Annotated in this window: 194 protein-coding genes, 4 tRNA genes, 3 rRNA genes and 2 pseudogenes (1 of these 203 cut by a window edge); 132 read left to right on the forward strand and 71 right to left on the reverse strand. The window is 60.1% G+C overall.

Going from position 1 to position 227,925, the window contains the following annotated elements:
- The 3 genes in view from mpl to ACWFVE_RS06685 are tightly spaced (at most 27 nt apart) and all read left to right on the forward strand, a layout consistent with a single transcriptional unit that may run on beyond the window.
- Positions 1-1,335 carry the 3' portion of a UDP-N-acetylmuramate:L-alanyl-gamma-D-glutamyl-meso-diaminopimelate ligase gene (mpl, locus tag ACWFVE_RS06675; RefSeq protein WP_447528500.1) on the forward strand. The gene continues 42 nt to the left of window position 1, outside the view, so only the last 1,335 of its 1,377 coding nucleotides appear in the window; its start codon lies beyond the left edge, outside the window; its stop codon occupies positions 1,333-1,335.
- Entirely contained in the window at positions 1,336-1,980 is a 645-nt protein-coding gene (locus ACWFVE_RS06680; RefSeq protein WP_447528501.1) for a flavin prenyltransferase UbiX, read from the forward strand.
- 27 nt (positions 1,981-2,007) lie between these two features.
- The gene (locus ACWFVE_RS06685) at positions 2,008-2,631 is read left to right on the forward strand and encodes a LysE family translocator (RefSeq protein WP_447528502.1); all 624 of its coding nucleotides are present in this window, start codon (positions 2,008-2,010) and stop codon (positions 2,629-2,631) included.
- A 7-nt stretch (positions 2,632-2,638) separates the two neighbouring features.
- On the opposite strand, the gene ACWFVE_RS06690 is transcribed toward ACWFVE_RS06685, so the two are convergent.
- The 3 genes from ACWFVE_RS06690 to ACWFVE_RS06700 are packed head-to-tail and all read right to left on the reverse strand — an operon-like array spanning position 2,639 to position 5,848.
- Entirely contained in the window at positions 2,639-4,036 is a 1,398-nt protein-coding gene (locus ACWFVE_RS06690) for a bifunctional DedA family/phosphatase PAP2 family protein (RefSeq protein ID WP_447528503.1), read from the reverse strand.
- 43 nt (positions 4,037-4,079) lie between these two features.
- Positions 4,080-5,012: a diguanylate cyclase domain-containing protein gene (locus tag ACWFVE_RS06695; RefSeq protein ID WP_447528504.1), complete on the reverse strand. Its 933-nt coding sequence runs from the start codon at positions 5,010-5,012 to the stop codon at positions 4,080-4,082.
- Positions 5,009-5,848 carry a hypothetical protein gene (locus ACWFVE_RS06700; RefSeq protein WP_447528505.1) on the reverse strand — a complete coding sequence of 280 codons (840 nt, stop codon included), beginning with the start codon at positions 5,846-5,848 and terminating at the stop codon, positions 5,009-5,011. Before ACWFVE_RS06700 ends, ACWFVE_RS06695 begins: the two co-directional genes overlap by 4 nt.
- 241 nt (positions 5,849-6,089) lie before the next feature.
- On the opposite strand from ACWFVE_RS06700, the gene ACWFVE_RS06705 reads away from it, so the two are divergent.
- The 11 genes from ACWFVE_RS06705 to lipB all read left to right on the forward strand — a co-directional run bounded on the left by ACWFVE_RS06705 (position 6,090) and on the right by lipB (position 16,501).
- Complete coding sequence (locus ACWFVE_RS06705) at positions 6,090-7,397, forward strand: glutamate-5-semialdehyde dehydrogenase (RefSeq protein ID WP_447528506.1); 1,308 nt, start codon at positions 6,090-6,092, stop codon at positions 7,395-7,397.
- On the forward strand, positions 7,394-8,050 hold the full coding sequence (nadD, locus tag ACWFVE_RS06710; protein ID WP_447528507.1) for a nicotinate-nucleotide adenylyltransferase: 657 nt from the start codon (positions 7,394-7,396) through the stop codon (positions 8,048-8,050). Before ACWFVE_RS06705 ends, nadD begins: the two co-directional genes overlap by 4 nt.
- Before the next feature lie 78 nt (positions 8,051-8,128).
- Entirely contained in the window at positions 8,129-8,518 is a 390-nt protein-coding gene (gene rsfS / locus ACWFVE_RS06715) for a ribosome silencing factor (RefSeq protein ID WP_447528508.1), read from the forward strand.
- Positions 8,519-8,534: 16 nt separating this feature from the next.
- Positions 8,535-9,002 carry a 23S rRNA (pseudouridine(1915)-N(3))-methyltransferase RlmH gene (gene rlmH / locus ACWFVE_RS06720; RefSeq protein WP_447528509.1) on the forward strand — a complete coding sequence of 156 codons (468 nt, stop codon included), beginning with the start codon at positions 8,535-8,537 and terminating at the stop codon, positions 9,000-9,002.
- Positions 9,003-9,062: 60 nt separating this feature from the next.
- On the forward strand, positions 9,063-10,970 hold the full coding sequence (mrdA, locus tag ACWFVE_RS06725; protein ID WP_447528510.1) for a penicillin-binding protein 2: 1,908 nt from the start codon (positions 9,063-9,065) through the stop codon (positions 10,968-10,970).
- Complete coding sequence (rodA, locus tag ACWFVE_RS06730) at positions 10,970-12,130, forward strand: rod shape-determining protein RodA (protein WP_447528511.1); 1,161 nt, start codon at positions 10,970-10,972, stop codon at positions 12,128-12,130. Before mrdA ends, rodA begins: the two co-directional genes overlap by 1 nt.
- 37 nt (positions 12,131-12,167) lie before the next feature.
- Complete coding sequence (mltB, locus tag ACWFVE_RS06735) at positions 12,168-13,193, forward strand: lytic murein transglycosylase B (RefSeq protein ID WP_447528512.1); 1,026 nt, start codon at positions 12,168-12,170, stop codon at positions 13,191-13,193.
- Positions 13,190-14,191, forward strand: a complete 1,002-nt coding sequence (locus ACWFVE_RS06740; RefSeq protein WP_447528513.1) for a septal ring lytic transglycosylase RlpA family protein — start codon at positions 13,190-13,192, stop codon at positions 14,189-14,191. Before mltB ends, ACWFVE_RS06740 begins: the two co-directional genes overlap by 4 nt.
- 58 nt (positions 14,192-14,249) lie before the next feature.
- The gene (locus ACWFVE_RS06745; protein ID WP_447528514.1) at positions 14,250-15,449 is read left to right on the forward strand and encodes a D-alanyl-D-alanine carboxypeptidase family protein; all 1,200 of its coding nucleotides are present in this window, start codon (positions 14,250-14,252) and stop codon (positions 15,447-15,449) included.
- 81 nt (positions 15,450-15,530) lie between these two features.
- Positions 15,531-15,842: a YbeD family protein gene (locus ACWFVE_RS06750; RefSeq protein ID WP_447528515.1), complete on the forward strand. Its 312-nt coding sequence runs from the start codon at positions 15,531-15,533 to the stop codon at positions 15,840-15,842.
- Positions 15,842-16,501, forward strand: a complete 660-nt coding sequence (lipB, locus tag ACWFVE_RS06755) for a lipoyl(octanoyl) transferase LipB (RefSeq protein WP_447528516.1) — start codon at positions 15,842-15,844, stop codon at positions 16,499-16,501. The genes ACWFVE_RS06750 and lipB overlap by 1 nt, the downstream gene beginning before the upstream one ends.
- An 89-nt stretch (positions 16,502-16,590) precedes the next feature.
- Here lipB and lipA read toward each other — a convergent pair whose 3' ends face one another.
- Together lipA and ACWFVE_RS06765 are read right to left on the reverse strand one after the other, a co-directional pair.
- A complete protein-coding gene (lipA, locus tag ACWFVE_RS06760) occupies positions 16,591-17,643 on the reverse strand; it encodes a lipoyl synthase (protein ID WP_447528517.1) in 1,053 nt (350 codons plus the stop codon).
- A 209-nt stretch (positions 17,644-17,852) separates the two neighbouring features.
- On the reverse strand, positions 17,853-18,842 hold the full coding sequence (locus ACWFVE_RS06765; RefSeq protein ID WP_447528518.1) for a LysR family transcriptional regulator: 990 nt from the start codon (positions 18,840-18,842) through the stop codon (positions 17,853-17,855).
- Between the two features lie 213 nt (positions 18,843-19,055).
- Between ACWFVE_RS06765 and ACWFVE_RS06770 the strand changes: the two genes are divergently transcribed.
- The 6 genes from ACWFVE_RS06770 to ACWFVE_RS06795 all read left to right on the forward strand — a co-directional run bounded on the left by ACWFVE_RS06770 (position 19,056) and on the right by ACWFVE_RS06795 (position 26,764).
- Positions 19,056-21,518 (forward strand): DUF3141 domain-containing protein, encoded by a 2,463-nt coding sequence (locus ACWFVE_RS06770; RefSeq protein ID WP_447528519.1) that lies wholly within the window; start codon positions 19,056-19,058, stop codon positions 21,516-21,518.
- Positions 21,519-21,844: 326 nt separating this feature from the next.
- Positions 21,845-24,472, forward strand: coding sequence for a type I DNA topoisomerase (gene topA, locus ACWFVE_RS06775; protein ID WP_447528520.1), 2,628 nt, complete (start codon positions 21,845-21,847; stop codon positions 24,470-24,472).
- Positions 24,469-24,930 (forward strand): DUF6586 family protein, encoded by a 462-nt coding sequence (locus tag ACWFVE_RS06780; RefSeq protein WP_447528521.1) that lies wholly within the window; start codon positions 24,469-24,471, stop codon positions 24,928-24,930. The genes topA and ACWFVE_RS06780 overlap by 4 nt, the downstream gene beginning before the upstream one ends.
- A gap of 100 nt (positions 24,931-25,030) precedes the next feature.
- Entirely contained in the window at positions 25,031-25,501 is a 471-nt protein-coding gene (locus ACWFVE_RS06785; RefSeq protein WP_447528522.1) for a 2-hydroxyacyl-CoA dehydratase, read from the forward strand.
- Positions 25,502-25,643: 142 nt separating this feature from the next.
- Positions 25,644-26,273 (forward strand): L,D-transpeptidase family protein, encoded by a 630-nt coding sequence (locus ACWFVE_RS06790; RefSeq protein ID WP_447528523.1) that lies wholly within the window; start codon positions 25,644-25,646, stop codon positions 26,271-26,273.
- Positions 26,274-26,500: 227 nt separating this feature from the next.
- The gene (locus ACWFVE_RS06795; RefSeq protein WP_447528524.1) at positions 26,501-26,764 is read left to right on the forward strand and encodes an Lpp/OprI family alanine-zipper lipoprotein; all 264 of its coding nucleotides are present in this window, start codon (positions 26,501-26,503) and stop codon (positions 26,762-26,764) included.
- Positions 26,765-26,961: 197 nt separating this feature from the next.
- Here ACWFVE_RS06795 and ACWFVE_RS06800 read toward each other — a convergent pair whose 3' ends face one another.
- On the reverse strand, positions 26,962-28,101 hold the full coding sequence (locus ACWFVE_RS06800; protein WP_447528525.1) for a L,D-transpeptidase family protein: 1,140 nt from the start codon (positions 28,099-28,101) through the stop codon (positions 26,962-26,964).
- Between the two features lie 94 nt (positions 28,102-28,195).
- Positions 28,196-31,648: a transcription-repair coupling factor gene (gene mfd, locus ACWFVE_RS06805; protein WP_447528526.1), complete on the reverse strand. Its 3,453-nt coding sequence runs from the start codon at positions 31,646-31,648 to the stop codon at positions 28,196-28,198.
- 238 nt (positions 31,649-31,886) lie between these two features.
- Between mfd and ACWFVE_RS06810 the strand changes: the two genes are divergently transcribed.
- From ACWFVE_RS06810 to sthA, 9 genes are all read left to right on the forward strand, one after another.
- Positions 31,887-33,344 (forward strand): glyceraldehyde-3-phosphate dehydrogenase, encoded by a 1,458-nt coding sequence (locus ACWFVE_RS06810; protein ID WP_447528527.1) that lies wholly within the window; start codon positions 31,887-31,889, stop codon positions 33,342-33,344.
- A 290-nt stretch (positions 33,345-33,634) separates the two neighbouring features.
- Positions 33,635-34,984: a Na(+)-translocating NADH-quinone reductase subunit A gene (locus tag ACWFVE_RS06815; protein WP_447528528.1), complete on the forward strand. Its 1,350-nt coding sequence runs from the start codon at positions 33,635-33,637 to the stop codon at positions 34,982-34,984.
- Between the two features lies 1 nt (position 34,985).
- A complete protein-coding gene (locus ACWFVE_RS06820; RefSeq protein ID WP_447528529.1) occupies positions 34,986-36,209 on the forward strand; it encodes an NADH:ubiquinone reductase (Na(+)-transporting) subunit B in 1,224 nt (407 codons plus the stop codon).
- On the forward strand, positions 36,209-37,030 hold the full coding sequence (locus tag ACWFVE_RS06825; protein WP_447528530.1) for a Na(+)-translocating NADH-quinone reductase subunit C: 822 nt from the start codon (positions 36,209-36,211) through the stop codon (positions 37,028-37,030). The genes ACWFVE_RS06820 and ACWFVE_RS06825 overlap by 1 nt, the downstream gene beginning before the upstream one ends.
- A 2-nt stretch (positions 37,031-37,032) precedes the next feature.
- Positions 37,033-37,701: an NADH:ubiquinone reductase (Na(+)-transporting) subunit D gene (locus ACWFVE_RS06830; RefSeq protein ID WP_447528531.1), complete on the forward strand. Its 669-nt coding sequence runs from the start codon at positions 37,033-37,035 to the stop codon at positions 37,699-37,701.
- A 1-nt stretch (position 37,702) separates the two neighbouring features.
- Positions 37,703-38,320 (forward strand): NADH:ubiquinone reductase (Na(+)-transporting) subunit E, encoded by a 618-nt coding sequence (nqrE, locus tag ACWFVE_RS06835; protein ID WP_447528532.1) that lies wholly within the window; start codon positions 37,703-37,705, stop codon positions 38,318-38,320.
- Positions 38,321-38,385: 65 nt separating this feature from the next.
- Positions 38,386-39,618 (forward strand): NADH:ubiquinone reductase (Na(+)-transporting) subunit F, encoded by a 1,233-nt coding sequence (gene nqrF, locus ACWFVE_RS06840; protein ID WP_447528533.1) that lies wholly within the window; start codon positions 38,386-38,388, stop codon positions 39,616-39,618.
- Positions 39,619-39,831: 213 nt separating this feature from the next.
- Positions 39,832-40,086: a (Na+)-NQR maturation NqrM gene (gene nqrM, locus ACWFVE_RS06845; protein ID WP_447528534.1), complete on the forward strand. Its 255-nt coding sequence runs from the start codon at positions 39,832-39,834 to the stop codon at positions 40,084-40,086.
- An 84-nt stretch (positions 40,087-40,170) separates the two neighbouring features.
- Positions 40,171-41,562 (forward strand): Si-specific NAD(P)(+) transhydrogenase, encoded by a 1,392-nt coding sequence (gene sthA / locus ACWFVE_RS06850; RefSeq protein WP_447528535.1) that lies wholly within the window; start codon positions 40,171-40,173, stop codon positions 41,560-41,562.
- A 62-nt stretch (positions 41,563-41,624) separates the two neighbouring features.
- Here sthA and ACWFVE_RS06855 read toward each other — a convergent pair whose 3' ends face one another.
- The 5 genes from ACWFVE_RS06855 to leuS form a co-directional block, all read right to left on the reverse strand.
- Positions 41,625-42,551, reverse strand: coding sequence for a PA2778 family cysteine peptidase (locus ACWFVE_RS06855; RefSeq protein ID WP_447528536.1), 927 nt, complete (start codon positions 42,549-42,551; stop codon positions 41,625-41,627).
- An 8-nt stretch (positions 42,552-42,559) separates the two neighbouring features.
- On the reverse strand, positions 42,560-42,958 hold the full coding sequence (locus tag ACWFVE_RS06860; RefSeq protein WP_447528537.1) for a PA2779 family protein: 399 nt from the start codon (positions 42,956-42,958) through the stop codon (positions 42,560-42,562).
- A gap of 112 nt (positions 42,959-43,070) precedes the next feature.
- The gene (holA, locus tag ACWFVE_RS06865; RefSeq protein ID WP_447528538.1) at positions 43,071-44,132 is read right to left on the reverse strand and encodes a DNA polymerase III subunit delta; all 1,062 of its coding nucleotides are present in this window, start codon (positions 44,130-44,132) and stop codon (positions 43,071-43,073) included.
- Entirely contained in the window at positions 44,129-44,629 is a 501-nt protein-coding gene (locus ACWFVE_RS06870; RefSeq protein WP_447528539.1) for an LPS-assembly lipoprotein LptE, read from the reverse strand. The genes holA and ACWFVE_RS06870 overlap by 4 nt, the downstream gene beginning before the upstream one ends.
- A gap of 5 nt (positions 44,630-44,634) precedes the next feature.
- The gene (gene leuS / locus ACWFVE_RS06875) at positions 44,635-47,220 is read right to left on the reverse strand and encodes a leucine--tRNA ligase (protein WP_447528540.1); all 2,586 of its coding nucleotides are present in this window, start codon (positions 47,218-47,220) and stop codon (positions 44,635-44,637) included.
- 172 nt (positions 47,221-47,392) lie between these two features.
- Here leuS and ACWFVE_RS06880 point away from each other — a divergent pair, with 172 nt between their 5' ends.
- A complete protein-coding gene (locus ACWFVE_RS06880; RefSeq protein ID WP_447528541.1) occupies positions 47,393-47,911 on the forward strand; it encodes a zinc ribbon-containing protein in 519 nt (172 codons plus the stop codon).
- Between the two features lie 24 nt (positions 47,912-47,935).
- On the opposite strand, the gene ACWFVE_RS06885 is transcribed toward ACWFVE_RS06880, so the two are convergent.
- Positions 47,936-49,249 (reverse strand): hypothetical protein, encoded by a 1,314-nt coding sequence (locus tag ACWFVE_RS06885; protein ID WP_447528542.1) that lies wholly within the window; start codon positions 49,247-49,249, stop codon positions 47,936-47,938.
- A gap of 194 nt (positions 49,250-49,443) precedes the next feature.
- On the opposite strand from ACWFVE_RS06885, the gene ACWFVE_RS06890 reads away from it, so the two are divergent.
- The 3 genes from ACWFVE_RS06890 to ACWFVE_RS06900 all read left to right on the forward strand — a co-directional run bounded on the left by ACWFVE_RS06890 (position 49,444) and on the right by ACWFVE_RS06900 (position 51,341).
- On the forward strand, positions 49,444-49,866 hold the full coding sequence (locus tag ACWFVE_RS06890) for a GFA family protein (protein WP_447528543.1): 423 nt from the start codon (positions 49,444-49,446) through the stop codon (positions 49,864-49,866).
- Between the two features lie 381 nt (positions 49,867-50,247).
- Positions 50,248-50,595: a DOPA 4,5-dioxygenase family protein gene (locus ACWFVE_RS06895; protein ID WP_447528544.1), complete on the forward strand. Its 348-nt coding sequence runs from the start codon at positions 50,248-50,250 to the stop codon at positions 50,593-50,595.
- A 170-nt stretch (positions 50,596-50,765) separates the two neighbouring features.
- Positions 50,766-51,341: a nucleotidyltransferase family protein gene (locus ACWFVE_RS06900; protein WP_447528545.1), complete on the forward strand. Its 576-nt coding sequence runs from the start codon at positions 50,766-50,768 to the stop codon at positions 51,339-51,341.
- Positions 51,342-51,441: 100 nt separating this feature from the next.
- Here ACWFVE_RS06900 and ACWFVE_RS06905 read toward each other — a convergent pair whose 3' ends face one another.
- On the reverse strand, positions 51,442-52,314 hold the full coding sequence (locus ACWFVE_RS06905; RefSeq protein WP_447528546.1) for a LysR family transcriptional regulator: 873 nt from the start codon (positions 52,312-52,314) through the stop codon (positions 51,442-51,444).
- Between the two features lie 159 nt (positions 52,315-52,473).
- Between ACWFVE_RS06905 and leuC the strand changes: the two genes are divergently transcribed.
- From leuC to ACWFVE_RS06980, 15 genes are all read left to right on the forward strand, one after another.
- Positions 52,474-53,943: a 3-isopropylmalate dehydratase large subunit gene (leuC, locus tag ACWFVE_RS06910; RefSeq protein WP_447528547.1), complete on the forward strand. Its 1,470-nt coding sequence runs from the start codon at positions 52,474-52,476 to the stop codon at positions 53,941-53,943.
- 3 nt (positions 53,944-53,946) lie between these two features.
- A complete protein-coding gene (gene leuD, locus ACWFVE_RS06915) occupies positions 53,947-54,594 on the forward strand; it encodes a 3-isopropylmalate dehydratase small subunit (RefSeq protein ID WP_447528548.1) in 648 nt (215 codons plus the stop codon).
- A 31-nt stretch (positions 54,595-54,625) separates the two neighbouring features.
- On the forward strand, positions 54,626-55,708 hold the full coding sequence (gene leuB, locus ACWFVE_RS06920) for a 3-isopropylmalate dehydrogenase (protein ID WP_447528549.1): 1,083 nt from the start codon (positions 54,626-54,628) through the stop codon (positions 55,706-55,708).
- A 114-nt stretch (positions 55,709-55,822) separates the two neighbouring features.
- Positions 55,823-56,935: an aspartate-semialdehyde dehydrogenase gene (asd, locus tag ACWFVE_RS06925; RefSeq protein ID WP_447528550.1), complete on the forward strand. Its 1,113-nt coding sequence runs from the start codon at positions 55,823-55,825 to the stop codon at positions 56,933-56,935.
- A gap of 179 nt (positions 56,936-57,114) precedes the next feature.
- A complete protein-coding gene (locus ACWFVE_RS06930) occupies positions 57,115-58,980 on the forward strand; it encodes a type IV pilus assembly protein FimV (protein ID WP_447528551.1) in 1,866 nt (621 codons plus the stop codon).
- A gap of 25 nt (positions 58,981-59,005) precedes the next feature.
- Positions 59,006-59,947 carry a tRNA pseudouridine(38-40) synthase TruA gene (gene truA / locus ACWFVE_RS06935; protein WP_447528552.1) on the forward strand — a complete coding sequence of 314 codons (942 nt, stop codon included), beginning with the start codon at positions 59,006-59,008 and terminating at the stop codon, positions 59,945-59,947.
- A 52-nt stretch (positions 59,948-59,999) separates the two neighbouring features.
- Entirely contained in the window at positions 60,000-60,647 is a 648-nt protein-coding gene (locus ACWFVE_RS06940) for a phosphoribosylanthranilate isomerase (protein WP_447528553.1), read from the forward strand.
- A gap of 46 nt (positions 60,648-60,693) precedes the next feature.
- Positions 60,694-61,950 (forward strand): tryptophan synthase subunit beta, encoded by a 1,257-nt coding sequence (gene trpB / locus ACWFVE_RS06945; protein ID WP_447530507.1) that lies wholly within the window; start codon positions 60,694-60,696, stop codon positions 61,948-61,950.
- A gap of 8 nt (positions 61,951-61,958) precedes the next feature.
- The gene (gene trpA, locus ACWFVE_RS06950) at positions 61,959-62,762 is read left to right on the forward strand and encodes a tryptophan synthase subunit alpha (protein ID WP_447528554.1); all 804 of its coding nucleotides are present in this window, start codon (positions 61,959-61,961) and stop codon (positions 62,760-62,762) included.
- A gap of 89 nt (positions 62,763-62,851) precedes the next feature.
- Positions 62,852-63,853, forward strand: a complete 1,002-nt coding sequence (gene accD / locus ACWFVE_RS06955) for an acetyl-CoA carboxylase, carboxyltransferase subunit beta (protein WP_447528555.1) — start codon at positions 62,852-62,854, stop codon at positions 63,851-63,853.
- Positions 63,846-65,135, forward strand: a complete 1,290-nt coding sequence (gene folC, locus ACWFVE_RS06960; RefSeq protein WP_447528556.1) for a bifunctional tetrahydrofolate synthase/dihydrofolate synthase — start codon at positions 63,846-63,848, stop codon at positions 65,133-65,135. Before accD ends, folC begins: the two co-directional genes overlap by 8 nt.
- A 60-nt stretch (positions 65,136-65,195) precedes the next feature.
- On the forward strand, positions 65,196-65,867 hold the full coding sequence (locus ACWFVE_RS06965; protein WP_447528557.1) for an SPOR domain-containing protein: 672 nt from the start codon (positions 65,196-65,198) through the stop codon (positions 65,865-65,867).
- 2 nt (positions 65,868-65,869) lie between these two features.
- Complete coding sequence (locus ACWFVE_RS06970) at positions 65,870-66,460, forward strand: CvpA family protein (protein ID WP_447528558.1); 591 nt, start codon at positions 65,870-65,872, stop codon at positions 66,458-66,460.
- A 103-nt stretch (positions 66,461-66,563) separates the two neighbouring features.
- Positions 66,564-68,087, forward strand: a complete 1,524-nt coding sequence (gene purF, locus ACWFVE_RS06975) for an amidophosphoribosyltransferase (RefSeq protein ID WP_447528559.1) — start codon at positions 66,564-66,566, stop codon at positions 68,085-68,087.
- 30 nt (positions 68,088-68,117) lie between these two features.
- The gene (locus ACWFVE_RS06980; RefSeq protein WP_447528560.1) at positions 68,118-69,314 is read left to right on the forward strand and encodes an O-succinylhomoserine sulfhydrylase; all 1,197 of its coding nucleotides are present in this window, start codon (positions 68,118-68,120) and stop codon (positions 69,312-69,314) included.
- Positions 69,315-69,411: 97 nt separating this feature from the next.
- On the opposite strand, the gene ACWFVE_RS06985 is transcribed toward ACWFVE_RS06980, so the two are convergent.
- Complete coding sequence (locus ACWFVE_RS06985) at positions 69,412-69,681, reverse strand: hypothetical protein (protein ID WP_447528561.1); 270 nt, start codon at positions 69,679-69,681, stop codon at positions 69,412-69,414.
- A 425-nt stretch (positions 69,682-70,106) separates the two neighbouring features.
- Between ACWFVE_RS06985 and ACWFVE_RS06990 the strand changes: the two genes are divergently transcribed.
- From ACWFVE_RS06990 to ACWFVE_RS07000, 3 genes are all read left to right on the forward strand, one after another.
- Positions 70,107-70,664: a cytochrome b gene (locus ACWFVE_RS06990; RefSeq protein ID WP_447528562.1), complete on the forward strand. Its 558-nt coding sequence runs from the start codon at positions 70,107-70,109 to the stop codon at positions 70,662-70,664.
- A gap of 77 nt (positions 70,665-70,741) precedes the next feature.
- Positions 70,742-71,326, forward strand: a complete 585-nt coding sequence (locus tag ACWFVE_RS06995) for a YceI family protein (RefSeq protein WP_447528563.1) — start codon at positions 70,742-70,744, stop codon at positions 71,324-71,326.
- Between the two features lie 146 nt (positions 71,327-71,472).
- Positions 71,473-72,798: an MATE family efflux transporter gene (locus tag ACWFVE_RS07000; protein ID WP_447530508.1), complete on the forward strand. Its 1,326-nt coding sequence runs from the start codon at positions 71,473-71,475 to the stop codon at positions 72,796-72,798.
- Here the strand turns inward: ACWFVE_RS07000 and ACWFVE_RS07005 are convergent.
- Together ACWFVE_RS07005 and ACWFVE_RS07010 are read right to left on the reverse strand one after the other, a co-directional pair.
- The gene (locus tag ACWFVE_RS07005) at positions 72,761-74,242 is read right to left on the reverse strand and encodes an NCS2 family permease (RefSeq protein WP_447528564.1); all 1,482 of its coding nucleotides are present in this window, start codon (positions 74,240-74,242) and stop codon (positions 72,761-72,763) included. The two genes, ACWFVE_RS07000 and ACWFVE_RS07005, sit on opposite strands and share 38 nt — an antisense overlap.
- 127 nt (positions 74,243-74,369) lie before the next feature.
- Positions 74,370-75,560 (reverse strand): amino acid aminotransferase, encoded by a 1,191-nt coding sequence (locus ACWFVE_RS07010; protein ID WP_447528565.1) that lies wholly within the window; start codon positions 75,558-75,560, stop codon positions 74,370-74,372.
- 277 nt (positions 75,561-75,837) lie between these two features.
- Here ACWFVE_RS07010 and ACWFVE_RS07015 point away from each other — a divergent pair, with 277 nt between their 5' ends.
- The 3 genes from ACWFVE_RS07015 to dcd all read left to right on the forward strand — a co-directional run bounded on the left by ACWFVE_RS07015 (position 75,838) and on the right by dcd (position 78,589).
- The gene (locus tag ACWFVE_RS07015) at positions 75,838-77,052 is read left to right on the forward strand and encodes a kinesin (protein WP_447528566.1); all 1,215 of its coding nucleotides are present in this window, start codon (positions 75,838-75,840) and stop codon (positions 77,050-77,052) included.
- Positions 77,053-77,197: 145 nt separating this feature from the next.
- A complete protein-coding gene (gene apbC / locus ACWFVE_RS07020; RefSeq protein WP_447528567.1) occupies positions 77,198-78,013 on the forward strand; it encodes an iron-sulfur cluster carrier protein ApbC in 816 nt (271 codons plus the stop codon).
- A gap of 9 nt (positions 78,014-78,022) precedes the next feature.
- Positions 78,023-78,589, forward strand: coding sequence for a dCTP deaminase (dcd, locus tag ACWFVE_RS07025; RefSeq protein WP_447528568.1), 567 nt, complete (start codon positions 78,023-78,025; stop codon positions 78,587-78,589).
- Between the two features lie 60 nt (positions 78,590-78,649).
- On the opposite strand, the gene purN is transcribed toward dcd, so the two are convergent.
- Together purN and purM are read right to left on the reverse strand one after the other, a co-directional pair.
- Positions 78,650-79,345 carry a phosphoribosylglycinamide formyltransferase gene (purN, locus tag ACWFVE_RS07030; protein WP_447530509.1) on the reverse strand — a complete coding sequence of 232 codons (696 nt, stop codon included), beginning with the start codon at positions 79,343-79,345 and terminating at the stop codon, positions 78,650-78,652.
- A gap of 35 nt (positions 79,346-79,380) precedes the next feature.
- A complete protein-coding gene (purM, locus tag ACWFVE_RS07035; protein WP_447528569.1) occupies positions 79,381-80,463 on the reverse strand; it encodes a phosphoribosylformylglycinamidine cyclo-ligase in 1,083 nt (360 codons plus the stop codon).
- Positions 80,464-80,658: 195 nt separating this feature from the next.
- Between purM and ACWFVE_RS07040 the strand changes: the two genes are divergently transcribed.
- The 3 genes from ACWFVE_RS07040 to ACWFVE_RS07050 all read left to right on the forward strand — a co-directional run bounded on the left by ACWFVE_RS07040 (position 80,659) and on the right by ACWFVE_RS07050 (position 84,148).
- Positions 80,659-81,768: an AI-2E family transporter gene (locus ACWFVE_RS07040; RefSeq protein WP_447528570.1), complete on the forward strand. Its 1,110-nt coding sequence runs from the start codon at positions 80,659-80,661 to the stop codon at positions 81,766-81,768.
- Positions 81,765-82,469 (forward strand): DnaA regulatory inactivator Hda, encoded by a 705-nt coding sequence (hda, locus tag ACWFVE_RS07045; protein WP_447528571.1) that lies wholly within the window; start codon positions 81,765-81,767, stop codon positions 82,467-82,469. Before ACWFVE_RS07040 ends, hda begins: the two co-directional genes overlap by 4 nt.
- A 302-nt stretch (positions 82,470-82,771) precedes the next feature.
- Positions 82,772-84,148, forward strand: coding sequence for a class II fumarate hydratase (locus ACWFVE_RS07050; protein ID WP_447528572.1), 1,377 nt, complete (start codon positions 82,772-82,774; stop codon positions 84,146-84,148).
- A gap of 16 nt (positions 84,149-84,164) precedes the next feature.
- On the opposite strand, the gene ACWFVE_RS07055 is transcribed toward ACWFVE_RS07050, so the two are convergent.
- Positions 84,165-85,235, reverse strand: coding sequence for an endonuclease/exonuclease/phosphatase family protein (locus ACWFVE_RS07055; RefSeq protein WP_447528573.1), 1,071 nt, complete (start codon positions 85,233-85,235; stop codon positions 84,165-84,167).
- Between the two features lie 170 nt (positions 85,236-85,405).
- On the opposite strand from ACWFVE_RS07055, the gene ACWFVE_RS07060 reads away from it, so the two are divergent.
- Positions 85,406-85,482: transfer RNA gene (locus ACWFVE_RS07060), tRNA-Val, on the forward strand.
- Between the two features lie 24 nt (positions 85,483-85,506).
- Positions 85,507-85,583: transfer RNA gene (locus ACWFVE_RS07065), tRNA-Val, on the forward strand.
- Between the two features lie 65 nt (positions 85,584-85,648).
- Here the strand turns inward: ACWFVE_RS07065 and ACWFVE_RS07070 are convergent.
- The 4 genes from ACWFVE_RS07070 to ACWFVE_RS07085 form a co-directional block, all read right to left on the reverse strand.
- Positions 85,649-86,128 carry a GAF domain-containing protein gene (locus ACWFVE_RS07070; RefSeq protein WP_447528574.1) on the reverse strand — a complete coding sequence of 160 codons (480 nt, stop codon included), beginning with the start codon at positions 86,126-86,128 and terminating at the stop codon, positions 85,649-85,651.
- 96 nt (positions 86,129-86,224) lie between these two features.
- On the reverse strand, positions 86,225-87,019 hold the full coding sequence (locus tag ACWFVE_RS07075) for a MetQ/NlpA family ABC transporter substrate-binding protein (RefSeq protein ID WP_447528575.1): 795 nt from the start codon (positions 87,017-87,019) through the stop codon (positions 86,225-86,227).
- A 104-nt stretch (positions 87,020-87,123) separates the two neighbouring features.
- Entirely contained in the window at positions 87,124-87,777 is a 654-nt protein-coding gene (locus tag ACWFVE_RS07080) for a methionine ABC transporter permease (RefSeq protein ID WP_447528576.1), read from the reverse strand.
- Complete coding sequence (locus ACWFVE_RS07085; RefSeq protein ID WP_447528577.1) at positions 87,758-88,801, reverse strand: methionine ABC transporter ATP-binding protein; 1,044 nt, start codon at positions 88,799-88,801, stop codon at positions 87,758-87,760. The genes ACWFVE_RS07080 and ACWFVE_RS07085 overlap by 20 nt, the downstream gene beginning before the upstream one ends.
- Positions 88,802-89,220: 419 nt before the next feature.
- On the opposite strand from ACWFVE_RS07085, the gene ACWFVE_RS07090 reads away from it, so the two are divergent.
- From ACWFVE_RS07090 to moaE, 10 genes are all read left to right on the forward strand, one after another.
- Entirely contained in the window at positions 89,221-89,841 is a 621-nt protein-coding gene (locus ACWFVE_RS07090; protein ID WP_447528578.1) for a riboflavin synthase subunit alpha, read from the forward strand.
- A gap of 160 nt (positions 89,842-90,001) precedes the next feature.
- On the forward strand, positions 90,002-91,300 hold the full coding sequence (locus tag ACWFVE_RS07095) for an NCS2 family permease (protein WP_447528579.1): 1,299 nt from the start codon (positions 90,002-90,004) through the stop codon (positions 91,298-91,300).
- A 38-nt stretch (positions 91,301-91,338) separates the two neighbouring features.
- Positions 91,339-91,884 carry an adenine phosphoribosyltransferase gene (locus ACWFVE_RS07100; protein WP_447528580.1) on the forward strand — a complete coding sequence of 182 codons (546 nt, stop codon included), beginning with the start codon at positions 91,339-91,341 and terminating at the stop codon, positions 91,882-91,884.
- Positions 91,885-91,892: 8 nt separating this feature from the next.
- Complete coding sequence (gene gpt, locus ACWFVE_RS07105) at positions 91,893-92,372, forward strand: xanthine phosphoribosyltransferase (RefSeq protein ID WP_447528581.1); 480 nt, start codon at positions 91,893-91,895, stop codon at positions 92,370-92,372.
- A gap of 1 nt (position 92,373) precedes the next feature.
- Entirely contained in the window at positions 92,374-93,057 is a 684-nt protein-coding gene (gene ung / locus ACWFVE_RS07110) for a uracil-DNA glycosylase (protein ID WP_447528582.1), read from the forward strand.
- A 79-nt stretch (positions 93,058-93,136) separates the two neighbouring features.
- Positions 93,137-93,766 carry a uracil phosphoribosyltransferase gene (gene upp / locus ACWFVE_RS07115; protein WP_447528583.1) on the forward strand — a complete coding sequence of 210 codons (630 nt, stop codon included), beginning with the start codon at positions 93,137-93,139 and terminating at the stop codon, positions 93,764-93,766.
- A 130-nt stretch (positions 93,767-93,896) separates the two neighbouring features.
- On the forward strand, positions 93,897-95,126 hold the full coding sequence (locus tag ACWFVE_RS07120) for a uracil-xanthine permease family protein (protein ID WP_447528584.1): 1,230 nt from the start codon (positions 93,897-93,899) through the stop codon (positions 95,124-95,126).
- A 28-nt stretch (positions 95,127-95,154) separates the two neighbouring features.
- Entirely contained in the window at positions 95,155-95,694 is a 540-nt protein-coding gene (gene mobB / locus ACWFVE_RS07125; RefSeq protein ID WP_447528585.1) for a molybdopterin-guanine dinucleotide biosynthesis protein B, read from the forward strand.
- A 4-nt stretch (positions 95,695-95,698) separates the two neighbouring features.
- The gene (moaC, locus tag ACWFVE_RS07130) at positions 95,699-96,493 is read left to right on the forward strand and encodes a cyclic pyranopterin monophosphate synthase MoaC (RefSeq protein WP_447528586.1); all 795 of its coding nucleotides are present in this window, start codon (positions 95,699-95,701) and stop codon (positions 96,491-96,493) included.
- Positions 96,494-96,955, forward strand: coding sequence for a molybdopterin synthase catalytic subunit MoaE (gene moaE, locus ACWFVE_RS07135; protein WP_447528587.1), 462 nt, complete (start codon positions 96,494-96,496; stop codon positions 96,953-96,955).
- A 4-nt stretch (positions 96,956-96,959) separates the two neighbouring features.
- Here moaE and ACWFVE_RS07140 read toward each other — a convergent pair whose 3' ends face one another.
- A complete protein-coding gene (locus tag ACWFVE_RS07140; RefSeq protein ID WP_447528588.1) occupies positions 96,960-98,534 on the reverse strand; it encodes a ribonuclease J in 1,575 nt (524 codons plus the stop codon).
- A gap of 266 nt (positions 98,535-98,800) precedes the next feature.
- On the opposite strand from ACWFVE_RS07140, the gene purU reads away from it, so the two are divergent.
- Positions 98,801-99,655 carry a formyltetrahydrofolate deformylase gene (gene purU, locus ACWFVE_RS07145; protein WP_447528589.1) on the forward strand — a complete coding sequence of 285 codons (855 nt, stop codon included), beginning with the start codon at positions 98,801-98,803 and terminating at the stop codon, positions 99,653-99,655.
- 64 nt (positions 99,656-99,719) lie between these two features.
- Here the strand turns inward: purU and lexA are convergent, their stop codons facing one another.
- Positions 99,720-100,394, reverse strand: coding sequence for a transcriptional repressor LexA (lexA, locus tag ACWFVE_RS07150; protein ID WP_447528590.1), 675 nt, complete (start codon positions 100,392-100,394; stop codon positions 99,720-99,722).
- 219 nt (positions 100,395-100,613) lie between these two features.
- Here lexA and ACWFVE_RS07155 point away from each other — a divergent pair, with 219 nt between their 5' ends.
- From ACWFVE_RS07155 to ACWFVE_RS07170, 4 genes are all read left to right on the forward strand, one after another.
- Positions 100,614-101,291 (forward strand): TetR/AcrR family transcriptional regulator, encoded by a 678-nt coding sequence (locus ACWFVE_RS07155; RefSeq protein WP_447528591.1) that lies wholly within the window; start codon positions 100,614-100,616, stop codon positions 101,289-101,291.
- On the forward strand, positions 101,269-101,796 hold the full coding sequence (locus tag ACWFVE_RS07160; protein ID WP_447528592.1) for a L,D-transpeptidase family protein: 528 nt from the start codon (positions 101,269-101,271) through the stop codon (positions 101,794-101,796). The genes ACWFVE_RS07155 and ACWFVE_RS07160 overlap by 23 nt, the downstream gene beginning before the upstream one ends.
- A gap of 65 nt (positions 101,797-101,861) precedes the next feature.
- Entirely contained in the window at positions 101,862-102,872 is a 1,011-nt protein-coding gene (nagZ, locus tag ACWFVE_RS07165; RefSeq protein ID WP_447528593.1) for a beta-N-acetylhexosaminidase, read from the forward strand.
- Between the two features lie 99 nt (positions 102,873-102,971).
- Positions 102,972-103,550 carry a hypoxanthine-guanine phosphoribosyltransferase gene (locus ACWFVE_RS07170; protein WP_447528594.1) on the forward strand — a complete coding sequence of 193 codons (579 nt, stop codon included), beginning with the start codon at positions 102,972-102,974 and terminating at the stop codon, positions 103,548-103,550.
- Positions 103,551-103,561: 11 nt separating this feature from the next.
- Here ACWFVE_RS07170 and ppsR read toward each other — a convergent pair whose 3' ends face one another.
- Positions 103,562-104,395: a posphoenolpyruvate synthetase regulatory kinase/phosphorylase PpsR gene (ppsR, locus tag ACWFVE_RS07175; protein ID WP_447528595.1), complete on the reverse strand. Its 834-nt coding sequence runs from the start codon at positions 104,393-104,395 to the stop codon at positions 103,562-103,564.
- 276 nt (positions 104,396-104,671) lie between these two features.
- Here ppsR and ppsA point away from each other — a divergent pair, with 276 nt between their 5' ends.
- Together ppsA and ggt are read left to right on the forward strand one after the other, a co-directional pair.
- Positions 104,672-107,053: a phosphoenolpyruvate synthase gene (gene ppsA / locus ACWFVE_RS07180; protein ID WP_447528596.1), complete on the forward strand. Its 2,382-nt coding sequence runs from the start codon at positions 104,672-104,674 to the stop codon at positions 107,051-107,053.
- 147 nt (positions 107,054-107,200) lie between these two features.
- Positions 107,201-108,991 carry a gamma-glutamyltransferase gene (gene ggt, locus ACWFVE_RS07185; RefSeq protein ID WP_447528597.1) on the forward strand — a complete coding sequence of 597 codons (1,791 nt, stop codon included), beginning with the start codon at positions 107,201-107,203 and terminating at the stop codon, positions 108,989-108,991.
- A gap of 18 nt (positions 108,992-109,009) precedes the next feature.
- Here ggt and ACWFVE_RS07190 read toward each other — a convergent pair whose 3' ends face one another.
- From ACWFVE_RS07190 to acnB, 3 genes are all read right to left on the reverse strand, one after another.
- On the reverse strand, positions 109,010-110,896 hold the full coding sequence (locus ACWFVE_RS07190; RefSeq protein ID WP_447528598.1) for a glycerophosphodiester phosphodiesterase family protein: 1,887 nt from the start codon (positions 110,894-110,896) through the stop codon (positions 109,010-109,012).
- 59 nt (positions 110,897-110,955) lie between these two features.
- The gene (gene rraA, locus ACWFVE_RS07195) at positions 110,956-111,462 is read right to left on the reverse strand and encodes a ribonuclease E activity regulator RraA (RefSeq protein WP_447528599.1); all 507 of its coding nucleotides are present in this window, start codon (positions 111,460-111,462) and stop codon (positions 110,956-110,958) included.
- A 150-nt stretch (positions 111,463-111,612) separates the two neighbouring features.
- The gene (acnB, locus tag ACWFVE_RS07200; RefSeq protein ID WP_447528600.1) at positions 111,613-114,216 is read right to left on the reverse strand and encodes a bifunctional aconitate hydratase 2/2-methylisocitrate dehydratase; all 2,604 of its coding nucleotides are present in this window, start codon (positions 114,214-114,216) and stop codon (positions 111,613-111,615) included.
- Between the two features lie 474 nt (positions 114,217-114,690).
- On the opposite strand from acnB, the gene miaE reads away from it, so the two are divergent.
- Both miaE and ACWFVE_RS07210 read left to right on the forward strand, forming a co-directional pair.
- Entirely contained in the window at positions 114,691-115,347 is a 657-nt protein-coding gene (miaE, locus tag ACWFVE_RS07205) for a tRNA isopentenyl-2-thiomethyl-A-37 hydroxylase MiaE (protein WP_447528601.1), read from the forward strand.
- Between the two features lie 31 nt (positions 115,348-115,378).
- Positions 115,379-119,278, forward strand: coding sequence for an AAA family ATPase (locus ACWFVE_RS07210; RefSeq protein WP_447528602.1), 3,900 nt, complete (start codon positions 115,379-115,381; stop codon positions 119,276-119,278).
- Positions 119,279-119,291: 13 nt separating this feature from the next.
- Here the strand turns inward: ACWFVE_RS07210 and ACWFVE_RS07215 are convergent, their stop codons facing one another.
- The 4 genes from ACWFVE_RS07215 to queC are packed head-to-tail and all read right to left on the reverse strand — an operon-like array spanning position 119,292 to position 121,772.
- Positions 119,292-119,579, reverse strand: coding sequence for a YkgJ family cysteine cluster protein (locus ACWFVE_RS07215; RefSeq protein ID WP_447528603.1), 288 nt, complete (start codon positions 119,577-119,579; stop codon positions 119,292-119,294).
- 3 nt (positions 119,580-119,582) lie between these two features.
- Complete coding sequence (locus ACWFVE_RS07220) at positions 119,583-120,416, reverse strand: 6-carboxytetrahydropterin synthase (RefSeq protein WP_447528604.1); 834 nt, start codon at positions 120,414-120,416, stop codon at positions 119,583-119,585.
- A complete protein-coding gene (gene queE, locus ACWFVE_RS07225; protein WP_447528605.1) occupies positions 120,416-121,060 on the reverse strand; it encodes a 7-carboxy-7-deazaguanine synthase in 645 nt (214 codons plus the stop codon). Before queE ends, ACWFVE_RS07220 begins: the two co-directional genes overlap by 1 nt.
- Complete coding sequence (gene queC, locus ACWFVE_RS07230) at positions 121,047-121,772, reverse strand: 7-cyano-7-deazaguanine synthase QueC (protein WP_447528606.1); 726 nt, start codon at positions 121,770-121,772, stop codon at positions 121,047-121,049. Before queC ends, queE begins: the two co-directional genes overlap by 14 nt.
- Before the next feature lie 218 nt (positions 121,773-121,990).
- Here queC and ACWFVE_RS07235 point away from each other — a divergent pair, with 218 nt between their 5' ends.
- Together ACWFVE_RS07235 and ACWFVE_RS07240 are read left to right on the forward strand one after the other, a co-directional pair.
- On the forward strand, positions 121,991-122,407 hold the full coding sequence (locus ACWFVE_RS07235) for an SRPBCC family protein (protein WP_447528607.1): 417 nt from the start codon (positions 121,991-121,993) through the stop codon (positions 122,405-122,407).
- Positions 122,400-123,068: a TVP38/TMEM64 family protein gene (locus tag ACWFVE_RS07240; protein WP_447528608.1), complete on the forward strand. Its 669-nt coding sequence runs from the start codon at positions 122,400-122,402 to the stop codon at positions 123,066-123,068. Before ACWFVE_RS07235 ends, ACWFVE_RS07240 begins: the two co-directional genes overlap by 8 nt.
- A gap of 6 nt (positions 123,069-123,074) precedes the next feature.
- On the opposite strand, the gene ACWFVE_RS07245 is transcribed toward ACWFVE_RS07240, so the two are convergent.
- The 8 genes from ACWFVE_RS07245 to ACWFVE_RS07280 all read right to left on the reverse strand — a co-directional run bounded on the left by ACWFVE_RS07245 (position 123,075) and on the right by ACWFVE_RS07280 (position 131,509).
- A complete protein-coding gene (locus ACWFVE_RS07245) occupies positions 123,075-123,314 on the reverse strand; it encodes a DUF2789 domain-containing protein (RefSeq protein WP_447528609.1) in 240 nt (79 codons plus the stop codon).
- A 190-nt stretch (positions 123,315-123,504) separates the two neighbouring features.
- The gene (locus ACWFVE_RS07250) at positions 123,505-124,575 is read right to left on the reverse strand and encodes an asparaginase (protein ID WP_447528610.1); all 1,071 of its coding nucleotides are present in this window, start codon (positions 124,573-124,575) and stop codon (positions 123,505-123,507) included.
- Positions 124,576-124,584: 9 nt separating this feature from the next.
- Positions 124,585-125,799 carry an MFS transporter gene (locus tag ACWFVE_RS07255; RefSeq protein ID WP_447528611.1) on the reverse strand — a complete coding sequence of 405 codons (1,215 nt, stop codon included), beginning with the start codon at positions 125,797-125,799 and terminating at the stop codon, positions 124,585-124,587.
- Between the two features lie 5 nt (positions 125,800-125,804).
- Positions 125,805-126,308, reverse strand: a complete 504-nt coding sequence (locus tag ACWFVE_RS07260; protein WP_447528612.1) for a hypothetical protein — start codon at positions 126,306-126,308, stop codon at positions 125,805-125,807.
- A gap of 67 nt (positions 126,309-126,375) precedes the next feature.
- Positions 126,376-127,626 (reverse strand): DEAD/DEAH box helicase, encoded by a 1,251-nt coding sequence (locus ACWFVE_RS07265; RefSeq protein WP_447528613.1) that lies wholly within the window; start codon positions 127,624-127,626, stop codon positions 126,376-126,378.
- 225 nt (positions 127,627-127,851) lie between these two features.
- A complete protein-coding gene (locus tag ACWFVE_RS07270) occupies positions 127,852-128,439 on the reverse strand; it encodes a PqiC family protein (protein ID WP_447528614.1) in 588 nt (195 codons plus the stop codon).
- 12 nt (positions 128,440-128,451) lie between these two features.
- The gene (gene pqiB / locus ACWFVE_RS07275; protein WP_447528615.1) at positions 128,452-130,137 is read right to left on the reverse strand and encodes an intermembrane transport protein PqiB; all 1,686 of its coding nucleotides are present in this window, start codon (positions 130,135-130,137) and stop codon (positions 128,452-128,454) included.
- Entirely contained in the window at positions 130,130-131,509 is a 1,380-nt protein-coding gene (locus ACWFVE_RS07280) for a PqiA/YebS family transporter subunit (protein WP_447528616.1), read from the reverse strand. Before ACWFVE_RS07280 ends, pqiB begins: the two co-directional genes overlap by 8 nt.
- Before the next feature lie 168 nt (positions 131,510-131,677).
- Between ACWFVE_RS07280 and ACWFVE_RS07285 the strand changes: the two genes are divergently transcribed.
- The 11 genes from ACWFVE_RS07285 (at position 131,678) to rrf (ending at position 145,300) form a co-directional block, all read left to right on the forward strand.
- Positions 131,678-132,652, forward strand: coding sequence for a calcium/sodium antiporter (locus tag ACWFVE_RS07285; protein ID WP_447528617.1), 975 nt, complete (start codon positions 131,678-131,680; stop codon positions 132,650-132,652).
- A 199-nt stretch (positions 132,653-132,851) separates the two neighbouring features.
- A complete protein-coding gene (locus ACWFVE_RS07290; RefSeq protein ID WP_447528618.1) occupies positions 132,852-134,267 on the forward strand; it encodes a cytochrome ubiquinol oxidase subunit I in 1,416 nt (471 codons plus the stop codon).
- A 2-nt stretch (positions 134,268-134,269) separates the two neighbouring features.
- The gene (cydB, locus tag ACWFVE_RS07295; RefSeq protein ID WP_447528619.1) at positions 134,270-135,271 is read left to right on the forward strand and encodes a cytochrome d ubiquinol oxidase subunit II; all 1,002 of its coding nucleotides are present in this window, start codon (positions 134,270-134,272) and stop codon (positions 135,269-135,271) included.
- Positions 135,272-135,275: 4 nt separating this feature from the next.
- Positions 135,276-136,952, forward strand: a complete 1,677-nt coding sequence (gene cydD, locus ACWFVE_RS07300) for a thiol reductant ABC exporter subunit CydD (protein ID WP_447528620.1) — start codon at positions 135,276-135,278, stop codon at positions 136,950-136,952.
- Entirely contained in the window at positions 136,949-138,673 is a 1,725-nt protein-coding gene (gene cydC / locus ACWFVE_RS07305) for a thiol reductant ABC exporter subunit CydC (RefSeq protein ID WP_447528621.1), read from the forward strand. Before cydD ends, cydC begins: the two co-directional genes overlap by 4 nt.
- Positions 138,674-138,688: 15 nt before the next feature.
- Positions 138,689-139,687: an adenosine deaminase gene (locus ACWFVE_RS07310; protein ID WP_447528622.1), complete on the forward strand. Its 999-nt coding sequence runs from the start codon at positions 138,689-138,691 to the stop codon at positions 139,685-139,687.
- Between the two features lie 264 nt (positions 139,688-139,951).
- A 16S ribosomal RNA gene (locus ACWFVE_RS07315) occupies positions 139,952-141,484 on the forward strand.
- A gap of 183 nt (positions 141,485-141,667) precedes the next feature.
- Positions 141,668-141,744 (forward strand) — tRNA-Ile (locus ACWFVE_RS07320).
- 110 nt (positions 141,745-141,854) lie between these two features.
- A tRNA-Ala gene (locus ACWFVE_RS07325) sits at positions 141,855-141,930 on the forward strand.
- A gap of 255 nt (positions 141,931-142,185) precedes the next feature.
- Positions 142,186-145,078 (forward strand): 23S ribosomal RNA (locus ACWFVE_RS07330).
- A 106-nt stretch (positions 145,079-145,184) separates the two neighbouring features.
- Positions 145,185-145,300 (forward strand): 5S ribosomal RNA (gene rrf, locus ACWFVE_RS07335).
- Together the 16S, 23S and 5S rRNA genes with 2 tRNA genes alongside form the textbook arrangement of a ribosomal RNA operon.
- Positions 145,301-145,434: 134 nt before the next feature.
- On the opposite strand, the gene guaD is transcribed toward rrf, so the two are convergent.
- The 4 genes from guaD to xdhA are packed head-to-tail and all read right to left on the reverse strand — an operon-like array spanning position 145,435 to position 151,477.
- Entirely contained in the window at positions 145,435-146,751 is a 1,317-nt protein-coding gene (guaD, locus tag ACWFVE_RS07340; protein ID WP_447528623.1) for a guanine deaminase, read from the reverse strand.
- Position 146,752: 1 nt separating this feature from the next.
- Positions 146,753-147,619, reverse strand: coding sequence for a xanthine dehydrogenase accessory protein XdhC (xdhC, locus tag ACWFVE_RS07345; RefSeq protein WP_447528624.1), 867 nt, complete (start codon positions 147,617-147,619; stop codon positions 146,753-146,755).
- Positions 147,616-150,039 carry a xanthine dehydrogenase molybdopterin binding subunit gene (gene xdhB, locus ACWFVE_RS07350; protein ID WP_447528625.1) on the reverse strand — a complete coding sequence of 808 codons (2,424 nt, stop codon included), beginning with the start codon at positions 150,037-150,039 and terminating at the stop codon, positions 147,616-147,618. The genes xdhC and xdhB overlap by 4 nt, the downstream gene beginning before the upstream one ends.
- Positions 150,023-151,477 (reverse strand): xanthine dehydrogenase small subunit, encoded by a 1,455-nt coding sequence (xdhA, locus tag ACWFVE_RS07355; RefSeq protein ID WP_447528626.1) that lies wholly within the window; start codon positions 151,475-151,477, stop codon positions 150,023-150,025. The genes xdhB and xdhA overlap by 17 nt, the downstream gene beginning before the upstream one ends.
- A gap of 180 nt (positions 151,478-151,657) precedes the next feature.
- On the opposite strand from xdhA, the gene ACWFVE_RS07360 reads away from it, so the two are divergent.
- Complete coding sequence (locus ACWFVE_RS07360) at positions 151,658-152,284, forward strand: TetR family transcriptional regulator C-terminal domain-containing protein (RefSeq protein ID WP_447528627.1); 627 nt, start codon at positions 151,658-151,660, stop codon at positions 152,282-152,284.
- Positions 152,285-152,300: 16 nt separating this feature from the next.
- Here the strand turns inward: ACWFVE_RS07360 and ACWFVE_RS07365 are convergent, their stop codons facing one another.
- Both ACWFVE_RS07365 and ACWFVE_RS07370 read right to left on the reverse strand, forming a co-directional pair.
- Complete coding sequence (locus tag ACWFVE_RS07365) at positions 152,301-152,630, reverse strand: DUF6482 family protein (protein ID WP_447528628.1); 330 nt, start codon at positions 152,628-152,630, stop codon at positions 152,301-152,303.
- A gap of 12 nt (positions 152,631-152,642) precedes the next feature.
- Positions 152,643-152,852, reverse strand: coding sequence for a hypothetical protein (locus ACWFVE_RS07370; protein ID WP_447528629.1), 210 nt, complete (start codon positions 152,850-152,852; stop codon positions 152,643-152,645).
- Between the two features lie 376 nt (positions 152,853-153,228).
- Here ACWFVE_RS07370 and ACWFVE_RS07375 point away from each other — a divergent pair, with 376 nt between their 5' ends.
- The 9 genes from ACWFVE_RS07375 (at position 153,229) to ACWFVE_RS07415 (ending at position 161,336) form a co-directional block, all read left to right on the forward strand.
- Entirely contained in the window at positions 153,229-154,263 is a 1,035-nt protein-coding gene (locus tag ACWFVE_RS07375) for a COX15/CtaA family protein (RefSeq protein ID WP_447528630.1), read from the forward strand.
- Positions 154,264-154,421: 158 nt separating this feature from the next.
- Positions 154,422-154,889, forward strand: coding sequence for a DUF2489 domain-containing protein (locus ACWFVE_RS07380; protein ID WP_447528631.1), 468 nt, complete (start codon positions 154,422-154,424; stop codon positions 154,887-154,889).
- Between the two features lie 298 nt (positions 154,890-155,187).
- The gene (locus ACWFVE_RS07385; protein WP_447528632.1) at positions 155,188-156,060 is read left to right on the forward strand and encodes an OmpA family protein; all 873 of its coding nucleotides are present in this window, start codon (positions 155,188-155,190) and stop codon (positions 156,058-156,060) included.
- A 361-nt stretch (positions 156,061-156,421) separates the two neighbouring features.
- On the forward strand, positions 156,422-157,195 hold the full coding sequence (locus ACWFVE_RS07390) for a DUF3450 domain-containing protein (protein WP_447528633.1): 774 nt from the start codon (positions 156,422-156,424) through the stop codon (positions 157,193-157,195).
- Positions 157,192-158,553: a MotA/TolQ/ExbB proton channel family protein gene (locus tag ACWFVE_RS07395; protein WP_447528634.1), complete on the forward strand. Its 1,362-nt coding sequence runs from the start codon at positions 157,192-157,194 to the stop codon at positions 158,551-158,553. The genes ACWFVE_RS07390 and ACWFVE_RS07395 overlap by 4 nt, the downstream gene beginning before the upstream one ends.
- The gene (locus ACWFVE_RS07400; protein ID WP_447528635.1) at positions 158,554-159,096 is read left to right on the forward strand and encodes a MotA/TolQ/ExbB proton channel family protein; all 543 of its coding nucleotides are present in this window, start codon (positions 158,554-158,556) and stop codon (positions 159,094-159,096) included.
- Positions 159,089-159,496: an ExbD/TolR family protein gene (locus tag ACWFVE_RS07405; protein WP_447528636.1), complete on the forward strand. Its 408-nt coding sequence runs from the start codon at positions 159,089-159,091 to the stop codon at positions 159,494-159,496. The genes ACWFVE_RS07400 and ACWFVE_RS07405 overlap by 8 nt, the downstream gene beginning before the upstream one ends.
- Positions 159,493-160,254: a TonB family protein gene (locus ACWFVE_RS07410; protein ID WP_447528637.1), complete on the forward strand. Its 762-nt coding sequence runs from the start codon at positions 159,493-159,495 to the stop codon at positions 160,252-160,254. Before ACWFVE_RS07405 ends, ACWFVE_RS07410 begins: the two co-directional genes overlap by 4 nt.
- 2 nt (positions 160,255-160,256) lie before the next feature.
- Complete coding sequence (locus tag ACWFVE_RS07415) at positions 160,257-161,336, forward strand: hypothetical protein (protein WP_447528638.1); 1,080 nt, start codon at positions 160,257-160,259, stop codon at positions 161,334-161,336.
- Here ACWFVE_RS07415 and xthA read toward each other — a convergent pair whose 3' ends face one another.
- Both xthA and ACWFVE_RS07425 read right to left on the reverse strand, forming a co-directional pair.
- Positions 161,337-162,164, reverse strand: coding sequence for an exodeoxyribonuclease III (xthA, locus tag ACWFVE_RS07420; RefSeq protein ID WP_447528639.1), 828 nt, complete (start codon positions 162,162-162,164; stop codon positions 161,337-161,339).
- The gene (locus ACWFVE_RS07425; protein WP_447528640.1) at positions 162,164-162,412 is read right to left on the reverse strand and encodes a hypothetical protein; all 249 of its coding nucleotides are present in this window, start codon (positions 162,410-162,412) and stop codon (positions 162,164-162,166) included. The genes xthA and ACWFVE_RS07425 overlap by 1 nt, the downstream gene beginning before the upstream one ends.
- A 146-nt stretch (positions 162,413-162,558) precedes the next feature.
- On the opposite strand from ACWFVE_RS07425, the gene ACWFVE_RS07430 reads away from it, so the two are divergent.
- Together ACWFVE_RS07430 and dinG are read left to right on the forward strand one after the other, a co-directional pair.
- On the forward strand, positions 162,559-163,833 hold the full coding sequence (locus ACWFVE_RS07430; RefSeq protein WP_447528641.1) for a DEAD/DEAH box helicase: 1,275 nt from the start codon (positions 162,559-162,561) through the stop codon (positions 163,831-163,833).
- A 5-nt stretch (positions 163,834-163,838) separates the two neighbouring features.
- Complete coding sequence (gene dinG / locus ACWFVE_RS07435) at positions 163,839-165,968, forward strand: ATP-dependent DNA helicase DinG (RefSeq protein WP_447528642.1); 2,130 nt, start codon at positions 163,839-163,841, stop codon at positions 165,966-165,968.
- 94 nt (positions 165,969-166,062) lie between these two features.
- Here the strand turns inward: dinG and ACWFVE_RS07440 are convergent, their stop codons facing one another.
- Positions 166,063-167,130, reverse strand: coding sequence for a 3-deoxy-7-phosphoheptulonate synthase (locus ACWFVE_RS07440; protein ID WP_447528643.1), 1,068 nt, complete (start codon positions 167,128-167,130; stop codon positions 166,063-166,065).
- Between the two features lie 592 nt (positions 167,131-167,722).
- Between ACWFVE_RS07440 and rpoE the strand changes: the two genes are divergently transcribed.
- The 11 genes from rpoE (at position 167,723) to acpS (ending at position 178,510) form a co-directional block, all read left to right on the forward strand.
- Positions 167,723-168,322: an RNA polymerase sigma factor RpoE gene (rpoE, locus tag ACWFVE_RS07445; RefSeq protein ID WP_447528644.1), complete on the forward strand. Its 600-nt coding sequence runs from the start codon at positions 167,723-167,725 to the stop codon at positions 168,320-168,322.
- Between the two features lie 261 nt (positions 168,323-168,583).
- A complete protein-coding gene (locus ACWFVE_RS07450) occupies positions 168,584-169,339 on the forward strand; it encodes a sigma-E factor negative regulatory protein (RefSeq protein ID WP_447528645.1) in 756 nt (251 codons plus the stop codon).
- Positions 169,340-169,375: 36 nt separating this feature from the next.
- Entirely contained in the window at positions 169,376-170,356 is a 981-nt protein-coding gene (locus tag ACWFVE_RS07455; RefSeq protein WP_447528646.1) for a MucB/RseB C-terminal domain-containing protein, read from the forward strand.
- A 155-nt stretch (positions 170,357-170,511) separates the two neighbouring features.
- Positions 170,512-171,933 carry a DegQ family serine endoprotease gene (locus tag ACWFVE_RS07460; protein ID WP_447528647.1) on the forward strand — a complete coding sequence of 474 codons (1,422 nt, stop codon included), beginning with the start codon at positions 170,512-170,514 and terminating at the stop codon, positions 171,931-171,933.
- Between the two features lie 259 nt (positions 171,934-172,192).
- Positions 172,193-174,007, forward strand: coding sequence for a translation elongation factor 4 (gene lepA, locus ACWFVE_RS07465; protein ID WP_447528648.1), 1,815 nt, complete (start codon positions 172,193-172,195; stop codon positions 174,005-174,007).
- A 15-nt stretch (positions 174,008-174,022) separates the two neighbouring features.
- On the forward strand, positions 174,023-174,826 hold the full coding sequence (gene lepB, locus ACWFVE_RS07470; RefSeq protein WP_447528649.1) for a signal peptidase I: 804 nt from the start codon (positions 174,023-174,025) through the stop codon (positions 174,824-174,826).
- A 40-nt stretch (positions 174,827-174,866) separates the two neighbouring features.
- Complete coding sequence (gene rnc, locus ACWFVE_RS07475) at positions 174,867-175,562, forward strand: ribonuclease III (protein WP_447528650.1); 696 nt, start codon at positions 174,867-174,869, stop codon at positions 175,560-175,562.
- Positions 175,559-176,458 carry a GTPase Era gene (gene era, locus ACWFVE_RS07480; RefSeq protein ID WP_447528651.1) on the forward strand — a complete coding sequence of 300 codons (900 nt, stop codon included), beginning with the start codon at positions 175,559-175,561 and terminating at the stop codon, positions 176,456-176,458. Before rnc ends, era begins: the two co-directional genes overlap by 4 nt.
- 11 nt (positions 176,459-176,469) lie before the next feature.
- Complete coding sequence (recO, locus tag ACWFVE_RS07485; protein ID WP_447528652.1) at positions 176,470-177,162, forward strand: DNA repair protein RecO; 693 nt, start codon at positions 176,470-176,472, stop codon at positions 177,160-177,162.
- A gap of 133 nt (positions 177,163-177,295) precedes the next feature.
- Positions 177,296-178,129, forward strand: a complete 834-nt coding sequence (pdxJ, locus tag ACWFVE_RS07490; protein ID WP_447528653.1) for a pyridoxine 5'-phosphate synthase — start codon at positions 177,296-177,298, stop codon at positions 178,127-178,129.
- 3 nt (positions 178,130-178,132) lie between these two features.
- Positions 178,133-178,510 (forward strand): holo-ACP synthase, encoded by a 378-nt coding sequence (gene acpS / locus ACWFVE_RS07495; RefSeq protein ID WP_447528654.1) that lies wholly within the window; start codon positions 178,133-178,135, stop codon positions 178,508-178,510.
- Here acpS and ACWFVE_RS07500 read toward each other — a convergent pair.
- Positions 178,507-181,224, reverse strand: coding sequence for a response regulator (locus ACWFVE_RS07500; protein ID WP_447528655.1), 2,718 nt, complete (start codon positions 181,222-181,224; stop codon positions 178,507-178,509). The genes acpS and ACWFVE_RS07500 overlap by 4 nt on opposite strands.
- A gap of 90 nt (positions 181,225-181,314) precedes the next feature.
- Here ACWFVE_RS07500 and cysM point away from each other — a divergent pair, with 90 nt between their 5' ends.
- From cysM to rluF, 6 genes are all read left to right on the forward strand, one after another.
- Positions 181,315-182,211, forward strand: a complete 897-nt coding sequence (gene cysM, locus ACWFVE_RS07505) for a cysteine synthase CysM (RefSeq protein WP_447530510.1) — start codon at positions 181,315-181,317, stop codon at positions 182,209-182,211.
- 62 nt (positions 182,212-182,273) lie between these two features.
- Positions 182,274-183,692, forward strand: a complete 1,419-nt coding sequence (rlmD, locus tag ACWFVE_RS07510; protein ID WP_447528656.1) for a 23S rRNA (uracil(1939)-C(5))-methyltransferase RlmD — start codon at positions 182,274-182,276, stop codon at positions 183,690-183,692.
- A gap of 66 nt (positions 183,693-183,758) precedes the next feature.
- Positions 183,759-186,032 (forward strand): GTP diphosphokinase, encoded by a 2,274-nt coding sequence (gene relA, locus ACWFVE_RS07515; protein WP_447528657.1) that lies wholly within the window; start codon positions 183,759-183,761, stop codon positions 186,030-186,032.
- Positions 186,032-186,859 (forward strand): nucleoside triphosphate pyrophosphohydrolase, encoded by an 828-nt coding sequence (gene mazG, locus ACWFVE_RS07520; RefSeq protein ID WP_447528658.1) that lies wholly within the window; start codon positions 186,032-186,034, stop codon positions 186,857-186,859. Before relA ends, mazG begins: the two co-directional genes overlap by 1 nt.
- Positions 186,860-187,022: 163 nt before the next feature.
- Positions 187,023-189,671 carry a phosphoenolpyruvate carboxylase gene (gene ppc, locus ACWFVE_RS07525; RefSeq protein WP_447528659.1) on the forward strand — a complete coding sequence of 883 codons (2,649 nt, stop codon included), beginning with the start codon at positions 187,023-187,025 and terminating at the stop codon, positions 189,669-189,671.
- A 73-nt stretch (positions 189,672-189,744) separates the two neighbouring features.
- The gene (gene rluF / locus ACWFVE_RS07530; protein WP_447528660.1) at positions 189,745-190,824 is read left to right on the forward strand and encodes a 23S rRNA pseudouridine(2604) synthase RluF; all 1,080 of its coding nucleotides are present in this window, start codon (positions 189,745-189,747) and stop codon (positions 190,822-190,824) included.
- A gap of 3 nt (positions 190,825-190,827) precedes the next feature.
- Here rluF and ACWFVE_RS07535 read toward each other — a convergent pair whose 3' ends face one another.
- Genes ACWFVE_RS07535 through ACWFVE_RS07545 form a run of 3 tightly spaced genes read right to left on the reverse strand, consistent with a single transcriptional unit; the run spans position 190,828 to position 193,159 of the window.
- A complete protein-coding gene (locus tag ACWFVE_RS07535; protein ID WP_447528661.1) occupies positions 190,828-191,496 on the reverse strand; it encodes an anthranilate synthase component II in 669 nt (222 codons plus the stop codon).
- A complete protein-coding gene (locus tag ACWFVE_RS07540; protein ID WP_447528662.1) occupies positions 191,493-192,887 on the reverse strand; it encodes an anthranilate synthase component I family protein in 1,395 nt (464 codons plus the stop codon). The genes ACWFVE_RS07535 and ACWFVE_RS07540 overlap by 4 nt, the downstream gene beginning before the upstream one ends.
- The gene (locus ACWFVE_RS07545) at positions 192,884-193,159 is read right to left on the reverse strand and encodes a Trp family transcriptional regulator (protein ID WP_447528663.1); all 276 of its coding nucleotides are present in this window, start codon (positions 193,157-193,159) and stop codon (positions 192,884-192,886) included. The genes ACWFVE_RS07540 and ACWFVE_RS07545 overlap by 4 nt, the downstream gene beginning before the upstream one ends.
- A 146-nt stretch (positions 193,160-193,305) precedes the next feature.
- On the opposite strand from ACWFVE_RS07545, the gene ACWFVE_RS07550 reads away from it, so the two are divergent.
- The 3 genes from ACWFVE_RS07550 (at position 193,306) to ACWFVE_RS07560 (ending at position 197,588) form a co-directional block, all read left to right on the forward strand.
- Positions 193,306-195,201, forward strand: coding sequence for a monovalent cation:proton antiporter-2 (CPA2) family protein (locus ACWFVE_RS07550; RefSeq protein WP_447528664.1), 1,896 nt, complete (start codon positions 193,306-193,308; stop codon positions 195,199-195,201).
- 183 nt (positions 195,202-195,384) lie between these two features.
- Complete coding sequence (locus ACWFVE_RS07555; protein ID WP_447528665.1) at positions 195,385-196,788, forward strand: tetratricopeptide repeat protein; 1,404 nt, start codon at positions 195,385-195,387, stop codon at positions 196,786-196,788.
- A gap of 68 nt (positions 196,789-196,856) precedes the next feature.
- Positions 196,857-197,588: a hypothetical protein gene (locus tag ACWFVE_RS07560; RefSeq protein ID WP_447528666.1), complete on the forward strand. Its 732-nt coding sequence runs from the start codon at positions 196,857-196,859 to the stop codon at positions 197,586-197,588.
- Positions 197,589-197,606: 18 nt separating this feature from the next.
- Here the strand turns inward: ACWFVE_RS07560 and ACWFVE_RS07565 are convergent, their stop codons facing one another.
- Complete coding sequence (locus tag ACWFVE_RS07565; RefSeq protein ID WP_447528667.1) at positions 197,607-198,092, reverse strand: DUF2569 family protein; 486 nt, start codon at positions 198,090-198,092, stop codon at positions 197,607-197,609.
- 147 nt (positions 198,093-198,239) lie between these two features.
- Positions 198,240-199,136: a LysR family transcriptional regulator gene (locus ACWFVE_RS07570; protein WP_447528668.1), complete on the reverse strand. Its 897-nt coding sequence runs from the start codon at positions 199,134-199,136 to the stop codon at positions 198,240-198,242.
- Between the two features lie 114 nt (positions 199,137-199,250).
- On the opposite strand from ACWFVE_RS07570, the gene aceE reads away from it, so the two are divergent.
- Positions 199,251-201,941 (forward strand): pyruvate dehydrogenase (acetyl-transferring), homodimeric type, encoded by a 2,691-nt coding sequence (gene aceE / locus ACWFVE_RS07575; RefSeq protein ID WP_447528669.1) that lies wholly within the window; start codon positions 199,251-199,253, stop codon positions 201,939-201,941.
- A gap of 52 nt (positions 201,942-201,993) precedes the next feature.
- Positions 201,994-202,185, forward strand: coding sequence for an E3 binding domain-containing protein (locus ACWFVE_RS07580; protein ID WP_447528670.1), 192 nt, complete (start codon positions 201,994-201,996; stop codon positions 202,183-202,185).
- Positions 202,186-202,215: 30 nt separating this feature from the next.
- On the opposite strand, the pseudogene ACWFVE_RS07585 reads toward ACWFVE_RS07580, so the two are convergent.
- A pseudogene (locus ACWFVE_RS07585) lies at positions 202,216-202,450 on the reverse strand (phage baseplate assembly protein V); the annotation flags it as partial.
- A gap of 2 nt (positions 202,451-202,452) precedes the next feature.
- On the opposite strand from ACWFVE_RS07585, the pseudogene ACWFVE_RS07590 reads away from it, so the two are divergent.
- Positions 202,453-202,575: pseudogene (locus ACWFVE_RS07590) on the forward strand (IS256 family transposase); the annotation flags it as partial.
- A gap of 93 nt (positions 202,576-202,668) precedes the next feature.
- Here the strand turns inward: ACWFVE_RS07590 and ACWFVE_RS07595 are convergent.
- The 12 genes from ACWFVE_RS07595 to ACWFVE_RS07650 all read right to left on the reverse strand — a co-directional run bounded on the left by ACWFVE_RS07595 (position 202,669) and on the right by ACWFVE_RS07650 (position 217,775).
- Positions 202,669-203,103: a hypothetical protein gene (locus tag ACWFVE_RS07595; RefSeq protein WP_447528671.1), complete on the reverse strand. Its 435-nt coding sequence runs from the start codon at positions 203,101-203,103 to the stop codon at positions 202,669-202,671.
- 6 nt (positions 203,104-203,109) lie between these two features.
- The gene (locus ACWFVE_RS07600) at positions 203,110-204,696 is read right to left on the reverse strand and encodes a hypothetical protein (RefSeq protein ID WP_447528672.1); all 1,587 of its coding nucleotides are present in this window, start codon (positions 204,694-204,696) and stop codon (positions 203,110-203,112) included.
- Positions 204,686-205,843 carry a DUF2169 family type VI secretion system accessory protein gene (locus ACWFVE_RS07605; protein ID WP_447528673.1) on the reverse strand — a complete coding sequence of 386 codons (1,158 nt, stop codon included), beginning with the start codon at positions 205,841-205,843 and terminating at the stop codon, positions 204,686-204,688. Before ACWFVE_RS07605 ends, ACWFVE_RS07600 begins: the two co-directional genes overlap by 11 nt.
- A 1-nt stretch (position 205,844) precedes the next feature.
- Complete coding sequence (gene tssI, locus ACWFVE_RS07610; protein WP_447528674.1) at positions 205,845-208,052, reverse strand: type VI secretion system tip protein TssI/VgrG; 2,208 nt, start codon at positions 208,050-208,052, stop codon at positions 205,845-205,847.
- A 144-nt stretch (positions 208,053-208,196) separates the two neighbouring features.
- Positions 208,197-208,784, reverse strand: a complete 588-nt coding sequence (locus ACWFVE_RS07615) for a hypothetical protein (protein WP_447528675.1) — start codon at positions 208,782-208,784, stop codon at positions 208,197-208,199.
- Between the two features lie 196 nt (positions 208,785-208,980).
- The gene (locus tag ACWFVE_RS07620; RefSeq protein WP_447528676.1) at positions 208,981-210,690 is read right to left on the reverse strand and encodes an AMP-binding protein; all 1,710 of its coding nucleotides are present in this window, start codon (positions 210,688-210,690) and stop codon (positions 208,981-208,983) included.
- A 35-nt stretch (positions 210,691-210,725) separates the two neighbouring features.
- Positions 210,726-211,631: a hydroxymethylglutaryl-CoA lyase gene (locus ACWFVE_RS07625; RefSeq protein WP_447528677.1), complete on the reverse strand. Its 906-nt coding sequence runs from the start codon at positions 211,629-211,631 to the stop codon at positions 210,726-210,728.
- The gene (locus ACWFVE_RS07630; RefSeq protein WP_447528678.1) at positions 211,628-213,676 is read right to left on the reverse strand and encodes an ATP-binding protein; all 2,049 of its coding nucleotides are present in this window, start codon (positions 213,674-213,676) and stop codon (positions 211,628-211,630) included. Before ACWFVE_RS07630 ends, ACWFVE_RS07625 begins: the two co-directional genes overlap by 4 nt.
- A 15-nt stretch (positions 213,677-213,691) precedes the next feature.
- Positions 213,692-214,498: an enoyl-CoA hydratase-related protein gene (locus ACWFVE_RS07635; protein WP_447528679.1), complete on the reverse strand. Its 807-nt coding sequence runs from the start codon at positions 214,496-214,498 to the stop codon at positions 213,692-213,694.
- A 4-nt stretch (positions 214,499-214,502) separates the two neighbouring features.
- A complete protein-coding gene (locus ACWFVE_RS07640) occupies positions 214,503-216,110 on the reverse strand; it encodes a carboxyl transferase domain-containing protein (protein WP_447528680.1) in 1,608 nt (535 codons plus the stop codon).
- A 10-nt stretch (positions 216,111-216,120) separates the two neighbouring features.
- Positions 216,121-217,290, reverse strand: a complete 1,170-nt coding sequence (locus ACWFVE_RS07645; protein WP_447528681.1) for an isovaleryl-CoA dehydrogenase — start codon at positions 217,288-217,290, stop codon at positions 216,121-216,123.
- A gap of 62 nt (positions 217,291-217,352) precedes the next feature.
- Positions 217,353-217,775 (reverse strand): MerR family transcriptional regulator, encoded by a 423-nt coding sequence (locus ACWFVE_RS07650; protein ID WP_447528682.1) that lies wholly within the window; start codon positions 217,773-217,775, stop codon positions 217,353-217,355.
- A 244-nt stretch (positions 217,776-218,019) separates the two neighbouring features.
- Between ACWFVE_RS07650 and ACWFVE_RS07655 the strand changes: the two genes are divergently transcribed.
- The 6 genes from ACWFVE_RS07655 to ACWFVE_RS07680 all read left to right on the forward strand — a co-directional run bounded on the left by ACWFVE_RS07655 (position 218,020) and on the right by ACWFVE_RS07680 (position 225,966).
- Positions 218,020-219,174 carry an acyl-CoA dehydrogenase family protein gene (locus ACWFVE_RS07655; protein WP_447528683.1) on the forward strand — a complete coding sequence of 385 codons (1,155 nt, stop codon included), beginning with the start codon at positions 218,020-218,022 and terminating at the stop codon, positions 219,172-219,174.
- 34 nt (positions 219,175-219,208) lie between these two features.
- Positions 219,209-220,327: an enoyl-CoA hydratase/isomerase family protein gene (locus tag ACWFVE_RS07660; RefSeq protein WP_447528684.1), complete on the forward strand. Its 1,119-nt coding sequence runs from the start codon at positions 219,209-219,211 to the stop codon at positions 220,325-220,327.
- A gap of 42 nt (positions 220,328-220,369) precedes the next feature.
- Positions 220,370-221,269 carry a 3-hydroxyisobutyrate dehydrogenase gene (gene mmsB / locus ACWFVE_RS07665; protein WP_447528685.1) on the forward strand — a complete coding sequence of 300 codons (900 nt, stop codon included), beginning with the start codon at positions 220,370-220,372 and terminating at the stop codon, positions 221,267-221,269.
- 116 nt (positions 221,270-221,385) lie between these two features.
- Positions 221,386-222,012, forward strand: a complete 627-nt coding sequence (locus ACWFVE_RS07670; RefSeq protein ID WP_447528686.1) for a glutathione S-transferase family protein — start codon at positions 221,386-221,388, stop codon at positions 222,010-222,012.
- A 334-nt stretch (positions 222,013-222,346) separates the two neighbouring features.
- Positions 222,347-224,611: a putative bifunctional diguanylate cyclase/phosphodiesterase gene (locus ACWFVE_RS07675; protein ID WP_447528687.1), complete on the forward strand. Its 2,265-nt coding sequence runs from the start codon at positions 222,347-222,349 to the stop codon at positions 224,609-224,611.
- A gap of 668 nt (positions 224,612-225,279) precedes the next feature.
- Positions 225,280-225,966, forward strand: coding sequence for a hypothetical protein (locus ACWFVE_RS07680; protein WP_447528688.1), 687 nt, complete (start codon positions 225,280-225,282; stop codon positions 225,964-225,966).
- Positions 225,967-226,050: 84 nt separating this feature from the next.
- Here the strand turns inward: ACWFVE_RS07680 and ACWFVE_RS07685 are convergent, their stop codons facing one another.
- Entirely contained in the window at positions 226,051-227,364 is a 1,314-nt protein-coding gene (locus tag ACWFVE_RS07685; RefSeq protein WP_447528689.1) for a methyl-accepting chemotaxis protein, read from the reverse strand.
- Positions 227,365-227,925: the final 561 nt, after the last annotated feature.

Here is a 227,925-nt window from a genome sequence, read left to right on the forward strand (position 1 = left end):
AGCCTTGCGCTGTTGGCCCGCGAGCTTGGCCATCAGGTCAGCGGCTCGGATGCCAACGTTTACCCGCCGATGAGCACTCAGCTCGAAAGCGCCGGCATCACGCTTAAAAACGGCTACCAGGCCGATAACCTCGGCGCGGACATCGACCTGGTCTTGGTGGGCAACGCCCTGTCCCGGGGTAATCCGGAAGTCGAGGCGCTGCTCGATTTGAACCTGCGCTACACTTCCGGTGCGCAGTGGCTTGCCGATTACGTGCTGCCCGGTCGCCAGGTGATCGCGATCGCCGGCACTCACGGTAAGACCACCACGGCCAGCCTCCTGGCCTGGCTTTTGGAGAGCGCCGGGCTCACACCGGGGTTTTTGATCGGCGGGGTGCCGCGCAACTTCGGGGTTTCCGCCCGGCTGGGAGCGCAAGAGGCGCCCTTTGTCGTCGAAGCCGACGAGTACGACACGGCGTTTTTCGACAAGCGCTCCAAGTTCGTTCACTACCGCCCGCATATCGCCGTGCTCAATAACCTGGAGTTCGACCACGCCGATATTTTCCCGGACCTGGCGGCGATCGAGCGTCAGTTTCATCACCTGGTGCGTACCGTGCCGAGCAAGGGTCTGTTGCTGGTCGCCGACGATCAAAGCGCTTTGACGCGGGTGCTCGATATGGGCGCCTGGTCACCGATCGCGTATTTTGGAAACGACTCGGCAAGCCCCTGGCGCTATCAGTTGGAGCAGCCAGACGCCAGCCGCTTTAGGGTGATTCACGAGCAGGGCGAGACCGCCGAGGACGCCGTAGTGGAATGGGGGCTGACCGGCGAGTACAACGCGCGTAACGCCCTCGCCGCGCTCGCCTGTGCTCATCGGTTGGGCGTGGATTTGGCGCGGGCGTGTGCGGCGCTTTCACGCTTTCAAACGCCGCGCCGCCGTCAGGAAGTGCGCGGCGACATAAACGGCATACAGGTGATCGACGACTTTGCCCATCACCCCACCGCTATCGCCGCTACGCTAAAGGGGCTGCGCGCCGCAACCCCCAACGGGCGGCTATTGGCCGTGATCGAGCCGCGCTCCAACACCATGCGCCAGGGGGCGCTTGCCGAGCGGTTGAAAGGCTCTGTCGAAGATGCCGACGCCGCCTTTTGGTTCGAACCCAAGGGGCTCGATTGGTCGATGGCCACGTTGGTGGACGACCAGGCGCCTGGCGGGCTGTATCACGATATCGACGCGCTGGTCGAGGCGGTGGTGGCCCGGGCGCTGCCCCAGGACCGTATCGTGGTCATGTCCAACGGCGGCTTCGACGGCGTTCACGAGCGTCTTTTACGCGCACTGGCTGACAAGGGGGTTTGAATGGACGAGCGCGATAGCACGACGGGGTTCAAGGCCCCGGTGAGTGTGGCGCTGACCGGCGCCTCCGGCGCCCAGTACGGGCTGCGCCTTATCGAGGTGCTGGTAGGCGCTGGCTGTGAGGTGTGGGTGATGATCTCCAAGGCCGCCCATATGGTCATCGCCACGGAAACCGATGTGGACCTGCCCGCCAAGCCCGAGCGTTTGCAGGAAGCCCTGACGGCGCTAAGCGGCGCGAAGCCGGGCCAGATTCGCTGCTTCGGGCGTGAAGACTGGATGGCGCCGGTCGCCTCGGGCTCCGGCGCGCCTTCTAGAATGGTGATCTGCCCGTGCTCCACCGGCACGCTTTCGGCGGTGGCCACGGGGGCCAGCAATAACCTGATCGAGCGCGCCGCGGATGTCGCCCTCAAGGAACGCCGAACCCTGGTCATGGTCCCCCGTGAAACGCCGTTCTCGGCGATTCATTTGGAGCACATGCTGACGCTGAGTCGGCTGGGCGCGGTCATCTTGCCCGCCGCCCCCGGCTTTTATCACAAGCCAACCTCGATCGAGGACCTGGTCGACTTTATCGTGGCGCGCATTCTCAATCAGTTGGGTATCGCCCATTCTCTGGTGCCCCGCTGGGGCGAGCACCCCGCTGGCTCATAACCCGTTCAATAGGAAGGAACTTCGCGAATGCTCTCCTGGGCGACACTCTCCGTCTTCATCCCCACTTTTTTGTTCGTCTCGCTCACGCCGGGTATGTGTATGACCCTGGCGATGGTGCTGGGTATGACCCAAGGGGTCAAACGCACTCTTTGGATGATGATGGGGGAGCTTGCCGGCGTTGGCCTGGTGGCCGCAGCGGCCGGGGCAGGCGTGGCAGCGCTGATGCTCCAACAGCCGGCACTATTTACGGTGTTCAAGTGGGCTGGCGGGGCTTACCTGGTGTACCTGGGCGTGATGATGTGGCGCTCGCGCGGGCGCATGGCGATTCCCGATACCCTCGATACGGGCCTGCCCGCCGGGCGCCTGCAGCTGGCGACCCAGGGGTTCGTGACCGCGATCGCCAACCCCAAGGGCTGGGCGTTTTTCGTTGCCCTGCTGCCGCCGTTTCTGGATAGCTCCCGGGGGCTTGCGCAGCAGCTCATCGCGCTGATCGCGGTGATTCTCGTCATTGAATTTGCCAGCATGCTGATCTATGCCACGGGCGGTAAAACCCTGCGCCGTACGCTGGGTAAAAGCGGTAACGTACGCCTTATGAACCGTATCGCCGGCACCTTGATGATTGGGGTGGGGCTTTGGCTCGCGCTGGGCTAGGCGCGCCTTAAACCGGGGGTAAAAAGCCGACCCGTAGGCCCATTAGCACCACGGTTGCACCCACCAGCAGCGCCACCGGGCAGGGCGGCAGCGCCGGGCGAGCGCGGCGCTGCCAGGAAAGCCTGACCAGCGCGCACACGATCAGCCCCAAAAGCGCCCCGCCGATTAAATCGCTGAGCCAGTGCACGCCGAGCAAAAGCCGCGAAAGGGCCATGGGCACCACCAGTAAAATGGCGGCCCAGTAAATCCACAGCCGATACTGACGCGAGCACTCGGCGGCCATGAACGCCGCGGCCAGGCCGATCACCACCACAAAACCCGAGGTGTGGGCGCTTGGGTAGGAGAGCGAGCCGGTCAGGTAGTCCGGCGTATCGGGCCGAGCGCGGCCGAAGGCGGCTTTTCCGACGGTATTGAGAAGCGCTACCCCGCCCAGCGCCACGGCCCAGTGGCTCAGTACGTCGATGCGTTTATGCAGCAAAAGCCAAAGCGCCCAGGGTGCTATCAGCACCACGATACCGAGCTTATCGCCCAGCTTGGCAAGAAATACGCTGACGCTTAGAAGTGGCGCGGTGTGCAGCCAGTCGAACAGCCGCTGGGCCTGCAGGTCCAGCGCAAGCGGGCCATTGCTTTGTAGTATGTAAAGCGTCCAGCCGCTAAAAGCGGCCAGCGCGATGATCAGCAGCAGTAGCGAGGCCAGCGGCACTTCGCCGGAATGGCTCATGGCAAGCCAGGGTCGGCGGATGAACGGCACTCGGCGCACAAGGCGCGCCGTCATCAAATAGAGCCGGCCGTGGCGGCCTACCTGAGCGCGACCCCAGGAGAACACCACGATCAGCGCCACGATAATCGCGGCTATTGCGAAAACTGCGGTTTCGATATTGGACGGCAGTTCCAGGTAGCGCTGCCAGGTATGGCCTAGCAAATAGCCTGGCAACACGTAGGCCGGTGCCCATATCGCCGCAGAGCTTACGTTGGCCCATAAAAAAGTGCGCGGGCGCATGCGCATCATGCCGGCCACCAGCGGAATGATCGGCCGTACCGGCCCGACGAAGCGTCCGATGAAGACCGAATAGATGCCGTAGCGCTCGAAAAAGCGCGCCCCGCGGCCTAGCCACTCCGGGTGCTGCGCCAATGGCCAGCGCCTTGTCACCTGCTCATGGTGGTCATAGCCCAGCTTGAAGCTCACCCCATCGCCAATTACGGCACCCAAAAAAGCGGCCAGCAGTAGCCAAACGACGTCGACTCCCTGATGACCCGCCATGGACGCCGCCGCGGTTACCAGTACCACCCCGGGCACCAAAAGCCCCACCACGGCCAGGGACTCGAGCGCTGAAATCAGAAAAATCATCAACAGCAAGGTTAAAGGCGAGAGAGAAAGGTCCAGCAGCTGCTCAGCTAGATGCACAAATGACTCCATTCAATGTTGGTGGCGCGCAAAAGCGAAACCGTTAAGCGTCGGGTAGCGTTCTCGAAACGTACTCGAGGCGCCGGACGTAGGGGGCGAAGCGTTCGCTTTGCTGCGGTAAGCATACCCCGATACGCGCTTCGAGCGGGCCGGTTTCGATCAAGACCCGCCGGGAAAGCGCCCGATAAAGGCGCTCGCGAACCAGGAGCGCGCCGCTTTCGCTGGTATCTGGTAATACCAGCCAAAAGCTTGCGCTGCCGGCCCGGCCCAGCAGATCGTGATCGCGGCATCGGCTATTGACCTCGCTACAGAACGCCCCGAGCAGCGCTTTTTTGGTGCGTACGCCAAATTGCTCCTCGGCCATGTCCAGCTGAGGCAGGTGAAGTACCAGCACGGCGAGGCGTTTGTCGAGCAGTAGCGCGCGCTGAAACTCGTTGCCCAGGCGCTCTTTCAAAGTGTCGATATGGTAGGCGTTGCACTCGCTGTCGTTGGGGTCGGACGCCTTTAACAGGGCGTGGCGCCTGGCGAGCTCCCAGGGGGGCAGCGCGAACAGCAAAACGAGGGCGAGATATTCGAAGGGAAACGAAAAAAACACGCCGCCGGCGGACGGGAGCAGCCACCAAAGCGGTATATAAAGCAGGTTGAGAGCCATCGCACTCCAGTGGGGCAAAAGCACGAACGCGGCGGCGATGGGCAGGCCAAGCCACAGCATGGAGTGCGTGAGCCCGAAATAGAGCGCCGAGGAGACGCTGATATAGGCACTTATAAGCAAAATGGCCCGGGGGCCGTAGGGCGAAAAGGCCTGGCCGTAGTGGAGCAGCAGCGCGGCCAGAAGCAGCAGCGTCACGAACATCGGTACGACCAGCTCGCGATAGTAACCCATGGCATAAAGCCACGCGGTATAAAGCGCAGTGATCAAAAGGCAGATCACATAGGTCAGTGTCATGAGCGCCTTGGGGTGTAGGCACCGCATCATGCGCTGGTCTCCTCGAAGGCAGAGTGTTGACTGAGCGAGCGTTGGCTGAGCGAGTCAAGCGTTACGGTGGTGATGTCGAGCTGATCGAGCGGCAGATGATGGTAGACCACGCTACTGGAGAGAGCCCTGCAAAGCCCGTGGCGGCGCCTGGCGCCCGCGTCGCGGTCGTGGCACAAGAGCAGCACCGCAAGGCACGAGCTGCTCAAATGGTAGACGTTTTCGAAACCGTGGATGAGTTCGCAAAGCCGCTGGGCCGACGACCATAGCTTTTTGCGTTTGACGTGAATGATCAACACTTCGGCATAAATGTTCTCGCGCTCGGCGCGAATTTGCTCGCGGTTCAGGTCCTTCAAAAGCTGCTCGCCCGCCCACAGATTTAACCCGGGGATCAGGCGCAGCCGCTGGCGTATGGTGCCGTTGACGTTGATCAGCCAACGGCTTTGCGCAAACGCCAGAAGCGAGAGCCCGCAAAGCGCTAAAAGCAGCATCACGGCCTGGGGGCTGGGCGTGCTTGGCGCAATCAGCAGCCAGCTAATCAGCGCGCCGGCCACATTGCCAAACGTCCTGCGACGGCTTTGCGGCAACATGAAAAGCGCCGCCCATACCCAAATGAGCATGCTGTGGCGCTCCGGGGCGGCGGCAATCAGGCATAACAGCAGCCCACTGGTGAAAAGCTGCCAGTAAACGTCGCGAGAGCGGCGAAGGGTGAAATCCAAAAGCAGCGCGGTTAACGCAAGCCAGAGCGCGCTTGCCCAAAGCGCGGTGGCGGCCATCACCGGGGCGTTTACGCTCCAGCAGGCAAGCGCCGCGGCGGCCAGCAGCAAGTTGATTCTCAAAAAGTGTATCTTGTACTTGTTTTCCATAAAGGCTAACTATTGACCGATTTGAGAATATATCTTCGCGCGGTGATAAGCGGCGTTTAAAACGCATTATAACGTTTAGTTTATCTATTGGGGGGTGTTAATGTTAACGGATGTGGCGGTCGCCCTATTGTGGTGCCCTTTAACGACCCGGTCACCTTATAACGAGCCGTCATCTTCATAATATTGATGCCTGTGGACACTACCCGGAGGGAGCATGAGCGTTGCCAGCGCCGACCAACATAACGACTTGCCCACGTTAGCCACAAGCGACGTGCCCGCCTATATGCAACACGTCGGACAAAATGCCCGGGCTGCAGCAAGAGTGCTGCGTAGCGCCGATACCGGTATCAAGCAGCGCGCCCTTGGCGCGATTGCAAGCGAACTCGATAACGCCCGCGATGTGCTGATCGAAGCCAATGCCGAGGACTTGGCGCGCGGGCGTCAAAACGGGCTGGAGCCGGCGCTGCTGGACCGGCTGGCGCTGGACGAGGCGCGTATCGACGCCATGATCGAAGGACTCGACCAGGTGGCTACTTTGCCCGACCCGGTGGGGGAGATCAGCGCGATGAACTACCGGCCAAGCGGCATTCAGGTCGGCAAGATGCGTGTGCCGCTCGGTGTGATCGGGATCATTTATGAGTCTCGCCCCAACGTGACCATCGAGGCGGCGAGCCTGTGTTTGAAATCCGGTAACGCCTGCATTCTGCGCGGCGGCTCCGAGGCCCACGCTTCCAATAGCGCGCTCAACGCCTGTATTCAGGCGGGGCTTGCAAGTGTTGGCTTACCCTTGAACGCGGTGCAGGTGGTGGCGACCACCGACCGCGCCGCGGTGGGCGAACTGATCAGCATGCCTGAGTTCGTCGACGTGATCATTCCGCGTGGCGGGAAATCGTTGATCGCACGGATCTCGGCGGAAGCGAAGGTGCCGGTCATCAAGCACCTCGACGGCGTTTGTCACGTCTACATCGATGCCACCGCCGACCCCGCCAAGGCGCTGGCCATCGCGGTCAATGCCAAGACCCAGCGTTATGGAACCTGCAATACCATGGAGACGCTGCTGGTCGACGCCGCGGTGGCCGATATTTTACTGCCAGAACTTGCCCGCGCGTTTTCCGAGCACCAGGTCGAACTACGCGGCTGTGAACGCACCCGCGCACTGCTGCCCCAGGCGCTCGAGGCTCAACCGTCGGATTGGGAAGCCGAGTATCTCGCGCCGATTTTGGCCATCAAGGTGGTGGACGGCGTTGACGAGGCTATCGCCCATATTGAGCGCTATAGCTCGCAGCACACCGATGCGATAGTGACCGAGGACTATACCCTTGCCCGGCGCTTCATGGCCGAGGTGGACTCGAGCTCCGTGGTAGTGAACGCCTCGACCCGCTTCGCCGATGGCTTCGAGTACGGCTTGGGCGCCGAGATCGGTATTTCCACCGACAAGCTTCACGCCCGCGGCCCAGTGGGTCTTGAAGGCCTGACGACGCAGAAATATATCGTGTTGGGCGAGGGTCAGGTTCGCCAATGAGCGAGGCAGTGCTCAAGGTGGCCATGCTGGGTGGCACCTTCGATCCGGTGCATGTCGGTCATCTGCGAAGCGCGGTGGAAGTGCGCGAGGCGCTGACACTTGACCGACTCCACATGATTGCCGCGCCCCGGCCGCCGCTTCGCGACACCCCCCAGGTCACTGCCGAAGAGCGCTTTGCACTGCTCGAGGCCGGGGTCGGCGATACGCCCGGTTTAATCGCCGACGACCGAGAGCTCAAGCGTGATGGGCCGTCTTATAGCGTCGATACGCTCAAAGAGCTGCGCCAGGAGTACGGCCGAGAAGCGCGGCTGGTCATGGTGATCGGCTACGATACCTTCCTGCGCCTGGCCGAGTGGCAAAATCCCGAAGCGCTTTTTGAACTGGCCCATCTGGCGGTGATCGCGCGGCCGGGCTATCAAGCGCGGTGGCCCGCGCCGCTCACGGAACTGGTGAGTCATCGCGAAGTCGATACGGTGGCAAGCCTAATGGCCCACCCCCAGGGGCGGTTTCTATCGCTTAGCCTGGAGTCGCGCATGGCAGTATCGGCCACGGCCATTCGCGCGCGCCTGAGTGAGGGGAAAAGCGTGCGCTACCTGCTGCCCGAGGCCGTTGAAGCACGTATTTTTGCCCGCGGGCTCTATCAAAGTCGCTAATAGCGCTGGTAGTCGGTAAAGAAGCCGTTACAATGGCCCGCTATTTAGTGACCATCACATGAGGTTGTTTAGGGAGTCATGCAAATCGATACACTGAAAAACCTGGCGATTGACGCGCTAGAAGAGCTCAAGGCCCGCGATATTACGCAACTCGATGTGTCGCAGTTGACCCAGGTCACCGACCTGATGCTGATTGCCAGCGGTACCTCGACACGCCACGTATCGGCGCTTGCCCAAAACGTCGTCGAAAAAGCCAAGGCCGAGGGTTTGAAGCCCCAGGGCGTAGAAGGCGGCGATAACGCCGACTGGGTACTGGTCGACCTTGGCGATGTGCTGGTGCATGTCATGTTGCCCGAGGCGCGCGCGCTTTACGACCTGGAGCGGCTCTGGGCGGATCTACCCAGCGACAGCGATGATATGATCAACGAAACGCTGCAAAAGTCCGATCAGCGCATCACGATGTCGTGATGACGAGCCTCGATTCATGAAGGTAAGGCTTCTGGCGGTCGGCACGAAAATGCCTGGCTGGGTGGAAGAGGGCGTGGACACTTACCGTAAGCGTCTGCCGCGCGAGTTTGCCCTCGAGGTCGAAGAAATTGCGCTTGGGGCCCGGGGCAAGAATGCCGATATCGCCAAGGCGCGAGCACTCGAAGGCCAGCGCATCCGCGAAAAGCTGCGTGGCGATGAGCTAATCGTCGCCCTCGAAGTGAACGGCAAGCGTATTACCACCGAGCAGTTGGCCCGGGAAGTGGGCGAGTGGCGCATGGACGGGCGGGATATCGTCCTGCTGGTCGGTGGCCCGGATGGTTTGGAACCCTCGGTTTCCGCGCTGGCGCACAAAACCTGGTCGCTTTCCGGGCTTACGCTGCCGCACCCGCTGGTGCGGGTTCTGCTCGCCGAGCAGCTCTATCGGGCGTGGACGCTGTTTATCGGTCACCCTTACCACCGCTAGGCGCATCGCTGGCCGCTCGCCAGGGTCGCCCCGCGCCAGATCCAGGAACAGTCTGTTGCTATGCGCAAGCGCCGAGACACGCTAAAAAACGCCGAGCAGGAGCTACGTATTTTTCGGGTACGAGCGCTTCTAGCGATCGTGTTCGTCATGATTCTGACCGGACTTTTGACCAGCCGGCTCGCCTATTTGCAAATCACCCAGCACGAGCTTTACACCACGCGCTCGGAAAAAAACCGCGTGCGGGTCGAGCCGCTGCCGCCCAACCGCGGGCTGATCTTCGATCGCAACGGTGTGCTGCTGGCGGAAAATCGGCCCACCTATAATCTGACGCTGGTGCGCGAGCGGGTGGACGACCTGGACGAGACGCTGGCGCTTCTGGTGGATCTGCTGGCGCTGCCCGAAGAAGAGATCGAGGCGTTCAACGTGCGCTCCCGCCAGCGCCAGAGGCCCTTCCAACCGGCGCTCTTGATGAGCGATCTCAGCGAAAACCAGATCGCCCGACTGGCCGTCAACCGCCACCGCCTGCCCGGGGTCGAGGTCGAGGCGCAGCTTTTGCGCTACTACCCCGATGCCGAGATCATGTCCCACGCCTTGGGCTACGTGGGGCGGATCAACGCAGAAGAACTCAAAAAGCTCGATACCGGGCGCTACGCCGGCACCCACTTCATTGGTAAAACCGGGGTGGAGCGCTTCTACGAAGAGGAGCTTCACGGCGAGGCGGGCTTTCGCAAGGTCGAAACCAACGCCCGGGGCCGGGTGCTCAGAGAACTCGGCCGTACCGACCCGGTGCCAGGCCAGAACGTAACGCTGACCCTGGACAAGGGGCTACAAACGCTTGCCCACGAACTCATGGATGGCCGGCGCGGCTCGATCGTCGCCATCATGCCCGGTACCGGTGAAATTCTGGCCATGGTGTCGACGCCGGGGTTCGACTCCAACCAGTTCGTGACCGGTATCGATGTCGCCTCTTACCGGGCGCTTCAGGACGATATCGACCTGCCGCTTTTCAACCGCGCCATTCGGGGCCATTACCCGGCGGGCTCCACGGTCAAGCCGTTTTTGGCGCTTGCCGGTCTCGTCACAGGCTCCATTACGCCGGACACCACGATCAACGACCCGGGCTATTATCAGTTGCCCAACGACTCGCGGCGTTACCGTAACTGGCTGCGCTGGGGCCATGGGCGGGTGAATATGGAGCGTGCGCTTGCGGTCTCCAACAATACCTATTTCTACTCGTTGGCCCACGATATGGGCATCGACAATATTCACGAGCAGATGAGCAACTTCGGCTTCGGCCAGCGCGTTGCCCACGACGTTCAGGGTGAAAGCACCGGTCTTTTGCCCTCCAGGGATTGGAAGCGGGCTCGCTTCAATCAGCCCTGGTACCCGGGGGAGACGTTATCCGTCGGCATCGGTCAGGGCTACTGGCAAATTACTCCGCTGCAGCTTGCCAGCGCCACGGCGACGCTTGCCAACCGGGGCCACTGGGTCAAGCCGCACCTGGCCCGCACGATTGGCGGCGAGCCGCTGGCCATGCCGCTACCCAATACCCTCGAGGATATCCAGCTGGATAACGACGGCTGGTGGGACCGGGTATTCAGCGGCATGGAAAAAGTACTTAGCGGCAGCGAAGGCACCGCGCGGCGCACCGGCGTGGGGCTCGAGTACCGCATGGGCGGAAAATCCGGGACCGCCCAGGTATTCTCGCTCGGCCAGGACCAGCGCTATAACGCCGATGAGCTCGAAGAGCGGCTGCGCGACCACGCGCTCTTCATGGCTTTTGCGCCGATCGACGAGCCGCAAATCGCCGTCTCGGTTATTGTCGAAAACGCGGGCGGCGGCAGTACCCACGCCGCTCACCTGGCCCGTGCCATGACCGACGCCTGGCTCTTGCGCGACGAAGCTCCGGAGGTGGAAGAGGTGCTCGATGAGATGGAAGACGAAAGTGCCAACGTGGAGGGCAACTGATGACGGCCTGGCCGCTGCCGCGTAGTTTTCGCCGTCACCCGGTCCGCCCGCCGGATAGCGGTATCGCGCGGCGCAAGAGTATCTGGGAGCGGCTGCACATCGACCCCTGGCTTTTGGGTATGCTGCTGCTGCTGATGGCCGGAGGCCTGCTGGTGCTTTATAGCGCCTCGGGCCAGCGTATCGAGGTCGTCATCGGCCAGGCGTCGCGCTTTGGGGTGGCGCTGGTGGGGATGTTCATTCTCGCCCAGCTAAGCCCGTCCACGTTTTTGCGTTGGGCGCCACTAGCGTACGGCATTGGGCTTGCCATGCTGCTGGCGGTGGAGATCGCCGGCGATATCGGCATGGGCGCCAAGCGCTGGCTGGAAATTCCCGGGGTCATTCGCTTTCAACCATCGGAAATGATGAAGCTGGCCGTACCGCTGATGGTGGCCACCTATTTGAACCGCTGCCAGCTGCCGCCACGGATTCGCGATATCGCGGTGTGCGCAGTGATCATCGGCGTGCCGGTGGTACTGACCGCTATTCAACCCGATCTGGGTACTTCGCTCTTGATTGCCAGCGCCGCCGTTTTGGTGGTGCTGCTGGCCGGCCTCTCCTGGCGGCTGATTGCCTTCATCGCCGCGCTTGCCGGGGCGGCGCTACCGCTTTTGTGGATGAACATGCACAACTACCAGCGCCAGCGCGTGCTGACCTTTCTCGACCCGGACAGCGACCCGCTGGGTTCGGGCTGGAATATCATCCAATCCACCACGGCGATCGGCAGTGGCGGCGTATGGGGCAAGGGTTGGCTCGAAGGGACCCAGTCACAGCTCGAGTTTTTGCCCGAGCGGCACACCGATTTCATCATTGCGGTGCTGGGTGAGGAGTTCGGGCTGGTCGGCATGCTGGTGCTGCTCGCGCTCTACACCCTGATCATCAGCCGTGGTTTGTGGCTGGCGGCCGGCTCCCAGGACACGTTCGGCCGACTGTTTGCCGGCAGCATCATTCTTACATTTTTCATCTACGTGTTCGTCAACGTAGGGATGGTCAGCGGCATTTTGCCCGTGGTGGGTGTCCCGCTGCCGCTGGTCAGCTACGGAGGTACGTCGAGCGTGACCTTGCTGGCTGGCTTCGGTATTCTCATGTCGATACACGCCCACCGGCGGCTGCTGTCGCGCTAGACTCGCGGCGCGATTCGTTTACAAAGGAGTGGTGGTAATGGGCAGGACCCGAAACAGCGTCAGTGGCTTTGTGTTGATGATGGCCCTTGCCGGCCTTAACCCGGCGCTGGCAAGCGAGGGCAAAAGCGCCTTCGCCCCGGACGAACACCCCGAGACCCGGCAGTTGCTCGAAGAGCTTAGTGCCCAGGGCATCCCCGAGACCTGGCTGCGTGAAGCCTTCGACACGGCCGAGTACCGCCAGAGCGTGCTGGATGCGATGGAAGGCGCCGCAGAGCGCCGCCTGCGTTGGTTCGAGTACCGCGATATTTTCATTAGTGACGAGCGTATCGCCCAGGGCGCCGAATTCATAAAGACTCATCAGGATGCCTTCGAGCGCGCCGAGCAAACCTATGGGGTGCCTGCGGAAATCATCGCCGCGATCATCGGCGTGGAAACCTATTACGGGCGCTATAAAGGCGATCACCGCGTGCTGGACTCGCTGGCCACGCTCGCCTTTCATCACCCCACGCGCGGCGCGTTCTTTCGCGGCGAGCTGGCCGCCTTTTTGGATATCACCTATGAGCAGCAGGTCGCCCCGGAGAGCGTTTATGGCTCCTATGCCGGCGCAATGGGATATCCGCAGTTCATTCCGACCAGCTACGATGCCTACGCGGTCGACTTCGATGGTGATGGCCGCCGTGATTTATGGGAAAATCCCGTCGATGCGATTGGCAGCGTCGCCCACTATTTCGCCGAGCACCGCTGGCAGCCGGGTGCGCCGGTCTACCACGAAGCCCAGGCAAGCGGCGATGCGCTGGACACGCTTACGTTCAACCAGACCAGCACCCCGGAAACCACCGCCGGCGAGGCCGCTGAGGCCGGGCTAGTGCCCGCCGATACCGAGCTCGAGGCGTCCCGCGGTGTAGTGCCGTTAAAACTCGAGCTCGCCAATGGCGATACCCGGTACGGCCTTGGCGAATACAATTTTTATGTCATTACCCGCTACAACCATAGCCACCTCTACGCGATGGCGGTGGTGGAGCTTGCAGAGGCCATTGCGCACACGCTTGAGGGGCAAGGATGAGGTCATTGTTTAAGAAGCCGCGCCTGGTCGGAGGCATCACCCTGTTGGCGCTATTGACCGGCTGCGCTAGCCAAAGCGCGCCGCCGGCGGTCAATCCCGATCATCCGCCTCGAGAAGCCGCGCCGGCCCCCGCAAGCCAGGCGTCCAGTTCGAGCGCTGCAAAAAGCGGCGAGCGCTACGCCATGACCGGGGATGCCTACCCGCTAGAGCCACCGGACGTCAGCGAAGTGCCCGACGCCCAGCCGCGTATCGAGGAGCCGTCCCGGGCGGGCAACCGTTCGACTTACGAGGTGTGGGGCGAGACCTACAACGTGCTGCCAAGCGCTTCAGGCTATGCCAAGCAGGGCAACGCCTCCTGGTACGGTGAGAAATTTCACGGCTACGCGACCTCCAACGGCGAAATTTACGACATGTATAAAATGTCGGCGGCGCACCGTTCGTTGCCGCTGCCGACGTTTGCGCGCGTCACCAGTTTGAATAGCGGCGAGTCGGTCATCGTGCGCGTCAACGACCGTGGCCCTTTCCACAGTGACCGCGAGATCGATCTTTCCTACGCGGCGGCGGCGCGGCTGGGTATTCTGGATAACGGGACCGGCCCGGTGCGCGTCGAGGCGATCGACCCGCAGCAGTGGCTGGCCAGCCGTGGCGGTGCTTCCGCCCCCGCTCAGCCAGCCGCTCCCGCAAAGGCGCCGCCGCGCGCCCAGTCAGCGCCTCAGCCCCAATCGCAGCCTCAACCTCCGTCTCCTCAGCCAGCGCCCGCAGCGGCGCCCCAGGGCGGCGGCGAAGAGATCTTTTTGCAGATCGCCGCGCTAGGCAGCGAAGAGAGCGCCCGCGCGCTTCAACAGCGCCTGGGCGATGAGCTTTTGCACTCGGTGCGCGTGCAAAGCGATGCGGGCGTGTATCGGGTGCAGGTCGGCCCCATGTCACCCGGCCAAGAGCAGCAGGCTCGCTCAGCGCTTGGTCAGGCGGGCTTCCCGCAGGTGTTTGTTGTGAGATAATCGGATTACCCTGGTTTTAACGTTTTTTGACGCTCTTTATGCAAGTGAGAAGTGAGTAATGACTATTTTTAATGCGTTTCGCCGTACCGCCCGGCTCTGTTTGTTTGCAACGGTGACCGCAGTGGCGTTGCCTGCCACGGCCCAGGTAATTCCTCAACCGCAAACCATCATTCCTGCCGCCCCACAGCTGGCGGCCAGCTCCTGGATTTTGATGGATGCCAATAGCGGGCGCATACTCGTCGAGCACAACGCCGACGAGCGTTTGCCGCCGGCCAGTATTACCAAGCTGATGACCGCTTACCTGGTCGAGCGCGAGCTGGATCGCGGCACTATCAGCATGGAGGATATGGTCAACATCAGCGAGAACGCTTGGCGTACCGGCGGCTCCAAGATGTTTATCGAAGTCGGCGACCGGGTCTCCGTCAACGACCTGCTCCACGGTATCATCATCGTGTCGGGTAACGATGCAAGCGTTGCCATGGCCGAGCACCTGGCCGGCGGGGAGGCGCCGTTCGCTGACCTGATGAATCAGCACGCCGACCGTCTGGGTATGGTCAACACCCATTTCGAAAACGCCACGGGCCTACCCCACGAGAATCACTACTCCTCGGCGCACGATTTGGCGCGGCTTTCGCAGCACATCATCAACGACTACCCCGAGCACTACGAGATCTATTCTCAGCGTAATTTTGCCTTCGGTGGCATCGATCAGCCCAACCGTAACCGGCTTCTCTGGCGCGACCCGACCGTGGATGGCCTGAAAACCGGCTGGACGACCGAGGCGGGTTACTGCCTGGTGTCGTCGGCCAGGCGCGACGACATGCGCTTGATTTCGGTGGTCATGGGCACCAACTCCGAAGAAGCCCGCGCCCAGGAAACCCAGAAACTGCTGAGCTACGGTTTCCGCTTTTACGAAACCATGAAGCTCTACGAGCGCGGCGCGGTGCTGGCCACTCCGCGCGTATGGGGTGGCGAAGCCAACGAGCTACGCGTTGGCGTGAGCGACGAGGTCTTCATGACGTTGCCGCGTAACCGTAACGAAGAGCTGCGTGCGCGTCTCAACCTGCATCAGGACCTGCAGGCGCCGATCGCCGTGGGCGACGAAGTCGGCACCCTCGAGGTTTATCTGGGTGAAGATATGATGGGCGAGCGCCAGCTGACCGCCCTCGAAGCCGTCGAAGAGGGTGGGCTGTTCAAGCGTCTATTCGACCAGGTACGGCGCTTTTTCAGCGGCTTGATCGCAAGCTTCACCGACTGATCGAATCGTCTAAAATGAATTTCATGCGCGCGCCTGGCCTTGCCCGGCGCGCGTCCTCTATTGGGTAAACAAGGTTGTACTATGAAAAAGGATGCGAATAACGGGTTTCGCGATTTAAGAATGCCCAGCGCCAGCGAGCCCCCCAAAATTACTTTCCCCTGTGACTACCCCATCAAGGTGGTGGGCGACGCCGCGGACGACTTCGCGGCGAGCGTGTGTCAAATTCTGGTGAAGTACGATCCCGCCTTCGATGCCACCGCCATTAAAGTGGTGCCTAGCCGCAATGGCCGCTTCCAGTCGGTACGTTTGACGTTTCAGGCCACCGGCGAGCAACAGTTGGCAACGCTTTTCGAAGAGCTCAAGGCGACCGGCCGCGTACATATGGTCGTTTAATGGCAGGCGAGCCTATCGAGTTCTACGCCCTGGGAAGGCAGCCCTACACTCCCGTATGGCAGGCCATGCGCCACCTGACCGATACCCGCGATGAACACACCGCGGATCAGTTTTGGTGGGTCGAGCACGACCCGGTGTTTACCCAGGGCCAGGCGGGCAAGCCCGAGCACCTGTTGATGCCAGGCGACATCCCGGTGGTGCAAACCGATCGCGGCGGGCAGGTGACCTACCATGGCCCGGGTCAAGTCGTGCTTTACCCGCTTTTGGACGTGCGCCGGGCGAAGATCGGCGTGCGCGAGCTGGTCAGCGCGCTGGAAAACGCGGTGATCGCGGTGCTGGGGGAGTACGGCGTGAGCGCCCGCGCCCGCCCGGATGCGCCGGGTGTCTACGTACCAACGCCGATGGGTGAGGCCAAGATTGCCTCCCTGGGGCTGCGTATCCGCCGTGGGGCTAGCTATCACGGCGTTGCGTTAAACGTCAGCGCCGATCTCGCGCCGTTTGCGCGTATCAACCCTTGCGGCTATGCGGGCATGGCCGTTACCCGGCTTGCCGATCTTGTGAAGCTCCAGGCGCCTGAGGCAGTGGGCGAGCAGCTCGCTCGGGCGTTGGCTTGCGAGCTCGGGCGTACGTTGGGGCCTGCCCAGCGCAAAACGTTTTAGCGCGGCGCTTGCCAGTCGGCGCCAAAAAAAGCGCCTGACCGTTACCGGTCAGGCGCTTTTTTCGTGGGTTGGCGTTAAAGGGCGGGGCTTTAGCCGACGTTCAGGGCAGGGATGCGGTTTTCATCCTCCTGCTGGCCGGGCACCGCAGCCGGCGAGGCCAGGCCCAGATTGTTCTTCTCGAATACCTTGTCGGCACGATAGCTAGAGCGTACCAGCGGCCCGGAAGGCACTTCCATAAAGCCTTTTTCCAGCCCCAGCACCCGGTAGCGGTCGAACTCTTCCGGGGTGACCCAGCGCTCGACGGGCAGGTGGTTTTTCGTTGGGCGCAGGTACTGGCCCAGCGTCACGATATCCACCCCGATTTCGCGCAGGTCATCGAAGGTCTGCAGAATCTCTTCCTCGGTTTCGCCAAGACCCAGCATCAGGCTCGTCTTGGTGATCACCTCTGGGCGGTGCTTTTTGGCATGGGCCAGCACGTCGAGGGTTTTACGGTAGCCCGCCCGCGGATCGCGCACCCGCGAGGTCAGCCGCTCGACGGTTTCCACGTTCTGGGCGAAGACCTCGAGCCCTGAATCGACGACGCGCTCGATTGCCGCGGGTTCGGCGTCGAAATCCGGCGTCAGCGCTTCGACCACCACCTCGGGTGTACGCGCCTTGATGGCCTGAATGCAGCTGGCGTAGTGGCCAGCGCCGCCATCGTCGAGATCGTCACGGTCGACCGACGTCAGCACGATATAGCGAAGCGCCATCAGCTCGACGGACTTGGCGGTGTTTTCGGGTTCTTCCTTGTCGAGCCAGCCCTGGGGGTTGCCGGTATCCACCGCGCAGAAACGACACGCCCGGGTGCATACCGAGCCCATCAGCATGATCGTAGCGGTTCCGTTGCTCCAGCATTCGCCCATGTTGGGGCAGTGAGACTCCGCGCATACCGTACTCAAGCGGTGCTCAGCGACGTTTTTCTTGACGGCTTCGAAGCGCTCGCCGGCGGGGATCTGCGCGCGCAGCCACTTGGGCTTGCGCTCGAGCGAAGGCGCCTGGGGCTCTTCCTTTCGCTGCTTCATGCCGTCCTTGATCGCCGAGGTGCCGTGCTCGTTACGATATTTTTCGCCGCTGGACACACGCTGTGTGGGGGTGTTGCTCATAAAAAAGAGCCTCTCTACTGTGCAACGGGCTACATCAAAAAGCGCGTTAGGAAAAGTGCGAGGTGCCCGGCGGATGGGCCCGCGGTGCTTCTCCGATAGGCACTCTTTAAAATGCGGTCTCTACGCGCTAGATACGACGTAGGTAGTACCCTTTAATGTAACATATTTAGCAAAGTGCAAAATAGCACGATAGCCCTCAGGCGACCCGCTCAAGGGGGAGTGGTGAGCGGCAGGCAAGCGACATCGTGGCCGGGTAGCGCGGTGGCCGGGGCCTGGAAGTAGCAGCGGTACTCTTTCAAGCGCTCCTTGGTGAAACGCAAGAAGAGCTCGGCCACCGGTGACAGGAACTGCTCCCGGCGGTGGACGGCACACCACGCCCGGCGAATCGGAAAAGCGGGGAGTTCCAGACTTGCAAGTAACTGATGCTCGAGCTCGAGCTGCACCGCTAGGCGCGGGAGTACCGCCACGCCCAGGTGCGCCATGACGCCCTGTTTGATCGCCTCGTTGGAACCCAGCTCGATACGGTGGGCAAGGCCCACTTCTTGGCTTGCGGCCAGTTGCTCGAAGGCGTTGCGCACGCCGGAGCCAGGTTCGCGCATCAATATGTAGTGGCGGGCAAAGTCGCCAAGAGTCGGCGCTTGCATGGTCAAAAGCGAGTGGCCGGGCCACACCACCGGGATCAGCTCGTTTTCGAGCAGCGGGGTCACCGAAAGGCCGTCGTTGTCGGGCACCATGGCCATGATCACCAGGTCGTCGCGCTGCTCGGCCAGCCGCTCCAGCGCCTGACTGCGGTTACACACTTTCAAGCGCACCGTCACCTCCGGATACTGGGCGCGAAAGCGGGCGAGCAGGTAAGGCACCACGTATTGGGCCGACGAGACGGCGGCGAGATTGAGCTCGCCTTTGATAGCGCCGTTCAAGTCGGAAAGATTCATCGAGAGCTTCGAAAGCTGGCCGATGATTTCGCGGGCGGATACCGCCAGCGTGTCGGCGGCGGGCAGCGCATAAAGCGTTTTGCCGGCGTACTTGAAAAGCGGCTCGTCCACGGCTTGTTCGAGCTGGCGGATCTGTGCGCTCACGGCGGGCTGAGTCAAACCGAGTTGCTCGGCGGCGCGGGAGTAGGAGCGCTTTTGGTAGACCGCTTGAAAGACCTGGAGCTGGCGGAACGTCAGGCGGTTGAGAAGGCTCTTGGGTGTCATGTAAGCCCCTCAATACATCGGTTCGAGCCGCCGGGCGGGCGGCTTGATGAAAAATGGCAAGATCCTGCGCGGGACCCTGGAGGCGATGCTACCACCGATGCACGGGCGGCGTCTTTATCGACGGCTTTGCGGGTTTGGTCTAGACTATATTGCATTGCAGCATCATGATGTGTGTATGGATGAGCGTCTTGCATCGATCCATCAGGAGAATCCATGAATTTTCTCGCTAATCCCTTGCTCTCGGGCCGCTGGTTGAACGGCGCGTCCGAATCCCACCAAAGCGCCTCCGCCTTCCCGGGCCAGGATGCGCTGGTCAGCATGATGGACCCCTTCGGTTTTGGCCGTGCCGCCGCCAGTTACTGGCGCGACAGCGTCGAGCGTAACATTCTCTACTGGGATGTCATGCGCGAGCGAGGCAACCAATACCTCGAGCACATGGAGCAGACCAAGCCCAACGTGCTGGGGTTCAAAACCGAGGTGCTGGTGGATGGTCGCACCCTGGCCCATCCCACCAACTACGAGCTTCTGCGGGTATTACCGCCGGAAGGCAGCCAGGTCGACCCCAAAAAACGTCCGTTCGTGGTGGTCGACCCGCGTGCCGGCCACGGCCCCGGTATTGGTGGTTTCAAGCCCGATAGCGAGCTAGGGGTAGCACTCAAGGCGGGTCATCCCTGCTATTTCATCGGCTTTTTGCCCTACCCGGAGCCTGGCCAAACCGTCGAAGACGTGGTCGAAGCGGAAGTCGCTTTTTTGCGCCATGTGATTTCGCTGCATCCGGATATCACCGAAAAACCCATGGTGGTGGGCAACTGCCAAGCGGGTTGGCAGTTGATGATGGCGGCCGCCCTGGAGCCGGACGTGTTTGGGCCGATCCTGGTCGCCGGCGCGCCGCTTTCCTACTGGGCCGGCGAGCGCGGCAAGGCGCCCATGCGCTATACCGGCGGCATGGCGGGCGGCAGTTGGGTGACCGCGCTGACCAGCGACCTGGGCAATGGCCAGTTCGATGGTGCTTGGCTTGTGCAAAATTTCGAGCGTCTGAACCCGGCCAACACCTACTGGAAAAAGCAGTATCATCTTTACGCCAACGTGGATACCGAGTCCACGCGCTATCTGGAGTTCGAGCGTTGGTGGGGCGGCCACGTGGTACTGGGCGGCGACGAAATACAGTACATCGTCGATAACCTGTTCGTCGGCAACCGCCTGTCTACCGCGCAGTTGGTGACCCGCGACGGTCGGCGGATCGACCTTCGCAACCTGCGCTCGCCGGTCGTGGTGTTCTGTTCCCGCGGCGACGATATTACCCCACCGCCTCAGGCGCTGGGGTGGATACGCGATCTTTACGAGGACACGGACGATATCGTCGCCAACGAGCAGACGATCATGTACTGCATGCATGATACTACCGGCCACCTGGGGATTTTTGTCTCCGGCAGCGTTTCGCGCAAGGAGCACTCCGAGTTCACGGCGAACATGGACTATATCGATGTCATGCCGCCAGGGCTTTACGAGACGACGATAACGCATGCCAGCGAGCGCCAGGATGCCGAGCTGATAGAGCGCGATTACCTGCTCGAGTTCACCCCGCGCAACTTCGAAGAACTCGACAAGGAAGTGCAACACCGCCCCGAGGATGACCGGCGTTTTGCGGCTGTCGCGCGGGTTTCCGAGATCAATCTGGGCTTTTATCGGCTTTGCCTGCAGCCGTTCATTCGCGCGGCGGTGACGCCGGAATCGTCACGCTTCATGCGCAAAATGCATCCGATTCGTCTGGGGTACCGGCTCATGTCGGATCGCAACCCGATGACGGTGTGGCTGCCCAAAATGGCCGACGCAGTACGCCAGAACCGCGCCGAGGTCAGCGAGGACAATGTATTCAAAACCTTCGAGTCGTTCGCCTCGAATCAAATTGTCGATAGCCTGAATACCTTCCGCGATATTCGCGATGGTGCCACCGAAAAAATGTTCATGGCTTTCTACGGCCAGCCCCAGCTTCAAGCGGCGGTAGGGCTTCATGGCGACGCCCATGTGCACCGCCGCCGGCCGGGGGCCGAACCCGAGCATCTTCGCTACATCGAAAGCCGTAAAGCGGCGCTTCGCAAGAAGATCGTCGAAGGCGGGCCGCTGGAAGCGACCATTCGCTCGGTCATCTACGTGCTGGGCGGCGCACCGGCCTCGGATGAGCGTAATTTCAAACGCCTGCGCGCCTCCCGCGCCGAGCTCGAATCGCAAACGACGCTTTGCGAGTTCAAGCGCTTGGTGCGCGAGCAGTTCTTCATTTTAAAGCTCGACCGCGAGCAGGCGCTCGACTCGCTCCCGGGCCTTCTGGAAGGTGAGAGCAACGCAGCGCTTGATGAGCACATCCAGCACATGACCCAGGTATTCGCCGCCAGCGGCGAGCTAAGCGAGCAGGGCGCAAAACGCTTTGACCAGATCAAGGCGCTTTTCGACAAAGCGCGGCGCAGCGAAGAGGTCGCCCCTGCGCAGAGTGTGCCCCAGGCCGTCGAAGGCACCGATGAAGAAAAGCCGAGTGCCCAGGCAAGTGCCGAGCAGCCAGGCAGTGCCAGTGAAGCGATGTCGAAAAACGCACCTTCTGCCGATACAAACGGCGCTAACGCTAAAAGCGGTGCGGCAAAACGTACCTCGGGCGCGCGCGGCAAGCCGCGTAACAAACGCTAGCCACATCTCGATATGGCCTTTTTGGCTTTGTCGTCATCACGCCCCCGGCTTGGCCGGGGGCGTTTTTTTGTCCCGGCAGAGGGTGTTTTCGGGCCGAGCAGGTGCTCGGGTCGCGGGTTATTTCATCGCAAAATTTGCAAACGCCGCTCTGGACCCCTATTTAGTAAAGTGCGCTTGCTTGTCACCGAGCCACTGGCGCTTGAGAAAGGGCTGGGGTAGGGTAGGCGCATTTTTCACACCGCCACCACGTTTTTAAACGCGGTACGTATTCAGAGCTGGTCTTGAGAGCTGGTCTTGAGAGCTTAAGCAACAGGAAGTGGAGCACTATGGGCAAGTCACTGGTCATCGTCGAGTCGCCCGCCAAAGCGAAGACGATCAATAAGTATCTCGGCGACGATTTCATCGTCAAGTCGAGCGTGGGCCATATACGTGACCTGCCGACCAGCGGCTCGGGTAAGGCCGCCTCTGATCCCAAGGAGCGCGCGCGCCAGGCCGCGGCGACCCGCAAGCTCTCGCCGGACGAGAAAGCGGTTTATAAAAAGCGTAAGGCGCACGACCAGCTTATTCGACGCATGGGAATCGACCCGGACAACGGCTGGGCGGCGCAGTACGAAGTGCTGCCGGGTAAGGAAAAAGTCGTTGCCGAGCTCAAAAAGCTCGCCGAGAAGGCCGACGCCGTTTACCTGGCGACGGATTTGGACCGCGAAGGGGAGGCGATTGCCTGGCACCTGCGCGAGACCATCGGTGGTGACGACGCCCGCTATAAGCGCGTGGTGTTCAACGAGATCACCAAAAATGCCATTCAGGACGCCTTCAAGGCGCCGGGGGCGCTGAATATCCCCCGCGTCGAAGCACAGCAGGCCCGGCGTTTCCTGGATCGGGTGGTGGGCTTTATGCTTTCACCGCTGCTGTGGGCGAAAATCGCCCGCGGGCTTTCCGCCGGACGGGTGCAGTCCGTGGCGGTGCGTCTGATCGTCGAGCGCGAGCGCGATATTCGGGCGTTCATTCCCGAAGAGTTTTGGGACGTTCACGCCGATCTGGTTTCGCCAGACGGCGAGGCGGTGCGCTTTGCGCTTGCCCGTCAGGACGGCCAGGCGTTTCGCCCCACCTCGGAAGACGAAACGCTGTCGCGGATCGCGGCGCTGCGCGATGCATCGCTTTCGATCACCAACCGCGAAGACAAACCGACCAGCTCCAAGCCTTCGGCGCCGTTCATTACCTCTACGCTGCAGCAGGCGGCGAGCGGCCGGCTGGGCTTTTCGGTGAAAAAGACCATGACCATGGCCCAGCGTCTTTACGAAGCGGGCTATATCACCTACATGCGTACCGACTCCACCAACCTCTCGAAGGACGCGGTCGAGAGCGCCCGCGACTATATCTCGAGTGAATTCGGTAAAGCGTACCTGCCAGAGGCGCCGGTGCGCTATTCGAGCAAGGAGAGCGCTCAGGAGGCCCACGAGGCGATCCGCCCGTCCAGCGTCGAGCGTAAAGCGAGCGACTTGGCCGGTATGGAGCGCGACGCCGAGCGCCTTTACGAGCTTATCTGGCGCCAGTTCCTGGCCTGCCAAATGGTCCCGGCGGAGTATCTTTCTAGTACGCTGAGCGTCGAGGTGGGCGGCTATGACCTACGCGCCAAAGGGCGGGTGCTGAAGTTCGACGGTTATACCCGGGTCATCAAACCCGCCGGCAAGAACGACGATCAGAGTCTGCCGGACCTGCCCGTCGGCACCGCGATGAACCTCGAGCAGCTCGATCCGCAGCAGCACTTCACCAAGCCGCCGGCCCGCTATACCGAGGCGAGCCTGGTCAAGGAGCTCGAGAAGCAGGGCATCGGGCGCCCCTCGACCTACGCGGCGATCATCTCGACCATTCAGGATCGCGGCTACGTCAAACTCGAAAGCCGGCGCTTCTACGCCGAGAAGCTCGGCGACATCGTCACCGAGCGTCTCAAAGAGTCGTTCCCGGATTTGATGGACTACTCCTTCACCGCGCGGATGGAGGATAGCCTGGACGAAGTCGCCGACGGCGAGCGCAACTGGCAGGCGCTACTGGATAGCTTCTACGGCGAATTTCGCGAAGAACTTGGCAAGGCCGAAAGCGAGGAGGGCATGCGCCCCAACCAGCCAGTGCCGACCAATATCGAATGCCCGGCTTGCGGGCGTGACATGCAGATTCGTACCGCCTCGACCGGGGTGTTTTTGGGCTGCAGTGGTTATAACCTGCCGCCCAAGGAGCGCTGCAAGACGACCATCGATCTGATCCCCGGCGACGAGGTGGTCGCCGACGACGCCGGCGAAGAGGCGGAAACCGACGCGCTGCGTGCCAAGCGCCGCTGTGACAAATGCGGTACGGCGATGGACAGTTACCTGATCGATGAGACGCGCAAGCTGCATATCTGCGGCGAAAGCCCGGACTGTACCGGCTTTGCGGTCGAGCAGGGCAAGTTCAAGATCAAGGGCTACGAAGGCCCGGTCATCGAGTGCGACAAGTGCGGCAGTGAGATGCAGCTCAAGTCCGGTCGTTTCGGCAAGTACTTCGGCTGTACCAACAGCGACTGCAGCAACACCCGCAAGCTTTTGAAAAGTGGCGAAGTGGCGCCGCCGAAAATGGACCCGATCCCGATGCCAGAGCTCGCCTGCCAAAAAGTGGAGGACCACTACGTGCTGCGCGATGGGGCGAGCGGGCTATTTTTAGCCGCCAGCAAGTTCCCCAAAAACCGCGAAACGCGCCCACCCCTGGTCAAGGAGCTAAAAGCGCACAAGGACGAGCTGCCGGAGAAGTACCACTTCATTCTCAAGGCGCCAAGCGAAGACCCGGATGGCCGCCCCGCGCAGATCCGTTACTCGCGCAAAAATAAAGAGCAGTACGTCATGACCGACGAAGGCGGTAAGGCGACCGGCTGGAAGGCGACTTTCGAGGCCGGCAAGTGGCACGTGGAGGACAAGCGCAAGTGAGTGCCCGCACCCGCACCAATCAGCTCCTTTACCAGGCCGAGCTTTTGATCGAGACGCCGGTAGCGGCGGGGGAGCAGGCCATTGTCCGTCAGATGGCCATCGAGGAGGGGGCGCTTGCCCTGTTCGAGCTCGCCCTGAATTCTTTTCTGGCCGAGGTGACCGAGCACGCGCGTTTGGATACGCGCCGTTGGCAGACGCTGCTGGCCGCCGACGGACCTCAGGTCGCCGAGCTGACCCGGCTTCGCGATTTGGCGGCCCAGCCCGAGAGCTGGCTTCACTGGCTGATTAGCCAACTCATGAAGCTTCACGGCGACGAGGGCGCCGCCAAGCGGCCGGTCAATAATCCGTCGATGATCGCCCTCGATGGAGAGCTGTCGCTTGCCCGCGCAATGCATGCCAATGTACAGGAGGCCAAACGAGAAATGGCCGGGCTGCGTGAAACCAGCCAGGAGTGGTAGCGTCTTGAGATGCCCACAACGGGAACTCTGCTTTTGCCAAATGCTCTGAAAAGACGTTAACCGAGTGGTTACTGCTCGGGTCTATGGACGAGGAGAAACGATGCAAACGCGCTATAACCAGGTAAAGGATCTGCTAACGTGGGCTCAGGATTTTCACGGGCGTATGGCCAAGCAGTACAGCGAAGGCGCCGCCCGCACCGATAACGAGCGCCTTGCCATGGCGCTGACCTATCTAGCCTCTCGCGAGGTCAAAATGCGCAGCGGGCTCGAGGCCATTTTTCACGATGGAAGCGATCATCGCGAAGTCCTCGAGCTCTGGTTCGATGAGACGAATGATTTCCCGCGTCCGCCCAAGCTCGAGGCGCTTTACGAGCGCGGCGTCGCCGCTTCCATCGATGAAGCCATCGAAACCGCCTCCGAGGCCCATGAGCTCCTTCGCGCACTTTATGAGCATCGCGCCGAGTGCGCGAAGATCGAGCCGGAGGAGGTATTTTTCAACTCGCTGGCCCAGGGGCATGAAGCCGAAGTGCGTAAACTGGTCACCAGCATGCGTGAATTCGAGGATATCTAGCGCCTCTTCGTTTGAAGCAACGGCGCGAGGCAATGGCTTTTTAACGCTCGGGCGCTGACACAGGGCGTGGCAATAAGGTATAAACGTTCCAGGCTATTCATACCCGTTGGTCGGTTGCCCCGGCCTGTACCGAGAGCTGCCCATGTCTGTAAACCGCCGCCGCTTTTTAGCACTCGCCATGGGCTTGCCTGCCGTGGCCAGCGCTAACGTCTCCGCGCCTGCCAGCACTGCTCCCTCAAGCGACATCGTCGAGACGCTTTTGAATCGGGCGGCGGTGCCGCGCCACAGTACCGAGCTCTGGGTGCTGATCGACGATAAAGAAGGGGTGCTGAGCATTTTTCGCGGAAGCGCCCTGATCGAGCGTTTTACGCCGATCTCGCGGGGGACCGGCGGCGCGAGAACCCAGCGCGTGCGTGGCGACAGCACCACGCCACTGGGCGAGTTCCGAGTCTATCGGTTTAATCATGAAAGCCGCTGGCGGATCTTCATCGGAATCGATTATCCTACGCCCCCCCATGCTCGCATGGCGCTGGAGCAGGGTATTTACTCCCAGGCCGATTACGAGGCCTATTTCGATGAATACCGCCGCTACGGCTACCCACCGCAGAACACTGCGCTTGGGGGGGCTATCGGTATACACGGTATCGGGTCGTCCGACCCACAGATTCACGGGCGGTTTCACTGGACCCAGGGGTGCATTGCAGTAAACAACGAGCAAATAGAGCGCATTGCGTCGCTCGTAGATGTTGGCACCCGCGTCGTGATCCGCTAGTATGGGCGTAGTCCCTAAGGAAGTTCGAGGTTTTAAAGAGGTGGCTATAGACAAGCGTTGTGGACTAATATAAAACAGCGTTTGACTTCGGCAACATGACATAAGTTATTGGCGCCAGTCACCGAAATGAACCTGCATCGCAGGTAGACAAAATTAAGCTTACCTTCTAGCCTTATTTTTTGTCATACCTTCAACGTAGTACCCAAGGAAGACTCAAGGAGAACACTATGACTCTTAAGACTGCTCTGAAAATGACCGCTGCTGCTGCTTCTCTGGCCGTTCTGGCTGGTTGTGCCTCTACCAGCGCTCTGGAAGAAGTTCGTATGACTGCTGAATCCGCCCAGGCTGACGCTGCAGAAGCTCGCAGCATGGCTTCACAGGCTCTGAACACTGCTAACCAGGCTCAGCGCGACGCGCAAGCTGCTCTGCAGATGACCGAGCAAAACCGTGAAGAAATGAGCCGTCAGTTCCAGCGCTCCATGCAGAAGTAATTCTGCATGGACCACTGAGCAGCTTTTAGGCTCAGCGGTCTGCGTAAGATGTAAAAAACCCCGCCTCGTGCGGGGTTTTTTATTGCCTGTCATTTGGCTTTTAGCCCTGACCGATGCGGGTACAAAAAAGGCTACTGCTTCCAAAGCGATAGCCTCTTTCGGCCTTGAATGGCCAGGCTTGCCTTTATCGCGTGCGATTAAGCGTCGCTGTCGCGCTCACTGATGGCGCTAAGCTCTACTTCCTCGAAAAGCCCGCTGCGCTCGGAAGGTGCCTGCTCGGCAGGGGAGTCGGCTTCCGGTGCCGGCGCTTGGGGGCCATAAAGCGCGACGAAGCGCCCGTTGGGGGACTCGACCGCGCGCTTGACCTGGGCATAGTCGACCTGGACGTCGTCCTCTGTGAGCGACTCGACGCGCTCGATGGCGTTTAAAAGCGGCTCGAAATCACCCACGTTCTCTTCGAGCTGCGGGTAGGACTGCACGAACAGCGTGCCATCGGCGCCCCAGCCTGCCTTGAACGGTGCATCCATCAGATTGACCTGAGTACCGCTGGGTACGCGCTCGTAAAGCGACTCGATATCTTCCGGGTACATGCGGATACAGCCGCGGCTGGCGCGCATACCCACGCCTTCCGGACGGTTGGTGCCGTGGATCAGATAGCTAGGCATGGCCAACAAAATGGCGTGACGCCCAAGCGGGTTGTCCGGGCCTGCCGGTACGACCGACGGTGCGGGCTCGCCACGCGCGGCGGCTTCGGCCCGCATGGAGGAGGGCGGCGACCAGGCCGGGTCTTTTACCTTCACCGTGGTACGCGTCATGCCCACCGGCGTTGCGAACTCTTCGCGGCCTACGCTGACCGGGTAGGTTTCGACGACACCCGGGTTATCCGCCGGGTAGTAGTAAAGGCGCAGTTCCGAAAGGTTCACCACGACGCCTTCCCGCGGGGCCGGGGGAAGAATGTACTGGGCGGGAATGATCACTTCGGTGCCTTCGCCGGGTACCCAGAGACTTACGTCCGGGTTGGCCATGCGAATCTCTTCGTAGCCGATATTATGGCGTCTGGCGATATCGAGCAGCGTCTCTTCCGGGTCCTGCACCGTTACGGTGTAGTACTGGCCGACGATGTCGCCTTCTTCCGGCAAGCGAAAATGCCCGCGGGGTAGTTCGCGCTGTGCCGCCACTTGGTCTGCGCTGGCAAGCGCATCGCTTTCAAGCGTCGGTGTGGCAATGGGGGCCTGGTCGTCGGTCTGCTGAGCAAGAACCGGGCCGTTCAGGCTGGCAGCTAACAGTACCGCCAGGCTGGTGGGGCCCCAAAGTTTATAAGTACGTCGTGTCGTCATGGTCGTTCCTGATGAGTTGTTCCACCGCGAGGTCGGGTTTCGATGCGAACCAATCCGTTGGTATATACGGCTTAGGTCTAGTTTGCCCCAAGCGTTACGCCGCCGCTACTTTTTGATTGAGAACCCCCAGCAGGTTTTCAACGGCTTCAAAACGTTGCTCGGTTTTTTCCATTTCGAATTCAAACCTTAACGTGTCCGACCCGTCCAAACGGTAGCGATCGGGCGAGGTTTGAATCAGTTTTACCAGCGTCAGCGGGTCGACCTGGGTGTCGTGGGTAAAGAGTACGCGCCCGCGGCTTTCACCGGCTTCGATACGCGCGATCCCCAAGGGCTCGGCCCGATGGCGCAACTGGGTTTGGCGTATCAGGTTTTTGAGCGCATCCGGCAGCAGGCCAAAGCGGTCGATGAGTTCTACCTGAAGTTCCTTGAGCTCGCTGTCACTTTGCGTATTGGCAATGCGCTTATACATCACCAGGCGCTGCTGTACATCATGAATATAGTCGTTGGGGATCAAAGCGGGTAGGTTCAGGCTGATTTCGAGCCCGCTATTGAATGGTGCATCGATATTGGGCGTTTTGCCGGCCCGAATGGCCTTCACCGCCCGGTCGAGCATTTCCATATAGAGCGAATAGCCGATCGTCTCCATCTGCCCGCTTTGTTCGTCGCCCAGAAGCTCGCCGGCCCCGCGGATTTCCATGTCGTGGCTTGCAAGCGTGAAGCCGGCGCCCAAATCGTCCGAGGCGCTGATGGCCTCCAGACGTTTGACCGCATCGCGGGTCATTGCCTTGGGCGGCGGGGTCAGTAGGTACGCGTAGGCCTGGTGGTGGCTACGCCCCACGCGTCCACGCAACTGGTGAAGCTGGGCCAGGCCGAACTTGTCCGCCCGCTCGATCAAAATCGTGTTGGCGCTGGGCACGTCGATCCCGGTTTCGATGATCGTCGAGCAGACCAGTACATTGAAGCGCCGGTGGTAGAAATCCGACATGACCCGCTCGAGGCTTCTTTCCGGCAGTTGGCCGTGGGCCACGCCTACGCGGGCCTCGGGGACGAGCTCGCGGATTTGCTCGGCGGTATTTTCAATGGTTTTGACTTCGTTGTGCAAAACGTAGGCCTGGCCGCCGCGCAGAATCTCGCGCAGGAGCGCTTCCTTGATCAGGCTTTCGTTGCGCTGTTGAACGAAGGTCTTGACCGATAGCCGCCGGGCCGGGGGCGTGGCGATGATCGAAAGATCGCGAATGCCGCTCATCGCCATATTGAGTGTGCGGGGAATGGGCGTGGCGGTGAGCGTCAAAATGTCGATCTCGGCGCGCAGGGTTTTGAGCTTCTCCTTTTGCGCCACGCCGAAGCGATGCTCCTCGTCGATGATCAGAAGGCCCATTTTGGGTAGCTCGACGCTCTTGGATAGCAGCTTGTGCGTGCCGATGACGATATCCGATTGCCCCTCCTTGATGCTTTCGAGGGTTTTGGTCATCTCCTTGCCGCCGGTAAAGCGCGAAATCAGGCTGATATTGACCGCGGTGTCGGCGAAGCGGTCGCGGAAGTTCTCGAAGTGCTGGCGGGCGAGCAGGGTGGTGGGCACCAGCACCACGACCTGGCGGCCGGACTGCACCGCCAAAAACGCCGCGCGCATCGCGACTTCGGTCTTGCCAAAGCCGACATCGCCGCACACTACGCGGTCCATCGGTTGGGGTGAAATCATGTCGCCGATCACCGCTTCGATGGCGTTTTTCTGGTCCGGTGTCTCCTCGAAAGGGAAGCTGGCTGCAAAGCGGCTATATTCTTCGTCCGGCGTCTCGTACACCGTGCCCTGCTGGGCTTCGCGGCGAGCGTAGATATCCAGAAGCTCGGCGGCGGTATCGCGAATTTTCTCGGCGGCCTTGCGCCGCGCTTTTTCCCACTGGTCCGAGCCGAGCTTGTGAAGTGGCGCGTGCTCGTCGTCGGCGCCGTTGTAGCGCGAAATGAGGTGCAAGCTGTCCACCGGCACGTAGAGCTTGGCCCCGCCGTCATATTCGAGTGCCAAAAACTCGTTGGCCTGGCCGCCGGCTTCCAGCGCCTCGAGCCCCAGGTAGCGGCCTACACCGTGGGCCTGGTGGACCACCGGTGCGCCTTCCTTGAGCTCGGAGAGATGGCGTACCGCCAGCTCGTTGTCGTCGGTGGCTTTCTCCTGGCGGCGGCTTTGACGCACCACGTCGCCGAAGAGTTCGGTTTCGCTGATCACCGCCACGTTGGGCTCGGTCAGCCAAAGGCCGCTACCGACCTGACTTTCGGTAATCGCCGCGCGCTCGCTGCCCTGCAAAAAGGCGCTGAAGCTCTCTGCGTGGGGCAGTTTCAAATGAAGCGGTGCCAACAATTCCTCGAGCGCCTCGCGGCGTCCGCGGGACTCTGCCACGAACAGTACGCGAGTGTCCGGGTGCTGCTCGAGAAACTCCAGCAGGCTGGCGAATGGCTCTTTCGCCCGGGCGTTGACGGCAAGCGTGGGCAGCTCGTGCGCCTTGGGGGTGTGCGCATGGCGGTTGGCGTCTTCTTCGCTAACCAGTTCCAGGCGCGGGCGCTCTTTGATCGCCGAGAATATCTCGTTGACCGGGATGAAGGCGCGGTGGGGCGGCAATAGTGGCCGAGTCGGGTCGACCCCCAGGTTTTCAAAGCGCGACTCGATCGAGCGCCAATGCTGCTCGGCGGCCTCGAACACACCAGGCAGTAGTGCGACCCGCGTGTCGGGGGTGACGTGTTCGAAAAGCGAGGCTGTTTCGTCGAAAAACAGCGGCAAATACTGCTCGAGCCCGGGCGAGGGGATCGCCTTGAGCGCGTCGTTATAGAGCGCGCACTGGCGCGGGTCCACGTCGAATAGCGTTTCGAACTGCTCGCGAAAGCAGGCGATGGCGCTGCGGCTTAGCGAATATTCGTGAGCGGGCAGCAGCTCGATTTTGTCGACTTTATCGGTGGAGCGCTGATTGGCCGGATCGAAGTGGCGCAGGGTGTCGATCTCTTCGTCGAACAGGTCGATACGAATCGGCTCATCCATGCCCATGGCAAAAAGGTCGATCAGCGCGCCGCGCATGGCGTATTCGCCGGGTTCGTATACCGTTTCGACCGCCCGGTAACCGGCGCGGGAGAGCGATTCGCGAAAGCTTTCGCGCTCAAGTTTTGTGCCGGCCTCGAGGGTCATGACGCGTCCGGCGATGTAATCCACCGGCGGCAGGCGCTGCATGAGCGTATTGATCGGTACCAGCACGATGCCTTTGACGCCGTCCTGGAGTAACTTGAGCGTACGCAGCCGGGCGGAGACGATATCCTGGTGCGGCGAGAAGCTGTCGTAGGGCAGCGTTTCCCAGTCGGGAAAAGGCAGTACCGGCACCTGGCTATAAAACGCCAGGTCCTGTTCCAGGCGCTGGGCGCTGGCCGTGCTGGGGGTCACCACCAGTAAGGGGGCCGCATTGGCTATTTGGGCAAGCGCAAGCGCCGTCGCACTGCCCGGCGGCGCCGTCAGATAGAGCGTGTCGCGTGCCCCTTGGGGGCTGGGTGGGTCGAGCAGAGAAAAAGAGGGCATAGTCAGAGTATCTTGCGCTTGAACAAAGGAGCAATCATACACCATCCGCCGCACCAGTTAGAGAGCTGTGCCCAACCCTGTTTTGCGCGTGTAGTCAAATGGGCATTTGTGTAATACCCCTACACGGCGTGCGACTATCCTTTGATTGCGGCCTTATCGTAACCCCCGGATAATACGCGCAGATTACCTCGCACCATGTTTTCCATCCATCAAGTAAAACCATGCAAAGGGGCCGCACGTGAGTCAGTCAACGCTCGAGAACGTTTTTCAACAGTGGCAAGGCGACGAAGCGCTTGCCGAGCAGATGATTCCGCTGGTCGGTGTGCTTTATCGTCAGAACAACGTGGTGGCCACCATGTTCGGGCGCTCGCTGATCAAACGCTCGGTCATCCGCATTCTGAAAGATCACCGTTTCGTGCGCAAAATCGAAGGCACCGAGCTTTCGGTCCGGGACACCTTTCCGATCGTGAAAGCCATGGCCGCTTTGAACCTGGCCCCGGCGCACGTGGATATCGGCAAGCTCGCGGTCGCCTTCAAACACCAGGGCGGCGATGATCTCGACGGCTTTCTAAAACGCGAGCTTGGCGAGATCATCGACGGCTATGAGCCGGGCGCGAGCACCGGTGAGCCCAAGGACGTGGTGCTTTACGGTTTTGGGCGTATCGGCCGCCTGCTGGCCCGCGTGCTGGTGGAAAAAGCCGGTGGCGGCAATCTGTTGCGGCTACGCGCTATCGTGGTGCGGGGGCGTGGCGATATCGCCAAGGACCTGGAAAAACGCGCAAGCCTTCTACGCCGCGACTCGGTTCATGGCCCCTTCGATGGCTCGATCTCCATCGACACCGAGGCGCGCACGCTCACGGTCAACGGCAACGTGGTACAGGTCATCTACGCCGATTCGCCCAGTGAGGTCGACTACACGCACTACGGCATCCACAACGCCGTGGTAGTGGATAACACCGGTATCTGGCGCGACGAAGCCGGCCTTGGCCAGCATCTCGAGTGCAAGGGGGCGGCGAAGGCGCTTTTGACCGCGCCGGGCAAAGGCGATATCAAAAATATCGTTTATGGCATCAATCATGAGGCAATCGGTGAAAGTGATCGCATCGTCTCGGCGGCGTCATGTACCACCAACGCGATCGTGCCGGTGCTCAAGGCACTGAACGACGAGTATGGCGTCAAGACCGGCCACGTCGAAACCGTGCACGCCTACACCAACGATCAAAACCTGATCGACAACTACCATAAGGGCGACCGGCGCGGGCGAAGTGCGGCGCTCAATATGGTGCTGACAGAAACCGGCGCGGCCAAGGCGGTGACCAAGGCGCTGCCGGAGCTCGACGGCAAGCTGACCGGCAACGCCATTCGCGTGCCGACCCCCAACGTCTCGATGGCGATCTTGAATCTGACGCTGGAAAAAGAGACCGACGTCGCCGCGCTCAACGACTACCTGCGCCGCATGTCGATCGATTCCCGCTACCAAAAACAGATCGACTTCGTGGATTCGCCCGAAGTCGTCTCCTCGGATTTCGTCGGCAACCGCCATGCGGGCATCGTGGATGCCAAGGCAACGATCGCCAACGGTAACCACGCGGTGGTCTATCTGTGGTACGACAACGAGTTCGGCTATAGCTGTCAGGTGATTCGAATTCTGCAGCATATGTCCAATGTCGCGTTCCTGAAGCTTCCGCGCGATTAAAAAGTTTTTTACGGCGTGTTTAGCGCTTTAACCCTGCAACGCCACCGTAAGGTGGCGTTTTTTATGGGTTAAATAAATCCACAAGTGATGTGCATAGCACTTTAGGAAAGGCCCGGGGATGTGGTCATTGGCCGCGCTTATCATTATAATACGGTAGATTTTTCGGGGTGGTTCAAGCGTGCTTGGGCCTGACTGGTAACAATCTGCAGAGCAAACAACAATTCATCCAGCAGAAAATAAGCATTCGAACCCCTACCTTCGTATATCCGATCCATCAACTGGGCGAGACTATGATCGAAGTCAAAAAAGGCCTGGATCTTCCCATCACGGGAGCGCCTGAGGCGCGTATCGACGATGCGCGGCCTGTGCGCCATGTGGCAATTCTGGGGACTGACTACGTTGGCATGAAGCCAACCATGGAAGTTCAGGAAGGGGACAAGGTCAAACTAGGCCAGCTACTTTTCACCGACAAAAAAACGGAAGGCGTGCGTTTTACAGCGCCGGCCGGCGGTGAGGTAGTCGCTATTAACCGTGGCGAAAAACGACGTTTACTTTCCGTCGTCATTAAAGTCGATGAGAATGAAGAAGCCATGACGTTTGCCTCTCACGAGCGCGACGCATTGGCAACGCTTGACCGTCAGATGGTCGTCGACCAGTTGGTGGAGACCGGTCTTTGGACCGCGCTGCGGACCCGGCCCTTCTCGCGCACACCGGCGCTGGATAGCACGCCTTCCGATATCTTCGTCACCGCCGTGGATACCCATCCGCTCAGCGCTGACCCTGCTCAGATCATCAACGAAAATTCCCAGGCATTCGAAGACGGCCTCAAGGTGCTAACCCGCCTGACCGAGGGCAACGTTTTTCTGTGCACGGGTGAAAATGCCTCCATCCCCGGTGGGGATGTCAGCGGCGTCAAGAGCGAAAGCTTCAAGGGGCCGCACCCGGCGGGCCTGGTCGGCACGCATATTCACTATCTTTCACCGGTCGCGCTGCATAAAAGCGTGTGGCATATCGGCTATCAGGACGTGATCGCCTTCGGCAAGCTGTTCGTGGAAGGTAAGCTCGACGTCACGCGTATCGTCGCACTCGGCGGCCCGCGCGCCGAGAAGCCGCGCCTGCTGCGTACCCGCATTGGCGCCAGCACCGACGAGCTCTTCGAGGGCGAAGTGATCGAACCGCACGACACCCGCGTCATTTCCGGTTCGGTGTTTTCAGGCTTTTCCGCCGAAGGCAAACTGACCTATCTTGGCCGTTTTCACAACCAGGTCAGCCTGTTGGAAGAGGGGAACAAGCGCACCTTCATGGGCTGGCTCTCGCCGGGGAAAAACCGCCATTCGGTCATGGGTATCTACCTTTCCGGGTTCAAGGGATTGAATAACTTTGCGCCGACCACCTCCACTAATGGCTCCGAGCGGGCGATGGTGCCGGTGGGCAACTATGAGCGGGTTATGCCGCTGGATGTGATGCCGACGCAGCTACTGCGTTCGCTGATCGTGGGAGATATCGAGTCTGCCATGGACCTGGGGTGCCTGGAGCTGGATGAAGAAGATCTAGCGCTTTGCACCTACGCCTGTCCTGGCAAGTACGAGTACGGCCCCATCCTGCGTGACAATCTCACCATGATCGAGAAAGAGGCCTGATATGGGTATTCGACAAACGCTCGACACGCTCGAGCCGCACTTCCACAAGGGCGGCAAGTACGAGAAGTTCTACCCGCTCTATGAGGCGGTCGACACGATCTTTTACTCGCCCCCCAGCGTTGCCAAAACCACTGCCCACATTCGCGACGGTATCGATCTCAAGCGGATGATGATCACCGTATGGCTTTGCACCTTCCCGGCGATGTTCTTTGGCATGTGGAACGCCGGCTGGCAGACCAACGTGGCGATCGATTCGGGCTACGCGGCCCTCGAAGGCTGGCGTGAAACGTTGTTTCTGCTGATTTCCGCGGGGCATGATCCCGGTAGTCTGTGGTCCAACTTCGCGCTCGGCGCGGTGTACTTCCTGCCGATCTACCTGGTCACCTTCGCCGTGGGCGGGTTCTGGGAAGTGCTGTTCGCTATCAAGCGTGGCCACGAGGTCAATGAAGGCTTCTTCGTGACCTCGGTGCTCTATGCACTGATCCTGCCGGCTACCATTCCGCTTTGGCAGGTAGCGCTGGGCATCACCTTCGGCGTGGTGATCGGTAAGGAGATCTTCGGGGGTACCGGCAAGAACTTCCTGAACCCGGCGCTGACCGGCCGGGCGTTTTTGTACTTTGCTTACCCCGCGCAAATCTCCGGCGACTCCGTCTGGGTGGCCGCGGATGGCTACACCGGCGCGACGGCGCTGTCCGTCGCTTTCCAGGACGGCATGGATACGCTCGCCAACACCTTCAGCTGGACGGATGCTTTCTTCGGTTTCGTGCCAGGCTCGGTGGGTGAAGTCTCGACACTTGCTATACTAGTGGGCGCGGCGGTTCTGCTTTGGACGCGTATCGCTTCCTGGCGGATCATGCTCGGGGTCTTCCTGGGTATGGTGGCGACCAGTGCGCTGTTTAATCTGATCGGCTCCGAGACCAACCCGATGTTTGCGATGCCCTGGTACTGGCACCTGGTGATCGGTGGCTTTGCCTTCGGTATGGTGTTCATGGCCACCGACCCGGTATCTGCGTCGATGACGAACCAGGGGCGTCTGGTCTTTGGTGCATTGATCGGTGTGATGACCGTATTGATCCGCGTGGTGAACCCGGCATTCCCGGAAGGCATCATGTTGGCGATACTGTTCGCGAACCTGTTTGCGCCCTTGATTGATTACTTCTTCGTCCAAGCCAATATCAAACGCCGTACCAAGCGTATCGGCGCACCGGCCGAGGAGACTGCCTAATGGCACAAGGTAACAACTCCATCAAGAAAATTCTGATCGTAGCGTTCTCGCTATGTATCGTTTGCTCGGTGATTGTCTCTACCGCGGCCGTGGCGCTGCGCCCTGCGCAGCAGCTCAACCAGGAGCTCGACCGCAAGACCAATATTCTGAACGTGGCCAGACTCTATGAGTCCGGCATGGACGTCGAGCAGGCGTTCAGCGAGCAGATCACCGGGCGCGTCGTCGAGCTTGAAACCGGCGACTATACCGATGAGTTCGATGCGGACGAGTACGATGGCTTCGAAGCGGCGCGGGACCCGGCCACCGGTCGTACGCTGTCTGGCGATCGCGACATCGCCGGTCTTTCCCGCGTCGAGAACTATTCGACCGTCTACCTGGTAGGCGACCCGGAAGACCCGGAGCAGATCGTTCTGCCGATTCGCGGACAGGGTCTTTGGGGCCGTATGCGCGGCTTCCTGGCGGTAGAAGGTGACGGCAATACCATTGTCAGTATCACCTACTACGAGCACAGCGAAACGCCGGGGCTGGGTGGCGAAGTGAATAACCCGCGCTGGCAGGCTCAGTGGGAAGGTAAAGAGATCTACGATGAAGAGGGTGACCTCTCACCGGCGATTCACCTGACCAAGGGCGGCGCCAGCAGCGAGTACGAGGTGGATGCACTTTCCGGTGCCACGCTCACCAGTAACGGCGTTACGAATATGCTCCAGTTCTGGCTCAGCGAGGAAGGCTTTGGGCCGTACCTGGCCAAGTTCCGGGGTGACACCGAGCCGGAAGACGCCGCAGACACCGACACCGACTTCAACGACGTTGAGGGGGCTTGATCATGGCGGATGTAAATGCAAAAGGCGTGTTGACCGCGCCTATATTCCAGAATAACCCCATTGCGCTGCAAATTCTGGGGATCTGTTCGGCGCTGGCGGTAACGACCAGCATGGGCGTATCGCTGGTCATGGCGCTGGCGGTTATCTTCGTAACATCGTTTTCGAATCTGTTCGTATCATTGATACGTAACCACATTCCCTCGGCAATTCGTATCATCGTGCAGATGACCATCATCGCATCGTTGGTTATCGTGGTAGATCAGATTCTGAAAGCCTACGCCTACGAAATGTCCAAGCAGCTGTCGGTCTTCGTTGGCTTGATCATCACCAACTGTATCGTCATGGGCCGCGCCGAAGGCTTCGCCATGTCCAACTCGCCGGGCATGTCGTTTCTGGACGGCGTCGGTAACGGCTTGGGCTATGGTTTCGTACTGCTGGTCGTGGGTTTCTTCCGCGAACTTCTCGGTGCGGGCAGCTTGTTCGGTTACACCATTTTGCCGACCGTTCAGGATGGCGGCTGGTACATTACCAACGGCCTGCTGCTGCTGCCGCCTTCCGCGTTCTTCATCATTGGCCTTTTGATCTGGGTGCTGCGCTCGCTCAACCCGGAGCAGGTCGAAGAGAACGAGTTCAAGATGAAGGAAAATTCCAAGCCGAAGGAGGCCGTGTAACATGGAACACTATTTAAGCCTTTTCGTTGCTTCGGTCTTTGTCGAAAACATGGCGCTGGCCTTCTTTTTGGGCATGTGTACGTTTTTGGCGGTGTCCAAAAAGGTTTCGTCGGCCATCGGCTTGGGTATCGCGGTCATCGTGGTACTCACCGTCACGGTACCGGTGAACAACCTGGTGTACACCTATCTGCTGCAGGAAGGTGCGCTGACCTGGACGGGCATCGATGGGGCTGAAAACATCGACCTATCGTTTTTGGGTCTGCTTTCTTACATCGGCGTTATCGCGGCACTCGTTCAGATCATGGAAATGTTCCTCGATAAGTACGTGCCGTCGCTTTACAACGCGCTGGGCGTTTTCCTGCCGCTGATTACCGTTAACTGCGCGATCCTGGGTGGCGTACTGTTCATGGTGGAGCGTAACTACAACTTTGGCGAAGCCGTGGTGTATGGCTTTGGTGCCGGTACGGGCTGGGCGCTGGCGATTGCCGCCCTGGCCGGTATCCGCGAGAAGCTAAAGTACAGCGATGTACCGGGTGGCTTGCAAGGCCTTGGCATCACGTTCATCACCGTTGGCTTGATGTCTCTGGGCTTTATGTCCTTTTCGGGCATTCAGCTTTAATCGGCCGGTTTTCTCGGCGGCGGTTCGCCGTCGAGGTAGAAACCCCTCAGCAATAGGAAACCGACATGGTTGATACATCTGTCATCTTGCTCGGTGTTGTCATGTTCACGGTCATCGTCATTAGTTTGACGGCGATCATTCTGGCAGCGCGCAGCAAGCTCGTGAGTAGCGGGGACGTGACGATTGAAGTCAATGACGACCCCGAGAACACCCTGACCACCCAGGCCGGCGGCAAGCTGTTGAACACCCTGGCGGCCAACGGTATTTTCCTTTCCTCCGCCTGTGGTGGTGGCGGCTCCTGCGCGCAGTGTAAATGCCGCGTAGAAGAGGGCGGCGGCTCGATTCTGCCGACCGAAGAGTCGCACTTCACCATGCGCGAGAAAAAGGAAGGCTGGCGCCTTTCTTGCCAGGTACCCGTCAAGCAGGACATGAAGATCGAAGTGCCTGAAGAGGTATTCGGCGTCAAGAAATGGGAGTGCGAAGTCACCGCCAACCCCAACGTCGCGACCTTCATCAAGGAGCTCAACCTCAAGCTTCCCGAAGGCGAAGAAGTGGCCTTCCGCGCGGGTGGCTACGTGCAGCTCGTTGCACCGCCCTACGATATCAAGTTCTCGGACTTCGATATCGAAGAGGAGTATCGCGGTGATTGGGAAACCTTCAATCTGTTCGACGTTTCCCACAAGAACAACGAAGAAGTGATTCGCGCTTACTCCATGGCGAACTACCCGGAAGAGAAGGGGCTTCTCAAGTTCAACATCCGTATCGCTACGCCGCCGCCCAAGTCTGACCATCCGCCGGGCTTGATGTCGACCTACGTGTTCAGCTTGAAAGAGGGCGACAAGGTCGACGTAATGGGGCCCTTCGGTGAATTCTTCGCCAAGGATACCGATGCCGAGATGATCTTCGTCGGCGGTGGTGCGGGCATGGCGCCAATGCGCAGCCATATTTTCGATCAGCTCAAGCGTTTGAAAACCGATCGTAAGATCTCGTTCTGGTACGGTGCGCGCTCCTGGCGCGAGACGTTCTACAACGAAGATTACGATCAGCTGGCCGAAGAGTTTTCGAACTTCGAGTGGCACCTGGCGCTTTCCGATCCGCTCCCGGAAGACAACTGGGAAGGGGCGACCGGCTTTATCCATAACGTGCTCTATGAAGAGTACTTGAAGGATCACCCGGCGCCGGAGGATTGCGAGTACTACATGTGCGGGCCGCCCATGATGAACGCCTCCGTTATCAAGCTGTTGTTGGATATGGGCGTCGAGCCTGAAAACATCATGCTGGATGACTTTGGCGGTTAAGGGTTTATCCCAACGCTCAGCGGGGCTAGCTTGATGCTAGCCCCGTTCGTTTTACCCCATGGCCGTACTGCCTGATTATATCGCCCGCTCCAGGGTATAATGACCAAGGTATAATGACGCAGTACACCCATCAAAGCGGGTGTGTTAACCCGAATGACGGCACTTTCAGGGCCTATTACTGTCCCGAGAAAGACAACGTCAGAGGAGGCTTATATGGCTATTTGGTTACTGGTTTTGGGTTTCATGGCGCTCATCATGACCGCCATGGCGGTAGGTGTCTTGATGGGGCGCAAGCCGATCGCCGGTTCCTGCGGCGGGCTCAATCAGATCGGCATGAAAGACGGCTGCGATATCTGCGGTGGTAAAGACAAGGTATGCGAAGAAGAGAACCGCAAGCGAGGCGGCGCGCGCCGGGTAAGCGATGAAAGCCGGGGTGCGGATCTCGGCTACAACGCTACCCGCCGTTAAGCGCCAAGCTAGCGGCGGTGTAAGTGAGGTAAGCGCGCGTACGTTTCGTACGCGCGATCATGGGATCGAGGAGACGCAGACGGTATGGCGGTTCATAATTACGATGTCGTAGTGATTGGTACGGGCCCGGCCGGCGAGAGCGCGGCCATCAACGCGGCCAAGAACGATCAGCGCGTGGCTATCATCGAAAAGCAACCCCAGGTGGGCGGCAACTGCACCCACTGGGGTACGATTCCCTCCAAGGCGCTGCGCCACCAGGTCAAGCAGATCCTGGCGTTCAATACCAACCGCATGTTTCGCGATATCGGCGAGCCCCGGATGTTCTCCTATCCCCGGGTCATGGAGCGCTCCCGCGATACCATCGACCAGCAGGTCGAGATGCGTACGACCTTTTACGCGCGTAACCGTATCGATCTGTTTCACGGCACCGCCCATTTCAAGGATGAGCACACGCTGCTGGTTCGCGACCGCCAGGAAGGGGTCGAGGAACTGGTGGCTAAAAGAGTCGTCATCGCGACCGGGTCACGCCCCTATCGCCCTGGCGATATCGACTTTCGTCACCCGCGTATCTACTGCTCCGATACGATTTTGAGCATGGCGCACACCCCACGCACGATGGTGATTTTTGGTGCCGGCGTTATCGGCTGCGAGTATGCCTCGATTTTCTCCGGGCTGGGTATCAAGGTTGATTTGGTCAATAGCCGCGACAGTCTACTGTCGTTTCTCGATGACGAGATCAGCGACGCGCTCTCCTACCATCTGCGCAAGCACGGCGTGTTGATCCGCCATAACGAAGAGTACGACCGGGTAGAGGGCGACGAGTCCGGCGTGGTCGTCTACTTGAAATCCGGCAAGAAGATTCGCGCCGACGCCTTTTTGTGGGCAAACGGCCGCACCGGCAATACCGATACCCTGGGACTCGAGAATATCGGCCTGAAGGCTAACGGCCGTGGCCAGCTAAGCGTGGACGACCACTACCGCACCGAGCTTCCCCATATTTACGCGGCGGGAGACGTCATCGGTTGGCCGAGTCTGGCCAGCGCCGCTTACGATCAAGGCCTGAACTCCTGCAACGAGCTGCTGGACAAGGACTACCGGTTCGTGACCGACATCCCGACCGGTATCTACACGATTCCCGAGATCAGCTCTTTTGGCCCCAACGAACGCGAGCTGACCGAGGCAAAAGTGCCTTACGAGGTGGGCAAGGCGTTTTTCAAGGATACCGCCCGGGCGCAAATTACCGGCGATACGGTGGGAATGCTAAAAATTCTTTTCCATCAGGACACGCTGGAGATTCTCGGCATCCACTGCTTTGGCGACCAGGCGTCGGAAATTCTGCATATCGGCCAGGCCATCATGCAGCAAGAGGGCGAGGCCAATACGCTGCGCTATTTCGTAAGCACTACGTTCAACTACCCGACCATGGCCGAGGCCTATCGGGTAGCAGCGCAAAATGGCTTGAACCGCGTTTTCTAGATGGCAGGTTATCTTCAAGCGAAAGAAAAGGGTCCAACGGGCCCTTTTTTAATGCCAGCCGATCAATCGCCCAATAGCGCCTCGGCACGGCTTTGCCAGGGCCCTTCGAGGGCGGCGGCCCGGCTTAGCGCCTGGCGGGAGGCCTCTGAATCGCCCAGATTGGCCCGCAGCAAACCCAGGTTGAGCCAGGCCGCGCCCAGGTTAGGGTCGCTTTGCGTCGCCGCCTCAAAAGCGCGCCGTGCGGCGGCCGGCTCCTGATTGGCAAAGAGCGCATTCCCCAGGGCGAACTGGCCCAGCGCATTGGCGGGGTGGCGCTCGACGAGCGCCTGCCAACTGCTGAGGGCGGCAACCGGGCCGTGTAGCGCCTCGTAAGCACTAATGGCCTCCACCGCGCCGCGCGCCGATACGTTGGCGGCAAGCTCCCCCGGCGCCTTGACCACGAACCCCCAGCGCTCGCTGCGCGCCCAGGTCGCATCGAAGCGGCTAAACGCCATCGTGTGCCGCTCGATTTCACCGCTTCTTAGAATCAGGCGCTGCTCGGGCAGGTCATAGCCGATCGCCACCGCGTAGTGCCAAAGCGGGTAGATCGGCAGTGACAGGTTTTGCATCACCACCACCGGCTCGCCGGCCGCCAGGTGGGCCAGTAGCGCGTCCATGGTGGGGCGGATCGGGTAGGCGATCAGGTCATGGCGGCGAACCGTGGCCAGCATCTCCGGCTGCAGGCTGCCTTCACGCCCCGGCACGTACACCTGGCTAATGAGCTCCTCCAGGGTGACGTCTTTTCCCTGGTACGCGAGCACCATGGCAAGACTTGCCGGGCCGCACTGGTAATCGCTTTGCGCGAAGAAGGGCACGCTTGCAAGCTCGGCCTGGGGGGCAATGCTTTGATAGGTGCTTTCGAGTAGAACCGGGCTGCGCGCGCAGCCACAAAGCCAAAGCGCGAGCATGAAAACGCCCGCAAGGCGGGCGTAGTGAAGAAGAGAGCGCATCGGTGCGATTAGCGAGTAAACGGATAAACGTCGGTCAGGCCGAGAATATCGGTAATCAGCAGGATGATGAACACGGCAAAGAGGGTGCCGACCACGCCGCTGGCACCGGCGGGCAGCTCGTCCAGGCGCTCGGCCATCTGCTGGGCTTCGCTGTCGCTCAGAGCGGCCACGCGTGCCTGAACGTCGCTCGGGTCGACGCCCTGGCCGACAAGCGCTTGCTGAACATCGGCGCGGGCCAGCAGGTCGCTGATACGCTGACGATCACTACCGGCCTGGTCGCTTGCGAGCATCGACTGGGTCGAGATCATGCCGGTCGAGGCACTGTTGCTCGACGCCATCACCGGCAGGCTAGTAACCACCAGCGCCAGAATCAACAGAGCGGAAAGGGAGGCACGCAGGGTTTTCATCGTCTTCATCCTTGGACAAATGCGCAGAGCGCTTTTTAAGTAGGTAATGAGTAATAGGTAGTGAGTCGCCGGCACCACCATCAGGGCGGCCATTCAAACCCTTGCTAATGGGCTACACGCCAATTCGGTAGGTCCATGCGGTTTCGGTCAGTATACCTTTCGCGCCGGACATCGTCATCGCCAAATCGTGCAGGCCGGGCCAGAGCGGCACGCTGGACGCGCCCTTGACCGAAAGGTCCAGGCGCTGCGCCATGAGCAACAGCTTGTGCAGCCGCTTCATCGGCAGGCGGCTGATCGCCTTTTGGTACGCCGGGCGGCGCTTATCGAAAATCATCGGCTTTTGGGTCTTGCAGGCGTGTTCGAAGCTCTGGCCCTGATCGAGGTGTTGATGCAGCGACAAGAGCGTACGCAGCTCGCGGGTCAGCGCCCAAAGCACGATGGGCGCCTCGACCCCTTCGCTTTTGAGCCCGGAGACGATTTTCGAGACGCGCTGAGGCTCGCCTTTCAAGCAGGCATCCGCCAGGTTGAACACGTCAAAGCGCGAGCTGTCCTCGACGCCTACGGCGATGCTTTCGACGTTGAGCCGCGTGCCCTGGGGGTGAATCAGTGCAAGTTTTTGAAGCTCCTGGTCGGCGGCGAGTAGATTACCCTCGGTACGCTCGCCCAGAAGCCGGGCCGCGTCCAAATCGACCTGCACGCCGTAGAGCCCGGCGCGGTCGCGTAGCCAGTAACCCAGCCGCGAAGCATCCACCGGCCATACCGGCACGAAGAGCCCGTGTTTATCCAGGCTCTTGAACCAGGCGCTTTTTTGCTGCTTGGCGTCGAGTTTGCCCATGCTAATCAAGAGGACATCGTCGCTGGAATCCATTTGCTCGGCGTACTGGGCGAGCGCCTTACTGCCTTCCTGGCCGAGTTTTTGATTGCCTAAACGCAGTTCCAAAAGCTTGTTGGTGGCAAATAGCGACAGGTTGCTCGCCGTCTCCAGAAGCCGCCCCCAGGCGAAATTGGGCTCGACATCGAGCACTTCGCGCTCCTCGATACCGGCCTGGCGCGCGGCCTGGCGCACCGCGTCGCAAGCATCGCGGTGCTGCAAGGGCTCTTCACCGGCAACGATCACGACCCGGGGCAGCTTTTTGGCAAGCTGGCCCGGCAGCTGGTCGGCGAACACCTTCACGGCGGCGTCTCTAGCGTGGCGAGGCGCTCGATAATGCGCTTGGCGAGCTGGCGAGTCAGCGTTTGATTCGCTTCATCCAACAGCGTTTCGCGGTTCAAGAGGTCGTCGTCGTTGACGCGAATACGCGTTGCGGTATCGACCACGGCATTGTTGAGCGCATAGGCGCTGGTGTCGCGCTGCTGAACCGAGAGCGAGACGCGCATGGTCAGCTCGTGGTCGCGGTTGGCGCGCCCTTCGCTTCCCAGTGCCCGGTTTTCGACCCTGGGCGTGCCTAGGGTCACCCGCCAGGGCGCGCCGGGGGTTACGTTGGACCCCATGCGCGTAAGCTGGCTTTCGAGCTCGCGGGCAAGCGGAGTAGCCGTCTCACCTTCGATCGTGAGCGCCGGAAGCGTGGGGAGCGAGTCCGCCCCCCGCAGTTGAAAACCGCAGCCAGCCAGCGCGGCCGCCGTAATGGCCGCGGCCCCCAGCGCCAGCAAGCGCCGGCGCGTTGATTTCATCGTGCTCATCCGCTCACCACGATATTGACCAGCTTGCCGGGTACCACGATGACCTTGCGCACGGTTTGGCCTTCGAGGTGGCGCTGTACGTTGTCGTTCTCCATGGCGAGTTTCTCCACGGAGGCCTTGTCGGCGCTCGCCGGTACCTCGATGCGCGCGCGCAGTTTGCCGTTGACCTGTACCACCAGTTCCAAGCTATCCCGGGTCAACGCCGACTCGTCCACGGCAGGCCAGCTCGCTTCGATGGCTGGCTCCTGATGACCAAGCGCTTGCCAAAGAGAGTGGCAAAGGTGCGGGGTGATCGGTGCCAAAATCAGTACGCTGGCTTCCAACGCCTCCCGCGCCACGGCCAGGCCCAGGGGCGAGGTGTCGTCGAATTTGCCCACCGCGTTGGAAAGCTCCATCACCGCGGCGATAGCGGTGTTGAAGGTGGTCCGACGACCGATATCGTCACCGGCTTTCTTGATCGTTTCGTGGGTCTTGCGGCGCAGCGTCTTTTGATGCTCGTCGAGGGCCTCGACGGAAAGCGCCTCGGGGGTACCGGCTTCCAGGTGCTCGCTGACCTGGCGCCAGAGCCGCTTCAAGAAGCGGTGCGCGCCTTCCACGCCGGAATCCGACCACTCGAGCGACTGCTCCGGCGGGGCGGCGAACATCATGAACAACCGTACGGTGTCCGCGCCGAACTTGTCGATCATCGACTGGGGGTCAACGCCGTTGTTTTTCGACTTGGACATCTTCTCGATGCCGCCCATTTCCACCGGCTCGCCGTCGCTCATCAATACGGCGCTGATCGGGCGGCCCTTTTCATCGCGGGTCACTTCCACGTCCGCCGGGTTGAACCACTGCTTGCCGCCGTTATCCATGGGCCGATAGAAGGTTTCGGCGATCACCATGCCTTGGGTCAAAAGCTGCTGGAACGGCTCATCCGATTCGACCAAGCCGAAATCGCGCATCAGCTTGTGGAAGAAGCGGGCATAGAGCAGGTGCAAAATGGCGTGCTCGATCCCGCCAATGTAAAGATCCACCGGCAGCCAGTAGTTGGCGCGCTCGTCGAGCATCGCATCATGGTTGTCCGCGCAGCAAAAGCGCGCGAAGTACCAGGAAGACTCCATGAAGGTATCGAAGGTATCGGTTTCGCGGGTCCAGCCATCGCCCAGATCGGAAAATGCCGGCATCTTCTTGAGCGGCGAGCCCGAGGCATCCACGGTGACTTCCATGGGAAGTTCAACGGGCAGCTCGTCATCGGTCAGCGGCACGGTCTGACCTTCGGGGCCGTATTTCACCGGAATCGGCGCGCCCCAGTAACGCTGGCGGGCCACGCCCCAGTCGCGAATGCGGTAGTTGGTCTTGGTCTCGCCGCGGCCGAGCTCGGAAATTTTGGCGGCGATGGCATCAAAAGCCGCCTCAAACTCGAGACCATCGAAGTCACCTGAGTTGATCAGCGTGCCGTGCTCAACAAAGGCCGCCTGGCTGAGATCCGGCGTATTGCCGTTTTCATCGGCAATGACGGGTTTGATCTCGACACCGTACTTGGTGGCGAACTCCCAGTCGCGCTGGTCGTGGGCGGGCACGGCCATGACCGCGCCGGTGCCGAACTCCATGAGTACGAAGTTGGCAACGAACACCGGCACGCGCTCACCGCTAAGCGGATGTACGGCGCTATGGCCGGTGGCCATCCCCAGCTTCTCCTTGGTGGCCATCTCGGCTTCCGAGGTGCCGCCCTTGGCGGACTCCTCGCAAAAGGCCGCAAGCTCTGGGTTATGCGCGGCGGCTTCTTTCGCCAGCGGGTGGCCGGCGGCCACGGCCACATAGGTCACACCCATCAGCGTATCCGGGCGGGTGGTGTAGACCGAAAGCGGCTCACACGCGGCGCCGTCCGCGGCTTCGATATCAAAGCTGAGCTCGACGCCTTTTGACTTGCCGATCCAGTTGCGCTGCATGGTCTTGACCTGCTCGGGCCACTCGACCTTGTCCAGATCAGCCAGCAATTCGTCGGCGTAGTCGGTGATCTTCAGAAACCATAGCGGAATTTCTTTACGCTCGACTAACGCGCCGGAGCGCCAGCCGCGGCCTTCGATGACCTGCTCGTTGGCCAGCACCGTCTTGTCCACCGGGTCCCAGTTCACCGTGGACATCTTCTTGTAGACCAGGCCCTTTTCGACGAGTTTGGTGAAGAACCACTGCTCCCAGCGGTAGTAGCTCGTATCGCAGGTCGCGAATTCGCGGCTCCAGTCGTAGGCGAAGCCCAACGCCTTGAGCTGGGTGCGCATGTAATCGATATTTTGGTAGGTCCACTCGCCGGGTGGCACCTGGTTTTGAATGGCGGCGTTTTCCGCCGGCATGCCGAAGGCGTCCCAGCCCATGGGCTGCATGACGTTTTTGCCCTGCATACGATGAAAACGCGAAACCACATCGCCAATGGTGTAGTTACGCACGTGACCCATGTGAAGCTTACCGCTAGGGTAGGGGAACATGGAAAGGCAATAGAACTTTTCGCGATTGGCGTCTTCTACGGCTTTGAAGCACTGATTCTTGTCCCAGTACTGTTGGGCGTCACGTTCGATCTCGCGAGGGCTATAGTGTGCATCCATCGGTTTTTCAATGCCTTGGCGTAATTCGCCCCACAAGGGCGCAGTATGAATGATAATGGCGGCTGTCAGATAAGTAGTGCCGATTGTATCCTATGCTGGTGTAACCTTGAACGGTTAGCCGGTGATAGCCCTTCAAGCAAGGACCGCGTGGTACTGAAACAGGAGAGTAACCATGGAACGAGATAACGACCACCGTTTACGCGAAGGCTACGAGCGCCTGCTCGAGCGTATGAAAGATGGTACCGGTGAGCTCACCTGGACGAATCTGCAAAGGGATCTGGACGACGCCGTCGCCTTTGAAGCCGAGTTCGAGGAGTACACCAAGGACGAACTGGCGCTGCTGCGCGCTTGGGTCGAACGCGATTTGCGCGACATGCGCCACTACATGTCGGATACCGGCAAACAGGTGGCGCAGTGGCTAGGTATCGATGTCGATGGGGTTTCGCGGCGCGTGGTCGAGTCGCTTCTCTCGATTGCTGATCGCAGCGTGGTCGAGCGGGAGCGATTCGAAGACGATTTAGAGGCGGCCCGGGCCGACTACTGCGAAGGCGAGCTGGCAGCTCCTGGCCTTATGGCCTGCGTTCATTGCGACGCCCAGGTCATGCTTAGTGGCGTTGCGCGGCTGGAGCCCTGCCATGAATGCGGCCATCGCTACTTCTACCGCTTCCCCAACAAGATTATCGAAACCTGAGTTCACAAACCGGATTTCGACGATTCAAGCGCTAAACTGCCCGATGCCTGCGATCGCGCCCAGCGAGAGCAGGCTCATGATGGCGGCGTAGGCCAGGTTGTCGCGCATCATTTGATAGCCGCTCACCCCGTAGCGCCCCTGCAGCGAAAGATTGATCCCCGAAAGCGGCCCGACGCTGGTGCCCACCGCCCAACTACTCAGGGCGACAAAGGCGAACAGCGTCTGCTCGCTGGCAGAAAGATTCAGTATCGAGGCCAGCACCGACACCCCAATGATCGGATGAAGCCCCGCCAGGGCACTCAATAAAATCGCGACATAGCTGATCATCGCCTGGCCGGTGGTGAAGCGCTCGAACAGCGTCCACTCATCCCCCGCCGCGGCGTTGACCAGCGTGGAAAGGCCAACGGTCAAAAGCCCGGCGGCCAGAAAAAGGGATATTTCCCCGCGCATGGCGGGCAACCGATTGAAGGTGTGCTGGCGAATCCGCTTTGCCGTGAAGATGGGACCCTCGCGTAGATTGACCGCGAGCGCCACGCCGGGCAGTAAAAAGGTAATGATACTCACGATCGAAAGCGACGGCGTGAACCAAAAGTGAAAGAGCATCACCCCAAACGCCATGCCCAGCGGCATGAAGAGACTACGCGGTGAGAGCGAAAAGCCGTCGACGCCGCTTAAATCGAAGCGGCGGCGAAGCTCCAGCGTCGTAATTAGCCCGGAAAGCATGGCGATAGGAAAGCCCACCAGGGCGATTTGGCTGTACTGAACCTCGGGCGCCAGTGCGATCACCACCCCCATGGACGCAAAAAACGGCGACCATAAAGCAGCGCTCGAGAGTCCGCGGTTGAGTGCTAAAAACTGCGGTGTGGTGAGCGGACTTCGCCGGGCGATGCGATCGCCCACCATGAACACGGTGGAAAGGTTCAAAATCGTGCCCAGAAAGTGCACCCCAAGCCTGGTGCGCAGTACACCGCCGCTGCCGGTCAGTCGCTTACCCGCCGCGGGTTTGTTGCCTTGCCGGCCGACCAGCGAGATAAAGCTCACCCCGATCAGCATCGCGACCACGAACACGTTACCTTCCAGCACGTGCGGCCAATCCACATCAGCGCCGTATAGGAACCGCGCCGCTAAAAGCATCAGCCCGCCAATCCCGATCAGCGCCGCCGCCTGCACCCGCGAGCGCTTGGGAATGTCTTTCCAAAGCAGGATGACCGCCGCCCAAAGCAGATAACTCACAAGCTGGGTCGAGGTGATGAAGGGCGTAAACCCGATAATCTGCAAAAAAAGCCCAAGCAAGGCGAGCGTGCCCGCCAGGCGCCGCCGAGAGGTCGTTTGATCCATACGTAATCCTTTAACTTCGAAGGATTAGGCTAATCGGGAAAGCGGCTAAAGGCCAGCAGAAGGGCGGCTACGCGCTGTGCTACGAGTAAAGCGCAATGATCAACACAAAAGGGCAATGAGCAAGTAAGCTTCAATAGAGCGTTCCAGCGCCTGGTGCAAGATTCCAACCCATAACGCGTTACGGAGAGATTTTTATGACCTCGCTATCAGAGAAGCACGGTGCTTGCCTGTGTGGAAATGTTCGTTTGGCCGCTAAAATCGACAATGATCAGGTCAGTGCTTGTCACTGTGAAACCTGCCGAAAGTGGGGCGGCGGCCCGCTATTAGTGGCGGAGTGCGGCGCTGACGTAAGGTTCGAGGGCGTCGAGTATATTACGACATTCGCGTCATCCGACTGGGCGGAGCGCGGCTTTTGTAATCAGTGTGGCACTCACCTGTTTTTCCGTTTGAAGGACGGCGGTTTTCACGGGATTCCGGTAGGGCTTTTCAAAGGTGATAACGAATGGACGTTCGCCGAGCAGGTCTTCATCGAGCAAAAGCCTGCGTTCTACTCCTTTACTCAAAAAACTCGCAACCTGACCGGCGAGCAGCTATTTACACAGTATTCAGAAAAGTAGCGTGTAGGCCCACCAGAGAGGCTGAACGACTGTAAGGTTGTGCGGGCAACATTTTGTAGAGCAGGGTACGGTGCGGGGGCAGAAATGCCGCAGGGAAGGTCTATAAAGGGGGTGACGTCGTAATGTGCTGGTATGTTTTCTCGGGCGCCTGATGGGACGGTATTGATTTTTGGTGTCTTCTAAAGATTTCTTCCCGATCATGACTTGGATCATGGTAATGGAGTATTTGAAGCGCCTCGTAGTGCTCAATAGTGCAAACCTCGAAACGTATATTCATACCCACGTTCCAAAAGGATCACCTGCTTAACGCTGCTGAATGAAATAAGCGTCGGCTAAATGCGTATGGCGATCCCATTCGGTTAATTGAGAGCGAGGCTTCCAATGAATCAACCCAACAGACCCGTTAACCTTCACAAGGCTTACCACGCCCACGTCTACTTCGACGAAAAAACGGTCGTGTTCGCGACCAAACTGTGTGCCCAGGCCGGGGAGGAGTTTGGCCTCAAGGTTGGCCGCGTGCACCAGGAGTGCGTGGGGCCGCACACCAAGTGGAGCTGCCAGATCGCGTTTGGTCAGGAAAGCTTCGATCAGTTCATTGCCTGGTTGGATGCGAACAGAAAGGGCCTGAGCGTATTGGTCCACGCCCTAACGGGTAACACGATCGAGGATCACACGACCTACGCCTACTGGCTCGGTGAGCCGGTGGCGCTGGATCTGAACGGTTTATAAAGCGGTTAGCCAGTACCGATCAACACTTTGCGTACGAGTTCTTTACTGCCCTTTGCGTGTGGTGCTAAAAGCGGAATATGACACGTTTGGAGTAAGGCATAAGGGGCCTCGATGAGCGGGAATACTTACGACTCAACATCACTAAACCCAAACGGTTATCCGGGCGCAAAATGACCAACGAGGCCAGACTGATGGCGTGGCTGGGTCAGGACCGCCTGCGTATGCAGGCGCTACGGGTGGCGGCCGGTTTGGGGCTGAGCCAGTGGTGTCTGGCCGCCGGGTTTGTGCGCAACCTGGCCTGGGATAAAGCACACGGCTTCGATAATGCCACGCCGCTCAACGACATCGATTTGATCTATTTCGACCCCCAGGATACCCGCCCCGAGAAGGACCGCGCCCTGGAGTTGGAACTTAACCGGCGCATGGCACTGCCTTGGTCGGTAAAAAACCAGGCGCGGATGCATACCCGCAACGCTGATGCGCCCTACGGCTCATGCGAAGACGCCATGCGCCACTGGGTGGAGGTAGAAACCGCGGTGGGGGCGCTACTCGATGAGCGCGGAAGGATTCGGCTGGTCGCGCCCTTTGGCGTGGCGGCGCTTTTCGATCTGACCATTACCCTTAACCCGGTGCGGCCGAAACTCGTAGCGTTTCAAGCGCGCCTTGCCGAAAAAGGGTGGCTGCGGCAGTGGCCGGGGCTAACCGTGAAGGGCTTGCCTGTCTCGCCGGATGCCAGAGACGCCTGAGAATTAAGTTTGCTTGCTTGCTGGCTGGACCGCTTTAGACATTTCCTTCAAAAGCCCCAAGGGCTTTCGTCCCACGAAGTGCAAATGTATCGCTTGTAAATCAATAGCGTTTGGTCAGTGCCTCGATCATGCGGCTGGCGGCGTTGGAAAGCGTGCGGTTGGTGTGCACCAGGTAGCCTAGCGGGCGCTCGATACGCGGTGTTTGAACATTTAGCTCCACGATGGTGTCGTCGAGCATTTTTTCGGGTAGCAGACTCCAGCCCAGCCCCACGCTGCACATCATTTTGAGCGTTTCGAGATAGTTGGTCGCCATGCTTACGTGAAGCGTGAGCCCGGCATTTTCGAAGCGCTTTTGAATCAACGCATGGGTGAAGGTTCTGGACCCGGGCATCACGCAGTTGTGATCGCACAGCGTCTCGAGCGTGATGGGCACAGAGGAGCGGCGAAGGGGGTGGTCCGGCGCGCAAACGAAGCAGAGCCGGTCGCGCCAAAGCTCGACGGTTTCCAGCTGCTCTAACGGCGCCGGGGCCAGGGTGACGACGGCGATTTCGAGCGTGCCGTCCAGTACATTCTGATAGGCAAGCTCCGAATCCAAAAAGTGCAGATCCAGCGCTACCTCCGGATGCTGCTCGGTGTAGTGTTTGAGCACCGGCGGTAGGCGGTGAAGACCGATGTGATGGCTGGTGCCCAGGGTCAACGTGCCGCCCACCTGGCCGGAAAGGTTCGTCAGCGCCCGGCGGCTATCTTCTACGGCCTGCAAAATACGCAGCGCTCTGGGGCGCAAAAGATGCCCTGCTTCGGTTAGCGCGATACGCCGACCTATGCGGTCGAAAAGCCGCGTGCCGACCTGGGCCTCGAGAGTTGCAATACGCTTGCTGACCGCTGGCTGGGTCAGGTGGAGCTGCTCGGCGGCGCGAGAAAAGCTCTGCGACTCGGCAACGGCGATAAAGGCCTGGAGGCTCTGCGTATCCATGGATGTTTTCGCTATTCCTTTTTGGAATCTAATCCATAAGTAACATGAATTGCTTTTATGCGCGAGGCGCGCAACACTGGCTTCACTAAAACCGCCCCAAGAGGCGGGCAAGGCGAAAACGCCGGACCGAACCAGCAGGGCACCGCCCGGGAGAGCACAATGTCAGGTCACACCGAGACGTCAGGCCAAACCCTTTACGATAAACTCTGGAATCAACACCTGGTGAAGCAGCGCGATGACGGCACGGCGCTCATCTATATCGACCGCCAGCTGCTCCACGAGGTGACCTCGCCCCAGGCGTTCGAAGGCCTGCGCTTGGCCAAGCGGAAGCCCTGGCGCCTCGACGCCAATTTGGCCACACCCGATCACAACGTGCCCACCACGCAGAAGGAGCGCGCCGCGGGCAACAGCGGTATCGAAGACCCGGTCTCGCTGATCCAGGTACAAACCCTGGACGATAACTGCGGCGAGTACGGCATCGAAGAGTTCAAGATCAACGACCCGCGCCAGGGCATCGTCCACGTAGTGGGCCCGGAGCAGGGCGCCACGCTGCCGGGTATGACCGTGGTATGCGGCGACTCCCACACCGCCACCCACGGCGCTTTCGCAGCCCTTGCCCACGGTATCGGCACCTCGGAAGTCGAGCACGTGCTGGCCACCCAGTGTCTGCTGGCGCAAAAAATGAAGAACATGCAGGTGCGCGTCGAAGGCGAGTTGGGCCTGGGAGTGACCGCCAAAGACGTGGTGCTGGCGATCATTGGCGAGATCGGCACCGCCGGCGGTACCGGCTACGCCATCGAGTTCGCCGGCAGCGCCATTGGTTCGCTCTCCATGGAAGGGCGTATGACGGTCTGCAATATGGCCATCGAAGCCGGCGCCCGGGTCGGGCTCATTGGCGTGGACGACACCACCATCGATTATCTGGGCAAGCGTCCTTTCGCGCCCACCGCCGAGCAGTGGGAAGCCGCGGTGGCCGACTGGCGTGAGCTGGTCTCCGACGCGGACGCCGAATTCGACAAGGTCGTCACCCTTCAGGCGGAAGAGATCGAACCCCAGGTGAGCTGGGGCACGAGCCCCGAGATGGTGACCGGTATTACCGGCCAGGTGCCGGACCCGATGGCCGCCGTGGATGACACGGTACAGCGTAGCCATACCCGGGCGCTGGAGTACATGGGCCTGCAGGCGAATCAAAAGATCACCGATATCAAGCTCGACAAGGTGTTCATCGGCTCCTGCACCAACTCACGCATCGAAGACTTACGCGAAGCCGCGAAAGTCGCCAAGGGGAAGAAGGTGGCGGATTCGATCAAGCTGGCCATGGTGGTGCCGGGCTCGGGCTTGGTGAAACGCCAGGCCGAGGCGGAAGGCCTCGACAAGATATTTACCGAGGCAGGCTTCGAGTGGCGCGAGCCGGGCTGCTCGATGTGTCTGGCGATGAACGCCGACAAGCTCGGCGCCGGCGAGCACTGCGCCTCGACTTCCAACCGTAACTTTGAAGGTCGCCAGGGTTATGGCGGGCGCACGCACCTGGTAAGCCCGGCGATGGCCGCCGCCGCCGCGATTGCCGGTCATTTCGTCGATGTCCGTACATTGCCCGCCAACGATGAAAGCCACGCCCAGGAGGCCTAAGCCATGAAAAAGTTCGAACGTCTCGAAGGCCTGGTGGCGCCGCTGGATCGCGCCAACGTCGACACCGACCTGATCATCCCCAAGCAGTTTTTGAAGTCGATCAAGCGCACCGGCTTTGGCGTGAACCTGTTCGATGAGCTTCGCTACCTGGATGAAGGCCAGCCGGGGCAGGACTGCTCCGAGCGCCCACTCAACGAAGGCTTCGTTTTGAACCAGCGTCGCTACCAGGGCGCCCAGGTGCTGCTGGCCCGGCGTAACTTCGGCTGCGGCAGCTCTCGGGAGCACGCCCCCTGGGCGCTCGAGGACTTCGGTTTTCGGGTGGTGATTGCGCCAAGCTTTGCCGATATCTTCTACAACAACGCCTTCAAGAACGGCATTTTGCTGATCACGTTGGCGGAAGAGCAGGTAGAGCAGTTATTCCAGGAGGTCGAAGCGATTGAGGGCTACCGCCTGGATATCGACCTGGAAGGCCAGCGCGTGACCACCCCCGGCGGCGACAGCTTTGCCTTCGAGGTCGATGCGTTTCGCAAGCATTGCCTGCTCGAAGGCCTGGACGATATCGGCATTACCTTGAAAGACGAGGACGCCATTCGCGCCTTCGAGCAAAAGCACAAGGCCGCTCGCCCTTGGCTTTTCCGTCAGTCCGCTTGAGATTTACCGCTTCGTTTGTTGAGGAAACCGCATGACCCAGAAAGTTTTACTGCTGCCCGGCGACGGTATCGGCCCGGAAATTGCCGCCCAGGCGGCACGCCTGCTAAAAGCCTGTCAGGACGCGGGGCTCGATATCGACGTCGAAGAGGCGCTGGTCGGTGGCTCGGCTTATGACGTTCACGGCGAGCCGCTGCCGGCTGAAACGCTCGAGAAAGCCAAAGCCGCCAGCGCCATTTTGCTCGGCGCGGTCGGCGGGCCGAAGTGGGACAAGATCGAGGATCTCTCGAAGCGTCCGGAAAAGGGGCTTTTGGGATTGCGCAAGCATCTGGGGCTTTTCGGCAACCTGCGCCCGGCGCTTTTGTACCCGCAGCTGGCCAGCGCCTCGAGTTTGAAGCCTGAACTGGTCGCCGGGCTCGATATCATGATGGTGCGCGAGCTCACCGGCGGCATTTATTTTGGCGAGCCGCGGGGTATCGAAGAGCGCGACGGCGAACGCGTGGGCTTCAATACCTACGTCTACTCGGAAAGCGAGATCGAGCGTATCGGCCGCGTGGCGTTCGAGATGGCCCAAAAACGGGGCAAGAAACTCTGTTCGGTCGATAAAGCCAACGTGCTGGAAGTCACCATCCTGTGGCGCGAGGTGATGGAGCGGCTGGCGCCGGAGTATCCGGATGTCGAGCTCTCGCACATGTACGTGGATAACGCGGCCATGCAGCTGGTGCGTGCGCCCAAGCAGTTCGACGTAGTCGTGACCGGCAACATGTTCGGCGACATCCTTTCCGATGCCGCGGCCATGCTAACCGGCTCCATCGGCATGTTGCCCTCGGCGTCGCTCAACGAATCCGGCCAAGGCATGTACGAGCCCTGCCACGGCAGCGCCCCGGACATCGCCGGACAAAACATCGCCAACCCCTTGGCGATGATGCTGTCGGTGGCCATGATGCTGCGCTACTCGCTCAACGAGCCCCGCCTTGCCGCGCGCATCGAAACCGCCGTGGGCGACGTGCTCGACCAGGGGCTGCGCACGGCGGATATCGCCCAGAGCGGCGAGCCGAGCACCTCGACGGTCGAGATGGGCGACGCCGTGCTCGCGGCGTTTGCCCGGCTTGGCTAAAGCGGGCAGGCCTCGAGGTTAGAAGCTTTTAACGAGATCGGCCGCCTTACGCAGCGGCCGATCTCTTTTGTTATAGTGGTGTTGAGAAGACTTTAATCTACTGGAGGACGTTATATGTTGAAGGTCGGTTTTGTAGGCTGGCGGGGGATGGTGGGCTCGGTTCTAATGAACCGTATGCAGGAAGATGGTGATTTCAACGGCATCGAGCCGGTGTTTTTCACCACTTCTCAGGTTGGCCAGCCAGGACCCGACATCGGCGTCGATGTGCCGGCACTAAAAGACGCCTTTGACCTGGAGGCGCTCAAGGCGCTGGACGTCATCATTACCTGCCAGGGCGGCGACTACACCAAGAAGGTTTACAAGGATTTGCGTAGCGGCGGCTGGAACGGCTACTGGATCGACGCGGCCAGCACCCTGCGCATGGAAGACGAGACCACCATCGTGCTCGACCCGGTCAACCGCCGCGTGATCGACGAGCAGCTCGCCAAGGGCACGAAAACCTTCTGCGGCGGCAACTGCACCGTAAGCCTGATGCTGATGGGGCTTGGCGGTCTGTTCGAAGCCGGCATGATCGAGTGGATGACCTCGATGACCTACCAGGCGGCCTCGGGCTCTGGCGCCAAGCACATGCGCGAGCTCTTGAACCAGATGGGCGATCTGCGCCAAAGCGTGGCGGCTGACCTCGACGATCCGGCCAGCGCGATTCTGGATATCGACCGCCAGGTCACTGCCAAAATGCGCGGCAGTGATTTCCCGACCGAGAACTTCGCCGCGCCCTTGGCCGGAAGCCTCATCCCCTGGATCGACAGCAAGCTCGACAGCGGCCAGAGCCGCGAAGAGTGGAAGGGCTTCGTCGAGACCAACAAGATTTTGGGGCTGGGCGATAACCCGATCCCCATCGACGGTCTCTGCGTGCGTATCGGCGCAATGCGCTCGCACAGCCAGGCGTTCACCATCAAGCTCAAGCAGGACGTGCCGCTCGATGAGATCGAAGACCGGATCGCCAAGCACAACGAGTGGGTCAAGCTGATCCCCAACGATAAAGACGCCACCATCGCGGGGCTTACGCCCACCGCCGCCACCGGCACCCTGGATGTACCGGTGGGTCGGCTTAGAAAGCTCAACATGGGCGGCGAATACCTGTCGGCGTTCAGCGTAGGCGACCAGCTTCTGTGGGGCGCAGCGGAGCCGCTCAAGCGTATGCTGAAGATTCTGCGCGAGCGGTAAGCTCGATAAGGTTTAACGCCTGAAAAAGGGAAGCCCCAGTGGCTTCCCTTTTTATTTGCATACCTTAAAAATCGCTAAACTTCCCAGGGAAGGTTTAACTCGCCAGGTTATGGTAATAAAGAATGATGAGTGGGGCCCGTCACTCAGGGCTCGTGGGTAATCAAAGGCAAGGGGCCTTGATGAATAAAACGCTAGCCACCAGTGTTTGGCTCGTTCTTGCAACGCTGAGCCCGGCCGCGCTTGCTTTGGGCCTGGGTCATGCGACAACGCTTTCACCGCTTCAAGCACCGCTCGATGCCACGGTGGACTTGCTTGAAAGCGATGGTTACCGCGTGGAGGACATTCGGGCAAGCGTGGCCGAGCCCTCTGCGTTCAGCGCGCTGGGGCTCGAGTGGTCGCCGCTGCTGTCCAGCCTACAGGTGACGCCAGCGCGCCAAAACGGGCGCACTTTTTTGCGCCTGAGTAGCGCCCAGGCGGTGAGCGCGCCTTGGCTCGACGTGCTGATTACCCTCGATACCCCCTTTGGGCGCCAAACTCAAGCGGTCACGCTGCTGTTCGACCCGGTGGATTACCTGCCCGGCCAACCAAGCGCTGGGGTTGCGGGCGTGGGTCAAACCGCAGCGCCACCCCCTGCGCCAACGCCATCGCGGCCGGCCCCGACAGCAAGCGCCCAACCCGATGCCACCCACACAACCGTTCAGCCCGGCGATACGCTTTGGGATATCGCCCTGAGAACCCGCGCTCCTGGCGTCGACGTTCAGCAGATGATCGCCGCGCTGGCAGAGGCCAACCCGGCCGCATTCGCCGGGGAAAGCATCGACTCGCTTCGCGTTGGTCAGCGCTTGCGCCTGCCTTCCCGGGAAGAGGCGCTGGGACGAAGCCCGCAGCAGGCGGCCCGGGCCGTGAGCGCGCGTAGCGGCGAATCGCCGGCGCGCGGCGCTGCTTCGCCCGAGCCCCAAAATCCAGCCGTCGCGCAAGCACCGGCCGCGCCTCGGGCCGCTGAGCCAAGCGGTGGCGAGAGTAACGAGCAGGGTAGCGTCCGGGAGCCGGCGTCTTTGCCACCGGCCGGCGAAGAGACCGATGTCGAAGCCGCGGTGTTGGATGCGTTAATGGCCTCGCTCAGTCTCGAGTCAGCGCTCGCCGCCGGCGCCGGTGAGGCGGACACGCCCGCGGCGCCGCTGCTGGCCGATAGCGGCGCCGCGCCTACGGCGGTTGTAAGCCAGGCGCTGGCGCCATTTTCACCGCTCCCCGCAGCAAAAGCCGCACCCAATAACGGCGAGTATCAGGCGCTTTTGGATGAACAAACCCGCCAGGCGGCAGAAATCGACACACTGAGAGAGGAGGTGGCGGCGCTGCGCCAAACCCTTGGCGATGTACGAACGCTCGCGCTGGCTCAAACCGGTACCGTCTCGGCCAGTGCGCCGCCAAGCGCCCCGGCGCCTGGCGTGTGGGCATCGCTTCGCGAGCGCTGGGTGTGGCTTGCGGGCCTTGGGCTTTTGCTGCTGCTGGCGGCCATGGTGATCAGCCGTAAGCGTCGCGAACGCCAGTGGGAGGCTGCTCCTCTACCGGTTACGCCGGTAGCGCCCCCGGCATCCGCTGCACCGCCGAGCCACACCGTGCCGGCCGCTTCATCACGCGTTGCAACACCGCCTGACGATGAAACACCTGAGCCACCGACGCCAGAAGGCCCCGGGCCGCAAACCCTGGCGGTCGAACGCCGCGGCCTGGCCGAACAAGACCTGATGGAACCCACGCCCGCGCCCTGGGCGCCAAACGACGCGCCAGACGAACCTGAGTCTGCCGGGGCGTTCAGCGAGGCGTTAGAGCCTAGCGAACAAGATGAACCGGCGCTGGCGCCGAAAGCCCCGGATAGTTCGTCGAATCACCTGATCGATTACCCGCCGGCGCGCGCGACTGCACCCGAAGACAGCGGCGCAAAGCCGCTTTCCCAGGACGTTGGCGCGACCGAGCCGCCATCTTCGACTGAGCCACAGTGGGAAATCGAGGAGGTAGCATTTAAGCCGCGACGCCGGGATAATAGCTAACCCTTTTTCCAACACGGCGTGGCTAATGACGCTTTTTTACCACTTTGATGAAACCACGCCGCTCACCGGGCGGCTGGCCTTGGGTATCGAGTACGACGGCACGCGCTTTAGTGGCTTTCAGCGCTTGAAGCACGCCGCCTCCGTGCAGGGGGCCGTCGAGGAGGCGCTGGCGAAGGTGGCCGGGGCGCCGGTGCAGATTCACGCAAGCGGGCGCACCGACTCCGGCGTACACGCTACCCGCCAGGTCGTCCACTTCGACCCGCCCGCCCAGCGCAGCGAAAAAGCCTGGATCTTCGGCGCCAACACCAATCTGCCCAAGGATGTCGCCATTCGCTGGGTCAAACCGGTATCCGATGACTTTCACTCCCGGCTGGGGGCCCTTGGGCGGCGCTACCGCTATCTCTTCTTGAACCAGCCAAGCCGACCGGTGCTGGAGCGCCAAAACGTAACCTGGTGCCGCGACCCCCTGGATGCAGGCGCCATGCACCGCGCCGCCCAGGCGCTGGTGGGCGAGCACGATTTCACTAGCTTTCGCGCGGCGGGGTGCCAGTCCAAAACCCCCTGGCGACAGATGCACTTTTGCGAAGTGCATCGTTACGGGCAACTGGTGGTCATCGACATTCAGGGTAACGCCTTCTTGCATCACATGATTCGCAATATCGCCGGGGCGCTGGCAAGTGTAGGGCGCGGCGCGCAAAACGAGGGCTATATCGAGGCGCTGCTGGCCAAAAAAAGCCGTCGCGAAGGCGATGTGACGGCGCCGGCCTGCGGCCTTCACTTCGTCGACTCGATTTACGACGAGCGTTTTGCGCTCCCCCAGGAGCCGCTTGGGCCGAACCTGCTCGCCTTTACCGGCGAGTGGACCGGCGACCGGGTGCTGCCGGACAACCCGCGCATCGCCGCCAGGCGCAAGCTCACGTTTGCCGATAGCCCCAAAGCGGCGCCAAGGGGCTCTTCAACGCCTTGAGCGCCGCGGTCTCATCATTAGCGTCCCCCATTTTTTAAAGCCGAGGAGCGCCATGCGCACGCGCATCAAGTTTTGTGGATTTACCCGGGCCGAGGATATCGAGTGCGCCGTGGCCCTTGGGGTCGACGCGCTCGGCTTCGTCATGTGGCCAGAAAGCAAACGGGCGCTTACGCCACACAAGCTCGAAGAGCTCAGTCGGCGGGTGCCGGCCTTCGTTACCCGGGTGGGGCTTTTCGTCAACCAAAGCGCTGACGACATCCAGCGCTGCCTGCCGTATCTGGATCTTTTGCAGTTTCACGGTGACGAATCGGCGGCTTTTTGCGGGCAGTTTGGTGCGCCCTGGATCAAAGCGCTCCGCATGCGTGACGGCGTGGATTTACACCAAGCGAGCGTTGAGTATCGAGGGGCTCAGGCGCTGCTGCTCGACGCCTACCGGCCCGGCATTCCAGGCGGTACCGGCGAGACCTTCGATTGGTCTAGAATTCCCGCATCTCTTGCAAAACCTGTTATCCTCGCGGGTGGATTGACCTCCTCCAATGCGGGGGAGGCGGCGGCTCGCGTTGCGCCCTACGCGCTGGATGTTTCCGGCGGTATCGAGGCGTCTCCCGGCGTCAAGGACCCCGCCTTGATGAGCGCATTCGTTCGTCAGGTAGCGCTTACCGACGCCGAAACGCCGGATCGAGGCGGCGCCGATTCGTGACGCTACGTTCATTTATTGTTTGCCTGCTCGGGCGATCTTGTGAGGTATCTCTGTGACTGTCTCAGCAACTGGTGACACCGACATCGTAAAGACCCGGTTTAGCGATTTGACCAAAATGCCGGACGCCCGCGGCCATTACGGCCCTTACGGCGGCCGCTTCGTCTCGGAAACCCTGAGCTTCGCGCTGGAAGAGCTGGAGAAGACCTACGCCAGCCTGCGCGACGACCCGGATTTTCAGGCCGAGTTCGATTATGACCTTGCGCACTACGTGGGGCGGCCATCGCCGCTTTATCACGCCAAGCGCTGGTCCGAGCAGCTCGGCGGGGCGCAGATATGGCTCAAGCGTGAAGACCTGAACCACACCGGTGCCCACAAGGTAAACAACACTATCGGCCAAGCGCTTCTGGCCAAAAAGACCGGCAAGCCCAGGGTGATTGCCGAAACCGGCGCGGGCCAGCACGGCGTGGCCACGGCCACCGTCGCCGCGCGCTTAGGCCTTGAGTGCGATGTCTACATGGGCGCCCAGGACGTGGAGCGCCAAAAGCTCAACGTCTACCGCATGCACTTGCTTGGCGCCCGGGTGATTCCGGTCGAATCCGGTACGCGGACCTTGAAAGACGCCATGAACGAAGCGCTGCGCGACTGGGTCACCAACGTCGACAACACCTTCTACATCATCGGCACCGTGGCGGGGCCGCACCCGTACCCGCAACTGGTGCGCGACTTCAACGCCGTGACCGGACGCGAGGCGCGGCGCCAGTCGCTTGAGCAGATCGGCCGACTGCCGGACGCGCTGGTGGCCTGCGTGGGGGGCGGCTCCAACGCCATCGGGCTCTTCTACCCGTTCATCGAGGACGACGACGTTACCATGTACGGTGTCGAGGCCGGCGGCGATGGAATGGAAACCGGTCGCCACGCCGCTCCCTTGGCCTCCAATGCGCCGCGGGGCGTGCTGCACGGTAACCGCACCTACCTGATGTCCGACGAGGCCGGACAGGTCTCGGACACCCACTCGATCTCTGCCGGGCTCGACTACCCGGGCGTCGGTCCCGAGCATTCGCTTTGGAAGGATGTCGGGCGCGTCAACTACGTGGCCGCCAACGACAAGGAAGTGCTCGAGGCGTTTCGTGAGCTTACCCGCATGGAAGGCATCATGCCGGCGCTGGAGTCCGCCCACGCGCTGGCTCACGCCAAGGTGCTGGCGCCGACCATGCGCACCGACCAGCATATCGTGGTCAACCTCTCGGGCCGGGGTGATAAAGACATCATGACCGTTGCCAATATTGACGGTCTCAAGTTTTAAGGGTCAGCATGAACCGTATCGATCAGCGCTTCGACGAACTTAAACAGCAAGGCCGCAAGGCCTTGATCCCTTATATCACAGCCGGCGACCCCGGCCCCGAGCACACCGTCGGTTTCATGCACGCGCTGGTAGATGCCGGCGCCGACGTGATCGAGCTTGGCGTCCCGTTTTCCGATCCCATGGCCGACGGCCCGGTGATTCAAAAAGCCTGTGAGCGTGCGCTCTTAAAGGGCACCCGCCTGGTGGATCTTCTCGACATGGTCGCGGAGTTTCGCCAAACCGATACCACCACGCCAGTGGTGCTGATGGGCTATTTGAACCCGATCGAGCGTATCGGCTACGCCAATTTTGCCGATAGAGCGGCAAGCGTCGGCGTGGACGGTGTGCTCGTGGTCGATATGCCGCCGGAAGAAGCCGAGGAGTTCGGCCCGCTCTTGAAAGAGCGTGATTTAGCTGCAATTTTTCTGGTTGCACCTACCACTTCCAATGCCCGAGCCGCTACAATATGCGCCCATGGACAGGGGTATCTTTACTACGTGTCGCTCAAAGGGGTGACCGGCGCTGCCACGCTCAATGCCCAGGACGTGGCCGAGCACCTTGCGCCGCTGCGTGAGATGACGAATCTTCCGCTCTGCGTGGGCTTTGGTATTCGCGATGGCGTGACCGCCGCCGAAGTGTCCAAAGTGGCCGACGGGGTCATCGTAGGTAGCGCATTGGTGAACCGTATCGCCGAGAATGCCGATACCCCGGAAGTGATTGCCGGCGAGCTTAAAACCGTGCTGGCCGAAATGCGCACGGCGATGGACGCCTAAGAGTGCCTCCATTGTCTACACTGATTTGATCGACGACACTCATTCGCCTGGCAAGGCCGGGCATTGACGTATACGGAAGCCTTTTTGATATGAGCTGGTTAGATAAAATCGTACCCTCCATGGGGCGTATCCAGCGTAAGGACCGTCGTGCCAGCGTGCCCGACGGTCTTTGGCGTAAATGTCCCAAGTGCGAGGCGGTGCTTTACCTCCCCGAACTTGAAAAACATCAAAACGTTTGCCCCAAGTGCGAGCATCACTTAAGGCTCACGGCGCGCAAACGCCTCGACTGGTTCCTGGATAAAGAGGGCCGCGAAGAGATCGCTGCCGATCTCGAGCCCGTCGACCGGCTCAAGTTCAGAGACTCCAAGAAGTACAAGGACCGCTTGGCGGCCGCGCAAAAAGAGACCGGTGAGAAAGACGCACTGATCGCTATGCGTGGCGAGCTCGACGGCCTGCCCATCGTGGCTGTGTCTTTCGAGTTCACCTTCATGGGCGGCTCGATGGGCGCCATCGTGGGTGAGAAATTTGTGCGCGCCGCCACAGTCGCGTTCGAACAGCAAATTCCACTGGTCTGCTTTGGTGCCTCCGGCGGGGCGCGGATGCAAGAGGCGCTTTTCTCGCTGATGCAGATGGCGAAAACCTCTGCGGCGCTCGAACGGCTCAAGCAGGCGGGTATTCCCTACATCTCGGTGTTGACTGACCCGGTATTCGGCGGCGTCTCGGCGTCACTTGCGATGCTTGGCGATCTCAATATCGCCGAGCCGAACGCGCTGATCGGCTTTGCCGGCCCGCGGGTCATCGAGCAGACCGTTCGCGAAACGTTGCCGGAAGGCTTCCAGCGCAGCGAGTTTTTGCTCGAGCACGGCACCGTGGACATGATCGTTCACCGCCACGAAATGCGCGATCGGGTAGGCGGGATACTGCGTAAGCTGACCCACCAAAGCGCCCGGCCCCAGGTCGAAGCGATCGAGGACACCAGCACCCAGGTGAGCGAGCCCCTGGTCGATGAAGAGGCGTTGGCCAACGCCTTCGAAGCCAGCGCATCGACGACTGCCAACGCAGCGAGCGACGAATCCAACCGCAATGCCTAGCTCTTTAGCCGACTGGCTCGACCATTTGGAAACGCTGCACCCCGTCGGCATCGATATGGGCCTTGACCGGGTGTCCGAAGTGGCGACGCGTATGGGGCTGTTCGAGCGGCCCGTGGCAACGCGCGTGGTGATGGTGGCTGGCACTAATGGCAAGGGCTCGACCCTTGCCATGATGGACGCCGTAGCCCGGGCCCATGGCTTTCGAACGGGTGCTTACACCTCGCCGCACCTGGTGCGCTATAACGAGCGGGTGACCCTCAACGGCCAACTGGCAAGCGATGCGCAGCTCATCGAGGGCTTCGAGCGCGTCGAAAAAGCGCGTACCGACGCCCCAGAGGTCAGCCTGACCTACTTCGAGGCCGGAACGCTCTGCGCGCTCTGGGCGCTTTCGCAACAGGATTTGGACTTGGCGTTTCTGGAAGTGGGCCTGGGGGGGCGCCTGGACGCGGTCAACGTAGTCGAGCCCGACGTGAGCGTGGTAACCACGGTTGCGCTTGATCACGCCGACTACCTGGGGTCTGATCTCGAGCAGATCGGGCGCGAAAAGGCCGGTATTTTTCGCCCACTCAAGCCCGCGGTGCTGGGCAGCCGGTCGCTGCCGGTCAGCGTGCCGGATACCGCCATTGCCATGGCTTCCACCATTTACGCGTTGGGCGTAGGCTTCAAGCACAGCGCCGACGCCAAGGCGAGTAGCGACCTGGCCACCGCCTGGTGCTGGCACGGATTGACCCGTGACGGCGATACGGTGTCGCTGGATGCGCTGGCGGATCCCGGACTTCCGATCGACAACGCCGCGACGGCTCTTCAAGCGCTGGCGCTGGTCGGTGTCGGGTTCGATACCGCGCTGGTCAATCAGGCGTTTCGCGCGCTGATCGTGGCCGGGCGTATGCAGTGGATCGGCCAGTGGTGTCTGGATGTCGGGCACAATCCTCACGCTGCGCGCTATGTGGCCAGCCGCCTACCCACGCCTGGCGAAGGCGGGCGTCAATGGGCCTTGATCGGTATGCTCGAGGACAAGGATGCCGACGGCGTGATCGAAGCACTGATGCCCCGGGTGAGCGACTGGGTGTGCGTGAGCCTTAACGGTGAACGCGGCCGTAGCGCCGATGATCTGGCCCAGCGCATTCGGGCGAAAGGCGGCGTGGTTCAAGGCATGGCCGAGTCGCCGCAAGCGGGGGTCGCGCTTATCGAGGAGCAGCTAAGCAGTAATGATCGTGTGCTTGCCATGGGTTCGTTTAAAACCGTTGCTGCGCTTTTGGAGTGTTCGCTACCGCAAGCCTGATGCTATGCGTATTCGCGAGACTTCCTGGCCTGGCCGGCCCCACGCTTTGAGGAGAGGGATATGAAATACGGTAAAACGGAACGCATTAGCGGAATTGTGATTTTGCTCGCGCTGCTGGCGATTTTCGTGCCCTGGCTAATGAGCGACCCGGCTCCCCGCGAAGAGCGTCCCCAGCCGACGTTCGTCATCGAACAGCCCAATAACGTCACGCGTCAAAACGTCCCCGCGCCCGAAATGCCCGCCAGTATCGAGGCCATGCCTCAGGGGGGGCAGTCCGAAGACGCGGGAGGCGAGATCATTACCGATCCTATCGGCGCCGACCCCGCCCAGCCGCAGACCGGTCAAGCGGCGGCCGAAGCCGAAAGCACGTCCCCCCCGGCACCCGCCGAGGCGGACCCGATCGCCGATTTGGTCGCCTCCAACGCGGCGACGTCCAACACCTCCTCCAATTCGTCCTCCTCCAGTGAGAGCGAAAGTGCCGGGGCACCGGCGACCGCCGAGCAGGGCGAATGGGCGGTTCAAGTGGGGAGTTTCGGTGATGTGAGCAACGCCGAGCGGCTGAGCGATCAGCTCTCGGGCCAGGGGTTTAGCGCGTTTCGCCGCGCCCGAGACAATGACCTGACGTCCGTGTACGTCGGCCCCTACGCCACCGCGGAAGAGGGCGAGTCGGCAATGGCGCTGATCAAACAGCGGGCCAACGTTCAAGGGCTACTGGTCAGGGTACGAGACTGACCATGGCACTGACCTGGCTCGACGCGGTTTTTCTCGCCGTACTGGCGCTCTCCATGCTGGCCGGTTTCCTGCGCGGATTCATTCGCGAGGCGCTGGGCCTAACGGCTTGGGTCGTGGCGCTGATGGTGGCACGCGTGCTTGCCGACCCGGTCGCCGAGCTTTTGTCGGGAATGATCGACAGCTACGATGCGCGCCTGGTGCTCGCCTTCGCGCTGGTGATTTTCGCGGTGATCCTTTTGTGTGGCATCGTGATTCGACTGGTCCACGCCGCCATCGTATGGGCCGGCATGGGGCTTTTGAATCGCTTTGCCGGGGCCGTGTTTGGTCTCGCCCGCGGCGTGGTCGTTTTGCTGATTGCCACGGTGCTGATTACCCTGACACCGTTTTCGGACCTCCAGGCCTGGCAGCAGGCGAGCCTTCGCCCCACCTTTATCGAACTACGAGACTGGGCGGTCAGCCAGCTTAATCAATGGGAGCGCGAGCTACCCCAAGCGCCGGAGTCGCTTCGCGATATCCGCCTGCCCGAGTTTCGCTCGAGGGGCGTGATGAACGATTCCTCCAATATTACGTTGCCACCATCGAACGACCGCTAGCCAAGCGCGGGACTTCCTGGTGAGCCAGCAGGGCACAGCGTCCTGGATCGATAATGTTCGGGCTTACTCCCGGTAAGCCGCGGCACAAAGAGAGGTAACTGGAATGTGCGGTATTGTGGGCCTTCTGGCCAGGCAGGCGGTGAATCAGGGCATTTACGACGCCTTGACCGTACTTCAGCACCGGGGCCAGGACGCCGCGGGTATGATGACGTGGAGCGAGGGACGCTTTTTACTGCGCAAGAGCAATGGCCTGGTGCGCGATGTCTTTCATACCCGCCATATGGCGCGGTTGAAAGGGCATCTGGGTATCGGCCACGTACGCTATCCAACGGCGGGGTCCTCGAGCGAAGCCGAGTCGCAGCCTTTCTACGTTAACTCCCCCTACGGCATTGCGCTGGCACATAACGGTAACCTGACCAACTCCGAGCAGTTGAAGCAAGAGCTTTTCTCCACGGATCTTCGTCATATCAATACAAGTTCCGACTCCGAAGTACTGCTCAATGTCTTTGCGCACGAGCTTGGCAAGCAGGGTCTTCACCTCACCGCCGAGGACATTTTCGATGCGGTACGCCGGGTACATCGCCGCTGCAAAGGCGGTTACGCGGCGGTGGCGATCATCAATGGCTTTGGCATGGTGGCGTTTCGCGACCCCCACGGTATCCGTCCGGTGGTGTTCGGCACCCGTCAGGAGGGCGAGAGTCAGGACGTGATGATTGCCTCCGAGTCGGTGGCGCTGGATGTGGGCGGTTTCGAGCTTGCCCGCGACCTGGCCCCGGGCGAAGCTATATTCGTCGACATGCAGGGTAACTATCACACCCAGGTCTGCGCGGATCAGCCAAAGCTCTACTCGTGCATTTTCGAGCACGTCTATCTTGCCCGCCCGGATTCGCTGCTCGACGGGGCTTACGTGTACGGCACGCGGATGCAGATGGGCCGCAAACTGGGTGATCGTATCCTGAACGAATGGCCGGATCACGATATCGATGTGGTCATCCCGATACCCGATACCTCGCGCACGTCCGCGCTCGAGATGGCTCAGCACCTGGGCGTGACCTACCGCGAAGGCTTCATGAAAAACCGCTATATCGGGCGTACTTTCATCATGCCAGGGCAAACCCAGCGTAAGAAATCCGTGCGTCAAAAGCTCAACGCGATCGACGTCGAGTTTCGCGGTAAAAACGTGCTGCTGGTGGATGACTCCATCGTGCGCGGCACGACCTGTAAGCAGATCATTCAAATGGCCCGGGATGCCGGTGCTCGCAATGTCTACTTTGCCTCCGCCGCGCCGCCGGTGCGTTATCCCAACGTCTACGGTATCGACATGCCGGTGGCCTCGGAGTTGATCGCCCACGGGCGTACGGAAGCGGAAGTCGGCGAGCTGATCGGCGCCGACCGTATCTTCTATCAAGACCTCGAGGATCTAAAGGCCGCCTGCCGTGAAGTGAATCCGGAAATGGAAGAATTTGACTGCTCCGTGTTCGACGGCAACTACGTCACCGGCGATATCGACGAGGCGTACCTGGCGGTTCTGGAAGCCAACCGCAACGATTCGGCCAAGGATCAGAGCGCGGGGGATCATGCCCTGGTCGATATGCACAACCAGGACGATGACGACCTGGACGACTAAAACGCCAACGAATGCCAAGAAGGTCTACTCATGCAGGATGACAGTGAACGTCCCCAGTGGTCGCTAGAGACCCTGGCCATTCGTGCCGGCCACCACCGCACGTTTGAGCAAGAGCACGCCGAGCCGATCTTTCCCACGTCGAGCTTTGTCTATGAAAGCGCCGCCGAGGCGGCGCGTAAGTTCGGCGGTAAAGAAGCCGGTAACGTTTACTCACGCTTTACCAACCCGACCGTACACACCTTCGAGCGCCGTTTGGCCGCGCTCGAGGGGGGCGAGCGCTGCGTGGCCACCAGCTCCGGCATGTCGGCGATCCTTTCCACCGCGCTGGCGCTTTTGTCCCAGGGCGATGAGATCGTCGCCTCCCGCTCGCTGTTCGGCTCCACGGTTAGCCTGTTCGACAAGTACCTGGGCAAATTCGGGATCACCACGCGCTACGTCGAGCTTTCCGATTTGGACGCCTGGGAGCGCGCGATCGGACCGAACACCAAACTGCTGTTTGCCGAAACGCCCTCGAATCCGCTTTCCGAAGTGGCGGATATTGCCGGGCTTGCCGCGCTTGCCAAAAAGCACCAGGTGCTGTTGGCGATCGACAACTGCTTTTTGACGCCAGCCCTTCAGCAGCCCATCGCCCTGGGGGCGGACCTGGTCATTCACTCCGCGACCAAGTATCTCGACGGGCAGGGCCGCGCCATTGGCGGCGCCGTCGTTGGGCGTCACGATCTTCTGGAAGAAGTCTTTGGCGTGGTGCGCACCTGCGGGCCCTGTATGAGTCCCTTCAATGCGTGGATTTTCACTAAAGGCCTCGAAACCCTGGCGATACGCATGAAGGCCCACGGCGAAAATGCCCAAGCGCTGGCCGAGTGGCTCGAGCGGCACCCGGCGGTGACGCGCGTCCATTACAGTGGTTTGGAAACCCACCCCCAGCACACGCTCGCCAAAGCGCAGCAGCGCGGCTTTGGCGCAGTGCTTGGCGTCGAGGTCATCAACGGGCAAGAGGGCGCCTGGCAGGTGATCGACGCCACGCAACTGCTGTCGATCACCGGCAACCTGGGGGATGTCAAAACGACCATTACCCACCCGGCGACGACCACCCACGGCAGGTTGAGCGACGAGCAGCGCAGCGCCGCCGGTATTGCGCCGGGGTTGATTCGTATCGCGGTCGGTTTGGAGAGCCAGGAAGACATTCGCCAGGACCTGGCGCGCGGGCTAGACGCACTTGCCCAATAGCAGGCAGTGCCGCTGCGCGTCACAAAGCGCTTTAGTGCTTTAAATCAAAAAACCCCACCGAGGTGGGGTTTTTTCGTTCAAGAGAAGACGCGAACCTTTATTGGTTGCGAGCAGGCAGATCGTGCGGGTCATTGAAATCGTTGTCGCGCGACTCGGTTTCGGACTCGGGATGGTTGATCATCTGGCCGCCTTCGCTGTTCTTGATGCGCAGGTTTTCAACGGAGGCGTTGCGGCTCTCTTCGGAGCGCTGCTCGCTCGAGGAGCTGGGCTTTTCAATGGTGTTTTGCTCGGCAGAGCCACGCTCGGCGAAGGCAGAGCCAGAAGCGAGTGCAACGGCGATGGCAGCAAAAGTGGTTAATTTTTTCATGGTGGCGTACTCGTTTTGGTTTATATAAAGCTTTATTAGGCGATTGGTTCGCCGATCTTTCGTAAAACGTGACGTTATACTAAAGTCGAAAAAAGAAAATAAAAATTGAGAAAAATGCGCTAGACCATTCGATTAATTTAATTATAAGCGCTATTTTCATACGCTTTGATTTATGGCTATACAACTTTGGTTGTAAGAGATTTCGAGGCGGCGCCGACCATTTTTCGATTTGTACACCGCGATTTTTTTAGTTTCGTTAGCCCGTTAATAAATGGTTTTTACGAACGAACTGTCCTGCTTTTTTCAGCGGTAGTTTGAGGTTCAAAGCGCTATGCTCTTTGCCACTTAATCGAATCAAAAAAGATACTTAATCCTCTTTCGGCAAAAAAGCATGGCCCTTTGGGTCGCAAGATCAGGGAAAAAGCATGTGGCGTAATACGCGAAGTGGCTGGGGCCTGATGAGTATCTCGTTTCACTGGCTGAGCGCGCTGACCATCGTGGGCCTTTTTATACTAGGCTGGTGGATGACAGGACTTGGCTACTATGACAGCTGGTATAACCAGGGGCCTTGGGTTCACCGCTCGATCGGTATTTTGCTGCTTTTCGTAACCTTGGCGCGTTTGATTTGGCGCGTGTGCCAGCCTACGCCAGACGGGGAGGGTAGCCGGTTCGAGCGTATGGCGGCCCACGTCGGACACATTGGGCTTTATATGCTCTTGCTGCTGGTCATGCTGAGCGGCTATTTGATATCGACGGCGAACGGGCGTGGCGTCAGCGTATTTGGCTGGTTTGAAGTGCCCGCTTTTTTGGCCGGGCTACCCAATCAGGCAAGCCTTGCGGGGGATATCCACTGGTACAGCGCGGTAACGCTCATCGTCATTGCCGCTGGTCACGCTCTGGCCGCGCTCAAGCACCACTGGCTTGGCCGTCACAAAACGCTGGTGCGTATGCTCAACCCGGCCCATAGCCGTAAGCTAACGTAAGCCGGCGCCACCATTTTTCACACCCCGAAGCGGTTTAGCGCTTTGGGTTCTTCCAGGGAAAGCGAGGAGTTTATTCGATGTTTAAAAAGAGCCTTTTAGCAAGCGCCGTTGCCGCCGTAGCGTTGGTTCCGTTGAGCCAGGCCCAGGCCGCTGACTACACCATCGACACAGAAGGCCAGCACGCCTTCGTTCAGTTCAAGATCAGCCATCTGGGTATGTCCTACATTCTGGGCAGCTTCGAAGAGTTCTCCGGCGATTTCACCTATGACGAGGACGACCTGGACGCTTCTTCCATCGAGATGGAAGTTCAGATCGACAGCCTCAATACCAATCACGCCGAACGTGATCGTCACATTCTAAGTGAAGACTTCCTGAACGCGAGCGAGCATCCGACTGCTACGTTCACCTCTACCGGGTTCGAGTCCGAAGGTGATAACGAAGGCGTAATCACCGGCGACTTCACCCTCAACGGCGAAACCCACGAACTCGAAATGCCGGTAACGCTGATCGGCCAGGGCGAAGACCCCTGGGGCAACTACCGTGCCGGTTTCGAAGGCACCACCACCATCACGCTAAGCGATTACAACATCGACATGAGTGAATTTGGCGACGCCATGCAGGAGCTCGATCTGTACGTTGTATTCGAAGGTATCCGCCAGTAGTTTTGGTATGTTAAAAAGCGCCGCCACCCCAGCCGGGGTGGCGGCGCTTTTTCGTTAGCGGTCACTAAATTCATGTAAGGAGTCCCGACTTGGCAGTTTTAAGGCAGCGCACTTTGGCCATTACTCTCTGGCAGCAAACCTGGCCCATGGCGATCGGGGTACTCGCGCTACTCGGCTTTCAACTGGTGGACAGCGCCTTTATTGCCCGCTTGGGCACCGCGCCTCTGGCTGCTCAGTCGTTTACGTTTCCACTCTCTTTTTTGATCATTGGCGTGCAGGTGGGAATGGGGATCGCCATCGCGGCGCTGGTCTCCCGGGCGCTGGGGGCCGGTGAAAACCTGCGCGCCAAGCGCCTGGCAAGCCTGGTGCTGCTGGCCGGTGGCGGGGTGATCGGCGTGCTGGTCATCGCGCTGTGGCTTTTTCAGACCCCGGTGTTTTCGCTGCTCGGCGCCGATGACATCACGCTTGGCTATATACGCACCTACTGGGCGCCCCAGCTCTTCTCGGCCTGGTTGGCGGCGATTTTGTATTTTATTTATAGCCTGTTCCGCGCCCACGGCGATACCCGGCTGCCGGGGTCGGTCATGGTGCTGACCAGTGTGGTCAACCTGGCACTAGACCCCTTGCTGATCTTTGGGTTCGGCCCCTGGCAGGGGTTGGGGCTTCCGGGCGCCGCCTGGGCGAGCGTGGTCGCTTTCGGCGTGGGGCTTCTGGTCACTGGGCGCAAGCTGCTTGGCAACCAGTGGCTCGCTTTCGAAGGGTTCTACTCGGAAGCGCGGCGCTCCGGTCGCGGCTTTGCCGGTATTGCCGGACCGGCGATGGTCAGTCAGCTCATGCCGCCCCTGGCCGCCATGCTGGCTATTTCCGCCGTTGCCGGGCTTGGCGAGGTTCAGGTCGCCGCCTGGGGGCTTGCAAGCCGCTTGGAGACCGTGTCGCTGATGGTCATACTTGCCATGACCATGTCGCTGCCGCCCTGGCTTGGGCGCTGTTATGGCGCCGGTGACTGGGGCCAAATTCATCAGTTGATGCGCCTGGCGCTCAAGGTCGCGGTGGTGTGGCAGCTCGTGCTGGGCGGGGTGCTGGCCCTGGGCGCGCCTTGGGTGGCCGCGGTGCTGGCGGGCAGTGTCGAGGTGCGCGAGGCGCTGACGCTGTTGATTCGGTTCATGCTGCCAAGCTACGCGCTGCTTGGGGTGTGCATGCTGGTCGTCTCGGCGGGCAACGCGCTGGGCTGGCCGCTTCGTGCGATGCTCTTGTCCAGCGCCCGGCTTTTCTTGTTCTACCTGCCGTGCTTGTGGGTCGGGGCGCTGCTGTTTGGCTGGACCGGGCTTGCCGCCGGCGCGGCGATGGGCAACGTGCTTGCCGGCCTCGCCGCCTGGTACGTGCTGCGCCGTATTTTATCCCGCCCGCATCGCCAGGCGGGGGAGGCGGACACTGCTAGCGACGCGGCGCCTGTTGAAGCGCGAAGTACATGAACAGCAGCGCCATGGCGAGATAGCCCAAAACGAAATCCGGCGCGGCGTTCAAGGCAAGCTTTGGCGCGTGCATCAAACCGACGAAGGAAAACCCGGCGGCCACCAGCGCAAACACCGCCGCTTTGCGAAACCGGTGGTCGATGGCGCAGACCGTCATTGCGCCGAGCAAAATGGCCATAAACATCGCGCCCTGGCCCATCCCCACGATGGCGGGTGAGATACCACTGACCACGTCTTCGGCGCCGCGATTGAAGCGGGTCGAGACGTAGTTGGCGAAATAGGGCAGCATGGCAAGTGCCACCGCCGGGTAGTAGCGGGTGTCGTTAGCCTGAAAGGCGGTGGCGATCATCGAGATCCCCACGAACACCAGAATGGGGGCGACGACTGAGACGGGAATAATGGCCGCGAGTGCTGCGATTAGCCCAAGCATGGTCGCCAACGCGTACACGGCGCCGTTGGCGATGCTGTAGCCCCGGCCCGCACCCATCCACTTGGCGCCCACCGTGGCGATATACACCGTGGTCGGAAACACGCCGCCGAACAGCGCGCCGATCATCGTACCCGCGCCGTCTACCGCCTGGCACTCGCGTACATCGTACCTGTCGCCGGCGGCCTCCATCGCCTCGACGTTATTCATCGTTTCGATCGCGTTATAGAGCGTGATGGGCAGCACGACGGTCAACACCGCCAGCATGGTGCTGAACAAAAGGCCAAGCCCTTCCCACCAGGCGGTGTTGGGCAGCAGCGGGTAAAAGCCCAGGTGGGTAAAGGCATCGCTAAAGCGCTCGCCGCCGGCATCACCGATCAGGTAGGCCATCACCGTGCCCAGCACGATGGCGAACAGCGAGGTAGGCAGTTTGAACGGCATACTCACCCGTGCGATCAGCCCCACGATGGTAATGCCCAGTACCAGCAGGCCGATTATTGGCATCTCGAGGGTTTTGAATAGCATCTCACCGGCGATGAAGGTCAGCGCCACGCCGGCCACCGCGCCCAGCATGGCCGCCCGCGGTAAGTGGTGCTGAACGAAACGGCCCACGAGGCTCACCAGCGCTTCGATCGCCCCGCTGATAAAGCAGGCCGCGACCGCCACTTTCCAGGCAAGTTCGGCGTCGCCGGTCAGTTGCTTTGCGGGCAGTAAAACGCCGAATAGAAAAACGAACATGACCGGCGTCGAGATGCCGTAGGAGAGAGCAGTGACGTCGCTGCGCTGCTCCTTGTGCGCCAGGCGCGCAGCACTCCAGGCGTAGTAGAAATTACCCACCATGACCGCCACCGCCGCACCGGGCAGCACCTGGCCGTAGACGATCTCGGCGGGAAAGCCCATTCCCAGCATGGTGATCGCGATGATCACGAAGTTGGCGATATTGTTTTGAAAAAGCGCGAAAAACGCGTCGGTATCTGCTTTTTTATACCAGGGGTAGCGAAAGTTGGTGGCCGCCATGAAAAGCCTCGAGAGTGAATGCAGGCGCTCGAATGATGTCGGGCACTGCTTGACTAATCGGTCAGGTTTATACTGACTGAAACAAAAGCGCCCAGACAAAATGTCTGGGCGCTTGAGGGATACCGGTTTACTCGTTAACGGCGGCGATCGCCTTGGCGAGATAGGGCAGGTTCTCTTGGGAGAACCCGGCCACGTTGGCCCGGCCCGAACGCACCATGTAGATGCCGAACTCGTCGCGAAGGCGGTCTACCTGCTCCGGCGTCAGGCCCGTGTAGGAGAACATGCCGCGCTGCTCGGCAACGCAGGCGTACTTGTCGGAAAGCCCGTAGGGCTTGAGTGCCTCGACGAAATCGCGGCGTAGCGTATTGATACGATCGCGCATTTCGGTCAGCTCCTCGTGCCACATCGCCTTGAGCTCGGAATCGAGTAGAATTTCGCTGACGATGGCACCGCCGTGGGCCGGCGGGTTGGAGTAGTTCTCGCGGGCGACGATAGCGATCTGCGAGCGTACGTTCTCCATTTGCTCGGCGTTTTTCGCCACCATGATCAGTGCACCGGTACGCTCGCAGTAGATGCCGAAGTTCTTCGAGCAGGAGCTCGTAATCATGACTTCGTCGAGATTTTCCGCCAGCAGGCGAACCCCGTAGGCATCTTCTTCGAGGCCTTCACCAAAGCCCTGGTAGGCGAAGTCGACCAGCGGCAGCAAGTTGCGCTCCTTGAGCACCTCGAGTACTTCCTGCCACTGCGCCTCGGATAGATCGAAGCCGGTCGGGTTGTGACAGCAAGCGTGAAGCACCACGACGTCGCCTTCCGGGATCTTGTTCAGCGCCCCGATCATACCCTCGAAGTCCAGCCGGTTGTCCGGGTCGACGTAGGGGTATTTGTGAAGCTCGATACCCGCCGAGGTGAATATGCCGTGGTGGTTCGGCCAGGTCGGATCGCTTACCCAGATGCCCTTGCCCGGCATTTGGCTGGCGATGAAGTCCGCCGCCAGGCGCAGTGCGCCGGTGCCGCCGGGGGACTGGGTGACGCTTGCCCGGTTATTGCTCAGGACGTTCGAGCCTTCGCCGAGCACGATCGGCAGTACGGCCTGGGCGTAGGCCGGAGCGCCATGAGAGCCGATGTAGGTCTTGGTGGTTTCGTTATTGAGCAGACGAGCCTCTGCTTCCTTGACGGCGCGCATGACCGGCGTCGTGCCTTTGGCATCGCGGTAAACGCCCACGCCCAAGTCCACTTTCTGTGGGTTGGTGTCTTTTTTGAAAGCTTCGATCAGTCCAAGAATGGCATCTCCCGGGACCCGCTCAATATGCTCGAACATTTAAGTGACTACCTCTTTAGCGATGACAAAAAACAGCAGCGCTTCATGATGCCATCGTGCTCGGTGAACTGCCACACCGCCAGCGCGGTAATCGCGAAAAGAGTGAGGTTTTAACGTGTTAGCGCTACTCACCTTGGCCATAAAAGGGTTGCAGGCCCAAGCGTACCCTTGGAGGGGTCGGTCGATCGTTGAAGGGCGATTGGCGGGAATTACTGGCGCGAGGCGGGCAAGTTAACTACTTTTTTGAATATAAACAAATTATTCAGGGACGTATTACATGGCAGACGATAACCAGCTGGACCACCAGGACCAGGCACCCGTGCGCAAGCTCAGCACCGGGGCACTTTTCAAGGACAATCGCGTTCGGGCCATTGCCGGTATCGCCGCCATTGCGGTGGTGTGGGCGATCATGGCACAGTCCAATGCCGGTACCCACCGCGACCGTATCGACACGCTCGAAAGTGAGCTTGCCGCCACCGAGCAGCAAAACCGCCGCCTGAGCCAGCGCGTCGACGAGATCGAGCAGGCCGAAACCGACCTGACCGCCATGCGTGAAGAAGCGCAGGCGCTTCAGCAGCGCCAAACCGAGGCTCAGGCCGAGCTCGAGGAAGCCGAGCAGCAGTTAAGCGAAACCCAATCGCGTCTCGAGGAGCTGCAAAACCAGCGCGATTCGGTGCAGGAAGAGGTCGATAGCCTCAACGAAGAGCTCGAAAACGCCGAGAGCAATATGCAGTCGCTGCGTGACGAACGCGACGCCGCCGTAGACGAGCGCGATGAAGCTCAGTCGACGCTGGACCAGATCGAGCAGGCGCGGGAAAGTGCCGAAGAGGCGCGCCAGGAAGCCGAAAGCGCCCGCCAGGAAGCTGAAGAACAGCGTCAACAAGCCCTCGATGAACAGAACGAGGCGCAGCAAGAGCTCGAATCTCTGGAGTCTCAGGTTAGCGAAGCCAATGAGCGTATCGCCAGCCTCGAAGAGGAAATCGAAAGCGGCCAGCAAGAACTTGAGCAGCTCGAAAGCGATCGCGAAAGCGCCACCAGCGAGCGCGACGAGCTGCAGTCGGAAATCGATTCGCTCAGCGAGCAGCGTGAGCAGGAAGAGCAAAGCCTGAGCCAGGTACGCTCCGAAATGGACGATCTCATGGTCGCGTTGGATATGGGGCGCGAAGAGCTTGCAAGCGTAGAAGACGATATCGAAACCCGTGAAGAGCAGCTCGAGCGCTTGGAAAACCAGCTCGGCGAGTGGCGCAACGAGCTTTCCGCGCTGGATTCGCGTTTGGGTAACGTAGACGACGCCGCAGAAGATGAGGTACCTGACTTGGCGCCCGACGAAGGCGGTCAGCAAAGCCAGGACAGCCAGAACCAGCCGAACCAGAACGAGCAGGGCCAGAACGAACAGGGTCAGCAGGGCGCCTCCGGCCAGCAAGGCGGTGAAGAAAGCGAGGAGGCCGAACAGCAAGAGGACGAGCAGAGCGCTAGTCAGCAAAACAACTGATCGATGACGGCTTCGTAACAGCGGGTTCGTCCCGTCAGGTCATAGCGCTATAAAGCGGGTACGGCTAGCGGCCGTATCCGCTTTTTCTTGTTTCGAGTTTATGAACGCGGCCCCAGCGCGTATGATTTAGTCATCGAAACGCTATATGAAGGAGCGTCCAATGGAAGGCATCAAGCATATCGTCGCGGTAGCATCCGGTAAGGGCGGCGTGGGCAAATCGACCGTCACCGTCAACCTGGCGCTGGCGCTTTCCGCCCAGGGCTACCGCGTGGGCGTTCTCGACGCGGATATCTACGGCCCGAGCCAGGCCCAAATGCTCGGCGTCAAAGAGGGTACGCGCCCCGAGCCCGCGGGCGAAAACGCTTTCAAACCCTTGGAGGCCCATGGTCTCAAGGCGATGTCGATGGCCTTTTTGGTCAACAGCCGCGATGCCATGGCGTGGCGTGGCCCGATGGTCGTAGGCGCTTTCCAGCAGATGCTCAACCAAACCCAGTGGGGCGAGCTCGATTTTCTGCTGATCGACATGCCGCCGGGCACGGGTGACATCCAGCTGACGCTTGCCCAGAAAGTGCCGGTATCCGGTGCGGTCATCGTGACGACCCCCCAGGATATCGCGCTGCTCGACGCGCGTAAGGGCATCGAAATGTTTCGTAAGGTCAACGTGCCGGTGGTGGGCGTGGTCGAAAACATGAGCCTTTACACGTGTGAAAAATGCGGCCACGAGGCGGCGGTGTTCGGTACCGGCGGCGGCGAGCGTATTGCCAGCGAGTACAACACCGAGCTGCTCGGCCGTTTGCCGCTGACGCTTTCCATTCGCGAGCATGCTGATTCCGGCGCGCCAAGCGTTGTCGCCGACCCCGAAAGCTCCGAAAGCCAGGCCTTTGCCGATATTGCCCGCCAGGTGGCAGGCACCGTCATGGGAACGCGTCAAAACGGCCCCACGATTTCCTTTAGTGAGTGATAAGCAAGAATGAGTATTCAGTCTGATAAGTGGATTCGCCGCATGGCGCAAAACAACGCCATGATCGAGCCGTTCGAGCCCGGCCAGGTGCGTCATGTCAACGATCAAAAGGTCATCTCTTACGGCACGTCGAGCTACGGCTACGACGTGCGCTGCTCGAACGAGTTCAAGGTGTTCACCAATATCCATTCGGCGATCGTTGACCCCAAGGCGTTCGATGATAAAAGCTTCGTCGATGTGAAGGGCGATGTCTGCATCATTCCGCCGAACTCCTTCGCGCTTGCGCGCACCGTGGAGTACTTTCGTATCCCGCGTAACGTGCTGACGATTTGTCTGGGGAAATCCACCTATGCGCGTTGCGGTATCATCGTCAACGTGACGCCGCTCGAGCCGGAGTGGGAAGGCCACGTGACGCTGGAGTTTTCCAACACCACCAACCTTCCCGCCAAGATCTACGCCCACGAAGGCGTGGCGCAAATGCTCTTTCTAGGCGCCGACGAGGAGTGCGAAACCTCTTACAAGGATCGCGGCGGCAAGTACATGGGCCAGCGCGGGGTTACGCTCCCGCGGACTTGAGCGGTTGGATCAAAAAAAGCGCGCCCTGGTGGCGCGCTTTTTCGTGGGCAGGCGTTAGCGCTAAACGTCCTCGTCCAGCTCTTCTGCCGCGTCGTCGTGGGAGAGACGCATGCCGTGAACCGGCAAGGTGTGTCCGTCCATGGCGACCTTGTCGTCCTTGAACTGAAGCCGGCCTTGCAGGAACCACTGTACCGCGATGGGGTAGATCAAGTGCTCCCGGGCGTGCACTTTCTCTTTTAGGCTCTCTTCGCTTTCGTCTTGCTCGACACGGCACTCGGCCTGAAGCACGACCGGGCCGCCGTCGAGTTCCTCGGTGACAAAATGCACACTGCAGCCGTGCTGAGTGACGCCGTCGGCCAGCGCCCGGGCGTGGGTGTTGAGCCCCTGGTAGGCGGGCAGCAGCGACGGATGGATGTTGAGCATCCTGCCCAGGTAGCGCTGTACGAAGCGCGGTGTCAGGATGCGCATAAAGCCCGCCAGCACGATCAGGTCAGGCTCGTGGCGCTCGATCACCTTGATCAGCGCCCCGTCGTAGGCATCGCGACTTTCGTACTCGCGGTGGGGCAGCGCGACCGCTTCGATTCCCGCTTCGTGGGCGCGCTTGAGCCCGTAAGCGCCGGGTTCGTTGGAGATCACCGCGGCGATCTCGCCGCCCAGCCGATCATGGCTCTGCGCTTCGATGAGTGCGGCCAGGTTGCTGCCGCTACCCGAAATCAGCACCACGATACGGCGCTGATCCACCGGTTCCGGCGTCATGTCGTTTAACGTATCACTTGCGTATTCGTCACTGCTCACTGCGTGGTTTCTCCCGAGGCCAGGTTTTCCAGCAACACCGCTTCGGCGTCGCGCTTGACGATATCGCCAATACGGTAAACGGTCTCACCTTGTTTCTGCAGGTAGGCCTGCGCTTCGTCGGCCTGGGCGCTGGGCACGACCACCACCATACCGATACCGCAGTTCAGCACCCGGTGCATTTCGGCTTCGCTGACGTTGCCCTTGGCCTGCAGCCAGTTGAAGACGGCCGGGCGCTGCCAGGTGCTGACATCGACCCGCGCAGCCAGGTCGTCAGGCAGGACGCGGGGAATGTTCTCGGACAAGCCGCCGCCGGTGATGTGCGAAAGCGCGTGAACGGCAAGGCCGGTATCGCGCAGCAGGGACAAAAGCGGCTTCACGTAGATGCGCGTAGGCGCCATCAGCGCATCGCCAAGCGGTGCGCCGTCGATGGTTTCATCCAACGAGGCGCCGCTGACCTCGAGGATTTTACGAATCAGCGAGTAGCCGTTGGAGTGCGGGCCGGAAGAGGCCAGACCCAGCAGCACGTCGCCCTCGCCAACCTTGCTGCCGTCGAGGATGTCGGCCTTTTCGGCCACGCCTACGCAAAAGCCTGCCAGGTCGTAGTCGCTGCCTTCGTACATACCGGGCATTTCCGCGGTTTCTCCGCCTACCAGCGCGCAGCCTGCCTGCTCGCAGCCAGCACCGATCCCGGTCACTACATCGGCGGCGATATCGACATCGAGCTTGCCGGTGGCGTAGTAGTCGAGAAACAGAAACGGTTCGGCCCCGGCCACGACCAAATCGTTGACGCACATGGCCACCAGGTCGATGCCGATGGTGTCGTGCTTACCAAGCTCCATTGCCAGCCTGAGCTTGGTGCCTACCCCGTCGGTACCGGTGACCAGCACCGGCTGGTGATAGCCCGCAGGAAGCTCGGCAATCGCGCCGAAACCACCCAGCCCACCCATCACTTCCGGGCGCGCCGTGCGCTTGGCTACGTGCTTGATGCGTTCAACCAAGGCGTTACCGGCATCGATATCGACGCCGGCATCTTTATAGCTAAGTGAAGGGGAAGCCTGAGAAGGGGTCGTCTTGGTCATGACAGGTCCTTTAGAGCCTATAGCGGTACGGGAGAGGATGGCGCGGGGCCGGTGCTGGCAAATAACCGGGCGGATTGTATCATTTGGTACCGCAGGCCGCATTGCCGTGTCGAGTTATGGGCCAAGACACGTTACCTTATTAAGTCAACATGGCCTTTACGGGCACGCGACAACGACTTCGGAGGAAAAAATTCCATGCGCAACTCCTGGTGGGGCGCTCTTTGTTTGATACTGCTGGTGGGCCTGGTCTACCTGCTGGACTCCGTTTTGATGCCGTTCATCGCCGGGATGATCCTGGCGTACCTGGTCGACCCTCTCGCCAACCGGCTTCAGAGCTGGGGGATGAAGCGCCCGCTAGCCGTGGCCAGCGTGTTCGTCGTACTGCTATTGATCCTTGCCGTGGCGCTTTTGATTTTGATACCGCTGATCGTCTCTCAGCTCAAACAGCTCGGCGAGGCGTTGCCGGGTATCTTTACCTGGGTGGAGAGCCGGCTGGCCCCGCAGGTGCTGGAATGGACCGGCTACGACGTGCGCGCCGAGCTTGGCAACCTGCAGGCAACGCTTGCCGACAACTGGCGCGACGCCGGCGGCTACCTGGCCCAGGCGCTGGGTCAGATCGGCCGCTCCGGGGCCGCCTTCATCACTTGGGTGACCTACGTGGCGCTGATTCCGGTCGTGACCTTCTACTTGCTGCTCGACTGGGACCGGCTGATCGCCAATATCGCTGATTTGGTACCGCGTCACTGGTTAAGCGATGCGACGCGCCTGGCGAAACGCTGCGACGAGGTTTTGTCCGCTTTTTTACGCGGCCAGCTTTTGGTCATGCTTTGTCTGGGAATCATGTACGCCGTGGGGCTGACGCTGATGGGGCTCAACTTTGGCCTTTTGATCGGCGTGGTATCGGGGCTTGTCAGCATCGTGCCTTTTCTTGGGTTCATCGTAGGGATGGGTGTGGCGCTGGTGGTCGCGTTTTTCCAATTCGATACCTGGTGGGGCCTGGTGGGCGTTTTGGGGGTATTCAGCGTGGGCCAGGTGGCCGAAAGCATCGTCTTACAGCCCAAGCTTCTGGGCGATAAAATTGGTCTGCATCCGGTGGCGGTGATCTTTGCCGTGCTGGCCGGGGGCAGTCTTTTTGGGTTGACTGGCGTACTATTGGCGCTTCCAGCCGCGGCGGTCATCATGGTGCTTTTGCGCGAGGTGATCGAGCGCTACAAGAAAAGCGAGCTTTACAGTGACGTTGATGGCCCGCTTACCAGAAGGCCGCTTCACCAGCTCGACCATAAAAGGGATAGGGAGAATCCATGAGCAGAGTACCGGCTCAGCTGCCGTTAGGCGTCGGGCTGCGCGATGACGCCACGTTTAGCAACTACTTTGCCTCGAGTGCCAACGCCTCACTATTAACGTCGCTTACCCGCCAGCTGGAACCGGACGCCGAGCCGTTTCTCTACCTTTGGGGGGCGCCGGGAAGCGGGCGTAGCCACCTGCTGCAGGCCGCCTGCCACGCGGCCTCGGATGGCGACAAGCGCGCGCTTTACCTACCACTGGAGGATTTGGGGCACTTTCCACCGCTGATGCTCGAGGATATCGAGCGTCTGGATCTGGTGGCCATCGACGACCTGGAGTGTGTGGTCGGCCGAAAACGCTGGGAGGAGGCGCTGTTTCACGCGTTCAACCGACTGCGCGACGCGAACAAGGGGCTGATCATTGCCGCGAGCGCCCCGCCGCGCCAGCTCAACGTGGCCCTTTCCGATCTGGCCTCCCGGCTTAGCTTCGGCGTGACGTACCATTTGCCGCCGCTCGATGATGCCGACCGGCTCGAGGCGTTGAAACTGCGCGCCAAGGCGCGGGGGCTCGAACTCCCCGACGACGTAGCCCGCTATATCCTGCATCGCGGCCCTCGCGAGCTTGGCGAACTCTGCGCGGCGCTGGATACGCTGGACCAGGCATCGCTTTCTGCCAAACGCAAGCTGACCATCCCCTTCGTCAAATCGGCGCTGGGCTGGTAGCGCCTGGCTTGGTCGAAAACGGCTTTGAGCCGTTTTGCTCCGCGGGCGGCGCGGCGTGCCTTGGCGCGTTCTCTTCTGTAAGTTTCTAGCTCTTTTGCAAATGTTGCGCCGAATGGAGGCGACCTGGCCCGGGTCGTCTTTGTCGCGTTCTGTCGGTATGCGCTGTCCTATTGCGCCCACCTGGCGCCGCGTTTTATGCGGACAAGCAGGGCTTTATATTGTCGCGAGCCGCTACAGTGACTAGGGTGAAGGGTAGCCGCGCTAAACGCGCGCACATGGGTTGAGCACAAAGGAGACGTTGTATGGAAACACGTATCGAGCGCGATAGCATGGGCGAACTCGAGGTACCGGCGGGTGCACTTTACGGTGCCCAGACCCAGCGGGCGATCAATAACTTTCCGGTATCGCATACGCCTATGCCCACGGCGTTCGTGCACGCGGTCGCGCGCATCAAGCTCGCCGCCGCGCGCAGTAATCTTGAACTTGGCCTCTTGGATCAGGCGCGTGCCCAGGCGATCGAAAAAGCCGCGCAGGCGGTCATCGATGGTGAGCACGACGATCAGTTCCCGATCGATGTCTATCAGACCGGCTCGGGCACCTCGACCAATATGAACGTCAACGAAGTGCTGGCCACTCTTGCTTCAAGAGAAGGGGTCGAGGTAACCCCCAATGATCACGTGAACATGGGGCAGTCGAGCAACGACGTCATCCCCAGCGCCATTCACGTGGCCGCCGCCATTGCCGTGAAAGAGTCGCTGCGCCCGGCGTTGGTGACGCTTCGCGAGACCATCGACCAGCGCGCCGGTGAGCTAAAAGACGTGGTCAAAACCGGGCGTACCCACTTGATGGATGCCATGCCGCTGCGCATGGACCAGGAGTTGGGTGCCTGGTCAAGCCAGGTAGGGCAGGCGATCGAGCGTTTCGACAGCGCCATGGAGCGCCTGCAGAGACTCGCCCAGGGGGGCACCGCGGTGGGTACCGGCATCAACGCCCCGCAAGGCTTTGCCGAAAAAGTGGCCAACGACTTGAGCCGCCAAACCGGGCTTGCGTTTTCGCCCAACGACAGCTTCTTTGCCAGTCTCTCGGGCCAGGACGCCGCCGTGGAGCTTTCCGGCCAGCTCAAAGGGTTCGCGTGCGTGGTGATGAAGATCGCCAACGACCTGCGCTGGATGAACTCCGGGCCGCTGGCCGGGCTTGGCGAGATCGAGCTCGAGGCGCTTCAACCGGGCAGCTCGATCATGCCGGGCAAGGTGAATCCGGTGATCCCCGAGTCCGCCGCCCAGGCCGCCGCTCAGGTCATCGGCCTGGACACCGCGATTACCGTGGCCGGCCAAAGCGGCAACTTCCAGCTCAACGTCATGTTGCCGCTGGTGGCCTCGAACCTTTTAAACGCGATCACGCTGATGAGCAACACGGCCGAGCTGCTCGGCAAGCGGGCCATCGCAACCTTCAAGGTGCGCGAAGATCACCTCAAGGAGCCGCTGGCGCGTAATCCCATTCTCGTGACGGCGCTGAACAGCACGATTGGCTATAACGCTGCCGCCCAGGTGGCCAAGAAGGCGTATCAGGCCGGCCGGCCGATCATTGACGTGGCCGAAGAGGAGACCGATCTGGACCGCGCCACCCTGGAGCGCCTGCTCGACCCCACTGTGCTAACCCAAGGGGGCGTACCGGAGTAACTCATCGCAAGGCGGATCAGTGCTCCTGCTTTTCCGTCTTGCCCTCGACGATGGTCTCGTCAGCTTCTTCACGCTCCTTTTCGCTTGCTTCTGGCGTTTCTTGCTCCTCTTTTTGCGAAGGGCGGTAGCAAAAGGTCGCCAGGATGGGGAAATGATCCGAGCCAAAGGCTTCAAGGCGGCGCATGCCGACCAACGTAAAATGCTCGGTCACGAAGATATGATCCAGCGGCCAGCGTAAAAAGGGGTAGCTTGCGTGGAAGGTGCTGAACATGCCGCGGCCCCGGCGCGGGTCGAGCATGCCGCCTACGCGGCAAAACCGGCGAGTGGTATGCGACCAGGCGACATCGTTGAGATCTCCCGCCACCAGGGTCGGTTCGGGGTTTTCATGGATTTGTTCACCCACCCATAAAAGCTCGGCGTCCCGCCAGAGCGATTTATCGCTTTCGCTGGGCGCCGGTGGGCGCGGGTGTACCGCGTAAAAGCGGATTTTTGCGCCATTTTTCAGCGTTACATAGGTGTGGATCGACGGGATATCCTCCTGAATCAGCCTTTTGACCTCCGTGTCGGTCAGTTCCAGGCGTGAGTAGAGGTGCATGCCGTACAAGTTGTCCAGCGGGATCTTGACGCTATAGGGCCACTGCTCGTCCAGTGCGGTGTCGAGCTGCACCTGCCACCACTGGTCGGATTCCAGGGTCAGGACGATATCCGGTTGGTGCGCTTCGATCATTTGAAAGAGCTTGCGCGTATTGTGATTGGTCGTCAGCACGTTCGCGACCAACAGCGTAACGGTTTGCTCCTCCGGCGGGTCGTCGGCGGCGTTGACCTCCACGGGCCAGATTTTCGTCCAGGGCAGAATGTAGCCCACCTGAACGACCAAAGCGCTGAACGAAAAGATACCTGCCAGCGACCGCCACGGCCCTGTCTCGAGAAAAAAGTAGACCGCCAGCGCATTCAAAAAAGCAAGAAGGGCGATCTGGACGCGGGGGAATTCAAAGCTGCGAATGAACCACCAGCGAAGCGGTATATGAGGCATTAAAGTGGCTAGAACGAGCGCCACCGCCGTGCCAGCAAACAAGAACTCCAGCAAATCAACCCCCTTAACTCAGGATAAGAAACTATATGGGGTAAGCTTAGCTTTGTTGCGAAAGACGTGTCGATGTAAAAGAGAACTTTCTTTTCAACACCCTACGAAAATGTCGTGAGGTAAAAAACTGGTTGCAATTACGCTGTGAAGAAGTAGAATACGCACCGCACTGAAGGACCATAGCTCAGTTGGTTAGAGCGCCACGTTGACATCGTGGAGGTCGGCGGTTCAAATCCGCCTGGTCCTACCATTTCGCATTAAAGTGCCTGCTTGAAGGACCATAGCTCAGTTGGTTAGAGCGCTACGTTGACATCGTAGAGGTCGGCGGTTCAAATCCGCCTGGTCCTACCAAATTTAAAAACGCCCCGGCCGAAAGGTCGGGGCGTTTTGCGTTGAGGCGCTTATGTGATCAAGGTTTAAACCGCCAGCGTTTGAGCCGTAAGCGTCGTCTTGCGAATAAAGGTCGCCACTAGCGCCTCGATGCCCGCCTGGTCTTCCTGGCTAAAGCGGTTAAGCTCGGGGCTGTCGATATCCAGAACGCCCCATACCGCGCCGTCGACCACGATGGGCACGACCAGCTCCGACTGGGAGGCAGCGTCACAGGCAATGTGATCGGCAACGGCGTGTACGTCGTCTACCCGTTGGGTGGTTTGGGTGCGCGCCGCTGCCCCGCAAACGCCTTTACTAAAGGGGATCGGGTTGCAGGCGGGGTTGCCCTGGAACGGCCCCAGATGCAGCACCTCGGGCTCGCGTTGAAGGTAAAAGCCGACCCAGTTGAGCGAACCCAGCGACTGCATGATGAACGCGCTGGTCTGGGCGCTGTTGGTCAGCCAATCGGAGGTGTCCAGCAGGGCGTCGAGCTGGCGGTTGAGTAGGGCGTAGTCTACGTAAGCCATGTCATTTTCCTTATAAACGAGCAGGCCGGCCTTGCGGCCGGCCCTTATGCATTCAAAGTACGCCAAACGAGGCGTTGGGTAGTTTGCCTTGGGGAGTTACTCGATCCAGCCCGGCACGGCGCCGCCCTGGAAGAGCTCTTCGGCTTTTTCGATGACTTCGTCGCGCTGGTAGGCGTCGACCATTTGACGAATCTCTTCGCGCTCTTCGTCGCCGCTACGCACCGCAATCAGGTTGACGTAAGGGGACTCGGCGCCTTCTCGCACCAGCGCATCCTCCAGGCTCAGGCCGGCCGGCTGGGCGAAGGTGTTGTTGATGAATGCCATGTCCACGTCCGGCAGTACGCGCGGCAGCTGCGCGGCTTCGATTTCGCGAAAGCGGAAGTTGCGCGGGTTTTCGGCGATATCGATCGGCGTGGCTTCGAGATTCTCCGGGTCGTTGAGTGTGATCAACCCTTCGTTATGCATCAGAATCAGCGAACGGCCTTCGTTGGTCGGATCGTTGGGCAGGGCGATCTGCGCGCCGTCCGGCAGGTCAGCGATGCTGTCGAATTTTTCCGAATAGGCGCCGATCGGGTAAACGAAGGTGTAGCCGGCAACCGTAAGGTCGTAGCCGCGGTCGTTGTTCATCGTTTCAAGATAGGGCGCGTGCTGATACGCGTTGGCGTCGAGGCTGCCGTCGGCAAGGGCGGCATTAGGCGTCACGTAATCCGTGAACTCGATGATCTCGACGTCCAGGTTGTACTCATCCTTTGCGATGCGCGCGGCGACTTCCATCACCTCGGTTTCCGGGCCGGCCACGGTGCCCATCTTGATGCTGCGGGCTTCCTGGGCGTTGGCCACGTTAACGGCCAGGGTCAAAGCGGTCAGTCCGGTGAGTAGCTGTTTTTTCATGCGAGTTCTCCTGTAAGCGAATAGTGACGATATTAAAGCAATAAAAAATCCGCGCATAATTCTTTAAGGTTATATGGGCGATAGCGATTTTATTCAATGCCTGGCTACTTGCGATCGCTTTTGCGCACAAGGTAGTCGCCCAGGCTTTGAAAGCCTTGCACCATCACCACCAAAATCACCACCGTCGTCAGCATGATGGTCGGGTTGAAGCGGTTGTAACCGTTGCGAATGCCTAAATCCCCCAGTCCACCACCGCCGACCGCACCGGCCATGGCCGAATAGCTGACCAGCGTGACCACGGTGATCGTAAGGCCGGTAATGATACCGCCCCGGGCCTCGGGGATCAGCACCTTGCAGATGATCTGCCAAGGGGTGGCGCCCATCGCCTGGGCGGACTCCACAAGACCCGGAGAGAGCTCGTTGAGCGCCCCTTCGATCAACCTGGCAACGAAAGGGATGGCGGCGATCGTCAGCGGTACCGAGGCGGCGTTGATGCCGATCGAGGTGCCGACCAGCATCCGTGTGAAGGGAATGATCGCCACCATCAAAATGATGAACGGAATCGAGCGGCCGACGTTGGTAACGAGGCTAAGCAGATGGTTGAGCACCGGCATGGCCAGAATCTGACGCGGGCGGGTTACGTAGAGAAGTACACCCAGCGGCAGGCCAAGCAGCGTCGAGATCGCCCCGGAGATGGCCACCATATAGAGCGTGTCCAGGGTTGCCTGCCAGATAAGATCAAACATCGCGCTGGACATAGCCAAGTACCTCTACCTGTAGTTGATGCGCTTGAAGATAGGCCATCGCCTTTTGGGTCTGCTCGGCGCTACCGAGCAGTTCGGCGATCATCAGCCCCAGGGTGCGCTCCTGAATGGACTCCACCTTGGCCTGCAAAATACTCACGTCGACGTCGCACTCTCGGGCAAGCCTTGAAATCAGCGGCGTCGAAACCGCGTCGCCGGAAAACGTCAGGCGCACCACCGGGTGGCTGTCAGGGCTTTGCACGTCGCTTAGCCGCGCGATGAGCTCCTTGGGCGGGCTTAGCTGTAAGAAGTCGTTGAGAAACTCGCGGCCCAGGGTCGTGGCCGGGGCGGTAAAGAAGTCGCCTACGTCGGCGTCTTCGACCAGCTCGCCGCCGGAAATCAGGCTCACCCGGTGGCAAATCGACTTCACCACCTCCATCTCGTGGGTGATCAGCAAGATGGTGATGCCGAGCTTTTGGTTGATATCGCGCAGAAGTTCGAGAATCGAGCTGGTCGTCTGCGGGTCGAGGGCGGAGGTCGCTTCGTCACATAGCAGCACGTGGGGATTGCTCGCCAGCGCCCGGGCGATCGCCACGCGCTGCTTCTGCCCGCCTGAGAGCTGGGCCGGGTACATCGTTGCCTTGTCCGCCAAGCCGACCATTTCCAGAAGCGGCGTCACGCGGGTTTTGATCCCGCGGCGCTTCTCACCCATCAGCTCCAGGGGTAGGGCGACGTTGTCGAAGACCGTGCGGGTGGTCAGCAAGTTGAAGTGCTGAAAGATCATGCCCATGCGGTGACGGGCCTGGTTGAGCTCGCCCCGGCTAAGGTGAGTGATGTCGCGGTTATCGACCAACACGCTACCTTCGCTGGGCCGCTCGAGCAGATTGACGCAACGGATGAGCGTTGACTTGCCCGCGCCGGACAGGCCGATCACGCCGTGAATGGCGCCCCGGGGAACGGTTAAATCGACATTTTTCAGGGCGTGGACCGCGCGGGGGCCGCTGCCGTAGGTTTTACTGACGTTTTTGAGTTCTATCATGGCGTCTGCCTTAACGTGAGGCCAAAGACGTGAGGTGCAGGGGGAGGGGCTTAAAATAAATAAGGCCACCCCTTGGGGTGGCCATCGACGCTGGACACACCCTTTTAGCTGCACTTCACCGCACTTGGCTGGTGGACGCCCGCAATCCGGGTATAAATCGGCGTCTAAACTATTAGCGGCGAGAGTCTAGAGAGGGCCTGTCAGCTTGTCAATTAAAGTGGCGCGAAAACGCCACCTGCGCCAAATCGAAAGCATTCGACGCACAAAGCGGCGTTTTAGAGCCCGTTAGGCGCTCGAAAAAACGACAGCCGTACTCGCCCTGGTCAATAAACCCTACTCGGCCCTTTAGCTTGAAGCGGGTTAAAGGCGATAATAGCGGTTTGCAACACGTTCAGGCCCGCAGGGCGTTAGGGGGAGTGATGTTTACAGGCATTGTGCAAGGCGTTGGCCGGGTTGTCGAAATCCGTGAGCTCGAAGCGTTTCAAACCCATGTAGTCGAGCTTTCGCCAGCGCTTTGCGAAGGGCTCGAGCTTGGTGCCTCGGTGTCGCATAACGGTGTGTGCTTGACCGTTACCGCCATCGACGGCCACCAGGTAAGCTTTGATCTCATGCGCGAGACGCTGCGGTTGACCAATCTTGGTGCAGTGAGCGTTGGCGATTGCGTCAATATAGAGCGCGCCGCGCGCTTCGGCGACGAGATCGGCGGCCACGCCATGTCCGGGCACATCATCGCCATGGCGGATGTGGTGGGCATCGACGAGGCGCCCAACAACCGGCGGCTGTGGTTTTCGCTGCCCAAAACCCTGGGGCGCTTCGTTTTCGAGAAGGGCTATGTCGGCGTCGACGGTATCAGTCTCACGGTGGGGGATGTGCGCCCGGCGGGCGAAAACATCGAGTTCAGCGTCAATCTGATTCCCGAAACGCTGCAGCGCACGGTATTGAAAGAGCGCCTGCCCGGCGCCCAGGTCAACATCGAGGTGGACCCGCAAACCCAGGTCATCGTGGAAACCGTCGAGCGGGTGCTGGCGGCGCGCGCTTGAGGCTTTGACCAGTTGGTTAAGTAGTGGTTTGAAAATTGCTGGAGAATCAGAGCGGGGAAGCCCGCACTCATCGGCTGCGCGCCGAAGCTCGCATCGCTTTCGGGCTTTCGGTAGACTGTGCGGCTTTTCTCGCATCACCGGGCGCAGGGAACAAAACGATATGAAAGGTTTGGACAACTACTTCAAGCTCACCGAGCAAAATACCAACGTCAAAACCGAGGTGATCGCGGGCATCACCACTTTTTTGACCATGGCGTACATCATCTTCGTCAACCCGAGCATTTTGTCGGAAGCGGGGATGGACTACGGCGCGGTGTTCGTGGCGACCTGCGTGGCGGCGGCCATTGGCTGTTTCGTCATGGGCCTTTGGGCCAACTACCCGATTGCCCAGGCGCCGGGTATGGGGCTCAACGCCTTCTTCACCTACGGTGTGGTGCTGGGCATGGGCTATACCTGGGAAGCTGCGCTCGGGGCGGTATTTCTTTCGGGTCTGACCTTTTTCCTGCTGAGTATTTTCAAGATCCGCGAATGGATCATCAACGCCATACCCCTTTCGCTGCGCTTGGGAATTGCCGCCGGTATCGGGCTTTTTCTGGCGATGATCGCGCTTAAAAACGCCGGTATCGTCGTTGCCAATCCGGCAACGCTCGTCGCGATGGGCGATCTCTCCGAGCCTTCGGCCATTTACGCGCTGCTCGGCTTTTTCGTGATTACCGCGCTTGCCTACTTAAACGTTACCGGGGCGGTGCTGATCGGTATTCTGGGCGTGACCGTTGTGGCCATGCTCCTGGGGCATAACGAGTACGGCGGACTGATGTCGATGCCGCCGTCCATCGCGCCGACCTTCATGGCGATGGATTTGGCCGGCGCTTTCGACGTGGCGATGCTCAGCGTCATCTTTGCCTTTTTGTTCGTGGACTTGTTCGACACCTCCGGCACGCTGGTGGGCGTTGCCCATCGCGGTAAGCTTCTGGATAAAGACGGCAAGCTTCCGCGCATTGGCCGCGCCATGATGGCTGATAGCACGGCTTCCATGTCCGGTGCGGTATTGGGTACCTCGACCACCACCAGCTATATCGAATCCACCGCGGGTATCGCTTCCGGCGGGCGCACGGGGTTGACCGCCGTGGTTGTGGGTGTGATGTTCTTGATCAGCCTGTTCTTCGCCCCGCTGGCGGGCTCGATCCCGGCCTACGCCACCGCTGGCGCGCTTTTGTACGTGGCGGTGCTGATGGCGGGTAGCCTGGCCCATGCCAACTGGGAAGATCCCACCGACGCCGCGCCGGTACTGATCGCCGCGATTGCCATGCCGCTGACGTTCTCGATTGCCGACGGCATCGCGCTGGGCTTTATGAGCTTTGTCGGTATCAAGACGCTGTCCGGGCGCTTCAAGGACCTCAATCCGGCGGTGATCGTTCTGGCACTGCTGTTTGCGGTGAAATTCGTATTTTTCGGCTAGGCGTTGGCCCGGCTTTGTATTAACCAATGAGAGACGCGATGAGCATTTACGGCGACTACATCAAGTCCGTTATTCGCACGGTTCCCGACTGGCCCGAGCAGGGTGTCAATTTTCGTGACATCACGCCTTTGCTACAAAACAGCTCAGCCTTTCGTAAACTGATCGATAGCTTCGTACACCGCTATCAGGACATGAATCTGGATGCCATTGCGGCGATCGACGCGCGCGGTTTCATCATCGGCGCACCGCTGGCTTATGAGCTTGGTTGCAGCTTCGTACCGGTGCGTAAAAAGGGCAAGCTTCCGTTCAAGACGATTAGCGAAACCTACACCCTCGAATACGGTGCCGCGGAAGTGGAGCTTCACTCCGACGCGTTCGAAAAGGACGACCGGATTTTGCTGATGGACGACTTGATCGCGACCGGTGGCACGATGCTGGCTGCCGCCAACCTGATCCAGCGCTGTGGTGGTCAGGTGGTCGAGACCTCGACGATCGTCGATCTGCCCGAACTCGGCGGCTCTCAAAAGATTCGCGACGCTGGCTTTGGCGTGTTCGCGGTATGTTCATTTAACGAAGACGAGTAATGCCTCTCATGAGCAGCGAACGCTACCACCAGCACTTCACGGTTTCCTGGGACCAGATCCATCGCGACGTTCGGGCCCTTTGCCACCAACTGATCGAGCGCGATTTCAAGGGTATCGTGGCGATCACCCGGGGCGGGTTGATTCCTGCCGCGCTGATCGCGCGCGAGCTCAATATCCGCCTGATCGACACGGTCTGTATCAAAAGCTACGATCATATGGACCAGGGCGGGCTCGATATCATGAAGGGCGTGGACCACGACGGCGAGGGCTGGCTTTTAGTGGACGACCTGGTCGATACCGGTAAAACCGCCCGGGCCGTGCGTGAAATGCTGCCCAATGCCCACTTCGTCACCATTTACGCCAAGCCCGACGGCCGCCCGTTGGTCGATCAGTACCTCACGGAAGTGGGCCAGAACTGCTGGATCCAGTTTCCCTGGGACATGGGCATCGCCTATGTCGAACCGCTCGCCGATCAATTGAAGAAATAACATGACCGACCCTCTCCCCAAGGACTGGAGCCAGTGGCTCGGCCAGGAGTTCCAGGCGGATTACATGGCTGCGCTAAAAGCGTTTCTGGCCGATGAGAAAGCGGCTAAAAAGGTCATCTATCCGCACTCGTCCAACTGGTTTCGCGCCTTCGAGCTCACGCCTTTGGAAGAGGTAAAAGTCGTCATTCTGGGCCAGGATCCTTACCATGGCCCCCACCAGGCCCACGGGCTCTGTTTTTCGGTCAAGCCCGAGGTTCAGGTGCCGCCGTCACTGCTCAATATCTACAAAGAGCTTGAAAGCGACGTGGGCTTCACGCGGGTAAACCACGGCTTTTTGGAACCCTGGGCGAAGCAGGGGGTGCTGCTTTTGAACACCGCCCTGACGGTCGAGAAGGGCAACGCGGCCTCCCACCGGGGCAAGGGGTGGGAGAATTTTACCGATGCGGCGATCAAAACGGTCAGCGAACACGCCGGACCCTGCGTTTTTCTCCTGTGGGGCAGCCACGCCCGTCAGAAGAAAACGCTGATCGATCGAACGCGCCATTTGATTTTGGAATCGCCGCACCCGTCGCCGCTTTCCGCGCACCGCGGCTTTCTGGGTAATCGCCACTTCTCCCAAGCGAACCAGTTTCTGGCCGAGCAGGGACGCCCGGTAATCGAATGGCAATTACCCGCCACCCCTTAACCTTGGGGGCGGTTGCGGGTAGAATGGCGCGCAATTTTGCGCTAGCCGAGCGCTTTTAACCCTGCAGTGAGGTAGTTTCATGAGTGTCCACGCCATTGATCATCCGCTTGTTCAGCATAAATTGGGGCTCATGCGGGAAGGCGGTTTGAGCACCAAGAGCTTTCGCGAGCTGGCAGGTGAAGTCGCCAAGCTACTGACCTACGAGGCCACCAAGGATCTCGAGGTCGAAGACCATCAGATCGAAGGGTGGAATGGCGAAGCCATCGCGACGCGGCGTTTGAAAGGCAAGAAGGTGACCGTCGTGCCGATTCTGCGCGCAGGCCTTGGCATGCTCGAAGGGGTCACCGACCTGATTCCCAGCGCCCGGGTCAGCGTCGTCGGGCTTTACCGCGATGAAGAGACGCTTCAGCCGGTACCGTACTTTGCCAAGTTCGCCAACGACATCGAAGAGCGTATGGCGATCGTGATCGACCCGATGCTCGCGACCGGTGGCTCGATGGTGGCAACGCTGGATATGCTACGCGAGCGGGGCTGCGACAGCATGAAAGTGATCGTGCTGGTCGCGGCACCCGAAGGCATCGAGCGCGTTCAAAAAGACTACCCGGATATCGAGATCTACACCGCGTCCGTCGATGAGCGCCTCGACGAAAACGGCTATATCGTGCCGGGCCTTGGCGATGCCGGCGACAAAATATTCGGCACGCGCTAAGCGCGCTGTCTTGAAATGCCCCTTACGCTTTGCGTCGGGGGCATTTTTTTGGGCGTGAAAAACGCCCCGGTACCCATCCCCCTGACAAGCCTGCCCTGATGGGCGACAAAATGAATGTTAAGGACGCTGCATGAGCACTGAATCATCGCCAGATGGCTGGCCCAAGACGCTGTTGACCGGGGCGCAAATGTTGTTCGTCGCCTTTGGCGCGCTGGTGCTGGTACCGCTATTGACCGGGCTCGACCCAAGCGTTGCGCTGTTTACCGCCGGTGTCGGCACGCTGGTCTTTCACAGCGTGACCAAACAGAGTGTGCCGGTTTTTTTGGCCTCTTCATTTGCGTTTATCGCACCTATTCAAGGCTCGATCGCAAGCTTTGGCGTCTCTGCCACGCTTGGCGGGCTGATGGCCGCCGGTATCGTTTATACCGTTATCTCTCAGGTGGTGCGTATCAAAGGCACGGGCTGGCTGAATCGGCTGTTACCGCCGGTTGTGGTAGGGCCGGTCATCATGGTGATTGGCTTGGCGCTGGCGCCGGTGGCGGTGAGTATGGCGACCGGGGAAACCAGCGATAACATCGGCTATGGTCAGGCGATCTTTCTCTCCATGGCGAGCCTGGCGGTCACGCTGGTGCTGGCGGTGTTCGGCCGCGGGCTTTTGCGCCTGGTGCCGATCATGGGTGGGGTCGCTACCGGCTACGCGCTCTCGCTGGTCATGGGGGTGGTGGACTTCACGCCCATTCACCAGGCGCGCTGGCTTTCGGTGCCGGCCTTTACCGCGCCGAGATTTCACTGGGCGGCGATACTGTTCATGATCCCCGTAGCCATCGCCCCGGCGGTCGAGCATATTGGTGACATGGTGGCGATCGGCTCGGTCACCCGGGAAAACTATCTGGAAAAGCCCGGGCTTCACCGTACGCTTTTGGGCGACGGCCTGGCGACCTGCGTGGCGGCGCTGTTTGGCGGGCCACCCAACACCACCTATTCCGAAGTGACCGGCGCGGTCACGCTGACCCGGGCGTTCAATCCGGTGTACATGATCGTGGCGGCGGTGCTGGCCATTTTACTGGCCTTCATCAGCAAATTGGGCGCGCTTTTGCAGACCATTCCCGGTCCGGTCATGGGGGGCATCATGACATTGCTGTTCGGCTCGATTGCGGTGGTGGGCATGAATACGCTGGTGCGTGCGGGGCAGTCGCTCACCGCGCCGCGCAACCTGGTGGTCGTCTCGCTTATTCTGGTCTTCGGGATTGGCGGTATGCAGTTCGGCGGCGGGCAGTTTACGCTACAGGGCGTTAGTTTGGCCGCGCTTGTCGGTATTGCGCTGAACGCGCTGCTGCCACCGGAAAAAGAGCTTGCCTGAGGTTGGGTCAAAGGAGATTTCCCTGGAAATGATAAAAACGCCTTTTCCCGTGCTCGGCATAGCCGCCTGGAGCTCGACGGGTAAGACCACGCTTTTGACAAAGCTTCTGCCGCGCTTGCGCGAGGCGGGGCTCGATGTAGGGGTGATCAAGCACGCCCACCACAACTTCGATATCGACAAGCCAGGCAAGGATAGCTACCGGCTTCGCGAGGCCGGTGCCGCGCCCATGCTGGTAGCGTCACACCGGCGCTACGCCTTGATGCAGGAGACACCGGGCCAGGACGAGCCGGACCTTGGCCATTTGCTTTCACTGATGACCGCCCACGCGCCGGACCTGGTCATCGTCGAAGGCTTCAAGGAGTGGCCGCTACCCAAATTGATTCTCTATCGCGACGGTATCGGCGACCCGGATATCCTGCAAAGCGACGGTGTAAAAGCGGTGGCGCTAAAAGGGGCGCCGCCCGAGACGCTGGACGCTTCTATCCCGCGGCTAAACCTTGATAACATCGATGAGATTGCGCGCTGGATCCTTCAGTGGTCCAGCGCGTCCCGTGACGACAAAAGGTAACGATATGCAGCTGACCCACCTGAATACCCAAGGCGAAGCCAACATGGTGGATATCGCCGATAAAGAGGCGTCGCGCCGGGAAGCGGTGGCGTCGGGGCGCATCGTCATGGCTCCGGCAACGTTAAGGCTTTTGAGCGACGGTGAGCTGCCCAAAGGCGATGTATTGGCCACGGCGCGCATTGCGGGTATCCAGGCCGCTAAACGCACGTCCGATCTGATTCCACTGTGCCATTCGCTGGCGCTTAGTAAGGTGAGCATCGATTTCGATATCGACTGGCAGGAGGGCGCGGTCGATGTACACGCGCTTTGCCGGTTAAATGGGCGCACCGGTGTCGAGATGGAGGCGCTGACGGCGGTTTCGGTGGCGTGCTTGACGCTTTACGACATGTGCAAGGCCGTCGATAAGGAGATGCGCATCGACGCGATTCAGCTCGAGAGCAAGCGCGGCGGCGTACGCGGCGATTATCAACGTAACGCGGCGCCGATCGTGACCGGAGAAGGGACGCCAGGGGAGGTAAGCGTCGGCGAGCGCTGTACGGTATCGCCCTGCGTGCGGGTCAAGTTCCTGGCCGAGCTTCGTGAGCGGGTCGGGCATAGCGAAGTATCGTTCTCCCTCGATGAGCTTGAAAGCCGCGATGTAGCCGGGCTCAAAATGGTGCTGACCGAGAAGGATACGCGTTTTAGCGTATTGAAGGAGCAGCGTACGCTGTGCGCCATCAATCAGGTGATGGCCAACGACACCGCGCCGATCACCGACGGTGACGAGATTGCCTTTTTTCCACCGGTGACCGGGGGCTGAATGAGCGACTCATTGATTAGTGTGGCCATACAGGAGGCGGCGTTTAGCCTCGACGAGGGCTATACCGCGGCACTTGAAAATCGCTTTGACATCGGCGCCGTCGTGACCTTTACCGGGCTGGTGCGTGACTTCAACGAGACCCCCGAGGTGACCGGACTGACCCTTGAGCACTATCCGGGAATGACCGAGCGCGCCCTTTACGAGATTGGCGAAGAGGCGCTGTCGCGCTGGGCGCTGCAGAAGGTGGTGATCATCCATCGGGTAGGGCAGCTACATCCCGGCGACCCGATCGTGCGGGTGCTGGTGGCCAGTGCCCACCGCCGAGACGCGTTCAGCGCCTGCGATTTCATCATGGATATTTTAAAGACTCGCGCGCCTTTCTGGAAAAAGGAGCATTCCACCCAAGGGGATTACTGGGTGAAGGAGCGCGCAAGCGACCAGCAGGACGCGGCGCGCTGGTGACACGTCAAGGCGCTTCGGTCGCCATGATCTGAAGATGGACTTCCGGCATGTGCTGGCAGTGTTCCCCCAGCCAGTGAACCATGCCGGGGGTAAGCGCCTCGCGAAGCTCGGCCAGGGTGTCGGCGTGTATCTCATCGAGGCGCTCGTCGAGCCAGTCGCTAAAGCTCTCTTCATCGATGGGGCTTGCCCCGCTCGCGTCGAGCATCAAGCGGCCGATACGCTGCCAGCCCGTATCGGTGGCGCATACTGGCAGCGCCAGAAACAGCGTGCCGCGCCGGGCGCTGTTCGACTCTGCCCCAAGGCCTGGGTGAGGCGTCACGCTGTTTTGATCCACCACGTGGGGCAGCTGCGGGTAGCGCGCCTCGACCCGAATCCCTTCGTTGTCCATTGCCAGCATATCGCCGTTGACCGGGGCGAGTGGCGCCTTGATACCGAGCTCTTCGGCCAGCGCCTGATGGGCCTTTTGATGGACCGCTTCGCCGTGAACTGGCAGCAGCGCCTTGGGCCTTATCCAACGATAGAGCGTTTTGAGCTCTTCCTGGGCGGGGTGGCCGGTGGCGTGGAGTTCCGGGTGGTTGGTTTCGTCAAAAAGCGCCACGCCTAGCTGGGTAAAGCGGCGTTTGAGCTGGGCAATCGGGCGTTCGTTGCCGGGAATGGCCTTGGCGGAGAAAATCACGTTATCGCCCGCTTCCAGGTCCATGAAGGGGTGACGTCCCTGGGCCAAGCGCTGAAGCGCTGCGCGGGGCTCGCCCTGGCTGCCCGTGGCGATCACGACGACTTCATCCGGCGGCAGGTAGCCCAAATCCTGGGGCGGGACCAGCGCCGGGAAGTCGTCCAGATAGCCAAGCCCACGGGCGACACCCACCATACGCTCCATGGAGCGGCCCATCAGGCTCACCCGCCGTCCACTCTGCGCCGCCGCTTGGCCAATCGCCCACACGCGCGCCAGGTTGCTGGCAAAGCAGGAGACCACGACGCGGCCCTTGCACGCCTTTAGCGTTCGGGTGAGCGCTTTTGCGACATCGCCTTCGCTGCCTGCGGTACCGGGGAGCGGGGCGTTGGTTGAGTCGCCGACGACGAGATCCAGCGGCGCCAGTGCCTGAAAGTGTGCGGGATTGACGCTCGGGCCGATCAGCGGCGCGGGGTCGAGCTTCCAGTCGCCGGTGTGGAGTACCCGGTAGCCGCCGGCCAGCATCATGATGGCGCAGCTTTCGGGAATCGAGTGCGTCATCAACAGATAGCGAAGCGTGAACGGGCCCTGCTCCAGCGCCTCATTGGGTTCGATCACGTGAATGGCGGCGCTGCTCAAACTGTGCTCGGCAAACTTGTGGCGTAGCAGGCCGGCGGCCAAGGGGGTGGCGTAAATCGGGCACTGCCACTTCGGCCAAAGCCAGGCGACCGCGCCGATATGGTCTTCGTGGCCGTGGGTGATGTAAAGCGCTTGGGGGATGATGTCGAGCTCGGCCAGGGTCTGGGTATTGGGTACCTGAAGCGGGGCGCTGGGCAGATCCTGGCGAATCATCATGCCGCAATCAATGGCGATCCAGTGGCCGTCATAACCATAAAGCGTCAGGTTCATTCCTATTTCACCACAGCCGCCAAGCGGCAGTATGCGCAAGGGTGGACGGCGGCGGGGACGAAGTTGAACGCGAGATGGATCCATTGATTATGAACAGCCTGAAAAGTAAGGCTTTAACTATACGGTAAGGCGGGGGCGGCTAACAATCATGGCGATGCCAGCCAGGCCCGCTTGCGCTACACTAGCGCCCTTGCTCAGCGCCACGACCCCCTTCATGGCGGACAAGGCCTGGCATTTTTAAAATCGTGTTTATATTGAGTGAATTTATGTCGCATTACTACCGTTTAGTGGTTTCCTGCCCGGACCAAGTGGGCATTGTGGCGCGTGTCTCCAGCTTCATCGCCCAGCACGGCGGCTCCATCACCGAGGCAAGCCAGCATTCGGATCTGCAAACGGGCCGGTTTTTCATGCGTTACGAGATCCTTGCCGATTCCATCGGTATGACCGCCGAGGCGCTCGAGGAGGCGTTCTCGCCGATCGCCAGTGCCTTCGACATGCAGTGGGCGCTGGTTGATACGCAAAAGCGGCGCAACGTGGTGATCATGGTCTCAAAAGAGTCCCACTGCCTGGTCGACCTGCTTTACCGCTGGCAGGCGGGTGAGCTCGACTGCAACATCGTGGGGATCATCTCCAATCACCCGGATATGCGCGCGCTGAGTGAGTGGTACCAGATTCCCTACTTTCACATTGCGGTCGACCCAGGCGACAAGCAGGCCTCGTTCGATGCGGTACAGGCGCAAATCGAGGCGCTCGAGGCGGACTGCATCGTGCTGGCGCGCTACATGCAGATTCTGCCGCCGGCGCTTTGTAGCCGCTACGCGGGCCAAGTCATCAACATCCATCACAGCTTTTTGCCCTCGTTTGCCGGTGCCAAGCCTTACCACCAGGCTTACGCGCGGGGCGTTAAGCTGATCGGTGCGACCTGCCACTACGTGACCGAGGAACTGGATGCCGGCCCGATCATCGAGCAGGACATTCATCGGGTTAGCCACTGCCATACCCCGACGGATCTGGTGCGCTTTGGCCGCGACGTGGAAAAATCGGTGCTGGCGAGGGGAATCCGCTGGCACCTGGAAGACCGCGTGCTGATCGACGGCAACAAGACCGTCGTCTTTAACTAAAAAAGCGGGGGGGCACTGATGAGTGCCCCCCGCTTTTTATACGACGTTCAAACAGGCGAGTGGCTTAGCCGAGCGCTTGGCCACTGCCGCCGCGAATCACGCCTACGCCTACGCCTTCGATATCGAGCTGCTGGGTGCGCAGGTCTATTTCGATCGGGTCGAAGTCGCTGTTTTCAGCCAGCAGTGTTACCTGGTGCCCGTCGCGCTTGAAGCGCTTGACGGTGACTTCGTCTTCAAGGCGTGCCACCACGATCTGCCCGTCGCGTACCCGCTCGGTGCGGTGCACGGCGAGCAGGTCGCCTTCCAGAATACCGATATCTTTCATCGAAAGCCCGCGCACGCGCAGCAGGTAGTCCGCCTTGGGCGTGAAGTAGTCCGCCGGAAGCGGGCAGTAGCGGTCGATGTGCTCGGCGGCCAGAATCGGGTTGCCCGCAGCGACTTCGCCAATGATGGGCAAGCCGTTTGCCGGCGTTTCGCTGCTTTCGTTGGCGGCGGGCGCCGGCTCGGTGGTTTCGGTGCCTTCCTGATTGGGCAGGCGAATACCCCGGGAGGTGTGGCGAATGATACGAATCGCGCCTTTGCGCTCGAGGGCACGAAGGTGCTCTTCCGCCGCGTTGGGTGAGCGAAAGCCCAGCGCTTTAGCGATCTCGGCCCGGGTAGGCGGGTAGCCGAGCTCATTCATGGTTTTAACGATAAAGTCAAAAACGTGCTGTTGACGTACTGTAAGAGGACGGGACATGTCTGACTCCAGCGTAAAAGGGTAACTAAAAAGGTGACTCGCTATATATGTGTTTAAGTATACAGTATGTTCCTCTGTCCAGTATATGACTCAAGCCACGGATTATAAAGCCGTTCGGGCATCGAGGAGGGGAGTTCACCTTTTCTTGCGATTGAGACTGGCGCGTTAATGGCCTACTATTTTGCGATGTTTTAAACACTCGTTTTTCTGGAGGGCGCCATGGCGCAATCTGATACGGTCACGCGTATCCTGGATACTGCGGAGGTGCTGTTCGCTGAACGCGGCTTTGCCGAGACCTCGCTTCGTAATATCACCAGCAAGGCACGGGTGAATCTGGCCGCCGTGAACTACCACTTCGGTTCCAAGAAAGCGCTGATCCAGGCCGTATTCGCGCGCTATCTCGATCCTTTCAGCCAGCGCTTTCACGAAGCGCTGGACGCACTCCACGAGCGCTACGGCGAGGATGACATTCCCCTCGAAGTGCTGCTCGAGGCCATGGCGACCACGGTGCTGACGGTGCCCGCCGAGCGTAATAGCCTGAAGGTTTTCATGCGTCTTTTGGGTCTGGCCTATAGCCAGGCCCAAGGGCACCTGCGCCGCTATATTCAGCAGCAGTACGGCGATGTGTTCACCCGTTTCGTCGAGCTCGTTCGTCGGGCAACGCCGGAGCTTCCCGACGCGGAACGCTTCTGGCGGCTTCACTTCATGCTGGGCACGGTGATCTTCACGCTTTCCGGGCTCGATGCATTGCGCGATATTGCCGCCAAGGAGTACAACGAGCAGGTCTCGGTGCGCGATCTTGTCCGGCGGCTACGCCCGGTGGTGGTTTCCGCCATGAACGCGCCGCTTCCCCCCGCTTTGGAGGAGTCTGCGTATGCCGACGCCCAATCTGGCTGATCTCCCACCCGCCGATGGCCCTTGGCTCGAGGTCGACCTCGCCACCCAGCGCCTGCGCTGCTGGCAGGGCCAGGCGGTGGTACACGAGTGCGCTGTCTCGACCGGTGAAAACGGCGTAGGGCAAAACGAGGGCAGTGGTCAGACGCCCCAAGGCTGGCACTACGTGCGCGCCGCCATTGGCGAAGGCCTGCCGGAAAACGCGGTGTTTCGCGGGCGGCGCTTCACCGGGGAAGTCTTTACCCCGGAGCTGGGCGCGCAAAATCCGCACCGCGACTGGATTCTGACGCGAATTCTCTGGCTTTGCGGGCTCGAGCGCGGCGTTAACCGCGCAGGCCAGACCGACTCCCAGCGCCGCTATATCTATCTGCACGGCACGCCGCCGGACCAACCCATGGGTATCGCCGCCTCCCACGGCTGCATTCGCCTGCGCAATGACGACCTGCTCGCAGTGTTCGCTTTCGCCGTTCCTGGCACGCCGGTCTGGCTCAACGCCTCGGGGCTTTAACGCCGGATTTTGTTTAAGGCCGCCGATCGACTAGAATTGGCGGCCGTTTTATTGGATGCAAGCCGATGACGCAACCGCCAGGCCCGGTCATGCTCGACCTCGAAGGGCCCGCTATCACGCAAGCCGAAAAAGCCCTGCTGGCCGACCCCGCCGTGGGCGGGGTCATTTTGTTTGCGCGCAACGTAGAAAGTGCCGAGCAGGTCAGTGCACTTTGCCAAAGCATTCGCCGCCTAAGACCCGATCTGCTGCTGGGCATCGACCAGGAAGGCGGGCGCGTTCAGCGCATCAAAAAAGGCGTTACGCGGCTTCCCGCGATGGCGCGCATTGGCGAGGTCTACGCCCAAGACGCGGATGCCGGGATACAGCTGGCAATCGATGCCGGCTGGCTGCTGGGCATGGAGATGGCGGCCTGCGGGCTCGATATTAGCTTCGCCCCGGTGCTCGATGTCGAAAGCGGGGTTTCCAGCGTGATCGGCGATCGAAGCTTCAGCCAGGACCCCGAGCACGTCGCCGAGCTTGGCGGGCGCTTCATTCAGGGCCTGCACGAGGCGGGTATGGCCGCGGTGGGCAAACACTTTCCCGGCCACGGCGGCATCGAAGCCGACACCCATCATAGCGTTGCCGACGACCCGCGCCCGCTAAGCGAGCTCAAGGCGCGGGACCTGGTGCCTTTCACCCGCTTGGCCGCCCAGCTCGACGGCGTCATGCCCGCCCATGTGGTCTTTAGCGCTTTCGATCAGCGCCCTGCGGGCTTCTCGCCGAACTGGCTCGGGATGCTCAGAGAGTCGCTGGGCTTCAAGGGGGCGATCTTCTCCGATGATTTGACCATGGCCGGTGCCCACGCCGCCGGCGGGCCGGTGGAGCGCGCCCGGGCCGCGCTGGCCGCCGGCTGCGACATGCTGCTGGTATGTAATGATCGTGGCGCCGCGCTCGAGGTGGTCGCGCACTGTCAGGGTATCGAGAGCAAACGCGCCGGCAAGCTTCGCTACGCCCGCGCCCGGCCGGATCTCGCGGCGTTACACGCGCTCAAGCGCTGGCGCCGCGCCAATGCACGCCTGGGTGAGCTGGCCGACTAGCCCGCGCCGCCTTAAAACCTTTTTCTCGTTCGAAGCGCCGATATACCGCCGGCGCTTTTATTTTTTTGAACCTTGATCGCTTGATACCGGAGCCCTTCGATGAACAAACTCGATAAAGAAGCCCTTGAATCCCTGGATTCAATGCGTGCGCTGATGGATAACGCCGACTGCCTGATCACCCAGGCGCAGGTCGAGGAAGCTCTCGATCACATGGCCGAAGCCATCACGCGGGATTTGGGCGACAAGCTGCCGGTGTTTTATTGCGTGATGAACGGCGGGCTGATCACCACCGGCCATCTGCTGACCCGGCTGGGCTTTCCGCTGGAAGTCGACTACCTGCACGCTACGCGCTACCGCAACGAACTGCGCGGTGGCGAGCTTTTCTGGCGGGTCTCGCCGGAAGTACCCATGGCCGGACGCCATGTGGTGATCATCGATGACATTCTCGACGAAGGCTCGACTCTGGCGGCGATTCTGGATTACTGCCAACAGGCCCAGGCGGCGAGCGTCACCACCGCCGTGCTGGTCGATAAACAGCACGACCGCAAGGCGGTACCTGGGCTCAAGGCCGACTACTGCGGCCTGGAAGTGGCGGATCGTTACGTGTTCGGTTTCGGCATGGACTACAAGGGTTACTGGCGCAACGCCCCGGGTATCTTCGCGCCCAAGGGGCTATGAGCCTTACCCCTTTAGCGGGGCGAAAAACGCCGCGTTAGCCCGGTTTCGGCGATCATGCGCGTAGAGATCTCCTCGATCGAGAAGCGGGTGGTATCGATGAACGGAATGCCAAGCGTGCGGTAAAGTGCGCTTGCCTGCTCCACTTCCTGCACGCACTGGTCGATCGAGCTATAACGGCTGTTGGGGCGGCGCTCGTTACGAATGGCCGAAAGCCTTCGCGGGTCGATGGTCAGTCCGAAGAGCTTGTGGCGGTGCGGGGCGAGCACCTTGGGCAGTTTCAAGCTGCCGTCCTCGTCGAGATCGTCTTCGGTGATCGGGTAGTTGGCCGCGCGGATACCGAACTGCAGCGCAAGATAAAGCGACGTTGGCGTTTTGCCGCAGCGCGAAACGCCGACCAGAATGACGTCCGCCTGATCGTACTGGTGGGTGCGCGCGCCGTCGTCGTTGTCGAGGGCAAAGTGTACCGAGTGGATGCGATCCATGTAGACATCGTCGCTGCCAATGGCGTGGGTTCGCCCGACACTATACGAAGAGTGGGTCTTGAGCTCTTGCTCCAGCGGCGCCAAAAAGGTCGAAAACACATCCACTTTGAAGCCCTGGGCTTGGCGAATGACGTCGCGAATTTCCTGATCGACGATGGTGTCGATGATGATCGGGCGCTGGCCGTCGCGGTTGGCGGTGGCGTCGATGATATTGGCGAGCGCCTGGGCTTTTTCGACCGAGTCGATATAGGGCTTGGTGAGCATCGTGATCTCGACACCGCTGAATTGCGCCAAAAGGCTACGCCCCAAACTCTCGGCGGTGATCCCCGTTCCGTCGGAAATAAAAAATGCCGTACGCTTCATGCTTTTCTCCCGTTGATCACCTCGATGCGTGAAGCGCTATTCTCACCGTTGGGTGTCGTAAGCACAACGGGCCAGGCCGCTATGGAGCAGGCGACTACAGAAAGCGCTTCAATTCTCGCCGTGTTGTAAAAAACCTTCACTGACTTCGCGGTTAGACTAATGGCGAATACGAGGGGGCGGTGATAGGGTGACACGCTCAATGAAATTGACCGACCCGCTCTGGCGAGACCCGGTCGGGTGGTTCAACCCGCGGTTGATGATTAAAAGGGGTGTTGCGTGCAAGAGTACATTGTGTGGTTCGATCAACTGGGCATGAACGACGTCGAGCGAGTAGGCGGCAAGAACGCCTCGCTCGGTGAAATGATCTCCAATCTTGCGGGCGCCGGTGTCACCGTGCCCGGCGGCTTTGCCACCACCGCGCACGCCTACCGTGAATTTCTCGCTTTCGAGGGCCTCAACGACCGGATCAACGCGCTGCTGACGCGTTTGGACGTCGACGACGTCAAGGCGCTTGCACAGGCGGGCAGTACCATCCGTCAGTGGATTATCGATACGCCTTTACCGCCCGCTTTCGAGCGCGCCTTGGCAGATGCCTACGCCGCCCTGCAACAGCGCCACCCCAACCTGAAAGCCGCCGTACGAAGCTCCGCTACCGCCGAAGACCTGCCAGATGCCTCCTTTGCCGGCCAGCAGGAAACCTTCCTCAACATCGAAGGCTTCGACAACGTCAAGCGCGCCGTACACGAGGTGTTTGCTTCATTATTCAACGACCGGGCGATTTCTTATCGCGTGCACCGCGGCTACGCGCACGAGAACGTGGCGCTTTCCGCGGGCGTGCAGAAAATGGTGCGCTCGGAAACCGGCGCCTCTGGGGTCATGTTCACCCTGGACACTGAGTCGGGCTATCGCGATGCGGTATTCGTCACCGCCTCTTGGGGGCTGGGTGAAACCGTGGTGCAAGGCGCAGTCAATCCGGACGAGTTCTACGTTCACAAACCCACCCTGGAAGCGGGGCGCCCGGCGGTGCTGCGCCGCACCCTGGGCTCCAAGCTGATCAAGATGGTTTACGGTGAAAGTGCCAGCGCCGGCAAGTCCGTCGAAACCGTCGACGTACCGCTCTCTGATCGCGGGCGCTTTTGTATAAACGATGAGCAGATCATGGATCTTGCCCGCCAGGCGGTTACCATCGAAAAGCACTACCAGCGGCCCATGGATATCGAGTGGGCGCTGGACGGCGACGACGGCAAGCTCTACATCGTTCAGGCGCGCCCGGAAACCGTGGTGTCCCAGCAGGAGGGCGGCAAGCTCGAGCGCTTCCACCTCCGGGAGAAAGGGCGCCGGCTGATCACCGGCCGGGCGATCGGTCAGCGTATCGGCAGCGGTACGGTGAAAATCGTGCTCAGCCCGGACGAGATGCACAAGATCAACGACGGCGACATCCTGGTCACCGACATGACCGACCCGGATTGGGAGCCGATCATGAAGCGCGCCTCGGCGATCGTCACCAACCGCGGTGGGCGCACCTGCCATGCGGCGATCATCGCGCGTGAGCTGGGTATCCCCGCCGTGGTCGGCTGCGGCGACGCCACGACCCAGCTGCGCGAAGGCATCGACGTCACCGTCTCCTGCTCCGAAGGTGACACCGGCAACGTCTACGAAGGCATTCTCGATTACGAATGCAAGGTCTCAAGCGTCGACGCCATGCCCGAGATTCCGTTCAAGATCATGATGAACGTGGGTAACCCGGATCGCGCCTTCGGCTTCGCCGGATTGCCCAACGCCGGTGTCGGGCTTGCCCGGCTCGAGTTCATCATCAACCGCATGATCGGCGTGCACCCCAAGGCGCTGCTGGAGTACGACCGTCAAACGCCGGATTTGCAGCAGGTGATCGACGCGCGCACCGCGGGTTATGACGACCCGGTCAGCTTCTACGTCGACAAACTCGTCGAAGGCATCTCGACGCTGGCCGCGGCGTTCTACCCCCAGCGAGTGATCGTGCGGCTTTCGGATTTCAAATCCAACGAGTACGAAAACCTGATCGGCGGTAAGCTTTACGAGCCCGGCGAAGAGAACCCCATGCTGGGTTTCCGGGGCGCCTCGCGCTATGTTTCCGACGCCTTCCGGCCGTGTTTCGAGCTGGAGTGCCGTGCGCTCAAGCGCGTGCGCGACACCATGGGCTTCGAAAACGTCGAGATCATGGTGCCGTTCGTGCGCACCCCGACCGAGGCGCGCGACGTAGTGGAGCTGCTGGCCGCCAACGGGCTGGCGCGCAACCCGGATGACCCGAACGGCCTCAAGGTCATCATGATGTGCGAGCTGCCCGCCAACGCGCTGCTCGCCGATGAGTTCCTCGAGCACTTCGACGGCTTCTCCATTGGCTCCAACGACCTGACGCAGCTTACCCTGGGGCTCGACCGTGACTCCGCCATCGTCGCGCACCTGTTCGACGAGCGTAATGAAGCGGTGAAAAAACTCCTCTCCATGGCGATCCAGGCGTGCAAGGCGCAGGGCAAGTACGTGGGGATCTGCGGGCAGGGTCCGTCGGATCATCCGGACCTTGCCAAGTGGTTGATGGAGCAGGGCATCGACTCGGTATCGCTCAACCCGGATGCGGTGCTGGAGACCTGGTTCATGCTGGCCGGGGAAACCATCGCCTAAGTAGCCTTGTCAATTCAGCGATTAATGCGCCCGGCCATTGTGCCGGGCGCACGCGTTTTATAGGCTAACCTGTCAGGTGAGTAAGCCAACACCTTTTCCCGCTCAAGAAAACGCCGGTTTCGGCCTCGAAACATCTCAGGAGTGATCATGCTGCCACTACGGGCGACGCTGCCCTTGACCGGCTTATTGCTGGTTCCGCTCTACAGCTTTGGCTTTACCTACGAAGCGCCCTCGGTGACCCCGGAGGTGGGCTCGGGCTACGAGGAAAAACCCGGCTGGGCGAACGATAAATTCGCCGTCGCCGCCGCCAACCCACTGGCCACCGATGCCGGCCGGCAAATTCTTGAAGCCGGCGGTAACGCCATCGACGCGGTCATCGCCGTGCAGATGGTATTGACGCTGGTCGAGCCGCAATCCAGCGGCATCGGTGGCGGGGCCTTTTTGATGCACTTCGATGGCACCGATATCGACGCCTTCGACGGTCGCGAGACCGCCCCGGCGGCGGCGGACGAGATGCTGTTCATGGAAGATGGCGAGCCGCTGGCATTCATGGACGCGGTGGTGAGTGGGCGCTCGGTCGGCGTACCCGGCACGCTGAAGATGCTCGAAACCGCCCACGCCGCCCACGGCCAGCTCGACTGGGAGACGCTCTTCGTCCCGGCGATTACGTTGGCCGAGGAGGGCTTCGAAGTGAGCCAGCGCCTGCACACAAGCCTTGCCGAAGACCCGGCACTGCGCGATGACCCGCTCGCGGGGGCGTTTTATTACGACGCGCAAGGCGAGGCGTTGGCAGTGGGCGAGACGCTGACCAACCCGGCGCTGGGCGTACTGCTTCGCCGGATAGCAAGCGAAGGCAGCCGCGCCTTCTACGAAGGCGACGTGGCCCAGGACCTGGTCGAGCGGGTGCAAAATCACCACACCCGCCCGGGGGAAATGAGCCTGGAGGATTTGAGCGGTTACGAAAGCATCACCCGGGAGGCGATCTGCACACCCTGGCAGCAGTGGGACGTCTGCGGCTTTCCGCCACCGTCCTCGGGGCACCTGACCGTCATGCAAATTCTGGGCATGCTGGAGTACCAGCCGATGATCGAGGCGCCTTTGGATAACGGCGCGGCGAGCAGCGGCTGGCTGCATCAGTTTTTAGAAGCGTCGCGGCTCGCCTTTGCCGACCGTGGCCGCTATATCGCCGACCCGGACTTCGTCGAGGCGCCGGGCGGCGATTGGTCGCTGATGCTCGCCCCGGAGTACCTGGAAAGCCGCAGCCGTTTGATCGAGGAAACCAGCATGGGCGAGAGCGCCGAGCCTGGTAACCCCGGCGAGTTCGAGGTGAGCTATGCAAGCCAGCCCACCCAGCCCGAGTACGGCACCAGCCACATCAGTATCGTCGATGAAGAGGGCAACGCGGTGGCCATGACCACCACCATCGAGCAGGCGTTTGGCTCGCGCATCATGGCCGACGGCGGCACGGGCCTGGCCGGCGGGTACCTACTCAATAACGAGATGACCGATTTCTCCTTCGAGCCGGAAATCGACGGTGAGCCGGTGGCCAACCGGGTCGAGCCCGGCAAGCGGCCACGTTCGAGCATGAGCCCGACATTGGTATTCGATCATGACAACGGCGATTTCGTGGCAAGCCTGGGCTCGCCCGGCGGTGCGGCGATCATTCACTACACCGCACGCACGCTTTTGGCTATGCGTGATTGGGGCCTGAGCGCCCAGGAAGCGCTGAACCTGCCCCACGCGGTCACGCTTGGCGGCGATGTCTGGCTCGAAGAAGGGCGCTTTCCCGAGGCGACCATCGAGTCGCTCACCCAGCGCGGGCATAGCGTCAGCGAACGCGAGCTGACCAGTGGTCTTCAGGCGATTCGCCGCCTGGAAGACGGCACGCTGTTCGGCGGCGCCGACCCGCGCCGTGAAGGCGTCGTGATGGGCGAGTAGGCCGGCCTTTAGGTCAAGTTACTCGCGCAGCCAGTTGCGCAGTTTCACCAGTATCAGACCGCCATCGCTCAAGGCATGGCGGTCTTCTATTAGCATGCTCAGCCGGTCCGGGTAGTCGGTAATGATCGCATCCACGCCTAGATCGATCAGGGTCGACATCCGCGCGCGGTCGTTGACCGTCCAGGCATGTATCTCGTAGCCGTAGCGCCCGGCGAGTTCGATCTCGTGCTGGGTGATGCGGTTATGGCGAAGGCCCAGCGCGTCGAAGCTGCGCCGGTCGAGCGTGCCCGGCAAAATCAACTGGGCCAGCAGCGTCACACGAAGCGCCGGCGCCTGCTCCTTGATGAAGGTGACGATGCCCGGGGTCGTGGTGGCTACGCGCATATCCATCTGCGCGTGGGGAAAGCCGCATTCGCTCATGCCATCGAGGGCGCTTGGCTGGGTCGCCCAGCAGCGGTAGCGGATGTCCGACTCCGCATCGAGGGCATCCAGTACGGCCTGGGCCAGGCGCTGCTCGTCCCGGGGTAAGGCTTTCATGTCGATCATCAGCCCCGCCTTGCCACGCACCAGCGCCAGCGTTTCATCGAGCCCGGCAATGGGCTCGTTGACGAAGGCGTCGCCGAACCAACTGCCCACGTCGAAGCCGCTTAGCTCCTCGCGGGTCAGATCATTAAAATCCCGGGGGTCGCCGGTCAGCCGTGTAAGGCTCCGGTCGTGGTACAGAAGCACCGCATCATCAGCACTTAGTCGCACGTCGAGCTCCACGAAATCCGCCCGGTCCTCGAGCGCCTGACGCACGGCGGCCAGGGTGTTTTCCGGCGCGACCATGGAGCTTCCCCGGTGGGCGATTACCGCCACGTTGTCGCGCAGCTCGAAACTGTTGAGAATCCACCAGGCTTGTAGCGCGGCAAATACCAGCACGAAGGCCTCGACCGCCCAGGCTAGGCGGCCGGGGTTGGCGTTGCCCTCCCTGGGCGCCGGGTGGGGCTCGCGGCAGGCCAACTGAAGGTAGAGGCACGCCGAAAGCAGGGCGTTAGTGGCAATGCCGAGAAAGGTAATGGTCAGGGTGATCAGCACGTAGCCGGTGAGATAGGCAAGCATCGCCGGGATCAGCACGGCGCTTCGCTCGGGCAGCCACCACAAAAGCGGCGTGACGATCAAATCGAAAAGCCAGGTGACGAGCACCGGAAGCGCCACGATCAACACCAGCAGTATCAGTACCGCCGCGCCGATCGAGCGCCGCCCGCCCCGGGTGAGCGGCACGCTCTGCCTAAGCGCGGCCAGCGGCGAGCGCTGCTCGACGGCTACCAGCGGTAGAGCGAGCATCCAGCGAAGATAGAGCCAGGCCGCCAGGCTCGCCCATATCAAGACCAACGGCAGCGCGCAGGCAATGAAGTACCAAAGCACCGGCGGGCGAACGCGCTGCAGGTAGTAGAGATCCAGATCGCTGAGAAATAGATCGAATAGCCAGGTAAGCCCGAGCATGAAGGGGGCGAGCAGTAACAGGTGGGCGCTGACCTGAACGATGACCAGCCCGGCAAGGGCCGGCAGACGCCGGGTGCTCAGCCAAAGCGCTTCAAAAGCGAGGCGGTAGTGGTTTTCCCGGGCCCGGGTGGCGACCAGCAGCATGCCCGCCTGCTGCCAGTAAATCAGCAAAAAGGCGAACCAGAGCCCCACCAACAGGGTTAACAAACCAAGCGGGCTAAAAAGCAGCGCGACCAGCGCCTCGGTCGTGATGACCGTGCGGTTGAGCGCTGAAAGCAGGGTTTGCGACACCCAGCCAATGGCGGGCAGCACCAGTGCCGACGCCAGCAGCGTATAGATCAGGTGATAAGCGATTAGCGGTCTTAGGTGGTCTTTCAGCGTTCGATAAAGGGCGTGGCCCAGGGTGGTCAGCGGCGGCATAAAAAGGAGCTTTTGAAGTGAGTGCAGGCGCGGCGTTTGGGTCGCGCCGGCCAAACGGCCTAAGAGAGGGCCAGGGCAGCGTCGGACACGATAATACCGTTGTTATCGGCGTAGAGCCACTGGCCGGGTTGGAGGGTGGTGCCGGCAAAGGTAACCGGGATATCGCGCTGGCCTTCGCCGTTTTTCTCGCTTTTGCGTGGATGGCTGCCCAACGCCTGAACGCCGAGCGAAAGCGTCGCCAGAATATCCACATCGCGCACGCAGCCAAACATCACAACGCCGGCCCAGCCGTTTTTGACGGCCTGCTCGGCCAGCATGTCGCCCAGCATGGCGCAGCGGTAAGAGCCGCCGGCATCGACCACCAGGACCGCGCCTTCGCCAGGCTCGGCAACCGCCTCTTTTACCCTGGAATTATCCTCGAAGCATTTGATCGTACGTACGCGCCCGTAAAAGGCCTCGACACCGCCCATATTAACGAAGAGCGGATCGAGAACGGCCACCTGGGGGTTGGCATCACAAAGGTCCGGCGTCACGATGTTTAAAGCAGGTGCAGCGGTGGTCGACATGAAGTGCTCCTTGAATGGATGAGGGTGAGCATAAAAAACGCCCCGTCCTCGTAAAAGGAGCGGGGCGTTCGGTCATCGGCTCAGGGCGGCAAAAATTGACCGCCCTGCGATGGTGCGAGCATCGGCGATGGGGTGGTTGCCAAAAGCGGCTTAAGCTTCCTGGGCAACCGGAATCACGTTCGAGGCAATCTTCTGATACTCCTCGATTTCGTGGAAGTTCATGTAACGATAGATCTCGCCGGCCATGGCGTCAAATTCGGCCATGTAACGCTGATACTCCTCAACGCTTGGCAGGCGGCCTTCGACGGCGGCCACTGCCGCCAGCTCCGCCGAGGCCAGGTACACGTTGGCACCATCGCCTAAGCGGTTCGGGAAGTTACGTGTAGACGTAGACACCACGGTGCTTTTCGCTTCCACGCGGGCCTGGTTACCCATACACAGTGAACATCCCGGCATTTCCATGCGGGCACCCGCGCGACCGTAGATGCCGTAATAGCCTTCTTCGGTCAACTGGTGCTGGTCCATCTTGGTCGGTGGCGCCAGCCATAGGCGCGTTTTCAGGCTACCCGCAGGCTGTTTTTCGAGCAGTTTACCCGCCGCGCGGAAATGACCGATGTTGGTCATGCACGAGCCGATAAACACCTCGTCGATTTTTTCACCGGCGACATCAGAAAGAAGCCGCGCGTCGTCCGGGTCGTTGGGCGCGCAGAGAACCGGCTCCTTGATCTCGTCCAGGTCGATTTCGATGACTTCGGCGTACTCGGCGTCCTGGTCGGCGCGCATCAGGCTCGGGTTGGCAAGCCAGGCTTCCATGCCTTCGATACGCCGGCTGATGGTACGCTCGTCGCCGTAGCCGTTGGCCATCATCCATTTCAAAAGGGTGATGTTGGACTTCAGGTACTCGGTCACGCTCTCTTCGGATAGCGTGATGGTACAGCCCGCTGCACTACGCTCGGCGGAGGCGTCGGAAAGCTCGAACGCCTGCTCGACGGTCAAATCCTCGAGGCCTTCGATTTCGAGTACGCGGCCGGAGAACGCATTCTTCTTGCCGGATTTGGCCACGGTCAGAAGACCCTGCTTGATGCCGTAAAGCGGAATGGCATGGACCAGGTCCCGAAGTGTGACACCTGGCTGGCGCTTGCCTTTAAAGCGCACCAGCACGGATTCCGGCATATCCAGCGGCATGACGCCGGTGGCGGCGGCAAACGCCACCAAACCCGAGCCCGCGGGGAAGGAGATGCCCATCGGGAAGCGGGTGTGGGAGTCACCGCCGGTGCCGACCGTGTCCGGCAGCAACATGCGGTTGAGCCAGCTGTGAATGATGCCGTCGCCCGGGCGTAGTGAAACGCCGCCCCGGTTCATGATGAAATCGGGCAAGGTGTGGTGCGTGTCGACGTCCACGGGCTTGGGGTAGGCCGAGGTGTGACAAAACGACTGCATGACCAGATCGGCCTGGAAGCCCAGACACGCCAGATCCTTGAGCTCGTCGCGGGTCATCGGGCCGGTGGTGTCCTGGGAGCCCACGGTGGTCATCTTCGGCTCGCAGTACATGCCAGGACGCACGCCGGGCAGATCGCAGGCCTTGCCGACCATCTTCTGGGCAAGCGTAAAGCCTTTGCCAGTATCCTTGGGCTGCTCGGAGAGGCGGAAAACATCGGAGGCTTCAAGGCCGAGCGATTCCCGCGCCTTGCCGGTCAGGCCGCGCCCTATGATCAGCGGAATACGGCCACCGGCGCGCACTTCGTCGAGAATCAGCTGGGTCTTGAGCTCGAACGTCGTGAGCACCTCATCGGTGCCGTGCTTGCAGACCTTGCCTTCATACGGGTAGACGTCGATGACGTCGCCCATCTGGAGCTTGTCGACGTCCATCTCGACGGGCAGCGCACCGGAGTCTTCCATGGTGTTGAAGAAGATTGGGGCGATCTTGCCGCCAAAGCAGAACCCGCCGGCACGCTTGTTCGGGACATAAGGGATGTCGTCGCCGAAGAACCATAACACCGAGTTGGTGGCGGACTTGCGCGAGGAGCCGGTACCGACCACATCACCCACGTAGGCCACTGGGTAGCCTATGTCCTTGATCTCGTTGATCTGGTCGAGCGGCCCGCGCGAGCCCGGGATTTCCGGATGAATACCGTCACGCTCGTTTTTGAGCATGGCGTTGGCGTGCAGCGGAATGTCCGGGCGTGACCAGGCATCCGGCGCCGGGGAGAGGTCGTCGGTGTTGGTTTCGCCGGGCACCTTGAACACGGTCAAGGTGATTTTTTCTTCAAGGGCAGGCTTGGAGAGGAACCACTCCGCCTCGGCCCAGGACGCGATGACATCCTTGGCGACGGCGTTGCCGTTTTTGGCGCGCTCTTCGACGTCGTGAAAGGCGTCGAACATCAAAATGGTGTGCTTGAGCTGCTCGCCGGCCTCTTTCGCTAGCTCGTCGTTGTCGAGAAGCTCGACCAGCGAGACGATGTTATAGCCACCTTGCATCGTGCCCAGAAGCTTGACGGCGTGAATCTTATCGACCAGCGGGGAGCTTGCCTCGCCCTTGGCGATCGCGGTCAAAAAGCCGGCCTTGACGTAGGCGGCTTCGTCGACGCCGGGCGGAATGCGGTGGGTGAGAAGCTCGAGTACATTCTCCTCTTCACCGGCCGGCGGGTTTTTCAAAAGCTCGATTAAAGCCGCGGTCTGCTCGGCGTTTAGGGGCTTGGGTGGTACGCCATCGGCGGCGCGTTCCTCGACATGTTGGCGGTAAGCTTCAAGCACGTTGGGCCCTCTCATCTTCTTAATGGTGCCGGTCGCATACCCACACGGTATCGAGTATGCGCCATGACACGTGACATACGCTTGACAAACAGCGTCTGGTGGATAGCGTGGATTCTACGGGAAACTGTCGACAATGTTAAGACGAGGGCTGGACCTTTGCGTTCGATGCCCCTACTCAATGTGACAAACGTTCGTTTAAACTGAGCGAGGCGAAGAGGAGGCTTGCAAGGTCTCGCAAAAAAAGCCGTTTGCAATCACCCTGCCATAGACCATTAAATAACAGGGGTGTTATGGGCTTAAGTATCAAAAGCCCACACGCCGGGGTTGAACGCTCGAATACGCGGCCCCGCGCCTCACGATGAGGGCGTAAAAACGCGTGTTATAGTGCCTTAAGGGTCAGTGAGCCCAGTATAACGGGAGCAGCGCCAGGTTTTTGGCGTGTCATTAATGAATAAAGGCGCTTGGTAACCGTATATGTCGATAGAGTTAGCCGTATTGAATCCTGCAGATCACTCCCTTGGCGCGGAGGATCTGCTTCCCCCCAGTCTCAACGCGTTTTTGGCCTGTCAAACGCCGGATGCCTGGCTTGGCTGGGCGCTGGCCAACCCGCAAACGCTTTTGATCGACCACGCGCAGTGTGAAAAAAAGGCCGCCTCCACGGCCATGAACCTGCTTTACCGCTACGTCGACCAGCCGCTGCTGCTTAGCAAGATGTCGCAGCTGGCCCGCGAAGAGCTTCTGCATTTCGAGCAGGTAGTCGCCTTGATGGAGCGCCGCGGCGTGGCTTATACGCACCTGAGCGCCTCGCGCTACGCCGAGGGGCTTAGAAAACACCTGCGCAGCAACGACCCCGAGCGGCTGATCGACATCCTGATCATCGGCGCGCTGATCGAGGCGCGCAGCTGTGAACGCTTCGCTCGCTTGATTCCCTACCTCGATGAAGAGCTCGCTCGGTTTTATCGTACGCTCGTGAAGTCGGAAGGGCGCCATTTCGAGGACTACCTGCTGCTGGCCCGACAGCAAACTTCTGATGCGATCGACGACCGCATCGCCTTTTTTGTAGCGTGTGAAGCCGAGTTGATTACTTCACCCGATACAGCGTTTCGTTTTCATAGCGGTGTGCCGGCCTGAGTCGAGCACCCGTCCAGGTAGGATGTGTCTCATGCGCGATGCCAAGCAGATCGACAAGCTAACCCTTTTTGGCCACTTCTCCCTTACCCTCGAAGAGGTCGTGCTGACGCATTTCAGCTACGACAAAGTCAAAGCCCTGCTGGTTTATCTGTTGTTGCATCGTCAGCCGGTCAATCGTGCCGCCCTTGCCGAGCTACTATGGCCGGACCAGGGACTCTCGTCCGGGCGCACCAACCTGCGCCACGCTCTGCACTGCCTGCGCCAGTCGCTTGGGGGGAGCGCCGACACAGTCCTCAATGTCTCCCGCCAAACCATCGCCTTCAACCTGCCCGCGCATTGGCAAGTGGATCTTCACGAATTACAGGCGCTAATCGAAGGCCCCCAGAACCTGGAAACCCTGGAGGCGGTGCTTGCCTGCTACCAGGGTGATCTGGTCGAAGAGCTCCAACTGACCAACTGTAGCGAATTTCAGCGCTGGCTGTTGCAGGTACGCAACGAGTGGCGCCAGCGGGTCATCCGCTTTGCCGAACAGGTGCTTAACGCCCAAAAGGAAGTGCCCGACACGGTCATTGAGGAGCTGGTCAGCAGCTTTTCGGGCTATGGGCCGTTTCACGAGCGGCTGGTGCGCCAGTTGGCGGAAAAGAATCAGATGGCCGCCGCCCATGAACAGTACCAGAGCTACCTGCAGCTTTTAGCGCTCTCGGGCCAGCAGCCCGAGCCCAGTTTTTTGCAGCTGGCAAGTCACTGGTCCGATGGTCAGCACGACACGCCGGTGGTGACCCCGCAAGGTGCCTACTCCCGGGCGCTGGCGGCGGACAGCAAGCCGCTGCGTGAGGATGAAATCGAGCTTCGCCAGCTTTCGGTCATGGCGATCCGGCTGACCCTGAAAGGCGATTGGCAGGAGCGGGGCACCATGCGTCACTGCCTGAATCTGCAGTTGGAGCTTTTGCGTTGGCTGGAGCAGCAGTGCCACCACCTGGGCGGTTTTTGGCTGCCCGGCGCCACCGGCGGGCTGGGGCTTGCCTGCTTCGGAACCCATGGGCCTGCCCATCAGCTGGCCGAGTTGGTCGCGCTGTACGAGCACTGTCGCAAGGCGTTGCCCCAGGAGATTTCCCGGCGCTGGAGCATCGATAAAGAGCCGCCGAGTTTCGAACTGACCGCCGGGCTCAATAGTGGGCGGGTGGTGTATCTGCCCGAGCGCCAGCTGGCCGACCCCCTCGGCCAGGTGACGCAACTCTCGCTGGAGCTGATGGGCGCTGCCGAAGGGAGCGAGCTTGTGATCTCTCAGCAGGCGAGCCAGCACATGCCGCCGGCGCTCGACCTGCAGCCACGCCTCTCGTCGCGGCTGGTGGCAAGCGATGGCCGGGTGCGCCTGCGCGCGCTGGTGCTGGGCCAGAACGAAGGGGGGCGCGATGCCATGCCGCCCAGTTTGATCGGTCGCGAGACCGCGCTGCGCACGCTGCGCGACGCCCAGGCCCGGGCGGGGATCGGGCTGAGGCAAAGCGTACTGGTACGCGGCGGTACCGGAATGGGCAAGTCCGCCCTGATGGTCGGCTTTCGTCAGCTCGAGCTAAGCCGCGACGCCGCGGTGTGCTGGCTGCCCACCACGCGGCTTTCGGTGCTCGAGCCCTACGGTGTGGCCCGCCAGTTGCTTGCCTGGCACGACCAGCAGCCGCCTACGCTCGAGTCGCTGCACGCGCTCCAACAGGCGCTTTCGTTTACCGAGCTTGGCAGCGAACGCCAACAACTGCTCGAACAGGCGCTGGGGGTGCGCGAGATTGAAGACACCGCTCAGCTCACCCAAAACGGCGAAGCCGTGGAGCTGGTCGCCAGGCTCTTGCACTGCCTGATCGAGCGCGAGGCGCAGCAGCGCACGCTGCTTTTGATGATCGACGACCTGCAGTGGCTGGACGAGCCGTCTTTCAAGGTGCTCGGCGGCCTGCAGGCGCGGCTGGCCATCAATACCGCCTTCATGCTGGTGGCAAGCCACCACGGGCGTGAGCCGCTGCCGGTCAAGCTGCACTGGGATCAACAGATCATGCTCGGCAAGCTCGATGCGGGCCAGGCCGGGCGACTTTTGGCCCAGCTGGCTAAACGCTATCAGATTCAGCTAAGCCCGCGACTTCGCAACCAGATCGTCGAGCGCTGCGACGGCGTACCCCTTTACCTGCAGGAGATCTGCCGGCGTCTGGATATGGACCGTCGTGAAGGGCGCAGCGTACAGTTCAACGAGCTGCCCAAGGGCTTGCTTGGGCTGTTGGCCAGTCGGATCGACCAGCTGGAGCGTGACCGCGAGATCGCCCACGTGGCGGCGGTACTGGGGCGGCGGTTCCAGGTCGACATGCTCGTCGAGAGTAGTCAGGTCGACAAGGGGCGCCTGCTCAAGGCGCTCGAGCACATGCGTCAGCTCGAGATCATCGAACCGGTCGAATCCTCCGGCGTCGAGGCGGACTATCAGTTCAGCCACCAACTGCTACACGAAGCGGCGTACCTTTCTTGCCCGAAAGACGTACGCACCGCGCTTCACCAGCAGGTCGTGACACTGATCGAAGAACGCTTCCCGATGTGGATCAGCCGCCGGCCCGGCGACTTTGCCACGCATCTGCGCCGCAGCGGTCACCACGCCCGCGCTGCCCGCTACTTCGAGCTTGCCGCCCGGGAGGCGCTCAAGGTCAGCGCCAACCGCACCGCGCTGCAGATGGCCGACTTCGGGCTTGGCTGTTTGAAGCATGTCGAGGATCGCGCCGAGCGCGAGGTGAGTCTTCTGACCGTCAAGGGCCAGGCCGCCTTCGCCCTGGAAGGGCATGGCTCGCCTACCGCCCACGAGTGCTTCGTAAGCGCCCGGGAGCTTTTGCGCACCAACGGCGACGACACCCCGGAAGACCCGGAAGACCTCGAGCAGATCTTTTTGGTGAAGTGGGGGCTTTGGCTGAGCCGCAGCCAACGCTACGCCCACGCCGATGCCTTTGCGCTGGCCGCGACGCTTTCCGATATCGCCAGGCGCCTCGAGGACCCACGCTACGCACGACTTGCCGACTCCGCCGGGGCCCAGTGTGAGTACTGGGCCGGGCGCATTGCTCAGGCGTTCGATCATCTAAACGAAATCGATCCGCTCAATGCCTCGATGATGATCGAGTGGCTGCCGTTCTCGGACCACCCCCAGGTAAGCGCGGCGAGTTTTCAGGGCTGGGCGCTTTGTTTGCGCGGCGACTACCAGCGCGCCGAGCGCCATATCGCTGCGGCGATTCGCCTGGCGGAAAAAATCGGCCACCCGGGCACGCTTGCCATGGCGCTGATGTTCGCCACCGCGCTTTACCGCCAGCTGGGCCACATTCACCTGGCGGCCCGCCACGCCGAACGCGCCGCGGCGATGACCGCAACGCCAGACCTGCAGCTTTGGCAGATATCCGCTCAGGGCGTGTTGGGTTGGCAACAGGCGCTAAGCGGCGACCCGGCGGGGCTTGTGAAGCTCAAGGAAAGTCTGGATCAGATGGCCGAGCTCAACGGGCGCGACCGCTTTCAGCGGCCGGTACTCTGGTACGCGGATGCGTGTATCGAACTTGGCGAGCTAGGCGCCGCCGAAGAGTACCTGGATCAATGCCTGGTGATTGCCAGGGAGCGGCGCACGCTGTTTCTTCCTGAAATCGCCACTCAGCTTGCGCGGGTGCGCCACCTTCAGGGGCGTCCATTGAGCGAGGTAAGGCCGTTGGCGGAGCTTGCTATCGACCATGCCCGCGAGCAGGGTAACCGGCATCACGAACTGGCCGCGCTCGAGTTTTGGCTAACGCATATTGCGCCGGAGGATAAAAAAACCCGGGAGCTCTTCCGTGAGCGGCTTTCAAACGTGAGCCATAGCGACGCGCCGATATTGGTGCGCTGGGTGAATCTATTGGAGCGGCGTTTACCGCAGCCCGCCGGCATAGAAAGCTAGCGCCGGCCTGGCCTCAGGTGCTCGCCTCGAGCCATGAAAGCGTGGCGAGCGCTTCGTCGCGGTGGCTGCCACATACGTCGCTGTCGAAGACGAACCGCGCGCAAACGTTGGGCCTGCGGGGGTCCTGGAACAGTTTGCACAGGTTGTCGTCATCCAACTGCACGCAGCGCTCGCCCGCGGGTTTACCCTTGGGCATGCCGGGGATGGGCGAGCTAATGGAAGGCGCGATACAGCACGCCCCGCACCCGGCACGGCAGCCGCCGTTGGCCTTGTCGGCCTGCTTGGCAATCAGTGACGCCATCGCTCAAACGTCCTCGGCGGCCGTGGCGCCCTTGTTGAATCCTTCGAAGGCGTGAACCCGGGTGGGCACGCCGGTCTCCCGGGCGATCTCGGCGGCGAGCCAGCGGGCGATGTTCTCGACCGTGGTGGGGTAGGGCAGTACCGCACAACGGCTCATCGGCAAGGTGATGCTGAACGCGCCTTCATCGGCCACGTAACGGCATTCGAGGGTTTTATCATCCTGCCAGGCGATATCGGCGCGCTCGAGCAGGTAGCGCTGGTCGAGCCACGCCGCCCACTGTCGCTCGAGTTCATGCTGGCGTTCGCCGTGCTGAAATATCGCAAGTCTTGAACGGTGGCCGTGAGCGATGCGCTGGCAGTTGCCGTCGTGGCGCTTGAGGCCGTGGCTATAGCCGTAGGCCGCCCCATCGATCACTTCATTGGTCAGCGTGAGGGCAACCCGGGCGACGTTTTCCGGGCAGCTTTGGGTAAGCGCCTGGCTTAGCGATTCGGTCAGCGCGTCAAGGGCTACTTCCTCGGTCTCGATCAACGTAAACGCGCTTGCCGGGCCGCGCACCTCAAACGGGTAGGGCGTGGTGGCGCGAACACAAAGGCCTTCCTCGCAGCGGCTAACGCTAACCCCCGGCGCTTTGGTCGGCACCAGCAGGGTGTGGTCGACGCCTGAGTCCAGCGTCTTTTTGATGAAGGGTTTGACCTTACCGAAATCGAACAGCATGCCGTCTTCGCCAAGCTCACCGTCCAACACCGCATCCACCTGCCAGCTGCAGCCGGTCAGGCCTTTTTCGGGGCACCATACCGATACATCGATATGGCTTAATTGATCGACAAAGAGCGCCATTATTCGAACCCTGCGATTTTGTGAGTCTGAAGCGAAAGCCGCCACTGGGGGTTCGCCATGCAGTAGGCGGTGGTGGCTTGAATCCGCGCCTGGTTGTCAAGCGAGCCCCCCTGGTCCATCGGCTGTAAGAAAAAGTGCGTAAAGCCGAGTGACTCGAAGCGCTCCGGCGCCGCCTCCGGCTGGGGGTACACAAGCTTTAGCTCGTCGCCGGTCAGGGCTTTCAGGGCGTTGCCCGCTTTGGGGCTGACGCACAGCCAGTCGATGCCCTCGGGCACGCTGACGGTGCCGTTGGTCTCCACGCCGATTTCGAAGCCGTTCGCTTTCACCGCCTCGATCAATGCCGGGTCGAGCTGCAAAAGCGGCTCGCCGCCGGTAAAGACCACGTAGGGCACGGCGTTTTTTCCAGCCTCGGGCCACCGCCTGGCGATATGCGCAGCAAGCGCCTCGGCGTCATCGAAGCGCCCACCGCCGTTGCCATCGGTGCCGATAAAATCGGTATCGCAGAAGGTGCAGCGCGCGCTTGCCCGGTCCACTTCCCGCCCGGACCACAAGTTGCAGCCGGTAAAACGGCAAAAGACACTGGCGCGGCCGGCCTGAGCGCCTTCGCCCTGCAGGGTGTAGAACGCCTCTTTAACGTGATACATCGCTTTCTCCCACCGTGGTGTCACCGCTTGCGCTTTCATAGCGAAGCGGGTCGGTCACCCCGTTGGCTTCAAACGCTGCCAAACGCTCGCGGCAGCTGCCGCACTTGCCACAGGCAAGCTCACGGCCTTCGTAACACGTCCAGCTGTCGCGATAGTCGAGCTTCATGGCCAGGCCTTCGCGCAGAATCTCGGCCTTGCTGACGCTTAGGTAAGGCGCGTTCACCTCGATCGGCTCGAAATTGGCGATAGCGGCGACGTGGCGCATGGCGTCGACGAATTCCGGGCGGCAGTCGGGATAGAGCACGTGATCGCCGCCGTGGGCGCCGTAATCCACGCGCGCCGCGCCGATGTTCACCGCCTTGGCAATGGCAAGCGAAAGAAGAATCATATTGCGGTTGGGCACTACGGTGGCTTGCAGATTCTCCTCGGCGTAGTCGGCGTCGGGCATGGTTTGGCTTGAATCCGTCAACGCGGAGTTATCGATCAGCCCATGGATGGCGCGTATATCCACCACCTGGTGGGGAACGCCGAGCTTTTCGCACACTCGGCGGGCGGTGTCGAGCTCGCGGCGGTGGCGCTGGCCGTAATCAAAGGACAGCGCATGCACCTTTAGCCCCTCTTTAAGAGCGCGGTGCAGTACGGTAAAGGAGTCCATGCCGCCGGAGTAGATCACGACGGTGGCGGGGGAGTGTGTACAGGAATCGACAGACATGCTAATACTCGCTGGCCGGAGAATTTATTGAGTGCCTTGAAGGCTAGAGTCCGGGGTCCGGTCCGGAACGCTGCGCAGTTTACGCATTGGCCTGCCACTTGGCTAGCCGCGGGTCTGATTAACGGGTCTGGTGAAAAGGCAGTCGCGTAAAAAGCGGGCCTGTGGGTCCGCGTAATTGGGCATGTTAAGCTCATTGTTCAAGCTTTAGAGATGCACCCATGGCAACCATAGAACATAGTGAGATTGTCCACGCCGCACCCGAGCGGGTGTTTGAGCTGCTTAAACGCGTGGAAGATTTTGCCGACTACTCCGATATGATCCACTCGATCGATACCCTGGGCGACAACCGCTACCGCTGGCACGTTCGCGCGGTGGGCATGGATTGGGCTTTCGACGTGGAGGTGACCGAAATCGACGCGCCTCGAACGCTTGCCTGGGAGTCCCTGGACGGGGTGAAAAACCAGGGCCGCTACCAGCTCGAAGCGGTGGACGAGGGCACGCGCGTCTCGCTCACGCTCACCTACGATATCCGCAACCGCCTGATGGAGAAAGCCGTCAATCGGGCGGCCAGGCCCATGGTGGGGAAGGTCAGCCGGCAGATTCTCGAGCGCGTCGAAGCGCGACTCAATGGCTAGACGCTGGCACCTTTCCTGGCGTTGGGTGACGCTTTTTGCGCTGCTCATGATGGTGGGTTACGTGTGGCTCTGGTACTCGCCGGATTTAGCCGAATTCAAGCGCTGGGCCGCCGGGATGTCCCATCACCCGGCGGTCATTGTCAGCGTCGTTGCGGCCATGGCGGTCACCCTCGCCATTGGCCTTCCCGGCAGTATCGGCCTTTGGCTGATCGCGCCGTTTTATACGCCGTGGATGGCCACCCCCATGCTGACACTGGGGAGCGTGATAGGGGCGCTGGGCGCCTACCAGCTGGCCGCGCGGTTTCATGAGCGCATCAAACCCGGCGGGCTCACCGAAAAAGTGATGCATACCCTCGAGCAGCGAAGCGACATGCTCACCCAGTGCGCGCTTCGTATACTGCCAGGCTTTCCACACTCGGTGATCAATTACGCCGCGGGCCTCAACCGGCTGCCGCTGGGCCCTTATCTTTTGGCGGCAACGCTTGGGCTTTCGGTCAAATGGGGCGTTTACAGCAGCGCCATATACGGCGCCCTCGAAGCGATCGAGGAGGAGAACGCGTTGCAGTTCGATGTACTGCTGCCGCTCGTAGCGCTGGCGCTTTTGCTCTTGATCGGGGCGTGGTACAGGCGCCGCGTGGAAGCGGCGCGCAGGCAGGGGTAAGGCGAATCAGGCGGGCTGGTGCATGGCGGCGTCGAGATGGCCCACTACTTCCGCCCAGTCAGCGTCGTCTGCAATCGCCTCGCGCAAAAACGCCGCCTGACCTTCGTTCCAGCAGGGCGCTTCGGCAATCGGCATGGTGTCGGGCAGCGGGCCGTTTTGTTCGATAAACGTTTCGATCGAGGCGCTATCCGAGTCGAGTCCGAGCTGCTCGAAAAGATCGCTGAATTCGTGTACGGGCTGTTCCATGATGTTGCTCTCCTTGGGTGGTCGTCGATTGGCCGCTTTTATCGAAGCCGGCGGCAGCGGCTTGTAACTGAATCTAGCAAACCTTGTTCATCAAGCCACGTTCATGAACGTTTTTTCATCAACATGGCCCGAATACCCGGCGATGCCATAGTACCTGGCGATGCCATAGTGCTTGGCGATGCCATAGTGCTTAGCGCTCGCCCACCAGTGGGGTCAAAAAGCGTTGGCGGCGGTCCTCTTCCGGCAGTGGCTGGGCTAGCAGGTGCACCAGCTTGGTCAGTGCTGCTTCCGGCGTCATGTCCGCCCCGCTGAGTACGCCGGCCTCGCTTAAACCCGACCCCGCCGCGTAGGTGCCAAAGCGCACGCTGCCCTGGGGGCACACGCTGGTGGCAGCGATTAGCTTGCCCTCGCCGCAGGCCTTTGCCAGCACCTCCAAAAGCGCCGGTTCGCCGGGCAAGTTGCCGGCTCCCCAAAGTTGCAAAAGAGCGCCCTTGACGCGCGTATCGCCCAAAAGTGCTTCCAACTGCCAGGCGCTAATACCCGGCCACAGTGCCAGGCGGATCACTTCCCCCTGGGCCTGGCCTGCATAGCCTGGCAGTTCGAAGCGGGGCGCGCCGCGCTGGGTCGCACCGAGACCGCGCCCCGGGTAGACGATGAAATCGCTGTCCACGCGCTCGCCCAGAAGCGGGTAGCACGGGCTCACAAAGGCACCCGGCGCCTCGCTGTGCTGCTTGACGGCGCGCACCCCCCGCAAAAGCTTACCAGCGAAGTAGATCGCGACCTCTTTGAGCGTATCGCTTGCCCCAAAGCGCAGCGCGCCGTAAAGGTTGTCCAACGCGTCGCTGCCTGGCGCTTCGAGGGGCTGCATGGCACCGGTAAGCACCACCGGCCGGTCAAGTCCCTGTAGCTGGTAGGCAAGGCTTGCCGCGCTGAAGCTTAGCGTATCGGTGCCGTGCAGCACCACGAATCCTTTGTAAGTGCCGAAGCGCTCGCTGATCAGCGTCGCCAGCTGCTGCCAAGTGAGCGGGGTGGCCGCGCTCGAGTCGATCAAAGTGGCCAGGCTTAGCACGTCGAAGGGCGGCAGCGCGCTCTGCTTTGAAACCGGAAGGGTCTCGAAGGCGCGGTGCATACGCTGCTCGAAGGCCCCGCCCGGGGCGAGACCTTCGGCGCCGCGCTCCATGCCGATGGTGCCGCCGGTATAAATGACCAGCAGCCGCTCGCCGAGCTCGGCGCTGTTACGCAGTTGCGGGGCCGCATTCATAAAAACTCCTTACGCTCGCCGGTCGCGTTGCTTTATAACGCAAAGCGTACCGGTCTGGTCGTCCAGCTGTTGGTTACGCCCCGCCAAAAAAGCGAACACGTAGCAAAGGCCGATCAGGGCCAAAAGCAGCCAGGCGATATGGTCGATACGCGCGCCCACCTGGAGCAACAGACCGACACCGAAAGGCCCAAGCGCTGCGATCGTATAGCCGCCGCCCTGAACGAGCCCGGAGAGCTTACCGGCAAGGCCGGCGTTGGCGGTTCGCAGCACCAGAAGACTCAGCGCCAGGCTGAAACAGCCGCCCTGACCCACGCCCAATAACGCAGCACCTGGCCACTGCCAGCTAAGCGGGGCGACCATTAGCATGAAAAGCCCCAGTGCGGTAAACGTGAGCATGGCAAAAAGCGCTGGCCGCTGGTCGCGGCCCAGGCGAGCAAGCCAGGGAGCGCTTAGCGCCGAGCCCAGCTGGCAGATGATCGAGACCGCCATGGTCAACCCGGCCTCGCTTTCGCTATAGCCACGATAGACCAAAAGCGTAGGCAGCCAGCCAAACACGATGTAGGCCATGGAAGACTGAATGCCCATGTAAAGCATTACCTGCCAGGTCAGGGGCTGGCGCAAAAGCGCCTTGAGGGATGTTTCCGAAACACTCGGAGTCACCCGCGCAGTCGGCCTGGGGGCAAGCGTTGACCACAGTAAAAGCGTGATGAGCGCTACACCGCCCCAGCTCACCAGGCTTAACTGCCAGCTTCCCAGCAGGTTGGCCAGCGGCACGGAAAGCCCCGCCCCGAGCGCCCCGCCAAAGCAAAGGGCCATGGTGTAGAGCCCGGTCAAAAGGTCAGCACTTTGAGGGAGTTCGCGCTTGACCAGTCCAGGCAGTAGGGTGCCTGCCAGACCAATGGCGGCCCCCGCCATCGCCGTGCCGATGAACAGGGCGCCGGGCAGCGGCCAGGGGCGGATCAAAAGGGCGGTGGTGAGCAGTAAAAGGGCGGCGCTGAGCGCGCGCTCGCTGCCGATTCGCCGCGCAATGAGCGGAGCAAGCGGGGCCGCCAAGCCCAGAAAGAGCACTGGCAGCGTGGTCAAAATACCCGCCGCTGCCGGCGTCAAGCCGGCGCTTTCCTGAAGGCGAGTCAAAAGCGGCGCCACCGATGAAAGCGCGGGGCGTAAGTTCAGCCCCACGACAAACATCAGCAGTATGAAGCTTAGCGTGCGGCGGTTAGCCATGACGGCTACTTGAGGTGTGCACGTAGATCGCCGCGGGCGGTGTCCATTAGGGTGATGAAGTGGTAATCACCCGGTGCTTCGAGGCAGTCGACGCGGGCGTCGGTACGCATGCCCCGGTTCATGTCGAGCCTTTCGAAAATCTCGAGGGTGACCTTGCGCGCCGGCTTGTCGCCCGGGGTGATGATCCCGTCTTCGAGGGTGAAGGACTCCAGCAGCGTGGCGCGAACGCGGGTGCTGTTCTCTTCGCTGAGCACGCGGCGAATAAACAGCCAGCCTTCGCACACCAGCGCCGATTCTTCGTCGCTTTCGCGCAGAAACAGCGTGCGGTAGCAAGCGCCTTCGGTGGACGCCTTGTCCGCCATACTGCGATAGGCCTCTACGACCTGTTTGGAGGTTACCTTTGCATCTTCAAGGCGCTGAACCACGCCTTGATGCTCCCGGCTCAGCTGCTCCTGGCGTTGAAAAACCAGCCACTGCCGATAGTCATTGATAAGTTGAGACGACGCCATAATCACTCCCTGAACGTGTGGGCCTGGGCCAAAAAATCATAACCTTCGCACATTGCGCTTTTCGGCGCTAGCGGCGCCCGCCCCGACGCGAGGTGTTACCCGAGTTGCCGCCTTGCTCCTGGCGCCGGCCGGTGGGCTTGCGCTGACCGCGGCGGCCGTTTTCGATCGGCTGGGGCTTGGCGTTGGGGTCGGGTTCGAAGCCGGGCTCGATCTTTTTAGGCAGCGTCTGCTTGATCAGTCGCTCGATGCCGGTCAAAAGTGCATGCTCGTCGACGCATACCAACGATACCGCTTCGCCGTTGCTGCCCGCCCGGCCGGTACGGCCAATGCGGTGAACGTAGTCTTCGGAAACGTTAGGCAAATCGAAGTTGACCACGAAGGGCAGCTCGTCGATATCAAGCCCCCGGGCGGCGATGTCGGTGGCGACCAGTACCTGAAGATCGCCGCTTTTGAACGCGCCCAGCGCTCGGGTGCGCGCGCCCTGGCTTTTGTTGCCGTGGATCGCCATGGCCGGAATGTCTTGCTTGGAAAGCTGTTCGGCCAGGCGGTTGGCGCCGTGTTTGGTGCGCGTGAAGACCAGTACCTGAAACCAGCTGTGCTGGGTGATCAAATGCGCCAGTAGCTCGCGCTTTTTATCGCGATCCACCTGGTAGATGGTCTGAATGATCTTTTCCGCGGTAGTGTTGCGCGGCGCGACTTCGACCAGCGCCGGGTTATCCAGTAACTGGTTGGCCAGCGTCTGGATCTCATTGGAGAAGGTGGCCGAGAAGAGCAGGTTCTGTCGCTTGTTCGGCAACAGCTTCAGGATGCGCTTGATATCGTGAATGAAGCCCATGTCGAGCATGCGGTCGGCTTCGTCGAGCACCAGAATCTCGACCTGGGACAGGTCCACGTGGCCCTGCTGCTGTAAGTCCATCAGCCTGCCGGGCGTGGCGATCAGCACGTCGAGGCCTTCTCTTAGCGCTTGTACCTGGGGATTCTGGCCGACACCGCCGAAAATGATGTGCGATTTCAGCGACAGATACTTGCCGTAATCGGAGACGCTCTCGCCGACCTGGGCGGCCAGCTCGCGGGTGGGGGTGAGCACCAGCGCACGTACCTGGCGCTTACCCGGGCGCTTGCCGGTGTTCAGCCGCTGCAGCATGGGCAGGGTGAAGCCTGCTGTCTTGCCCGTTCCCGTCTGGGCGCTTGCCAGCAGATCGCGCCCGGCCAGCACCAGGGGAATGGCTTTTAGCTGGATGGGGGTCGGCTGGGTATAGCCCTGGGTGCTAATGGCGCGTAGTAAGTCGTCCTGCAGACCAAGTTCCGTAAAGCTCATGCGTTCTCCGCCATTGCACGGCAAGAGCGCGTGTGCGCTGTTACCAGGCTAGGGTTCTAAATTGGTTAAAAACACGCGGGTAAGCCCCGCGCGGCAGCGAAGTTTGCCAGATAGCGCGCTTGGCTGCGAGGGGCTTTTGAGAATGTCGCGATTTAGCGGGGGGCTCGAAACCCTGTGCGCCGGTCGAAAATCCCGGCGCGCCAAGGGTGTTGGCCGTTGGGAGAGTTAGAAGTAGCCGCCGGTGCGAAGCTCTTGAGCGATGCCGATGGCGGCCTCGTCGAGGCTTTGGCCAAGGGCGCGTACCAGTGCCGGGTAGCCGTCCTGCATGAGCTCGGTCTCGGCGGAGAAACTCTCCATGGCTAAAAGCTGATTGCCCGCACCGCGCAGTTGCCATTGGCCGCTGACCACCGCGTTGCCATCAAAACGTCCCTGGAACTGGTCCACCTCCAGCGACAGCGTGACGCCGGTGGCCTGGCCGCCCTCGGCGCGCACCACCTGCACCAGCGGAAGTTCCTGGGAGAGGCGCCCGCGCAGCGCTCGCTCGATCTGGCGGCCCAATTCTTCCGCCCATTGGTGTTCGCGAGCCGCGTTCAAGGTGATGTCATCGAGCTGCATGACGATGCCGTCGACATCGAGATAGTGGGCCAGTCGCGGCGTGCGTACCTGCAGCGTGTGCTCGGTGGGCGTGGCGGGGCTCGTGACCTGGGCGGTCGGCAGCATGTAGCGTGCTGGCGGCGACACGCTCGAGGCGCAGCCGCTCAACAGCAACCCAAGACCCAGCAGCGCGACCATTTTTAGTGTTCCATAACGCATGGCGTCATCCTATTATCGAGGGGCCCGTGGAATCGGGTCCTGCGTGTCCAGGTTGTCGAAAAGCAGCGCCCGGGGATTTTCGTTGAGCGTGCGCGTCAGCGGCTGTAAATCCCGCATCAGGCGGTTGAGCTGTTCGATGGCCGAATTGAGATCCTGATAGGCCGGTGAAGAGGGCGATAGACCTTCAAGGGTCGCGCGAAGCTCTTCGAGGGTGGCGTTCACGTTGCCGCCGAGTGCCTGGGTGTCCGGATCGCTCAGGATGGCGTTGAGCGAGGCGCTGACCTCGCGGACCTCATTGAGCACGCTTTCCGACGCCTGCAGGTTGCGATCGAGCCCGGCCAGCAGCGGCTCGACCTCGAGTGCGTTGAGTTTGTCCAATAGACTGGTGACCTGGCCCTGGATTTGTGCAAAGCCGCCCGCCACGGTGGGAAAGACCTTGCGTTCGGAGAACATCTCCAGGGCGTAATCACCGGCCAGGTCGCGCTGGAAGTTAAGATCGACGAAGAGCGCACCGGTCAAGAGGTTGCCGTTTTTGAGCGAGGCGCGCAGCCCCAGGTCGAACATGCGGTTAAAACGCGTTTCCCACTCCTCCAGGTCGATATCGTCGCTTTCGATTCCCAAACGCTGTGGCTCGATGCGAATCAGCACCGGGATGGCAAACTGCGAGCGCGCGTTGGGCTGGGGGGCGGTAAAGTTCCAGGGCACCGCGGCTACGCTTCCCATGCGCACGCCGCGAAACTCGACCGGCGCGCCGCGGGAGAGCCCGCGCACGGTGTCGTCAACCAGCAGTACGTACTCAAGATAGCGGTTGAACGTGCCTTCGCGGGCGTCGTCTTCATCGCTGTAAAGCGTAAAGCGGGCGTTATTGCTCACCGGCTTGCCCATGGGGACGTCTTCGGGAACGCCAAAGGTGACGCCGCCGCCCAGAAGCGCCTCGATCGACTCGACGTTGACCCGCACGCCGTTGGAGTCGAGGCGAAAATCGATCCCGCTGGCGGTCCAAAAGCGCGTGCTTTCGGTCACCAGTTGGGCGTAGGGCTCTTCGATGAAGACCTGGTGCTGCATGGTGCGTGACTCCGGGTCGAAGTTGTTGTCTTCGACCCGGCCAACGGTATAGCCCTGATACGACACCGGGTCGCCGACGCGCAGCGAATTGCCCAGCTGGCTGACCAGGCTGATCTGAAGTCCCGCTTGACCGGCCACGGCCACCGGCGGCACATCGCTTAGCTCGAACTCCCGGTGGGGCTCATCGGAGCGGCCGGGTTGAAGCTGGATGTAGGCGCCGGACAGTACCGTGCCCAGCCCGCTGATACCTTCGCGGCCGATACGCGGTTTGACCACCCAAAAGCGGCTATCCTCGCGCAGCATGGCCTCGGCTTCGGGCTGAATGCGCGCGGTCATGACCGCGTGGGAGAGATCGTCCGAAAGCCGTACGCTCTGAACCAGGCCAATTTCCACGTTGCGGCTACGGATCAGGGTATTGCCGGCTTCGATCCCTTCGGCGTTGTTGGCGGTCAGCGTAATCAGCGTCCCCCGGCTGGTATAGTTGTCGTACACCAGCCAAAGCCCGATCACCAGCGCCACGATAGGCACGATCCATATCGGCGACAGACGCGTTTGGCGCGACGCCCTGGCCCGGTTCGGGTCATTCTCCTCCGGCGCTGGCGCTTCGTCGTTCGGGGGTAAATCGTCAGCCATCCACTGATTCCTTGGTCGCAATGTTTAACCGGGTCACGCGCTTGAAACGTGCAGCGCGTGGGGGAGAGGTGTCCCATAAAAGGCGCGGGTCGAAGGTCATCGCCGCCAACATGGTCAGGACCACTACCGCGCCAAAGGCAAGTGCTGCCGGGCCCGGTGTGATCGACATCAATGAGCCGGCGCGAATTAGCGCCACCAAAATGGCAACGACGAAGACGTCGACCATCGACCAGCGTCCGATGAACTCCGTCAGCCGATAAAGCCGGGTGCGGCTCTGGGCGTGGAATTCGCTACTGCGCCGAACGACCAGGCATAGCCAGGCCAGCGCGAAAAGCTTGCCTACCGGTACGATGACACTGGCAATGAAAATAACGGCTGCCACCGGCCAGGACCCCATCTGAATGAGCTGCACCACACCGCCTATAATCGTCGAAGGCGAGCTGCTGCCCAGGCTCGTGGTGGTCATAATAGGGTAAAGGTTGGCTGGAATATACATGACGGTGGCGGCGAACAGCAGCGCCCAGGTGCGCTGCAGGCTGTGCGGTACGCGCTTGTGCAGCTTTTCATGGCAGCGCAGGCAACGTGCCTTGCCCTTTGCCGGCATACGGTTGACCAGCCCACAGGTGGGGCAGCCGGTCACGCCCTGAGCGGCGGCAGTGGTGCCGGTCTGGGTGCCCTCCGGTGCCAGCGGCTCGCCTTCGAGTGAAAACCACATCCAGTCGGCGTCCAGCGACTGGCTGGTTTTTAGCAGTAAAAGGGCGAAGATGCAGAACGCCCAGAAAGAGATCCCCAACTGGATTTGAGCAAGCCCGGCGACCTTGATCAGACTCACCAAGGCGCCAATGATGAAAACGTCTGCCATCATCCAGGGCACGAAGTGGGCAAGCGAGCGGGCAATATCGCGACTAAAGGGCATGTGGCGCCCGCGCAACAGGCCGTATTGTAGCCAAATCACGCCGAACAAATAGAGCGCGGGGAGTACCACGATGGTCATGATCACCGCGATGGCAACGACCGGCTGGTGAAATGCGATCAGCGTGGTGGCCGTTTGGGAAAGCTCGATGCGGTTGCTCACGCCGCTGACGTTGAAGCTGACAAAGGGGAACGATACCGCGATGATCAACGCGATCAATGACGCCACGGCCAGTGCCATGCTGCGCTGGGCGGGGTAGCGGTGACGCTTGACTAAAACATGGGAGCAGCGTGGGCAGGTGGCTTTTTCGCCGGAGCCCAGCGGCGGTAAAGCGCTCACCCAGTCGCACTCATGGCAGGCGCGCAGGCGCCGCCGTCTTGGCGTTTCCGGCGGCTGGGTGTCGACCAGCGGCGGAGAAAGCGGGAGATAGGGGCGTGCCTTGAACCGGGAGTAGCGCAATTCAATAGTCTCAATGTTGCCTGGTGATCGATTAATACGTTGGGCGGGCAGGGCTGTCAAACGCTTGCGGGCGTATTTGAATCAACGGCGTGCTTGACCCGGCCACTGCCTTGGACAACGATGCAGGCGCGTTCGCCTTTTCTAGCCTACCCATTTTAAGGAACTGCCATGTTGCTTGCCTGTTTAGCGGTCGTGATCGGATTGGTGCTGCTTATATGGAGCGCCGAAAAATTCATCGATGGCGCCGCCGCGACTTCCCGCTGGCTGGGGCTCTCTCCGCTCTTGATCGGTATGCTGGTGATCGGCTTTGGGACGTCGGCTCCGGAGATGATGGTCTCGGTGTTGGCGGCATTGCAGGGTAACCCGGGCCTGGCGGTGGGTAACGCTTACGGCTCGAACATTGCCAATATGGGGCTGGTGCTGGGTTTCGTTGCGTTAATGGCGCCGTTGGCGGTGCATTCGAGCGTCATTCGTAAAGAGATGCCGCTGCTGGTGGGGGTCATGCTGTTGACCGGCTATATGTTGTTCGACGGCTGGGTGACGCGTATCGAGGCGGTCATTTTGCTGGTGGCGTTGACGCTATTTATCGGGATAAGTATCTGGCGCTCGCGCGCCAAACACGAGGACCCCCTCGAGACGGAAGTGGCCGAGACGCTGGATCAAAAGCCCATGTCCAAAGGCAAGTCGATCGCCTGGACGCTGATCGGGCTGGTACTGTTGATTGCCAGCTCGCGCATGTTGGTATGGGGCGCGGTCGAAATAGCGGGCGCGTTCGGCGTGAGCGATTTGATCATTGGCTTGACGGTGGTGGCAGTGGGTACTTCGTTACCCGAGCTTGCCTCGAGCATCAGTGCATTACGGCGCAACGAGCACGATATGGTGCTGGGCAACGTGGTGGGCTCTAATCTGTTCAACAGCCTGGCGGTGGTGGGGCTTGCTGGTGTGATCGCCCCGATCGAGGCCGGTCGCGAGGTGCTGGTGCGCGATTGGAGCGTAATGAGCTGCATGACGCTCTTAATGGTACTTTTCGCGTTCTCCTGGCGCGGCAGACCCCGGCGTATCAATCGTTTAGAGGGCGGCGTGCTACTCGCCTCCTTTTTGGGCTACACCGGATATATGGTCAGTATCGTGGTAATGAGCTGACCAATATCAGCGTAAATTGATGTGTGTCATTGTGACACGCAATAACGCATAGAGAACGGTGCCAGGTGGGCGTTAAGCCAGTAAGATAGGCCCATGAGTAAAGATTAGCCAGGTCTTGATAAAAACAAACGCCCCCGGGCACGATCAGGCTTTTATTACCCATGGGCGTCATACTATTCCCCGGTTTCAGGAGAGTGTCATGGAACTCGACCCCTTAATGCTGTCGCGACTACAGTTCGCGTTCATTGTGTGTTTTCACACTATCTTCCCCGTCTTCACGATAGGGTTAGCGTCCTACATTGCACTACTGCACGGCCTGTTCTTCAAAACTGAGAATCCCGCCTGGGACCGCTTGGCACTTTTCTGGACGAAAGTGTTCGCGGTGGTGTTTGCCATGGGCGTGGTGTCGGGCATCGTCATGTCCTTCCAGTTCGGTACCAACTGGAGCAACTTCTCGTTTGCCGCGTCCAACTTCATTGGACCGATGCTAAGCTACGAAGTGGTTACTGCCTTCTTTCTCGAAGCAGCCTTTTTGGGCGTTTTGCTTTTTGGACGCGGCAAGGTGCCGGAAGGCGTCCATCTGTTCTCGGCGGCCATGGTGGCGTTGGGCACCTTCATCTCTGCGTTCTGGATCCTTTCTGCCAATAGCTGGATGCAAACACCAGCCGGGGTCGAGTTGATCGACAACCGCTTCTACGTCACGTCCTGGACCGAAGCGATTTTCAATCCCTCTTTCCCGTACCGCTTCTTCCATATGGCCATGGCGTCCTTCATTACGGGTGGTTTCGTGGTAGCGGGCATCAGTGCCTGGTTTTTGCTACGCGGCCGCGACGTGCCGGCCAATCGTCGGGCGCTCTCCATGTGCCTTTGGATGCTGCTCTTCCTGACCCCTGCTCAGGCAGTGATTGGCGATTACCACGGTCTCAATACGCTTGAGTACCAGCCCACTAAAGTGGCCGCCATGGAAGGACACTGGGAAACCACCTCTAACGTGCCGCTTTTATTGTTCGCCCTGCCGGATCAGGACGCTCAAGAGAACCGCTTCGCGCTGGGGATCCCTAATCTAGCGAGCATCATCCTGACCCACTCCATCGATGGTGAGATTCCGGGTATCAGCGAAGTGCCGCCGGAAGAGCAGCCGCCGGTGGCGCTGGTGTTCTGGTCGTTTCGTGTGATGGTGGCAATCGGCCTTTTGATGATCGCTGTAGCGTTTGCGGGATTGCTGCTACGCCGTGGTGGCCGTGTATATGAAAACAAAGCGTTTCTTAAAACGCTGGTGAGTATGATTTCACTGCCGTTCATTGCCGTGTTGGCCGGGTGGATCGTTACCGAATCCGGCCGGGCACCGTGGCTGGTCTACGGCATGATGACCCAAGCCCAGGGCTTGACGCCGTCGCTGACTGGCTGGATGGCCCTCGCTACGCTGATTGGCTACGTGCTGGTGTACGCGGTGGTGTTTTACGCCGGCCTTTACTACCTCACTCGCGTGGTGCGTAACGGTATGCTGCCCAACGCGGCTCAGGCCGAGGTCGACCCCGACGCCAACCGTCCCAAGCGTCCGCTTTCCGCCGCACACACTCCGTTTGACGACGACGTCGAGCCGGTAAGGAGCTAGTCATGGAAATGTTCGATTTATCTATCATCTGGGCCGGCATTATTGGTTTCGGCGTGATCATGTACGTACTGATGGATGGTTTCGATCTCGGGGTGGGTATTCTCTTTCCCTTCGCCCCGGATGAAGATTCCCGTGACGTGATGATGAATTCGGTCGCCCCGGTATGGGACGGCAACGAAACCTGGCTCGTGCTGGGTGGGGCCGGGCTTCTCGGCGCCTTCCCGCTGGTCTACTCGGTCTTTTTGCCCGCGCTCTATATTGGCGTATTCCTGCTGTTGGCCGGGCTGATCTTTCGCGGTATCGCCTTTGAGTTTCGCTTCAAATCGCGGCGTAATCGCAGTTGGTGGAATTGGTCGTTCGCCGGCGGGTCGATGCTCGCCTCGTTTGCCCAGGGGGCCGTCGTGGGTGCCTACATTCAGGGCTTCCCGGTAGAAGACTTCGTCTATGTCGGTGGTGCGTTCGACTGGTTGACGCCGTTCTCCGTGCTGACCGGGCTTGGCCTGATGGCCGGCTACGCGCTGCTGGGGTCGACCTGGATGATTATGAAAACCGAAGGCTATATCCAGGCATGGGCGTATAAAATCACCCCGATGCTGCTCGTTGCTGTGCTGGCCGTGTTCGCGATCATCAGCGTCTGGACCCCGTTTATCGATAACATGGTGTGGGAGCGCTGGTTCGGCTCCTTACGCTTTATCTGGATCTTCCCGGTGCTGGCACTGCTGTGTGCGTTCGCCGTCTTCAGAAGCGTTCAGAACAAGAGCGAAGGGGTGCCGTTCGTCGCCACCGTCGGTATCTACATCTTTACCTATCTGGGCCTGATCTTTAGCAAGTGGCCGATCATCGTGCCGCCCAACTATACGCTTTGGGACGCCGCCTCGGCGCCGGAATCTCAGCTGTTCCTGCTCATCGGTGTGCTCTTCGTGATCCCCGTCGTGCTGGCCTATACCGCTTGGACCTACTGGGTGTTCCGCGGCAAGGTACGCGTTGGTGAGGGGTACCACTAAGCCTATGAGGGGTAATAACCAAAACCCTGAGCTGGTAACGCCGCGCCACTTTCTTAAAACGCTGGCCCAACAAGAACGAAAAAGGCTAGCGGGCGCGGCGGCCTGCGGGGTGTTGGCCGGGACCAGTACCGCCATCTTGCTGGTGGGGCTGGCCTGGCTCGTCGATCAAATCCTTTTGCAGAATCGGCCACTGGCCTCGCTTGGCGAGGCCTTTTTAGCGCTTATGGGCCTGGTCGTACTGCGCGCACTTTTTCAATGGGGTCAGGAAGTATTGGGGCTCGAGGCAAGCCTTCGGATTCGCCAGCGGGTTAGAAAAGAGCTGATGGCGAAGCTTTCAAGCCTCGGTCCCTTGTGGCTGACCCGTCACCAAAGCGGGGCGCTTGCCACCCAGGTGGTCGAGCACGTCGACGCGCTGGAAGGCTACTTTGCCCGCTTTCATCCCCAACTTCGTATCGTGCTGCTGGTGCCGCTGATTATCGCCTGCATCGTTGGCGCGCTCGATTACCTGGTCGTCATTTTCCTGTTGCTTTCCGCGCCGCTCATCCCGGTTTTCATGGCGCTGGTGGGTATGAGTGCGGAACGCTTGAACCGCGAGCAGTTCGGCGCGGTCTCGAGGCTCTCGGCCCACTTCGTGGACCGGGTAAGGGGCATGAGTACACTGCAGCTTTTTGGGCGCACAGCGAAAGCGCGTCGCGACGTGTGGTATGCCACCGACGAGTACCGTCGTTTGAGCATGAAAACGCTGCGTCTTGCGTTTCTCTCTTCGGCGGTACTCGAGTTCTTTGCTTCTGTGGCGATTGCGGTGGTGGCCATGTACGTCGGCTTTGGCCTGCTTGGTTACATCGATTACGGCCCGGCGACCTCGTTAACGCTTTTCTCCGGGCTTGGGGTGTTGCTGCTGGCGCCGGAGTTTTTCCAACCGCTGCGCACGCTTTCTCAACACTACCACGACCGCGCGGCGGCGCTGGGCGCGGCGGAAAGCCTCGTGTTTATCCTAAACGAGCCCGACTGGCTGGCAGTGCCCGGCAATACCCCACAAAGCCCCCAGGCGCTTTGCGAACTCGATGATGTCAGCGTGGGTTACGGCCAGAGCGAGCCCATTCTGAGTCAGGTGTCGCTGGTGCTTGCCCCGGGGGATGTCGTTGCTCTAACCGGAGCCTCGGGCAGCGGCAAGTCATCGCTTTTAGCGCTTTTAGCGGGCTTCATGCCCCCCCGTGAAGGCGAGCTTCGCTGCGCGCAGGCGCTAACGGTTGCCTGGCTGGATCAAAGCCCCTGTTTGCTTCAGGGAAGCCTTGCGGAGAACCTGAGGCTGGCCAATCCAAGCGCAACCGAAAACGATCTGTTCGATGCGCTGACGCGCGCAGGGCTCAAGGAGCTTCTGGCTGCGCTTCCCGAGGGGCTCGATACCCCGCTTGGCGAGCGCGGTGTAGGGCTCTCCGGCGGCCAGGCCCAGCGGCTGGTCTTGGCGCGTGTCTATTTGAGCCCGGCGCCGCTGGTGCTGCTCGATGAGCCGACCGCCAATTTGGATAACGCGACCGAGGCGCTGGTGATTGAAGCGCTTCATGCGTGGGCGAAAGCGGGGCGCACGCTGGTCATCGCCACCCATCACCAGCAGGTCATGTCGATCGCAACCCGCCATTTTCACTGTGAAAGCGCCCATGTGCGGGAGGTAGCTTTATGAAAGACCTTTACCAGGCGTTCCGCCCTTGGCTTTTTTTGCTGACGCGCCGCCGCCGGCCCTTTTTCATGGGCGCGCTGCTGCTGCTGGTGACGCTGCTGGCTGGGCTGGCGCTTTTAGGGCTTTCGGGCTGGTTCATCACCGCCTGCGCGCTGGCCGGTCTTGCGCTGGCAGCGGGGCTGCCAACGACGCTCGATATCTACGTTCCCGGGGGCGGGATCCGTTTTTTTGCACTGCTACGCACCGTCGCCCGATATGTCGAGCGGCTTTATAACCATAATACGGTGTTGACCCTTTTGGCCGATCTGCGCCACAAGGTATTTGGCTATCTCACTCATATGGATGCCGCCACCCTGGGCCGCCGCCGAGCGAGCGATTGGCTCACCCGCCTCACCGCAGATATCGACACCCTGGATAATTTCTATCTGCGTCTTTTGATCCCGCCCTTCGTGGCGCTTGCGGCGATTATCGTCGTGTCGCTATTTACGGCTCTTTGGCTGCCTGGGCTTGCGGTCGTCGTTGGGCTGACGCTCGGCGCGCTCTGGGTTGTGCTCACCCTGGGCTTTGCCTGGCTGGGGTTTCGTCAAAGCTATCAGCAGGTACGCGATCAGGGGGCGCTGCGCAACCTGGTGCTCGATCAAATCCAGGCGCGCGCGGAGCTTACAAGCTATCAAACCAATGATTGGCACCAGCAAAAAATCGATGCGCTCGAAGCGCGGGCCGCCACCAATCAGCGGCTTTTAGCACTAAAGGCGGCGTCGGGTAATGCGCTGATCCTTCTGGTCACGGGGGCGCTTTTAGTCGGCGTGATGTGGTTTGTAAGTCAGCCGGGTATTCAGCAAGCGGTCAGCGCGCCTATCGCGGTGATGATACTGCTGCTCGTTTTGGGCAGTAACGAGATATTCACTGCGTTGCCTTCCTCCTTCATCAAGCTGGGGGCAAGCTATGCAAGTGTCCAGCGTTTGAATCAGCTAACGCCTTCTCAGACCGAGAACGCGGAGCGTGCCTCACCTGTACTACCCGGCGACCAAGCGGGCTACGCGATCGCCCTCGAGCAGGTAAGCTACTGCTACCCGGGCATGCTGGAGCCGGCCCTGGAAGGCGTATCCTTTGATGTTCCTGCCGGCGCGCGCATCGCGATTACCGGCGTGTCCGGCGCGGGTAAGTCGACGCTTGCTCATCTGCTTCTCGGGCGTATCGCCCCGAGCAAAGGCAGCGTGAGCGTTGCTGGCCAGCCCGCCAACGCACTGGCATCGGATGAGCGCGCTCAGCACTTTGCGTTTCTTTCCCAGCAGGTCGACCTTTTTGACGCCACCCTTGCCGATAATCTGCGCCTGGCCGATGAGTCCGCCGATGACCAGGCGCTTTGGCAGGTGTTGGAGCGTGTTGGTCTGGATGACTGGGCGCGTAGCCAGCCCAATGGGTTACAAACGCCGGTAGGCGAGAAGGGGCGTCAACTTTCGGGTGGCCAGGCACGCCGGGTGGCACTGGCAAGGCTTTTTCTTCGCGACCCGCAAGTGGTGCTGTTGGACGAGCCGTTTGCCGGTGTCGACAGCGAGACTGCCCGCCATCTTGCTGACTCCCTCGACCAGTGGCTTACTGGGCGAACGGCCATCTACTTTATTCACCAGGTCGATGATGTATCGCTGTTACCCGGGCTCACGTATAGTTATTCGCTTCGCCACGGCCAGCTCATAAGTGGCCAGCGCATGGCGACGTGTTAGCAATAGGGGAATGTAATGCAAGAGTTTTTACGCCAACTGCCCAAGACAGAGCTCCACTTACATATCGAGGGCTCTATCGAGCCGGAGCTGATGTTCGCGCTTGCCAAGCGCAACGGCATCGCGCTCGATTACGCCACTATCGATGATGTCAAAGCAGCGTATCGGTTCGAAAATCTGCAGGGGTTTTTGGATCTCTATTACCAGGGCATGAACGTACTGCGCACCCAGCAGGACTTTTATGATCTAGCGCTCGACTACTTCAAGCGTGCCCGGGGTGAAGGTGTCGTGCATATCGATATGCACTTCGACCCCCAGGCGCACCTGAGCCGGGGCGTAACCCTCGATGTCGTTATGGGCGGGCTGCTTCAGGCCAAACAGGAAGCCGAGGCGTCGCTGGATCTTTCCGTCGGGATGATCATGGCGTTTCTTCGCGACCGTTCGGCCGACGAAGCGTTGGACGTGTTTGAGAAGGCCGCCCCTTACTGGAAAGAGCTCGACGCCGTTGGACTCGACAGCGCGGAGTACGACAACCCGCCTGGTCAGTTCAAAGCGGTTTTTGATCGCGCCCGAGAAGAGGGCATCCGCTGCGTTGCCCACGCGGGGGAGGAGGGCCCAGCGGAATACATTCGTCAGGCACTCGATGAGCTCAAGATCGTTCGCGTAGACCACGGTGTTCGCTGCCTGGAAGACAGTGAGCTGGTCGAGCGCCTTCGCCGTGAGCAAACAGTGCTGACGGTTTGTCCGCTCTCCAACGTGAGCTTGAAGGTGGTCGATCAGCTTCATCAGCATCCGCTGCCTAAACTGCTCGAAGAGGGCTTGAAGGTAACGATCAGCTCGGACGACCCGGCCTATTTTGGTGGTGGCCTGCTTGCCAACCATATGGCCTGTCTGGACGCGTTTGGCTGGAGCAAGGCAACGTTTCATCAGCTAAACCGTAACGCCCTCGAAGAAGCCTTCATGAACGAGGAGCGCCGGCAAGTGTTACTCGCACGTCTGGATCAGGCAATTAATTGAGAAAAGCACACGCCAAAGGGTTGACGTATAACCATAAGTGAGTAGAATACGCACCACATCGAACGGGCAGCGCCCTTCGGTAGCTCTTTAACAATTTGATCAGGTAATTCATGTGGGCGTTTGCCGATGAGGGTGACAAGTCACCTTATATCAAGGCAAGCGCACAAGAAGAGTTTTCGAATTCTTCAAATTCGTTTGAACCTTGAGCCAGGATTGATTCGCCTCTGTTGCTTTCGAGCGACAGGCAAGAATCACAATGATTTTAAACTGAAGAGTTTGATCATGGCTCAGATTGAACGCTGGCGGCAGGCTTAACACATGCAAGTCGAGCGGTAACAGGTCCAGCTTGCTGGACGCTGACGAGCGGCGGACGGGTGAGTAATGCATAGGAATCTACCCGGTAGTGGGGGATAACCTGGGGAAACCCAGGCTAATACCGCATACGTCCTACGGGAGAAAGGGGGCTTTGGCTCCCGCTATCGGATGAGCCTATGTCGGATTAGCTGGTTGGTGAGGTAACGGCTCACCAAGGCAACGATCCGTAGCTGGTCTGAGAGGATGATCAGCCACATCGGGACTGAGACACGGCCCGAACTCCTACGGGAGGCAGCAGTGGGGAATATTGGACAATGGGCGCAAGCCTGATCCAGCCATGCCGCGTGTGTGAAGAAGGCTTTCGGGTTGTAAAGCACTTTCAGCGAGGAAGAACGCCTGGCGGTTAATACCCGCCAGGAAAGACATCACTCGCAGAAGAAGCACCGGCTAACTCCGTGCCAGCAGCCGCGGTAATACGGAGGGTGCAAGCGTTAATCGGAATTACTGGGCGTAAAGCGCGCGTAGGTGGCATGACAAGCCGGTTGTGAAAGCCCCGGGCTCAACCTGGGAATGGCATCCGGAACTGTCACGCTAGAGTGCAGGAGAGGAAGGTGGAATTCCCGGTGTAGCGGTGAAATGCGTAGAGATCGGGAGGAATACCAGTGGCGAAGGCGGCCTTCTGGACTGACACTGACACTGAGGTGCGAAAGCGTGGGTAGCAAACAGGATTAGATACCCTGGTAGTCCACGCCGTAAACGATGTCGACCAGCCGTTGGGTGCCTTGTGCACTTTGTGGCGAAGTTAACGCGATAAGTCGACCGCCTGGGGAGTACGGCCGCAAGGTTAAAACTCAAATGAATTGACGGGGGCCCGCACAAGCGGTGGAGCATGTGGTTTAATTCGATGCAACGCGAAGAACCTTACCTACCCTTGACATCCTGCGAACCCGGGAGAGATCCCGGGGTGTCTTCGGAAACGCAGAGACAGGTGCTGCATGGCTGTCGTCAGCTCGTGTTGTGAAATGTTGGGTTAAGTCCCGTAACGAGCGCAACCCTTGTCCCTATTTGCCAGCACGTAATGGTGGGAACTCTAGGGAGACTGCCGGTGACAAACCGGAGGAAGGTGGGGACGACGTCAAGTCATCATGGCCCTTACGGGTAGGGCTACACACGTGCTACAATGGCCGGTACAAAGGGCTGCGAACTCGCGAGAGTAAGCGAATCCCAGAAAGCCGGTCTCAGTCCGGATCGGAGTCTGCAACTCGACTCCGTGAAGTCGGAATCGCTAGTAATCGTGGATCAGAATGCCACGGTGAATACGTTCCCGGGCCTTGTACACACCGCCCGTCACACCATGGGAGTGGACTGCACCAGAAGTGGTTAGCCTAACTTTGGAGGGCGATCACCACGGTGTGGTTCATGACTGGGGTGAAGTCGTAACAAGGTAGCCGTAGGGGAACCTGCGGCTGGATCACCTCCTTAAACGATGCGTCACTCTCCCGGCAAGCGCTCACAATGAATTACCTGATCAAGTGATAGAGCAAACGGTTGATGCACGATCCCCTCTTGGGTCTGTAGCTCAGTTGGTTAGAGCGCACCCCCTGCCCTTAATGAAAAGGAGGGTGAGGTCGGCTAGCCAGGCACGCTTTTGAGGCGATAGTAACCGGGTCTGTAGCTCAGTTGGTTAGAGCGCACCCCTGATAAGGGTGAGGTCGGCAGTTCGAGTCTGCCCAGACCCACCAAATTTTATCCATCGCTGCGTTATTTCATGACTCGCATGGAAGGCCATGCTTCGCCATGAAATGCCTTGCGCTGAATAAAATTACCCGGTGGGATGGTTTGTGAAAACGATGGGGCCATAGCTCAGCTGGGAGAGCGCCTGCCTTGCACGCAGGAGGTCAGCGGTTCGATCCCGCTTGGCTCCACCATTATCTCCACTACCGTTTGTTTGTTTCGTGACCATTGATAAGTCGCACGTTGTACGTCGCCTTATCACTGTTCATTGAACAGTCGCTCTTTAACAATGTATATCATGCTGACAGTATCGAATGACGATATGAAGACAACAGCCTTAGGGCTTGTGTGTTCGTGGCGTGATCTCGATACGCAATTGTTTTGTGATACGTTTCAAGCGTATCCGGCAATCGTTGTCATTGCGGGATCCAGACTCCTTCGGGTTATAGGGTCAAGCAATGAAGCGCACACGGTGGATGCCTAGGCAGTCAGAGGCGATGAAAGACGTTGTAGCCTGCGATAAGGTTCGGTGAGGTGGCAAACAACCTGTGACCCGGACATCTCTGAATGGGGAAACCCACTGACCACAAGGTCAGTATCGTATCCTGAATACATAGGGATACGAGGCGAACCGGGGGAACTGAAACATCTAAGTACCCCGAGGAAAAGAAATCAACCGAGATTCCCCCAGTAGCGGCGAGCGAACGGGGACCAGCCCTTAAGCATGTGAATGATTAGACGAACGGATTGGGAAGTCCGGCCGTAGCGGGTGATAGCCCCGTAGTCGAAAGTCTGATCATGTGAAATCGAGTAGGTCGGGGCACGAGAAACCCTGATTGAAGACGGGGGGACCATCCTCCAAGGCTAAATACTCCTGACTGACCGATAGTGAACCAGTACCGTGAGGGAAAGGCGAAAAGAACCCCGGCGAGGGGAGTGAAATAGATCCTGAAACCGTGTGCGTACAAGCAGTAGGAGCCCACTTGTTGGGTGACTGCGTACCTTTTGTATAATGGGTCAGCGACTTATATTCAGTGGCGAGCTTAACCGATAGGGGAGGCGTAGCGAAAGCGAGTCTTAACTGGGCGACCAGTCGCTGGATATAGACCCGAAACCGGGCGATCTATCCATGAGCAGGGTGAAGGTTGAGTAACATCAACTGGAGGCCCGAACCAGGATCTGTTGAAAAAGATTTGGATGACTTGTGGATCGGAGTGAAAGGCTAATCAAGCCCGGAGATAGCTGGTTCTCCTCGAAAGCTATTTAGGTAGCGCCTCACGTATCACCACCGGGGGTAGAGCACTGTTTCGGCTAGGGGGCCATCCCGGCTTACCAACCCGAGGCAAACTCCGAATACCGGTGAGTGCAGCGTGGGAGACACACGGCGGGTGCTAACGTCCGTCGTGAAAAGGGCAACAACCCGGACCGTCAGCTAAGGTCCCCAAATCCTGGTTAAGTGGGAAACGATGTGGGAAGGCTCAGACAGCTAGGAGGTTGGCTTAGAAGCAGCCATCCTTTAAAGAAAGCGTAATAGCTCACTAGTCGAGTCGGCCTGCGCGGAAGATGTAACGGGGCTCAAACCAGGTACCGAAGCTACGGGTTCATCCTTAGGGATGAGCGGTAGAGGAGCGTCGTGTAAGCCGATGAAGGTGGATCGAGAGGTCTGCTGGAGGTATCACGAGTGCGAATGCTGACATGAGTAACGATAAGGGGAGTGAAAAACTCCCCCGCCGGAAGACCAAGGTTTTCTGTTCGATGCTAATCAGAGCAGAGTGAGTCGGCCCCTAAGGCGAGGCCGAAAGGCGTAGTCGATGGGAAACGGGTCAATATTCCCGTACCGGATGTCATTGCGATGGGGGGACGAAGAAGGCTAGGTGAGCCAGGCGTTGGTTGTCCTGGTGAAAGCGAGTAGGCCTGGGTCTCAGGTAAATCCGGGACCCTTTAAAGCCGAGACGCGAGACGAACGGATTACGATCCGGAAGTCACTGATGCCACGCTTCCAGGAAAAGCCTCTAAGCTTCAGATGACATGCGACCGTACCCCAAACCGACACAGGTGGTCAGGGTGAGAATCCCAAGGCGCTTGAGAGAACTCGGGTGAAGGAACTAGGCAAAATGGTGCCGTAACTTCGGGAGAAGGCACGCCGGATTAGGGTGAGAGGACTTGCTCCTTCAGCCCGAACCGGTCGAAGATACCAGGTGGCTGCAACTGTTTAGTAAAAACACAGCACTCTGCTAACGCGCAAGCGGACGTATAGGGTGTGACGCCTGCCCGGTGCCGGAAGGTTAAGTGATGGTGTTAGCCCTCTGGGCGAAGCTCTTGATCGAAGCCCCGGTAAACGGCGGCCGTAACTATAACGGTCCTAAGGTAGCGAAATTCCTTGTCGGGTAAGTTCCGACCTGCACGAATGGCGTAATGATGGCCACGCTGTCTCCACCCGAGACTCAGTGAAATTGAAATCGCCGTGAAGATGCGGTGTACCCGCGGCTAGACGGAAAGACCCCGTGAACCTTTACTATAGCTTCACACTGGATACTGATGTTGCCTGTGTAGGATAGCTGGGAGGCTTTGAACTCCGGACGCCAGTTCGGAGGGAGCCAACCTTGAAATACCAGCCTGGCATCATTGGTGTTCTCACTCGGGTCCGTTATCCGGATCGAGGACAGTGTGTGGTGGGTAGTTTGACTGGGGCGGTCTCCTCCCAAAGAGTAACGGAGGAGCACGAAGGTACCCTCAGCACGGTCGGACATCGTGCAATGAGTGCAAGAGCATAAGGGTGCTTGACTGCGAGACAGACACGTCGAGCAGGTGCGAAAGCAGGTTCTAGTGATCCGGTGGTTCTGTATGGAAGGGCCATCGCTCAACGGATAAAAGGTACTCCGGGGATAACAGGCTGATACCGCCCAAGAGTTCACATCGACGGCGGTGTTTGGCACCTCGATGTCGGCTCATCACATCCTGGGGCTGAAGTCGGTCCCAAGGGTATGGCTGTTCGCCATTTAAAGTGGTACGCGAGCTGGGTTTAGAACGTCGTGAGACAGTTCGGTCCCTATCTGCCGTGGGCGTTGGATGTTTGAGAAGGGCTGCTCCTAGTACGAGAGGACCGGAGTGGACGCACCTCTGGTGTTCCGGTTGTCACGCCAGTGGCATTGCCGGGTAGCTATGTGCGGACGGGATAACCGCTGAAAGCATCTAAGCGGGAAGCCCCCTTCAAGATGAGACATCCCCGAGGCCTTGAGCCTCCTGAAGGGCCCAGCGAGACCAGCTGGTTGATAGGCACGGTGTGGACGCGCTGCAAGGCGTTGAGCTAACGTGTACTAATGGCCCGTGAGGCTTGACCCTATAACACCCAAGGGGTCTGGTCCTGCAGTGACAACGACGCTCGAAAGAGCACCGGATACATTGAGACGATCACAAGACAGTCAGCCGATATACATTGAAAGTTACGCCTGACGACCATGGCTTGCGTGAACCACCCGATCCCTTGCCGAACTCGGAAGTGAAACCGCAACGCGCCGATGGTAGTGTGGGGTCTCCCCATGCGAGAGTAGGTTATCGTCAGGCACCTCTTCGAAAAAGCCCCGAGCACTTTGTGTTCGGGGCTTTTTTATGCGTGCAGGAAATGTTCCCGTGCCGCCGCCACCCAGGCGGCGCGGTGCGCCGCATCGCTGGCTGAAGCCTGCTCCTACACTACGTTTTTACCAAGCCTCACGGGCGTGCTGGCAGCGACCGTTCGACCAGGTTTCAAAAATAGCGCGGTCATCACCTAGCATCATCAGCGCGAACAGGCGCTCGCCAAGGGTCGTACATCGCTTTACGCGCCGCGTTAAAAGCGGGGTAGCGGCCGGATCGATCACCACAAAATCTGCTTCCATGGAGGGCTTGAGCTGGCCGATCGCGTGATCGAGCGAAAGCGTTTTAGCGTTACCGTGCGTCAGCCCGTAAAAACCCTGCCAGGCAGTGAGTGGCTGGTCGACAAGCTGGCCTACCTGATAGGCACTTTTCAGTGTCGCAAAGCCGGTCAGGTCCGTACCGGCGCCGATGTCGCTTGCGTAGGTAAATGCCATGCCGGTTTTGTCTGCAGCGTCTCGATCGAAGAGCCCGCTACCCAAAAAAAGATTAGAACTCGGGCAAAAGGCGATGCTGGCACCCTGCGCCGCCAAGCGCTGTCGCATGCTGTCATTAAGATGAACGCCGTGGGCAAAGGTGCTTTTAGGACCGACCAGCCCGGCCTGCTCGTAAACGGCCAAGTAATCCTTGCTACCGGGAAAGAGTTCCGCCACCCATTCGAGCTCGCCGCTGTTTTCAGCCAAATGTGTTTGTAGCCAAAGTGTAGGGTCGTTACGTAACAGTGCGCCGGCCGCATCCATTTGTGCTTGGGTCGAAGTCGGCGCAAAGCGGGGTGTGACACTATAGCCAAGTCGGTCGTGGCCGTGCCAATCGGCGATCAGCCTCTCGGTGTCCGCAACGCCGCGAGCGCCGTCCAGCAGTTGCTGTGGCGCATTGCGATCCATCATCACCTTACCCGCGAGCATACGCAGCCCGCGCTTCTGGCAGGCGCTAAAAAAGGCGTCGACCGAGGGTGGGTGGCTCGAGCCAAATACCTGCGCCGTCGTCGTTCCGGCACGGAGCATCTCATTCAAAAACGCCTGGGAGAGCGACTCGGCGTGCGCGGGGTCTTGAAAGCGGCACTCTTCAGGAAAGGTGTATTCGTTCAACCAGTCCAGCAACTGACGCCCATAAGAGGCCATGATATCGAGCTGCACGTAGTGCACGTGGCTATCGATAAAGCCGGGCATGATGAGCTTGTCGGAATAATCGAGAATGTTCGCCTCGGAGGGTAGGCGAGAGGTTAGCTCGTCAAAACGGCCGACGGCGTGGATATGGCCGCCCTTGAGCCATAAAAGACCGTCCTCGAAATGTTCGACACTGCCGGCAGCTGGTTTATCGCCATGGCCGGGGTTGTCAGCGAAACTTAAAAGTTCGGCGCGAATGAAAGTATCGTTAATCGTCATATCATTTATAGGATGGAGAGTCTTTGAAAAGCGGTTTCAATGTGGTGCTCTCGAGACCGCGTATGGAAGTGGGTTGCTCGCAGTCGGTAAGCCAGAGCAGCTCCGTCACGGCGCTTAGTGCAATTGCGTAAGGCGCCTTGTTGTAAAGTTTGACGCCGTTGAACACACCAATGGGGCTTCTTACCCGTTCGATCTGCGCAGTACTATGCCCTGCACGCTCAAGTCGGCCTTTGAAGCTTGCCCACTTGCTTTCTGAGCCGATCAGGCCGATCGAAGCGACATCTTCTTGCTCGATGAGCGCTTCAATGAGCGCGTAGTCCTCATCGTGGCTGTGTGTGACCACGATGGCGTGACAGTGGGGCGGAAGCGCCTGAATAGCGTGAACCGGGTCGTCGAGTAACGTCTGATTTAAACGTGGCGCGTCCGTGTCTTGAGACAGAGTATCCGGGCGGCTGTCAAACCAGCAGCGCTGCCAAGGAAGTGGATGGGTGAGCTCGATGATATGCCGACCAATATGACCCGCGCCGAATACCGCAAGGTGCGTTTTGGCGCCCGCGAATACTTCGAGCATGATATTGACGAAGCCTCCGCAGCACTGTCCACTTCGCCCCCCCAGCGAGAACGCTTCAAGATGAAACCCGGTCTCTCCGTCACGCAGATAGCGCCGCGCCGCCTCGATGGTTTGCCACTCGAAAGTCCCGCCGCCCAGCGTATCGACCACACCTTCCAGCGTGATGACCATGCGCGCGCCGGGCTCACGGGGAGTCGATCCCATGGCGGTGACCTGGGTGGCCAGCACGTGGGGCAGGGCGTTTCGCTGGCAGTAATCCAGCGCGGCGTGCCAGGTGGAGAGCGTGGCCTCCTTCATAGGGCTCTTGGCCTGATGGCTTGGGCGGCCAGCATGACCCGCTCGGGGGTGGCCGGGGTGTCCAGTGCCGGTGAACACCGGTATTGGGTCAAGCTCGAAAGCGCGTCACGAAGCGCTGACCAGACGCTGATACCCAGCATGAAAGGGGGCTCGCCCACCGCTTTGGAGCGGTAAAGGCTCGCCATCGAGTTGGGGTGGCCTTCCATCAGTGCCACGTTGAACACCGGCGGCAGATCGCCGTAGGTGGGGATCTTGTAGGTGGCTGCACTGCTGCTCATGAGTGCGCCCTTGTCACTCCACTTGAGTTCCTCACTGGTGAGCCAGCCCATTGCCTGGATAAAACCACCTTCGATCTGACCGATATCGATGGCGGGATTCAGCGCATCGCCCACGTCGTGCAGAATATCGACCCGATCCACTTGGTATTCGCCGCTAAGCGTGTCGACGCTCACTTCCGATACCGCCGCGCCGAAAGCGAAGTAGTAAAACGGGCGCCCTTGACCTGTGGCCCGGTCGTAGTGAATCAGGGGGGTGGCGTAAAAGCCTTTTTCCGAAAGCGATACCCGGTTTAAGTAAGCCGTTTGCACGAGCTCGCCCCAGCCAAGACGGTACTCACTTTCGCCAGTGCCGGCGATCAACATTCCGTCTTCCAGGCGCATACCTTCACGGTCGAGCCCGCCTTCGACATGCCCGGCGGCAAAATCGAACAGCCGCTCACGCAGTTTACTGGCCGCGTCTCTTGCCGCCATGCCGTTCAAGTCAGCGCCACTGGAGGCCGCGGTAGGCGAGGTGTTGGGCACTTTGTCGGTGCGCGTAGCGCTAATACGGACGTTATCCAGATTGAGCCCCAGCTCGCGCGCCACGACTTGGCAGATCTTGGTATGAAGCCCCTGACCCATCTCGGTGCCGCCGTGATTGATCATCACACTGCCGTCGGTATAGATGTGGAGCAGAGCACCCGCCTGGTTCAAGTGCTGGGCAGTGAAAGATATACCGAACTTCACCGGTGTCAGTGCCAGGCCTTTTTTGATGATCGGGCTCGAATCATTGAAAGTTTTTACACTTTCGCGGCGTGCCCAATAGTCACTGTCGTGTTCGAGAGTTTCGATCAGCGTATGCAGCAATGCGATCTGATCGACTTTCTGACCGTAATGAGTGGTATCGAAACCTTCACGGTAAAGGTTGCGCTTGCGCACGGTGAGCGGGTCGACGTTGATGCGACGGGCAATATCGTCCATGGCCGCTTCGATGGCCATCATTCCCTGGGGGCCGCCAAAACCGCGAAACGCCGTGTTCGAAGCCGTGTTGGTCTTGGCACGGTGCCCGGTAACCCGCGCCGCGTTCAGGCAGTAAGCGTTATCGGCGTGGAACATCGCGCGGTCGACGATGGCGTCGGACAGATCCGGCGAGTAGCCGCAGTCGCCGACGAGGTCGATATCGCCGCCCTGGATAACGCCCAGCTCGTCGATGGCCAGACGGTAGCGATTGTGGAACGGGTGACGTTTGCCAGTCGCTTGCATATCCGCAGTGCGTGGCAGGCGAAGGCGCACGGCTTTACCTGTGCGCCGGGCAATGATAGCGGCGATACACGCCCAGGGCGATGCCTGGGTCTCCTTGCCGCCAAAGCCGCCCCCCATACGGCGTACTTCCACGGTCACACTATGAAAGGGGATACCCAGCACTTCGGCCACCAGCTTTTGCGTTTCGCTGGGGTGTTGGTTGGACGTATGCACCACAACGCCCTCATCCTCGGTAGGCAGTACCACGCAAGCCTGGCCCTCGAGGTAGAAGTGTTCTTGACCGCCGACGAACAGTGCCCCTTCGATAACGTTATTCGCGCGCTCCAGCGTTTCGCGCCACTCTCCACGCTCTTGCACGTGGGTAGGGCGAACCAGCTCGTTGCGCTCGGTGGCCGCGACCGGGTCGAGGCGTGCCGGCTGCTCGTCGATCTCCACCCGGACAAGCGCCGCCGCCTGGCGCGCCGCCTGATACGAGGTGGCCGCTACCGCGAACAGGCACTGACCGGCGTAGCTTATCTCTCGATCAACGAAAATGGGGTCGCCGGGAAAAACCGGGCCAATGTCGGTATGCCCGGGAACATCGGCAAACGTGATGACATCCAGCACGCCAGGCGCGCGGCGCACCGCCTCAAGGTCGAGTCGTGTCAGCGTACCAAAAGCCGCAGGCGAAAGCCCCAATGCGACGTGAAGCGCATCTGCCGGGGTCTTCAGATCATCGATATAGCTTGCCTTGCCGGTAACATGCTTGCGGGCGCTTTCGTGATAGCTCGACGAGCCAGCCTGGCGGTGGCCATCGCTTTCCACGGTGTGGCGCGCCAGCGGGCCGGAACCGGTAATATGATCCTTGAGTTCCCGCCGGGCGTGGCGGCTTTCGCTGTCGAGCTTAGTGAGCGTACGCATGAAGCATTACCTCCTGATGGGGAGTGCTGAGCGTCACGTAAAGCCGCTCCAGTAGATTCGCCGCCGCCTGCTCGCGATAGTGCTGGCTGCCACGCACATCACTCATGGGTTGGAAGTCCTGTAAAAGTGCGCGTTGCGCCGCTTTGAAGCTTGCCTTGGACACCACTTGGCCTTCGAGCGCGGCTTCAGCATTCGATGCGCGTTTGGACGTAGCCGCCATGCCTCCAAAACCGAGGCGAACATTGGTGAGTACGTCGTCTTCAAGCGTGTAGTGAAACGCCCCCAATACGGCAGAGATATCGTCCTCGCGACGTTTGGAAAGCTTCCAGACGCGAAGCGAGGCGCTGTCATTCAGCGCCGGGATGAAAATCCGGCTAATGACTTCATCCCTTTCCAGAACGGTCTTTTTGTAATCGACAAAAAAGTGCTCGAGCGGGATCGCACGAACCCCGCTTGGCCCGGCGAGTTCCAGCCACGCCCCCAGTGCCAACAGTACCGGCGGTGTATCGCCAATGGGTGAGGCGTTAGCGATATTGCCGCCCAATGTTCCCCGATTGCGTATCTGGCGTGAGCCCAACCGCTCGAGAAGGTGCCCAAAAGCGGGGAAGTGGCGCTCGAAAAGTGGCTCGAGCTCGGTATAGGTCACCGCGCTACCCACCCACCAGCCCGCAAGGGATTGGTAGCTCGCCTCTTCGATAGTGCGGAGTTCACTGACGCGGGTAACATCGATAAGCTGTTTGAGCGGGTGAAGCTGTTGAGTGGTTTCAAGCCATAAATCCGTGGCACCGGCCACCAGCCTCGCCTCTGGGGAGCGGGCGCGTAGCGCTACCAGTTCATCGAGCGATATCGGCGTTGCAAAAAAGTTGGACGCATTAGCCGCCAGCTCGGCTGAGCCGAGTGGGCTTTGGGGCTTGGCGGCGACGTCGAACCAGTCGGGTGGTTGCCAAGGGTGCTCCTGCATCTTGAGAGCCGCATCTCGAATAGGACGGTAGCCAGTACAGCGGCAAAGATTGCCCCCCAATGCCCCTTCTAGCATTGCATTGGAGTAGGGTGCGTTCGAAGGTGAGCCCTCATGCAGTGTGAACAGCGACATGACGATTCCCGGCGTGCAGAAGCCGCACTGACTGGCGTGGCATTCGATCATGGTTTGCTGGGCGGGGTGTAGCTCATTGCCCGCCTCGAGGCCTTCGACAGTGATGAGGAGCTTGCCCTGTAACTGGTGGGCCGGGGTAATACAGGCATTCAAGCTCGAGAAGCCCGCATCCGCGTCATCTGAGTCGCGAATGGCAACGGTGCAGGCGCCGCAGTCGCCAGAGGCACAACCCTCTTTTGTCCCGGTTTGCCCCAGGGTTTCGCGTAAAAGCGTTAAGGTACTCGTGTCCGGCGCCACGTCGCACTGCGTTTGAACGCCATTTAGTACAAACTCAATGGTTGCCATCGGCTCTCCCCATTTTATTCTGACCAATTGGTCAATAGAGTAGAGCCTGGGTTAAAAGATAGCGTTGTGCAAGACTTTGTTGTATGCCTCTATGTGGTGCTAAAACGGTCATTTTTGGTGCGTTTTAGTGCTTTTCGACGGTATGCAGCCGACCATGGTGTGTAAAGGAATCATCCTGAAATGAGCAGCCCCTCCTTGAAAGAAAGAAGTAGCCGCGATGGCGTTGAGCAATCCATTCTCGATGCGGCCGAACACGTGTTTGCGCTTCACGGATACCGGGGGGCGAGCCTTCAATCGATTGCCGACCGGGCCGGGTTACCCAAGGCCAACGTGTTGTACTATATGGGCAGCAAGCAGGCGCTTTATTTAAAGCTTCTCGACAAAATGATGCAGCGATGGAACGCGGTACTGGAAGATATTACCCCCCATAGCGACCCCCAAGAGGTGTTGAGTAACTTTATACGCACCAAAATGATGCTAGGGCAGCGCTATCCGGAAGGCTCGCGCCTTTTTGCGTTAGAAATTTTAGCTGGCGCGCCTTTTTTGGAAAGCTACCTGGAAGGGGAGCTTCGCGCGTGGGTCGAAAGTCGAGCCGTCGTAATCCGTCAGTGGTCCGCTATGGGAAAAATGGATGACGTCGACCCGCGATACCTGATTTTCCTGATCTGGTCGTCTACCCAGCACTATACCGAGTACGGTGCCCAGGTGAACGCCATACTGGGGCGCGAGCGTCTAAGCGACGAGGATGTCGTCAACGTAACGGCATTTTTGGAGCATGTGATTTTAAAAGGGTGCGGGGTGGCCTGACCCTAAGCCGCTGTGCTCAGGTACGAAGCGCGACCCGGGTGCCAAACTCGAGGCGTTGTTCTGCAGAGACCGTTTGAGTCGGCGCGCCGATCATTTCATCGAATACGTCGGCGTGGGTCAGTACGGCCTGGTGAAAGCCCAGCGGGCGCAGCGAGCGGCTGACCCACTGAGGGCCGGTGAAAAGCTGCGTGCTACCCTTTTCATCGATCAGTTCTTTAACGCCTTTGGCGTGATGAAGTCGCACGATATACCAGCCGGTATCCAGTGCGTAGATCTCCACGCGGTAGGTATCGAAGGGCGCGCGCTCTTTAGCGAGCGCGCTTAACGTGATCGTGTCGCGTTGCATGAGGCGGCAAGCCTACTGGGGCGGCTCGGCGTCAACGCCTGGCACGCGGTAACGGGCGCCTTCGGCACGCTGCTCTTCAAAGCGCTGGTTTTCGTCTTCCGGTACGACGCCTATAACGGTCTCCTGCGAGCCATCTGGCCAAGTGTAGGTTGTACAGCCATTTAGACCCAGTAGTAGCGCCGCGCTTAGCGAGGCCGTCAGTAAGGTGCGGCGTTGAAACATCAAACACTCCCTCGATCACATTATATTTTGAATAGCAGATTCGATAACACGGGTAGCCCTTCAAAACGGGGCATCGATGCTATCCTGTTGCCTGCGCTAACGCTGTAAACTATAGCGGATACCTTCGTAAATATAACGCAATTTATCCCAGGGCAAGAATTCGACGCTGATCCTCGTACATTCGGGTCAGCGGTCGCGACGCTATAGCGCAGGCCAGAAACCGATGTATTGGCGTATGATCGGCTCGCGCCGTTTCTGCCGAATTGAGCCGCACTGCTTCAAACAGACAGTTCTATTTTAAGTGGTTCTACTTTGGCTTGCATTACGAAGGATCGTTAGCAACGCACTATGGGCCGTACGTAGGTAAGGAAACAGTATGCAAGACGCCATGGAAAAACGTTTGCGATGGCTTGGCTATCTCACGTTATTCGGAACGCTTTTGACCGCCTGCGTCATTTTATTGGGTGCCTGGACGCGTTTGGTCGATGCCGGGCTTGGCTGCCCGGACTGGCCTGGCTGCTACGGGCGCTTACTGGTGCCCAATAGCGAAGACGCCGCGCTGATACATCCTGATGCGCCTCTCGACCCGGCCAAGGCATGGATGGAAATGATTCATCGCTATATGGCTACGCTTTTAGGCGCGGTAGTCGTGAGTATCGTCGTGTTTGGGCGCAAACTTCGCCACCTGGAGGGCTACCCTTGGCAGTTGAGTTTAGCGCTGCTCGGGGCGATTGCGATTCAAGGTGCTTTTGGCGCGTTTACCGTTACGCTCAAGCTCTGGCCTCAGGTAGTCACACTGCACCTTTTAGGCGGTCTAGGCGTATTAACGCTTTTTTTATGGCTTCATCTGCGCGTTCGTCACAATGTTCACAAAAGGCGCTTGAAGCGGCGCCCGATCAATGGGCTTTGGGCGGTGGCGGCAACGTTTTTGTTGCTCCAGCTTGCGTTGGGGGGCTGGGTGACCAGCAATTATGCCGGGCTTGCCTGCCAAGGGGTGCCTACGTGTAACGCACAGTGGTGGCCGCCAATGGACTTCAGTGAGGCGCTGCATCTAACCCAGACGGTAGGGCCTAACTACCTACATGGCCAGCTCCATTTCAAGGCGCGCACGGCTATACAAGTCATGCACCGTGGCGGCGCGCTGCTTTTAGGGCTCTCGCTTTTGGCGCTTTGGTGGCGCTATCGCCACATTGCGGCCTTAAAAGGCGTGCTTACGCTCGCGCTTGCCACTTTTATAACCCAGGCCGCATTAGGTATGGCCAATGTTTTAATGTGGCTGCCACTGTGGCTTGCGCTCATGCACACCGCCGGCGCGGCGATGCTCTCAGTCAGCCTATGTCTAGCGTGGTGGCGTTGGCGTCAGCTAAGCGACAACGAATACCGACAAATCCAGAAAATCCCTTCGCGTTGAAAATTTCTTCGCGTTGAATAGGGCGTAGATAAAATTGGTTAAATCAACTATATAGGGTGTACAATTATCGCATAGTTATTGGTTAATGCCGGGTCAGGGCTTTTCAGGTTTTTAAGCAGCATCAGACCCTGTTGGCAAAAACTCATCAAGGAAGCCGCATGAATTCTATTTTAGCGCTAGTATTACTGCTGTTGGGCGCTGCGGTCGTGGTGGGGTTGGGCATTTATGCTTTGACCCTACGCAAAGAAGTAAAGCGCCGCGAAGCATTTCGCATTGAAGAAGACCAGCGCGCTCAGCAAAACAGTTTGGAAAACCTGGACTACGTGGCAAGCGCGCTGGTACAGGAACAGGTCGATATTACCGAAGGCTGCTGGCGCTGTAAGGTGTTGCTCGAGATCGTTGATCCGAGTTTGACCGAGCGCGACGAATTCCGGCCCTTCGCCGATGTATACAACCGGACACGTCATCTTAAAACGCATTCGGCAAGAAAGCAGCTCTCACCGCGGGAGCGTATGAGCGAGGACAAAGAGCGCATCGAAGTCGAAAACGAGATGCGCCCGGCAGTATTGAGTGCAGCGAAGGCCGTACTCGAGTGGCGAGCCCAGGGCGGTTCGGCGCTTCATTAATATAGCGATCACTTCTCTATAGACGTGCAGGTGAAGTTAGCGTACTTTTCTTGGCGTCGATAATGAGAGTTTTGCTATGATTGAAATGCCGGTATCGGCAAGAAGTTGATATCACGGCATGGATGCGGTCTAGTCTGCCTTGGTAGGCAGGGGATGATTGGCACACCGATCGGGTTGAAGAACGGTTCGTTCCTTCGACACCGGTCAAACGAAAAAACGGATGCTCTCGTTATATAAAAAGCATCGGATAAACGTGGTTAAACGACCTCGTTAGCATTGGATCAAGAAGGAGTCTTGCATGAAAAAATCAACGACAGGCTTGCTCATCGGTTCGGCTTTGGTAGTGGGCCTTTCCGGCTGTGCTAGCTCTGCTTCCCAATCGTCTGGCCAGGCAAGCGCAAGCAGCACCGATCGCGACTGGTACCAGCATCCGCTCGTTTGCGGTATCGCAGGCAGTTTGATTGGTGGCGGTATCGGTTACGGCGTCAGCGGTAGCTCCGATGAAGAAAGCGGTGCAGCGACCGGCGCAGCAATCGGTGGCGCTATCGGCGGTCTGCTTTGTGCTGATCGTACACCCGAGCCGGTTGCACCGCAGTGCCCGACTTACGGTGAAGTACCCGCCGGCGTTGCAACCGATGCTCAGGGTTGCCCGCTGGATTCCGATAACGACGGTGTTCCGGATTACCGTGACCAGTGCCCGGGCACGCCTGCCGGCGTAGAAGTTGACGCTGTAGGTTGCCCGATCGATTCCGATAACGACGGCGTTCCGGATTACCGCGATCAGTGCCCGAACACCCCGGCGGGTGTTGAAGTCAATGCGCTGGGTTGCCCGGAGAGCGTTGTTCTTCAGAACGTTAACTTCGAGTTTGACTCCGCTCAGCTGACCGCTGGCGCGCAGCAAGTACTCAACGGCGTTGCAGAGCGTCTGGTCAACAACCCCGACGTTCGCGTTAGCATCGAAGGTCACACTGACTCCGTAGGTTCTGCAGAGTACAACCGTGAGCTTTCTCAGCGTCGCGCCGAGTCTGTTGCAAGCTACCTCGCCCAGCGTGGCGTACCGGCTAACGACATGCGCTCCATCGGCTACGGCGAAGATCGTCCGGTTACTACCAACGATACCGACCAGGGCCGCGCGCAAAACCGTCGCGTTGAACTGGACGAGTGGAACTAAGCAACTCGTCATGTAATGGCTCTTACTGGGCCGTTACTCACTAAAGCCAGCCCCATGGTGGTTTTAGTCTAAATAAAGCGTCGGCCTCGTGCCGACGCTTTGCTGTTTAAGGCCCAGGTGTCGATCACCGCACTTGCTACCCGCACCACCCTCCCGCCAGCTACTTGTTTATCTCCCCCCACGTTAAAACTTCCAAAAAGAGTATCTTTAAAGTTAGCCCTTTGAATGTTAATGATAAATATTGTCATTTGTAGATTTAGTGTTACGCTATGCAGCGAAGGTAAACGCAAATGGTTCTTATATCTAACAGGTTTTTAGCGCTGCAGTGAACGCTAGCGCTTACCAATGATGGAGATTTAACGTGCTGAAAAGGCCCTTCTTAAGCTTGCCGGGATGCTTGGGCATCGCTTGGGTGTTGCTAAGCGCTCACGCGTCGGCAAGTGATGAAACCATCGGTCAGGCCGCGCAAGGCGTTGAGGCCCAGCAAACCCAGTCGGCCCTTCAGCAGCAGATCGACCAGGCCGACGAGCAGACGCGCAGCGCCCTCGAGGAGCTCAGAGCCCTGGAGCGTGAAACTCGCACTCTCCAGGCGTCGAACGCATCGGCCAGCGCGCGTCTGGCCGCCGAGGCCGAGCGCCAGCAGCGTTTAAGCAGCGCCCTGGATACGGTCAGCGAGACCCGCGCGGCGCTGCCCATCATAGAGCAGGATATGACTGAGCAGCTCGTCGCGTTTATCGAAAACGATTTACCTTTTTTACACGGCGAGCGCCTGGCGCGAGTGGAAAGCCTTCAGGGCGAGGGTGGTGCCGAGCGCATCGAACAGCTTTTGGAGACCTGGCGCGCCGAACTCGAATACGGCCGCACCGTCGATCATTGGCGCGGTCGGCTGGCGCTTGACGAGGATTCACCTCGCGAGGTCGACTATTTGCGCGTGGGGCGCATTGGCTATTACTACTTGACGCCGGACGGCCGCGAAGGCGCCGTGTGGGACAGCGAAAGCGGGCAGTGGCAAGCACTGGACGAGCGTGAGCGCCGCGAAGTGCGCAATGGCCTGCGCATCGCCGACGAGCAGCGCACGCCCGAGCTCATCACCCTACCGCTATCGATCACCGCCGAGCAGGAAAGCCAGTCATGATCACATTGCAGCTCAAGCGCCGGCTCACATTGAGCGCTCTTGTCATGGCCGGTTGCCTTATGGCCGGCCCGATCTTCGCACAATCCAGCCAGGTGACTTCGCTGAGCGAGGCGCGCCAGGCCGCCGAGGCCCGCGACCAGGCGCGGCTGGAGAGCTTTTTAAACAACCAGCAAGCCCTCGAGGAGGCGCTCGAAGAAGCTCGCGCCGCTAACGACGAGGCGCAGGCGCAGCGCGACGCACTTCAGGCCCAGCAACAAGAGCAAGCGGAGCAGGCGAGCGAGCTGGCCAGCCGCCAGGGGGAGCAGGGGGAAGAGCTCTCGGCTCTACTAGCGAGCCTTACGCGCCAAAGCGACGAAGTGCGCAACGAACTGGGCGAGCAGAGCCTGCTCACCCTGGGCGATGCGGCGCTTCCCCCGCGCCTCGATGGCGTCGAGGTGCTCGAGCGCGCCCAGCTCGAACGTGTGGTCGACAGCCTGGCCACGCTGAGCGCTCAGACCGGGCGCGCCGAGCGGCTGACCCTGCCGGTGGCTAACGAGCGTGGCGACATCGAGTCGCGCGATATCATACGGCTGGGTGATTTCGCCGCCTTTACCGAGTCAGCGCTAGTGCGTATGAGCGGTGAGGATGGCGCGCTCTCGGAAATGCCGCGCACCCCGGCAGAGATTCAGTCGACGCTGGGCGAATATCACCGCGGCGAGAGCCGCCAATTTGCCATCGATCCTTCTCAGGGAAGCGTGCTGGCCGCGCTCACCCAGCGCCCCAGCCTCTGGGAGCGCTTCCAGCAGGGCGGCTACGTGGGCTACGTAGTGGTCGTGCTCGGTGTCATCGGCTTGCTGGTCGCGCTGGCGCAGTACCTCTACCTGTGGGTCGTCAGTGCGCGGGTCAAGCGCCAGCGCCGCTCGCTGGATAATCTCGACCATAACAACCCCCTGGGGCGCGTTCTTTACCGCTTCAAGGATATGGACAAGCACCAAACCCCCGAGGCGCTTGAAGCGCGCTTGGACGAGGCGGTGCTGGCAGAGCTTCCGCGTATCGAGCGCGGTCAGCCCATGGTCAAGTTGCTGGCCGCCATCGCGCCCTTGCTGGGGCTTCTGGGTACCGTGACGGGTATGATCGTCACCTTCCAGGCCATTACCGTTTTCGGTACCGGCGACCCACAGTTGATGGCCGGTGGTATCAGCCAGGCGCTGGTGACCACGGTTCTTGGTCTTGTCACCGCGGTACCGCTACTGTTTGCGCAAACCGCGCTGGCCAGCCGCAGCCGTTACCTGACCCAGGTCATCGAAGGGGAGGCTAGCGCTACGCTGGCCAATCATTTGGAAGCCCAGTCGGCGCATCGTGGCGCGGTGGTGAACTAAATGCCGGTAATTCCACTTTGGCTCGAGCCCGTAGAACGGCTGATCGAAGCGGGCGGTGTCGTGCTGGTCGTGCTCGCGGTAGTGGCGGTCATGGTGTTCGCCATGGCGATCGAGCGCTTTTGGTACTACCGGGTGACCTGGCGTTTGGCGCGCCGCCGGCTTCTCGAGCGCTGGGCCAGCCGCCAGGATCACCGCAGCTGGAGCGCGCGAACCCTGCGCCAGGTCTGGTCCGAGGCGCTGGTGGGCAAGCTTCGCCGGCCGCTGCCTTGGCTAAAGCTTTTGGTGGCGCTTTGCCCGTTGCTCGGGCTTTTAGGCACGGTCACCGGCATGATCACGGTATTCGACAGTCTTTCCTATAGCGATACCCACCAGGCGCGTGCCATGGCCGATGGCGTGGCCCGGGCGACGCTGCCTACCCTAACGGGCATGGCCATTGCCGTGGTGGGGCTTTTATTTATTAGCCGTCTTGAGCACGTGATCCGTCGCGAGGACCAGCGTCTTCATGACCGTTTGGCGCGTGCCCTGGAGAATAACGATGCGTAGACGTCATTCGTCAGACAGTGCCGCGGACAGCAACGAGGTCAACCTGACCCCAATGCTCGACGTTGTGTTTATCATGCTGATTTTCTTCATCGTCACCACCAGCTTTATCAACGAAAGCGGTATCGAAATCGATCGTCCTGAATCCAGCGCAGCGAGCTCGCGCCCGGACGCCCAGGTACTGGTCGCGGTCACGCCGGAAGGCGCGGTGTGGGTCGATGGAAGCCCGGTGGATATCCACCGGGTCGGACAGCAAGTCGCGGGGCTTTTAAGCGCCGACGGCTCGGTCGTGATTCAGGCCGACCGCGACGCCACGACCGGGCTTTTAATCGAGGTCATGGACCGCTTGCAGCAGGCCGGGGTCGAGCAGGTAGCGGTGGCAGCGAGTCGGAGCACGCAATGATTCGTCGTTTGCTTTCGCTCGTAGCCGGTGCGGCGCTGGCGATGGGGCTCTTTTTGTGTCTTGCACTATTGGTCACTCCGCCAGAGCGCCCGCCGGAAGAGCCGGAGATGACCATGAGTATGAACATGGTGGAAGCGCCGGATGTCGCGCCCGAGCAGCAAGCGCCGGCGGAGGCGCCGCCGCAAGAGGCAGCGCCTCCGCCCCCGCCGGCACCGGAGCCGGTTGCCGTATCGGATAGCCCGATCACGCTACCTGATACACAGTTGCCCGAGGACCCGGTAGAGCCCGTCGAGCTCGATAGCGAGCTTCCAGAGCTTACGGAAGTCACGCCGGAGCCGACGCCAGCACCGACCCCCGAACCGGAACCGGCGCCGACTCCCGAGCCTACGCCCGCGCCGGCTCCTTCGCCCCAGCCCGCGCCATCACCGGCACCGGCCGAGGCGCCGGCAGAAGCGGCGCCGCCCGCCGAAGCACCGGTCTCCAACGAGCCGGTCAACGTGGGCCAGATAGCCGCGACCAGCAAGACGGATCCGGTGTATCCCAACCGTGCGGTACGCCGGGGGATGGAAGGCTTCGTCGAGGTGCGTTTCGTCGTTCGTCGAGATGGCAGCGTAGATGCGAGCACCATCGAGATCACCAACGCGCAGCCCCGGCGGGTGTTCGAGGATGCCGCCCGGGAGGCCATTGCTGGCTGGCAATTTCCGCCGAGCGAGCAGGTACGCCTTACCACCCAGCGCGTCGAATTTCAGCTGAGGTAGTCATGAAACGTTTAGCGCTTTTGATGTTTAGCGGCTGGGTCGCCTTTGCACAAGCGAGCGAGCCGTTGCCAGGCGATATCATTCAGGATTTAAACGCGCTGCAAAGCGAGCTCTCGAACGCGGTACAGTCTGATGAAAGCCGTCTGGAAAGTGTCGCTGCCCGGGCTACCCGGCAGGCAGAGCGGCTGCAAGGCGGCAATCGTTCGGATCAGTGGGCAAGCGCGCTTTACTTTCAACTAGCGGCGGGGGCGTTGTCACGTCAGGGTAACGCTGACGCCGCTGCGGACCAGTTGGCTCGCGCCCGGACACGCAGTAGCGTAAGCGCCGAGCAGGCAAGCCAGTGGCTTCGCGAGGAGGCCAAGCTAAGGCGCGCCGCCGGGCAGCGCGTTGAAGCCATTGCGCTCTACGAGCAGTGGCTTTCAAGCAACAGTGACCGCCAGATGAGCTGGCAGCTGGTGCGCCTGCTAGCTGGAAACGACCAGTGGGACGCCGCCGCCGAGCGCCTGACGCCGCTTTTGGAGCAGCAGGATTCGCTCGATGAGGCGCAGCAGACGCTAACGTTGAACGTACTGCGCCGCGCCGAGCAAGGTGACCAGGCGCTGGGTTGGCTATTGGACGGCCTTAACGTAGAAAGCAGCGCCGATGAGTGGCGCCAGGCCGCCGGACTTGCCCAGCAGGCCGGGCAGGCGGGCATGGCCGCAGGGCTTTGGGAAATGGCCTGGCAGGTGGGGGCGTTTGAAAGTAACGAGGATTTCAATACGCTCGTCGAGCTGCATATGGCCGGGGGGACACCGGCCAGGGCCGCCGAGCATTTGGAACAGGCGCTGGAAGCAGGGCGCCTGGAGCACGACGAGGCCACCCTGCGCCGCCTGGCTCGCGCCTGGGACCAGGCCAAAAACAGCCAAAAAGCGCTGGATGCCTGGCAGGCGCTTGCCAAACAAAGCGGGCAAAGCGAGGACTGGCGCCGCTACGGTCAGCTCGCCTATGCCTGGGGCGATGAAGAACGTGCCGAGCGCGCCTGGCAGCAGGCTCAGGCGCTCGGCGATGAAGAGGCCGGTGAGTGGCTTGCCACGCTGCGCTAGTTAGTTTGCAAGCGACAGCGAAAAGTCGCTCCAGGTCGGGGCGTGGTCTGAAGGGCGCTCCATGGCGCGCAGTTCGTAGTCGATGCCTGCGCCGGTGGCCGTGTCGGCAAGCGCTCTAGTGACCAGAATATAGTCGATACGCAGCCCGCGCTTGGGGTCGCGATCAAACGCCTTGGAGCGGTAATCGAACCAGCTAAAGTGCTCGGCATCCGCCGGGTGGCAGACCCGGTAGCTGTCCTTGAGACCCCAGGCCTTGATGCCCTCGAGCCACTCGCGCTCGATGGGTTGAAAGCTGGTTTTGCCCTCGCGCAGCCAGCGCTTGCGGTTTTGCTCACCTATGCCGATATCCCGGTCTTCCGGCGAAATGTTAAAATCGCCCATGATGGCCAGACGCTCGTCGGCTTTGTGATGCTTGTCGAGCAAGTGGGCGAGCTGCTGATAAAAGCGCTCCTTGTGCGGAAACTTCACTGGGTGCGAAATGCTCTCGCCCTGGGGGAAGTAGCCGTTATAAATCGTGACCGGTTCGCCGTTTTCGTCTTTTAGCGTGACGCCGATCATGCGCCGTTGGGCGTCGTCTTCATCATCAGGGAAACCGTAGGTGACCGACGCCGGCGCCTGGCGGCAGAGCATCGCCACGCCGTAGTGGCCTTTTTGCCCATAGTAAACGACGTGGTAACCCATCGCCTCGACCGCCTGTAGGGGAAACTCGCTATCCTGTACCTTGGTTTCCTGAAGCCCGATCACGTCCGGCGCGAGGGTATCGATAAGCGCCTGCAGTTGATGTAAGCGTGCCCGAATACCGTTGATGTTGAACGAGACCAGGCGCATCAGGTGTCATCCCCCGGCGAGGGTTTGTCCTTGCTGTCAGGATGGATCTCGATAGCCTGACCCTCTTGTTGGCGGGCCAGCTTGCGCACCGCTTGAAGCTTGCGCTGCTGCTGCTTCTTGGCCACGAACCGGCGCGAAGAAGTGACCTGGTCGGGGTTATCCTTGCGCCACTTTTTGTAATCTTTACGCCGGCCGGTACGAATGGTGACTTTATCCGCGAGCGAGCGGGTTTTTTTCTTACGCGTCATGTCGCGCTCCTTCGTTAATTTGGCCGTCATTCTAACAGGCAAGCGGGTAGGGAACACGCCAGGGCGCGCTCTTATTGCGATGCCCTGTGATATACTACGCGCGTCGTGATGCCTAACATCCACCGTAATGGACAGATAGAAAGCCTATGAGCGAGTCGGAACAGACCACAGCATCGGCCCAGAACCGCAAGCCCAAGCGCCGTCGCCGCAAGCCGCGCCGCCGCCAATCCGGCTGGGACCTTCGTCAGTTTCAGGTGCCCGCCGTGGCCGGTAAGTGGCGCTTTCATGACTTCGATTTGCCGCTCCCGCTGATGCGTGCCATTCACGCCCAGGGGTTCGAGTACTGCACACCGATCCAGGCCGAGGCGCTGCGCCAGACGCTATTGGGTGGCGATATCGTTGGCAAGGCACAAACCGGCACCGGCAAGACCGCGGCCTTTTTGATGTCGACCCTTGCCTACTTTTTGGAAGAGCCGGTTCCCGATGGCCAAAAGCCGGGCGCACCCCGTGCGCTGATCATCGCTCCTACCCGGGAGCTTGCGCTACAGATCGAGAAAGACGCCAAGGCTCTGGCCCGCTTCACCCAGTTGAACGTGGCCAGTGTCGTCGGCGGTATGGATTACCAAAAGCAGCGCGAAAGCCTGACCGGTAACGTCGATATTTTGGTCGCGACCCCGGGTCGGCTGCTGGACTTCCATCAAAAGCGTGATATCGACCTTTCCGAGGTCGAAGTGCTGGTACTCGATGAAGCCGATCGTATGCTCTCGATGGGGTTTATCCCGGACGTGAAGCGCATCATTCGCTACACGCCCAAAACCGAGCAGCGTCAGACCTTCCTTTTTTCGGCGACCTTTACCGACGATATCCTGAGCCTGGCCAGTCAGTGGACGGAAAAACCCGCCCATGTCGATATCGAAGTGACCGTCGACAACCAGGCGGATATCGACCAGCGCGTCTATATGGTCTCCGATGACGATAAGCAGCAGCTTTTGATCAAGCTTTTGCAGCAAGAGAGTTTCGAGCGTGTCATGGTATTCGGTAACCGCCGTGACCTGGTGCGTAAGCTCGATTCCGCGCTGAGAAAGGCAGGCGTAAGCGTGGCGATGCTTTCCGGCGATGTGCCGCAAAATCAGCGCATCACTACCCTCGAGGAGTTCCGTGAAGGCAATATCCAGGTGCTGGTAGCCACCGATGTGGCCGGCCGCGGCATCCACATCGAAGATGTGAGCCACGTCATCAACTACACCTTGCCCGAAGACCCGGAAGACTACGTTCACCGCATTGGCCGGACCGGCCGGGCCGGGGCCAAGGGTGTATCGATCAGTTTCGTCGGTGAAGAGGATGCGTTCTCGCTGCCCGAAATCGAGCGCTACATCAACGGCAAGCTACCCTGCGAGCATCCGCCGGAAGGCCTGCTGTAACGGCAATGCTGGATAACGAACTCAAGTCGAGTATCCAGGAAGCGTATCGAAAGGTCGTCGAAAACCTTTCCCTTACGCCGCGCTACGGCCAGCGGCTGATGATTGCCGAAATCGCCCGCACGCTGGGCGATATCGAGGTCGACGACGAGGGCAAGCGTAAAAGCGATCGCCACGTTTGCGTGCTGGAAGCGGGTACTGGTACCGGTAAAACGCTGGCGTATCTGATTTCGGCGCTGCCCGTGGCCAAGGCCCAGGGTAAGCGCCTGATCGTGTCGACGGCCACGGTCGCGCTTCAGGAGCAGGTGCTCAACCAGGACCTGCCAGCACTCGCAAGCCACAGTGGGCTGGCCTTCAAGTATGCCTTGGCCAAGGGGCGCGGGCGCTATGTCTGCGTAGCACGCCTCGACCAGGCCCTGGAAGGCGTCGAACCCAACCCGACGCATTCGCTTTTCGAGCAATCCCTGGCCGAGCAAAGTAGCGATTTTACCGTGCTGGCAACGGATATGGCCGAGGCCTACGGCAGCGGTAAGTGGGAGGGGGACCGGGATAACTGGCCGGTAACCATCGACGACAGCCATTGGCGGCGGTTAACGGTCGATCACCGCCAATGCACTGGGCGCCGCTGCGGCCACTTTGGCGCCTGTGCCTTCTTTCGCTCGCGCCGGGAGCTCGAAAACGCCGACATCATCGTGGCCAACCACGACCTGGTGCTGGCGGATTTGGCGCTCGGCGGTGGTGCCATTTTGCCGGACCCCGCCGAGTGCATCTTCGTGTTCGACGAAGGCCATCATCTGCCGGATAAGGCGCTTTCCCACTTCGCCCACCGCTTCGCCGTCAACGGGTGTTTGCGCTGGCTGAAAACGCTGAAGTCGAGTCTTTCCGAGCTCAATACCGGCCTTGGCGGGCAGCCCACTATTGCAAGGCTTTTGGCCGGGTTGCCCGAGCTGCTTCATACGTTGGAGCCTGCGCTTGGCGACGTATTCAGCCTTGGTTATCAATTAGCGGGACGTGAGCGGGGCCTGGGGGAAGAGGAGTCCCTTCACCAGTTTCGTTTCGAAAAAGGGGAACTTCCGGCAGCGCTCAAGGAGCAAGCTGGCCAGCTTCTAACGCTGTTTGCCACCCTGGCGCGAAATCTCGAAAGCATTAGCGATATTCTGCGCGAAACCCTGGATCCGGATAAGCAAACCGGGCTGGAGCGAGAGCAGGCCGAAAGCTGGCTGCCGCTAATGGCGCTTTTGCATGGGCGAAGCCTCGAGGCGCACGCCCTTTGGCAAAGCATGAGCGAGCAGGACGCGCCGAACGCGCCGCCCAGTGCGCGTTGGATCACGCTGAGTCAACCGACGGGGGAGCCGGAAATCGAGTTTTCGGCAAGCCCGGTATCGGCGGCGCATACACTGGCCAAGCACCTTTGGGGGCGCTGCCATGGCGCGGTGGTGACCTCCGCCACGCTGACCGCACTTGGACGTTTTGACCGGCTGCAGGAGCGGGCCGGGCTTGCCAATCGCTACCGCTATCAGGCGCTACCCAGCCCCTTCGACTACGCCAATGCAACGCTTCGTGTCCCGCGGGAGGCCACCGACCCGTCGGATCGCGAAGGCCATGAGCGCGCCATCGTCGAGTTTGTCAAAAACCTGGGGGAGCGCGAAGCCGTACTGGTGCTGTTCTCCTCGCGGGCTCAGCTGCGCGCCGTAGCAAAAGCGCTGCCCGCGCCGGTGCGCGAGCGCGTGCTCGCCCAGGATGAGCTGCCCAAGCGTGAATTGATAGAGCGCCACCGCGCCGCGGTGGACCGCCGCGAGGGAAGCATCATTTTCGGGCTGGCAAGCTTTGCCGAAGGAATCGACCTGCCGGGCCACTACCTGACCCACGTGGTCATCACGCGGCTGCCTTTCGCGGTGCCGGACGACCCGGTCGGCGCAACGCTTGCCGAGTGGATCGAAAGCCAAGGAGGTAACCCGTTCATGCGTATCAGCGTGCCGGATGCCTCGATCAAACTGGTGCAGGCTTGCGGGCGCTTGATTCGTAAAGAGAGCGATGAAGGCGTAATCACGCTGCTGGACAAGCGGGTCATCACGCGCCGCTACGGCCAGGCGCTGCTCGACGCGCTGCCGCCGTTCAAGCGTGAGATAAGCCCCTAAGACAGTCAAGACAGGGCGAGGGGTGAATCCGGAAGGCCCAGGAGTGAAAGGCTCGAAATGAAACACCCCGCGGTTTGCCCGCGGGGTGTTTTGATTAGCGCTTGGCGAGCACCGGGGCGAGCTGGTCGTTCATCTTCTTGAAGGCTTCTTCCGTAGTAGCCCAGTCGATGCACGCGTCGGTGACCGAAACGCCGTAGGTGAGCTTGCTCAGGTCATCGGTAAGCTTCTGGTTGCCCCAACCGATGTTCGACTCGACCATGAGGCCGATAATCGACGTATTGCCTTCGAGAATCTGATTGGTGACGTTTTCCAGTACCAGCGGCTGCAGAGCGGCATCCTTGTTGGAGTTGGCGTGGGAGCAGTCGATCATGATGTTGGCCGAAAGGTTGGCCTTGGCGAGTTCTTTTTCGGCCAGCGCAACGCTAACGCTATCGTAGTTGGGCTTGCCATTGCCGCCGCGCAGCACCACGTGGCCGTAGGCGTTACCCCGAGTGCGAATGATCGCCACCTGACCGGCCTGGTTGATCCCCAAAAAGTTATGCGGGTTGGCGACGGATTCCAGCGCGTTGACCGCCACGTCGAGACTGCCGTCGGTGCCGTTTTTGAATCCGACCGGGCATGAGAGTCCAGAAGCCATCTCGCGGTGGGTTTGCGATTCGGTGGTGCGCGCCCCGATGGCCGACCAGCTAATGCAGTCTTGAAGGTACTGCGGTGAGATCGGATCCAGCGCTTCGGTGGCCAGCGGCAGGCCAAGTTCGGCAAGATCCACCAGCAGCTTACGCGCGGTGTGCAGGCCCTCGTCGATTTCAAACGAGCCGTTTAAGTGCGGGTCGTTGATCAGTCCCTTCCAGCCCACGGTGGTACGAGGCTTTTCAAAGTAAACGCGCATGACGATATAGAGGGAATCGCTGACCTCGTCGGCAAGCTTGCGCAGCTTGCGCGCGTAGTCGAGGGCGGCGTCCACGTCGTGAATCGAGCAGGGGCCGACGACCATCAAAAGGCGCGGGTCGCTGCCATCGAGGATGTTCTGAATGACCCGGCGACCTTCGACGACGGTTTTTTCGGCTTTCTCGGTCAGCGGAACGGCGCTTTTCAACGCTTCCGGTGTAGTGAGAACGTCCTGAGCCAGGACGTTGAGATTGCTAACCTCTTGATCTGACATGATGCTACCTGTATGGGGCGGTGGGCAAAAAGTGGGCCCTACTATCGCGCGTTAAGGGAGCAAAAATCAATTGTTACGGAACCATGCTAAAGCACGTAGTGTCTGCCCATGGGTTCTGGACCGCGCGGCAAGATGCTTGATGCGCCAGGCATAACGCGTAACACTACGCACAGTGGCACCTCGTTTACTTACACTGGCCGGAGATGGCGGTAGGCTTGGCCCCAGGCGATAGGTGAAAGAGGGCGCCACATAAGGCTGGCGCAAGTCCTGGTTTCAATAGATGGCTTCGATAGATAGTTACATGAGGCGGGTGTAAGAAATAGCGATTAGAAAAGGTTACAAGGTATAGCGGTTGCCCAGAGGTGGCCGCTATACCGGGTTATTGCGCCGGACAACGGCGTAGGGTCAAAGCCACCCTTCAAGCGCTTGTCATCGAGCGGCGAGGCAAACTGACGTGTTATCTTCTTTGTTAACGACCGTTTTTACTAAATTTTGCCCAAGGGACGCTATGTTGCATGCTGTTAATGCCCGGTTAGGAGGGCGAAAAGAATCAAGGCTCGGCACGGGGTGTTCGAGCGAGAGGGGCGTGTGAATGGGCACTCGTGAAACAGACCAGCAGCTTGTTGAACGTGCCCAAAAAGGCGATACGCGCGCTTTTGATCTACTGGTTAAAAAATATCAGCATAAAATCATTGGTTTGATTGGCCGCTACGTGCACGACCACGCCGAGGTGCAGGACGTGGCGCAAGAAGCGTTCATCAAGGCGTATCGGGCGCTTGGTAAATTTCGTTCCGAAAGCGCGTTTTATACCTGGATGTACCGTATTGCGATCAATACGGCAAAAAATCATCTGGTCTCTCGCGGGCGCCGCCCGCCGGGCAGCGACATGGATATCGTCGATGCCGAGGTGCTCGACCAAAGTGGGCGGCTGGCGGATAGCGAGTCGCCGGAAGCGTCCATCGCCCGAGACCAGCTCGAAGCCGCGGTGTACGAGGCAATCGAAAAGTTGCCCGACGATTTGCGCACCGCCATCACGCTTCGCGAGCTCGACGGTTTGGCGTACGAGGATATTGCTCAGGTCATGCAGTGCCCGGTGGGCACGGTGCGCTCGCGCATATTCCGGGCGCGGGAGGCGGTGGACGAGCATATCCGCCCGTTGGTGAGCACGGCGCGTAACAGCCGCGACGATTAGAAATGGCGCGTTTGAGTGAGGCGTAAATTAGCAGTGATTTGATTTTTTAGTGAACTGTCAGTGGCTAAAGGCGTCATAAGCGTTGACCAGTTTGGCCAGCTTTAAAAGGCAAGTATGATGCGCTGCCGGGTTTTTCAAGCGACTTTGTAAGCAGCTGGCGGTGCACATAAAACTCAAGTTTTGGCCTGTGGAAACGCTCGCGGCCATACACATAAATGTTGGCTTGTGACGTTTTCTAAACACAGCGTGAGGGTGTGAAGTATGAGTTTAAACACACGGGAATCACTTTCGGCGTTAATGGATGGTGAGAGTGACGAGCTTGAACTGCGCCGGGTGTTAAAGTCGTTACCCGAAGAGGCCGGTGCGGCCGATACATGGCGGCGCTACCACTTGGCACGCAGCATGATGCAGCGCGAGCGCTCGGTCGATGTAAGCGCCGATCTTTCCGCCGGTATCATGGCGCGCCTAGAAAGTGAGCCTGCGCCATTGCTTGGTGAGCAGGATGTGGAGCAGCAGCCTGTGACGGCCAAGCCCGGCCGAGTTTCTTTTGCCCGGGGTGCGGGCGTTGCAGCGGCTGTCTCGCTCATGGTGATTACCGGCGTACAGTTTTTGAATAGTAACGGTAATCCTTCCGAGTCTCAGGGCGCCACAGATCTGGCCGCTGCGCCTGCCAATAGTGGGGCACAGGTCCAGCCGGTGAATCTCGGTGCAGGTAACGCCATGCCCGCATCGGACATGCCAATGTTCGAGCCCACCGCCTTTCGTATGAACGGTCAATCCGGTGGTAGCGGTTTCATGAACGTTAGCGAGTCCGGTTTTGGCGGCACTCAGGCGCCCTCGGTTTCGACGGCAGCGCAAACGTTCTCGAACCAGGGCACTGCCATCGACGCCGATCAGATTCGTCTGCTGCAGTCTTATCTCGAGCAGCACGCCCAGGGCGCCGCGGCGGGTAGTGGCGATAGCTGGATGCCGCTAATGCGCTCATCCTCCGTTGCCGAGCCGCTGGGCCAGCGCTAAACGCGTTCAGACCAATCGGAGTATTCAAGGGTGAACGTGAGCAGCGATAAAGACGTGTGGTTGCAAAAACTTTTGATCAGTTCCGGTGTTATCGCGATGGGCGCGCTTTCTTTTGCCGCCCAGGCAAGTGATGAGCCCGCCGGGCAAAGTGCTCGCCCGTCCTGCGACACGCCCAGGTTAACGCAGGACCCAGAAGGCATCGAGCAGTGGCTGGTGCGCACTATGCTTGCCAGTCACTGTTTCGAGTACCAGGCCCGCGCCGTTTCTATCGACAGTATTGGCGTTCGCACACTGGCACTTTCCCACCGTGTTCAGGATGGGGTTCGTCAACAGGTCGTGCAGCACCTCGACGGTCCGTCCATCAGTGTCGAACGGCGCTCCCAGGCAGGTCGGCTTGCCTGGTCGCAGCTGGAGCAAGCCGGTTTCGATATCGACTCGACCCCCGAGGCCTGGGCGGAGCACGTCGAAGCCTATTACGACGTCACGCTGGAAAACGAAGAGCGCGTTGCCGGACGCGTTGCCTCGCGGCTGCAGTTCGAGCCCCTCGACGATAATCGTTACGCCCATACCTGGTGGGTGGACGAGGAGACGGGGCTTTTGCTCAAGCACGAGCTAAGCGATGCCCAGGACCGCGTCGTCGAAACCTTCCAAATGACCCAGCTACAGTCGCCGGAACTCTACGACGGCCCGTTAATGGAAGAGGGCGCCCCGGCCAGCGAACAGCCCCCCTGGCAGGTGGGTTGGCTGCCCGAAGGCTTCGTCCCTCAGCCCGCCGAGATCACTAGCGATAACCCGCTAGCCCAGCGCTTTTATAGCGACGGGCTCTCATCGGTAAGCGTCTTTGTCACTCAAGCGGACGATCAAGCTCTCGAGAAAGGGGCTTACAGCTTGGGCGTGTCGGCGGTAGCCATCGAGTTAATCGAGTCTGAAGATGCGCGCTGGCAACTGATAGGCGTTGGCGAACTGCCGGTTGCCCAAGTGCGGCGCATCGTTCAGTCCATCGAGCTTGACGAGTAGTATTTCTTTTAGCGACGTTGGGTGTTTGACGACGTTTGGTAAGACGGATTTGCAGGCCTTTGAAGCCCGCTCTAAAGCCGGTCATTGGCTTGCTCATCGGCTCTTCGAGCCAATTCCTTCCCCGGTTAGCAGTTGTTTGATTAGGAGCTTTATCCATGAGGCGCTTGGTTGTTTCCTACTCGCTTTGGCTATGCCTTGCCACGTTATTGGTGTTCGGTCAAAGCGCTTACGCGCAGAACCTTCCCGATTTTACCGAACTGGTCGAAGACGCCGCCCCTGGCGTCGTCAACATATCGACCAGTCGAACGATTCAGCGAAGCGGTCCGGATATGCGCGGCTTCGGTGGCCAGGATATCCCGGAAATTTTCCGCCATTTCTTCGGTGACAACTTCCCTTCGCCCCCGGGCCAGGGCGGGCAAAACGGCCGCGAGCGTAGCGAAGAGCGCCAGTCCCTGGGGTCGGGGTTCGTAATCAGCGCCGACGGGTTTGTCTTGACCAACGCCCACGTGGTGCAGGATGCCGACGAAATTCTGGTGCGTTTGAACGATCGTCGTGAGCTCGAAGCGGAGCTGATCGGGAGCGACACACAAACCGATGTCGCGCTTTTAAAGATCGATGCCAACAACCTGCCGGTACTCAATTTGGGCAACTCCGATGATCTGCGGGTCGGTGAGTGGGTGGCCGCTATTGGCTCGCCCTTTGGTTTCGATCACTCGGTAACGGCGGGTATCGTCAGCGCCATCAATCGCACGCTCCCCCGGGATGCCTACGTGCCGTTCATCCAGACCGACGTTGCCATCAACCCCGGTAACTCCGGCGGGCCGCTTTTCAATCTCGATGGCGAAGTCATTGGAATCAACTCCCAGATATTTACCCGCAGCGGTGGTTTCATGGGATTGTCGTTTGCGATTCCGATCAATGTCGCCATGAACGTCGCCGATCAACTGCGTGAAGATGGTCACGTCAACCGTGGCTGGCTGGGGGTGATGATTCAGCCCGTCTCACGGGATTTGGCCGAGTCATTTGGTATGGACGATGCGATTGGCGCACTCATTGCCGACCTGGACCCCCAGGGCCCAGCCGCTGAGGGTGGCCTGCAGGCCGGCGATGTGATTACCGCCGTCAACGGTGAAGAAGTCGACCGTTCCAGCACGCTGCCGCGTTTGATCGGCCGCGTAGCACCGGGCAGTGACGTAACGCTTACCCTGATGCGCGACGGCGAGCAGGTCGAAGAGACCGTCGAGCTGGGCGACTGGCCCGACGCGGGGCAAGCGGATAACGCCAATCGCAGCGACGAGCAGGTGCGTTTGGGCGTCAGCGTCGGCGAGGTGGAAGCCGAGCTCAAGGAGCGCCTGAACATTAGCGGCGGCGTGGAAGTGCGCCAGGTGGAATCAGGCAGCGTAGCCGCCGAAGCCGGGCTACTTCCCGGCGATATTCTGGTCAGCGTCGATCATCGCAGCGTTTCCAGCGCCGAGGAGCTCGAAAGCATCGTCGAGGAGCTTCCCAGCGACCGGGCCATTCCCATTCGTCTCTATCGCGAAGGTCGTTCGCTGTTCGTAGCGCTTCGCCTTGAGTAGTCAGTGGTTCAAAGCCCGCGCGTAGCGGATGCGATCAAAACGCCCCGGCCTGTCCGGGGCGTTTTGCCAAGCGGCAACGGTCAGTGGCATAACGATGTAAACGGGCGTTTGAAAGCCCTGCGCGCAAGTGGTGAGATTGGAATGAACATAGCACCCGCGTCTTGCTAACGGTACAATGCGAACAAATTTTTAATGCGACTATCTGCGCCGCTTGGTAAATCGTTCAGAGTTGCGACCTCATACCGGATTTAAACGGCTAATGACCCAAGAAAACACCAGTAAAATTAAGCATATACGAAATTTTTCGATTATCGCTCACATCGATCACGGCAAATCCACGCTGTCGGATCGATTGATTCAAACCTGTGAAGGGTTGACCGAGCGCGAGCTCAAAGAGCAGGTGCTCGACTCGATGGACATCGAGCGTGAGCGCGGTATCACCATCAAGGCGCAATCGGTCACGCTCAATTACACCGCCGCGGATGGCCAGGTGTACCAGCTCAATTTTATCGATACGCCGGGCCACGTGGACTTCTCCTATGAAGTATCCCGCTCGCTTTACGCCTGCGAAGGCGCGCTTTTGGTGGTCGACGCCGCCCAGGGCGTCGAGGCGCAGTCGGTGGCCAACTGCTACACCGCCATCGAGCAAGGCCTGGAAGTGCTGCCGGTACTCAACAAAATCGACCTCCCCCAGGCCGACCCGGACCGGGTGGCCCAGGAAGTCGAAGAAATCATCGGCCTGGACGCCACCGACGCCTGCCAGGTATCCGCCAAGAGCGGTATCGGTATCGATGCGCTGTTGGAGCGGCTGGTGCGTGACATTCCGCCGCCCAAGGGCGACCCGGACGGCCCGCTTCAGGCGCTGATCATCGACTCCTGGTTCGACAACTACCTCGGCGTAGTTTCTCTGGTGCGGCTTTTTGACGGCACGCTCAAAAAGGGCGACAAGATTCGTATCAAGTCCACCGGGCGCGACTGGAATACCTCGGAAGTGGGTATTTTCACGCCGCTTCGAAAAGAGACCGGCGTGCTGCGCGCCGGCGAGGTGGGCTTCATCGTCGCCGGCATCAAGGAAATTCACGGCGCGCCGGTGGGCGATACGATCACCCATACCAAAACGCCGGACGTTGCGCGCCTGCCGGGCTTTCAGAAGGTGAAGCCCCAGGTCTACGCCGGTATGTTCCCGGTCAGCTCCGACGACTACGAAGACTTCCGCGACGCGCTGGAGAAGCTCGCCCTCAACGATGCCTCCCTGGATTACGAGCCGGAGAACTCCGACGCCCTGGGCTTTGGCTTTCGGGTCGGTTTTCTCGGCACGCTCCACATGGAAATCGTTCAGGAGCGCCTGGAGCGCGAGTACGACCTGGACCTTCTGACCACCGCGCCCACCGTGGTCTACGAGCTCGCCATGAAAAACGGCGACACGCGCTATATCTCCAACCCCTCGAAGCTACCCGACATGGCCGACGTCGAGGAGATGCGCGAGCCTATCGTTCGGGCGAGCATTCTGGTGCCCCAGGAGTTCGTGGGTAACGTGATCACCGAGTGCGAGCAGCGCCGCGGTTTCCAGAAGGACATGCAGTTTCTGGGCAGCCAAATCCAGCTCAGCTATGAGCTGCCCATGTCCGAAGTGGTCATGGACTTCTTCGACCGCCTAAAGTCGATCTCCAAGGGCTACGCGTCGCTGGAATACAACTTCGAACGTTTCGAAGAGGCCAAGCTGGTGCGCCTGGACGTGTTGATCAACGGCGACAAGGTCGACGCTTTAGCGGTCATCATTCACCGCGACCACGCCCATTCGCGCGGGCGATTGCTGGTCGAGAAAATGCGCGAGCTGATTCCACGCCAGATGTTCGATGTGGCGATTCAGGCGGCCATTGGGGGCCAAGTCGTGGCGCGCTCGACGGTCAAGGCTCTGCGCAAGAACGTGACCGCCAAATGTTACGGCGGCGACGTGAGTCGTAAGAAAAAGCTATTGGAAAAACAGAAGGCCGGTAAGAAACGGATGAAGCAGGTGGGGCGTGTCGAAATTCCCCAGGATGCCTTCCTTGCTGTGCTCAAGGTCAACGACTAGGAAGACGACACCCTCATGGATTTTTCACTACTACTGGTACTGGCCGTTGTAATTACCGGGGTCATCTATTTACTCGATGCCCTTTGGTTTCGCCCGCGGCGCAAAAAGCGGGTGGTCAATGCCGAGCAAGCCGCAGACGATGGGCTGGACCCCGCCACCCGCGAGAAGCTCGAAAAAGAGCCTTGGCCCATCGACTACGCGCGCTCGCTTTTTCCCGTGCTGCTGGTCGTGCTGGTGGTAAGAAGCTTTATCGTCGAGCCCTTTCAAATACCATCGGGCTCCATGCGGCCCACCCTGGAAGTGGGCGATTTCATTCTGGTCAACAAATTCGCTTACGGGCTGCGTCTGCCGGTCGTCCACGAGCGCTTTGTCGAAATCGGCGAGCCCGAGCGTGGCGAGGTGATGGTATTTCGTTTTCCCGACGAACCCTCGGTGAATTTCATCAAGCGCGTTGTCGGGCTGCCAGGCGACCGTGTTCGTTATGAAGGCAAGCAGCTTTACATCAACGGCGAGCCGGTGGCCAAGACGCTCGTCGAAGAGGGGCCCAGCGCATCGCCCCAGCAGCTCCTATTAGAAGAGCGGCTAGGACGCATGAGCCACGCCATTTATAACAACCCCCGCGATCCGGGTCCGCAAATGGGTGAAGTGATCGTGCCCGAAGGCGAGTACTTCATGATGGGGGATAACCGTGATCAGTCCAACGATAGCCGCTATTGGGGTTTCGTACCGGAAGAGAACATCGTCGGCCGCGCGTTTGCCGTGTGGATGCACTGGGACGGTGGTTTGCCCAGTTTCTCAAGCGTAAGGCGGATCGAATGAGTGGGACCACCCAGGTTAACGTCGAAGACGTAGGAGCATCGTGAGTAATTCCTTGAACGCTTTTTGCCGACGGATCGGCTACACCTTTAGCGATGACATGCTGCTGGAGCTGGCCATGACCCACCGAAGTTATGGTGGGCGTAACAACGAGCGCCTGGAATTTCTGGGCGACTCCATCGTGAACTTCGTCATCGCCGAGGCGCTGTTTCAGCGCTTTCCCCAGGCGCGCGAAGGCCAGCTTTCTCGCCTGCGCGCGCGGCTGGTAAAAGGGCAGACCCTGGCCGAGCTTGCCCGTGAAATGGCTTTTGGCGAGTGTTTGCGCCTGGGGTCCGGCGAGATGAAAAGCGGCGGGCACCGGCGCGAGTCGATTCTGGCCGACGCAGTCGAAGCGGTGATTGGCGCGATCTATCTGGACGCCGGTATGGAGGCGGTGCGCGAGCGCGTACTGGCCTGGTACTCGGATCGTTTGGAAAGTACCTCGCTACAGGACACCCAGAAAGACCCGAAAACTCGCCTACAGGAGTTTTTGCAGTCGCGTCAGGCGGCGCTGCCACGTTACGAAGTCGTTTGCGTCAAAGGCGAAGCCCACGCTCAGACCTTTACCGTCGAGTGCTATATCGATCTTTTAAACGAGCATACGACCGGTAAGGGCCCCAGCCGGCGCCACGCAGAGCAGCAAGCCGCCGAGCAAGCGCTCACCCATCTTGAAAAAAATCCTGGAGACCACGCGTCATGAGTCAAACCTGCGGCTTTGTGGCCATTGTTGGGCGGCCTAACGTAGGCAAATCGACCCTCATGAATCGCATACTGGGGCAGAAAGTGTCCATTACCTCGCGGCGCCCGCAAACCACGCGCCACCAGGTCATGGGCATCAAAACCGTCGATGAAACCCAGTTCATTTTTGTCGACACGCCAGGCATGCACATCATGTCGAAGGATCGCAACAAGGCGATCAATCGCTTCATGAATCAGGCCGCCACTCAGGCACTGCGCGATGTGGACTGTGTGGTCTTCATCATCGACCGTACGCGCTGGTCTGAAGAGGACCAGGCGGTGCTTGCGCGCCTCGAGCACGTCAAGGCGCCGGTGATCCTGGCGGTCAACAAAGTAGACCGCCTACAGGACAAGGCCTCGCTTCTGCCCTGGCTTAGTGAAGTCGGCGCACGGCGTGACTTCGCCGCCGTCATTCCGATATCCGCCAAGCACGGCACCCAAGTGGATACCCTCGAGGAGGAGGTCGCCAAGTACCTGCCCGAGAGCATTCACTTTTTCCCGGACGATCAAATTACCGATCGAAGCCTGCGCTTCATGGCCGCGGAGCTGGTGCGCGAAAAAGTCATGCGCCAGTTGGGTGACGAACTGCCGTATCAGATGACCGTGGAGATCGAAGAGTTTCGCGAAACCGAGCGCATCACCCACATCAGCGCCTTGATTTTGGTCGAACGCCAGGGTCAAAAGGTGATTTTGATCGGTGAGAACGGTGACCGGCTCAAGAGCATCGGCCGCGAGGCACGCCTGGATATGGAGCGCACCCTGGGGACCAAGGTCATGCTCAATCTGTGGGTGAAGGTCAAGCGCGGCTGGTCCGATGACGACCGCGCGCTGAAAAGCCTGGGGTACGATCTCGATTGAGTGCAGGCGCGATGGCCGAACCCGCCTTTTTGCTCCACCGGCGCGCGTACCGCGAAACGAGCGCCCTGGTGGATCTACTCACGCTCAATCACGGGCGTATCCGGGCGGTGGCCCACGGCGGCCAGCGCCCGGGCTCTAAATCCCGCCAGCGGTTGCAACCTTTTACGCCACTGTTCGTGGCCTGGCGTGGCGATCGTGATCTCAAGCGGCTGACCCTAATGGAGTCGCGCGGACATACCGCGCTATTGGCCGGGGAGGGGCTTCTTTGTGGGCTTTACGCCAACGAGATCGCTACTCGGCTATTGCCGCTGGAGCTCGGCGCCGAAGAAGTATTCGCCTTCTATAGCGCGCTGCTCGACGCGCTTCCCACCCCGGCCCGGCGAGGGTTGGCGCTGCGTCGCTTCGAGTGGTCGCTGTTGGAGGCGCTTGAGGCCACGCCGCGTTTCGTGACGCCGGGTGGCGAGGCGCTGGACCCTCAAGGGCGCTATCGTTTCGATGCGCAAAGCCGCGCCTTCGTGCCCTTCGAGCAGGGCATCGAAGGGCGTGTGCTGCGCTACCTCGACCAGGGCGACTGGGAGCCCGAAGGCCTGGCCGGGGCGCTCAAGAAGGTGATGCGCGCCGCGCTCGCCCCGCACCTGGGCAGCAAGACGCTGCGCTCGCGGGAGCTGATGCTCGATTTGGCTCGCCGCCGGGCGCGGGTTTAACCCGGCTACCTTTCGCCATCGAGCGCCGTGTCAGACCACGCTTCGCTGCGCCGTTAAACGCTTTCAACATTCTGTTAATAGATAGCCGCTCAGCGCGGCTATCGAAACGAACGACCTCGCACTGGAGAGCGCTATGCACCCACCGCGGATTTTACTCGGTGTCAATATCGACCACATTGCCACGCTACGCCAGGCTCGGGGGACGCGCTATCCCGATCCAGTACAGGCTGCACTGCTTGCCGAAGAGGCCGGGGCGGATGGCATCACCGTGCACTTGCGCGAAGACCGCCGCCACATTCAGCCCCGAGACGTGCGCCTGCTTGCCGAGGTGCTCAATACACGTATGAACCTCGAGATGGCGGTGACCGAGGAGATGCTCGCGCTTGCCGAAGAGCTGCGCCCGGCCCACGTTTGCCTGGTACCGGAGAAGCGCGAAGAGCTGACCACCGAAGGCGGGCTCGACGTGACGGGAAATTTCGAGCAGGTCCAGGCTGCCTGCCAGCGTCTGGGTGAGGCCGGTTGCGACGTGTCGCTATTCATCGACCCGGATAGCGCGCAAATCGACGCCGCTCACCGCGCCGGCGCGCCGACCATCGAGCTTCATACCGGAGCCTTTGCCGAGGCGGTAATGGGCTCGCAGGCGGCCAATGACGAATACGCGCGCTTGAACGCGGCCGCAGTGCAGGCGGTATCGCTTGGGCTCGTCGTCAACGCCGGCCACGGCCTTCACTACCACAACGCCGAAGCCATCGCGGCGCTGCCCGGCGTCAACGAGCTCAATATTGGCCACGCGATCATCGCGCGGGCGCTGTTCGTGGGCTTGAAAGAGGCGGTCGCCGAGATGAAGCGGCTGATCATCGCCGGCCAGGAGGCCGGGCTGATGGCCGCACTGGATAGCCACGATCACGAACACGAGCACGCCCATGATCATGGCCACGACCATGAAGACGGCTGCTGCGGGCACTAAGCCGTGATTGTCGGTATCGGGTCGGACATCGCTCGGGTCGCGCGCTTTGAAACGGCGATCGAGCGTCACGGCGAACGTTTCGCCGCACGTATTTTGGGCGCGGACGAACACGCCCGCTGGTTGGAAAAAAACCGCCCGGTGGCGTACCTTGCCAAGCGCTTTGCCGCGAAGGAGGCGTTTGTCAAGGCGCTGGGGCTGGGGCTTCGCGCCGGCATGCAGTGGCGCGAGATCCAGGTGCTCAACGACGCCCTGGGCAAGCCCGCGCTTTCGCTAAGTGGCGAAGCGCAGCGGCTTTTCGAGCAAAGCGGTGCACAAACGGCGCATATCACGCTAAGCGACGAAACCGAGTATGCGCTGGCGTTCGTGGTGCTGGAGCGCTAGCCCGGCGTATCGCGATACCTCATGAGCGTATCGATCGCGCTTAAAAACGCCTGCACCTGCGTTGCGAGGGCGGCGCTGTTTGTCGTTTCCTGAGTTGCCGCGAGGTGATCGCGCAGTGCGCTTTCAAGCGCGTCCGCCGCTTCGCCAAGCGCCGGGGTGCCGCAGTATCGGCACGCGCCATTCAAGGCATGTGCCTCCTCTAAAAGCGCCGCGTCATCTTGTTGGGCGAGCGCCTCTTCAATACGCGTTTTGGCCGCGGGCAGGCTCTCGATCAGGCGCATCAGCTGGGTAACGGCCAGCGCCTCGCTGCCCCCGGCCAAACGTTTGCCCCGGGCCAGGTCGACCGCGAGCGGCGCTGGTTGAGGGGCATCGGCCGGCGCTTGCCCGGTGCTTTGCAGCGCCAATTGGCTTGTGTCTTCCAGGGTCATGTCTAAAAAGCGCTCGAATAGCCGGTGCAGCGCGGCCTCGTCGACGGGTTTGACCAGTACGTCGTCAAAGCCCTGGGCTAGCCAGCGCTGGCGCTGTGAGTCCGGGGCTTGGGCGGTCACCGCGATGATCGGACAGCGTGACCAGGCGCCTTTCAAGCGTCTTAGTGCGTGGGTGGTTTCAACACCGTCCATGCCTGGCATACGAATATCCATTAGCACCAGATCGAAGGGCGCCGCCTGGGCGTATTCAAGCGCTTGCTTACCGCTAGCGGCCAGGGTGATTTGTATCCGCTCGCTCTCTAAAATGGCCTTGAGCAGCGCCCGGTTGGGGGCGTTATCGTCGACGATGAGCACGTCCAGCGCCTGGCGCTCGGCCGGCGGCTCAACCGCCAAGGGCGGCACCGTGGGCGGGTCGAGCAAATGCGCCAGTGCGTTGATCATTCGCTGGCGGGTAATCGGCTTGCTGACGATATCGCCGCCGTAGGGCATGTGCCAGGTCGCGGTATCCGGCGGCGGGCCTAGGGCGAGTATCAGCGTGGGGCACTTTGCCTGCTCGATCACCGCTTGCCAGTAGGCCTGGCGCTCGTTGATGAAGTCGGCAGGGCCCAAAGCGAGTATCAGAAGTGCTTCGTCACCGGCATCGACAAACGAGACCGGCTGCGCGCCCCAGTTTATAAGCCAGTTCTCCAGCGCAAAGCGGCTAAGGCGGTGGGGCTCGTGTAGACGCACGGCTTTGTTGTTCAAATCGAGCGGCGGAACTTGCGGTGTCGCGGCATGCGCCTGCAGCGCCAGGGTGAACGTGAAGCACGCGCCCTGGCCCTGGGCGCTTTCCACGCCTATTTCGCCGCCCATGCGCTGGACGAGCTGGCGGCATATACTAAGCCCCAAGCCGCTGCCGCCGTACTCCCGGGAGTGGCTGGGCGATGCCTGGGTAAAGGCGTCGAAAAGCCCTTGCTGCTGCTCATCGTTCAGCCCGATGCCGGTATCGGTTACGCTGATGGCGAGTACGACGTGCTGACCCTCTTGGCGCTCGAGGCTGGCGCGCACGATGATTTCACCTTCGCAGGTAAATTTCAGGGCGTTGCTGATCAAATTGTTGAGGACCTGCTGGATTCTCAGCGGGTCACCGCAAAGCGGCGTGGGAATATCATCGTAGGCAAGCCCCACCAGGTGAAGCTCTTTACGCTGCGCCTCCGGGGCGTTCAGGCCAATCGCTTCGTCCACTACGCTTGCGATATCGAGCTCGCGCTCTTCCAGGGTCAACTGGTCGGCTTCCAGTTTGGAGAAGTCGAGCACGTCGTTGACCAGCACCATGAGGTTTTCGCACGCACAGTGAACCTGGCCAAGCCACTCCTGTTGGCGGGTATCCAGCGGCGAGCGGCCCAGCAGGCGGCAAAAACCGATAATGCCGTTGAGCGGCGTGCGGATTTCGTGACTCATGTTGGCGAGAAATTCCGACTTGGCCGCGTTGGCCTTGAGGGCGCTTCGGTGGGCCAGGTCGAGCTTGATACTCTGCTCCTCGACGGTTTCTATCGATTCGTAGAGCTCCTGGGTGGCGTGTTCGATCTGGCTTTGCATATCGCGGCTATAGTGCTGAAGATGCTCGCCCAGCACGTTGATGTTTTTTCCCAATTCGTTGAATTCGCTTACCTCGTGCATGGCCAGCGTGCGGCCGTAGTCGCCGTGGGAAAGCCGGTAAAGCGCCTGGTTGGCGCGCTCCAACGGGCGGATGATCGAGCGGCTGATCGAAAGCGCGGCGGAGAGCAGCAAAAGCCCCAGTAAAATGGCGCCAAAGCTTAGGGTAGCGATCAGTTTGTAGCGCTCCAGCGTCAGCGCCCGGGTGTTGACCTCGGCTTCGAGCCAGCGGCCGCTCCCCGACTCCCCGCCGGTTTCGGGGCCGGCGTAGGCGGTCAGCGGCATCTGTAAACGCCAAACTTCCTGGTCATGATTGAGACGGGTAGTGCGAGGCACGTTCAAGCGCTGGGCGGCGGGCATCGGGCGGCCAAGCATCAGCACCCGGTTGCCTTGCTCGTCGTAAAGCGATAGCGCGTGCAGGTTCTTGTACTCCATCAACTGGCGCGCCAGGCGTTCCAGGCGCGGCTCGTCCCCTTCGGCCATGGCATCGTTTAAGTCCGGCGCGAGTATTTCGCTGGCACTCACCAAACGCTCGGTGAAAACGCGCTGCTGAGTCGTACCGTTTTGAAGCACCAAAAAGACCGCCATGGCGGTATAAACCAGTAGCGGAATGCCCAACAGGGCCAGCAGCAAGCGTGTATTCAAGGACATGTAAGAAACTCATTGATTCGGTGGGTTGCCTGTCCAGCCACAGGCAGCCCCGATATAATGCCGTATAAAGGTGACGATAAGGAACGCATGATGGACTATCCCGCGCTTGAAGATGTAATTGGCAATACCCCGCTGGTACGTTTGACGCGTATCAGCGCCGGACGCAACAACACGCTGCTGGCCAAACTCGAGGGCAATAACCCGGCGGGGTCGGTAAAGGATCGCCCGGCGCTTTCGATGCTCGCCGAGGCCGAAGCCCGCGGTGAGATCGCCCCGGGGGATACGCTGATCGAGGCAACCTCGGGCAATACCGGCATTGCGCTGGCCATGGCGGCGGCCATCAAGGGCTATAATATGGTGCTGGTCATGCCCGAAAACGCCTCCAGCGAGCGTAAACAAGCCATGGCCGCTTACGGGGCCACGCTGATTTCGGCCAGCCAAAAGGGTGGCATGGAGGAAGCCCGGGATATCGCCGATGAGATGATCGCCAAGGGTGAAGGCAAGCCGCTCAATCAGTTTGCCAACGCGGACAACCCGCTGGCCCACTACCGTACCACCGGGCCGGAGCTTTGGCAGCAAACCGGTGGCGAGATCACTCACTTCGTAAGCTCCATGGGCACGACCGGCACCATCATGGGCGTATCACGCTATCTAAAAGAGCAAAATAGCGCGATCGAGATCGTCGGCCTGCAGCCGGAAGACGGCGCCAGTATCGCCGGTATTCGCCGCTGGCCCGAGGCGTACCTGCCGGCCATTTTCGAAGCCCCCCGGGTGGATACCGTGTTGGATATCGGCCAGCAAGAGGCGGAAGAGCACATGCGCCGGCTGGCGCGGGAAGAAGGCATTCTGGCCGGGGTCTCGTCTGGAGGAAGCCTTGCCGGGGCGCTGCGCATCGCCGAGCAGGTCGAGAACGCGGTGATCGTCTTCATCGTCTGCGACCGGGGCGATCGTTACCTGTCCACCGGTCTTTATGCGCCCGCGCAGTAGCGCTTGGCTTAAGTAAATGTGTAAGGATTCTCTGTTTTTGAAAACCGTTTTGGATAACCATCATGCTGGGTAAAAAGCGGCCACCGCGGCCCAAGTCGGGCCACTCCGGGCTTGCCCGTACGCCACCGGGTGCCCCGACCAAAGGCGCCGAGGGTAACACCTTGATCATCGACCGGCTGGCCCACGACGGGCGCGGTATCGCCCATAGCGCGGCGGGCAAGACCGTGTTCGTCGACAGGGCGCTGCCCGGGGAAGAGGTCGAAGCGGCCGTGCATATCGAGCGTAAGCGCTTTGACGAGGCGCATATAAAGCAGCGCCTTACCAGCGCCGAGAGCCGGGTGGCCCCGCCGTGCCCTTATTACGAGCGGTGCGGTGGGTGTGATCTTCAGCACCTGAATTTGGCCGCCCAGCGCGAACACAAGCGCCAAGTGGTCAAAGAGCTCTTCGCCCGCCAGGGGGTCGAACTTGCCCGGATCGACGCGCTCGACGGCTCTTCAGAGCACTACCGGCGCCGGGCACGGCTCGGTGTGCGGCTGGATTCACAGGATAACGTGCTGCTGGGTTTTCGCGCGGCGGGCAGTCACCGGCTGGTGAATATCGATCATTGCCATGTGCTCGTACCCGAGCTTTCTGCGCTGATCGCACCGCTCAAGGCATTGCTGGAAACCCTCGATGCCCCCAAGCAGGTCGGTCATATCGAGCTCATCAAGCCGGCCGGCAAGCCGGTCGTGCTTGTCCGCCAGTTAAAGGCCAACGTTCATGACGTCCAGGCGTGGCAGGCCTTCGCCAGTGAACAGGGCGTCAGCGTAGGTGCCTGGGTAGGCCGCGAAGAGCCGGTGCTCGAGTGGTATGGCGAGGCCCCCACCCTCGAGGACACGCTGAGCCTGCCCGCTGGATTGAAATCGCCAGATGCGCCTGCGCACCTGGCGCTGGGCTTCAGCCCCGGCGATTTTTTGCAGGTCAACGCCGAGGTCAACCAGCAGATGATCGACCGGGTGATCGAGTGGCTGACACCGACGCTGGCATCATCAGCCGCGCCACGTGTGCTTGATCTCTTCGCGGGGATCGGTAACTTTAGTTTGCCCCTGGCGGTTGCCGGTGCTCGGGTGCTCGCCGCCGAGGGCAGTGCCGCGATGGTCCGACGTATCGCGACCAACGCCGAGCGGTATCAGCTCGATATCGCCGCCCGGCAGGTGGATTTGAGTCAAGTCGCGCGCCTTGGCGAACTCTTCGACGTGGGCGAGACGATCGACGCCGTGGTGCTCGACCCGCCCCGGGGCGGCGCCGAGGCCATTTGCCACGCTCTGGGCGAGCGCCGAGTCGCGCAGGTGGCCTACATCGCCTGCGACCCGGCGACACTTGCGCGGGATGCGGCCACGCTTTTGCAAAAGGGCTATCGGATCACCGACGTCACCGTCGCGGACATGTTCCCGCATACTGCCCATATCGAGACGCTGGTGCTGTTCGAGTACGCAGGCTAAGCCACCGTTGGCGCTTTACCTAAACGCGGGGTAAAGCGCCGTTAGTTGAAAGGATGAGTCATTGCCATGGTGAAAGTGCGTGAAGACCAGCCGCTGACGCAAGGCGGCAAGGTGGATATAGAGCAGTGGTTGACGCGCTTGAAAGAGAGCGTGCGCCTGCCGGAACCCGAGCGGCTGGTCGAAGCCTGCGAACTTGCCGAAGTGCTCGAGCGCCAGGCACCGCAAACGCACCGCGTGTGGCTCTCGCCGGGCGCCAGTTTTCGTATGGGCTTGGAGATGGCGGATATTCTGGCGGATTTGAAGCTCGACCAGGCCACGCTGGAAGCGGCGGTGCTCTACCGCTCGGTGCGCGAAGGGCTGGTGAGCCTGGAGGCGATTACCAAGCGCTTTGGTGAAGAGGCCGCCACGCTGATCGACGGCGTGCTGCAAATGGCTGCCATTAGCTATCCGCTGGCTTCTCACCAGGCCATGAGCCAGCACAACCAGCAGGAGAACCTGCGTAAGATGCTGGTCAACATGGTCAGCGACGTGCGCGTGGCGCTCATCAAGATCGCCGAGCGCACCTGCGCGCTGCGCCAGGTCAAGGATGCGCCCCGGGACAAATGCCTGCAGGTGGCCCGTGAAGTCGCCGATATCTACGCGCCGCTGGCGCACCGCTTAGGCATCGGTCAAATCAAGTGGGAGCTCGAGGATCTCTCGTTTCGCTACCTTCATGAAAACGACTATAAAACCATCGCCAAATTGTTGGCCGAAAAGCGTCTGGACCGGGACCGCTATATTCAGGACGTGGTGGAAACGCTCGAGTCGTTGATGCGCGCGCAGAATATCAACCGCTTCGATGTCAAAGGTCGCGCCAAGCATATCTACTCGATCTGGCGCAAAATGAAGCGCAAGCACATCGATTTCTCCCAGGTCCACGACGTGCGGGCGGTGCGCATTCTGGTGCCTGCGGTGACCGACTGCTACACCGTGCTGGGTATCGTCCACTCGCGCTGGCACCACGTGTCCAACGAGTTCGACGACTATATCGCCAACCCCAAAAAGAACGGCTATCAGTCGCTGCACACCGCGGTCGTGGGCCCGGAAAACAAGGTGCTCGAAATTCAGATCCGCACCTTTAGCATGCACGACGAAGCCGAGCTTGGCGTGTGCGCCCACTGGCGCTACAAGGGCCACGACACCAACGCCAAAAGCGGCAGCTACGAAGAGAAGATCGCCTGGCTTAGGCAGGTGCTCGAGTGGCAGGACGAAGTGGGCGGCTTTGGTGATCTGCGCGAGGGGCTTTTGAGCGATGTCGCCCCGGACCGCATCTACGTCTTCACACCGGATGGCCACGTCATCGATTTACCCCGTGTGGCCACGCCGATCGATTTCGCCTATCGGGTGCATACCGAGATCGGCCACCTCTGCCGCGGCGCGAAAATCAACGGGCGGATCGTACCGCTCAACTACAAGTTGAAAACCGGCCAGCAGGTCGAGATTCTGACCGCCACCAAGGGCGGGCCGAGCCGGGATTGGCTCAATCCGAGCCTTGGCTACGTACGCACCTCCCGCGCGCGGGCCAAGATTCAGGCCTGGTTCAAACACCAGGCGCGGGACCAGAATTTGGAAGAGGGCCGCGCGCTGTTCGAGCGCGAGATGAAGCGCTTGGACGTCGACGGCCTGAACCTTCAAAAGCTTGCTGAAGCGGTCAACTACCAAAATGCCGACGACATGTACGCAGCCCTTGGCGCCGGCGACCTGCGTATCGGCCAGGTGCTCCACCAGGCGCAGCAGCTGTTCGGGGAAAGCGACGATCAGGAGCAGTTGGAAAGGCTTTTGGCCAAGCCGCGCCGCCAGCCCAGCAAGGCTGTTCAAAGCGATATCACGGTGCTTGGGGTGGGGAATCTCAAGACCAGCATGGCGAACTGCTGTAATCCGGTGCCCGGCGAGCCGATCCTCGGTTTCATCACCCAGGGGCGGGGCGTCACCATTCACCGCCAGGAGTGCTCCAACGTGCTGCAACTGCGCATGGAAGAGCCCCAGCGCATCATCGAGGTAGAGTGGGGCGAGCGTGCCCATACCCGCTACCCGGTGGCCATCGAGATCCAGGCCTGGGACCGCTCGGGGCTTCTGCGCGACGTGACCGGCCTACTGGGCAACGAAAAGGTCAACGTGCTGTCGGTCAATACCTTGACCGATACCGACGAGGGCATTGCTCGCCTGCGTATTACCCTGGAAGTCGACGGCCTTGAAACCCTGGGGCGGCTTTTCTCGCGCATCCAGCAGCTTCCCAACGTGACCGAAGTGCGCCGGCTGCGCGACGCGGACCCGGAAAAGCCCGCGAAAGGAGGCCTATGATGCGCTATGACCTGAATGATTTGCTCGCCCTGATGCGCGTGCTGCGCGACCCGGATCAAGGCTGCCCCTGGGATATCGAGCAACATTGGCAAAGCATCGTGCCACACACCATCGAAGAGGCCTACGAAGTAGCCGATGTCATCGAGCGTCAGGCGTATGAGGAGCTTCCCGGTGAGCTTGGCGATCTGCTTTTTCAGGTCGTCTACTACGCCCAGTTCGGCGCCGAGGAGCAGCGTTTCGATTTTTACGACGTCGTCGATGTGCTCACCACCAAGATGATTCGCCGCCACCCCCACGTGTTCCCGGAAGGCACGCTGGCCTCGCGCCGCCCGCCCGGTGTCAGCGCCAAAGAGGTCGAACAGCGCCAGGTAAAGAGCCGCTGGGAGTCGCTAAAAGCCGACGAGCGCGCCGGGCGCCCGGCAAGCACCGCCTCGGCGCTGGACGATATTCCGCTGGCGCTGCCTGCGCTCAACCGCGCCAACAAGCTCTCCAAGCGCGCTGCCCGGGTGGGCTTCGACTGGCCGGATACCCGCGGCGTCATCGAAAAAATCCGCGAAGAGCTCGACGAAGTCGAACAGGCCCTCGATGAAAACGATCGCGAGCACGCCCAAGAGGAGGTCGGCGATTTACTCTTTGCCACGGCCAATTTAGCCCGCACGCTGGGCTTTGATCCGGAAGCGTGCCTGCGCGGCACCAACGCCAAGTTCGAGCGGCGCTTTCGCTATGTCGAGCGCGCGCTGAGTGCCGAGCAGCGCCCGACAGGTAGCGCCACCCTGGAAGAGATGGAGCACCACTGGCAGGCCGCCAAACGACAAGAGACCGAATAGACGCCGTCGTTTGAGAGAAACGGTTTTAGTAAAACGGTTTAAATAAAGCAGTCCATCAAAACAGTTCTTCAACACAGTCCATCAGGCCATCGAAACAGTCCATTAAAACAGGCCGGGCGAAACGAACCGGGCTTAAAAACAACGAATTCCAAGGAGGTCAGGTATGAGTCATGATTTACACGAGTCCCTGCGGGAGAACGTACGTATTTTGGGCGACAGCCTGGGCCGCACCATTGCCGACGACCTGGGCCAGCCGTTCGTCGATAAAATCGAGACGATCCGCGCCCACGCCAAACAGGGGCGCCAGGGCGATACGCTTCAGCAGCGCGCGCTGATCGAGTATCTGCGCGAGCTGCCCGAGCGCGATCTTCTGCCGGTGACCCGGGCGTTCAACCAGTTCCTCAACCTGGCCAATATTGCCGAGCAGCACTACCGGGCGCGCTTTCGCCGGGTCGAAGACTACAAGCCCGGCATGCAACCCGTGCTCGGCGAGCTCTTGAACCGTGCTCGCGAGGCCGGCAACTCGCCGCGCTCGCTGGTCGAAACGCTTGCCAACATGCGCGTCGAGCTGGTGCTCACCGCTCATCCCACGGAAGTCATTCGCCGCACGCTGATTCAAAAGTACGACGCCATCGACGACTGCCTGACCGCTATCGAAAGCGCCGATGACTACCCGGAGCGCGGCGAGCGCGCCCGTGGGCGCCTGAACGAGCTGATCAGCCAAGCCTGGCACACCGACGAGATTCGCCACGAGCGCCCCACGCCGGTGGACGAGGCCAAGTGGGGCTTTGCGGTGATCGAAAACTCGCTTTGGCAGGCGGTGCCGGATTTTCACCGCGACCTGGATAATCTGCTGCTGGAGAGTGCCGGCGAGCGCCTGCCGCTGGACGCCGCACCGATCCGCTACGCTTCCTGGATGGGCGGCGACCGCGACGGCAACCCGAACGTCACCGCCCGGGTCACCCGCGAGGTGTTGCTACTGGGCCGCTGGATGGCCGCGGATCTGTACCTGCGTGATCTGGAGCAGCTCAAGACCGAACTCTCCATGTGGAAGGCCAATAGCGCCCTGAAAGCCGAAGTCGGCGAGGCCACCGAGCCCTACCGCGAGCTTTTGAAACGGCTTCTGACCCGGGTCGAGGCGACCCGGGACTGGGCGAAGGCCGAACTCGACGGGCAGAACTTCGATGGTGGCCCGATCATCGAAACGCGTGATCAGCTCTACGCGCCGCTTTTGGCCTGCTACCGCTCGCTGTGCGATGTGGGCCTGGACACCATCGCCAACGGCGCGCTGCTCGATACTCTGCGCCGGGTGGCGGTGTTCGGTGTCACGCTCACCAAGCTGGATTTGCGTCAGGAAGCGAGCCGCCACGCCCAACTGATGGAAGAGCTCACGAGTGAATTGGGCCTGGGTCACTATCAGCAGTGGGAGGAATCCGCCCGCCAGGCGTTTTTGCTCGAGGAACTTGCCTCGAACCGGCCGCTGATTCCAAGGCGCTGGGAGTGTTCGGCGGAGTCGCGCGAGGTGATCGATACCTTCAAGGTGATCGCAAGCGAACACGCCGAGGCGCTGGGCACCTATATCATTTCCATGGCCGCCGAGCCTTCGGACGTGTTGACCGTGGCGCTGCTCATGAAGGAGATCGGCGGGCGGGTTACGCTGCCCATCGCACCGCTTTTCGAGACGCTCAACGACCTGGATAACGCCGCCGGGGCGATCGACAAGCTGCTGGCGCTGCCTGGCTACCGGGCGCTGGTGAAGGACCGCCAGGAGGTGATGATCGGCTATTCGGACTCCGCCAAGGATGCAGGCCAACTCGCCGCCGCCTGGGCGCAGTACCGCGCCCAGGAGTCTTTGGTCGAGGTGTGTAAACGCCACGGGGTGGATTTGACGCTGTTTCACGGCCGCGGCGGCACCGTAGGCCGTGGTGGCGGCCCGGCCCATGCGGCGATTCTCTCCCAGCCGCCCGGGTCGGTGAACGGAAGCCTGCGCGTGACCGAGCAGGGCGAGATGATCCGCTTCAAGTTCGGTCAGCCGGATATCGCCCTGCGCTCTATGGAGATCTACGCCTGCGCGGTGCTCGAGGCCACGCTCTTGCCGCCGCCGGCCCCGGAACCCAAGTGGCGCGAGGATATGGACAAGCTGGCGAGCGTCGCCCACGCCGGTTATGTGGGCGTGGTGCGCGAAGACCCGGATTTCGTCCCCTATTTTCGTGCGGTGACTCCGGAAGGGGCGCTGGGTCGGCTGCCGCTGGGTTCACGGCCGACCAAGCGCCGCCAGGACGGCGGCGTGGAAACTTTACGCGCGATTCCCTGGATATTCGCCTGGACCCAGATTCGTTTGATGCTGCCGGCCTGGCTTGGTAGCGGCGAAGCCTTTACCGAACGCCTGGCCCAGCCCGGTGGGCGCGAAGTGCTTCAGGAAATGCGCAACCAGTGGCCGTTTTTTGGTACCTACCTGGACATGCTGGAGATGCTGCTGGCGAAGGCGGATGTCGCCATTGCCGCCTACTACGAGCACCGGCTGGTCGACGAGCCCTCGCTCAAGGCGCTGGGCAAAAAGCTCAGAGAGCGCTTCGAGCGTTTGGAAGTCGCCGTGCTGGATATCGCGGGTCAAGAGGCGCTGTTGGAAAACACGCCCTTGATCCGCCAGGCGATCGACGTGCGCAATCCCTACATCGACCCGCTTCACGGCTTACAGGCCGAGCTTTTGCAACGTAACCGGGACGCTGACGGGGCGATCAGCGCCGATCTATCCCGCGCCCTGATGGTGACCATGGCGGGTATCGCCGCGGGGCTGCGCAACACCGGCTAGACGCTACGCAAAAGCCTTCTTGCCGCCGCCCTCGGGTGGCGGCGTTTCATTTTTAACGCAATTCAGGCGTGCTATGTCGCTTAAAAAATCGACCCGAATCAACAAGTACATCAGCGAGAGCGGGCTTTGCTCGCGCCGTGAGGCCGACCGCTTCGTCGAACAGGGCAACGTATGGCTCAACGGGCGCCGCGCAACGACCGGCGATCAGGTGGTGGCGGGGGATCGGGTCAAGGTCAACGGCCAGGAGATCGAACCCCAAGAGGAAGAGGACCTGGTGCTGATCGCGCTCAACAAGCCGGTGGGCATCGTCAGCACCACCGAGTCGAGCGAAAAGGACAATATCGTCGACTTCGTCCAGCACGGCGTGCGTATCTTTCCCATTGGCCGCCTCGATAAGGACTCCCAGGGGCTGATTTTTCTAACCAACAACGGCGATCTGGTCAACAAGATCCTGCGCGCCAACAACCAACATGAAAAAGAGTACGTGGTCACGGTGAATAAGCCGGTGACCGACGACTTCATCGAAGGCATGCAAAAGGGCGTGCCGATTCTTGGCCAGGTCACCAAAAAGTGCAAAGTGGAGCGCCTGACCAAATTCAGCTTCAACATTACCCTGGTGCAGGGCCTCAACCGCCAGATTCGCCGCATGTGCGAATACTTTGGGTTCGAGGTTACCGAACTCGTGCGTACCCGTATCATGAACGTCTCGCTCAAGGGCCTGGCCACCGGCGACTGGCGCGATTTAACGCCCAAAGAGATCGATACGTTAAGCGAGCTCATCAAGGACTCGGACCCGACCCCCGATGCGCCCAAAAAGCCGCGCGCGCCCAAGGGCGGGGCGCAAAAGCCCCAAGCCAATAAAGGCGCCGGAGGCGGGCAGGGCGCGGGAAGAAGTGCGGGTAGCAATACGGCGAAAGGTGCCGGCAAGCCTGCCGGTAAAGCAACGCCGCCTGGCAAGCGCAAAGAGGCGAAAGCCGGTGCCAGGGGCGCCAAGCCCCAGGGCGCGGGTAAAGCCGCCGCCGGGGCCAAAGGCAAGCCCGCGGGCCGCGGTAAGCCGGTCAAAGCCGGCGGCGCGGGTAAGGCCAGTACCAAGGGCGCATCCACCGGTAAACCGGCAGGCAAGGCGGGCAAGCCCGGCCCACGGCGCAAGTAAGGCTTACTGGTAAGGGGCGAACAGGAAATTGCCGATCAGCTCCTTGCCGCCTTCGGTGGCGAAGGATTCCGGGTGGAACTGGATACCGTGAATGGGATAGTCGCGGTGTTTGACGCCCATCAGCTCGAACTCCCCCGCGGCCTGCCAGCGCGCGCGCTCGGCGAAGCTTTCGGCCCCCAGCTCGCCCACGGTGGCGGTTACGTCCAGGCACTCGGGCAGCGAGGCCGCATCGGCAATCAGCGAGTGGTAGCGCATCACCTCGAGCTGGTCCGGCACGCCGTTGAAGACCGAGCGGTGGTTGTGGTTGATCGGGCTAATCTTGCCGTGCATGGGCAGCGGCGCCTTGATCACCTGGCCGCCGAAGACGTGGACGATGCCCTGCATGCCCAAACACACGCCCAGCAGGGGTGTGGTCGTGCCGAGTTCTTCGATCACCCGGGCGCAGATACCGAAATAGCGCGGGTCATCCGGCGAGCCGGGCCCGGGGGAAATGATGATACGGTCCGCCTCGAGCGCCTTTACCTCTTCGAAATCGATCTGGTCGTTGCGCTTGACCAGAATCTCGAAGCGTTCGATGGCGCCCCGGTTTTTCTCGACGCTTAAAATCTCACCAATGAACTGATAGAGGTTGTAGGTGAAAGAGTCGTAATTATCGATGATCAGCACCTTCATGCGGGGCTCTCCGTATCCATAAAGGGGGCCAGGGCTTTGCGCGTACCGGCGAATTTACGGCGAATTTCCTCGTACTCGTCCTCAGCGTTGGAGTCGAACACGTTGCCGCCACAGGTTTGCACATAGGCGCGCTCGCCGTTGACGAATACGGTACGAATGGGAATGGCGAAGGTGCAGTCGCCGTTGAAAGAGAACTGGCCCACCGCGCCGCCGTAGGGCCCACGCCCGTCGACTTCCAGCTCGTCGATGATTTTCATCGCCTCGATCTTGGGTGCGCCGGTGAGCGTGCCGGCGGGGAAGTTGCTGGCAAGGGCGGTGAACATATCCTCGTTTTGGTCGATGATGCCGACGATCTCGCTGGAGATATGCTGCACGTGGCTAAAGCGCTTGATGTCCATCAGGCTTCGCACCTTGACCGTGCCGAACTGGGCGACCCGGCCGATGTCGTTGCGGTGCAGGTCGACGATCATATTGTGCTCGGCGATCTCCTTGGGGTCGTTCAAAAGCGTGCGGGCAAGCTGAGTGTCTTCCTGCTCGGTCTTGCCCCGGGTGGTCGTGCCGGCCAACGGGAAGGTCTCCATTTCGCCCTGGCGCAGGCGAAAGAGAAGCTCCGGGCTTGCACCGATCAGGCGCTGCTCGCCGAATTTGACGTAGTACATCTGCGGCGACGGGTTGATACGCCGAAGCTCGCCGTAAAGCGCCAGGGTGTCGCCTTCCAGACGAAAACGCTTCTTGAAGCCGACCTCGCACTGAAAAATCTTGCCGTCGACGATGTCCTGCTTCACTTTCGCCACCGCCCGGGCGTGCTCTTCCCGGCTCATGGTGTCGCCCTGCGCGGTAATTTTTAACACTCCCGGGGTCACGTGGTCGGCATCGATCAGTTCCTGGAGGAACGCGAAGCGGCTATCGTCATAGTAGAAGTAGGTGACTTCGCCGGTCATCTTGTCGAGAATCAGCCCGTCCTTGTAAAGGCCGAAGCGGAAGGTGTCGAACTCCTCGCTCGCCTTGAGCGAGAGCGAGGGTTCGAAATACTGCATGGCGTCGTAGCCAAGATAACCGGAAAGGCCGCCGGCGTACTTGCGCGAAATAATGTTTTGCGGCATGAGCGAACGCAAAAGCTCATAAGGATTGTCGCTTGGGTAGGCGTTGGTCTCGCCGTCGCGGTGCTCGATGGTAAGCGTTTGGCCGTTGGCGTAGAGCAGGTACTCCGGGTCGAAGCCGATGATCGAGTGGCGCGCCATGTGGCTATCTTCGCCGAGGGATTCGAGCATGTAGCAGTTATCGAAAGCGCGCTCGATTTTCTGAAACAGCGCGAAGAAATCGCAGTCGGCGGCCAGCGTCACGTAGTGGGGCTTGCGCGGCAGGGTAAAGGGAGTCGGGCCGGCACTCATGGGGTATCCTTGTGGGCAGCGGTAGCGGGTAAAAATGCCTTGGCGCCGCGCGAAACCGTCGCGATGCCAACGCCCAGGGTTTCGGCGATTTTACGGTGCGCCACCCCTTCGTCGAGGAGCTTAAAAATTTGTAGCCGTTTACTGATTTCCTGATATTCTGAAGGCGTTAGCAGGCTATCTAATGCGCTATCCATCGCCTGTGCCGAGTCAATATCGAGCAAGTAGCGCACGAGCTGCGCCCTGTAATCATCTTCCGGTACGTTTTTGGACACGATGCAAACGCCTCATTAATCATTCAACCATTATGTACTAGCGTACTAGTACATAATGGTTGGACCCTCACTGTCAAGCCGTGTTCTAAAGCGCGCTTTTACACACTGCATTGCACGTCATCGCGTCAACCCCCATCGAGAGATCAATGACCCAGTACTTCATTCAGGCTTTTATCTATTTATTGGCGGCCGTCATCGCCGTACCGTTGGCCAAGCGTTTCGGGCTGGGCTCGGTACTGGGGTATCTGGTGGCCGGCGTTGCGATCGGCCCAATTCTTGGGCTGGTAGGGCAAGAAACCGATACCATTCAGCACTTCGCCGAGTTCGGCGTGGTGATGATGCTGTTTCTGGTCGGGATGGAGCTCGACCCTAAAAGCCTCTGGGCGATGCGCGTGCGCCTTTTGGGCCTGGGTGGGCTGCAGGTGGTGTTGAGCGCTGCCGCGGCTACCGCCATTGGCGTGTGGTTAGGATCGGCCTGGCAAACCTCGCTTGCGGTGGGGTTGGTGCTGGCACTTTCGTCCACGGCGATCGTGTTGCAAACGCTCAATGAGAAGGGCCTTGCCGCTACCGAAGGCGGGCGCAGTGCTTTCTCTATTTTGTTGTTCCAGGATATGGCGGTGATTCCCATTCTGGCGTTGATTCCGCTACTGGCGATGCCCGGTATCGACTCGAGCGGCGGCCAGGCAAGCCACGAAAGCTTCGATCTCGTCTCGCATCTGCCGGGTTGGGCCCACGCGCTGGTGGTCATCGCCGCGGTGGGAATGGTGATTGGCGCGGGTTACTACCTGATGCCGCTGCTGTTTCGCTACGTGGTGAAGTCCAACCTGCGGGAGATATTCACCGCCAGCGCCCTGATGCTGGTGATCGGTATCGCCGCGTTGATGGGGCTGGTCAATCTCTCCCCGGCACTCGGCGCGTTTTTGGCCGGGGTCGTACTGGCCAATAGCGAGTTCAAGCATGAGCTCGAGGCCAATATAGAGCCTTTCAAGGGGCTGCTGCTCGGGCTTTTCTTTATCACCGTGGGGGCGGGTATCAATTTTGAGGTGCTGATCGAGCAGTGGCCGGCGGTTATCCTGCTGGGCCTGGGCGTCATGGCGGTGAAGGGCGCGCTTTTGATAAGCCTGGCCTACGTGTTCCACATTCGTGGCAGCAACGGCTGGCTCTTGACCCTGAGCCTGGCCCAGGCCGGCGAGTTCGGCTTCGTATTGTTGACCTATACCCGCCAAAATAGTGTGATCGGCCAGGAACTTGCCGAGCTTTTATCGCTGGTCGTGGCGTTCACCATGTTCTTGACGCCGCTTCTGTTTATCGCTTTCGACAAGCTCGTAGTGCCGCGTTATCTGGAAAGTAAAACCCAGCCCGAGGCCGAAGAGTTCGACGAGCAGTCGCCGGTCATCGTCGCCGGGGCCGGGCGCTTTGGCCAAATCGTTTGCCGGCTTTTAAGGGCCAGCAACGTGCCGTTGGTCGCGCTCGATCTCGAACTCAATCAAATCGAAAACGCTCGGCGCATCAACATCAAAAGCTATTTCGGCGACGCCAGCCGCGGCGATCTGCTGGCGCGGGCAGGGGTCGAAAAAGCCCGTCTGTTGGTGGTGGCTATCGACGATCTCGATCGCGCGGTGCACACCGTGGAGCACGTCAAACGCTACTATCCGAACGTGTGGGTGCTGGCCCGCGCCTATGACCGGGGCCACGGCTACCGCCTGCGCGAGGCCGGGGCCGATGACGTCGTCAGCGAAACCTATCATTCGGCGCTCGAGCTTGGCAGCCACGCGCTGACGGCCCTGGGCGTTCATCCGCTGCGCGCCAAGCAGATGGCCTGGTCCTTCGTGCAAAACGAAGACGCCCACGACGCCGAACTATTCAACGCCTGGCAGGAAATCGAAGGAGGCCAGCGGTTTAGCCGCCGCTACGGCGAGCTCTTCATGCGCCTGGAAGAAGCGCTGAGCCAGGCCATGGACGAGCAGGAAAACGAGCCGCAGAAAGAGGATGTTCCGGTGTGGACGGCGCCGCTGGAAGAGTCGGATTCCAGGGGTCGATAGCCCCGAGTTAGTTACGCGAACGAAGGCGCTTAAACCGTTCGCGATAAACTCTTTATGCCAAGAAACGCACTTCGCCGGATATCTAGCGCGAAGTGTTTTTTTGTTCATTGTTTCAAAAGAGGAATGGCGATCATATAAGGAGTCTGTAATAATTAAAATTTAATTAGACTCGGATCGCCTTGCATGTTTAGTCGTTTATCTATCGCTGCAGTAACTCTGAATCTTCTCCTGATTGCCAGCCCGAGCTGGAGCCAGGTCGAGGATAACGCGGCTACTCCTCCTATTGAAAACTCCTCGAGTGTCGATATCGAGCAACTTTTTGCCCAAGCTAAACAGGGTGACGCGTGGTCACAATACGAACTCGGAAGCAGCTACCGTTACGGTACGAATGTCGAACAGAATAGCCGGGAAGCGTTGAAGTGGCTTCGCCTATCGGCAAAGCAGGACCAGCCCGATGCCCAGTTCATGCTGGCGGGTATGTACTATACGGGGCTAGGTGTCGAAAGAAGTTTCAGTAAAGCGGCCGAACTCTATCACTTGGCCGCTGAGCACGAGATCCCCGATGCTCTATATAATCTGGGTGTGATGTATCGCGACGGTGAAGGTGTCATACAGGATTATGATCGAGCCGTTCAATGGTTCGAAGACGCCGCAGCGCTTGGCGTATTGGACGCTTATAGTAACCTGGGGTGGCTTTACTACAACGGCAACGGGGTTGAGCCAAGTGTCAGCGAGGCCTTGAAGCTGTTCACCCAAGCGGCTGAGCTAGGTCATGCGGGGGCCCAATATCAGTTGGGTTACATGTACGGCAATGGCGAGGGCATAGCTAAAGATGAACATACGGCGCGCGATTGGTTCCTTAAAGCTGCGGAGCAAGGCCACACCGATGCACAATTCAATGTTGCTTATCGCTACGAGCTCGGCATTGGAGGCGAGGAGAATAGCCTTGCCGCGCTCGAGTGGTATCAAAAGGCAGCTGCGCAGAATCACCGAGATGCCCAGTTCAATCTCGGTCTCATGTATCGCGATGGAAAGGATATCGATCTGGATATGCAGCTCGCGGTGGAGTGGTTTCGTCGAGCCGCTGAGCAGGGGGACGTAGACGCCCAGATCCAACTGGGGCTCATTCACGAAATAGAAGATCATTCGGCCTCGGGTGTTGAAAAAGCGCGGCAATGGTACCTTCGCGCTGCCGAGCAGGGCAGTGCAATTGCGCAATACAATCTAGGTGCGCTCTATCGCTTTCATCCAGGTATCGAGCGCGACGACCTAGAGGCAGCACGTTGGTTCCGGCTGGCCGCTGAGCAAGGCGATGAGGATGCACAAACCATGCTGGGCTCTTTTTATCGACTTGGAGAGGGGCTCCCCTTGAATCGGGCACTAGCCCTGCAATGGTTCACCCGCGCAGCCTTGCAAGGCAATGCCGAGGCCCAGTTCAACCTGGGCAGGATGTATCTACTAGGTGAGAGTATTCCTGAAAGCCGCTTAGATGCAATTCACTGGTTTAATCTAGCGACAGCGCAGGGGGCACCCGATGCGCAGTTCATGTTGATGCTCATATACGTCGAATCGCTCCAACTTCTTTAAGCCCAGCTTCGCCGAGAAGCTTACCGGTGGAAAATAGGCGACTGATAGAAATTGAAAAAGGAATGTGAATGCGTCTACTTGCTGCAGTAGTTCTCTTGTGCATTGGTTTTGTATTCACGGTCGCTTCTTCGGCTGGCTACCCCAGTCGAGAAGCCCTGCTTTTTGATGTCTTTTTGACAATAATTGTCGTCCCTTCACTGATGGCGCTGCCGTTCTGTCTTCTTAAAGCCGGTAGGAATCTCAGGCGCTTTTTTCTTGTTTTCAATATTGTCTTGTCAGCGATCATCGTTTCCAAGGTCAAGTATCTTCCTCTTGATACCAAAAGTGATCAAGCGGCCACATCTCGCTCACCCATGTCCACTAAGAGGGTTGTAAGTAACCATGGCTCCTTATCAATACCCAAGGACTGGAAAAACAAGAAACCTGAGTTTTCTAACGTTTTCATTAGCGTGGAGAGCAAGGAACGAGAGGCCTATATCTATGTGGGGTATGATGTACGCCAAGTTGGGGAATCTCTTGAGGATTATGCCGATTCACTCAAGGCTAACTTCATAGAATTCTTGTACGATACCCAGTTCATTACCCAACCTGCTGATTGCGGTCTCGAAGAAATTGAATGTATATACCAGATGTTTACTATAGAAAGCGAAACTCAAGCGACGACCAGTGTCTTTGCTTACGTCAAAGGAGCGGAGGGCTATTATAGATTTATGGCAACGACCTCCACAGAGCTTTGGGAAGAGCATTCGAACGTAATATTCGATATTCTCCGTTCCTTCACCCCGGAAAACAGCGAGTAGCTGCCTTCTTCTGAATGCTCAGGCTGAACCGGTTCGCCAATAGGTATTCGCGACACGCTTTGAACGCAAAAAGTAAAGCGTCCAGAGCGTACTCCATAAAACGGCGATCGCGCCTCTATTCAGGCTTTGGCCGACAAAAACATCCCGGGCCTCCGGCGGAAAGTAGACCATGACCGGCGCCAATAAAAACAACACCAACCCAGGCCCGACCAGCCATATCAGCACAACGACGGTATTGCGGGCGATGCGTCTGTCACTTGCATAAAGAAGCCACACCATCGCGACATTGAAAATGACGAACATCGCTATCGTATAAGGCAAGGTGTTCCAGAACATCATGAACCAGTCGTATTGCTTGGCCATATCTTCAAGGCTTCGATGTAGCTCGAGCATTTTGGATATGCCATAAAAAGGCAATATGATGCAGATACACCATGTATAAAACATCAACCATCCGCCCATTCCCACAGGCTTGTCTGGATAAGGCAACTCTCTTTCCGACATGCTTTACTCACTATTCGATATCCTGGGCCTAAATTAAATTTATTCGATGAAGTTTTCAAGCTTATAAAGTGAACAAGAGAGCTATTGGAGATACTCGCGTCTTTTATTTTCGTGGTTGGTTCAAGCTCAGAATCAAGTCTCTACGTATCAGCCCAGCTGTTGGGTCAACGCGTTGGCGATCTCCTCGACCAGCCACCTGGATCGGTAATTGATGGAGCGGTTGGGATAGATCGCCACGATCTCCAGCGGCGCCGGGGTATGATCCAGCGGGATCTCGACTAACTCACCGGTGGCGAGGTGCTGTTCGCAGAAGACCCGGGGAATGATGGCGTAGCCGATCCCCTTAATGGCACCGGCGATCAGCATCTGGCTGCTGTCGACCTTGTAGCGCGACTCGATGCTCAGGTGAAAAAGTGCGCCATTTTTGCCAATAAAGTGCCAGGGGTTTTGCTCGAGTGCCAGTAGGGTCGATATACAAGGCAAACCTGGAAGTTCCTGAACCTTTTCCGGTATGCCATGACTTTTTATAAGCGCTGGCGAGGCGACAACGACACTTTCAAGTTTAACGAGTTTGCGCATGATTAAACTACTGTCTTCGAAGTTGCCTCGATGATAGGCAATCGAGATATCGATATCTCTTCTTACCGGATCCAGTGGAGCCATGCTGGTAATGCATTCGATGGAGACATTGGGATGCACTAGTGCAAATTCGGCCAGTATCTCGTTAAGCCATTTAACACCAAACTCGGAGGGTATCGCCAGCGTGATCTTTCCGGATAAGTAACCTTGTTCTGACTTTATCTCGTTTTCGACCTCATCGAGCTCGGCAATGAGTGAGGCGGCTTTTTGATAAATACTTTTGCCTTCCTCGGTCAAGCGTAGGTGCCGGGTGCTTCGAAGTATCAGCTGTTTTCCCAGCTGGTTTTCCAACTGGGTGAGCTGCCTCGCCACCGTCGAATTGGGGATGCCCAACGCCTTCGATGCCGCCGTGATCGATCCTTGATCGGCCACGACAACGAAAATTTTCAGATAATTTAAGTTCATTTCACCAGATCTGGGAAAGTGTTTTTCACAAAGTAATGTTGTGTGCTACTAAAGTCAATATTAAGGTTTTTGTATTGCTTTATAGGGCTTTTAAATACCACCCGCCCGTGTTTTATGTCATTCGAGGTTTTTATGAAAGATACTGTCGAGGTAGATAAAAACGAAACACAGGAATGGCTGGATGCATTAGCATCGGTAGTCGATAGAGAAGGTGAAAATAGAGCCAGGTATCTCTTTAATACTTTGCACTCTTATTCAGAAGCGCAGGGTTTGAATATCGCGCGAACGTTCAATACCGCGCACCGTAACACTATTGATGTCGGCCATCAGCCCGACTACCCGGGTAATCCAGCTATCGAGCGAAGGCTTCGTGCTGCGATTCGTTGGAACAGTATCGCCATGGTCGTTCGTGCTAACGCGAAGGACAAAAGCATTGGTGGCCACCTTGCAAGCTACATGTCCAGCAGTACGCTTTACGAGGTGGGGTTCAACCACTTCTTCAAGGGGCCTGGCAAGCACTGTGCGGGCGACCTGGTGTATTTTCAGGGGCATATTTCACCCGGTATTTACGCCAGAAGTTTTCTAGAAGGGCGTTTGAGCGAAAGTCAGCTGGATCACTTTCGTCGGGAAGTCGATGGCGGCGGGCTGCCATCCTACCCGCACCCTTATCTCATGCCGGACTACTGGCAGTTTTCGACGGTATCGATGGGGCTGGGCCCCATACAGGCGATCTATCAGGCGCGTCTGATGAAGTACCTACACAACCGGGATCTCAAGACCCTTGATGAGCGCAAGGTGTGGGCTTTTTTGGGTGATGGTGAATGCGATGAGGTCGAGACGCTTGGCGCGTTGAACCTGGCAAGCCGTGAGAAGCTCGACAATCTCATCTTCGTGATCAACTGCAATCTTCAGCGCCTGGACGGTCCGGTACGCGGCAACGACCGTGTCATGGAGGAACTCGAAAGCTCGTTTCTGGGTAGCCACTGGAACGTGATTAAGGTCGTTTGGGGTAGCGCCTGGGATGCACTGCTCGAAAACGACCACGACGGCCGGCTGCAGCGGCTGATGAACGAGACTGTCGACGGCGAGTATCAGAACTTCAAGGCCCAGGGCGGGGCGTACACCCGGGAGCGCTTTTTCGGCAAGGACGCTGAGCTGCTCGAACGGGTCGAGCACCTTTCGGATCAGGACATCGAAAACCTGGCCCGCGGCGGCCACGACCCTTCAAAAATTTACGCCGCCTATCAAAAAGCCGTCAAAAGCACCAACGGCAAGCCGACCGTGATTCTCGCGCATACCGTCAAAGGGTATGGCATGGGCAGCGAACACGGCGAGGCCGACATGGAAGCGCACAACATCAAGACCATGGAGCTTCAGGGGCTCAAGCGCCTGCGCGATCGTTTCGAGATCCCGATCAGCGACGAGCAGCTTCAAAACGGCTCGGTCCCTTATTACCGGTTTGATGACGACTCCCCGGAGATGGAATACCTACACGCCCGGCGCAAACTGCTCGGCGGGTATCTGCCCTCACGCAATACCGATCACGAAACACTGGCGATCCCGGCACTCGACGACAAGATGTTTGCGGCTCAGCTCAAGGGTACGGGCGAGCGCAAGATTTCGTCCACGATGGCCTTCGTTCGGGTTTTGACCGGGCTTACCAAGCATAAGGCGCTTGGCGAGCGAGTCGTGCCCATCATCCCCGACGAGGCGCGCACCTTTGGTATGGAAGGCATGTTTCGCCAACTGGGCATTTACGCCGCAAACGGGCAGCAATACGAGCCCGTCGATGCGGGGCAGATCATGTACTACCGGGAGGATATCAAGGGGCAGATTCTCGAGGAGGGCATTACCGAAGCCGGGGCGATGGCGTCCTGGATGGCGGCGGCCACGTCTCACGCCAACCACGGCAAGATGCTGATCCCGTTTTATATCTACTACGCGATGTTCGGTTTTCAACGTATCGGGGACCTTGCCTGGGCCGCCGGCGACATGCTGACGCGAGGCTTCATGGTGGGCGGCACCGCCGGGCGCACCACCATCAACGGTGAAGGCCTCCAGCACCAGGATGGCCATAGCCACCTGATGGCCTCGGCCATTCCCAACTGCCGCACCTATGACCCCACCTATGGGTACGAAATCGCCGTTATCGTCCAGCACGGCTTGAAAGAGATGTACGAACACCACAAGGAGTGTTTCTACTACCTGACGATCATGAACGAGAACTATGCCCACCCGGCCATGCCAGAAGGCGCCGAGGCGGGCATCGTTCGGGGCATGTACCTGCTGCGCGAAGGCGAGACCGACCCTAAACCCCGGGTTCAGCTATTGGGCTCGGGCACCATACTGCGCGAGGCCGAAGCCGCGCAGGAGCTACTGCTCGATTTCGGCGTAGCCGCGGATGTCTGGAGCGTGACCAGTTTTAACGAACTGCGCCGCGAAGCGCTCGAGTACGACCGGCAGCGTTTCATGAAGCCGAAAGAGTCGCATGAAAAACCCTGGCTCACGCAGTCGCTCGAAAAACGCTCAGGCCCCGTCATCGCGGCCACGGATTACATGAAGCTTTATGCCGACCAGGTGCGCGCCTGGGTGCCGAATGATTACTACGTGCTGGGCACCGATGGCTTCGGCCGTTCCGACAGCCGCGAAAAGCTGCGCGCGTTCTTCGAGGTCGACCGCTACCACATTGCCTGGATGGCCCTCGTGGCACTTTGCGAGCAAGGCGAGGTCAGCGCCGACATTGTCGAACAGGCCATGCAGCGCTTTCATATCGACCCTTCCCGGCTTTCCCCGCTGGTCAGCTAAGCGGGCGTCATCACTCGCTAACACGATACTCGAGTAGAGGAAGGAGAAGACCTTGAACAATGACACCACAAAAGCGACCGGCGACCGAGTCCACGCGACGCCTATTGTACGAATGCTGGCGCGTACGCTGGGGGTAGACCTCGCCGAAGTCGCACCCAGTGGCCCCAAAGAGCGCGTGGTCAAAGAGGATATCAACGCTTTCGTTCGGCAGATCATGAGCGAGCGAAGAGGGGAAGCTGAGTAGGCATTTTGAGGTTGGCCAGGCCCACGTTCAGATCTGCTCCTCGTCGGCCTCGTCCTCGAAGCGCAGTTCGTTGAAGCCGTCGGCCTTGTGGCTCTGGGTGCGCAGCACGGTACGGGTCTTGTTGGCCGGCAGCGGGTAGGGCGGAATGTTCGTTCGAGGCGTGGTAGGTGCGCCCGGTCACCAGCGGCTAGTCCGGGTCGCCTTCCAGGAACGAAACGATTACCTCGTGGCCGATGCGGGGGATCGCCATCGTGCCATAGCCGCCCACTCTATGCCGGTATACTCAAAGCGTCTGAGCGCTGGACGCACCCCGTGCAGAATTGGAAATTGAAGCTGTCACAGGTCGCCATTCATTGTCCAGGGCGCTTGGAACACCACCTCAGCCTATGAGGCTGGCTGAAAAAGAGTTGTGAACACCCTCTTCAATAGCGTTGCACTTGGAACTTGAGACCGCTCGCTATACTTATTACTTGAATTCAGAAATCAAATTTTCGCCACAGTCTTCAGAAATAAAAAGTACTTTTCATCTTCAAGAGAAAATATTTCTTCCCCGCCCCCCATATATGCACGGATAAGCTCATCACTAGCTTTTTCCTTTATATTTAACTCGTAAAGTACTTGACCATATCTAAGGTGCAAGAAGGGATTGCCAATTGCCCCAGGGCACGTCATTGCATACTCTAACGCCTCACGTGCAGAGGTATTATAACCTGCTAAAAAGCAAGAATCTGCAATTGCTGCGAGCACCCATGTAGCAGCCTCCCAATCATTTTTAGGTTCGGGAATTAAAGACCATGCCTTATTATACTCAGCAATGGCTTCTTCATAACGTTGAGTTGAAGCAAGCTGATCACCAAGAGCGCACCAAGCATTGATAGCCTGGTGTAGTTGTGCATCCAGTTCTAAGTTCGACTGCATCAAGATTCACCTCTTTAATGTCGAAAAGTCAGGCGTAATAGGCGGTTGGTACGTTTGGCCTAGTCTTGCGCCATCTGAGCGGTTAATTGACCTTAACTGCAATTCATAATTATCAGCATTGAGCATGAATTGACGCACCTCTGGAGATTTAGGTCCAAAAAAACGCCCAGTATCATTCCACCAAGTGACTGCATCAACTTTGTGGGCCATATCAATATTAGCACCAATACGTGCCGTTGAGCCGTCAGGATTTATAAGATGTAAATTGTTAGGGTTACCCCTTAACAAGGGGCCTTCTCCTTGAATTAATCCTTCAACTCGCATTCTTTCGAGTACCTCTCGCCCTGTTCGAGAGTATTTATCAGGAGTACGCCCCATATATCTATTGCGAGCACTGATTTCCCTAACATTTACTGTGTTACCTGCGCCCCTTTCAACTCTACCGGAATTTTGCTCCACCCGCGTCCCATCATTACTTCCTGAAGGTCGACCACGATTGGCATCTTCCGCTGCATCTACTGTCCGATCCGTTGTCCGAACAGCATCTATAGCATTATCTCCCTTACGGATGAGTCCAACGCCAGGAATAACCGATACAGCCGTCAGCGCCGTCATTCCGGTCGCCGCGAGATAGCGTCCTTCGCCCCATAGCTGTATCGTATCTTTAATATCCACCCAAGTGCCGTAAGGTGTCGCCACTTCCGCTATAAATACTGCTGCTTCGCGGCCTTTGCGGCCGCCTTCTGACGAGTAGGTGACTTGTCGCTCGGCTTCCGGCTGCATATTCGCCGCCTGGCGAGCCGCTTCGTCTACATCCATCATCGTAGCCAGCGCGTCATCGCCCTGCAATCGTCCCTCGCGCATTGCCTCCATCAAGGCCTCTTGCTGGACGCGGGTGTCCGCAATCGCCTGCTGAACCTCGGCATGGAGCGCTTCGGTCTCGGCGGCTGTCTTGCCGTTGGGGTTTTCGTTCAACGCGTCACGTAGCTCGCCTACACGCTCCAGATTGGCTTGTGCCTGTTGCTGTAATGACGCGGCCGTAGTGGGCGGCTCATCGGGGGTTTCGGGCTGGCTGTCGACCGCTTGGGTGTTCGTGTATACGTAGCCTTTGGCGCCACCCACACCGGCGGCGTTACAGTTGATCATGGCCTCGCTGCCATCGATCACCACCGGCTGGCCGTTGGCGCGCACATTCTCCTGGCCGGTCAAGAACAGGACGTGGCCGCTACCTTGCGACGTGCCGGATACGACCCCTGCACCGTTATTCCCTTGCGTTCCCTGACTCAGGTCTCCGACACGATAGGTGCGCTGCCCGCCCATAATCACGTTGGGCGAGTAGCTGGTCGGGCTGTCTAATGACGCGGTGGAGTCGAAGCCCACCACGGTATTACCCACCTGGCAAAAGTCTGGAAAACTGGCAGCAACGCGCCAGTCCGGCCGTGAGTTACCGGCGTGGCGGGCTCGTCCCTCAAGCGCTTCACTCGGCGGTGGCTCTGAGGTGGTATCGGGCGGGTGTGTATGGGTGCCGTCAGTATCACTTTCGCACTCGCTTTGATCGCCGATACAGATCGTCATCGAGACATCATCCGACATACGCACCTCCACGTTGGGGGGCAAGAGACGTTCGCCTAATACGTACCTTCCTGAGCGGATCCTCCAGCGGGAAGAGCACCCGCCAGGTAAGGGCCAGTTCCTGCTCGTCCAAATAGATACTGACCGTATCCAGCTCCAGGGGTGTCAACCCTCGCTCGCCGCTGGCGTGCTCGGTCAATGCCTGCAGGGCGATGCCCGGCAGGCGTGTGCGGTGCAAAAAGCGAAATCGGTCGTTTTCGATAATCTCGGTGCTGTTCGGTAAACAGTTGGTCAGCACGACGGGTTCGTCACCGCGCAGATAGTCCTGTGTGACGAGGTCTTCGGGGGCACTGTGATGAAACCGATAATCGAAGTCCTCGGGCCAATAGGGGTAGCGCTGCGTTCGCCACGCTTCGTCCAGCGTGCCCTGATAGCCAACCCGGGGCGCCCACCAGGGGGCGATAGGGCCATATCCCATGGGGGCGGGCCGATCGAAAGGGGAGGTGATCAGCGAGCCGGGCGCCACCAGCTGCGGTGCTGGTAGGTGCGTAACGGTATCGAGTTGCTCTTTTAACGGGCGCACTAGCGCCCTTGGCAGGCGCTTGTAATCGCTTCGCGAAGGCAGCCAGCCTCGGCCCACCGGGTTTTCGGGGTGATAGAGTGTCTTGTCGACGGGGCGGGTCATTTCGTCATCAAGCGGCGAAATAAAGTGGCCGCCGAAGGCGTAACGGTAGTCCAGGGGCAGCTCGCTGACGAGGTCCGGATCCGTAAGGTGCCAGCCACCCAGCAGGCGCCATTGAAAATCGCGTGGGCCATAAACGAACAGTTCTTTTAAAAGCGGGCCCACTTTGAGACCCACCTTCCAGCCCGTGCGCGGCTGACTTGTCGGTGAACGCAGGGTCCCGTGCACGTGCACTTCGGTGCCCAGCTTGCCGAACAGCACATCACGGTCATCCGTAATCCACTGAGTAAAGGGATTTGTCGGGTCACCGGCCAGCTCGGTTTGCCAGCGAATGGGGCGCTGCTGGGGTGTTTGAAAAAGCGGCCAGCCGTCGCCGGTGAAGCGGTAAGTAGCGCGCACCGTCAGCACATCATATTCAAGATCCCCCGGCCCCAGCTTGCGAAACAGCGCGTGGGGAAACGGCGTGGGGTTGGTTACATTGGCCATGTCACCACCCCGGGGTATTGCCGTCTTTGACCATGGGGTCGTTCGTCGAATCGCCCTCGGCGTCGTCTTCCTTGCTGCCGGGGGCGGGCTGGGCGGTGCCGGTATTGAGCAGTACGTCGTCGGGGCCGTCGACATGTACCTTGGTGCCCGCCTTGACGTGAATCTCCCCCGCGTCGAGGTAGATCGACTCCTCCGTGAGTACCAGGCGGCTGTTACCCACCTGAAGCGTCAGCTGGTTGCCCGCTTTCAGGGTGATATTGCGCCCCACGTTCAGGGAGTGGTGCATGCCCACCTGGGTGGTGTGGCTAAGGCCGACCACGGTGTTCATCAGGGCGCCCACGTTCAGGCTGTAGCCCAGGCCCACGTTCTCCATGCGCCCCAGGCCGACGTTTTGCAGGTAGGCCTTGCCGACGGTTTCGGTCTTGTTCTTGCCCACCTTGGTCGACCAGTGCTTGCCGATGCGGTCGGTCTCGTTGCCGTCGACGGTTTTCTTGCGGTTCTTGTGAACGGTATGCGTTTCGTTACCGTCGACGGTATGCACTTCGTGGCGGTGAACGAGGTGGGTTTCGTCGCGGTCGATGTCGGTGGTCCGGTCGCGATAGACGTGCAGGGTGTTGTCGCGCTTGATCTCTTCGCTACGGTCGTTAAGGGTCAGCAGGTCCAGATCCTTCTGGGCGTGCAGCCAGATCTGCTCCTCGTCGGCCTCGTCCTCGAAGCGCAGTTCGTTGAAGCCCTCGGCCTTGTGGCTCTGGGTGCGCAGCACGGTACGGGTCTTGTTGGCCGGCAGCGGGTAGGGCGGAATGTTCGAGGCGTGGTAGGTGCGCCCGGTGACCAGCGGCTGGTCCGGGTCGCCTTCCAGAAACGAGATGATGACTTCGTGGCCGATGCGGGGGATCGCCATGGTGCCGTAGCCGCTACCGGCCCAGCCCTGAGAGACACGCACCCAGCAACTAGCGGTCTCGTTAGGTTCGGCGTAGCGGTCCCAGGGGAATTGCACCTTGACCCGGCCGTGCTCGTCGCAGTGAATCTCTTCGCCTTCCGGGCCCACCACGAAAGCGACCTGGGGGCCATCCACCCGTGGTTTGGGGTTGGGCGTGGGCCGCCAGGTCTGCGTTCTGGGCATGATGACCACGTTGTTATGGTAACGCGTCATCTGCTCGCTGGTTTGCTCGGCGGTGGCGCTGCCTCGGGCCATGCCATCTTCCTCGAGCGCCTGGGGCTGCTCACCATGATGTACGACAGAGACGACCTGCCAGTCGTCGTTGAAACTGGCGACATCGTGGTCGGTCAAGGTAAAACAAACGCCTGGCGCCAGCTCCGGTAGGTCGCTTTCGGCTTCGGCAGTGGTGGCATCGGCGCGAAGCGCGTCCAGCCGGTGACGCGAGAAGGGTTTGCCCGAGGCATCTTGCTTGTAGCGGCCGGGGTAGTCGAAGTGCTCGTAGTCTCCCCGCTGAGCGTGGCCGCCCAGGCCTGACGCCGTTTGCTCGTGAAATTGCGCGTAGCCGGGGGTCTTGAAGCTGTAATCCTTGAGCGCCGCCGAGGCCGGGCGTACCCGGCTCACCTGACGAAGCTTGCGTAGGTGTCGCTTGGGAGAAGTGCCACCTGCCCGCGCGTGATAGCTGCGCTCACCGATACTGGTTAGCGTCGACGTATCGTCGGCGAATACCAGCCGGTGAGCACCACCCTCCGTATTCTCGAATTCATGAAAATAGAAGCAGCCCTCTTCGGCGGCCAAGCGCTCGACAAAGTCCAGGTCGGTTTCACGGTACTGAACGAGAAACTCTCGTGGCGGTGGGGTGCGCGTGGTGGCAAAGCCGATATCGGTAATACTGCGCTCACCGGCAAGCGTATTGATCGCGCTGTGGGGGTCGGTCTGCTGGAAGATGCGGGAATTCTGGCGCAGCGATAGCCGCCATAGGGCCGGGCGAATCTCGACATGGTAAAAGGTGCGGCGGTGCCCGCTATCGCCCCGGCCAAATTCACTGACGATACCGTGAATGCGCCGCAGTGGTTCGCCATCCTGCCAAATCGTCAAGGTGGCGATTTGGTCAAGGCAGTCGGCAGGGGATAAATCATGAGCGCGGCTGGCGAACTCAACAGCCAGCTCGAAAGGTTGGGAGAGCGTTTCCCGGTGGGTAAAACGTACAACCGCTATATCGCTTGCCCCGGCCAGGGTCAAGGTAAACTGCAGCCCCGTTCTGTCCGCCATGGTGTCACTCTCCTGAACCGTATGTTGCTTATAGGAAAGGCCAGGTTAGCGAGTGAGCGGTAAAAAAACAATTATTATCAGCTACGTAGCGGCAATGGCTTACATCAAAGTAAGAAATGTCTTACAAAAGCTAAGTATCAATCGTTAAAACGGGATATGAATCGAGGCGCTAAGCTGATTCAAATGGCTAAGCGTGGGGGCGTCGATGCGTTCGTATTCCAGTCGGCTGACCAGACGTTTGACGGTCATGGTGGCACCAAAGCCTTGCAGCATGGCGGTGCCGCTTTCATCGCCTTCGAGCTCGGTTTCGCCACGCCACTCGGTCAGCCCGGATTTCGCGTAAACGCTGAACGCGCCCATGCGAAGGCCCGCCACCAGGGCGCCCCCCAGTGCCAGGGTATCCTGAACGAGCGGGGCGACGCTGGAGGTCGTGAAGACTTCCTCGCTTTCGCGGTAGGCGATTTCCGCGCCGATATCGACGCGCGGTAAGTTGCCCGGGCTGAAGCCGGCCGTGAGCCGAAAGCCCGAGGTGTAGCTGTCGATGCTATTGAGGTTGCTGCCTTCGAGCACCACGCCGTTGCCCAGCGACATCATTTCGCTGTCCGGGGCGGTGTAGGCTTTGGGGAGTACGTCGGTATTCAGGTAGCTGCTTTCGCTTGCAAGGCAGAGCAAGGGAAAAGAGCTGCCGAGAACGCTACATAGAAGGGTGCTTGCCAAGCGGTTGGTTGGCATCGTTGTTATCCTTTTATAAAAGCCAAGTCCCCCCAAGCCTAGCAACAAGCGTGGGGCTCGACCACGTTAATTGCGCGATTCATCAAACTTTCAAACGGTTTTTTGCCCATCTCATTGAAACGCTTGCAACCTCCATGAGGGCCGGCCCGCCACTTAACGTGCAAGGCGTAGCCGGCGCTCAGCGAGCGCGGCGCATTTACGAGAACGTCGCCCGGTCGAGGCCGAGCTCAAACATCGAGATTTCGCGCATTTTGAATTTCTGAATCTTGCCCGTGACCGTCATGGGGAATTCATCGACGAACTTGAAGTAGCGCGGAATCTTGAAATGAGTGATTTTATCCTTACAAAATGCGCGTAGCTCTTCGCCGGTGGTCTCAGCCTGGTGGGGGTCGAGGCGAATCCAGGCGACCAGCTCCTCGCCGTACTTTTCATCCGGCACGCCGGTGACCTGTACATCCAGCACCGCCGGGTGGGTGTAAAGAAACTCTTCGACCTCGCGCGGGTAGACGTTTTCGCCACCGCGAATCACCATGTCCTTGATACGCCCGACGATTTGCAGATAGCCGTCCTCGTCCATGGTGGCCAAATCGCCGGTATGCATCCAGCCGGCGCGGTCGAGGGCATCCGCAGTGGCCTTCTCGTTGTTCCAGTACTCGAGCATGACGCTATAGCCGCGAGTGCAGAGCTCGCCGATTTCACCCCGGGCGAGCACGGCGCCGCTACCGGGGTCGATGATCTTGCTCTCCAGGTGTGGCTGGGTGCGCCCTACGGTCGAGACACGCTTTTCAATGGTGTCATTGGCGCCGGTTTGCGCCGAGACCGGGCTCGTTTCGGTCATCCCGTAGGCGATCTGCACGCCCTTCATGTTCATCTTCGCGATCACCTGGGTCATCACCGCCGCCGGGCAGATAGAGCCCGCCATGATGCCGGTGCGCAGCCCTGAGAAATCCGTGTTGGGGAAGTCTTCGTGCTCGAGCTCGGCCAGAAACATGGTGGGCACCCCATAAAGCGCGGTGGCGCGCTGCTGGTGAACCGCCTTGAGCACCTGACCGGGCTCGAAGGCCTCGCTTGGGTAAATCATCGTCGCACCGTGGGTCATGCAGCCCAGGTTGCCCATCACCATGCCAAAGCAGTGATAAAGCGGCACCGGAATCACCAGCCGGTCTTCACTGGTAAAGCCCATGCTTTCCGCCACGAAGAAGCCGTTGTTGAGGATATTGTGGTGCGAAAGGGTGGCGCCCTTGGGAAAACCGGTAGTGCCGGATGTGTACTGAATGTTGATCGGGTCGTCGAACGAGAGCGTTGCCTGAAGTGCTTCGAGCTCGGCCTGGTCGGTTTGTGCCGCCTGCTCCAGCATATCGACCCAGCGCCACATCCCCGCGTGCTGCTCGGTACTTAGGTTGATGACGCACTCGAGCGAGGGCAGCGTAGCGGAGGCAAGCTTGCCCGTGGCGCACTCGCCAAGTTCCGGGGCAAGCTCAAACAGCATGGCGCGGTAGTCGGCGCTTTTGAAACTATCCGCGCAGATCAAAAAGCGCGCGCCGGACTGGTTCAGGGCGTACTCGAGTTCCTGGGTGCGGTAGGCCGGGTTGATGTTGACCAGAATCGCGCCGATCTTGGCGGTGGCGAACTGGGTCAGCGTCCACTGGGCACAGTTAGGCGCCCAAATGCCCACACGGTCGCCGCGCTGTATCCCCAGGGCCAGCAGCGCCCGGGCGCAGCGGGTCACCTCTTCATGAAGCGCTCGGTAGCTCCAATGGATGTTCTGGTGCAGCACGATCAGCGCATCGTTATCCGGATACTGCGCGGCGATCTGATCGAATTTGTCGCCAATGGTCATGCCTAAAAGTGGCTTATCGGCGGTGCCGCTCGAGTAGCTGGGAAGAGGGGGTACGTTGAGCGCCATGGAGTCTCTCCGTCTCTGGTTGTTGTGATCTCGATTTAGTTGACCCTGCTCCGGGCCTGGGCCACTTTGGAGCCCGGCGGGCGGCCAAGCTCCCGGGTAATCCAGACACCGGTGTCGATCACCTCATTCAGATCGATGCCGGTTTCGATGTCTAAGCCTTCGAGCAGATAGAGCACGTCTTCGGTGGCCACGTTGCCGGAAGCCCCCTTGGCGTAGGGGCAGCCGCCAAGGCCCCCGGTAGAGGCGTCGATCACACGCACACCTTCCTCCAGCACTGCGTACAGGTTGGCGATCGCCATGCCGTAGGTGTCGTGAAAGTGTGCGGCCAGGTATTCGATGGGCATCTCGCGGGCGACCGTTCGAATCATCCGCTTGGCGGCCAGGGGCGTGCCCACGCCGATGGTGTCGCCAAGGGATATTTCAAAGCAGCCCATCGCGTAAAGCGCGCGGGCAACTTCGGCGACTTTCTCCGCGGCGATGGCGCCCTCGTAAGGGCAGCCCAGCACGCAGGAGACGTAACCACGCACCCGCACGCCCTCGGCTTTAGCGCGCGTTAGAACCGGGGCGAAGCGTTCGAGCGACTCGCTAATCGAGCAGTTGATGTTTTTTTGCGAAAACGTCTCGGAGGCCGCGGCGAACACCGCGACGTCCTTGACGCCGGCGCTCAGCGCATTCTCGAGCCCCTTGAGATTGGGGGTCAGCGCCGAGTAGGTGACGCCGGGCGCACGCGCGATGCCCTGCATCACCTCCAACGCATCGCCCATTTGCGGCACCCACCTGGGCGAGACGAAGCTGGCGGCCTCGATGTGTGTAAGCCCGGCGCGGGCCAGGCGCTCGATCAGCGCGATTTTTACCTTGGTGGGCACCCGCGCGCCTGGCTCGTTTTGCAGCCCGTCCCGCGGGGCCATTTCGACCAGCCGAACGCGAGTGGGAAGCGTCATGGCGAATCTCCTTCTTCCAGCGGGGCGAAGTCGAGCAGCACGTCGCCCTGGCCGACGCTTTCGCCCGGGGCGAAGTGAAACGCCTCGACCTGGCCATTCGCCGGGGCGCTGAGCGTGTGCTCCATTTTCATCGCCTCCATCACCATCAGCGGCATGCCTTTCTCGACCGGCTTGCCGGGCTCGACCAGGTGCGCCACCACCGTGCCGTGCATGGGCGCGGTAAAAGTGGCGGCCACTTCCCGCGCGGCGTGATTCAGCGCATCCAGGCGCTGCCAGGTCAGGCGCGTCTCGCCTTGCGGGTCGACCATCACGAGCGTGTCGCCATCGCGCTGCACCTGAAAACGGCGCCGGTGGCCGTCGAGCGTGATCGCAACGCTGTCGCCGGAAAGTGTGGCCAGGCTTGCCTTGAAGCGCTGACCCTGCACACTTAGCTGCCACTCGGGCGCATTCGGTTCGCGGGTGGCCTCGACCACGCTGGCATCCGCCTCCATGCCGGCAGTTGCCAAGGCAATGCGTACTTTATGGGGGGCGTTGAGGCGAAAACCGTCCGCCCGGTCCCAGGGCGTTTGCGCGTCGCGCGTTGCTGCATCGCGCTGGTTTAGCGTGTTCAAGGCGATCAGCGCACCGCGCGCGAAAGTCTCGGCGGTGATCGCTTGCTCGGCAAACAGGTCATTCCCGTGGCGTTCGATGAAGCCGGTATCCAACTCCTGCGCCTTGAACGCGGGGTGGCTGGCCAGGCGCTGCAGGAATGCCCGGTTGGTCACCACGCCTTGAACGTCCAGCGCGGCCAGAGCCCGGTTGAGTGTGGCAAGGGCTGCCTCGCGGTGGGGGCCGTGAACGATCAGCTTGGCAAGCATCGGGTCGTAATGCATCGAGACCACATCGCCGCTTTCCACGCCGCTGTCCAAACGTACCTGGGCGGCGTTGAGATCCGCGCCGTCCAAATCGAGCGCAAAGCGGGTGAGGGTGCCGGTGGCGGGCAGAAACGCCTGGGCCGGGTCTTCGGCGTAAAGGCGTGCCTCGAAACTGTGCCCGCTAATGGTGAGTTCGTTTTGCCCGCAGGGCAGCGGCTCCCCCATGGCGATACGCAGCTGCCACTCGACCAGATCCTGGCCGGTAATCATTTCGGTGACCGGATGTTCGACCTGCAGCCGGGTGTTCATCTCCATGAAGTAGAAGGCGCCGTTTGAATCGAGCAGAAACTCGACGGTGCCCGCGCCCACGTAGCCGATCTCCTGGGCGGCGCGCACGGCGGCGTTGCCCATCGCCTCGCGAAGCTCGCGGGTCATGCCCGGGGCGGGGGCCTCTTCGAGCACCTTTTGGTGGCGGCGCTGCACGCTGCAGTCGCGCTCGAACAGATATACGCCATTGCCCTGAGCGTCGCAAAATACCTGGACTTCCACGTGGCGCGGCTTGACCAGGTACTTCTCGATCAGCATACGCGCGTCCCCGAACGACGCCTTCGATTCGCGCCGGCAGCCCTCGAGCGCGGCCTGAAACGCCTCGCCGCTTTCCACTACGCGCATGCCCTTGCCGCCGCCGCCCGCGCTTGCCTTGAGCATTACCGGGTAGCCAATCTTGTCCGCCTCTTCTCGCAGGTAGCCGTCATCCTGATCATCGCCGTGATAACCCGGCACCAGCGGCACCTCGGCTTTGGCCATCCGCGCCTTGGCGGCGGCTTTATCGCCCATTGCCTCGATCGCCGACGCCGGCGGGCCGACGAAGACCAGGCCGGCCTCATCGAGTGCGGCGACAAAGGCGCTGTTCTCGGAGAGAAACCCGTAGCCCGGGTGAACGGCGCCGGCGCCGCTACGCCTGGCGGCGTCGATCACCGCCTCGATGTTCAGGTAGCTTTCCCGGGCGGCGGCGGGGCCAATGTGAATCGCCTCGTCGGCTTCGCGCACGTGGCGGGCGTGGGCGTCGGCGTCGGAGTAGACCGCCACGGTTTTCAATCCCATCCGGCGGGCGGTGCGCATCACCCGGCAGGCGATTTCGCCCCGGTTGGCCACCAGTAGCGTGTCGAACGTGGTAAGAGTTGCGCTCATAAGGACTCCGAGGCTTTATTCTTGTGGTTCATCCAAAGGCTTCCAGGGCGGTGGGCGCTTGTCGAAAAAGCTGGCAAGCCCTTCCTGACCCTCGCGGCTGACACGAAGCGCGGCAATGACCTGGCAGGTGGCCTCCCGGGTGGCGTCACTGTCCGGCGCTTGGCCGACCGTCTCGAGCAGCGACTTGGTCGCGCGCTGCGCCTGGGGCGAGCCCGCCAATAGCGTCTGCGTCATCGCCGCCACTGCTTCATCCAGCGCCTCGATCTCGACGACCCGATGGGCCAGCCCTAACGCGAGCGCGGTGGGGGCATCGATCACCTCCGCCGTTAACGCGTAGCGGCGCATCTGCCGGGCGCCGATAGCACGCTGAACGTAAGGGCTGATGACCGCCGGCGACAGGCCGATCTTGACCTCGGAGAGGCAGAATTTGGCGGCACTCGAGGCCACGACCACATCGCAGCAGGCGGCCAGGCCCACAGCGCCGCCAAACGCCGCACCCTGAACCCGGCAGAGCGTCGGGCAGGGCAGGGTATCGAGGCGGTGCATCAGCTCGGAAAGCCTGCGTGAATCCGCCAGGTTATCCTCACGGCTGTACGCGACCATGCGCTTCATCCAGTTGAGATCGGCCCCGGCGGAGAAGCTCTTGCCCTCGGAGGCCAGCACCAGCACGTGAACCTCGCCTCGCTCGATCGGCGCGATCAGCGCCTTTAGATGTTCGGTCAGCTCCGAAATCAGGTGATCGTCGAAGGCGTTATGGACCTCGGGTCGCTCAAGGCGAAGGGTGGCCACGTTGCGATCGAACGTCAGTGTCGAATGGCTCATGGCATCACATCCTGAACACGCCAAAGCGCGTCTCTTCGATTTCGGCGTTCATCGCGGCGGCTAAAGAAAGCCCCAGCACGTCGCGGGTTTGCAGCGGGTCGATCACACCATCGTCCCAAAGCCGGGCGCTGGCGTAATTCGGGTGGCCCTGGTGCTCGTATTGCGCGCGGGTGGGCGCCTTGAACGCCTCTTCGTCTTCCGCGCTCCATGGGCGCCCGTCGCGCTCGAACTGCTCGCGCTTGACCTGAGCAAGCACCCCGGCGGCCTGCTCGCCGCCCATCACCGAAATGCGCGCGTTGGGCCACATGAACAAGAGATTCGGCTCGAACGCCCGCCCGCACATGCCGTAGTTGCCGGCGCCGAAACTTCCGCCGATCAGCACGGTGAACTTGGGCACCTTCGCGCAGGCCACGGCGGTGACGAGCTTGGCGCCGTGCTTGGCGATGCCTTCGTGCTCGTATTTGGAGCCGACCATGAAACCGGTGATGTTTTGCAGAAACACCAGCGGGATCTTGCGCTGAGCGCAGAGCTCGATGAAGTGCGCGCCTTTCACTGCGCTTTCTGAAAAGAGCACGCCGTTGTTAGCAACGACCCCCACCGGGTGGCCGTGGATATGGGCAAACCCGGTGACCAGGGTATCGCCGTAGTAGCGTTTGAACTCGTCGAAATCCGAGCCGTCGACGATGCGCCCAATCACTTCGCGCACATCGAACGGTTTCTTCAAATCCGTACCCACGATGCCGTAAAGCTCTGCCGGGTCGAGCTTGGGCGGCTCGGGGGCTTTCATGGCAAGCGCACCGCGCTTTTGCCAGTTCAGCCGCGCGATGCAGTTGCGCGCCAGTTGCAGCGCGTGCATGTCGTTTTCGGCGTAATGATCCGCCACGCCGCTGATGCGCGTGTGCACGTCGGCACCGCCCAGGGCTTCGGCGCTGATGCTTTCGCCGGTGGCGGCCTTGACCAGCGGCGGGCCCCCCAGAAAGATCGTGCCCTGTTCACGCACGATGATCGACTCGTCCGCCATCGCCGGTACGTAGGCCCCGCCCGCGGTGCAGGAGCCCATGACCACGGCGATTTGGGGAATGCCCTCGGCGGAGAGCGTGGCCTGGTTGTAGAAGATGCGCCCGAAGTGGTCACGATCCGGGAAGACCTCGTCCTGGCGGGGCAAAAATGCGCCGCCGGAATCGACCAGGTAGATACAGGGCAGGCGGTGCTTGCGGGCGATCTCCTGGGCGCGCAGGTGCTTTTTGACCGTAAGCGGAAAATAGGTGCCGCCCTTGACCGTGGCGTCGTTAGCGACGATCACGCACTCCACGCCCTTCACCCGGCCGATGCCGGTGACGACCCCCGCCGCGGGCACCTCGGACTCGTAAACCTCGAAGGCGGCCAGCGCCGAGAACTCCAGAAAGGGCGCGCCCTCGTCGACGAGATGGTCGATGCGGTCGCGCACGAAGAGCTTGCCGCGGCTTTCGTGGCGCTCGCGGGCGCTTTGCCCGCCGCCCTCGGCAATAGCGGCGGTTAACTCGTGCAGTTTCGAAACCTCTGCCCGCATCGCCGCTTCGTTGCTCTGGAACAGCTCGCTACGCGTATTGACCTGGGTATCGATGCTACTCATGGCGCACTCCTCAGCGGCTCTCGGTAAAGAGTTCACGGCCGATCAGCATGCGGCGTATTTCACTGGTGCCCGCGCCGATCTCGTAGAGCTTGGCGTCGCGCAAAAGCCGCCCGGTGGGGTACTCATTGATATAGCCGTTGCCGCCGAGCAGCTGAATGGCATCGAGCGCCACTTGCGTTGCCTTTTCGGCGCAGTAGAGAATCACCCCGGCGGCGTCCTTGCGCGAGGTATGGCCGCGATCGCAGGCCCCGGCCACCGCGTAGAGATACGCCCGGCAGGCGTTGAGCGTGGTATACATGTCCGCCACCTTGCCCTGCACCAGTTGAAACTCACCGATGGCCTGGTCGAACTGCTTGCGCTCGTGAATATAGGGCACGACCACGTCCAGGGCCGCCTGCATGATGCCGATGGGGCCGGCGGCCAGCACCGTGCGCTCATAGTCGAGCCCGCTCATCAACACGTTCACGCCCTTGCCGACGTCGCCCAGCACGTTCTCGGCAGGCACTTCGCAGTTCTGAAACACCAGCTCACAGGTGTTGGAGCCGCGCATACCCAGCTTGTCGAGCTTCTGCGCCGTGGAGAAACCCAGCATGCCTTTCTCGATCAAGAAGGTGGTGATGCCTTTCGAGCCGGCGTCCGGGTCGGTCTTGGCGTAGACCACCAGCACATCCGCGTCCGGACCGTTGGTGATCCACATTTTGTTGCCATTCAAAACGTAGGTATCGCCCTTTTTCTCGGCGCGAAGCTTCATCGAGACCACATCCGAGCCGGCGCCCGGCTCGGACATGGCAAGCGCGCCGATATGCTCGCCGCTGATCAATTTGGGTAGGTATTGCTCTTTTTGGGCGGGGCTGGCGTTACGCTTGATCTGGTTGACGCAGAGATTGGAGTGCGCGCCGTAAGAGAGGGCGATTGATGCGCTGGCCCGGGAGATCTCCTCCATGGCGATGCAGTGGGCGAGATACCCCATGCCGCTACCGCCGTTCTCTTCCCCCACGGTAATGCCCAGAAGACCCATGTCGCCGAACTTCTTCCATAAATCGTTGGGGAATTCGTTTTGCTGGTCTATTTCCGCAGCCCGGGGGGCGATCTCGCTGGCGGCGAAGGCGTTCACCTCGCGGCGCAGCATGGTCATGTCCTCATCCAGGCCAAAGTCGAGTTCCGAATAGAGCGAGTGCATGGTCGGTCACCTGCGTTTTGTTGAATTGTTTTTGAGTTTTCCGGGAGCCTTGGGCGTCGATATCAGGAGGAGGGCTGCTCCGGGCGCTTTTTCTCGGCCGGCTTTTGTTCGAGTTCTTCCAGTGCCTGGCGGCAGCGACTTTCGGCGCTTTCAAGCTCGAGCTGCATCATGGTGATGTCTTTTATCTGCTGCTCGAGCGCGGCGCGGCGCTCGCGGATTTTGCTCAGCATCAGTGTGAGCTGCTTTTCGCTTCCGCTTCGGGTTTCGTCCCACAGCTCGAAAAGTTCACGAATCTCGGCAAGCGACAGCCCCAGCCGTTTGCCGCGCAGGGTCAGCTTGAGCCGCACCCGGTCCTGGCTGCTGTAAATACGCGTTTGGCCGCGCCGCGTGGGGCTTAAAAGCTCCTGGTCTTCGTAAAAGCGAATGCTGCGCGTGGTCACATCGAACTCGTTAGCCAATTCGCTGATCGAGTAAGTTCTGCTCATAAAAGTGTCTCTGACAGGGTGTTTTAAGCCGACTCTTGTATCGAGGCTAAAACAAGTTGACGTTAACGTAAAGAAATAGCCGATTGCACCCTCATGGGCTTTGCCAGGTAGCGGTGGAGAACGTTGCGCTTGGGCAGGCAAAGCGATAAGTTAACGTATACGTCAATTCAATGGACGTCTAATCAATAACGACAACACGTAAGGCCCGCGCCGCGATAGCGGGGGCATTTGCAGGAGACTCGCCATGGATTTCGAGCTGAGTGACGACCAGGTAGCCTTTGCCGATATGGCCAAGGCCTTTGCCCAGAGGGAGCTGGCGCCTAACGCGGCCCGGTGGGACGCCGAGGCGCTCTTTCCGGTGGATGTGATCAGAAAGGCCGGCGAGCTAGGGTTTTGCGCCCTTTACGCCCCGGAACGCGTGGGCGGGCTTGGCCTTTCCAGGCTGGATGCCAGCATCATCTTCGAGCAGCTTTCCATGGGCTGCACTTCGACCACGGCGTATCTCACCATTCACAACATGGTGACCTGGATGCTGGCGGATTTCGGCAAGGCTCACGTGGTCGAGCAGTGGGGACCAGGGCTTGCCACTGGCGAACTGCTCGGCTCGTATTGTTTGACCGAGCCGGGAGCCGGGTCGGACGCCGCTTCGCTCAAGACTACCGCCAGGCGGGAAGGCGAGGAGTACGTGCTCAGCGGCAGCAAGATGTTTATCTCCGGCGCCGGTAGCACCGACTTTTTGGTGGTCATGGCGCGCACCGGTGGCGAAGGGGCGGCCGGCGTTTCCGCCTTTGCCGTGGACGCCAAAACCGCGGGTATCAGCTACGGGCGTAAAGAAGACAAAATGGGCTGGAACAGCCAGCCTACCCGCATGGTGACCTTCGAAGACGTACGCGTCCCCGAAAGCCACCTGCTGGGCAGCGAAGGCGAGGGGTTCAAAATCGCCATGAAGGGTCTGGACGGCGGGCGGATCAACATTGCCACCTGCTCGATAGGCACCGCCCAGCAGGCGCTCAACATGGCCCGTGATTACATGCGCGAGCGCAAGCAGTTCGGCAAACGGTTGGCGGAGTTTCAGGCCTTACAGTTTCGCGTGGCCGACATGGTGACCGAGCTGACCGCCGCCCGCCAACTGGTGCGCATGGCCGCTACCCGGCTGGACGCCGGCCACGCGGATGCGCCCACCTACTGCGCCATGGCCAAGCGTTTCGCGACCGATGTGGGTTTCAAGGTGTGCGACGAGGCGCTACAGCTCTACGGCGGTAACGGCTATATCAAGGAGTACCCGCTGGAACGCTTCGTTCGCGATACGCGAGTGCACCGCATTCTGGAGGGCTCCAACGAGATCATGCGCTTGATTATTTCTCGCCGGGTGTTGGCCGAAGGCGCGGGCGAGCTATAGTGAAGATGACGTTTGACTGAACAAGGATGCTTCAATGAGTAGCGTACTGTTTAACGAGCACGCCACCAAAGACGGCCACACTCTGGCTGAAATCGTGCTCAACGCCGAGCGCTCGCTCAATGCGTTGACCCTGGAAATGATCGATGCGATCCGCCCGCAACTGGCCACCTGGCAGGATGATCCGAAGGTCGTGGCGGTGCTGCTCACCAGCGCCGGGGATAAAGCCTTCTGCGCCGGTGGCGATGTGGTGAGCCTGTATCAATCGATCACCGGCGAGAAAGACGACCCGGACTTCCCCGAGCGTTTTTTTACCCATGAGTACCAGCTGGATTTCGAACTGCACACCTACGCCAAACCGATCATCTGCTGGGGCAGTGGTATCGTGATGGGCGGTGGCATGGGCCTATTGAGCGGCTGCAGCCATCGCGTAGTGACCGAGACCTCGAGACTCGCCATGCCCGAGGTCACCATCGGTCTTTACCCGGATGTAGGGGCGAGCTGGTTTTTGAACCGCCTGCCGGTGGGCACCGGGCGCTTTCTCGCCATGACCGGAAGCCCCGTGAATGCCCGGGACGCCGTCCACCTGGGACTGGCCGACCGCTGCATCGCCGCCGATCAGTTCGAGGCGCTGATGAGTTCGCTCACACTTGCCGAATGGCAAAAAAATGGCGCCATCGACGCCCACGGCGTGGTCAACCGCTCACTACGCGAGTTGGAGCAGGGCAGCGCCGCCAGTTTCGCCGAAATGGCCACCCCGGTACTCGATTCGATTCCGCTGATCCGTGAGTTGATGGATCACGACACCACCGAGCAGACCGTGGCCGCCATTTTGGCGGTAGAAAGCGACGACAGCTGGTTTAGTCGTGCTCAGAAAACCCTGGCCCACGGCAGTCCCGTGTCGGTCACGTTGATCGACGAGCAGCTCAAGCGCGCCCGCTATATGTCGTTGGCCGAGGTGTTCCGCTCGGAGCTTTCGCTGTCGGTACAGTGCTGCCGTCACCGGGAGTTTCCCGAAGGGGTACGTGCGCTACTGGTCGACAAGGACGCCAACCCGGCCTGGACCTACCCGGACGCCGCCTCGGTGGAGCAGTTCTTCATCGACGAGCTCTTGGCCTCGCCCTGGGAGGAGAGCCCGCTGGCCTCGCTTCGCTAATAAAGGCAGCTATCGATAAAACCAACAATAAGGACAATCCTAATGACCAGTATCGCCTTTATCGGTTTGGGCAACATGGGAGGCCCGATGGCTGGGAACCTTGCCAAAGCCGGGTTCGATGTTCGGGCCTTCGATGTCAGTGAGCAAGCATTAAAGACCGCCAAAGCCCAGGGGTGTGAAATCGCGGCCTCGGCGGCGGAGGCCGTGCAAAGCGCCGACGTTATAATCTCCATGCTGCCCGCCGGGCAACACGTTCGCGCGCTGTTCCTGGAGGGCCAGGCGCCGCTTTTCGACGTCATCAAACCCGGGGCGCTGGTGATCGATTCCTCCACCATCGATGCCGGCACCGCCCGCCATGTGGCCGCGGCAGCCGAACAGAAAGGCATCCATTTTATCGATGCACCGGTTTCCGGCGGCGTAGGGGGCGCCCAGGCCGCAACGCTTACGTTTATCGTGGGCGCAAGCTCAGAGCAGTTCGCCCAGGCAAGGCCCATACTCGATGTCATGGGCAAGAACATTTTTCACGCCGGTGAGCACGGCGCGGGGCAGGTGGCCAAGGCGTGTAACAACATGCTCCTCGCGATCCTGATGGCCGGCACCTGCGAGGCGATCAATATGGGCGTGAAAAACGGCCTCGACCCCGGCGTACTCTCCGAGATCATGAAGCAGAGCTCCGGTGGTAACTGGGCGCTCAACGTCTATAACCCGTACCCGGGGGTGATGGAAAATGCGCCGGCTTCGAAAGGCTACCAGGGTGGTTTTCTGGTGGATTTGATGACCAAGGACCTGGGGCTCGCCATGGACATCAGCCAGCAAAGCGTTGCTCCCGTGCCCATGGGCTCGGCCGCCCGCGCGCTCTTTACGCTGCATAAAGCCCAAGGCCACGGCCGGCTCGATTTCTCCAGCCTGATGACCTTCTATCAAGGCAATGAAAATCCATAATCGGGTAGCGAATCCCGCGAGTTGTAAAGTGAGGTGCCCGCAAAGGCCAGGCTTGCCACGCTATTCAACGCAAGCCACACTTCATGTCTTACCATCGCTCAACGACAAGGATTGCCATGATTACGCTATGGGGCCGCGACAACTCCACCAACGTTAAAAAAGTACGCTGGGTACTCGAAGAGCAGGGCCTGGACTACGAGCAGATCCAGGCGGGCCTGCAGCACGGTGTCAACGACACGCCACAATACAAGGCGATGAACCCCAATGGCCTTGTGCCGGTTCTAAAAGACGACGCCACCGACAGCGTGCTATGGGAATCCAATACCATCATGCGGTATCTGGCGGCTCAGTACGGTGAAGGCACACTCTGGCTGGAGTCACCGGCCAAGCGCGCCCAGGCCGAGAAGTGGATGGATTGGTCCAACACGCTGCTCTCGCCGAACCATCGCGTCATGCTGATGGGCTACGTGCGCACTCCGCCGGAAGCCCGCGATCTCGAGAAACTCGAAGCCGGCACTGCCGCGTGCGAAGAACTTTTCCAACTGCTCGATGAGGCGTTGGAAAATCAAACGTGGCTTTCCGGCGAGCAGTTCGGCCTGGCCGATATCGCCGTGGCCCCGTTCATTTACAACCTCTGGAACTGCGGCCTCACCTGGAACCCACGTACTCACCTCGAGCGCTGGTACCAGGCCCTCACCGAGCGCCCTGCATTCCAGAAAGTCGTCATGATCCCGGTCAGCTAAACAAATCGCACCCCCGGTAATACCGGGGGTGCTTTAATGGCTCATTAGATCGGGTCCAAATGGCAGCGCTCAAAAAATCACGGCAGGGCGCTGGCAGGCTTTTAAACCCTTGACCCCATGCGGATAGGAACAAAGACGGTTTCATCAGCCTAAAATTAATCAGAATTGATGCAATCAACTCAAATTTGAAGTTAAGCTAGGATTGGTGTTGCGTCACGAGTATCACGTCCTGGTAGGAGTACTCGCCGCCTGACGCCTTTTCTGTACGGTAAAATAAAAAGAATAAAGCTCCTGTATTTATTTTCCTTGGTAAGGCTTTTTACAGGCGATCGACATGGCTTTTGTTAGCAATGAACCTCCTCACAATGCTTTGAGCTTGCTCGTCAAGGCGGCAGCTTGTTCGGCAGATTGCCCAACCGCGCTCCTCGTAGGCGGTGCAGAGACTGAATGGGACCTTCTAGCAAGCTACCCAGGTGAGCTCGAACTGGCGCTTAATAGCCAGGCCCAGCAGTGGCTGAAATCGAAGCTTACCGACAGCCAGCCCCTCATCATCGATGACGCGTTAGCTCGATCCCTGCCCGATTTTTTTCGAAAGCTAAGTGGCCTCGGACTTGAATTCATTGTTGGCCAGGCGGTAGAGAGCGAAGAAGGGGAAACGATAGGGGTACTGTTGTTAAGCGATTCTTCGCCACGAAAGCGATTGAGCACTGCACAAGTTTATGCCTTACAAACGCATGCGGCGCTGATTAGCCAAGCCCTTCAACGACAAGCCGAGTCGTTTGTTTCGCAGCAAAAAACGTTCCTGGAGCGTCTTCGTTTATTAGAGTCCGTCGTGGTCAATGCAAAGGATGCGATTCTGATTACAGAGGCCGAGCCCATCGACGAGCCCGGCCCCAGGATCGTTTATTGCAACCCGGCTTTTCTGAGTACGACGGGTTATACGTTATCCGAAGTGATCGGGCTGACGCCGAGAATACTCCAATGCGAGCAGACCAGTCGGGACACCCTGGATCTCATTCGAAACGCGCTTTCAAAATGGCAATCCATCGAAGTTGAAATCCTTAATACCCGCCGCGACGGCAGCCACTTTTGGGTCGAGTTAAGCATTGTTCCGGTTGCCAACGAGAAAGGCTGGTTCACTCATTGGGTTTCCGTGCAGCGGGATATCAGTGAGCGCAAGGAATCCGAACATTTGACGTTGCAGGCGCTTGCGGACCGGGAAGAAAAGGTCGCATTGGAAAGTCGTTTAAAAGAGCGCGAGCGCATCGAAGAGGCGTTGTCCTATGCCGCTTACCACGATGATTTGACGTCGCTGTATAACCGCTCATACCTGATGAAGCTGTTGGGGGATCTTTTTAACAACGACGATTACCCCAAAATACCCACCGCTACGGTACTTTTTCTGGATGTCGATAGGTTCAAATTCGTCAATGACAGCCTCGGTCACCGGACAGGCGACATTCTTCTTGAAAAGGTCGCACGGCGGCTCGAAAACTGCATGAGAGAAGAGGACATATTAGCCAGGGTCGGTGGCGATGAGTTTGCTATCCTGCTGGTGGGCGAGCCCCGATCGTCCCAGGCGGCCTGGCTTGCCCAACGCATTGTCGATCAACTAAGTTTGCCGATCGTGATCGATGGACACGACCTTTTTACCTCGTGCAGCATCGGTATAGTCACCGCGGATGTGACGCATACCTTGCCAGAGGATCTGCTGCGTGATGCCGACATTGCCATGTATGCCGCCAAGAAACATGGCCGGGGGCGGTGGGCCTTGTTCGATGTATCCATGCGCGAGGCGGCAATCGAGGCGCTGGCAATGCAGAATGCGCTAAAGCAGGGCTTGGCGAATAATGAATTCTTCGTTGTCTTTCAGCCTATTTACAGCACCCTTTCAGGTGATATCTCCGGCGCCGAAGTCTTAGTGAGATGGCATCATCCACTGCTTGGCCGGGTATCGCCGGACCGTTTTATCCCGGTCGCCGAAGATATCGGTGTCATACACGAACTAGGCCGCTGGGTCATGCAAGAAGGGTGCGCTGAACTCAAGCGCTGGAAGGCCGTGTTCCCCGAGCTTACATTGCACCTGAACGTGAATGTCTCGGGTATCGAGCTTAACCGGGCCGGTTACGTCAACCAGGTAAAGGGTATCCTCGCGCAGACCGGTATCGATGCCCGTGATCTTCAAGTCGAAATCACGGAATCCGTTTTTCTCCACCAGCCCGATAAAATAGCCAGCGTGTTGGAGAGCCTTCGAGAACATGGCGTGCGTATCGCACTGGACGATTTTGGGACCGGGTACAGCGCCCTTGGCTACATCGACCGCTACCCGATCGATGCCATCAAAATCGACCAGTCATTCGTATCCCGAATGATGACCTTCCAACGTAGCGACGCCATCGTCAGAAGTATCTTGTCGTTAGGCCGGGCCTTGAATATCGATATCACGGCAGAAGGTGTCGAGACCGAGCCTCAACTGCAGTGCTTAAAAGAGATGGAGTGCCCATTTGTTCAAGGCTATTTACTAAGTCGCCCTGTCGATGCCGAAGAAGTAGTGGCTCTTTTACAGTTTCAGAGCGCCAGGCCGACCTCCTTGTCTTGAATATATAATACGCGGCTGGCCTATCAAACCTGGCAAGGTATTTGGGTATTTGGGTATTTGAACGGGGAGACTCGTTCAATGCCCCAATACGTTGGTCTCTTTTTTCTTCGATGCTTTTGCGGCTTTCTTTTCTTTGGCTGTTAAAAGGGGTTTCTTTTTTGTGTCTTTTTTACTGTCCTGGCCTTTGCTCATGATAGCTACCTATATGAGTTAATGAATTGACTAATAAAACAGTATTTCAACAATGCTTGAAAGTCGATAGTAGCTTAAAAAGCCGCAATGTACATTGTTATATATTGCTGGCTTTCAAGAAAAGGTAAAACCTTCTTTTTTAGAATGCATACTCGAGCCAACGATCCTTTTGCAAGGGTGAGCTTTGGACAGCCGGTTGGAACGCAAGGCCGCAAGCCCGCATCGGCGCGTTGCCCTGCACCCAGGTGCCATGGGATACCCCGCTCACGCCGATCGCCCCCCACCCAATTTGACGCACCCACCGCTTGCCAGAAACGCTGCCGCCAGCAGCGCCATGTTCAAGTGGCTGCGTGTCAGTTCTTCGCTGGCCGAAACAGAAACTTTCCTCCATATTAACAAGGGGTAAGATCACGAGTTACCGATGTATAGCCGTGGTAACGATAATGAGCGATAGATCGAGTGAGAGGGATGCACCAATGACAGGGAAAAATAAATCATCATCGGCAGGATTTCTAAGCGATAACCGGGTAAAGGTGCTTTTGGTACTCCTGATGGTGGCGGTCGTCTGGGCCGTCGTGGCGCACTTCATTGCCAACTCGCGAGGGGAGACGAACGACGCGCTTGAAGCAAGATTGGCCGAAACAGAGCGTGAGCATCAACAGGTTCAGGCCCAGATGTCAGAGGTGGAGGCCGCGGAGCTGGACTTGGCTACCTTGCAGCAGCGAACGAACGCCCTTGAGGCCGAGCAGAGCGAGGCGCAAGCGGCGCTGGCTTCCACGCGAGCGGACATCGCCAATGCCGAAGAAGATTTGAGCGCCTTGCAAGGAGAGCGTGAAAGCCGTGAAGAAGAGCTCACTACGCTCGACGAGCAGATCGACGAAAGGCAGCGCCGTCTTGAGGAGCTCGAAGAGGCGACCACCGAGCGTGAAAACGAGATCCAGGAGGCAGAAACTGCCCGGGACGATGCGCGTCAATCCCGCCAGGAGGCTGAAGAGGCCCGTGATCAGGCCGAATCGGAGCTTGAAGCGTTAAACGCTGAGATCGAAGAGGCCAATGATCGGCGCGACGCCGTGCTTGAAGAGGTAAGCGCATTGGACAGAACCCGCGAAGCGCTCGCCATCGAAATTAACGCGCTTCGGGTGATGGGCAACGCCGCGCGCTGAACGTCTTTCCCCGTTCATGGAACGGGGAGGTCTTCGCATGAGAAAGCTAAAGCGTCTGGGCGTGAAAAGTAATCACCCCAGACGCTACTGCAAGTCGTTGGAAAACCGCCGGACGGCGTCGACGACCTGTTTAGCGCCTTCCTGAATCTCCAGAATCACCGTACCCGCTTGGCTTGCCAGTTCCAGCCCTTGTTCGGCTTCTTCCCGGGTGCTGAAAATCTGGCGCATGACATCATGCGATAGCGTCTGATTCTTCTGAACTACTTGGGTAATCTCCACGGTGGCGGCGCTGGTGCTGGCCGCCAACTTTCGCACCGCATCGGCCACCACCGCGAACCCGCGCCCCTGCTCGCCGGCCCTGGCGGCTTCGATGGCGGCGTTGATCGCCAGCATGTTCGTTTGTACCGCGATTCCGCCGATGGTTTGTACGATGGTGTTGATCTGTAGGGACTGTTTATCCAGCGCCTCGATGCTATCTGACGCCGTCTGCATTTCCGTGGTGATATGGTGCATGGTTTCGACGGTCTGCTGGATCACGGTCGCGCCTTTATCGGCGCTCTCATCCGTTCGTTGCGATACCTCGAACGCCAGGCTGGCGCCTTCGCGTACCTGAGCTTCCTGCGCCATTTGCTCGGTGATGACGGTGGCGAATTTCACGACCTTGCAAAGGTGGCCTTCCGCGTTGTAAACCGGGTTATAAGTGGCCCTCAGCCACACTTCGGTTCCCCGGCTGTCGATCCGCTTGAAGCGGTCAGCTACATACTCACCGCTATTGAGTTTGTCCCAGAAGGCCGCGTATTCCGAAGAGCCCACTTCTTCTTTGGTGCAGAACATACGGTGGTGCTGGCCGACTATCTGTTCGAGCGAGTACCCCATGGCCTGCAGGAACTGATCGTTGGCGGTGATGATGGTGCCATCGAGCTTGAACTGGATGACCGCGGTGGAGCGGATCAGCGCGGCAATGAACGACTCGCTCTCTTTGGCGCCTTCCACCTTCTGGGTGACGTCACGGCCGTAACCTTGCACATAAGCGAGCTTACCGCCAGCACCGCGTACCGGTAGCCAGTCGATATTCAGCCAGATCAGGGAGCCATCGGCACGCAAGTAGCGGTAGTTGTCGTTGACCGGAGCGAGCACCGAGATGGCTTGTTTGAAAGCGCGAAAGCAGGCAAGCTCCTCGACGTAGGAGGGCAAAAAATCCGTCATCGGCCGCCCCAAAACTTGCTCTCGCGGGTAACCAAGGGCATCGACAAACCTCTCGTTCAGACCCGAAATCGAGAGGTCGGCATTCAACGTGATGGAGAACATGCCCATTTCCATCTGATCATGTAGCTGTCGAAGCGCTGCCCATCCTCCGCGCGGGTTTTTGGTCTTTTTCTTGAAGAGAAGATTAAACATCAAAGGACTCCAATCAACGATAACAGTAGCTATCGGCAAGTCGAATCAGCTCTTGAATCCGCACGTTAAAAAAGCGTTGTCGAGTAACCTAAGGTCTACAGCCCACCCTATGACATTCATGCCGGCAGGAGCACGAGGTAGCCAGCTCTGTCGTGATTACCGGCTGGAAATGAAGACAACGGTGAAGCCAGTTCGGTGAATGCCTAACTGGCTGATGACATGGCCTATCACCATTTGCTAATTTACTGAGTAAAATAATTGCTTATAGGGCAGGGCAACCCGATAAGCGTGAACATGGTGGATCGTAGAGGCGGTGCTGGCATGAAAACCCTCTCCGCCCTGAGCCGGGTGTGCTGGAAAACTCAACGTGTCCGTGAATTACGTGTACGCAGTCAATTTGAAGTTTGAAATCAGTAATGCTCAACATCCAGGGTGGATTTTATAGGCAGTACTTTTTGGATAAACGTGCAAGCACGTTTACTGGATCAAATATTGGGCCGTCTGATACCTTTAAGGATTTTCTCACCGTAGCCAATAGGATTTAAAACAAAGGAGTATGTG

The sequence above is a fragment of the Vreelandella mediterranea genome (assembly GCF_970647075.1).

Excerpts from the sequence above, each read along its gene's own strand:
- ACWFVE_RS06680 (WP_447528501.1), top strand. The coding sequence starts at position 1,336 with ATGGACGAGCGCGATAGCACGACGGGGTTCAAGGCCCCGGTGAGTGTG.
- ACWFVE_RS06685 (WP_447528502.1), top strand. The coding sequence starts at position 2,008 with ATGCTCTCCTGGGCGACACTCTCCGTCTTCATCCCCACTTTTTTGTTC.
- ACWFVE_RS06695 (WP_447528504.1), bottom strand. The coding sequence starts at position 5,012 with ATGATGCGGTGCCTACACCCCAAGGCGCTCATGACACTGACCTATGTG.
- ACWFVE_RS06705 (WP_447528506.1), top strand. The coding sequence starts at position 6,090 with ATGAGCGTTGCCAGCGCCGACCAACATAACGACTTGCCCACGTTAGCC.
- nadD (WP_447528507.1), top strand. The coding sequence starts at position 7,394 with ATGAGCGAGGCAGTGCTCAAGGTGGCCATGCTGGGTGGCACCTTCGAT.
- rsfS (WP_447528508.1), top strand. The coding sequence starts at position 8,129 with ATGCAAATCGATACACTGAAAAACCTGGCGATTGACGCGCTAGAAGAG.
- rlmH (WP_447528509.1), top strand. The coding sequence starts at position 8,535 with ATGAAGGTAAGGCTTCTGGCGGTCGGCACGAAAATGCCTGGCTGGGTG.
- mrdA (WP_447528510.1), top strand. The coding sequence starts at position 9,063 with ATGCGCAAGCGCCGAGACACGCTAAAAAACGCCGAGCAGGAGCTACGT.
- rodA (WP_447528511.1), top strand. The coding sequence starts at position 10,970 with ATGACGGCCTGGCCGCTGCCGCGTAGTTTTCGCCGTCACCCGGTCCGC.
- mltB (WP_447528512.1), top strand. The coding sequence starts at position 12,168 with ATGGGCAGGACCCGAAACAGCGTCAGTGGCTTTGTGTTGATGATGGCC.
- ACWFVE_RS06740 (WP_447528513.1), top strand. The coding sequence starts at position 13,190 with ATGAGGTCATTGTTTAAGAAGCCGCGCCTGGTCGGAGGCATCACCCTG.
- ACWFVE_RS06745 (WP_447528514.1), top strand. The coding sequence starts at position 14,250 with ATGACTATTTTTAATGCGTTTCGCCGTACCGCCCGGCTCTGTTTGTTT.
- ACWFVE_RS06750 (WP_447528515.1), top strand. The coding sequence starts at position 15,531 with ATGAAAAAGGATGCGAATAACGGGTTTCGCGATTTAAGAATGCCCAGC.
- lipB (WP_447528516.1), top strand. The coding sequence starts at position 15,842 with ATGGCAGGCGAGCCTATCGAGTTCTACGCCCTGGGAAGGCAGCCCTAC.
- lipA (WP_447528517.1), bottom strand. The coding sequence starts at position 17,643 with ATGAGCAACACCCCCACACAGCGTGTGTCCAGCGGCGAAAAATATCGT.
- ACWFVE_RS06765 (WP_447528518.1), bottom strand. The coding sequence starts at position 18,842 with ATGACACCCAAGAGCCTTCTCAACCGCCTGACGTTCCGCCAGCTCCAG.
- ACWFVE_RS06770 (WP_447528519.1), top strand. The coding sequence starts at position 19,056 with ATGAATTTTCTCGCTAATCCCTTGCTCTCGGGCCGCTGGTTGAACGGC.
- topA (WP_447528520.1), top strand. The coding sequence starts at position 21,845 with ATGGGCAAGTCACTGGTCATCGTCGAGTCGCCCGCCAAAGCGAAGACG.
- ACWFVE_RS06785 (WP_447528522.1), top strand. The coding sequence starts at position 25,031 with ATGCAAACGCGCTATAACCAGGTAAAGGATCTGCTAACGTGGGCTCAG.
- ACWFVE_RS06790 (WP_447528523.1), top strand. The coding sequence starts at position 25,644 with ATGTCTGTAAACCGCCGCCGCTTTTTAGCACTCGCCATGGGCTTGCCT.
- ACWFVE_RS06795 (WP_447528524.1), top strand. The coding sequence starts at position 26,501 with ATGACTCTTAAGACTGCTCTGAAAATGACCGCTGCTGCTGCTTCTCTG.
- ACWFVE_RS06800 (WP_447528525.1), bottom strand. The coding sequence starts at position 28,101 with ATGACGACACGACGTACTTATAAACTTTGGGGCCCCACCAGCCTGGCG.
- mfd (WP_447528526.1), bottom strand. The coding sequence starts at position 31,648 with ATGCCCTCTTTTTCTCTGCTCGACCCACCCAGCCCCCAAGGGGCACGC.
- ACWFVE_RS06815 (WP_447528528.1), top strand. The coding sequence starts at position 33,635 with ATGATCGAAGTCAAAAAAGGCCTGGATCTTCCCATCACGGGAGCGCCT.
- ACWFVE_RS06820 (WP_447528529.1), top strand. The coding sequence starts at position 34,986 with ATGGGTATTCGACAAACGCTCGACACGCTCGAGCCGCACTTCCACAAG.
- ACWFVE_RS06825 (WP_447528530.1), top strand. The coding sequence starts at position 36,209 with ATGGCACAAGGTAACAACTCCATCAAGAAAATTCTGATCGTAGCGTTC.
- ACWFVE_RS06830 (WP_447528531.1), top strand. The coding sequence starts at position 37,033 with ATGGCGGATGTAAATGCAAAAGGCGTGTTGACCGCGCCTATATTCCAG.
- nqrE (WP_447528532.1), top strand. The coding sequence starts at position 37,703 with ATGGAACACTATTTAAGCCTTTTCGTTGCTTCGGTCTTTGTCGAAAAC.
- nqrF (WP_447528533.1), top strand. The coding sequence starts at position 38,386 with ATGGTTGATACATCTGTCATCTTGCTCGGTGTTGTCATGTTCACGGTC.
- nqrM (WP_447528534.1), top strand. The coding sequence starts at position 39,832 with ATGGCTATTTGGTTACTGGTTTTGGGTTTCATGGCGCTCATCATGACC.
- sthA (WP_447528535.1), top strand. The coding sequence starts at position 40,171 with ATGGCGGTTCATAATTACGATGTCGTAGTGATTGGTACGGGCCCGGCC.
- ACWFVE_RS06855 (WP_447528536.1), bottom strand. The coding sequence starts at position 42,551 with ATGCGCTCTCTTCTTCACTACGCCCGCCTTGCGGGCGTTTTCATGCTC.
- ACWFVE_RS06860 (WP_447528537.1), bottom strand. The coding sequence starts at position 42,958 with ATGAAAACCCTGCGTGCCTCCCTTTCCGCTCTGTTGATTCTGGCGCTG.
- ACWFVE_RS06870 (WP_447528539.1), bottom strand. The coding sequence starts at position 44,629 with ATGAAATCAACGCGCCGGCGCTTGCTGGCGCTGGGGGCCGCGGCCATT.
- leuS (WP_447528540.1), bottom strand. The coding sequence starts at position 47,220 with ATGGATGCACACTATAGCCCTCGCGAGATCGAACGTGACGCCCAACAG.
- ACWFVE_RS06880 (WP_447528541.1), top strand. The coding sequence starts at position 47,393 with ATGGAACGAGATAACGACCACCGTTTACGCGAAGGCTACGAGCGCCTG.
- ACWFVE_RS06885 (WP_447528542.1), bottom strand. The coding sequence starts at position 49,249 with ATGGATCAAACGACCTCTCGGCGGCGCCTGGCGGGCACGCTCGCCTTG.
- ACWFVE_RS06890 (WP_447528543.1), top strand. The coding sequence starts at position 49,444 with ATGACCTCGCTATCAGAGAAGCACGGTGCTTGCCTGTGTGGAAATGTT.
- ACWFVE_RS06895 (WP_447528544.1), top strand. The coding sequence starts at position 50,248 with ATGAATCAACCCAACAGACCCGTTAACCTTCACAAGGCTTACCACGCC.
- ACWFVE_RS06900 (WP_447528545.1), top strand. The coding sequence starts at position 50,766 with ATGACCAACGAGGCCAGACTGATGGCGTGGCTGGGTCAGGACCGCCTG.
- ACWFVE_RS06905 (WP_447528546.1), bottom strand. The coding sequence starts at position 52,314 with ATGGATACGCAGAGCCTCCAGGCCTTTATCGCCGTTGCCGAGTCGCAG.
- leuC (WP_447528547.1), top strand. The coding sequence starts at position 52,474 with ATGTCAGGTCACACCGAGACGTCAGGCCAAACCCTTTACGATAAACTC.
- leuD (WP_447528548.1), top strand. The coding sequence starts at position 53,947 with ATGAAAAAGTTCGAACGTCTCGAAGGCCTGGTGGCGCCGCTGGATCGC.
- leuB (WP_447528549.1), top strand. The coding sequence starts at position 54,626 with ATGACCCAGAAAGTTTTACTGCTGCCCGGCGACGGTATCGGCCCGGAA.
- asd (WP_447528550.1), top strand. The coding sequence starts at position 55,823 with ATGTTGAAGGTCGGTTTTGTAGGCTGGCGGGGGATGGTGGGCTCGGTT.
- ACWFVE_RS06930 (WP_447528551.1), top strand. The coding sequence starts at position 57,115 with ATGAATAAAACGCTAGCCACCAGTGTTTGGCTCGTTCTTGCAACGCTG.
- truA (WP_447528552.1), top strand. The coding sequence starts at position 59,006 with ATGACGCTTTTTTACCACTTTGATGAAACCACGCCGCTCACCGGGCGG.
- ACWFVE_RS06940 (WP_447528553.1), top strand. The coding sequence starts at position 60,000 with ATGCGCACGCGCATCAAGTTTTGTGGATTTACCCGGGCCGAGGATATC.
- trpA (WP_447528554.1), top strand. The coding sequence starts at position 61,959 with ATGAACCGTATCGATCAGCGCTTCGACGAACTTAAACAGCAAGGCCGC.
- accD (WP_447528555.1), top strand. The coding sequence starts at position 62,852 with ATGAGCTGGTTAGATAAAATCGTACCCTCCATGGGGCGTATCCAGCGT.
- folC (WP_447528556.1), top strand. The coding sequence starts at position 63,846 with ATGCCTAGCTCTTTAGCCGACTGGCTCGACCATTTGGAAACGCTGCAC.
- ACWFVE_RS06965 (WP_447528557.1), top strand. The coding sequence starts at position 65,196 with ATGAAATACGGTAAAACGGAACGCATTAGCGGAATTGTGATTTTGCTC.
- ACWFVE_RS06970 (WP_447528558.1), top strand. The coding sequence starts at position 65,870 with ATGGCACTGACCTGGCTCGACGCGGTTTTTCTCGCCGTACTGGCGCTC.
- purF (WP_447528559.1), top strand. The coding sequence starts at position 66,564 with ATGTGCGGTATTGTGGGCCTTCTGGCCAGGCAGGCGGTGAATCAGGGC.
- ACWFVE_RS06980 (WP_447528560.1), top strand. The coding sequence starts at position 68,118 with ATGCAGGATGACAGTGAACGTCCCCAGTGGTCGCTAGAGACCCTGGCC.
- ACWFVE_RS06985 (WP_447528561.1), bottom strand. The coding sequence starts at position 69,681 with ATGAAAAAATTAACCACTTTTGCTGCCATCGCCGTTGCACTCGCTTCT.
- ACWFVE_RS06990 (WP_447528562.1), top strand. The coding sequence starts at position 70,107 with ATGTGGCGTAATACGCGAAGTGGCTGGGGCCTGATGAGTATCTCGTTT.
- ACWFVE_RS06995 (WP_447528563.1), top strand. The coding sequence starts at position 70,742 with ATGTTTAAAAAGAGCCTTTTAGCAAGCGCCGTTGCCGCCGTAGCGTTG.
- ACWFVE_RS07000 (WP_447530508.1), top strand. The coding sequence starts at position 71,473 with ATGGCGATCGGGGTACTCGCGCTACTCGGCTTTCAACTGGTGGACAGC.
- ACWFVE_RS07005 (WP_447528564.1), bottom strand. The coding sequence starts at position 74,242 with ATGGCGGCCACCAACTTTCGCTACCCCTGGTATAAAAAAGCAGATACC.
- ACWFVE_RS07010 (WP_447528565.1), bottom strand. The coding sequence starts at position 75,560 with ATGTTCGAGCATATTGAGCGGGTCCCGGGAGATGCCATTCTTGGACTG.
- ACWFVE_RS07015 (WP_447528566.1), top strand. The coding sequence starts at position 75,838 with ATGGCAGACGATAACCAGCTGGACCACCAGGACCAGGCACCCGTGCGC.
- apbC (WP_447528567.1), top strand. The coding sequence starts at position 77,198 with ATGAAGGAGCGTCCAATGGAAGGCATCAAGCATATCGTCGCGGTAGCA.
- dcd (WP_447528568.1), top strand. The coding sequence starts at position 78,023 with ATGAGTATTCAGTCTGATAAGTGGATTCGCCGCATGGCGCAAAACAAC.
- purN (WP_447530509.1), bottom strand. The coding sequence starts at position 79,345 with ATGACGCCGGAACCGGTGGATCAGCGCCGTATCGTGGTGCTGATTTCG.
- purM (WP_447528569.1), bottom strand. The coding sequence starts at position 80,463 with ATGACCAAGACGACCCCTTCTCAGGCTTCCCCTTCACTTAGCTATAAA.
- ACWFVE_RS07040 (WP_447528570.1), top strand. The coding sequence starts at position 80,659 with ATGCGCAACTCCTGGTGGGGCGCTCTTTGTTTGATACTGCTGGTGGGC.
- hda (WP_447528571.1), top strand. The coding sequence starts at position 81,765 with ATGAGCAGAGTACCGGCTCAGCTGCCGTTAGGCGTCGGGCTGCGCGAT.
- ACWFVE_RS07050 (WP_447528572.1), top strand. The coding sequence starts at position 82,772 with ATGGAAACACGTATCGAGCGCGATAGCATGGGCGAACTCGAGGTACCG.
- ACWFVE_RS07070 (WP_447528574.1), bottom strand. The coding sequence starts at position 86,128 with ATGGCTTACGTAGACTACGCCCTACTCAACCGCCAGCTCGACGCCCTG.
- ACWFVE_RS07075 (WP_447528575.1), bottom strand. The coding sequence starts at position 87,019 with ATGAAAAAACAGCTACTCACCGGACTGACCGCTTTGACCCTGGCCGTT.
- ACWFVE_RS07080 (WP_447528576.1), bottom strand. The coding sequence starts at position 87,777 with ATGTCCAGCGCGATGTTTGATCTTATCTGGCAGGCAACCCTGGACACG.
- ACWFVE_RS07085 (WP_447528577.1), bottom strand. The coding sequence starts at position 88,801 with ATGATAGAACTCAAAAACGTCAGTAAAACCTACGGCAGCGGCCCCCGC.
- ACWFVE_RS07090 (WP_447528578.1), top strand. The coding sequence starts at position 89,221 with ATGTTTACAGGCATTGTGCAAGGCGTTGGCCGGGTTGTCGAAATCCGT.
- ACWFVE_RS07095 (WP_447528579.1), top strand. The coding sequence starts at position 90,002 with ATGAAAGGTTTGGACAACTACTTCAAGCTCACCGAGCAAAATACCAAC.
- ACWFVE_RS07100 (WP_447528580.1), top strand. The coding sequence starts at position 91,339 with ATGAGCATTTACGGCGACTACATCAAGTCCGTTATTCGCACGGTTCCC.
- gpt (WP_447528581.1), top strand. The coding sequence starts at position 91,893 with ATGAGCAGCGAACGCTACCACCAGCACTTCACGGTTTCCTGGGACCAG.
- ung (WP_447528582.1), top strand. The coding sequence starts at position 92,374 with ATGACCGACCCTCTCCCCAAGGACTGGAGCCAGTGGCTCGGCCAGGAG.
- upp (WP_447528583.1), top strand. The coding sequence starts at position 93,137 with ATGAGTGTCCACGCCATTGATCATCCGCTTGTTCAGCATAAATTGGGG.
- ACWFVE_RS07120 (WP_447528584.1), top strand. The coding sequence starts at position 93,897 with ATGAGCACTGAATCATCGCCAGATGGCTGGCCCAAGACGCTGTTGACC.
- mobB (WP_447528585.1), top strand. The coding sequence starts at position 95,155 with ATGATAAAAACGCCTTTTCCCGTGCTCGGCATAGCCGCCTGGAGCTCG.
- moaC (WP_447528586.1), top strand. The coding sequence starts at position 95,699 with ATGCAGCTGACCCACCTGAATACCCAAGGCGAAGCCAACATGGTGGAT.
- moaE (WP_447528587.1), top strand. The coding sequence starts at position 96,494 with ATGAGCGACTCATTGATTAGTGTGGCCATACAGGAGGCGGCGTTTAGC.
- ACWFVE_RS07140 (WP_447528588.1), bottom strand. The coding sequence starts at position 98,534 with ATGAACCTGACGCTTTATGGTTATGACGGCCACTGGATCGCCATTGAT.
- purU (WP_447528589.1), top strand. The coding sequence starts at position 98,801 with ATGTCGCATTACTACCGTTTAGTGGTTTCCTGCCCGGACCAAGTGGGC.
- lexA (WP_447528590.1), bottom strand. The coding sequence starts at position 100,394 with ATGTCCCGTCCTCTTACAGTACGTCAACAGCACGTTTTTGACTTTATC.
- ACWFVE_RS07155 (WP_447528591.1), top strand. The coding sequence starts at position 100,614 with ATGGCGCAATCTGATACGGTCACGCGTATCCTGGATACTGCGGAGGTG.
- ACWFVE_RS07160 (WP_447528592.1), top strand. The coding sequence starts at position 101,269 with ATGCCGACGCCCAATCTGGCTGATCTCCCACCCGCCGATGGCCCTTGG.
- nagZ (WP_447528593.1), top strand. The coding sequence starts at position 101,862 with ATGACGCAACCGCCAGGCCCGGTCATGCTCGACCTCGAAGGGCCCGCT.
- ACWFVE_RS07170 (WP_447528594.1), top strand. The coding sequence starts at position 102,972 with ATGAACAAACTCGATAAAGAAGCCCTTGAATCCCTGGATTCAATGCGT.
- ppsR (WP_447528595.1), bottom strand. The coding sequence starts at position 104,395 with ATGAAGCGTACGGCATTTTTTATTTCCGACGGAACGGGGATCACCGCC.
- ggt (WP_447528597.1), top strand. The coding sequence starts at position 107,201 with ATGCTGCCACTACGGGCGACGCTGCCCTTGACCGGCTTATTGCTGGTT.
- ACWFVE_RS07190 (WP_447528598.1), bottom strand. The coding sequence starts at position 110,896 with ATGCCGCCGCTGACCACCCTGGGCCACGCCCTTTATCGAACGCTGAAA.
- rraA (WP_447528599.1), bottom strand. The coding sequence starts at position 111,462 with ATGTCGACCACCGCTGCACCTGCTTTAAACATCGTGACGCCGGACCTT.
- miaE (WP_447528601.1), top strand. The coding sequence starts at position 114,691 with ATGTCGATAGAGTTAGCCGTATTGAATCCTGCAGATCACTCCCTTGGC.
- ACWFVE_RS07210 (WP_447528602.1), top strand. The coding sequence starts at position 115,379 with ATGCGCGATGCCAAGCAGATCGACAAGCTAACCCTTTTTGGCCACTTC.
- ACWFVE_RS07215 (WP_447528603.1), bottom strand. The coding sequence starts at position 119,579 with ATGGCGTCACTGATTGCCAAGCAGGCCGACAAGGCCAACGGCGGCTGC.
- ACWFVE_RS07220 (WP_447528604.1), bottom strand. The coding sequence starts at position 120,416 with ATGGCGCTCTTTGTCGATCAATTAAGCCATATCGATGTATCGGTATGG.
- queE (WP_447528605.1), bottom strand. The coding sequence starts at position 121,060 with ATGTATCACGTTAAAGAGGCGTTCTACACCCTGCAGGGCGAAGGCGCT.
- queC (WP_447528606.1), bottom strand. The coding sequence starts at position 121,772 with ATGTCTGTCGATTCCTGTACACACTCCCCCGCCACCGTCGTGATCTAC.
- ACWFVE_RS07235 (WP_447528607.1), top strand. The coding sequence starts at position 121,991 with ATGGCAACCATAGAACATAGTGAGATTGTCCACGCCGCACCCGAGCGG.
- ACWFVE_RS07240 (WP_447528608.1), top strand. The coding sequence starts at position 122,400 with ATGGCTAGACGCTGGCACCTTTCCTGGCGTTGGGTGACGCTTTTTGCG.
- ACWFVE_RS07245 (WP_447528609.1), bottom strand. The coding sequence starts at position 123,314 with ATGGAACAGCCCGTACACGAATTCAGCGATCTTTTCGAGCAGCTCGGA.
- ACWFVE_RS07250 (WP_447528610.1), bottom strand. The coding sequence starts at position 124,575 with ATGAATGCGGCCCCGCAACTGCGTAACAGCGCCGAGCTCGGCGAGCGG.
- ACWFVE_RS07255 (WP_447528611.1), bottom strand. The coding sequence starts at position 125,799 with ATGGCTAACCGCCGCACGCTAAGCTTCATACTGCTGATGTTTGTCGTG.
- ACWFVE_RS07260 (WP_447528612.1), bottom strand. The coding sequence starts at position 126,308 with ATGGCGTCGTCTCAACTTATCAATGACTATCGGCAGTGGCTGGTTTTT.
- ACWFVE_RS07265 (WP_447528613.1), bottom strand. The coding sequence starts at position 127,626 with ATGAGCTTTACGGAACTTGGTCTGCAGGACGACTTACTACGCGCCATT.
- ACWFVE_RS07270 (WP_447528614.1), bottom strand. The coding sequence starts at position 128,439 with ATGCGTTATGGAACACTAAAAATGGTCGCGCTGCTGGGTCTTGGGTTG.
- pqiB (WP_447528615.1), bottom strand. The coding sequence starts at position 130,137 with ATGGCTGACGATTTACCCCCGAACGACGAAGCGCCAGCGCCGGAGGAG.
- ACWFVE_RS07285 (WP_447528617.1), top strand. The coding sequence starts at position 131,678 with ATGTTGCTTGCCTGTTTAGCGGTCGTGATCGGATTGGTGCTGCTTATA.
- ACWFVE_RS07290 (WP_447528618.1), top strand. The coding sequence starts at position 132,852 with ATGGAACTCGACCCCTTAATGCTGTCGCGACTACAGTTCGCGTTCATT.
- cydB (WP_447528619.1), top strand. The coding sequence starts at position 134,270 with ATGGAAATGTTCGATTTATCTATCATCTGGGCCGGCATTATTGGTTTC.
- cydD (WP_447528620.1), top strand. The coding sequence starts at position 135,276 with ATGAGGGGTAATAACCAAAACCCTGAGCTGGTAACGCCGCGCCACTTT.
- cydC (WP_447528621.1), top strand. The coding sequence starts at position 136,949 with ATGAAAGACCTTTACCAGGCGTTCCGCCCTTGGCTTTTTTTGCTGACG.
- ACWFVE_RS07310 (WP_447528622.1), top strand. The coding sequence starts at position 138,689 with ATGCAAGAGTTTTTACGCCAACTGCCCAAGACAGAGCTCCACTTACAT.
- guaD (WP_447528623.1), bottom strand. The coding sequence starts at position 146,751 with ATGACGATTAACGATACTTTCATTCGCGCCGAACTTTTAAGTTTCGCT.
- xdhC (WP_447528624.1), bottom strand. The coding sequence starts at position 147,619 with ATGAAGGAGGCCACGCTCTCCACCTGGCACGCCGCGCTGGATTACTGC.
- xdhB (WP_447528625.1), bottom strand. The coding sequence starts at position 150,039 with ATGCGTACGCTCACTAAGCTCGACAGCGAAAGCCGCCACGCCCGGCGG.
- xdhA (WP_447528626.1), bottom strand. The coding sequence starts at position 151,477 with ATGGCAACCATTGAGTTTGTACTAAATGGCGTTCAAACGCAGTGCGAC.
- ACWFVE_RS07360 (WP_447528627.1), top strand. The coding sequence starts at position 151,658 with ATGAGCAGCCCCTCCTTGAAAGAAAGAAGTAGCCGCGATGGCGTTGAG.
- ACWFVE_RS07365 (WP_447528628.1), bottom strand. The coding sequence starts at position 152,630 with ATGCAACGCGACACGATCACGTTAAGCGCGCTCGCTAAAGAGCGCGCG.
- ACWFVE_RS07370 (WP_447528629.1), bottom strand. The coding sequence starts at position 152,852 with ATGTTTCAACGCCGCACCTTACTGACGGCCTCGCTAAGCGCGGCGCTA.
- ACWFVE_RS07375 (WP_447528630.1), top strand. The coding sequence starts at position 153,229 with ATGCAAGACGCCATGGAAAAACGTTTGCGATGGCTTGGCTATCTCACG.
- ACWFVE_RS07380 (WP_447528631.1), top strand. The coding sequence starts at position 154,422 with ATGAATTCTATTTTAGCGCTAGTATTACTGCTGTTGGGCGCTGCGGTC.
- ACWFVE_RS07385 (WP_447528632.1), top strand. The coding sequence starts at position 155,188 with ATGAAAAAATCAACGACAGGCTTGCTCATCGGTTCGGCTTTGGTAGTG.
- ACWFVE_RS07395 (WP_447528634.1), top strand. The coding sequence starts at position 157,192 with ATGATCACATTGCAGCTCAAGCGCCGGCTCACATTGAGCGCTCTTGTC.
- ACWFVE_RS07400 (WP_447528635.1), top strand. The coding sequence starts at position 158,554 with ATGCCGGTAATTCCACTTTGGCTCGAGCCCGTAGAACGGCTGATCGAA.
- ACWFVE_RS07405 (WP_447528636.1), top strand. The coding sequence starts at position 159,089 with ATGCGTAGACGTCATTCGTCAGACAGTGCCGCGGACAGCAACGAGGTC.
- ACWFVE_RS07410 (WP_447528637.1), top strand. The coding sequence starts at position 159,493 with ATGATTCGTCGTTTGCTTTCGCTCGTAGCCGGTGCGGCGCTGGCGATG.
- ACWFVE_RS07415 (WP_447528638.1), top strand. The coding sequence starts at position 160,257 with ATGAAACGTTTAGCGCTTTTGATGTTTAGCGGCTGGGTCGCCTTTGCA.
- xthA (WP_447528639.1), bottom strand. The coding sequence starts at position 162,164 with ATGCGCCTGGTCTCGTTCAACATCAACGGTATTCGGGCACGCTTACAT.
- ACWFVE_RS07425 (WP_447528640.1), bottom strand. The coding sequence starts at position 162,412 with ATGACGCGTAAGAAAAAAACCCGCTCGCTCGCGGATAAAGTCACCATT.
- ACWFVE_RS07430 (WP_447528641.1), top strand. The coding sequence starts at position 162,559 with ATGAGCGAGTCGGAACAGACCACAGCATCGGCCCAGAACCGCAAGCCC.
- dinG (WP_447528642.1), top strand. The coding sequence starts at position 163,839 with ATGCTGGATAACGAACTCAAGTCGAGTATCCAGGAAGCGTATCGAAAG.
- ACWFVE_RS07440 (WP_447528643.1), bottom strand. The coding sequence starts at position 167,130 with ATGTCAGATCAAGAGGTTAGCAATCTCAACGTCCTGGCTCAGGACGTT.
- rpoE (WP_447528644.1), top strand. The coding sequence starts at position 167,723 with ATGGGCACTCGTGAAACAGACCAGCAGCTTGTTGAACGTGCCCAAAAA.
- ACWFVE_RS07450 (WP_447528645.1), top strand. The coding sequence starts at position 168,584 with ATGAGTTTAAACACACGGGAATCACTTTCGGCGTTAATGGATGGTGAG.
- ACWFVE_RS07460 (WP_447528647.1), top strand. The coding sequence starts at position 170,512 with ATGAGGCGCTTGGTTGTTTCCTACTCGCTTTGGCTATGCCTTGCCACG.
- lepA (WP_447528648.1), top strand. The coding sequence starts at position 172,193 with ATGACCCAAGAAAACACCAGTAAAATTAAGCATATACGAAATTTTTCG.
- lepB (WP_447528649.1), top strand. The coding sequence starts at position 174,023 with ATGGATTTTTCACTACTACTGGTACTGGCCGTTGTAATTACCGGGGTC.
- era (WP_447528651.1), top strand. The coding sequence starts at position 175,559 with ATGAGTCAAACCTGCGGCTTTGTGGCCATTGTTGGGCGGCCTAACGTA.
- recO (WP_447528652.1), top strand. The coding sequence starts at position 176,470 with ATGGCCGAACCCGCCTTTTTGCTCCACCGGCGCGCGTACCGCGAAACG.
- pdxJ (WP_447528653.1), top strand. The coding sequence starts at position 177,296 with ATGCACCCACCGCGGATTTTACTCGGTGTCAATATCGACCACATTGCC.
- ACWFVE_RS07500 (WP_447528655.1), bottom strand. The coding sequence starts at position 181,224 with ATGTCCTTGAATACACGCTTGCTGCTGGCCCTGTTGGGCATTCCGCTA.
- cysM (WP_447530510.1), top strand. The coding sequence starts at position 181,315 with ATGGACTATCCCGCGCTTGAAGATGTAATTGGCAATACCCCGCTGGTA.
- rlmD (WP_447528656.1), top strand. The coding sequence starts at position 182,274 with ATGCTGGGTAAAAAGCGGCCACCGCGGCCCAAGTCGGGCCACTCCGGG.
- relA (WP_447528657.1), top strand. The coding sequence starts at position 183,759 with ATGGTGAAAGTGCGTGAAGACCAGCCGCTGACGCAAGGCGGCAAGGTG.
- mazG (WP_447528658.1), top strand. The coding sequence starts at position 186,032 with ATGCGCTATGACCTGAATGATTTGCTCGCCCTGATGCGCGTGCTGCGC.
- ppc (WP_447528659.1), top strand. The coding sequence starts at position 187,023 with ATGAGTCATGATTTACACGAGTCCCTGCGGGAGAACGTACGTATTTTG.
- rluF (WP_447528660.1), top strand. The coding sequence starts at position 189,745 with ATGTCGCTTAAAAAATCGACCCGAATCAACAAGTACATCAGCGAGAGC.
- ACWFVE_RS07535 (WP_447528661.1), bottom strand. The coding sequence starts at position 191,496 with ATGAAGGTGCTGATCATCGATAATTACGACTCTTTCACCTACAACCTC.
- ACWFVE_RS07540 (WP_447528662.1), bottom strand. The coding sequence starts at position 192,887 with ATGAGTGCCGGCCCGACTCCCTTTACCCTGCCGCGCAAGCCCCACTAC.
- ACWFVE_RS07550 (WP_447528664.1), top strand. The coding sequence starts at position 193,306 with ATGACCCAGTACTTCATTCAGGCTTTTATCTATTTATTGGCGGCCGTC.
- ACWFVE_RS07555 (WP_447528665.1), top strand. The coding sequence starts at position 195,385 with ATGTTTAGTCGTTTATCTATCGCTGCAGTAACTCTGAATCTTCTCCTG.
- ACWFVE_RS07560 (WP_447528666.1), top strand. The coding sequence starts at position 196,857 with ATGCGTCTACTTGCTGCAGTAGTTCTCTTGTGCATTGGTTTTGTATTC.
- ACWFVE_RS07565 (WP_447528667.1), bottom strand. The coding sequence starts at position 198,092 with ATGTCGGAAAGAGAGTTGCCTTATCCAGACAAGCCTGTGGGAATGGGC.
- ACWFVE_RS07570 (WP_447528668.1), bottom strand. The coding sequence starts at position 199,136 with ATGAACTTAAATTATCTGAAAATTTTCGTTGTCGTGGCCGATCAAGGA.
- aceE (WP_447528669.1), top strand. The coding sequence starts at position 199,251 with ATGTCATTCGAGGTTTTTATGAAAGATACTGTCGAGGTAGATAAAAAC.
- ACWFVE_RS07595 (WP_447528671.1), bottom strand. The coding sequence starts at position 203,103 with ATGCAGTCGAACTTAGAACTGGATGCACAACTACACCAGGCTATCAAT.
- ACWFVE_RS07600 (WP_447528672.1), bottom strand. The coding sequence starts at position 204,696 with ATGTCGGATGATGTCTCGATGACGATCTGTATCGGCGATCAAAGCGAG.
- ACWFVE_RS07605 (WP_447528673.1), bottom strand. The coding sequence starts at position 205,843 with ATGGCCAATGTAACCAACCCCACGCCGTTTCCCCACGCGCTGTTTCGC.
- tssI (WP_447528674.1), bottom strand. The coding sequence starts at position 208,052 with ATGGCGGACAGAACGGGGCTGCAGTTTACCTTGACCCTGGCCGGGGCA.
- ACWFVE_RS07615 (WP_447528675.1), bottom strand. The coding sequence starts at position 208,784 with ATGCCAACCAACCGCTTGGCAAGCACCCTTCTATGTAGCGTTCTCGGC.
- ACWFVE_RS07620 (WP_447528676.1), bottom strand. The coding sequence starts at position 210,690 with ATGGCGCTCAACGTACCCCCTCTTCCCAGCTACTCGAGCGGCACCGCC.
- ACWFVE_RS07625 (WP_447528677.1), bottom strand. The coding sequence starts at position 211,631 with ATGACGCTTCCCACTCGCGTTCGGCTGGTCGAAATGGCCCCGCGGGAC.
- ACWFVE_RS07630 (WP_447528678.1), bottom strand. The coding sequence starts at position 213,676 with ATGAGCGCAACTCTTACCACGTTCGACACGCTACTGGTGGCCAACCGG.
- ACWFVE_RS07635 (WP_447528679.1), bottom strand. The coding sequence starts at position 214,498 with ATGAGCCATTCGACACTGACGTTCGATCGCAACGTGGCCACCCTTCGC.
- ACWFVE_RS07640 (WP_447528680.1), bottom strand. The coding sequence starts at position 216,110 with ATGAGTAGCATCGATACCCAGGTCAATACGCGTAGCGAGCTGTTCCAG.
- ACWFVE_RS07645 (WP_447528681.1), bottom strand. The coding sequence starts at position 217,290 with ATGCACTCGCTCTATTCGGAACTCGACTTTGGCCTGGATGAGGACATG.
- ACWFVE_RS07650 (WP_447528682.1), bottom strand. The coding sequence starts at position 217,775 with ATGAGCAGAACTTACTCGATCAGCGAATTGGCTAACGAGTTCGATGTG.
- ACWFVE_RS07655 (WP_447528683.1), top strand. The coding sequence starts at position 218,020 with ATGGATTTCGAGCTGAGTGACGACCAGGTAGCCTTTGCCGATATGGCC.
- ACWFVE_RS07660 (WP_447528684.1), top strand. The coding sequence starts at position 219,209 with ATGAGTAGCGTACTGTTTAACGAGCACGCCACCAAAGACGGCCACACT.
- mmsB (WP_447528685.1), top strand. The coding sequence starts at position 220,370 with ATGACCAGTATCGCCTTTATCGGTTTGGGCAACATGGGAGGCCCGATG.
- ACWFVE_RS07670 (WP_447528686.1), top strand. The coding sequence starts at position 221,386 with ATGATTACGCTATGGGGCCGCGACAACTCCACCAACGTTAAAAAAGTA.
- ACWFVE_RS07675 (WP_447528687.1), top strand. The coding sequence starts at position 222,347 with ATGGCTTTTGTTAGCAATGAACCTCCTCACAATGCTTTGAGCTTGCTC.
- ACWFVE_RS07680 (WP_447528688.1), top strand. The coding sequence starts at position 225,280 with ATGACAGGGAAAAATAAATCATCATCGGCAGGATTTCTAAGCGATAAC.
- ACWFVE_RS07685 (WP_447528689.1), bottom strand. The coding sequence starts at position 227,364 with ATGTTTAATCTTCTCTTCAAGAAAAAGACCAAAAACCCGCGCGGAGGA.